The sequence below is a fragment of the Mesorhizobium sp. B2-8-3 genome, assembly GCF_006440815.1.
Taxonomy (GTDB): Bacteria; Pseudomonadota; Alphaproteobacteria; order Rhizobiales; family Rhizobiaceae; genus Mesorhizobium.
The window spans coordinates 110,822-330,836 of the sequence record NZ_VFTW01000001.1 but is presented as its reverse complement, the minus strand read 5'-3'; the positions used below and the strand labels follow the sequence as shown (position 1 = coordinate 330,836).

Annotated in this window: 229 protein-coding genes, 1 tRNA gene and 8 pseudogenes (2 of these 238 cut by a window edge); 111 read left to right on the top strand and 127 right to left on the bottom strand. The window is 62.6% G+C overall.

What is annotated here, in order from left to right; all coding sequences use genetic code 11:
• Both FJ418_RS01780 and FJ418_RS01775 read right to left on the bottom strand, forming a co-directional pair.
• A protein-coding gene (locus FJ418_RS01780) for a CheR family methyltransferase (RefSeq protein ID WP_140863283.1) crosses the window boundary here: on the bottom strand, nucleotides 1-2,116 show its 5' portion. It extends 1,457 nt beyond the left edge of the window; only the first 2,116 of its 3,573 coding nucleotides appear in the window; its start codon is at nucleotides 2,114-2,116; its stop codon lies off the left edge, out of view.
• Nucleotides 2,070-3,125, bottom strand: coding sequence for a chemotaxis protein CheB (locus tag FJ418_RS01775; protein ID WP_140646343.1), 1,056 nt, complete (start codon nucleotides 3,123-3,125; stop codon nucleotides 2,070-2,072). The genes FJ418_RS01780 and FJ418_RS01775 overlap by 47 nt, the downstream gene beginning before the upstream one ends.
• A gap of 334 nt (nucleotides 3,126-3,459) precedes the next feature.
• Here FJ418_RS01775 and FJ418_RS01770 point away from each other — a divergent pair, with 334 nt between their 5' ends.
• The gene (locus tag FJ418_RS01770; protein WP_140784796.1) at nucleotides 3,460-3,891 is read left to right on the top strand and encodes a hypothetical protein; all 432 of its coding nucleotides are present in this window, start codon (nucleotides 3,460-3,462) and stop codon (nucleotides 3,889-3,891) included.
• A gap of 52 nt (nucleotides 3,892-3,943) precedes the next feature.
• Here the strand turns inward: FJ418_RS01770 and FJ418_RS01765 are convergent, their stop codons facing one another.
• Nucleotides 3,944-4,519 carry a response regulator gene (locus FJ418_RS01765; protein ID WP_226892159.1) on the bottom strand — a complete coding sequence of 192 codons (576 nt, stop codon included), beginning with the start codon at nucleotides 4,517-4,519 and terminating at the stop codon, nucleotides 3,944-3,946.
• 453 nt (nucleotides 4,520-4,972) lie between these two features.
• Here FJ418_RS01765 and FJ418_RS01760 point away from each other — a divergent pair, with 453 nt between their 5' ends.
• Nucleotides 4,973-5,575, top strand: a complete 603-nt coding sequence (locus tag FJ418_RS01760; protein WP_140646340.1) for a diguanylate cyclase — start codon at nucleotides 4,973-4,975, stop codon at nucleotides 5,573-5,575.
• A gap of 84 nt (nucleotides 5,576-5,659) precedes the next feature.
• On the opposite strand, the gene FJ418_RS01755 is transcribed toward FJ418_RS01760, so the two are convergent.
• Nucleotides 5,660-5,947: a DUF2934 domain-containing protein gene (locus FJ418_RS01755; protein ID WP_246682875.1), complete on the bottom strand. Its 288-nt coding sequence runs from the start codon at nucleotides 5,945-5,947 to the stop codon at nucleotides 5,660-5,662.
• A 160-nt stretch (nucleotides 5,948-6,107) separates the two neighbouring features.
• Between FJ418_RS01755 and FJ418_RS01750 the strand changes: the two genes are divergently transcribed.
• From FJ418_RS01750 to FJ418_RS01740, 3 genes are all read left to right on the top strand, one after another.
• Nucleotides 6,108-6,419 (top strand): hypothetical protein, encoded by a 312-nt coding sequence (locus FJ418_RS01750; RefSeq protein WP_140654189.1) that lies wholly within the window; start codon nucleotides 6,108-6,110, stop codon nucleotides 6,417-6,419.
• A gap of 172 nt (nucleotides 6,420-6,591) precedes the next feature.
• Nucleotides 6,592-7,134 (top strand): gamma-glutamylcyclotransferase family protein, encoded by a 543-nt coding sequence (locus FJ418_RS01745; protein WP_246682874.1) that lies wholly within the window; start codon nucleotides 6,592-6,594, stop codon nucleotides 7,132-7,134.
• Nucleotides 7,135-7,224: 90 nt separating this feature from the next.
• A complete protein-coding gene (locus tag FJ418_RS01740) occupies nucleotides 7,225-7,548 on the top strand; it encodes a DUF982 domain-containing protein (RefSeq protein ID WP_246682873.1) in 324 nt (107 codons plus the stop codon).
• Nucleotides 7,549-7,557: 9 nt separating this feature from the next.
• Here the strand turns inward: FJ418_RS01740 and FJ418_RS01735 are convergent, their stop codons facing one another.
• From FJ418_RS01735 to FJ418_RS01720, 4 genes are all read right to left on the bottom strand, one after another.
• Complete coding sequence (locus tag FJ418_RS01735; RefSeq protein ID WP_140654187.1) at nucleotides 7,558-7,812, bottom strand: hypothetical protein; 255 nt, start codon at nucleotides 7,810-7,812, stop codon at nucleotides 7,558-7,560.
• Between the two features lie 7 nt (nucleotides 7,813-7,819).
• Nucleotides 7,820-7,999: a hypothetical protein gene (locus FJ418_RS01730; protein ID WP_140784797.1), complete on the bottom strand. Its 180-nt coding sequence runs from the start codon at nucleotides 7,997-7,999 to the stop codon at nucleotides 7,820-7,822.
• Between the two features lie 198 nt (nucleotides 8,000-8,197).
• Nucleotides 8,198-8,578, bottom strand: a complete 381-nt coding sequence (locus FJ418_RS01725; protein WP_140784798.1) for a response regulator — start codon at nucleotides 8,576-8,578, stop codon at nucleotides 8,198-8,200.
• A 216-nt stretch (nucleotides 8,579-8,794) separates the two neighbouring features.
• The gene (locus FJ418_RS01720) at nucleotides 8,795-9,010 is read right to left on the bottom strand and encodes a hypothetical protein (RefSeq protein WP_140784799.1); all 216 of its coding nucleotides are present in this window, start codon (nucleotides 9,008-9,010) and stop codon (nucleotides 8,795-8,797) included.
• Between the two features lie 369 nt (nucleotides 9,011-9,379).
• On the opposite strand from FJ418_RS01720, the gene FJ418_RS01715 reads away from it, so the two are divergent.
• The 3 genes from FJ418_RS01715 to FJ418_RS01705 all read left to right on the top strand — a co-directional run bounded on the left by FJ418_RS01715 (nucleotide 9,380) and on the right by FJ418_RS01705 (nucleotide 11,861).
• Nucleotides 9,380-9,598 (top strand): hypothetical protein, encoded by a 219-nt coding sequence (locus FJ418_RS01715; RefSeq protein WP_140710575.1) that lies wholly within the window; start codon nucleotides 9,380-9,382, stop codon nucleotides 9,596-9,598.
• A 449-nt stretch (nucleotides 9,599-10,047) separates the two neighbouring features.
• On the top strand, nucleotides 10,048-10,791 hold the full coding sequence (locus tag FJ418_RS01710; protein WP_140654302.1) for a Crp/Fnr family transcriptional regulator: 744 nt from the start codon (nucleotides 10,048-10,050) through the stop codon (nucleotides 10,789-10,791).
• A gap of 59 nt (nucleotides 10,792-10,850) precedes the next feature.
• Nucleotides 10,851-11,861, top strand: coding sequence for an HWE histidine kinase domain-containing protein (locus tag FJ418_RS01705; RefSeq protein WP_181166807.1), 1,011 nt, complete (start codon nucleotides 10,851-10,853; stop codon nucleotides 11,859-11,861).
• 106 nt (nucleotides 11,862-11,967) lie between these two features.
• Here FJ418_RS01705 and FJ418_RS01700 read toward each other — a convergent pair whose 3' ends face one another.
• Both FJ418_RS01700 and FJ418_RS01695 read right to left on the bottom strand, forming a co-directional pair.
• The gene (locus tag FJ418_RS01700; RefSeq protein ID WP_140863281.1) at nucleotides 11,968-12,885 is read right to left on the bottom strand and encodes a hypothetical protein; all 918 of its coding nucleotides are present in this window, start codon (nucleotides 12,883-12,885) and stop codon (nucleotides 11,968-11,970) included.
• 378 nt (nucleotides 12,886-13,263) lie between these two features.
• A complete protein-coding gene (locus tag FJ418_RS01695; protein ID WP_181166806.1) occupies nucleotides 13,264-13,860 on the bottom strand; it encodes an isochorismatase family cysteine hydrolase in 597 nt (198 codons plus the stop codon).
• 415 nt (nucleotides 13,861-14,275) lie between these two features.
• Here FJ418_RS01695 and FJ418_RS01690 point away from each other — a divergent pair, with 415 nt between their 5' ends.
• From FJ418_RS01690 to FJ418_RS01680, 3 genes are read left to right on the top strand one after another with little or no spacing between them, the layout of a single operon-like run.
• Complete coding sequence (locus tag FJ418_RS01690) at nucleotides 14,276-15,004, top strand: DUF4142 domain-containing protein (RefSeq protein WP_140646331.1); 729 nt, start codon at nucleotides 14,276-14,278, stop codon at nucleotides 15,002-15,004.
• 14 nt (nucleotides 15,005-15,018) lie between these two features.
• Entirely contained in the window at nucleotides 15,019-15,618 is a 600-nt protein-coding gene (locus FJ418_RS01685; protein WP_140784803.1) for a hypothetical protein, read from the top strand.
• Nucleotides 15,619-15,667: 49 nt separating this feature from the next.
• Nucleotides 15,668-15,880, top strand: coding sequence for a hypothetical protein (locus FJ418_RS01680; protein WP_140784804.1), 213 nt, complete (start codon nucleotides 15,668-15,670; stop codon nucleotides 15,878-15,880).
• Nucleotides 15,881-15,908: 28 nt separating this feature from the next.
• On the opposite strand, the gene FJ418_RS01675 is transcribed toward FJ418_RS01680, so the two are convergent.
• The 6 genes from FJ418_RS01675 to FJ418_RS01650 form a co-directional block, all read right to left on the bottom strand.
• Nucleotides 15,909-16,172 carry a hypothetical protein gene (locus tag FJ418_RS01675; protein ID WP_140784805.1) on the bottom strand — a complete coding sequence of 88 codons (264 nt, stop codon included), beginning with the start codon at nucleotides 16,170-16,172 and terminating at the stop codon, nucleotides 15,909-15,911.
• Between the two features lie 260 nt (nucleotides 16,173-16,432).
• Nucleotides 16,433-18,547, bottom strand: a complete 2,115-nt coding sequence (locus tag FJ418_RS01670; protein ID WP_140863277.1) for a catalase — start codon at nucleotides 18,545-18,547, stop codon at nucleotides 16,433-16,435.
• A gap of 322 nt (nucleotides 18,548-18,869) precedes the next feature.
• On the bottom strand, nucleotides 18,870-19,079 hold the full coding sequence (locus FJ418_RS01665) for a hypothetical protein (protein ID WP_140784807.1): 210 nt from the start codon (nucleotides 19,077-19,079) through the stop codon (nucleotides 18,870-18,872).
• A 511-nt stretch (nucleotides 19,080-19,590) separates the two neighbouring features.
• Nucleotides 19,591-19,824, bottom strand: a complete 234-nt coding sequence (locus FJ418_RS01660) for a DUF982 domain-containing protein (RefSeq protein WP_246682871.1) — start codon at nucleotides 19,822-19,824, stop codon at nucleotides 19,591-19,593.
• Between the two features lie 87 nt (nucleotides 19,825-19,911).
• Nucleotides 19,912-20,154: a DUF982 domain-containing protein gene (locus tag FJ418_RS01655; protein ID WP_348643070.1), complete on the bottom strand. Its 243-nt coding sequence runs from the start codon at nucleotides 20,152-20,154 to the stop codon at nucleotides 19,912-19,914.
• Between the two features lie 237 nt (nucleotides 20,155-20,391).
• Nucleotides 20,392-20,718: a low affinity iron permease family protein gene (locus FJ418_RS01650; RefSeq protein ID WP_140863275.1), complete on the bottom strand. Its 327-nt coding sequence runs from the start codon at nucleotides 20,716-20,718 to the stop codon at nucleotides 20,392-20,394.
• 291 nt (nucleotides 20,719-21,009) lie between these two features.
• On the opposite strand from FJ418_RS01650, the gene FJ418_RS01645 reads away from it, so the two are divergent.
• The 4 genes and pseudogenes from FJ418_RS01645 to FJ418_RS32260 all read left to right on the top strand — a co-directional run.
• Nucleotides 21,010-21,333 carry a DUF768 domain-containing protein gene (locus tag FJ418_RS01645; RefSeq protein WP_140863273.1) on the top strand — a complete coding sequence of 108 codons (324 nt, stop codon included), beginning with the start codon at nucleotides 21,010-21,012 and terminating at the stop codon, nucleotides 21,331-21,333.
• 55 nt (nucleotides 21,334-21,388) lie between these two features.
• Nucleotides 21,389-21,670, top strand: a complete 282-nt coding sequence (locus tag FJ418_RS01640) for a hypothetical protein (RefSeq protein WP_140858361.1) — start codon at nucleotides 21,389-21,391, stop codon at nucleotides 21,668-21,670.
• Between the two features lie 59 nt (nucleotides 21,671-21,729).
• Nucleotides 21,730-22,686 carry an alpha/beta hydrolase gene (locus FJ418_RS01635; RefSeq protein WP_246682869.1) on the top strand — a complete coding sequence of 319 codons (957 nt, stop codon included), beginning with the start codon at nucleotides 21,730-21,732 and terminating at the stop codon, nucleotides 22,684-22,686.
• Between the two features lie 96 nt (nucleotides 22,687-22,782).
• Nucleotides 22,783-23,108 (top strand): annotated as a pseudogene (locus FJ418_RS32260) (tyrosine-type recombinase/integrase); the annotation flags it as partial.
• 252 nt (nucleotides 23,109-23,360) lie between these two features.
• On the opposite strand, the gene FJ418_RS01625 reads toward FJ418_RS32260, so the two are convergent.
• Entirely contained in the window at nucleotides 23,361-24,536 is a 1,176-nt protein-coding gene (locus FJ418_RS01625; protein WP_140858357.1) for an acetyl-CoA C-acetyltransferase, read from the bottom strand.
• Between the two features lie 134 nt (nucleotides 24,537-24,670).
• On the opposite strand from FJ418_RS01625, the gene FJ418_RS01620 reads away from it, so the two are divergent.
• From FJ418_RS01620 to FJ418_RS01555, 14 genes are all read left to right on the top strand, one after another.
• Complete coding sequence (locus FJ418_RS01620; RefSeq protein ID WP_140858355.1) at nucleotides 24,671-26,617, top strand: acetoacetate--CoA ligase; 1,947 nt, start codon at nucleotides 24,671-24,673, stop codon at nucleotides 26,615-26,617.
• Nucleotides 26,614-27,765: a thiolase family protein gene (locus tag FJ418_RS01615; protein ID WP_140863270.1), complete on the top strand. Its 1,152-nt coding sequence runs from the start codon at nucleotides 26,614-26,616 to the stop codon at nucleotides 27,763-27,765. The genes FJ418_RS01620 and FJ418_RS01615 overlap by 4 nt, the downstream gene beginning before the upstream one ends.
• Entirely contained in the window at nucleotides 27,765-28,205 is a 441-nt protein-coding gene (locus tag FJ418_RS01610) for a zinc ribbon domain-containing protein (protein WP_140863268.1), read from the top strand. The genes FJ418_RS01615 and FJ418_RS01610 overlap by 1 nt, the downstream gene beginning before the upstream one ends.
• Entirely contained in the window at nucleotides 28,202-28,654 is a 453-nt protein-coding gene (locus FJ418_RS01605) for a MaoC family dehydratase (RefSeq protein WP_140858350.1), read from the top strand. Before FJ418_RS01610 ends, FJ418_RS01605 begins: the two co-directional genes overlap by 4 nt.
• Nucleotides 28,651-29,895 (top strand): MFS transporter, encoded by a 1,245-nt coding sequence (locus tag FJ418_RS01600; protein WP_140858348.1) that lies wholly within the window; start codon nucleotides 28,651-28,653, stop codon nucleotides 29,893-29,895. Before FJ418_RS01605 ends, FJ418_RS01600 begins: the two co-directional genes overlap by 4 nt.
• Nucleotides 29,896-29,985: 90 nt before the next feature.
• Complete coding sequence (locus FJ418_RS01595; protein ID WP_140784815.1) at nucleotides 29,986-30,822, top strand: GntR family transcriptional regulator; 837 nt, start codon at nucleotides 29,986-29,988, stop codon at nucleotides 30,820-30,822.
• A 200-nt stretch (nucleotides 30,823-31,022) separates the two neighbouring features.
• The gene (locus tag FJ418_RS01590; protein ID WP_140863266.1) at nucleotides 31,023-31,799 is read left to right on the top strand and encodes an SDR family oxidoreductase; all 777 of its coding nucleotides are present in this window, start codon (nucleotides 31,023-31,025) and stop codon (nucleotides 31,797-31,799) included.
• A 27-nt stretch (nucleotides 31,800-31,826) separates the two neighbouring features.
• Nucleotides 31,827-32,486, top strand: coding sequence for an L-fuculose-phosphate aldolase (locus tag FJ418_RS01585; protein WP_140863264.1), 660 nt, complete (start codon nucleotides 31,827-31,829; stop codon nucleotides 32,484-32,486).
• A 61-nt stretch (nucleotides 32,487-32,547) separates the two neighbouring features.
• Nucleotides 32,548-33,549, top strand: coding sequence for a sugar ABC transporter substrate-binding protein (locus tag FJ418_RS01580; RefSeq protein WP_210239900.1), 1,002 nt, complete (start codon nucleotides 32,548-32,550; stop codon nucleotides 33,547-33,549).
• Between the two features lie 68 nt (nucleotides 33,550-33,617).
• Nucleotides 33,618-35,144, top strand: coding sequence for a sugar ABC transporter ATP-binding protein (locus FJ418_RS01575; RefSeq protein ID WP_181166805.1), 1,527 nt, complete (start codon nucleotides 33,618-33,620; stop codon nucleotides 35,142-35,144).
• Nucleotides 35,141-36,172, top strand: coding sequence for an ABC transporter permease (locus FJ418_RS01570; RefSeq protein WP_140646313.1), 1,032 nt, complete (start codon nucleotides 35,141-35,143; stop codon nucleotides 36,170-36,172). Before FJ418_RS01575 ends, FJ418_RS01570 begins: the two co-directional genes overlap by 4 nt.
• Nucleotides 36,169-37,155 carry an ABC transporter permease gene (locus FJ418_RS01565; RefSeq protein WP_140711022.1) on the top strand — a complete coding sequence of 329 codons (987 nt, stop codon included), beginning with the start codon at nucleotides 36,169-36,171 and terminating at the stop codon, nucleotides 37,153-37,155. The genes FJ418_RS01570 and FJ418_RS01565 overlap by 4 nt, the downstream gene beginning before the upstream one ends.
• 21 nt (nucleotides 37,156-37,176) lie before the next feature.
• Nucleotides 37,177-38,142: a sugar kinase gene (locus tag FJ418_RS01560; protein WP_140711023.1), complete on the top strand. Its 966-nt coding sequence runs from the start codon at nucleotides 37,177-37,179 to the stop codon at nucleotides 38,140-38,142.
• Entirely contained in the window at nucleotides 38,139-38,906 is a 768-nt protein-coding gene (locus FJ418_RS01555) for an SDR family NAD(P)-dependent oxidoreductase (RefSeq protein WP_140863262.1), read from the top strand. The genes FJ418_RS01560 and FJ418_RS01555 overlap by 4 nt, the downstream gene beginning before the upstream one ends.
• A gap of 1,003 nt (nucleotides 38,907-39,909) precedes the next feature.
• On the opposite strand, the gene FJ418_RS01540 is transcribed toward FJ418_RS01555, so the two are convergent.
• From FJ418_RS01540 to FJ418_RS32255, 4 genes and pseudogenes are all read right to left on the bottom strand, one after another.
• A complete protein-coding gene (locus FJ418_RS01540; protein WP_140711024.1) occupies nucleotides 39,910-40,185 on the bottom strand; it encodes a hypothetical protein in 276 nt (91 codons plus the stop codon).
• Nucleotides 40,186-41,216: 1,031 nt separating this feature from the next.
• Entirely contained in the window at nucleotides 41,217-41,525 is a 309-nt protein-coding gene (locus tag FJ418_RS01525; RefSeq protein ID WP_226892165.1) for a hypothetical protein, read from the bottom strand.
• A gap of 374 nt (nucleotides 41,526-41,899) precedes the next feature.
• A complete protein-coding gene (locus FJ418_RS01520) occupies nucleotides 41,900-42,175 on the bottom strand; it encodes a hypothetical protein (RefSeq protein WP_140646306.1) in 276 nt (91 codons plus the stop codon).
• Between the two features lie 342 nt (nucleotides 42,176-42,517).
• Nucleotides 42,518-42,758: pseudogene (locus FJ418_RS32255) on the bottom strand (IS1 family transposase); the annotation flags it as partial.
• Between the two features lie 63 nt (nucleotides 42,759-42,821).
• On the opposite strand from FJ418_RS32255, the pseudogene FJ418_RS01510 reads away from it, so the two are divergent.
• Both FJ418_RS01510 and FJ418_RS01505 read left to right on the top strand, forming a co-directional pair.
• Nucleotides 42,822-43,517, top strand: a pseudogene (locus tag FJ418_RS01510) (IS1595 family transposase); the annotation flags it as partial.
• A gap of 67 nt (nucleotides 43,518-43,584) precedes the next feature.
• On the top strand, nucleotides 43,585-43,962 hold the full coding sequence (locus FJ418_RS01505; RefSeq protein WP_140711025.1) for a hypothetical protein: 378 nt from the start codon (nucleotides 43,585-43,587) through the stop codon (nucleotides 43,960-43,962).
• A gap of 69 nt (nucleotides 43,963-44,031) precedes the next feature.
• Here the strand turns inward: FJ418_RS01505 and FJ418_RS01500 are convergent, their stop codons facing one another.
• The 3 genes from FJ418_RS01500 to FJ418_RS01490 form a co-directional block, all read right to left on the bottom strand.
• Nucleotides 44,032-44,226: a hypothetical protein gene (locus FJ418_RS01500; protein WP_140646305.1), complete on the bottom strand. Its 195-nt coding sequence runs from the start codon at nucleotides 44,224-44,226 to the stop codon at nucleotides 44,032-44,034.
• Between the two features lie 119 nt (nucleotides 44,227-44,345).
• Entirely contained in the window at nucleotides 44,346-44,531 is a 186-nt protein-coding gene (locus FJ418_RS01495) for a hypothetical protein (RefSeq protein WP_140646304.1), read from the bottom strand.
• Between the two features lie 198 nt (nucleotides 44,532-44,729).
• Nucleotides 44,730-44,921, bottom strand: a complete 192-nt coding sequence (locus FJ418_RS01490) for a hypothetical protein (protein WP_140646303.1) — start codon at nucleotides 44,919-44,921, stop codon at nucleotides 44,730-44,732.
• A 697-nt stretch (nucleotides 44,922-45,618) separates the two neighbouring features.
• Here FJ418_RS01490 and FJ418_RS01485 point away from each other — a divergent pair.
• Nucleotides 45,619-45,831 (top strand): KTSC domain-containing protein, encoded by a 213-nt coding sequence (locus FJ418_RS01485; protein ID WP_140863260.1) that lies wholly within the window; start codon nucleotides 45,619-45,621, stop codon nucleotides 45,829-45,831.
• A 176-nt stretch (nucleotides 45,832-46,007) separates the two neighbouring features.
• Here FJ418_RS01485 and FJ418_RS01480 read toward each other — a convergent pair whose 3' ends face one another.
• Nucleotides 46,008-46,193, bottom strand: coding sequence for a DUF3606 domain-containing protein (locus FJ418_RS01480; RefSeq protein ID WP_140784823.1), 186 nt, complete (start codon nucleotides 46,191-46,193; stop codon nucleotides 46,008-46,010).
• A gap of 133 nt (nucleotides 46,194-46,326) precedes the next feature.
• Here FJ418_RS01480 and FJ418_RS32250 point away from each other — a divergent pair.
• From FJ418_RS32250 to FJ418_RS01465, 3 genes and pseudogenes are all read left to right on the top strand, one after another.
• Nucleotides 46,327-46,431, top strand: a pseudogene (locus tag FJ418_RS32250) (ATP-dependent DNA ligase); the annotation flags it as partial.
• Between the two features lie 246 nt (nucleotides 46,432-46,677).
• Nucleotides 46,678-47,502, top strand: coding sequence for a Ku protein (locus tag FJ418_RS01470; RefSeq protein ID WP_140784824.1), 825 nt, complete (start codon nucleotides 46,678-46,680; stop codon nucleotides 47,500-47,502).
• A 42-nt stretch (nucleotides 47,503-47,544) separates the two neighbouring features.
• Entirely contained in the window at nucleotides 47,545-48,138 is a 594-nt protein-coding gene (locus tag FJ418_RS01465) for an SOS response-associated peptidase (protein ID WP_140863258.1), read from the top strand.
• Nucleotides 48,139-48,140: 2 nt separating this feature from the next.
• Here FJ418_RS01465 and FJ418_RS01460 read toward each other — a convergent pair whose 3' ends face one another.
• Both FJ418_RS01460 and FJ418_RS01455 read right to left on the bottom strand, forming a co-directional pair.
• Complete coding sequence (locus FJ418_RS01460; protein WP_140863256.1) at nucleotides 48,141-48,470, bottom strand: hypothetical protein; 330 nt, start codon at nucleotides 48,468-48,470, stop codon at nucleotides 48,141-48,143.
• Nucleotides 48,471-48,514: 44 nt separating this feature from the next.
• The gene (locus FJ418_RS01455) at nucleotides 48,515-49,267 is read right to left on the bottom strand and encodes a hypothetical protein (protein WP_140863255.1); all 753 of its coding nucleotides are present in this window, start codon (nucleotides 49,265-49,267) and stop codon (nucleotides 48,515-48,517) included.
• Between the two features lie 240 nt (nucleotides 49,268-49,507).
• On the opposite strand from FJ418_RS01455, the gene FJ418_RS01450 reads away from it, so the two are divergent.
• Entirely contained in the window at nucleotides 49,508-49,870 is a 363-nt protein-coding gene (locus FJ418_RS01450; protein WP_246682866.1) for a hypothetical protein, read from the top strand.
• An 87-nt stretch (nucleotides 49,871-49,957) separates the two neighbouring features.
• A complete protein-coding gene (locus FJ418_RS01445) occupies nucleotides 49,958-50,221 on the top strand; it encodes a hypothetical protein (RefSeq protein ID WP_140863253.1) in 264 nt (87 codons plus the stop codon).
• A gap of 648 nt (nucleotides 50,222-50,869) precedes the next feature.
• Here the strand turns inward: FJ418_RS01445 and FJ418_RS32245 are convergent.
• Complete coding sequence (locus FJ418_RS32245) at nucleotides 50,870-51,220, bottom strand: hypothetical protein (RefSeq protein WP_246672458.1); 351 nt, start codon at nucleotides 51,218-51,220, stop codon at nucleotides 50,870-50,872.
• Between the two features lie 440 nt (nucleotides 51,221-51,660).
• Here FJ418_RS32245 and FJ418_RS01435 point away from each other — a divergent pair, with 440 nt between their 5' ends.
• Nucleotides 51,661-51,885 carry a hypothetical protein gene (locus tag FJ418_RS01435; protein WP_140711032.1) on the top strand — a complete coding sequence of 75 codons (225 nt, stop codon included), beginning with the start codon at nucleotides 51,661-51,663 and terminating at the stop codon, nucleotides 51,883-51,885.
• Between the two features lie 309 nt (nucleotides 51,886-52,194).
• On the opposite strand, the gene FJ418_RS01430 is transcribed toward FJ418_RS01435, so the two are convergent.
• Nucleotides 52,195-52,287, bottom strand: a complete 93-nt coding sequence (locus FJ418_RS01430) for a DUF3606 domain-containing protein (RefSeq protein ID WP_140784829.1) — start codon at nucleotides 52,285-52,287, stop codon at nucleotides 52,195-52,197.
• A 213-nt stretch (nucleotides 52,288-52,500) separates the two neighbouring features.
• Between FJ418_RS01430 and FJ418_RS32510 the strand changes: the two are divergent.
• Nucleotides 52,501-52,644 (top strand): annotated as a pseudogene (locus tag FJ418_RS32510) (DUF6471 domain-containing protein); the annotation flags it as partial.
• Between the two features lie 352 nt (nucleotides 52,645-52,996).
• Here the strand turns inward: FJ418_RS32510 and FJ418_RS01420 are convergent.
• From FJ418_RS01420 to FJ418_RS32655, 3 genes are all read right to left on the bottom strand, one after another.
• Entirely contained in the window at nucleotides 52,997-53,200 is a 204-nt protein-coding gene (locus FJ418_RS01420; RefSeq protein WP_140784831.1) for a DUF3606 domain-containing protein, read from the bottom strand.
• A 33-nt stretch (nucleotides 53,201-53,233) separates the two neighbouring features.
• Nucleotides 53,234-53,419, bottom strand: coding sequence for a hypothetical protein (locus FJ418_RS01415; protein ID WP_140784832.1), 186 nt, complete (start codon nucleotides 53,417-53,419; stop codon nucleotides 53,234-53,236).
• 63 nt (nucleotides 53,420-53,482) lie between these two features.
• Entirely contained in the window at nucleotides 53,483-53,803 is a 321-nt protein-coding gene (locus FJ418_RS32655) for a hypothetical protein (protein ID WP_348643069.1), read from the bottom strand.
• 212 nt (nucleotides 53,804-54,015) lie between these two features.
• Between FJ418_RS32655 and FJ418_RS32650 the strand changes: the two genes are divergently transcribed.
• Together FJ418_RS32650 and FJ418_RS32505 are read left to right on the top strand one after the other, a co-directional pair.
• Nucleotides 54,016-54,414: a hypothetical protein gene (locus FJ418_RS32650; protein ID WP_348643068.1), complete on the top strand. Its 399-nt coding sequence runs from the start codon at nucleotides 54,016-54,018 to the stop codon at nucleotides 54,412-54,414.
• A gap of 83 nt (nucleotides 54,415-54,497) precedes the next feature.
• Nucleotides 54,498-54,629, top strand: coding sequence for a hypothetical protein (locus FJ418_RS32505; RefSeq protein ID WP_264296151.1), 132 nt, complete (start codon nucleotides 54,498-54,500; stop codon nucleotides 54,627-54,629).
• A gap of 309 nt (nucleotides 54,630-54,938) precedes the next feature.
• Here FJ418_RS32505 and FJ418_RS01400 read toward each other — a convergent pair whose 3' ends face one another.
• Nucleotides 54,939-56,297, bottom strand: a complete 1,359-nt coding sequence (locus FJ418_RS01400) for a phospholipase D-like domain-containing protein (protein WP_140860912.1) — start codon at nucleotides 56,295-56,297, stop codon at nucleotides 54,939-54,941.
• Nucleotides 56,298-58,029: 1,732 nt separating this feature from the next.
• Between FJ418_RS01400 and FJ418_RS01385 the strand changes: the two genes are divergently transcribed.
• On the top strand, nucleotides 58,030-58,641 hold the full coding sequence (locus FJ418_RS01385) for a hypothetical protein (RefSeq protein WP_140863250.1): 612 nt from the start codon (nucleotides 58,030-58,032) through the stop codon (nucleotides 58,639-58,641).
• A gap of 475 nt (nucleotides 58,642-59,116) precedes the next feature.
• Here the strand turns inward: FJ418_RS01385 and FJ418_RS01380 are convergent, their stop codons facing one another.
• From FJ418_RS01380 to FJ418_RS01365, 4 genes are all read right to left on the bottom strand, one after another.
• Nucleotides 59,117-59,581, bottom strand: coding sequence for a hypothetical protein (locus FJ418_RS01380; RefSeq protein ID WP_140645662.1), 465 nt, complete (start codon nucleotides 59,579-59,581; stop codon nucleotides 59,117-59,119).
• Nucleotides 59,582-59,761: 180 nt separating this feature from the next.
• Entirely contained in the window at nucleotides 59,762-60,250 is a 489-nt protein-coding gene (locus tag FJ418_RS01375) for a hypothetical protein (protein ID WP_181166804.1), read from the bottom strand.
• A 64-nt stretch (nucleotides 60,251-60,314) separates the two neighbouring features.
• Nucleotides 60,315-61,169: a PRC-barrel domain-containing protein gene (locus FJ418_RS01370; RefSeq protein ID WP_140711037.1), complete on the bottom strand. Its 855-nt coding sequence runs from the start codon at nucleotides 61,167-61,169 to the stop codon at nucleotides 60,315-60,317.
• A gap of 702 nt (nucleotides 61,170-61,871) precedes the next feature.
• The gene (locus FJ418_RS01365) at nucleotides 61,872-63,578 is read right to left on the bottom strand and encodes a DNA polymerase/3'-5' exonuclease PolX (protein ID WP_140863248.1); all 1,707 of its coding nucleotides are present in this window, start codon (nucleotides 63,576-63,578) and stop codon (nucleotides 61,872-61,874) included.
• A 422-nt stretch (nucleotides 63,579-64,000) separates the two neighbouring features.
• Here FJ418_RS01365 and FJ418_RS01355 point away from each other — a divergent pair, with 422 nt between their 5' ends.
• The 5 genes and pseudogenes from FJ418_RS01355 (at nucleotide 64,001) to FJ418_RS01335 (ending at nucleotide 67,020) form a co-directional block, all read left to right on the top strand.
• Nucleotides 64,001-64,210, top strand: coding sequence for an ATP-binding cassette domain-containing protein (locus tag FJ418_RS01355; RefSeq protein WP_140863246.1), 210 nt, complete (start codon nucleotides 64,001-64,003; stop codon nucleotides 64,208-64,210).
• Nucleotides 64,211-64,413: 203 nt separating this feature from the next.
• Nucleotides 64,414-64,767 (top strand): annotated as a pseudogene (locus FJ418_RS01350) (ABC transporter ATP-binding protein); the annotation flags it as partial.
• 85 nt (nucleotides 64,768-64,852) lie between these two features.
• Entirely contained in the window at nucleotides 64,853-65,317 is a 465-nt protein-coding gene (locus FJ418_RS01345; RefSeq protein ID WP_140863242.1) for an SLATT domain-containing protein, read from the top strand.
• A gap of 210 nt (nucleotides 65,318-65,527) precedes the next feature.
• Nucleotides 65,528-66,217: a hypothetical protein gene (locus tag FJ418_RS01340; protein WP_140863241.1), complete on the top strand. Its 690-nt coding sequence runs from the start codon at nucleotides 65,528-65,530 to the stop codon at nucleotides 66,215-66,217.
• A 263-nt stretch (nucleotides 66,218-66,480) separates the two neighbouring features.
• Nucleotides 66,481-67,020: a HEPN domain-containing protein gene (locus FJ418_RS01335; RefSeq protein WP_140863239.1), complete on the top strand. Its 540-nt coding sequence runs from the start codon at nucleotides 66,481-66,483 to the stop codon at nucleotides 67,018-67,020.
• Between the two features lie 1,180 nt (nucleotides 67,021-68,200).
• On the opposite strand, the gene FJ418_RS01330 is transcribed toward FJ418_RS01335, so the two are convergent.
• Nucleotides 68,201-68,578: a MucR family transcriptional regulator gene (locus tag FJ418_RS01330; RefSeq protein ID WP_140659863.1), complete on the bottom strand. Its 378-nt coding sequence runs from the start codon at nucleotides 68,576-68,578 to the stop codon at nucleotides 68,201-68,203.
• 738 nt (nucleotides 68,579-69,316) lie between these two features.
• Here FJ418_RS01330 and FJ418_RS01325 point away from each other — a divergent pair.
• From FJ418_RS01325 to FJ418_RS01310, 4 genes are all read left to right on the top strand, one after another.
• Complete coding sequence (locus FJ418_RS01325) at nucleotides 69,317-73,639, top strand: VCBS domain-containing protein (RefSeq protein WP_140863237.1); 4,323 nt, start codon at nucleotides 69,317-69,319, stop codon at nucleotides 73,637-73,639.
• 181 nt (nucleotides 73,640-73,820) lie between these two features.
• Nucleotides 73,821-75,521 carry a type I secretion system permease/ATPase gene (locus FJ418_RS01320; RefSeq protein ID WP_140863235.1) on the top strand — a complete coding sequence of 567 codons (1,701 nt, stop codon included), beginning with the start codon at nucleotides 73,821-73,823 and terminating at the stop codon, nucleotides 75,519-75,521.
• Nucleotides 75,518-76,858 carry an HlyD family type I secretion periplasmic adaptor subunit gene (locus tag FJ418_RS01315; protein ID WP_140863233.1) on the top strand — a complete coding sequence of 447 codons (1,341 nt, stop codon included), beginning with the start codon at nucleotides 75,518-75,520 and terminating at the stop codon, nucleotides 76,856-76,858. Before FJ418_RS01320 ends, FJ418_RS01315 begins: the two co-directional genes overlap by 4 nt.
• A 789-nt stretch (nucleotides 76,859-77,647) precedes the next feature.
• A complete protein-coding gene (locus FJ418_RS01310) occupies nucleotides 77,648-79,276 on the top strand; it encodes a recombinase family protein (RefSeq protein WP_140863443.1) in 1,629 nt (542 codons plus the stop codon).
• On the opposite strand, the gene FJ418_RS01305 is transcribed toward FJ418_RS01310, so the two are convergent.
• Nucleotides 79,233-79,309 (bottom strand) — tRNA-Met (locus FJ418_RS01305). The genes FJ418_RS01310 and FJ418_RS01305 overlap by 44 nt on opposite strands.
• Nucleotides 79,310-79,561: 252 nt before the next feature.
• On the opposite strand from FJ418_RS01305, the gene FJ418_RS01300 reads away from it, so the two are divergent.
• The gene (locus FJ418_RS01300) at nucleotides 79,562-80,527 is read left to right on the top strand and encodes a Gfo/Idh/MocA family oxidoreductase (protein WP_140645671.1); all 966 of its coding nucleotides are present in this window, start codon (nucleotides 79,562-79,564) and stop codon (nucleotides 80,525-80,527) included.
• 35 nt (nucleotides 80,528-80,562) lie between these two features.
• On the opposite strand, the gene mnmA is transcribed toward FJ418_RS01300, so the two are convergent.
• A complete protein-coding gene (gene mnmA, locus FJ418_RS01295; protein WP_140653229.1) occupies nucleotides 80,563-81,753 on the bottom strand; it encodes a tRNA 2-thiouridine(34) synthase MnmA in 1,191 nt (396 codons plus the stop codon).
• A 254-nt stretch (nucleotides 81,754-82,007) separates the two neighbouring features.
• Between mnmA and FJ418_RS01290 the strand changes: the two genes are divergently transcribed.
• Nucleotides 82,008-82,283, top strand: a complete 276-nt coding sequence (locus FJ418_RS01290; protein WP_006203587.1) for a DUF1153 domain-containing protein — start codon at nucleotides 82,008-82,010, stop codon at nucleotides 82,281-82,283.
• A gap of 69 nt (nucleotides 82,284-82,352) precedes the next feature.
• Here the strand turns inward: FJ418_RS01290 and FJ418_RS32235 are convergent, their stop codons facing one another.
• Together FJ418_RS32235 and FJ418_RS32230 are read right to left on the bottom strand one after the other, a co-directional pair.
• The gene (locus tag FJ418_RS32235) at nucleotides 82,353-82,886 is read right to left on the bottom strand and encodes a zinc-binding dehydrogenase (RefSeq protein WP_246682910.1); all 534 of its coding nucleotides are present in this window, start codon (nucleotides 82,884-82,886) and stop codon (nucleotides 82,353-82,355) included.
• A gap of 158 nt (nucleotides 82,887-83,044) precedes the next feature.
• A pseudogene (locus FJ418_RS32230) lies at nucleotides 83,045-83,278 on the bottom strand (alcohol dehydrogenase catalytic domain-containing protein); the annotation flags it as partial.
• A 90-nt stretch (nucleotides 83,279-83,368) separates the two neighbouring features.
• On the opposite strand from FJ418_RS32230, the gene FJ418_RS01280 reads away from it, so the two are divergent.
• Nucleotides 83,369-83,770 (top strand): helix-turn-helix domain-containing protein, encoded by a 402-nt coding sequence (locus FJ418_RS01280; RefSeq protein ID WP_140653233.1) that lies wholly within the window; start codon nucleotides 83,369-83,371, stop codon nucleotides 83,768-83,770.
• An 83-nt stretch (nucleotides 83,771-83,853) separates the two neighbouring features.
• Here the strand turns inward: FJ418_RS01280 and FJ418_RS01275 are convergent, their stop codons facing one another.
• Nucleotides 83,854-84,231, bottom strand: a complete 378-nt coding sequence (locus FJ418_RS01275) for a flagellar export protein FliJ (RefSeq protein WP_140645772.1) — start codon at nucleotides 84,229-84,231, stop codon at nucleotides 83,854-83,856.
• A gap of 448 nt (nucleotides 84,232-84,679) precedes the next feature.
• Between FJ418_RS01275 and ctrA the strand changes: the two genes are divergently transcribed.
• Complete coding sequence (gene ctrA / locus FJ418_RS01270; protein ID WP_006203583.1) at nucleotides 84,680-85,375, top strand: cell cycle two-component system response regulator CtrA; 696 nt, start codon at nucleotides 84,680-84,682, stop codon at nucleotides 85,373-85,375.
• Nucleotides 85,376-85,444: 69 nt separating this feature from the next.
• On the opposite strand, the gene FJ418_RS01265 is transcribed toward ctrA, so the two are convergent.
• Entirely contained in the window at nucleotides 85,445-85,813 is a 369-nt protein-coding gene (locus FJ418_RS01265; RefSeq protein WP_140863231.1) for a response regulator, read from the bottom strand.
• A 221-nt stretch (nucleotides 85,814-86,034) separates the two neighbouring features.
• Nucleotides 86,035-86,664, bottom strand: a complete 630-nt coding sequence (locus tag FJ418_RS01260; protein ID WP_140645675.1) for a histidine phosphotransferase family protein — start codon at nucleotides 86,662-86,664, stop codon at nucleotides 86,035-86,037.
• Between the two features lie 382 nt (nucleotides 86,665-87,046).
• Here FJ418_RS01260 and FJ418_RS01255 point away from each other — a divergent pair, with 382 nt between their 5' ends.
• Nucleotides 87,047-87,583: an EipA family protein gene (locus tag FJ418_RS01255; protein WP_226892233.1), complete on the top strand. Its 537-nt coding sequence runs from the start codon at nucleotides 87,047-87,049 to the stop codon at nucleotides 87,581-87,583.
• 134 nt (nucleotides 87,584-87,717) lie between these two features.
• A complete protein-coding gene (locus FJ418_RS01250; protein WP_140863230.1) occupies nucleotides 87,718-88,857 on the top strand; it encodes a hypothetical protein in 1,140 nt (379 codons plus the stop codon).
• Between the two features lie 24 nt (nucleotides 88,858-88,881).
• On the opposite strand, the gene FJ418_RS01245 is transcribed toward FJ418_RS01250, so the two are convergent.
• From FJ418_RS01245 to FJ418_RS01220, 6 genes are all read right to left on the bottom strand, one after another.
• Complete coding sequence (locus FJ418_RS01245; protein WP_140863228.1) at nucleotides 88,882-89,688, bottom strand: RNA methyltransferase; 807 nt, start codon at nucleotides 89,686-89,688, stop codon at nucleotides 88,882-88,884.
• Between the two features lie 55 nt (nucleotides 89,689-89,743).
• The gene (locus FJ418_RS01240; protein ID WP_140645679.1) at nucleotides 89,744-90,082 is read right to left on the bottom strand and encodes a metalloregulator ArsR/SmtB family transcription factor; all 339 of its coding nucleotides are present in this window, start codon (nucleotides 90,080-90,082) and stop codon (nucleotides 89,744-89,746) included.
• 157 nt (nucleotides 90,083-90,239) lie between these two features.
• On the bottom strand, nucleotides 90,240-91,010 hold the full coding sequence (locus FJ418_RS01235; RefSeq protein WP_140863226.1) for a HugZ family protein: 771 nt from the start codon (nucleotides 91,008-91,010) through the stop codon (nucleotides 90,240-90,242).
• 36 nt (nucleotides 91,011-91,046) lie between these two features.
• A complete protein-coding gene (locus FJ418_RS01230) occupies nucleotides 91,047-92,234 on the bottom strand; it encodes a CaiB/BaiF CoA-transferase family protein (RefSeq protein ID WP_140863224.1) in 1,188 nt (395 codons plus the stop codon).
• Nucleotides 92,235-92,240: 6 nt separating this feature from the next.
• Nucleotides 92,241-93,002: a 3-hydroxyacyl-CoA dehydrogenase gene (locus FJ418_RS01225; RefSeq protein ID WP_140863222.1), complete on the bottom strand. Its 762-nt coding sequence runs from the start codon at nucleotides 93,000-93,002 to the stop codon at nucleotides 92,241-92,243.
• 27 nt (nucleotides 93,003-93,029) lie between these two features.
• Nucleotides 93,030-93,635: an N-acetyltransferase gene (locus tag FJ418_RS01220; RefSeq protein ID WP_140863221.1), complete on the bottom strand. Its 606-nt coding sequence runs from the start codon at nucleotides 93,633-93,635 to the stop codon at nucleotides 93,030-93,032.
• Between the two features lie 307 nt (nucleotides 93,636-93,942).
• Between FJ418_RS01220 and FJ418_RS01215 the strand changes: the two genes are divergently transcribed.
• The gene (locus FJ418_RS01215) at nucleotides 93,943-94,929 is read left to right on the top strand and encodes a glutathione S-transferase family protein (protein WP_140863219.1); all 987 of its coding nucleotides are present in this window, start codon (nucleotides 93,943-93,945) and stop codon (nucleotides 94,927-94,929) included.
• Nucleotides 94,930-94,950: 21 nt separating this feature from the next.
• Here FJ418_RS01215 and FJ418_RS01210 read toward each other — a convergent pair whose 3' ends face one another.
• The gene (locus FJ418_RS01210; RefSeq protein WP_140863217.1) at nucleotides 94,951-95,535 is read right to left on the bottom strand and encodes an ABZJ_00895 family protein; all 585 of its coding nucleotides are present in this window, start codon (nucleotides 95,533-95,535) and stop codon (nucleotides 94,951-94,953) included.
• Nucleotides 95,504-96,007: an NUDIX domain-containing protein gene (locus FJ418_RS01205; RefSeq protein ID WP_140653249.1), complete on the bottom strand. Its 504-nt coding sequence runs from the start codon at nucleotides 96,005-96,007 to the stop codon at nucleotides 95,504-95,506. The genes FJ418_RS01210 and FJ418_RS01205 overlap by 32 nt, the downstream gene beginning before the upstream one ends.
• A gap of 170 nt (nucleotides 96,008-96,177) precedes the next feature.
• Here FJ418_RS01205 and FJ418_RS01200 point away from each other — a divergent pair, with 170 nt between their 5' ends.
• Complete coding sequence (locus FJ418_RS01200; RefSeq protein WP_140863215.1) at nucleotides 96,178-97,113, top strand: metallophosphoesterase; 936 nt, start codon at nucleotides 96,178-96,180, stop codon at nucleotides 97,111-97,113.
• Here the strand turns inward: FJ418_RS01200 and FJ418_RS01195 are convergent.
• The 4 genes from FJ418_RS01195 to leuA form a co-directional block, all read right to left on the bottom strand.
• Nucleotides 97,103-97,723: a hypothetical protein gene (locus FJ418_RS01195; RefSeq protein ID WP_140863213.1), complete on the bottom strand. Its 621-nt coding sequence runs from the start codon at nucleotides 97,721-97,723 to the stop codon at nucleotides 97,103-97,105. The two genes, FJ418_RS01200 and FJ418_RS01195, sit on opposite strands and share 11 nt — an antisense overlap.
• A gap of 135 nt (nucleotides 97,724-97,858) precedes the next feature.
• The gene (locus FJ418_RS01190) at nucleotides 97,859-98,662 is read right to left on the bottom strand and encodes an alpha/beta fold hydrolase (protein ID WP_140863211.1); all 804 of its coding nucleotides are present in this window, start codon (nucleotides 98,660-98,662) and stop codon (nucleotides 97,859-97,861) included.
• Between the two features lie 202 nt (nucleotides 98,663-98,864).
• Nucleotides 98,865-100,652: a hypothetical protein gene (locus tag FJ418_RS01185; protein ID WP_140863209.1), complete on the bottom strand. Its 1,788-nt coding sequence runs from the start codon at nucleotides 100,650-100,652 to the stop codon at nucleotides 98,865-98,867.
• A 227-nt stretch (nucleotides 100,653-100,879) separates the two neighbouring features.
• A complete protein-coding gene (gene leuA / locus FJ418_RS01180) occupies nucleotides 100,880-102,619 on the bottom strand; it encodes a 2-isopropylmalate synthase (protein ID WP_140863206.1) in 1,740 nt (579 codons plus the stop codon).
• A gap of 430 nt (nucleotides 102,620-103,049) precedes the next feature.
• Here leuA and FJ418_RS01170 point away from each other — a divergent pair, with 430 nt between their 5' ends.
• Genes FJ418_RS01170 through FJ418_RS01160 form a run of 3 tightly spaced genes read left to right on the top strand, consistent with a single transcriptional unit; the run spans nucleotide 103,050 to nucleotide 105,311 of the window.
• Nucleotides 103,050-104,216 (top strand): ATP-grasp domain-containing protein, encoded by a 1,167-nt coding sequence (locus FJ418_RS01170; protein ID WP_140863204.1) that lies wholly within the window; start codon nucleotides 103,050-103,052, stop codon nucleotides 104,214-104,216.
• A 4-nt stretch (nucleotides 104,217-104,220) separates the two neighbouring features.
• Entirely contained in the window at nucleotides 104,221-104,997 is a 777-nt protein-coding gene (locus FJ418_RS01165; protein WP_140782403.1) for an alpha/beta hydrolase-fold protein, read from the top strand.
• Entirely contained in the window at nucleotides 104,997-105,311 is a 315-nt protein-coding gene (locus FJ418_RS01160; protein ID WP_140863201.1) for a nuclear transport factor 2 family protein, read from the top strand. Before FJ418_RS01165 ends, FJ418_RS01160 begins: the two co-directional genes overlap by 1 nt.
• 64 nt (nucleotides 105,312-105,375) lie before the next feature.
• Here the strand turns inward: FJ418_RS01160 and FJ418_RS01155 are convergent, their stop codons facing one another.
• Complete coding sequence (locus FJ418_RS01155) at nucleotides 105,376-106,902, bottom strand: MFS transporter (RefSeq protein WP_246682908.1); 1,527 nt, start codon at nucleotides 106,900-106,902, stop codon at nucleotides 105,376-105,378.
• Between FJ418_RS01155 and FJ418_RS32225 the strand changes: the two genes are divergently transcribed.
• Together FJ418_RS32225 and FJ418_RS01150 are read left to right on the top strand one after the other, a co-directional pair.
• A complete protein-coding gene (locus FJ418_RS32225; protein ID WP_226892271.1) occupies nucleotides 106,820-106,990 on the top strand; it encodes a hypothetical protein in 171 nt (56 codons plus the stop codon). The genes FJ418_RS01155 and FJ418_RS32225 overlap by 83 nt on opposite strands.
• Nucleotides 106,991-107,068: 78 nt before the next feature.
• Nucleotides 107,069-107,974, top strand: a complete 906-nt coding sequence (locus FJ418_RS01150) for a LysR family transcriptional regulator (RefSeq protein WP_140863195.1) — start codon at nucleotides 107,069-107,071, stop codon at nucleotides 107,972-107,974.
• Here FJ418_RS01150 and FJ418_RS01145 read toward each other — a convergent pair whose 3' ends face one another.
• From FJ418_RS01145 to FJ418_RS01125, 5 genes and pseudogenes are all read right to left on the bottom strand, one after another.
• Nucleotides 107,975-108,727 (bottom strand): SDR family NAD(P)-dependent oxidoreductase, encoded by a 753-nt coding sequence (locus FJ418_RS01145; RefSeq protein ID WP_140863441.1) that lies wholly within the window; start codon nucleotides 108,725-108,727, stop codon nucleotides 107,975-107,977. It abuts the gene before it with no gap.
• Between the two features lie 374 nt (nucleotides 108,728-109,101).
• Nucleotides 109,102-109,348 (bottom strand): annotated as a pseudogene (locus tag FJ418_RS01140) (type II toxin-antitoxin system Phd/YefM family antitoxin).
• 35 nt (nucleotides 109,349-109,383) lie between these two features.
• A complete protein-coding gene (locus FJ418_RS01135; RefSeq protein ID WP_140645698.1) occupies nucleotides 109,384-109,695 on the bottom strand; it encodes a putative quinol monooxygenase in 312 nt (103 codons plus the stop codon).
• A 52-nt stretch (nucleotides 109,696-109,747) separates the two neighbouring features.
• Nucleotides 109,748-110,521, bottom strand: a complete 774-nt coding sequence (locus FJ418_RS01130; protein ID WP_181166803.1) for an SDR family oxidoreductase — start codon at nucleotides 110,519-110,521, stop codon at nucleotides 109,748-109,750.
• A gap of 66 nt (nucleotides 110,522-110,587) precedes the next feature.
• On the bottom strand, nucleotides 110,588-111,022 hold the full coding sequence (locus FJ418_RS01125; protein ID WP_140863189.1) for a DsrE family protein: 435 nt from the start codon (nucleotides 111,020-111,022) through the stop codon (nucleotides 110,588-110,590).
• 99 nt (nucleotides 111,023-111,121) lie between these two features.
• Here FJ418_RS01125 and FJ418_RS01120 point away from each other — a divergent pair, with 99 nt between their 5' ends.
• Nucleotides 111,122-112,222, top strand: a complete 1,101-nt coding sequence (locus tag FJ418_RS01120) for a hypothetical protein (RefSeq protein ID WP_140863186.1) — start codon at nucleotides 111,122-111,124, stop codon at nucleotides 112,220-112,222.
• 239 nt (nucleotides 112,223-112,461) lie between these two features.
• Here FJ418_RS01120 and FJ418_RS01115 read toward each other — a convergent pair whose 3' ends face one another.
• The 6 genes from FJ418_RS01115 to FJ418_RS01090 all read right to left on the bottom strand — a co-directional run bounded on the left by FJ418_RS01115 (nucleotide 112,462) and on the right by FJ418_RS01090 (nucleotide 120,272).
• Entirely contained in the window at nucleotides 112,462-113,409 is a 948-nt protein-coding gene (locus FJ418_RS01115; RefSeq protein ID WP_140863180.1) for a cation diffusion facilitator family transporter, read from the bottom strand.
• A 5-nt stretch (nucleotides 113,410-113,414) separates the two neighbouring features.
• Nucleotides 113,415-115,604, bottom strand: coding sequence for an anthranilate synthase (locus tag FJ418_RS01110; RefSeq protein ID WP_140863167.1), 2,190 nt, complete (start codon nucleotides 115,602-115,604; stop codon nucleotides 113,415-113,417).
• A 236-nt stretch (nucleotides 115,605-115,840) separates the two neighbouring features.
• Nucleotides 115,841-116,896, bottom strand: coding sequence for a succinylglutamate desuccinylase/aspartoacylase family protein (locus FJ418_RS01105; protein WP_140863164.1), 1,056 nt, complete (start codon nucleotides 116,894-116,896; stop codon nucleotides 115,841-115,843).
• Nucleotides 116,897-117,079: 183 nt separating this feature from the next.
• The gene (locus tag FJ418_RS01100; protein ID WP_140863161.1) at nucleotides 117,080-118,252 is read right to left on the bottom strand and encodes an MFS transporter; all 1,173 of its coding nucleotides are present in this window, start codon (nucleotides 118,250-118,252) and stop codon (nucleotides 117,080-117,082) included.
• A gap of 185 nt (nucleotides 118,253-118,437) precedes the next feature.
• Nucleotides 118,438-119,814 carry an FAD-containing oxidoreductase gene (locus tag FJ418_RS01095; protein ID WP_140863158.1) on the bottom strand — a complete coding sequence of 459 codons (1,377 nt, stop codon included), beginning with the start codon at nucleotides 119,812-119,814 and terminating at the stop codon, nucleotides 118,438-118,440.
• Nucleotides 119,811-120,272, bottom strand: a complete 462-nt coding sequence (locus FJ418_RS01090) for a DUF4126 domain-containing protein (protein WP_140858720.1) — start codon at nucleotides 120,270-120,272, stop codon at nucleotides 119,811-119,813. The genes FJ418_RS01095 and FJ418_RS01090 overlap by 4 nt, the downstream gene beginning before the upstream one ends.
• Nucleotides 120,273-120,419: 147 nt before the next feature.
• Here FJ418_RS01090 and FJ418_RS01085 point away from each other — a divergent pair, with 147 nt between their 5' ends.
• Complete coding sequence (locus tag FJ418_RS01085; protein WP_140863155.1) at nucleotides 120,420-120,977, top strand: sugar O-acetyltransferase; 558 nt, start codon at nucleotides 120,420-120,422, stop codon at nucleotides 120,975-120,977.
• A 34-nt stretch (nucleotides 120,978-121,011) separates the two neighbouring features.
• Here FJ418_RS01085 and FJ418_RS01080 read toward each other — a convergent pair whose 3' ends face one another.
• Nucleotides 121,012-122,394 carry an ATP-binding protein gene (locus tag FJ418_RS01080; RefSeq protein WP_140863153.1) on the bottom strand — a complete coding sequence of 461 codons (1,383 nt, stop codon included), beginning with the start codon at nucleotides 122,392-122,394 and terminating at the stop codon, nucleotides 121,012-121,014.
• Entirely contained in the window at nucleotides 122,391-123,050 is a 660-nt protein-coding gene (locus FJ418_RS01075; protein WP_140863150.1) for a response regulator transcription factor, read from the bottom strand. The genes FJ418_RS01080 and FJ418_RS01075 overlap by 4 nt, the downstream gene beginning before the upstream one ends.
• A 188-nt stretch (nucleotides 123,051-123,238) precedes the next feature.
• On the opposite strand from FJ418_RS01075, the gene FJ418_RS01070 reads away from it, so the two are divergent.
• Both FJ418_RS01070 and FJ418_RS01065 read left to right on the top strand, forming a co-directional pair.
• Entirely contained in the window at nucleotides 123,239-123,505 is a 267-nt protein-coding gene (locus FJ418_RS01070; RefSeq protein ID WP_140653284.1) for a PepSY domain-containing protein, read from the top strand.
• A gap of 5 nt (nucleotides 123,506-123,510) precedes the next feature.
• On the top strand, nucleotides 123,511-124,071 hold the full coding sequence (locus FJ418_RS01065) for a cytochrome b/b6 domain-containing protein (RefSeq protein ID WP_140863146.1): 561 nt from the start codon (nucleotides 123,511-123,513) through the stop codon (nucleotides 124,069-124,071).
• 57 nt (nucleotides 124,072-124,128) lie between these two features.
• On the opposite strand, the gene FJ418_RS01060 is transcribed toward FJ418_RS01065, so the two are convergent.
• On the bottom strand, nucleotides 124,129-125,118 hold the full coding sequence (locus tag FJ418_RS01060) for a helix-turn-helix domain-containing protein (protein ID WP_140863143.1): 990 nt from the start codon (nucleotides 125,116-125,118) through the stop codon (nucleotides 124,129-124,131).
• A gap of 125 nt (nucleotides 125,119-125,243) precedes the next feature.
• On the opposite strand from FJ418_RS01060, the gene FJ418_RS01055 reads away from it, so the two are divergent.
• The 3 genes from FJ418_RS01055 to FJ418_RS01045 all read left to right on the top strand — a co-directional run bounded on the left by FJ418_RS01055 (nucleotide 125,244) and on the right by FJ418_RS01045 (nucleotide 127,591).
• Nucleotides 125,244-125,885 carry a cysteine hydrolase family protein gene (locus tag FJ418_RS01055; protein ID WP_140858715.1) on the top strand — a complete coding sequence of 214 codons (642 nt, stop codon included), beginning with the start codon at nucleotides 125,244-125,246 and terminating at the stop codon, nucleotides 125,883-125,885.
• Between the two features lie 185 nt (nucleotides 125,886-126,070).
• Entirely contained in the window at nucleotides 126,071-126,262 is a 192-nt protein-coding gene (locus FJ418_RS01050; RefSeq protein WP_210243133.1) for a hypothetical protein, read from the top strand.
• Nucleotides 126,263-126,277: 15 nt separating this feature from the next.
• Entirely contained in the window at nucleotides 126,278-127,591 is a 1,314-nt protein-coding gene (locus FJ418_RS01045) for a hypothetical protein (protein WP_140863140.1), read from the top strand.
• 67 nt (nucleotides 127,592-127,658) lie between these two features.
• Here the strand turns inward: FJ418_RS01045 and FJ418_RS01040 are convergent, their stop codons facing one another.
• The 8 genes from FJ418_RS01040 to FJ418_RS01005 all read right to left on the bottom strand — a co-directional run bounded on the left by FJ418_RS01040 (nucleotide 127,659) and on the right by FJ418_RS01005 (nucleotide 137,605).
• Entirely contained in the window at nucleotides 127,659-129,338 is a 1,680-nt protein-coding gene (locus FJ418_RS01040; protein ID WP_140645716.1) for a formate--tetrahydrofolate ligase, read from the bottom strand.
• 318 nt (nucleotides 129,339-129,656) lie between these two features.
• Nucleotides 129,657-130,781 (bottom strand): DUF2333 family protein, encoded by a 1,125-nt coding sequence (locus FJ418_RS01035; protein ID WP_140653296.1) that lies wholly within the window; start codon nucleotides 130,779-130,781, stop codon nucleotides 129,657-129,659.
• 102 nt (nucleotides 130,782-130,883) lie between these two features.
• Nucleotides 130,884-132,218 (bottom strand): DUF6638 family protein, encoded by a 1,335-nt coding sequence (locus FJ418_RS01030; RefSeq protein ID WP_140863137.1) that lies wholly within the window; start codon nucleotides 132,216-132,218, stop codon nucleotides 130,884-130,886.
• On the bottom strand, nucleotides 132,211-134,121 hold the full coding sequence (locus tag FJ418_RS01025) for an ATP-binding protein (RefSeq protein WP_140863134.1): 1,911 nt from the start codon (nucleotides 134,119-134,121) through the stop codon (nucleotides 132,211-132,213). The genes FJ418_RS01030 and FJ418_RS01025 overlap by 8 nt, the downstream gene beginning before the upstream one ends.
• 24 nt (nucleotides 134,122-134,145) lie before the next feature.
• The gene (locus FJ418_RS01020; RefSeq protein ID WP_140863131.1) at nucleotides 134,146-135,291 is read right to left on the bottom strand and encodes a hypothetical protein; all 1,146 of its coding nucleotides are present in this window, start codon (nucleotides 135,289-135,291) and stop codon (nucleotides 134,146-134,148) included.
• Nucleotides 135,292-135,325: 34 nt separating this feature from the next.
• Nucleotides 135,326-136,414, bottom strand: coding sequence for a hypothetical protein (locus tag FJ418_RS01015; RefSeq protein WP_140653306.1), 1,089 nt, complete (start codon nucleotides 136,412-136,414; stop codon nucleotides 135,326-135,328).
• Between the two features lie 328 nt (nucleotides 136,415-136,742).
• A complete protein-coding gene (locus FJ418_RS01010) occupies nucleotides 136,743-137,354 on the bottom strand; it encodes a thymidine kinase (RefSeq protein ID WP_140863128.1) in 612 nt (203 codons plus the stop codon).
• A gap of 8 nt (nucleotides 137,355-137,362) precedes the next feature.
• Entirely contained in the window at nucleotides 137,363-137,605 is a 243-nt protein-coding gene (locus tag FJ418_RS01005; protein ID WP_140645724.1) for a hypothetical protein, read from the bottom strand.
• On the opposite strand from FJ418_RS01005, the gene FJ418_RS01000 reads away from it, so the two are divergent.
• The 6 genes from FJ418_RS01000 (at nucleotide 137,604) to FJ418_RS00975 (ending at nucleotide 144,139) form a co-directional block, all read left to right on the top strand.
• Nucleotides 137,604-138,539 carry a choline ABC transporter substrate-binding protein gene (locus tag FJ418_RS01000; protein WP_140645725.1) on the top strand — a complete coding sequence of 312 codons (936 nt, stop codon included), beginning with the start codon at nucleotides 137,604-137,606 and terminating at the stop codon, nucleotides 138,537-138,539. The two genes, FJ418_RS01005 and FJ418_RS01000, sit on opposite strands and share 2 nt — an antisense overlap.
• Nucleotides 138,540-138,742: 203 nt before the next feature.
• Nucleotides 138,743-139,597 (top strand): choline ABC transporter permease subunit, encoded by an 855-nt coding sequence (choW, locus tag FJ418_RS00995; protein ID WP_140645726.1) that lies wholly within the window; start codon nucleotides 138,743-138,745, stop codon nucleotides 139,595-139,597.
• On the top strand, nucleotides 139,594-140,775 hold the full coding sequence (choV, locus tag FJ418_RS00990) for a choline ABC transporter ATP-binding protein (protein WP_140676350.1): 1,182 nt from the start codon (nucleotides 139,594-139,596) through the stop codon (nucleotides 140,773-140,775). Before choW ends, choV begins: the two co-directional genes overlap by 4 nt.
• A 156-nt stretch (nucleotides 140,776-140,931) precedes the next feature.
• Entirely contained in the window at nucleotides 140,932-141,621 is a 690-nt protein-coding gene (locus FJ418_RS00985; protein ID WP_140863125.1) for a hypothetical protein, read from the top strand.
• Between the two features lie 47 nt (nucleotides 141,622-141,668).
• Nucleotides 141,669-142,919, top strand: coding sequence for an autotransporter outer membrane beta-barrel domain-containing protein (locus FJ418_RS00980; protein ID WP_140863123.1), 1,251 nt, complete (start codon nucleotides 141,669-141,671; stop codon nucleotides 142,917-142,919).
• Between the two features lie 182 nt (nucleotides 142,920-143,101).
• Entirely contained in the window at nucleotides 143,102-144,139 is a 1,038-nt protein-coding gene (locus FJ418_RS00975) for an MBL fold metallo-hydrolase (RefSeq protein WP_140653314.1), read from the top strand.
• Between the two features lie 117 nt (nucleotides 144,140-144,256).
• Here FJ418_RS00975 and FJ418_RS00970 read toward each other — a convergent pair whose 3' ends face one another.
• On the bottom strand, nucleotides 144,257-146,326 hold the full coding sequence (locus tag FJ418_RS00970; protein ID WP_246682862.1) for a transcriptional regulator: 2,070 nt from the start codon (nucleotides 146,324-146,326) through the stop codon (nucleotides 144,257-144,259).
• Nucleotides 146,327-146,496: 170 nt separating this feature from the next.
• On the opposite strand from FJ418_RS00970, the gene FJ418_RS00965 reads away from it, so the two are divergent.
• Nucleotides 146,497-147,582 carry a pyridoxal-phosphate dependent enzyme gene (locus FJ418_RS00965; protein WP_140653316.1) on the top strand — a complete coding sequence of 362 codons (1,086 nt, stop codon included), beginning with the start codon at nucleotides 146,497-146,499 and terminating at the stop codon, nucleotides 147,580-147,582.
• Nucleotides 147,583-147,663: 81 nt separating this feature from the next.
• Nucleotides 147,664-149,142: an aspartate aminotransferase family protein gene (locus tag FJ418_RS00960; RefSeq protein WP_140863120.1), complete on the top strand. Its 1,479-nt coding sequence runs from the start codon at nucleotides 147,664-147,666 to the stop codon at nucleotides 149,140-149,142.
• 19 nt (nucleotides 149,143-149,161) lie between these two features.
• Here FJ418_RS00960 and FJ418_RS00955 read toward each other — a convergent pair whose 3' ends face one another.
• The 3 genes from FJ418_RS00955 to FJ418_RS00945 form a co-directional block, all read right to left on the bottom strand.
• A complete protein-coding gene (locus FJ418_RS00955) occupies nucleotides 149,162-149,536 on the bottom strand; it encodes a YciI family protein (protein WP_140863118.1) in 375 nt (124 codons plus the stop codon).
• Between the two features lie 95 nt (nucleotides 149,537-149,631).
• Nucleotides 149,632-151,041: an ATP-binding protein gene (locus tag FJ418_RS00950; RefSeq protein ID WP_140863116.1), complete on the bottom strand. Its 1,410-nt coding sequence runs from the start codon at nucleotides 151,039-151,041 to the stop codon at nucleotides 149,632-149,634.
• The gene (locus tag FJ418_RS00945; RefSeq protein ID WP_140645734.1) at nucleotides 151,038-151,754 is read right to left on the bottom strand and encodes a response regulator transcription factor; all 717 of its coding nucleotides are present in this window, start codon (nucleotides 151,752-151,754) and stop codon (nucleotides 151,038-151,040) included. The genes FJ418_RS00950 and FJ418_RS00945 overlap by 4 nt, the downstream gene beginning before the upstream one ends.
• Nucleotides 151,755-151,991: 237 nt before the next feature.
• On the opposite strand from FJ418_RS00945, the gene FJ418_RS00940 reads away from it, so the two are divergent.
• The 4 genes from FJ418_RS00940 to clpS all read left to right on the top strand — a co-directional run bounded on the left by FJ418_RS00940 (nucleotide 151,992) and on the right by clpS (nucleotide 153,513).
• Nucleotides 151,992-152,294, top strand: a complete 303-nt coding sequence (locus FJ418_RS00940) for a hypothetical protein (protein WP_140645735.1) — start codon at nucleotides 151,992-151,994, stop codon at nucleotides 152,292-152,294.
• 37 nt (nucleotides 152,295-152,331) lie between these two features.
• Nucleotides 152,332-152,583, top strand: coding sequence for a hypothetical protein (locus FJ418_RS00935; RefSeq protein ID WP_140645736.1), 252 nt, complete (start codon nucleotides 152,332-152,334; stop codon nucleotides 152,581-152,583).
• 151 nt (nucleotides 152,584-152,734) lie between these two features.
• A complete protein-coding gene (locus FJ418_RS00930; RefSeq protein ID WP_140645737.1) occupies nucleotides 152,735-153,079 on the top strand; it encodes a hypothetical protein in 345 nt (114 codons plus the stop codon).
• A 128-nt stretch (nucleotides 153,080-153,207) separates the two neighbouring features.
• Nucleotides 153,208-153,513, top strand: a complete 306-nt coding sequence (gene clpS / locus FJ418_RS00925) for an ATP-dependent Clp protease adapter ClpS (protein WP_140645738.1) — start codon at nucleotides 153,208-153,210, stop codon at nucleotides 153,511-153,513.
• A gap of 53 nt (nucleotides 153,514-153,566) precedes the next feature.
• Here clpS and FJ418_RS00920 read toward each other — a convergent pair whose 3' ends face one another.
• From FJ418_RS00920 to FJ418_RS00905, 4 genes are read right to left on the bottom strand one after another with little or no spacing between them, the layout of a single operon-like run.
• Nucleotides 153,567-155,654 (bottom strand): hypothetical protein, encoded by a 2,088-nt coding sequence (locus tag FJ418_RS00920; RefSeq protein WP_140863113.1) that lies wholly within the window; start codon nucleotides 155,652-155,654, stop codon nucleotides 153,567-153,569.
• A gap of 3 nt (nucleotides 155,655-155,657) precedes the next feature.
• Nucleotides 155,658-158,480, bottom strand: a complete 2,823-nt coding sequence (locus FJ418_RS00915) for a DUF4159 domain-containing protein (protein ID WP_140863108.1) — start codon at nucleotides 158,478-158,480, stop codon at nucleotides 155,658-155,660.
• Nucleotides 158,477-159,394, bottom strand: coding sequence for a DUF58 domain-containing protein (locus FJ418_RS00910; protein WP_140863105.1), 918 nt, complete (start codon nucleotides 159,392-159,394; stop codon nucleotides 158,477-158,479). Before FJ418_RS00910 ends, FJ418_RS00915 begins: the two co-directional genes overlap by 4 nt.
• Complete coding sequence (locus tag FJ418_RS00905; RefSeq protein WP_140863102.1) at nucleotides 159,394-160,398, bottom strand: MoxR family ATPase; 1,005 nt, start codon at nucleotides 160,396-160,398, stop codon at nucleotides 159,394-159,396. Before FJ418_RS00905 ends, FJ418_RS00910 begins: the two co-directional genes overlap by 1 nt.
• Nucleotides 160,399-160,552: 154 nt before the next feature.
• Between FJ418_RS00905 and FJ418_RS00900 the strand changes: the two genes are divergently transcribed.
• From FJ418_RS00900 to FJ418_RS00890, 3 genes are read left to right on the top strand one after another with little or no spacing between them, the layout of a single operon-like run.
• Nucleotides 160,553-161,227, top strand: coding sequence for a DUF1285 domain-containing protein (locus FJ418_RS00900; RefSeq protein ID WP_140863437.1), 675 nt, complete (start codon nucleotides 160,553-160,555; stop codon nucleotides 161,225-161,227).
• Nucleotides 161,227-161,859 (top strand): CoA pyrophosphatase, encoded by a 633-nt coding sequence (locus FJ418_RS00895; RefSeq protein WP_140863099.1) that lies wholly within the window; start codon nucleotides 161,227-161,229, stop codon nucleotides 161,857-161,859. The genes FJ418_RS00900 and FJ418_RS00895 overlap by 1 nt, the downstream gene beginning before the upstream one ends.
• A complete protein-coding gene (locus FJ418_RS00890) occupies nucleotides 161,856-163,124 on the top strand; it encodes a CCA tRNA nucleotidyltransferase (protein WP_140863096.1) in 1,269 nt (422 codons plus the stop codon). The genes FJ418_RS00895 and FJ418_RS00890 overlap by 4 nt, the downstream gene beginning before the upstream one ends.
• A 22-nt stretch (nucleotides 163,125-163,146) precedes the next feature.
• Here the strand turns inward: FJ418_RS00890 and FJ418_RS00885 are convergent, their stop codons facing one another.
• From FJ418_RS00885 to hemF, 5 genes are all read right to left on the bottom strand, one after another.
• Nucleotides 163,147-164,127: a S8 family serine peptidase gene (locus tag FJ418_RS00885; protein WP_140863094.1), complete on the bottom strand. Its 981-nt coding sequence runs from the start codon at nucleotides 164,125-164,127 to the stop codon at nucleotides 163,147-163,149.
• Between the two features lie 80 nt (nucleotides 164,128-164,207).
• A complete protein-coding gene (locus tag FJ418_RS00880; RefSeq protein ID WP_140863089.1) occupies nucleotides 164,208-164,786 on the bottom strand; it encodes a hypothetical protein in 579 nt (192 codons plus the stop codon).
• A gap of 284 nt (nucleotides 164,787-165,070) precedes the next feature.
• A complete protein-coding gene (locus FJ418_RS00875; protein ID WP_008877709.1) occupies nucleotides 165,071-165,256 on the bottom strand; it encodes a DUF1059 domain-containing protein in 186 nt (61 codons plus the stop codon).
• A 243-nt stretch (nucleotides 165,257-165,499) separates the two neighbouring features.
• Nucleotides 165,500-165,760 (bottom strand): DUF1344 domain-containing protein, encoded by a 261-nt coding sequence (locus FJ418_RS00870; RefSeq protein WP_140645747.1) that lies wholly within the window; start codon nucleotides 165,758-165,760, stop codon nucleotides 165,500-165,502.
• A 258-nt stretch (nucleotides 165,761-166,018) separates the two neighbouring features.
• Complete coding sequence (gene hemF, locus FJ418_RS00865) at nucleotides 166,019-166,933, bottom strand: oxygen-dependent coproporphyrinogen oxidase (protein WP_140863086.1); 915 nt, start codon at nucleotides 166,931-166,933, stop codon at nucleotides 166,019-166,021.
• Nucleotides 166,934-167,054: 121 nt separating this feature from the next.
• Here hemF and FJ418_RS00860 point away from each other — a divergent pair, with 121 nt between their 5' ends.
• Nucleotides 167,055-167,312, top strand: a complete 258-nt coding sequence (locus FJ418_RS00860; RefSeq protein WP_140645749.1) for a hypothetical protein — start codon at nucleotides 167,055-167,057, stop codon at nucleotides 167,310-167,312.
• A 181-nt stretch (nucleotides 167,313-167,493) separates the two neighbouring features.
• On the opposite strand, the gene soxR is transcribed toward FJ418_RS00860, so the two are convergent.
• Together soxR and FJ418_RS00850 are read right to left on the bottom strand one after the other, a co-directional pair.
• Nucleotides 167,494-167,937, bottom strand: a complete 444-nt coding sequence (gene soxR, locus FJ418_RS00855) for a redox-sensitive transcriptional activator SoxR (RefSeq protein ID WP_140645750.1) — start codon at nucleotides 167,935-167,937, stop codon at nucleotides 167,494-167,496.
• A gap of 148 nt (nucleotides 167,938-168,085) precedes the next feature.
• A complete protein-coding gene (locus FJ418_RS00850; protein ID WP_140858693.1) occupies nucleotides 168,086-168,544 on the bottom strand; it encodes a tRNA (cytidine(34)-2'-O)-methyltransferase in 459 nt (152 codons plus the stop codon).
• A gap of 284 nt (nucleotides 168,545-168,828) precedes the next feature.
• On the opposite strand from FJ418_RS00850, the gene FJ418_RS00845 reads away from it, so the two are divergent.
• The 6 genes from FJ418_RS00845 to FJ418_RS00820 are packed head-to-tail and all read left to right on the top strand — an operon-like array spanning nucleotide 168,829 to nucleotide 175,495.
• Nucleotides 168,829-169,011 carry a hypothetical protein gene (locus FJ418_RS00845; RefSeq protein ID WP_140863083.1) on the top strand — a complete coding sequence of 61 codons (183 nt, stop codon included), beginning with the start codon at nucleotides 168,829-168,831 and terminating at the stop codon, nucleotides 169,009-169,011.
• A 26-nt stretch (nucleotides 169,012-169,037) separates the two neighbouring features.
• Nucleotides 169,038-169,454, top strand: a complete 417-nt coding sequence (locus FJ418_RS00840; protein WP_140863079.1) for a hypothetical protein — start codon at nucleotides 169,038-169,040, stop codon at nucleotides 169,452-169,454.
• A 26-nt stretch (nucleotides 169,455-169,480) separates the two neighbouring features.
• Nucleotides 169,481-171,361 (top strand): ABC transporter ATP-binding protein, encoded by a 1,881-nt coding sequence (locus tag FJ418_RS00835; RefSeq protein WP_140863076.1) that lies wholly within the window; start codon nucleotides 169,481-169,483, stop codon nucleotides 171,359-171,361.
• 40 nt (nucleotides 171,362-171,401) lie between these two features.
• Complete coding sequence (locus tag FJ418_RS00830) at nucleotides 171,402-173,294, top strand: ABC transporter ATP-binding protein (protein ID WP_140863073.1); 1,893 nt, start codon at nucleotides 171,402-171,404, stop codon at nucleotides 173,292-173,294.
• The gene (locus tag FJ418_RS00825) at nucleotides 173,291-175,174 is read left to right on the top strand and encodes an ABC transporter ATP-binding protein (RefSeq protein ID WP_140645755.1); all 1,884 of its coding nucleotides are present in this window, start codon (nucleotides 173,291-173,293) and stop codon (nucleotides 175,172-175,174) included. The genes FJ418_RS00830 and FJ418_RS00825 overlap by 4 nt, the downstream gene beginning before the upstream one ends.
• Before the next feature lie 9 nt (nucleotides 175,175-175,183).
• On the top strand, nucleotides 175,184-175,495 hold the full coding sequence (locus FJ418_RS00820) for a DUF6665 family protein (RefSeq protein ID WP_140645756.1): 312 nt from the start codon (nucleotides 175,184-175,186) through the stop codon (nucleotides 175,493-175,495).
• Here FJ418_RS00820 and FJ418_RS00815 read toward each other — a convergent pair.
• The gene (locus tag FJ418_RS00815; protein WP_140863068.1) at nucleotides 175,492-176,346 is read right to left on the bottom strand and encodes an alpha/beta hydrolase; all 855 of its coding nucleotides are present in this window, start codon (nucleotides 176,344-176,346) and stop codon (nucleotides 175,492-175,494) included. The two genes, FJ418_RS00820 and FJ418_RS00815, sit on opposite strands and share 4 nt — an antisense overlap.
• A gap of 71 nt (nucleotides 176,347-176,417) precedes the next feature.
• A complete protein-coding gene (locus FJ418_RS00810) occupies nucleotides 176,418-176,762 on the bottom strand; it encodes a cupin domain-containing protein (protein WP_140782434.1) in 345 nt (114 codons plus the stop codon).
• Nucleotides 176,763-177,072: 310 nt separating this feature from the next.
• Here FJ418_RS00810 and petA point away from each other — a divergent pair, with 310 nt between their 5' ends.
• The 4 genes from petA to FJ418_RS00790 all read left to right on the top strand — a co-directional run bounded on the left by petA (nucleotide 177,073) and on the right by FJ418_RS00790 (nucleotide 180,473).
• Nucleotides 177,073-177,633, top strand: coding sequence for a ubiquinol-cytochrome c reductase iron-sulfur subunit (gene petA / locus FJ418_RS00805; protein ID WP_112099424.1), 561 nt, complete (start codon nucleotides 177,073-177,075; stop codon nucleotides 177,631-177,633).
• Between the two features lie 16 nt (nucleotides 177,634-177,649).
• Complete coding sequence (locus FJ418_RS00800) at nucleotides 177,650-178,951, top strand: cytochrome b N-terminal domain-containing protein (protein ID WP_140645758.1); 1,302 nt, start codon at nucleotides 177,650-177,652, stop codon at nucleotides 178,949-178,951.
• Nucleotides 178,952-178,972: 21 nt separating this feature from the next.
• The gene (locus tag FJ418_RS00795) at nucleotides 178,973-179,830 is read left to right on the top strand and encodes a cytochrome c1 (RefSeq protein WP_140645759.1); all 858 of its coding nucleotides are present in this window, start codon (nucleotides 178,973-178,975) and stop codon (nucleotides 179,828-179,830) included.
• Nucleotides 179,831-179,927: 97 nt separating this feature from the next.
• Nucleotides 179,928-180,473, top strand: coding sequence for an adenine phosphoribosyltransferase (locus FJ418_RS00790; protein ID WP_140645760.1), 546 nt, complete (start codon nucleotides 179,928-179,930; stop codon nucleotides 180,471-180,473).
• Nucleotides 180,474-180,602: 129 nt separating this feature from the next.
• Here the strand turns inward: FJ418_RS00790 and FJ418_RS00785 are convergent, their stop codons facing one another.
• The 4 genes from FJ418_RS00785 to ychF all read right to left on the bottom strand — a co-directional run bounded on the left by FJ418_RS00785 (nucleotide 180,603) and on the right by ychF (nucleotide 183,752).
• Nucleotides 180,603-181,073: a MaoC family dehydratase gene (locus FJ418_RS00785; RefSeq protein ID WP_140863063.1), complete on the bottom strand. Its 471-nt coding sequence runs from the start codon at nucleotides 181,071-181,073 to the stop codon at nucleotides 180,603-180,605.
• Nucleotides 181,070-181,540: a MaoC family dehydratase gene (locus FJ418_RS00780; protein ID WP_140653354.1), complete on the bottom strand. Its 471-nt coding sequence runs from the start codon at nucleotides 181,538-181,540 to the stop codon at nucleotides 181,070-181,072. The genes FJ418_RS00785 and FJ418_RS00780 overlap by 4 nt, the downstream gene beginning before the upstream one ends.
• Before the next feature lie 114 nt (nucleotides 181,541-181,654).
• Nucleotides 181,655-182,629, bottom strand: coding sequence for a magnesium/cobalt transporter CorA (gene corA / locus FJ418_RS00775; RefSeq protein ID WP_140653356.1), 975 nt, complete (start codon nucleotides 182,627-182,629; stop codon nucleotides 181,655-181,657).
• A gap of 19 nt (nucleotides 182,630-182,648) precedes the next feature.
• Complete coding sequence (gene ychF, locus FJ418_RS00770) at nucleotides 182,649-183,752, bottom strand: redox-regulated ATPase YchF (RefSeq protein ID WP_140653357.1); 1,104 nt, start codon at nucleotides 183,750-183,752, stop codon at nucleotides 182,649-182,651.
• Nucleotides 183,753-183,972: 220 nt separating this feature from the next.
• Here ychF and FJ418_RS00765 point away from each other — a divergent pair, with 220 nt between their 5' ends.
• Entirely contained in the window at nucleotides 183,973-184,254 is a 282-nt protein-coding gene (locus FJ418_RS00765; RefSeq protein WP_140645765.1) for a hypothetical protein, read from the top strand.
• A 156-nt stretch (nucleotides 184,255-184,410) separates the two neighbouring features.
• Here FJ418_RS00765 and pth read toward each other — a convergent pair whose 3' ends face one another.
• A complete protein-coding gene (gene pth, locus FJ418_RS00760) occupies nucleotides 184,411-185,133 on the bottom strand; it encodes an aminoacyl-tRNA hydrolase (RefSeq protein WP_140645766.1) in 723 nt (240 codons plus the stop codon).
• 110 nt (nucleotides 185,134-185,243) lie between these two features.
• Entirely contained in the window at nucleotides 185,244-185,888 is a 645-nt protein-coding gene (locus tag FJ418_RS00755) for a 50S ribosomal protein L25/general stress protein Ctc (protein WP_140863059.1), read from the bottom strand.
• Between the two features lie 349 nt (nucleotides 185,889-186,237).
• Between FJ418_RS00755 and FJ418_RS00750 the strand changes: the two genes are divergently transcribed.
• Nucleotides 186,238-186,882 (top strand): glutathione S-transferase family protein, encoded by a 645-nt coding sequence (locus FJ418_RS00750; protein ID WP_140863057.1) that lies wholly within the window; start codon nucleotides 186,238-186,240, stop codon nucleotides 186,880-186,882.
• Nucleotides 186,883-186,959: 77 nt separating this feature from the next.
• Here FJ418_RS00750 and FJ418_RS00745 read toward each other — a convergent pair whose 3' ends face one another.
• Nucleotides 186,960-187,403 (bottom strand): MarR family transcriptional regulator, encoded by a 444-nt coding sequence (locus FJ418_RS00745; protein WP_140653362.1) that lies wholly within the window; start codon nucleotides 187,401-187,403, stop codon nucleotides 186,960-186,962.
• A 148-nt stretch (nucleotides 187,404-187,551) separates the two neighbouring features.
• Here FJ418_RS00745 and FJ418_RS00740 point away from each other — a divergent pair, with 148 nt between their 5' ends.
• Complete coding sequence (locus tag FJ418_RS00740; protein ID WP_140858688.1) at nucleotides 187,552-188,409, top strand: alpha/beta hydrolase; 858 nt, start codon at nucleotides 187,552-187,554, stop codon at nucleotides 188,407-188,409.
• 189 nt (nucleotides 188,410-188,598) lie between these two features.
• On the opposite strand, the gene FJ418_RS00735 is transcribed toward FJ418_RS00740, so the two are convergent.
• Entirely contained in the window at nucleotides 188,599-189,516 is a 918-nt protein-coding gene (locus tag FJ418_RS00735) for a hypothetical protein (RefSeq protein ID WP_246682861.1), read from the bottom strand.
• Between the two features lie 113 nt (nucleotides 189,517-189,629).
• Between FJ418_RS00735 and FJ418_RS00730 the strand changes: the two genes are divergently transcribed.
• Nucleotides 189,630-191,009, top strand: coding sequence for a glycosyltransferase (locus FJ418_RS00730; RefSeq protein WP_140863055.1), 1,380 nt, complete (start codon nucleotides 189,630-189,632; stop codon nucleotides 191,007-191,009).
• Nucleotides 191,010-191,159: 150 nt separating this feature from the next.
• Here FJ418_RS00730 and FJ418_RS00725 read toward each other — a convergent pair whose 3' ends face one another.
• Nucleotides 191,160-192,389 carry an MFS transporter gene (locus FJ418_RS00725; protein ID WP_181166801.1) on the bottom strand — a complete coding sequence of 410 codons (1,230 nt, stop codon included), beginning with the start codon at nucleotides 192,387-192,389 and terminating at the stop codon, nucleotides 191,160-191,162.
• A 111-nt stretch (nucleotides 192,390-192,500) separates the two neighbouring features.
• On the opposite strand from FJ418_RS00725, the gene FJ418_RS00720 reads away from it, so the two are divergent.
• Nucleotides 192,501-193,370 (top strand): helix-turn-helix transcriptional regulator, encoded by an 870-nt coding sequence (locus FJ418_RS00720; protein ID WP_140647565.1) that lies wholly within the window; start codon nucleotides 192,501-192,503, stop codon nucleotides 193,368-193,370.
• Nucleotides 193,371-193,495: 125 nt separating this feature from the next.
• Nucleotides 193,496-194,065, top strand: coding sequence for a dihydrofolate reductase family protein (locus tag FJ418_RS00715; protein ID WP_140863051.1), 570 nt, complete (start codon nucleotides 193,496-193,498; stop codon nucleotides 194,063-194,065).
• Here FJ418_RS00715 and FJ418_RS00710 read toward each other — a convergent pair.
• The 7 genes from FJ418_RS00710 to FJ418_RS00680 form a co-directional block, all read right to left on the bottom strand.
• Complete coding sequence (locus tag FJ418_RS00710) at nucleotides 194,062-194,997, bottom strand: ribose-phosphate pyrophosphokinase (protein WP_140863048.1); 936 nt, start codon at nucleotides 194,995-194,997, stop codon at nucleotides 194,062-194,064. The two genes, FJ418_RS00715 and FJ418_RS00710, sit on opposite strands and share 4 nt — an antisense overlap.
• 204 nt (nucleotides 194,998-195,201) lie before the next feature.
• Complete coding sequence (locus FJ418_RS00705) at nucleotides 195,202-195,825, bottom strand: hypothetical protein (RefSeq protein WP_140863045.1); 624 nt, start codon at nucleotides 195,823-195,825, stop codon at nucleotides 195,202-195,204.
• A 54-nt stretch (nucleotides 195,826-195,879) separates the two neighbouring features.
• On the bottom strand, nucleotides 195,880-197,031 hold the full coding sequence (locus FJ418_RS00700; RefSeq protein ID WP_140653371.1) for a Xaa-Pro peptidase family protein: 1,152 nt from the start codon (nucleotides 197,029-197,031) through the stop codon (nucleotides 195,880-195,882).
• Nucleotides 197,031-197,819 carry a peptidoglycan editing factor PgeF gene (gene pgeF, locus FJ418_RS00695; RefSeq protein ID WP_140863043.1) on the bottom strand — a complete coding sequence of 263 codons (789 nt, stop codon included), beginning with the start codon at nucleotides 197,817-197,819 and terminating at the stop codon, nucleotides 197,031-197,033. Before pgeF ends, FJ418_RS00700 begins: the two co-directional genes overlap by 1 nt.
• 88 nt (nucleotides 197,820-197,907) lie before the next feature.
• Nucleotides 197,908-198,975 (bottom strand): class I SAM-dependent methyltransferase, encoded by a 1,068-nt coding sequence (locus FJ418_RS00690; RefSeq protein ID WP_140863040.1) that lies wholly within the window; start codon nucleotides 198,973-198,975, stop codon nucleotides 197,908-197,910.
• Nucleotides 198,972-199,826 (bottom strand): prolipoprotein diacylglyceryl transferase, encoded by an 855-nt coding sequence (gene lgt / locus FJ418_RS00685; protein ID WP_140863038.1) that lies wholly within the window; start codon nucleotides 199,824-199,826, stop codon nucleotides 198,972-198,974. The genes FJ418_RS00690 and lgt overlap by 4 nt, the downstream gene beginning before the upstream one ends.
• A gap of 106 nt (nucleotides 199,827-199,932) precedes the next feature.
• Complete coding sequence (locus FJ418_RS00680; protein ID WP_140647558.1) at nucleotides 199,933-200,172, bottom strand: BrnA antitoxin family protein; 240 nt, start codon at nucleotides 200,170-200,172, stop codon at nucleotides 199,933-199,935.
• A 211-nt stretch (nucleotides 200,173-200,383) separates the two neighbouring features.
• Here FJ418_RS00680 and FJ418_RS00675 point away from each other — a divergent pair, with 211 nt between their 5' ends.
• The 3 genes from FJ418_RS00675 (at nucleotide 200,384) to FJ418_RS00665 (ending at nucleotide 201,878) form a co-directional block, all read left to right on the top strand.
• A complete protein-coding gene (locus tag FJ418_RS00675; RefSeq protein ID WP_140647557.1) occupies nucleotides 200,384-200,686 on the top strand; it encodes an accessory factor UbiK family protein in 303 nt (100 codons plus the stop codon).
• Nucleotides 200,687-200,999: 313 nt separating this feature from the next.
• A complete protein-coding gene (locus FJ418_RS00670; protein ID WP_040989643.1) occupies nucleotides 201,000-201,500 on the top strand; it encodes a YbjN domain-containing protein in 501 nt (166 codons plus the stop codon).
• A gap of 18 nt (nucleotides 201,501-201,518) precedes the next feature.
• Nucleotides 201,519-201,878 (top strand): tRNA-binding protein, encoded by a 360-nt coding sequence (locus FJ418_RS00665; protein WP_140703890.1) that lies wholly within the window; start codon nucleotides 201,519-201,521, stop codon nucleotides 201,876-201,878.
• Here the strand turns inward: FJ418_RS00665 and FJ418_RS00660 are convergent.
• The 4 genes from FJ418_RS00660 to FJ418_RS00645 all read right to left on the bottom strand — a co-directional run bounded on the left by FJ418_RS00660 (nucleotide 201,870) and on the right by FJ418_RS00645 (nucleotide 205,909).
• Nucleotides 201,870-202,934 carry a glycosyltransferase family 1 protein gene (locus FJ418_RS00660; protein ID WP_140863434.1) on the bottom strand — a complete coding sequence of 355 codons (1,065 nt, stop codon included), beginning with the start codon at nucleotides 202,932-202,934 and terminating at the stop codon, nucleotides 201,870-201,872. The genes FJ418_RS00665 and FJ418_RS00660 overlap by 9 nt on opposite strands.
• A gap of 275 nt (nucleotides 202,935-203,209) precedes the next feature.
• Nucleotides 203,210-204,625: an ATP-binding protein gene (locus FJ418_RS00655; RefSeq protein WP_140653379.1), complete on the bottom strand. Its 1,416-nt coding sequence runs from the start codon at nucleotides 204,623-204,625 to the stop codon at nucleotides 203,210-203,212.
• Nucleotides 204,626-204,675: 50 nt separating this feature from the next.
• Complete coding sequence (locus tag FJ418_RS00650; protein WP_140863036.1) at nucleotides 204,676-205,395, bottom strand: response regulator transcription factor; 720 nt, start codon at nucleotides 205,393-205,395, stop codon at nucleotides 204,676-204,678.
• A complete protein-coding gene (locus tag FJ418_RS00645) occupies nucleotides 205,382-205,909 on the bottom strand; it encodes a MarR family transcriptional regulator (protein WP_140647554.1) in 528 nt (175 codons plus the stop codon). Before FJ418_RS00645 ends, FJ418_RS00650 begins: the two co-directional genes overlap by 14 nt.
• 262 nt (nucleotides 205,910-206,171) lie before the next feature.
• Between FJ418_RS00645 and FJ418_RS00640 the strand changes: the two genes are divergently transcribed.
• The 3 genes from FJ418_RS00640 to FJ418_RS00630 all read left to right on the top strand — a co-directional run bounded on the left by FJ418_RS00640 (nucleotide 206,172) and on the right by FJ418_RS00630 (nucleotide 208,377).
• Nucleotides 206,172-207,065: a branched-chain amino acid aminotransferase gene (locus FJ418_RS00640; RefSeq protein WP_140653382.1), complete on the top strand. Its 894-nt coding sequence runs from the start codon at nucleotides 206,172-206,174 to the stop codon at nucleotides 207,063-207,065.
• 146 nt (nucleotides 207,066-207,211) lie between these two features.
• Nucleotides 207,212-207,520, top strand: a complete 309-nt coding sequence (locus FJ418_RS00635; RefSeq protein WP_140863033.1) for a hypothetical protein — start codon at nucleotides 207,212-207,214, stop codon at nucleotides 207,518-207,520.
• A gap of 215 nt (nucleotides 207,521-207,735) precedes the next feature.
• Complete coding sequence (locus FJ418_RS00630; RefSeq protein ID WP_140863031.1) at nucleotides 207,736-208,377, top strand: MBL fold metallo-hydrolase; 642 nt, start codon at nucleotides 207,736-207,738, stop codon at nucleotides 208,375-208,377.
• Nucleotides 208,378-208,446: 69 nt separating this feature from the next.
• Here FJ418_RS00630 and FJ418_RS00625 read toward each other — a convergent pair whose 3' ends face one another.
• From FJ418_RS00625 to FJ418_RS00615, 3 genes are all read right to left on the bottom strand, one after another.
• Nucleotides 208,447-208,860: a BA14K family protein gene (locus FJ418_RS00625; RefSeq protein ID WP_140647550.1), complete on the bottom strand. Its 414-nt coding sequence runs from the start codon at nucleotides 208,858-208,860 to the stop codon at nucleotides 208,447-208,449.
• A gap of 270 nt (nucleotides 208,861-209,130) precedes the next feature.
• Nucleotides 209,131-209,343: a cold-shock protein gene (locus FJ418_RS00620; RefSeq protein WP_006202521.1), complete on the bottom strand. Its 213-nt coding sequence runs from the start codon at nucleotides 209,341-209,343 to the stop codon at nucleotides 209,131-209,133.
• A 238-nt stretch (nucleotides 209,344-209,581) separates the two neighbouring features.
• A complete protein-coding gene (locus tag FJ418_RS00615; RefSeq protein WP_006202520.1) occupies nucleotides 209,582-209,794 on the bottom strand; it encodes a cold-shock protein in 213 nt (70 codons plus the stop codon).
• A 449-nt stretch (nucleotides 209,795-210,243) separates the two neighbouring features.
• On the opposite strand from FJ418_RS00615, the gene FJ418_RS00610 reads away from it, so the two are divergent.
• Nucleotides 210,244-210,645 carry a Kazal-type serine protease inhibitor domain-containing protein gene (locus FJ418_RS00610; RefSeq protein WP_140863029.1) on the top strand — a complete coding sequence of 134 codons (402 nt, stop codon included), beginning with the start codon at nucleotides 210,244-210,246 and terminating at the stop codon, nucleotides 210,643-210,645.
• A 192-nt stretch (nucleotides 210,646-210,837) separates the two neighbouring features.
• On the top strand, nucleotides 210,838-212,472 hold the full coding sequence (locus tag FJ418_RS00605) for a tetratricopeptide repeat-containing sulfotransferase family protein (protein WP_140863027.1): 1,635 nt from the start codon (nucleotides 210,838-210,840) through the stop codon (nucleotides 212,470-212,472).
• Nucleotides 212,473-212,527: 55 nt separating this feature from the next.
• Here the strand turns inward: FJ418_RS00605 and FJ418_RS00600 are convergent, their stop codons facing one another.
• From FJ418_RS00600 to FJ418_RS00570, 7 genes are all read right to left on the bottom strand, one after another.
• Nucleotides 212,528-212,881 carry a DUF1428 family protein gene (locus FJ418_RS00600; RefSeq protein WP_140863025.1) on the bottom strand — a complete coding sequence of 118 codons (354 nt, stop codon included), beginning with the start codon at nucleotides 212,879-212,881 and terminating at the stop codon, nucleotides 212,528-212,530.
• A gap of 107 nt (nucleotides 212,882-212,988) precedes the next feature.
• Nucleotides 212,989-213,405 carry a glyoxalase/bleomycin resistance/extradiol dioxygenase family protein gene (locus tag FJ418_RS00595; RefSeq protein WP_140647546.1) on the bottom strand — a complete coding sequence of 139 codons (417 nt, stop codon included), beginning with the start codon at nucleotides 213,403-213,405 and terminating at the stop codon, nucleotides 212,989-212,991.
• A gap of 144 nt (nucleotides 213,406-213,549) precedes the next feature.
• On the bottom strand, nucleotides 213,550-213,732 hold the full coding sequence (locus FJ418_RS00590) for a hypothetical protein (protein WP_041012788.1): 183 nt from the start codon (nucleotides 213,730-213,732) through the stop codon (nucleotides 213,550-213,552).
• Nucleotides 213,733-213,823: 91 nt separating this feature from the next.
• On the bottom strand, nucleotides 213,824-214,213 hold the full coding sequence (locus tag FJ418_RS00585; RefSeq protein WP_140647545.1) for a nuclear transport factor 2 family protein: 390 nt from the start codon (nucleotides 214,211-214,213) through the stop codon (nucleotides 213,824-213,826).
• Between the two features lie 132 nt (nucleotides 214,214-214,345).
• On the bottom strand, nucleotides 214,346-215,872 hold the full coding sequence (locus FJ418_RS00580) for an ABC-F family ATP-binding cassette domain-containing protein (RefSeq protein ID WP_140863023.1): 1,527 nt from the start codon (nucleotides 215,870-215,872) through the stop codon (nucleotides 214,346-214,348).
• Nucleotides 215,873-216,234: 362 nt separating this feature from the next.
• Nucleotides 216,235-219,369, bottom strand: coding sequence for an excinuclease ABC subunit UvrB (gene uvrB, locus FJ418_RS00575; RefSeq protein WP_140863021.1), 3,135 nt, complete (start codon nucleotides 219,367-219,369; stop codon nucleotides 216,235-216,237).
• Nucleotides 219,370-219,468: 99 nt separating this feature from the next.
• Nucleotides 219,469-220,015, bottom strand: the 3' portion of a protein-coding gene (locus tag FJ418_RS00570) for a LysR substrate-binding domain-containing protein (protein WP_140863019.1). 389 nt of this gene lie beyond the right edge of the window; only the last 547 of its 936 coding nucleotides appear in the window; the start codon falls outside the window, past its right edge; its stop codon occupies nucleotides 219,469-219,471.

The window sequence follows — 220,015 nt, the reverse complement described above, 5'->3', positions numbered from 1 at the left end:
GTTCCTCGTTGGACGACTGCAACTCCTCGTTGATCGAGGAAAGCTCCTCGTTCGAGGATTTCAGCTCCTCGTTGGAGGATTCGAGTTCCTCCGTCGTGATCTGCAGACGCTCCTTGGTTTCCCTCAGCTCCCTTTCGAGCTGGCTGACATTGGCGCTTTCAACATCGTCGGTTATGTGGATGGCGTCGTCCTCGGCTTCAGGCTTGATCCCGCCGACATCCCGGAAGACCAGCATATAGAGGGGGTCGGAAGAACCATCGCCCGGCAGCGGCTGTACAGCCAGGCTGATCGTCTGACGCCCGCCATTGGTGCCGATGCTGATCTTATTCTGGACTGCCACCTGTCCGGTGCTTACGGCCTTGTGGAGCGCGGCCCTCAGATCCATGCGCAACCCGCGACGCGCCATGGAAAAGACGCTGTGGCTGGGGGCGCCGGAAGCGAGCTCCAGATATTTGCCCGTGCCGCCTGAGCTGTGCATCATTTCGCCGGCAGCATTCACGATCACATATGCCGGCGAATAGCGCTCGACGAGCAAACGCTCCGCGATTTCCTGCAGGGTTTCGGTCGTTGCCCGCCGGCGCGCACTTGGATCCGTCGATCTCGCCGCGGCAGCGAGCGGGAATTCCGGCAACCGATGTGTGGTGGCCCCGTTGCGCCTCTGGAAGATGCGGTTTGTCTTATCTACCGTCGAGAACAGCTGTGGATGGCGCGTGACGTTCTCCGAGGAACCGAGAAGGAGATAGCCGTTGTTGCGCAATGCGTAGTGAAAGATCGGGACGATCTTTTCCTGCAGTTCCGGGCCCATATAGATCAAAAGGTTGCGGCACGCGATCAGGTCGAGCTTGGAAAAGGGCGGATCTCGCAAGAGATTGTGCGCCGAAAAAAGGCAGATCTCCCGCAAGTCGGCGGAAATGCGGTACGTACCGTCCTCGCGCGAGAAGAACTCCTTCAGCCGCTTCGGCGCAACGTCCGGCGCGATCGTCGCCGAGTAGCGACCGGCGCGCGCCACTTCCAGCGCGCGCTCGTCGATGTCGGTGGCGAAGATCTGTAAGTTGGGCGAGGCGGCGCCGCGCGGCGCGTTTTCCTTCAAGAGCATGGCGATCGAATAGGCTTCCTCGCCGGTGGCGCAGCCCGGCACCCATACCCTGATCGTCTCGCCAGGCTTGCGGCTCTCGAGCAGCCGGGGAATGACCACACGTTCGAGAGCTTCGAAAGCCTGCGGGTCCCGGAAGAAGCTGGTGACGCCGATCAACAGGTCCTGGAACAAAAGATCGACCTGCTGCGGGTCCTCGCGTAGCCGCTCATAGAAGACGGTAGGATCGTCGATCTGCAGCACCTGCATGCGGCGCTGGATGCGCCGCAAAATGGTGTTGTCCTTATAGCCGCTGAAATCATGGCCTGTGCGCGAGCGAAGCAGGGCGACGATGCGCGAAAGCTGTTCGGTCACTTCGCGCTTGCGTCGATCCCGCTCGGTTTCGGTGCGGCTCGCGTGAGTGAAATAGCTGACCAGCTTGCCGGCCATCTCCTCCGCGGGAAGCACCATGTCGACCAGGCCGCTCTGGACGGCGCTGCGCATCATCCCGTCATATTCGGCGCTCTCCTGCGCAAGGGTCAGTCCGCCGCGCTCCTTGATAGCCCTCAGGCCGACGGTGCCGTCGCTGCCGGTTCCGGAAAGAATGATTCCGGCGGCGTTCTCGGCCTGCTCCTGCGCAAGCGAGGTGAAGAAATCATCGATCGGCGCCCGTTTGTCGCGCTCGGCCGCGATCTTGACCAAGTGAAAGCGCCGCTCTTCAATCCTCACCGAAACACCTGGCGGGATCACATAGATGTTATCGGCTTTGATCTCTACGCTTTCGGCAACTGTTTGCGTTGCGATCGCGGTTGAGCGCTGGAGGATGCTGGCAAGTGCACTTTCATGCTCGGCGTCGAGATGCTGGATGACCACGTAGGCGAAGCCGCTGTCGGCGGGCACCTCGGGAAAAAAGCTCCGCAATGCCGCGATCCCACCCGCCGATGCGCCGATGCCGACAATGGGGAAGGACGCCGGCTGTTTTTCATCGTCGCGCGAACTAACCCTTGCCTTGTGAGTACTTGCCTTCCGCGCTGACTTCGCCATTGCCCCTTACCTGAACCCGCCTGCTTTCGAGGATGCGTTCGATCACAGCGGCATCCGCCTCATATTCCTTCGCCCGCCTGCCCATTTCGGCGGCGAGTTCGGAGCGGAGCTTCGCCCGCTCCCGCTCTGCCATTCGCTTGGCAAACGCCGCCCGCTGCTGATGCGAGCGGAGCAGGCTCCACAGGATATCGTCGGCCTCCACCGCCTGCACCTCCATCACCGCGTCGGTGGTGAAGGCATGCCCGGTATGACACCGATAGCGCAGCATGTCACCGTCTTCGATCTCCCACAACGGCCCGTGACATTCCGGGCATGTAAACACTGACAATTCGCCAAGTCGATCCGCTTCTTGCATCGTCGAATGCTCCTGCGCGGCAATGGCCGCTTCCAATCTAACCACAGGCGGGGGAGGAAAGGATTCTCCGGGCGGCTCGACCGCAAGCTTTGCCAGCAAAGGGCCGAGCTCGGCAGCGGGCAGGCAGTGGTCGACGTCGACATAGCGCAGCGCGCTTTCAATCATCCCCGGCACCAGCGTGTCCTTGGGGTGCTGGACGACAGCCAGCCCGCCGACGGACTTGATGGCCCTTAACCCGGCGGTGCCGTCGGAAAGCGAACCCGAAAGCAGAACCCCGATGACACTCGCACCGTAGCTCAGCGCCGCCGAGCGGAACAAGGGGTCGATGGCCGGCCGGGCAAGGTTCTCGCGCGGGCCGCGCCGCAGCATCATATGGCCATCGTGAAGGAGAAGGTGGAAGCCGGGTGGCGCCACATAGATGCAGCCAGTCCTGAACTCTTCACCGTTCCTGGCCGGCTGCGTTTCGAGCGTGCCCGCGCGGTCTAGGATCTCCGGCAGGTAGCTGACCTGGCCGATATGCACCACGACGAACGTGGCGGCCGGCAGATCGGCGGGCAGGTCGTTGACAATCCGCTTCAGCGGCTCGATCCCGCCGGCCGACGCCCCGATGACGATGATATTGTGGTTGTTCGATGGGCCTTTGGAACGGGCCATTCGCCAACAAGCCTCCAAGCTTGGCTGAGAACCGCTTCGATGCAGTGATGGCGCCACCGCGGTTCAGCGGTTCAAACGACTGGTCAGATGTTCAACCATGCAATCTGCACGAAGTTCCATTCGCTGCCGGCCCAGGCTCATCATCGCGAGGATGGCTGGAACATAGCGGAGGACTGGCAGTTCGGGTTCGCTTCAGACGCCACGCCAGGCGTTTGTCGAAGATCGGTGGGCAACACCCTGATCGGCCCGCGCCTGTCCCTCGCAGGCGCGGGCTTCCGGCCCGGCAGGTCTGCCGCGCAGTGCAGATATCGGCCTCAAACCACAGGAGACAGCAATGAAGCATCAGACCTCATATGAACTTCAATCGGTGGCAGTCGTCGACCGGCTTGGATTGATTCCGCTTGCAACGAGAACGCAGCGGATCGAGCGGTGGGCGGAACTGCTGGACCGCAATCCCCTTCGGTGCCTGTCCGCGCTAACGGGCACCGAATATGTCGATCCCGAGGTTCGCGAACGCGTGCGCGCGGACGGATCGCCGCTCGCGGTTGCGTTCGATGATCCGTTGCTGCGCGCGGCCGGCTTGCAGTCCGACACCTACGGCGAGGCGAAGCGCTTTTTCGAATTGTCCGATTGGCAATTGCATGACGTCGTGTGCAGCTGCCATGCCGGCGCGACGATGCAAGCCAGCTGGGCTGCCGCGCGGGTCCGCCGGATCATACAAGGCAACCGGATTCTCGGCTGGCTCAGAAGCCGCCTGACGCATTGAGAATGCTGGTCGCCCGGCGAACGCAGGTCGCCGGCGGCTCGGCTGTCTGAGATCAGTGCAGCAGACAAGCTCCGCGCAGCCGCGCCATCCTGCGCATGATGGTGTTCAGCCAGTCGGCGATCGACGACCCTTCGGGCCTTTTGTCGATATCTTCAAGCGCCTGTTCCAAAGTGTGCTCGACAAGGCGGTCGGAAGCGCCGGCATCGTCCAGCAGCAGACGCGCGGTGAGCCGGAGTTTGGGGAGCAGCGCTACGACGTCCTCCGCCGCGGTCGCCGGCTGCGCGAAGGTCAATGGCTCTGCAGAGGGCTCCGGCTGGAACAGCGCATCGACCACGACAGCACGGTTTGACGACTTGCTCAGGCTGCTCGCGAAACGCAAACGCTCGGGGATGGCGATCTCGTCATACCCGCTGAAGAAGACGAAAGGCACGTTGCGCCGCATCAATTCATCCGCTACCGGGAAAACGTGGCGGCCATGCAGATTGATATCCAGAATCGCTGCGTCCGCCGCCTTTGCATGTCGCCCGGCCTGCTCCACTGTCGCTGCCGGTCCGAGGATGATAGCGCCCATGTCAGCGAAGAAAGTCGCCAGATCGCTGGCCACCAGCCACTCGTCTTCCGCGATCAAGAGGTGAAGTCCCCTGAGGTTTCGCACACGAAGCTCCTTAGTTCATATTCTCATTGTGGTGAGACCTCAGTCGCGGGGCATGCCGGGTCGATACCCGGCGCGTATATCCACGAGATCGCAGGGAACCCAATTGGTAGAACGCGGCGACGTGTGAACCGTTCCAGCCGTTCACTGCGCGCACTTCGATCGGGATCCGACAGGCATGGAACCATTCCGCCGGCCTGCGGTTCGGCGTGAGGTCGGCCGGGAACCATGACTATGACGTCGCACGGCGAAGCTCCCAGGGACGACAACGGGGTCGAAATGCCGAATGCGTCCGCGACCTTCCGGAAAGAGCGAGAATTCCAAGCGGGGTGGTGTTGGCGCTGATGCTGAAATACGGCAACGAGCCGAACGTGCTCGATCGCGAGGCTGCAAAGCTCGAGCGCGACGCGGAGAATAGGGAGACACGCGGTGCTAGCTGATCCGATGGTGCTCATCCTAATGTATTTCGTCTTGCCGGTCTGGCTGATTGCGGGCTTTGCCGACTGGCTCTGCCATCGCGCCACCCACATCGAATCGACGACCGGTGCGAAGGAATCGCTCATTCATTTGCTGATGTTCGCCGAGGTCGGAATCCCGCTGCTTGCGGCAATGTTCCTGGAGGTGAATGCCTTGGTGATCGCCGTGATGATCGTCACCTTCTTCGTCCACGAAGCGACGGCGCTGTGGGACGTTCGCTATGCGACCACCGCGCGCACGGTGAGCCCGATCGAGCAGCATGTGCACAGCTTCCTGGAAATGATCCCGCTGATGGGTCTGGTCATCGTGGTGGCGCTGCATTGGGACCAATTCCTGGCTCTGTTCGGCGCCGGAACGGAAAAGGCTCGCCTCGATCTAACCTGGAAAGAACAGCAACTGCCGGTGACATATATTGCCGCCGTGATGATCGTCATCGTGCTGTTCGAACTGCTGCCCTATGTGGAGGAGTTCTTCAGAGGTTTGCGCGCCAACTCAGGCCGGCTGGTGCCTGCCAAGGCCAGACGGCATGAGCCCGGCGACACCGCGACGCGGTGAGGTTAGCTATCCTCTCAGCCATTCTGGTCGATAGCGTGCGGCGATGGCTGCTGGGCGCCACCGCGCGGGCGTCCGCCGTTTTGGTCAAACCAGACCCATAGCGCGACCAGAACGATCACCAGAATGCCAAGTGCATTTAGGATACGACGCATCCGCAGGCCGAGGTGCTTCAGCCGCCCGGCCCGTTGGCGGCAGGGTCGGAGCCGACGCCAACTGCGGGATCGGGCGCCACCGGGCCGCGCTCGACTTCCGAACCTTCCGGCTCGTCTCCTGGCCGGCTTGATCCCAGTGTTCCTGCTGGCGGCCCTCGGGGCGGCCTTCACGCTCCCCGATTTCATGGGCGCGTTGCCTAATGCGTTCTTCCCCGTCCATGACGAGCCTCCTTTCGCTCCTCCGGTGGCGCTGCCCGCGTCTAATTGATTGCCTGGACGTTTGTTCCGTCCGGTCAAAACTTGGGTGCCATGTATCGTGCTGGATCGGGAACGTCGCCTTCGCGCCATTGTTACTTCTCCATGAGAAATGGAGATCAGCCATGAACAATCAGAACCGCCGCGAGACGGGCGCCACAAAATATCCCGCTAATAGCGATCCGGATCCTGCCGACCAATTTTCGCAGGAAGCTGCCGAGAATGAAAAGCCTCGCGAAGGCATGGGTCTCACCAGACGACAGGGCGAGGTCGAGGACAGGACCCATCAGTCGGAGGGCCGCAATCCGCCGCGCCAGACCACGCCCAGCCCGGCCACGCAAAAGAGTTCAGGGGCCGGTCCCTCTGTCGCGGAGCATTCCAAGGACGCCAAGGCGCCGAGGAGTGGTCGTCAGTCCGGCGCCTACGTGAAGGAATGAACTGCGCCGCGGTCGTCGCGGAACATAGCCATGACTTCTAAGTTCAGGGACTGCCGCCGCCGACGATCCGGCGGCGGATTGTGAGGCTCTGGAACCGTCCGGAGCCGCCCGCGAATCGATACTATGAACAAAGCAGCGTCACGCGAGTACCTGCGAGAACGGGCGGCGGCCGTTGGGCCGCCTTCGCTACTTGCTGGAGACAACCAACGGGTGCATCTCGACCAACGCGACAGGCTTCGCCGCCAGTCAAAGCCCGTCGATTGAGATGTCCAGCCGACCATTGGCCGAGAACGTGTTCGTGTTCGGCACTTTGAAAAGAGGCTTTCCGCTCCACGATGAAGGCCTGTCGGGCGCGCGATTTATCGGCCCGTGCCGTACCAAACAGCGATATCCGATGCTGATCGCAGGGCCACGCTTCGCCCCGATGATGTTCAATGAGCCCGGGAGCGGCCTTCATGTCAGCGGCGAGCTTTATATCGTCGATGAATGCGTTCTGGCGAAGCTCGATAGCATTGAGTCAATCGGCAAACCGGGGAACTTTCGCATTCTGATCGAGATCGATCCTGTCGCGGACGGGTCAAGCACGCTGGCACATGTCTACATGAAGTCTCGCAGCCTTGCCGATCCGATCCAATCCGGATTGCTCGACCGCTACGAGGATCGGCGTTTCATCCGGGAGGACCCGGCAAAGCCCGGCCCGCGATGTTGTCCGTGACACATGCGGGGCCGGGCCCAGCCTAGGTGAGGGCACAAAGGCCAAATCAACATTGCCCCATGAATGACGGCACTGCGTTAACATAGGTTGTTGATTGCGGCGGCAATTACGCGCTTCTTTTTGTGCGAAATCGTCAGCGGCAAAACGATCATGCGCACAGAACGCATCAAACGTTTTCGCAAACCGGTTATCGTGCAGCCCGGCAGGGTCGATCGTGATCGGGTGGTGGTCACTGTGCTGGATGCTGCCGACATCCTTCTGCATACTTGGCCGCAACCGGACTCCAGCGCGCGACATCATGCAATCAGGGCATGTTTGTCGGTGTTGCGGGACGGAAAGCCTCCACGCGTGGCACGCCAGGCCTTCGTCGCCGCCGCAAAAGACGCAAGGATTTTCCTTGGCGACCAGACTTAAGGTCGGCCGCTATTTTCGCCTGCGAGCCCCTCTCCCGGCGCCTTGAGCATTTCGCCAGAGCGGATAAAGGCTTCTGTCTCTCTCGATCCTGTCCAGCAGCACGCGGGATTGCTGCAGCAGAATTTGGGCCTGGGCAATGGCCGAGCCGGTTTCATCCATCAGACGCTCCGCGCGCATGCGTGTCCGGAGAAGGTCTTCCAGGTACAATTGAATGCTATGCGAGCGAAATTCATCCATAGCGCCGAACAGCGAAGCAAGCCGCATGTTCCACTCAGTCGATAAGCCCGTAGTCATCAGGCAGACAGGCGATCACGGCGAACGGTGGTGCCCCGGCTGTCAGTACCCCGTTTCGCATGTGGCGCATGTACTGGCTTGCTCTCAGCCAGATAGCCAACAGCACCAGGACGCCTGTCGACAAAAATTCGCTCTGCCAGGCGATCATCAGCTCCAACGCACCATCCAGGCATGGTTGCGATGCAGGCGCCGCTGCATTCGTCAGAGCTCTGGCGATGAGAGTGGCAGACACCCCGCGTTGCCGCTCACGAACCCGCTTTGTAAATCCCGCATGGTAGCGCTAGGCGCGCACCCGTCGCCGTCCCTCCAAAGCCGCTGTCGACCTTAGGCAGCCATGCAAAACGGCAACAGGCTGCTATTGCGTTTGAGCGTCTCCCAGCGCCTTGGAAATGGCGCCGACGATTTGCCGGAGCTGCACCGGCTTCTGCAGCCGCTCGATGTCGTCGAACCGGTCGGGGATCACCTCCTGATCGTAGCCGGTGATGAAAACGAACGGGATACGGATATCCTTGAGGGAATCGGCCAGGCTGAATGACGGCCCGGGCCCGAGGTTGATATCGAGTAGAACCGCATGGGGGCGCCGCTCTTCGAGTTCAGCCCTTGCAGCCCGATCGGATGGACATGGCCCGATGACCTCGGCGCCGGCGCAGCGCAACGCGCGCGCCGCCTCGAGGGCGATGTAATATTCGTCCTCCACGACCAGCACAGTGCGGCCGCCGAGATCAGATCCTCCCATCACAGCCAGTGCTCCTCCAAACACCGTGTCACCCTTAGGAGCGCTTCTTGCTGCCCCTGGCGACCGCCAAATTGACGCGGCGGATGACTCCCTTTGCCATCTTTCCGCAATCCAGCCTCCCGCTCCAATATTGGCATGACGATATTACTGGTCGACGCATGTCGGAGCGGAAAGGAATATGGCTCAGCGTCGCGAAATCTCAATGGCAGCGCATCTTCAGATACCATTTGCGTCGGTTTCCTCGCGTGCCGGGTTCTGCAACGCCTGCTTGAAGGCCTCGATCAACGCCGGGGGGCAGGGTTCGCCCTCGTGGAGATTTTCGTAAAGCGACCGGACGATGTCCTCGATCGGCACCGCCAGATCGGACAGCGAGAGCTCACGCGCTACAGCCGTGATATCGCAAAAACCAGAGCCGTTGGGAGCGGAGATCATTTTATCCTTCTTATTGTTCGGCTGGACGCATCGCGGGCGATCCCGGGCTTTCGACCGGGTCCGCCGGTGACGCTGAAGATATCTGCGCTCGGCGCCGGTGCCCGACATAACGCAGGTTAAAGCGACTCTTTCCCGGTTCGGATAAATCTCAGCCCTGGCTTGACAAAACGGCGGCAGCCAAAGAGAGCCGGAGGGCCCGCCTAACTCTACCCCCAAGGCGAGGCGGGCCCTTTCTCCTGATCGGACCCTTGCCGCGCCGAAGCTTCCAAAGAATTTCCGCCTTCCTCTCATGGGTTAATGCGTGGCCGCGAGGCCGGGCGCAATTATCAACTGCAAGACAGCAAAAGCGCGGCTAAGGGAGGTTGCGGCGTGATCAAATATCATCCTGTGCGGCTCAACGAACTCATCGAACATTACATGGAAACGCGTTCCTCGAACCGCTCGCCGGTGTCCGTGGCCGCGGCCACGCGTGCCATCTTGACGGTCATGCCGGATTGCTCGGTCGAGAGCCCGCAATTGAGCAACATGATCGCGCGATCGGCCGTAAAGCACGGCCATGTCGTGAGCTTCGACTTGATGGGCATCTGATCCGGCGACGAACCTTCAGCGGTGCCGGCAATGGCTGGCGTGTCATTTCCGGTATGTGACGCGCCAGTTCCATAGGATCGTAAGGCTTCTCAGGTCTGCGACTTTCGCGTCGTAGCCGGTGGCGAAAACCAGCGGCAGCCGCCGGCAAAGTCGACGGTGGCGAGGTCCAGAGGGAGGACGGCGGCGTCGACGCGATCATGGCAGGCTTCCATCGCTTCATAGTTGGTCGCGACAGGACCGATGACAGCCAGACCGAGCGCAGCGAGCGCTTTGGTGATATCCTGGCCCAGAAAAATACTTGTCTTCCATCTCGAGCACGCGAGCACCGGCGACCTTCTAATCCATTGGCCTGCCTCCCCCGACGGCGAGTCGCCGCGCCCATGCTGGACATTAACATAGGTAAGGTCGCCGCCGGATCATTCTGTGTACCACGGGACAAGAGGATAAGGATGAGGCGACCTCTGATCCGCAAGCTCGAGAAATTCACGCGGCTTTCGCATGCCGACAAGGAGATGCTGGTCAAAATCGCGGCGCAACGTGTCCGGCGCTTCTCCGCCCGAGAAGACATTATCCATGAAGGCGAGAAACCTGAATTCATCAACCTGATCAACGAGGGCTGGGCCTACCGCTATAAGACCCTCGAAGACGGACGCCGGCAGATCATTGCGTTTTTCCTCCCCGGCGATCTGTGCGATCTCAACGTCTTCATCCTCAAGGAAATGGACCACTCGATCGGTGCCATCACGCCGGTCGTAGTCTCGGAAATTTCACGCGCCGCTTTCGACGAGATGATGATCCGGCACCCGCGCATCACTCAGGCACTGTGGTGGGAATTGCTCGTGGCGGCGGCCATCCAGCGCGAGTGGACGGTCAACCTCGGCCAGCGCGATGCGCTCGAGCGGATGGCGCATCTGTTATGCGAGTTGTTCATCCGGCTGGAGGCTGCCGGCTGCACAAGCAATAGCAGTTGCGAATTCCCGTTGACGCAGACGGAGTTGGGCGAGACGCTGGGTATGTCGACGGTTCACGTCAATCGTACGCTGCAGGAGTTGCGCGCTTCGAACCTCATTGTGCTGAAGGACAGGACGCTCACCATTCCCAATCTCCAGGCATTGCAGGACGTCGCGCTTTTCAATCCCAACTATTTGCATCTCGATCGCGAAGGCAGGCATCTCGATGCTAATGAGGAGTGATGTCGAAGGGCCCGCCCGACAAGCCGCTTGAACGCGGTCTGGCCAATGTCAACGCGGCCATGCGCGAGCATGCGCGTGCCGAGGCCCGACTGCGTGACGGCGAGGAGAACCTGCAGGATTTCGGAGAGGCCGCCTCGGACGTATTGTGGATCCGCAACGCCGAGACGCTGCAGTGGGAATACCTGACGCCCGCCTTCGATGCCATTTACGGGATGAGCCGTGAACAGGCCTTGGCCGGCAACCACTTCGCCACCTGGATCGAGCTTATCGTGCCCGAAGATCGCGAGTATGTGCTGGGCCAGATCGAGCGCATTCGCGAGGGCGAACGCGCGACCTTCGAATACCGCATATGCCGGCCAGCCGACAACGAGATACGCTGGCTGCGCGATGCCGATTTTCCGATGCGCGATGAAGCGGGAAAGGTCGCCCATATCGGTGGCGTCGGCCAGGACATCACGCGTCAGCGGGAAGCCGAGGAACGGCAGCAGGCGCGCTTCGCTGAATTGCAGCATCATGCGCGCAACACGCTGGCGGTCATCCGTTCGATCGTGCGGCGTACGATGGAAAAGAGCGAATCGCTGGACGAGGCGGCGGCTCATCTGGAGGGTCGCATCAACGCTTTCGCCCGTGTGCAGGCAGCCATCACGCGGCGCCCGTCCATCGGCATCAATCTGGCGTCGATCGTCGCGGAAGAATTGCGCGCCGCAGGTGGCCGGGAAGACGAGAACCTGATGATCAAAGGTCCGTCCGTCGCTCTGGCGCCCAAGGCCGCCGAGACAATGGGGCTGGCCATTCACGAGCTGGCGACGAATGCCCTGAAGTACGGAGCACTTTCAAGTCGCGCGGGCCGCATCGACATCGAATGGCAGCTGGAAGAAGACACGCTCCGCTTCACATGGACAGAAAGCAGTCCCCATGATTTCAGCCCCGCTGAGCGGCGCGGCTTCGGCCTGGAGGTGCTGGAGCACACCTTGCCTTACGAGCTCGGAGCGACGGTGGATTTGCGGATCGCTCCGAGCGGTCTCAATTTCATGGCTGTCATCCCGCTTGAGGCCATCGGCAGCCAGTAGCACCACGGGCGGCGGCTGAATTGCCCTTCTATTCTTTGTTTCAAAACAATTCCGAGAGGAAAGCCGCTCACACTTTCCTGGAATGCTCCAGGCCCGGCGATATCCGTCAGCCGTTTCGCAAAAAGCGGGCCTCGTCCTCATCTCTCTGGCGGCCACCAAGCACTCCGGCGACGGCCGCGATGAAGGCGCCGATTACCAGAGACAAAGCTCCGATCAGCGCGGTCGTGGCGCTTGCCTTGCGAGCCTTATCGGCGGCCGTCTTGGCCTTGTTCTTGGCATCCTCGATCCGCGCCAAGACGTCGTCGACCCGCTTCAGCGCATCAGCCTGTGGAAGACCCGTGCGCGATGCTACCAGGCGGGCGAGATAAGCCTTGTCGTCCGCGCTCATTTCCCCGTTCGCGGCGCCGACCGCCAGTATGCGTGATGCCTGGGCCGTGGTGTCCGCGTTGTTCTGGGGCGCGCCAGCCGCGGGAGGCGCGGCAGCGGCTGCGTTGTCGGCCGGCCGGAACAACGAGTCGACGAAGTATCCGGCCAAGTCATTGGCGGATGGCGACTGCGCCGAGGCCCGCGAAGCCGCGCCGGTGGCGGCGCCGCTCAACAAGCCGGTCGCGGCCTGGGTGCCTGCGCCGACAATCCCCGAGATCGCCGAACCAAGGACGGTCGCCACCAGCAAGGTAGCCAAGGCCCAAGCGAGGAAGCCATGCGCCGTATCACGGAAATACACCTCGTCGGTGTGGACGTTGACCGATTTGGTGCGAAGCCGCCCGGCAATATAGCCTCCCAGCGCGGATGAGAGCCATTGCACGATGACAAGCCAGATCGCGGTCGAGACCGCAAATGTCGTCAGGGAGGCGCTGCCCCAGGGCGACATCATGGTCAGGCCAAGCCCGGACCCTACGAGCATCAGGACGACTGTAAAGGTTGAGGCCGCAAAAGCGCCGGCCACAATGGGACCCCAACTGACCGCGGAGCTCGACGTTTCGATTGCGGCCGGTTCATCGACCCCGGAAAATGCATTGGTCATCGTCGGGCTCCTAACGCGCGAAAAGCATCAAAAGAATGATGATCGGGATTGGAACGCCGAGCAGCCAGAGCAGAATACCTCGTCCCATTTCTTCCTCCTGGAAATCATGTTCAGATGCTTGTACCTAATTCCCGGATTTGGCTTTCGTTCCTTTCGACGGATGAAGCGCCGACTTGATCCAAAGCTGGGGGCTTCAGCGGGCAAAGCCCGCCCGCAAAGGGGAGCGGGCGGGCCTCGATCAGACAATTGAGGCCTGAGATGGCGCATGGGGACGCGACATGCGCCATCGCCGGTCGAACTGAGGTTTTGCCTAGATATTCCCGGAGAACTCAGCAATCAGGACAGTCAAAATGGCCGTACCAACATCGCTCAAGGCGGCTAATGCCAGTATCCAAGAATAGCGTCTACCGGCGCCACCTCGACATGGTGGGAGTAGCGCTTGGTGAAGAGCTTCAGGATGTTTTCATAGGCTTCATCGGACGTGCTGCAAATGGCGTCCTCCGCCAAGATCGTTCGATAGTCGAGATCGACAGAGCCGAGCAAGTTCGCCAGAACGCACATGTCGGCCTCGCCGCCGCTGACGATGACCTCCTCGACGCCTTCGGACTGAAGCACGCGAGCAAGTTCGCCGCTCAGCCACGGTGAATAGATCGGTTTATCGAACAGGCACGCCGGCGGGATGTGGATGGCAAGCTCGGGCAGAAGTTCGACCATCTCCTTGCCGGCCCTTGCGATCGTCATCTCCGCCAGAGGCTCATATTCCACTGACCATGGCCTTTGCCCGGATTCCACGCCGGGATGAACCTGGTGAAGATCGTGGCTTCCGGTCGCTTGCGCACCAGCCTGTGAACTTGTGGCAGGCAGCCATTCGACCGCCCAAGGCCCCAGCGGCGTGACATCTGCTGCATGTTTACGGAGATATGGACGGCTTTCTCCGAGATCGGTGAGAGCGCTGCCAAAGTATTTTGCCTTCAAATCGCGGCGCGTTCGAAATCGCGAGAAGCAGTTCGCGTGTCGAAATCCCGCGTCGGGCCGGACTCTTTGATGCGACAGGCTAAGACGCGTATTGCGCGTGCGAACGATACATCTTGATGCGTTCGAATTCCCTCGCGTGCGCCTTGGCCATGGCCGCGCACCGTTCGCGTTCGAGAAGGCGCGAGATCATGGAGGGTACAAACCCACGCCGCGCCCTCCAGCTCGCGGAGGCAGAGCCCAACGGGTTGGCTGAAGCATCTAACTTGCCGTCCAAGCCACTTCGACACCAAACGGATCCAACTCACGATCCGCCCGGCCGCGGCCGGGCTATTTTCAGAGCCTGGAATGAGGCGCCTGGGGAACAAAGGGCAAGAACGGTTGTTCGGTGCCACCAAGACCAAAGGAGCCTTGCCCCATGAGCACGCGGACATTCTTTATCCCATCGGCGGCCGCTGCGTTGATGCTTGCCTTTCCGGCCTTCGCGGCCGACGACGCGCAGACCTTCGTCAACAAGGCAGCCATCGGCGGGATGTTCGAAGTGGATTCGAGCAAAATCGCGCAGGACAACGCGAAGGATCAGCAGATCAAGAATTTCGCCAAGCGGATGATCACCGATCACGGCGCGGCGAACGCCAAGCTGCAGAAGATCGCCGGCGAGCAGAAGTTGCAGGTACCGGCGCAATCCGATGCCAAGCATAAGAGCGATCTGGAACGATTGCAGAGCACGACGGCCTCACTGGACCAGCCTTACGTAGAGATGCAGCGCAAAGCGCATGCAGACGCAGTCGGCCTGTTCGAGGCGTACGCCAAGGATGGAGACAATCCCGCCCTCAAATCTTTCGCGGCGGAGACGCTGCCGACGCTGAAGATGCATCAGGACATGATCGAGAAGATCGCCGGCGGCAGCGCGGGCATGCCGGCGGTTAAATCGGCATCGACGCCCAAACCATCCGCTCCTGTCCCCGGCGCGAACAGCTTCACCGAAGCGCAGGCGAAGAAGCGCATCGAGGATGCCGGCTACGGGGACGTCTCGGCGCTCGCCAAGGACGAACAGGGCATCTGGCGCGGTCAGGCGACGAAGGACGGCAAGGGCACCGCCGTTGCGCTCGACTATCAGGGCAACGTCTTTGCCAGCCAACAATAAACAGGAGAACCGACATGCAAACGATCACCGCTCTGTTTGACGAGTATGACGACGCCGCTGACGCCGTGGGCGCGCTGGAGTCCATCGGCGTCCCGTCATCCGACATCAGCATCATGGCCAACAATGCCCGCGGCTGGTACCAGAACACGCATTCCCCAGCCTCCGAGGATGCCGCAAGCGGCGCCGGCATCGGCGCGGTCGTGGGTGGCGCTGGCGGCCTGGCAACAGGCCTGGGCGCCATGGCGATACCGGGAGTCGGGCCGGTGGTCGCGGCGGGCTGGCTGGCGGCAACAGCCGCGGGCGCCGTCGCCGGAGCGATTGTGGGCGGCGCCGCCGGCGGCATCATCGGCAGCCTGACGGATGCGGGCGTGCCGGAGGAAGACGCGCATGTCTATGCCGAAGGCGTCCGCCGCGGCGGCACGCTGGTGACGGCTCGCGTCGAGGACGACCTCGCCTCGGAAGCCCGGGAAGTTCTCCGCAGCTCCGCGTCAGTCAACATCGCCGACCGCCGTAGTGAATACCAGGCGGGCGGATGGGCAGCGTTCGACCCGGCTGCTGGCGATTATTCGGCTGAAGATGTCGAGCGCGAGGCTGCGCGACGGCGGGAAGCATGAGCGTCGTCGGTGCCTGCGGTGCAACAGCAAAGCCCGTCAGGAGTTCGGCATGAAACGGGTGCTTTTGCCGCTGCTGCTGCTGATTATGATCATGGCGCTCTGTTACTCGGCCTTCGTCTATGTCGGCACCGGCTGGCAAACAGCGCCCGTCAAACGCACACCAGAACAAAACCAAGGCGGGAATGCGCCGCAGGATACCTCGCCAGCCGCCGGCATCACGAAGAATCTCCAGGACGCCAGCAAAATGCCGGGAGTTCAGTAATTGTCGAAGTCCGTCACTTCCCGGATCGCTACTCTCGCGGGACGAATTTGTTGAAGCGGCTGGTGCTGCCCTCCGAGGTCATGTCCTGGTGAACGAACATTAAGTTGTTGTCGTCCAGCACTTTGAAGAAATCTTCCCATTCGATCGGCTTCAGATCTTCATCGCCTCCGCCGAAATCGACCCGCAGCATCGCGGCCTTCCCCGGCGCCGCGACGATGGCTGGCCTGCCCTCGCGCGCCTCGATCCATGCTCGGATCACTTCGTGATTTGAGGTCGTCATAGCCTCGCTCATTGCGGCCTCCTGTCGACGGTTTCCTCTCTCGAAAGAACCCGGAAGACATCCCGCTTGTTCCCGCCGCGCCCGGTTTCGCGAGATTCGCCGCAACCGAATATCCGCAGACGAAGAAGGGCCCGATGCTGCATGCGGCAACGGGCCCTCATGGGCCTTGATGGGACCCCGGATCGCTGGAGGGAGGGCGATCTTCTCTCGAACCGGCATGCGCTCGAAATGTTCCGGCAAAGTCCTGTATTTCTATTGGTCGGATGAACACATCAGAGTTTCACGGCACCTTCCCTCGCCCATAGCCGCAAGCTGCGGCAAGCCTCGACGAACGAGCGCGCGGAACCGCTGCCATTAAGCTCGATGAGCCCCTCGTCCGCATCGGTCGCTACCCCGGCGCTTGCCAGCAGAGGTCCGGCCTCCGCGACGAAGCCGATGAACTTCAGATGGGCGAAGGCGTCAGACACGAAGTCCTTTGCGGCAGCATCTCTGGACAGCATCTCGGCGCCTTCCTCAGATACGAGCAGCACGACCGCGTCGAAGAGAACCGACGGTCCGCCGTCGATCATGTGGTTGGCTTCGATCCAGCTGCCATCCCCGGCCTCGACACCCCCCACCTTGCGCGCCACGATTTCCACCTTGGCGCCCTCCGCGTGCGCCGCATCCCGCACCGCTTGCAGAAGGACGGAATCGATGCCGTCGCTGACGAGCACGCCCATCTTACGGCCCTTGAAGCTGTCCGGCCCGTTATTGATGATACTGAGTGCGGGCGACGGCTCGAGATCATCGCGAGTCGGCACGGCGGCATCGGCCGCGGGAGGCATCGTCTTGATGCCGAGCTTGTCGGCGACAGTGACCGCCAGCGTCTCGTCGATGTTGAGCAGATGGGAGATCATCCGCTCGCGGATGACTGGCGTCTCGACCTTGCTCAGTTCGAACGTCAAAGCCATCGCGATGTGACGCTGCTCAGGCTCGGTCTGACTGAGGAAGAATTGCCGGGCCTGGCTGTAGTGATCGGCGAAGCTCTCCGCCCGCAGCCGGACCTTCTGTCCCTCCTCCGCATCGGCAAAGGAGCGGAAGCCCCGCTCAGGCGCCTCGCGCGGCCCCTCGCCCCAGGAATTCGGCTGATAGTTGGCGCGGCCAGCCGGGTTGCGCATCGCCATGTGGCCGTCCTGCTGGAAATGATGGAACGGGCATTTCGGCGCGTTGATGGGAAGGTGGGTGAAGTTGGGGCTGCCCAGACGCTTGAGCTGCGTATCGAGGTAGGAGAAGTTGCGTCCCTGCAGCAGCGGATCGTTGGAAAAATCGATGCCCGGCGGCACGTTCTGCGTCATGAAGGCGACCTGCTCGGTTTCGGCGAAGAAATTCTCCGGCATGCGATCGAGAACAAGGCGGCCGACCGGCAGCGGCTCGATGACCTCCTCTGGAATGATCTTGGTCGGATCGAGGATATCGAAGTCGAAACTCTCGGCGAAATCCTGGTCGAAGAGCTGCACGCAGAGCTCCCATTCCGGAAAATCGCCGGACCGGATGGCGTTCCAGAGGTCGCGACGGTGAAAATCGGGATCGGCGCCGTTGATCTTCACGGCCTCGTTCCAGACCACCGACTGCATGCCGAGTTTCGGCTTCCAGATGAATTTCACGAAGGTCGATTCATCCTTGGCGTTAACCAGACGGAACGTGTGCACGCCAAAGCCCTGCATGAACCGGAAGGACCGCGGAATGGCGCGGTCGGACATGATCCACATGATCATGTGCATCGATTCCGGAGTCAGCGAGATAAAATCCCAGAAATTGTCGTGCGCGGATTGGGCCTGCGGGAACGCCCTGTCTGGTTCCTCTTTCACGGCATGGACCATATCCGGAAACCTGACCGCATCCTGGATGAAGAAGACCGGGATGTTGTTGCCGACCAGATCCCAGTTCCCCTCCTTGGTGTAGAGCTTCACGGCGAAGCCCCGGACATCCCGCGCCAGATCAAAAGACCCTTTGCTGCCGGCGACGGTCGAGAAACGAACGAAGGCTGGTGTCTTTTCGCCGGCCCGCTGGAAGATATCGGCTTTCGTATACTGGGCGAGTGACTCATACGTCTCGAAGAAGCCATGGGCGCCGTAGCCACGCGCGTGGACCACGCGTTCGGGGATGCGCTCATGATCGAAGTGGAAGATCTTTTCGCGGAAATGAAAATCCTCGATCAGCGTGGGACCACGTTCGCCGATCTTCAACGTGTTGTGGTCATCCGCGATCGGCGTACCAAGCGCCGTCGTCTGCACCTCGACCTCGCCTTCGGCCACCTGATGCAGTTCGCCGCCATTGCCGCGGACAAGTTCCTGGTCATGAATCTCAGCCACGGTCGTAGCGTCGGCCGGGGAAGCTTTCTTCGGCATTGTCGGTGTCCCTTGTGCTCGCTGAAATGATGTTGCCGAACGAGCAATATGGGCGAATGTTCCAGCCGGTTTAGCGAGGCATGCCGTGGCGTGAGCTAGCTTGGAACAGCGTCCGATCCTTCCTCTGCTCCGCTGGCTTGGGGACGGCCCGGGTTGTCCGAGAGGATGCGCGAGCCGGCACCCTCTCTCGGTGCCAGGTAAGAGATTTCGGCGCCACCAGCGCTGCAGGAACTCGGCCTTTGAATTAGCTCTTCATCCGATTGCCCATGGAAGGTTTCACAGGCGAACAATTCCGGCCATGATTGTTCCGGAGGCGGCGCGATCAGAACGTCGTCACTGGCCGTCGATTCGGACGGGCCTTGCGCGCACGCAACGTGATCGCAGCGTCCAGCTTTCGCGCCAGTTCCAGCATTCGAGAAGGCGCTTCTTGGTGTGCCAACGCATCCAAAGCCACGGCTATTTCGCGCTCCACTTTTGTGGTGTCGGAAGACAACTCTTCCGGACTGAGCACTTCATCAACCTTCCGTGCCACTGCCTCTTCCTAACATAAGTTAACGACAGCAGATTAACCCATTGGGGAAAAAAAGGTTCCCGCCGACGACGTTCCGCCCTCGACGAGGCCCAAAACCTCTCGCCAGCAATTCGCCTTGATGACCATGGCGAATTGCCGGCCCGTGGCCGCTGGTGCCGTTCTCGCGATTTGAAAAAGGATGGCCGAGGGATACCGCTACCGCGACGCGCTATCGCTATTAAGCCTCCTTGCAGCCAAATACATCAGCGCCGAAGCCACCCTGTTTCTATTCCAGCCGGCCCTCTCAGCCATTTCGATTAGTTTCGTCGAGGCGCGATGCGAGGGCATCTTGGCAATCACTATCATAATGGGCGGCATTGACCTCATGTTTGGGGATCCCGGTATCGGATGTCGTCATCTATCTGAGCTCATGAAAGGGCGGCGGAATGCAGAGCGCCGAACTGCCGTCAGGCGCTCCGCCGGCATAGGCGTGAGTGGGGCGGCCGTTTCCGATAACGGGAGGTCCCGGTCTTCAACGAAAATGTCTTTCCGACGCGCGAAGGCCCACAAAAATGCTCCTCGCCGTCTCCGCGTCGATGTCTCCGGCCAAGACGGCCTTGCAAGCCCGAATGGCTGCCCTCTGCTCCGGGCTGTTGCCGCACCAGTCAACCGCGAATTGGTAGGCCTGGACCACCGTATTGAGTTGACGCGGGAAGCCCAACCCGACCCACACGCGGACTGGTTTTTCGAAAGGTTTGGAAAGCATCGCGAGCTCCGTTACATCCCCGATGCCCTCAGGCTGTCAATCCACCACCGCGGCCGCTCGTGCCCGTCATCCAAGGCGGCGGAGCACTCACGTCCTCGACGATTTAGCAGACCTGGCAAAGCCGGAAAACGCGGACTGCGCCGACGTCAGCGGGTAATCACTGTCGAAGGCCCGCTGGCGAGCGCGAAGGGCGGTGTCGTAGATCGGACCGCGTTTATGCTTTGGCCATTCATACAAGAATTCCAAAGCGTCTTCGAGACACGCGATCTCTTGGATGAGGCTGTTTTCACTTTTTACGAAAACAGGGCTGTCGAACATCCGATCGTTCATAAGATCCTCCAAATCGAACGAACAATTGAGCTTCCGGGCAGGCAAGGAGCCGACAGCGGCTACCTTGGTTCGCCGGACCATACGAGATCATACGAAGGGTATGGGTTGGCTAACCATCCGCTAACCCGTTGATTTTCTTTAGCACCCTCCGGGCCCACTGCAACCGTTGATCTTGTTGATGAAATTGCTTTCGGCCCGGGGGGGCTCGGCAGGGTGCCCGCGCGGCTCGACGGTTTGTCAGCTTCGTTCGCCGGAGCCTCGCATTTCCTCGATTTCTTCCGGCTCTTTGTCGTCCACTTCGGCGATCTCGTTGCGAGCCTCATCGTTCGCCTTGATCAGCTCATCGAGTTTCGCTTGGAGGGCTTGAGTGTCGCGATGCTCGGCCCTTTGGATAAGCAGCGTCATTGCCCACGTGATCAGCGTCGCCGCGCCGTGCCAGTCAAGCGTTTCCCGTTCAAGGACAAGCCAACAAACAGTATAACCGCCCAGAATCAAAAATGCCGCTGGCCGGGACGTCAACGTGCCGACCTTGGTCAGCGCTTCTCGAAGCTGCAATGTCGCCATGCGTGCGAACGGCTGAGGGCAATGCGGGTTCCCGCAAAAGCGGCTGGCGGCGGGAGGTGTAGTGCCTCCCCACGCGTCGCCAAGCCAGGGGAGGCTTACTTGTTAAGTCCGTTGGGCGCACGGTCTCCAGGCGACCCAGGAAGAAGCTGACCGTGTTCATCGTCGAGTCATGGAATTTCGCGGGATGTTCGGGTTCCCAACCGTCCATCGATCCGTTCGTTCCTCGCGGTTTCGGATTAGCGGGAACCTCAGTGCCACGGTCCGGTTATCCTCGCTGCGAGGAGATGCTCCATGAATGCGACGAAGGAATTCCTGCGCAGCTGGCTGGAAGAGAATGTCGGTAATTTGCTCGCCGATACCGCGGTCAGCGTTCCGATGCTGGCGCAGCAGTTCGAGCAGGACGCCGACGCCGCCGGCTACGGTCGCGAAGTGCGGGAGCAGGAGGTCGGCAACATCGAAGAAGCCATCCAAAGCGCGCTTGATAAAACCGGCGCGGAAAATGCGAAGACCGACTCGAATTCCGATGAGGAGAATTCACTGGCACCGGTTATCGATGCCTTGGAAGCTGCCGATCCCGACCACGAGGCGCCGGACGACGCCGAGGGCCTGCGGTGAGGGTCAGCAGCGGCGGAACAAAGGCTGATGCCAAGGGTTTGGCACCGATTTGTCCATGGCAGCCATGCAGCCCTTCCGACGAACAGAGACGCATACGATGATGAAGTCCCCTGGAAAGAGCGATCCTGTCGGATCGGAATCAAGCAATAATCAGGCGAAGCGGCAAACAGAGACATTGCCGGAGCAAGACCCCGCGGAAGGATCGCGCAAGACGGTGGACCGCGAGTTGGAACGGCAAAAGCGCTCGCCTGGGGCTGAAGATCGAAAGTCCGGACGACAGGCGCTGCGGGATCAGGTCGACGAAGAGACCGAGCTGCCTCAGAAAGGGTCGGCCTGATCGCGAGCAGCGACGCGACTGCTCTCGTGACGACAAGGTCCAAGCGGAACCTGCTCCTGTTGCTTGCAGCGGCAACGGCTGGGCTGGCGCTCTACAACAATCTTCTCGCGAGACGGGCATTGGCCGGACGCCCGCTCGGGCGTTTCATCCACCTCCGCGGAACCAAGCTGCATTTCCTGGAAGCGGGCCACGGGCAACCGTTGCTGCTCCTGCACGGCAACGGCGCTTCGGCGGAGGACTTCACGACAAGCGGCATCTTCGACAAAGCCGCTGCGAAGTATCGTGTGCTTGCCTTTGACAGACCCGGCTTTGGGCTGAGCCCACGCCCGGTGGGCAGATTTTGGACCGCCGGCGCCCAGGCCGATCTCATCCAGGCCGCGGCCGAAAAACTCCGCGTCGAGCGCTATGTGGTTGTCGGGCATTCATGGGGAGCCGCCGTGGCGCTCGAGATGGCACGTCGGCACACCCGATTCGTCGCCGGTGTTGTCCTTGTCGCTGGCTATCACTATCCGCCGCCAAGGCTGGCGCTAGCCATCTCCGCGCTGCCGGCGGTCCCGCTGATCGGGACGGTATTGCGTCACGCCATACTGCCTTCGCTGGTCAGGCTGAACTGGCGCTGGGCGATGGAGAAGATATTCCACCCGGCAAGGGTCGCGACGCTTTTCGCGGCAACGACAAGCGGGCTGGCGAGCCGCCCCTCGCAACTGCGGTCCATCTCTGCGGAATCCTTCCTGATGCTGGCGTCGGCTCTGTTCCCCAATCGTCGATATGCCGACATCGCCATTCCTGTCGGCATAATTGCCGGCGCAGGTGATCAGCTGTTTGATGCCAAGGCCGAGGCGCTACGGCTGCACGCCGAGATAGACCACTCGCTGGTCGATATCGTCCGGGATGCCGGACATATGGTGCATCAAAGCAAGCCGCAGGCGGTTCTAGCAATGATCGACAAGGTTGCCGCTCTCGCGAGCGTTGCCGACCCGGTCTCTGGGGCCCCTATTCAAGTCTCCGGTTCCTAAGACACGTCCGCGTCGCCTTGCGACGAGCCATCCGGTCAGGAACCGGGTGGCTGCAGCAGGCCAGCGCATAAATCCCGGATGGCTTGAGGCAGGACCTCGAGAGCAAGCCTGCTGGATTGGCTGGAACGGCGTGGTGGCACGGTCGAGGACGATGCTTTCCCGAGCCGGGTCGATCTCGCACACCACATGAGAACAAGGCAGTACGCCGGTCTCGTGACGAATTGGTGACTGCGATCGGTCTGCATCCAGAGGAGTACGGCACTCATTCGCTTCGGCGCGAAGGCTTCGATGATCTACAAGGCGACGGGCAATATCCGCACCATCCCGATCCTGCTCGGCCACTCAAGATTGAGAATACTGTCCGATATCTTGGCGTCGACGTGGAGGACGCACTGCTCTTGGCAGAGCGGACCGAAATCTGACGCTGGGCGGTCATCCGTCGCAGCGCGGATGACCGTTTCAGCTCCCGAGACTACGTTGCTTGTCTTGGGGTGGGAAGCGGAGGTGCAGGTTTCGGGCGATCACCCCGGGAAAGCTGCCCTGCATGTGGCAACGAGCTTCGGCGGCAACGCCTATGTTGGCCGTAGTCTTGCGCTCTAATCGTTGACCAAAAGCTGTCGTGGCCAAGCCCATTGCCCAATTCCCTCAGGCAATTACTGCTCAGAGTGTCAGGTTCACCGCTCCAGGCAGATTGCCACTCCTTGTCCGCCGCCGATGCAGAGCGATGCCAATCCTTTTTTCGCGTCGCGGCGGACCATCTCGTGCAGTAGCGTCACCACGATGCGGCAGCCGGAGCCGGCCAGCGGATGTCCAAGCGCGATGGCGCCGCCGTTAATGTTGATAATGTCCTCGTCCCAGCCCATCTCACGATTGACCGCGATGGCCTGCGCGGCGAAGGCCTCGTTGATCTCCATCACGTCGAGGTCGGACGCCCGCCAGCCGGCCTTGTCGAGCGCGCGGCGCGAGGCCGCCACCGGTCCGAGGCCCATGTCCATCGGTTCGACACCGGCGCAAGCATAAGACGCGATGCGGGCGAGGGGGGTCAGGCCGAGTTCCTTCATCCGCGCCTCCGACATCACCAGCACCGCCGCTGCCCCGTCGTTGAGGCCTGACGAGCTGCCTGCCGTGATCGTTCCCCCCACATCGAAGACCGGTCTCAGCCGGCGGAGGCCTTCCATGGTGGTGGAAGGATTGGGATGCTCGTCACGCTCGACGACAAGGTCACCTTGCCTGGCCTTGATCGACACCCGCGCAATCTCGTCGTCGAACCTGCCAGCCCGGATGGCGGCGTCCGCCTTCTCCTGCGAGCGCAGCGCGAAGCGGTCCTGTTCCTCGCGTGTGATCTGGTAGCGCTGCGCCAGCGCTTCGGCGGTTACGCCCATATGCACCTGATGGAAGGCGTCCCACAGCCCGTCGGTGATCATCGAATCCTTGACGGTCCGGTCGCCCATGCGGATGCCGGCGCGGGCGCCGTGAATGAAATGCGGCGCCGAGGTCATCGAATCCTGCCCGCCGGCGATCACGCAATCGGCGTCGCCGCAGCGAATGGCCTGCGCGGCGAGATGGATCGACTTCTGGCCGGCGCCGCAGACTTTGTTGACGGTCATGGCGGGGACGCTGACCGGCAGGCCTGCCTTGAGCGCGGCCTGTCGCGCCGGATTCTGCCCGGCGCCGCCGGTCAGCACCTGGCCCATGATCACTTCGCTGACGGCATCGGGCGCGAGCTGCGTTGCCGTCAGCATCGCCTGGATAAGCTGCGCCCCCAGCTCCGCCGCCGAAAGGCTGGCGAACGCGCCGTTCAGCTTGCCGATGGGAGTCCGCTTCGCGGCAACGATATGCACGGCATCCATAGTCTGCTCCTCCGCCAGCGCTGTCCACGTGGTCGCGATCGCAGCTTGACATTCTGGTTATAACCAATAATCTGAAACGCATCGGCAGGCAAGGCCGCGGTGTCGAGCCGGGCCTGCGTTGCGGGAGGAAATCCATGTCATCCGTGCTTTGGACGCCGGCGCCGGCCGCGTTCCAATCGTCCAACCTTGCGCGCTTTTCGATAGCCAACGGCTTCGACCCGCGCCACTACGAGACGCTGCATCGCTGGTCGGTCGGCGATCCTGGCGCGTTCTGGCGCGCGGTGTGGGATTTCGCCGAGGTCATCGGCGAGTCCGGCGCGATCGCCTTCCTGCGCGACGACAATGCGCCGATGACCGGGAGCCGCTTCCTGCCGGGGGCATCGCTCAATCTTGCCGAAAACCTGCTGTGTGGCGACGGCGAGAGGGTCGCAGTGATCGAGGCCGACGAGAGCGGCCATTTCCGGACCGTCACGCTTGCCGAATTGCGCCGGCTCGTGGCTAGAATGGCCGACGGCCTGCGCGCGGCCGGTATCGCCAAGGGCGATTGTGTCGGCGGCATCCTGCCCAATCGCGTTGAAGGTCTCGTCGCATTGCTGGCGACGCTTTCCGTCGGCGCCGTCTGGTCGTCCTGCTCGCCGGATTTCGGCGCCACCGCGATCGCCGACCGTCTTGGCCAGATCGGCGTCAAGGTGCTGTTCGCAGCATCTCGCTATCGCTATGCGGGCAAGGAGCACGACATCTCCGGCAGATTGGCCGAGATCGTCGCCGCGATGCCGACGGTGACGACGCTGGTGCTGACCGGCGAATCCGGCCTCAGGCCGGACTGCGCGGCAGATTGCGTTGCGTTCGACGATTTCGGCGGCGACGGCCCGCTGACCTTCGAGCGTGTGCCCTTCGACCATCCGGCCTATGTGCTCTACACCTCCGGCACGACTGGTGCGCCGAAGGCGATCGTCCATCGTACTGGCGGCGTTCTGCTCCAGCACCAGAAGGAGCACCTGCTGCACGGGGACGTCCGTCCGGGCGACGTCATGAGCTGGTACACCAACACCGCCTGGATGATGTATCACTGGCTGATCTCAGGCCTTGGCTGCGGGGCGACGGTAGTGCTCTATGACGGCGCGCCGATCCTGAAATCGCCCGCTGGCCTCGATCCCAGTCCGCTCTGGACAATGGCGGAGCGCGCCAACGTTACGCATTTCGGCACCAGTCCGAAGTATCTCGCGACACTCGCCGTTGAAAATTACGCGCCTGGGCGATTGCACGACCTCTTGTCGCTGCGGTCTCTGCTGTCGGCCGGCGCGCCGGTTTCGCCCGGACAGTTCGACTGGGTCTACGAGCATGTGAAGCGCGATATGATCTTCGCCTCCATCTCCGGCGGCACCGAGATCATCGGCTGCTTTCTGCTCGGATCGCCGATACATCCTGTGCGGCGTGGCGAGTTGACCGTGAAAGGGCTCGGCCTCGCGGTCGGCGTGATGGACGAGCGCAACGCGCCGATCATCGGCCGGCAGGGCGATCTCGTCTGCACCGAGCCATTCCCGTCCATGCCGCTGACCTTCTGGGGCAAGGACGGCGACGCGCGCTATCACGCCACCTACTTCGCCGTCCGCCGCGAGATCTGGACGCATGGCGACGTCGCCGAAATAACGGCTTATGGCTCGGGGATCATCCACGGCCGCTCCGACACGACGCTGAAGCCCGGCGGCGTGCGCATTGGCACCGCCGAGATCTACGCGGCCTGCGAGAACTTCGCCGAGATCGAGGATTGCCTAGTCTTTGGGGCGCCGGTCGAGGGCGACGAAGAAATCGTGCTCTGCGTCAAACTCAATGACGGTTTTGAACTGACCTCCGAGCTTGCCGAGCAAATCCGCAGGGCGATCCGCGAAGGCGCGTCGCCGCGCCACGTGCCGCATCGCATCCACGCGGTGCAGGCCGTGCCTTACACGCTGAACGGCAAGCGCGTCGAGGGCGCCGCCCGCACCACGCTCGAAGGCCAGCCGGTCAAGAACATGGCTTCGCTCGCCAATCCGGCTTGCTTGGAGGAATACCGCGCGCTCGACCGGAGCAAGGCGGCATGATCCAGTCGAAGGGAGCGATCGTCGGCATCGGCGAGTTGAAGCCGCAGCGTCTGACCCGCGGCGTGACGACGCTGGAGATGATCGCCGAGGTTTCGCGCCTGGCGGTGCTCGATGCGGGCTTGGAGCCGGGCGCGATCGACGGGCTGCTGGTCGGGCCACAGGTCGGCGAGACGCCGCAGCATGTCCCGGCAACCATCGCCGAATATCTGGGGTTGGCGCCGAACATGGCCAATGTCGTCGATCTCGGCGGCGCGTCCGGCGCCGGCATGGTCTGGCGCGCGGCGGCCGCGATCGAGGCCGGCATGTGCGAGACGGTGCTGTGCGTGCTCGCCAACAACCGAGAGGAGGCAGCACCCCGCTCGCCCAATCGCAATCCGATCCGCGAGTTCGACGTGCCCTTCGGCGCCTCGGGCGCCAACATCTCCTACGCGCTGCTGATGCAGGCGCATATGGCGGAATACGGCTCGACCGCGCGGGACTTCGCCATGATCGCCGCGGCGGCGCGCGCCAACGCCCAGCTCAATCCCGACGCCATCTTTTTCGGCAAGCCTGCCGATGTGGAAGCGGTGCTGGCCTCGCCGATGATCGCCTCGCCGCTGCATCTTCTCGAAATCGTCATGCCGGTCGCCGGCGGTGAAGCGGTCGTCGTCACGTCTGCCAAGCGCGCGCGGTCGTTGCGCAAGCTGCCCGTGCATCTGTTCGGCGCCGGCGAGAAGGTCACGCATCGCGCCGTGAGCCAGGCGCCGAGCCTGACCTCCGGTCCGCTGAAGGGCGCCATGGCGCGGGCCTTCGCGCAGTCCGGCACGCATGCCGACGAGATGCATCTTCTGTCGCTCTACGATTGCTACACGAACATGGTCGCGACGACGATCGAGGATGCCGGCCTCTGCGGGCCGGGCCAGTTCGGCGCGTGGCTCGGCGACCACGACCTTTCCCACAAGGGTGACAAGCCGCTGAACACGCATGGCGGCCAGCTTGGCTTCGGCCAGCCCGATCTCGCCGGCGGCATGACCCATGTCGTCGAGGCGGCGCGCCAGCTGCGCGGCGAGGCGGGCGAACGCCAGATCGGCGAGGCCGGGCTCGCGCTGGTCACCGGCAATGGCGCGACGATGAGCGAAGCCACAGCGCTCGTGCTGGGAGCCGCCTGATGTCTGTCGATTTGAACACGCTCAAGACCGCCGGCCCGACGATCACCGCGCTGACCAAGCCGTTCTGGGATGCCGCCGCCGAAGGCCGGCTGACCATCCAGCACTGCGAGGATTGCGGCAAGGCTGTCTTCTATCCGCGCCCGATCTGCCCGCATTGCTGGGGCGGGCGTCTGGTTTGGAAGGACGCATCGGGCAGGGGACGGCTGAAATCCTTTTCGGAAGTGCACAAGCCAGGGCATCCCGGCTGGCTGCCGGCGGCACCCTACGTGGTCGGTCTGGTCGAGTTGGCCGAAGGCCCGACGATACTGAGCTTCATCCTGCCCGGCACACGGCCGCGACAGGTCGGGGCCATGCTCCGGCTTGCGCCCACAGCCATCGGTGGCCGCGTCCTGCCGGCCTTCAAACCAGTCGAACCCGGAGCAGAGGAGAAGCCGCAATGAGCACCGAGACGAAAGACGGTTGGGTGGGTGTCGTGAAGGGCCGCCCGCAGGTAGGTGCCTTCGCCGAGCGCACGCGCCGCACGAAGATGAGCGACATCGAGGCCTTCACCGACATCACCGGCGACCGCAATCCGCTGCATTACGATCGCGCGCTGGCCGAGAAGTCGGTGTTCGGCAAGCTGATCGTCCAGGGCGGCGTCACGTCTGGTATTCTCAATGCGCTGGTGGCTGAGGATCTGCCCGGCCCAGGAACCGTGTTCCTCGAAGTGGCCTGGAAGTTCGTCAAGGCCGTCGGCGTTGACGAGGAGATCACCGGACGCGTGGAGGTCAAGGAAGTGCGGCACGACAAGCCGATCTGCAAGATCGAGACCAGCGTGCGCAATGGCCAGGGCGAGCTCTGCCTCACCGGCTCGGCGACGGTCTTCACCGTGCCGCTGCAAGGCGCATGAGCACGGTCGGCGATGGCCGGCTTGGCATGGCGGCCGACAGCGAGCGCTGGCGGGTGCTGTCGCTGCTTTGCCTGGCGGTCGTCCTGTCGCTGACCACCTGGTTTTCGGCCACCGCGATCCTTCCCGAACTGAAGCGGGAGCTGGCACTGGGCGCGAGCGCCGAGGCCTGGCTGACCAATGGCGTCCAGGTCGGTTTCGTCCTCGGCGCGCTGGCGGCGAGCTTTGTCAACCTCCCCGATCTTGTGCGGCTCGGCCGCCTGATGGCGGCCGCGGCCCTTGTCGCCGCGCTCGCCAATGCCAGCCTGCTGCTTCATACCGGGCCGGGCGGCGTGATCGCCGCGCGCATCGTCACCGGCGCCGCGCTTGCCGGCGTCTACCCGCCGGCGCTGAAGCTGGTCGCCACCTGGTTCACGCGCGACCGGGGCCTTGCGCTCGGCGCGGTCATCGGCGCGCTCACCATCGGCTCGGCGCTGCCGCATCTCTTCCGCGCCGTCTCGACCGCGCTCGACTGGCGGCCGGTGGTCGCCGCCGCCAGCGTGGCCACTGCGGCAGGCGCGCTGCTGTTCCTACTGTTCGCCAAGGAAGGCCCCTATCCCTTCGGCAAGGCTATCTTCGAGCCCTCGCGCATCGGCCAGGTGTTTCGCGAAAAGCCATTGCTGCTCGCCAATCTCGGCTATCTCGGTCACATGTGGGAGCTCTACGCCATGTGGGCATGGCTGCTTGCCTATACGCGGGCGGCGTTCGACGCGCAGGCGATCGGCACGGCGGTTGCCGCTTCACTCTCGACCTTCTTCGTCGTCGCGTCCGGCATTCTCGGCTGCCTGCTCGGCGGCTATCTTTCGGACCGCGTCGGCCGCACGGCGACCACCGCCGGCATGATGATCGTGTCGGGCGGCTGCGCATTGCTGATGGGCTTCCTGTTCACCGGTCCGCTCTGGCTGTTCATGCTGGTGGCTATCGTCTGGGGCGTTTCGGTGATCGGCGATTCGGCGCAGTTCTCCGCAGCCGTCACCGAGCTTGCCGACCGCCGCTTCGTCGGCACAGCGCTCTCGGTGCAGCTGGGCGCCGGTTTCGCGCTGACGGTGCTCGCCATCTGGCTGACGCCGCGCTTCGCCGACTTCATGGGCGGCTGGCGCTGGGCCTTCCTGCTGTTGGTTCCCGGACCGCTGCTGGGAGCAGCCGCGATGCTATGGTTGCGAAACTTGCCGGAGAGCGAGAAAATGGCTGGCGGGCTCCGTTAGGAGCCGCTGCTGCGCGTTGAATCGCGGCAAACATTCATACCGGGCGGTTTGCCCGCAGCCTGAAGACCGATGATGGAACAAGCAACCAGAATGCGCGGGCGTCCTCGTTACGACCAGGAAGATGCCGAGGCGGCCGAGGCTTTCCGCTCGATCGGCTCCAAGGTCAAGCTCAACCGCGACGAGGCCGCACCCCTCTGGGTGCAGTTGCGCAACCAGGTCGAGGAAGCGATCAACACCGGCCTGCTGGCCGCCAATTCGCGCATTCCCTCCGAACAGGCGCTTTGCGATTTCTTCGGCGTCTCGCGCCCTGTCGTGCGCGCTGCGATCGGCTCGCTTTCCAACGAAGGGCGCATCATCAAGATGCCGCGCAAGGGCATGTTCGTCGCGGCACCCCGCGAGCATGTCGACTTCATGACCGCCAATCTCGGTGTGTTCGACGACCTGACCGCCAAAGGCCACAAGGTCTCGACCCGCACGCTGGAGATCTACCGCTGCCCGCCGAACGAGAAGGAGTCGAAGGTTTTCGGCATTCCCGCCAATGGCAGCGTGGTCCGCATCAGCCGCGTCTACATGACCGACGGCGCGCCGATCACCATGACGCGCATCAGCCTGCCGGGACATCGGGTACCGGGCCTGGAGAACATCCTGTCGGAAAACCAGTCGATCTTCGGCACCATCCGCGCCGTCTTCGGCCTGACCGTGAAGCGCGCCGACCGCTGGCTGCGCGCCGCCCTTCCCACCAAGGAAGAGGCCGATGAGATGGGCGTCGCCGCCAACACGCCGCTGATCGAGATCGAGTCGATCGCTTATGACGCCGACGGCGCCGCGCTCGAATATTACGAGGCCTTCTACAACTCTTCCGTCGCCCGCATCCACATGGCGGTCGAGCAGCCTTCGGCGACCGTGAACGGCGTCGATCGCACTTGAGGCGAGCTCGTCCAAAAAGATTCCGTTTTCTGGTTATAACCAGATTGACGGGTGAAAAAAGCTTCTGTAACGTCCCTGTCATGGGGTCGGGAGGAGCCTGACCCCGGAGGCATTATCAGGACCGGTCGGCTTGCGGCGCTGCCTCGGCGGTGAGGGCGGAGTTTTGCCCGTCCTCGAGCCTGTCCTGACGGAGGACGTGCATGGATTACCGGTCGCAATTCGACCTGACGGGCGAGGTCGCCGTCGTCACCGGCGGCGCCAGCGGGATCGGTCTCGAAGCCGCCAAGGCGCTCGGGACTTGCGGCGCACGTGTCGTCCTGATCGACATGAATGCGAATGGGCTGAAGGCTGCTGCCGATGAATTGCGGGCCGCTGGTGTCGCAAGCGTCGATGGCCGCGTGCTCGACGTCACCGATCCGCAAGCCGTCGAGGCGATCGCCGCTCGAGTCGTCGCGGACTTCGACAAGGTCGATATCCTGGTCAACAGCGCCGGCATCGCGCGCCTCAACACCGCGCTCGACACGCCTGACGAGGAATGGCGCCTGGTGATGGATGTCAACGTCAACGGCGTCTACTGGGCCTCGCGCGCTTTTGGCCGCTCGATGGTCGCCCGCAAGAAGGGTTCGATCGTCAATCTGGGCTCGATGTCGGGCCTGATCGTCAACCGTCCGCAGACGGCGCCGTCCTATATGGTAAGCAAGGGCGCCGTGCACATGATGACCAAGGCGCTCGCGGTCGAGTGGGCGAAATCGGGCGTGCGCGTCAACGCGCTGGCGCCGGGCTATGTCGGCACCGAGATGACGCTGAAGATGCGCGAGCGTCCCGAGCTCTTCAACACCTGGATCGACATGACGCCGATGGGGCGCTTGGGCACGCCGCAGGAGATCGCCTCGGCGATCCTGTTCCTGGTCTCGCCGGCCTCGAGCTACGTCACCGGCGCGATCCTGTCGATCGATGGCGGTTACACGGCCTGGTAGTTGGCCTCGCAAGGATTGGTATATCGCATGACCCTTTCGGACCACGAGGCGCGCCAGGCAATCATCGATGCCTGCATCCAGATGAACGCGCTGGGCATCAACCAGGGCACATCCGGCAACATCAGCCGGCGCCATGGCGAGGGCATGTTGATCTCGCCGACCAGCACGCCCTATGACACGCTGCAGCCGGAGGACATCGTCTTCATGGGGTGGAACGGCGAGGTCGACGGGCGCCTGCCGCCATCCAGCGAATGGCGCTTCCATCTCGACATCATGAAGGCGCGGCCCGAGGTCAACGCCGTCGTCCACGCCCATCCGACCTACTGCACCACGATCGCCATCATGGGCAGGAAAATACCGGCGATCCATTACATGGTCGCGGTCGCCGGCGGCAGCGACATACGCTGCGCGCCCTACGCCACCTTCGGCACGGCCGAGCTTTCGGCGCATGCGGTGGAGGCGCTGCGCGACCGCAAGGCCTGCCTGCTTGCCCAGCACGGCATGATCGCCGTCGGATCGAGCCTCGCTCAGGCCATGTGGCTTGCCGTCGAGGTCGAGACGCTGGCGCGCCAGTATCACGGCGCCCTGCAGATCGGAGAGCCGCCGGTGCTGTCCGACGAGGAGATCGAAAACGTCATCAAGCGCATGGCGAGCTACGGTCTGCGCGACGAGGAGGCCGCCGCCTGAGCGGCGGCAATCAGGCAGAATCCTCCGGAAGGCCGGAGCGGTTAACAAGGGAGGAAATGAAATGACCAGATCCATGAAAGGGCTCGTCAAGGCACTCGCCCTGGGATTGGCGGTGGCTTACAGCCTTGCCGCCGTCTCGGGCGCAACCGCCGAGGAGCTGTCGCTCAAGGGCAAGCGCATCGGCGTCTCGGCCATCGGCACGGATCATTATTGGGACCTGATGGCCTTCAAAGGCATCCAGGACCGCGTCAAGGAGCTCGGCGGCGAAGTCATCGCGCTCGACGCCGGTCGCAAGGACCAGCAGCAGATCGCGCAACTGCAGACGCTGATCGCCCAGAAGCCCGACGCCATCATCGAGCAGCTCGGCAATCTCGAAGTGCTGAACCCGTGGCTGCAGAAGATCCGCGATGCCGGCATCCCGCTGTTCACGGTCGATACCGCCACCCCGCACGCCATCAACAACACCACCTCCAACAATTACAATATCGGCGCCGAGATCGCCTTGCAGATGGTCGCCGACATGGGCGGCAAAGGCAATGTGCTGGTCTTCAACGGCTTCTACAGCGTGCCGGTCTGCAAGATCCGCTACGACCAGCTGAAATATGTGCTGACCTCGTTCCCGGATGTGAAGATCGTCGAGCCCGAGCTGCGCGACGTTATCCCCAATACGGTGCAGAGCGCCTATTCCAACGTCACCGACATGCTGACCAAGTCGCCCGAGAAGGGCTCGATCGGCGCGGTCTGGGCTTGCTGGGACGTGCCGCAGATCGGCGCCACGCAGGCGGTCGAGGCCGCCGGCCGCAACGAAGTCAAGACCTATGGCATCGACGGCAGCCCGGAAGTCATCAAGATGGTGATGGATCCGAAGTCGTCCGCCGGCGCGGTGGCAGCGCAACAGCCCTATGAGATCGGCAAGACCTCGGTCGACAACGTCGCCAAATACTTGGCTGGCCAGAAGGTGCCGCCCTTCACTTTCGTGCCTTCGGTGCTGATCAACAAGGAGAACGCCGCCGAAAAAGGAAAGCCGTTCCTCGACGCCGCCGAGAAGGCCGGCGTTAAATAGGACGGAACGAAACGACGGGCAGCCCAACGACTGTGGCTGCCCGTCATATCCAACCAGGATTGACGGCCATGCAGACAGCAAAGCGTGACATTGCTGTATCGATGACGGGCATATCGAAGCGGTTCGGACCGGTTCGCGCGCTGGAAAACGCCAACCTCGAGATCGCGCGCGGCTCGATCCTCGGCCTTGTCGGCCAGAACGGTGCCGGCAAGTCGACTATCATCAAGGTGCTGGCCGGCATCATCAAGCCGGACAGCGGCACCATCCTCATCAACGGCGAGACCGTCAGCACGCTGACGCCGGCTTCGGTCGAAAAGCTCGGCGTGCATTTCATCCACCAAGACAGGCTTTTGGTGCCGACCGCGACCGTCGGCGAAGCTGTCTTCCTCGGCCACGAAATCGGCCTCGGCCCGTTCGTCAGCCGCCGCGCCATGGAGCGCAGGGCCGCGGACCTGTTGAAGCGCTTCTTCGGCATGGAATTGCCAGCGGGAACTCTTGTGAAAGACCTGACGACCGCGCAGCAGAAGGTCGTGCAGATCACCCGCGCGCTGGCTCAGAAAGCGTCGGTGCTGGTGCTCGACGAGCCAACCGCGGCATTGGTCAAACGCGAGGTCGACAGCCTGTTCGACGTGCTGCGCCGGCTGCGCGACGACGGCATCGCCGTGGTCTTCATTTCCCACTACATGCAGGAGATCGAGAAGCTCTGCGACCGCGTCACCGTGATGCGCAACGGTACCGATGTCGGCACGGTCGATCCGCGCCAGACGTCGATCGACGAGATCATCTCGATGATGATCGCCCGCGATGTCGGCGAGATGTTCCCGAAGCGCTCGGTCACTCTAGGCGCCCCGGTCCTGGAGGTTTCCTCCCTCCGCCTCGGCGGCAGCTTCGAGAATATCGGCTTCAACGTGCGCGCCGGCGAGATCGTCGGCCTCACCGGCCTGCTCGGCTCCGGCGCCAAGGAAATCGTCCAGTGTCTGTTCGGCCTCAAGACCGCCGATGGCGGCCAGGTCAAGGTCGAGGGTAGGGAGCTTGCGTTGTCGACGCCGGTCAAGGCGGTGCGCGACGGCATTGCGATGCTGCCGGAAGATCGCCGCGCGCATGGAGTGGCGCTTGGCCTGTCGGTGCGCGAGAATATTTCTTTGGCCAGCCTGCGCCGCTACTCCAGGAGCGGCATGGTCAGCCGCGGCTTGGAGAACAAGGCGGTCGACGGCCTGATCAAGGAACTGTCGATCAAGACGCCGCATCGCGACGCGCTGGTGCGCGAGCTCTCTGGCGGCAACCAGCAGAAGGTGGCTTTGGCCAAATGGCTGAGCTGCCAGTCGCGCGTCTATGTGCTGGACGAGCCGACAGTCGCCGTCGATGTCGGCGCCAAGGTCGAGATCTACAATCTGTTGAACCGATTGGCGGGAGAGGGCGCGGCGATCCTGCTTCTGTCCTCCGACCTGCTCGAACTGGTCGGCGTCTGCGACCGCGTTCTGGTCGTCTATCGCGGCAGGCTCGCCGGCAGCTTCTCCGGTCCTTCGATGAACAGCGACGCGCTGCTCGCCGCTTCGTCCGGTGCGCGCTCGATCACCGGTGGAGTGGCCGCATGAGCGCGACTGTTCTCCACACCGAAGTCGGCGCGTCCGATGAAAAGCAAGCCGCCGTCAAAAGCGCGGGCCGGCGCTTCGGCGCGCTGGTCGTGCGGCTTGGCGCGATCGCCGCCTTCGCCGCGATCATGGCCTATTTCGTCATCTTCGCGCCGGGCTTCACCTCGACCTTCAACCTGATCAATGTCGTCGAGCAGTCGGCGATCCTAGGCGTGCTCGCCTATGGCATGACGGCCGTCATCATCGGCGGCGGGTCCGATGTCACCGAAGGCGGCATCGACCTGTCGATCGCCGCCAATATGGGGCTCTGCGCCGCCGTCTACGCGACACTTTTGTCGATGGGCTATGGCGACTTCCTTTCGGTGCTCGCGGCCATCGCCGTCGGCATGGCGGTCGGCGCGTTGAACGCCCTTGCCGTGGTCGGCCTCGGCATCCTTCCCCTGCTTGCGACGCTTGCCGTGCTCAATGTCGCGGCCGGCATGGAACTCACGCTCACCCAGAACACGGTCGTCGGCGCATCCTCGCCGCTGCTCGGCGTGCTGGTTTCGGGAAGCTTCCTCGGCATCTCGGCGCTTGCCTGGGCGCTGATCGTCTTCTCCGCTATCATGATCGCAGTCGTCCACGGCACGGCATTCGGGCTCAGGCTCTACGCTGTCGGCGGTCATCCCGAGGCAGCGCGGGCGGCCGGTATCGGCGTCCCGTTCTACGTCTCCTTCACGTACATCCTCAGCGGCTTCTGTGCTGCTGTAGCGAGCATCCTCACCGTCTCTCGCCTGTCGGCCAGCACACCCGGTTCCGGCGAGCTGCTCCTGTCAGTGCTGGCGGCGGCATTGCTCGGCACGGTCTTTTCCCGCCGCTTCGTGCCGACCATGGGCGGCACGCTGCTCAGCGTGCTGTTCATCGGCCTTCTGGCCAACGGCTTCCAACTGCTCAACGTCTCCAGCTATTGGGTCAACGGGGTGCAGGGCGCGCTGATCCTGCTGGTGGTGGCGATCACATCCTTTGCCCGCGGTTCGGAGGGTTCGCGATGAGTGTCTCGGCCAACGAGAACGCAGCCAAGGCGAGCCTGCGCGGCTTCCTCGCCAAATACAGCGTGCTCATTGCCTTCGCGGCCATCGTCATCTTCTTTTCGGTGGCGAGCCCGACCTTCCTGACGCCGGCCAATCTCTTCAACGTGCTGGTCAACAACGTCGTCATGCTGGCGATCGTGGCGCTGGGGCTGACCATCGTCATCTCGTCGGGCGGCATCGACCTTTCGGTCGGCGTGTCCGTCGACATGGCAAGCATGATCTTCGTCATGCTGCTGGCCGCCGGCTACAGCGGCGCGGTCGGCGTCGCGGGCGGGCTCGGCGCCGCGCTGATCGTCGGCCTGCTGAATGCGATCCTCATCACCAGGCTCAACATCAGCCCCTTCCTGGCGACGCTCGGCGTGCTCTTCATCGGGCAGAGCACGCAGCAGCTCGCCACCAGCGGTGGCCAGCCGATCTATCTAACAAGCGGCTATGCAGCAGACCAATTCAACGCCATTGCCCGCACCGCTATGTTCGGAATACCGACGCCGGTCATCGTGCTGATCGTCCTGGCGGTCGCGGTCCATCTCCTGCTGCATCGCGCGGTCTTCGGCCGCTATGTCCAGGCCATGGGCGCCCAGCCCGGCGTCGCCTGGTATTCCGGCATCCGCGTGCCGCGCGAATTGTCGATGGTGCATGTGCTGTGCGCGCTGCTTGCCGGCATCACAGGTATATTGTTGTCCGCGACGGTGAAGTCCTACGTGCCGCTGTCGGGCAACGCTTTCCTGCTCGACGCGATTGGCGCCACCTTCATCGGCACGACGCTCAGCCGCGAGCGCAAGCCCTCGGTGATCGGCACGCTGCTCGGCGTGCTGCTGCTCGCCATCGTCAAGAACGGGCTGCTGCTCGTCGGCTGGAATTTCTACTGGCAGCAGGTCGGCATCGGCGTGCTCGTCTTCCTGGTGCTGGCCGCAAGCTTCGGCCTGCGCCGCGCCGCCCATTGAGTTCGAAAGGTCCAGTCAGCCATGCCACAATTCGACGTCAGCTCGATCGGCTTCTACGTCCTCGACATCCTGGGACGGCCGGTCTCGCGCATCCCCGAAGGCGGCCGCGCCGACTATATTGAGGAAATCCGCATGACTGTCGCCGGCACGGCCGGCGCGACCGGGATGGACTGCGCCATCCTCGGCCTGAAGACCCGGGCGGTCACCACGCTCGGCACCGACGACATGGGCGACTGGTTCCTGGCCAAACTTCAGAAATATGGGCTGGAGACGAGCCTTGTGCGCCGTGACGGCAGCGTCCAGACGTCATCCACCATCCTGCCGGTGCGGCCGAACGGCGAGCGGCCAGCCTTGCATGTTCCCGGCACCGCCACCCTGTTCGAGGTCGCCGATGCCGATCTCGACGCGGCGCTCGACGCCACCGTCGTCCATGTCGGCGGCACCGGCCTGCTGAAGCGCTTTGATGGCGAGCCGACCGTCAGGCTCTTGAAGCGCGCCAAGGAGCTTGGCCGCGTCACCACTTTCGATCTCATCCAGGCGACGCCGGAGACCTGGAAGCTGGTCGAGCCGTGCCTGCCCTACATCGACTATTTCGTGCCCAGCATCGACGAGGCCGGTGAGATGGCGCATGACCGCGATCCGGCCCGCGTCGCTGCCTTCTTCAAGGCGAGGGGCGTGAAGAACTGCATCCTCACGCTCGGTGCCGGCGGCGTCTATGTCTCGCCCGAGCATCGCGACGATTTCCATCTGCCGGCCTTCGAGGTCGAGCTGTTCGACACCACGGGCTGCGGCGACTCCTTCACCGCCGGCATCATCGTCGGCATCGTCAAGGGCTGGGACCTGAGGCAGTCCGCACGCTTTGCCAGCGCCGTCGCCGCCAAGGTGGCGATGGGGCTCGGCTCCGACGGCAAACTCGTTTCGTTCGACGACACGATCGCGGCGATGAACTCGCTTCCGGTCAAGACATCAAAGGTGGAAGCAGCATGACCATTCTTCCTGAGGCCAAGGGCAAGACGGCTCTCGTCACCGGCGCCAGCCGTGGCATCGGCAGGGCGCTCGCAAAGGGGCTCGCCGAAGCGGGCTTCGACGTTGCCATCACCGATCTGCAATCGCAGGCGGCCGAGCTCGACGTGACCAAAGGCGAGATCGAGGCGGCCGGCCGCAAGGCCTATGTCTACACGATGGACGTCAGGAAGAAGAAGGACATCGAAGCCACCGCGCAGGCGCTGCTCAAGGCTGCCGGAAGCATCGACGTGCTGGTCAACAATGCCGGTATCCTCAAGCCCAGCCTGCTGCAGGATCTCGACGAGGCCAATTGGGACGCGCATTTCGACGTCAACGCCAAGGGCGTGCTGATGATGTGCCAGGCGGTGCTGCCGCATATGCGCGCCAGGAAGTCGGGCAGGGTGATCAACATCGCGTCGATCGCCGGCCGGCAGGGCGTGCCGACGCAGGGCCACTACGCCGCGACCAAGGCGGTGGTGATAACGCTCACCCGCGTGCTGGCGCAGGAGGTCGGCATGGACGGGGTCACCGTCAACGCGATCTGCCCCGGCATCATCCTGACCGAAATGGGCAAGAACAATCTGGGCAGCGAAGCCGCCATCCGCCACTGGGAGGACGTCGCCGCGCTGAAGCGCCTCGGCGCGCCGGAGGATATCATAGGCCCGGCGCTGTTCTTCGCCTCCGATCTCTCGGCCTTTGTCACTGGCCAGGCGCTCAACGTCGACGGCGGCATTTACTATCACTGACCGCTCGCTGAGTTGGCCCGCGCGGTCGCCATATCCGCTTCGCTCCGAAGCCGTCGAGACTATGCGGGCTGGAACGTCGGCTTCGTAGTTTACCTCAACCATCCCCTAACCGGACCTTCCGCTTCCGTGAAGAGTTTCGGGCGCCGGCAAGCGTACGAAAGTCCCCGAGGAAGGAACCTGGGCCACAGGTGATGGCTATGGGGATTTCGGATTTTGGCAGATGTCGGCAATGGCGCGACCGGGGAACTCTGGGGTGAATACGGACAGACCGCTTCGTTGCGCCTCCGCGCGGTGTTGTCGGGACGGTGGGCGGCCGGGCGCGGCTCTGTCGGAGTCGATCATCACCATAGATGTGTGTCGATCCGCTGCCGGAGGCTGAGTGCCCGCAGCTGAAGGCTGAACCATTCCATGCCGGGACATGGCGTGCTGCTCCCGGTCGACCGGGAACCGTGTGGCGGTTCGCGCGGCTGCCTCCATCGTTCGAACACCTCGATCACGATCATGCGGCCGTCACAGCATGGGCATGGCGGGCGGAAGTTGTCCGGTTCGTCCGTGGTGTCATCGTCGGACGTACGGCTACGTTGAGGAGTTCACGAGCAAGCGCGAGGCTGGCCTTGCGAGCGGAACCGGCAAGCGATTCGGGAATACCTACACCCTATCCGATTACATCAAACGCCTGACTGAGCGGATTGACCAGTTGGAACAGCGTCAACTGAAGCAAGCAGTGCCTTAACATTTGTGAAAGCGCTCGCCGCCCGCTGCGCGTATTGTGTTGGTTCGTCCCTTTGGTGGGTCGAGACCATAGCCAACCTTTGCCCGCTGGCCCTGGCCGGCGGGCTTTTTCATTTAATATCTGAGCGCACCGCTTGGCTCGGCGCCGCGTCCCTTGACGGAACCTTTGACGCCTGCCACTTGAGAATTGCCAGGATGGCTCCTGGTCATTTCAAACCCTACCTCCAACCCCGGCTCCGGCCGGCGGGTTTTTTGTCGGGCGGTGGCCTGTCTAGGCGTGGTCAGCCTCCGTTTGCGGGATGTAGAGCGCGTTTCCTGAAGGCACTTTCGCCGCGAACTGAAGCGTAAACAGGAGATGATTTTCATCGTCCGTCATATTCATGATCCAAGGCGTCATACCCTCCCAGAACGAGCGCTTGCTCTCGTTTATCATCTCGCCCGCAGCACGCACGGCTTCTTGCCGCGCCGCGTCCAGATCCGGGAGATCGACACCATCTCCGTCGGGGATGAATTCGCCGTTGTCGACGTGGAAATAATAGGTTGTCATGATGCTTTGCCCTTGTTGGACAGGCCCAAACTGTTGCGGGGCAACTTTGTTTCTCCCAGCTTGGCAACCAAAGAAGGCCAGGGGACAGTGTCATGGTGTTTGAGGGATCAACCGAAACCGGGGGAATTCCCATGAAGAAGGCCTGCGAGAAGCCCATGCTGGTGCGCCAGGGCAAGCTTTCCGCAGTCGTTGCAACGGCGTCTGTTGTAGTCGTCCTGCCGCCAGGCTGACGACACCGCATTTTAGCGCCCGTCGGCTCCGGCCGGCGAGGCTTTTACATCATCGGTTTGTCGGGTCGCTATCAGATGCCTGTGCTTCTCGAAGAGGTGTAGCTTCTCGGCGTATCCAAGCCTCACCGCCGCCTTGCAGGACAGGCATTTGAATGAGGAAATGGTCTTGAACCATATGCCTTTTCGAACGATCGCGCGTTCGCATCGTGGGCATTCAAAGGTGAGATATTCGTCTTCAAGTTCTTGAGGAAGCGGCAATCCGGCACCTTTTGAATGATGGATGCCCACCATCATCGCAGGTAGTGGCGGGCATCCATGACCTGGCGACGAAGGGACTATGCTCGCCAGCACCTCCTAATGAAGATCTGCGGAAGATGTTTCGCCTTCGGGACTTATGAGTTGGCGGATAAGACGTTCGTCCGACGGATATTACGACTGACGGAGCAAGACACAGGTGTCGAGGGAACTACTCGGGTTTTGCGCTGTTGCTGAGTAGCGTGCCGCGCACGTTGCCAGTTTGCGCGCCCAGGCTACTCCAGTAACTGCCCGCTGGCTTTGGCCGGCGGGCTTTCTTGTCTTGACAACCAGCGGTGGCGCCGGTCATTTTCACCGCGTTTGAGGGATCTTCAACCTTGGGGGAGTTTTCAGCGAAGAAGACCTACGAGAAGCCCGTCCTCGTTCGCAAGGGCAAACTTTCCGTTATCGTTGCCGGACCGTCTGTGCCTCCGCCTGAGCCGGTTTGATCTATCACCGATCAGCCGAACTGCATAATCCCCCAGGTTCCGGCCGGCGGGTTTTCTTTTAGGACGCCTTGTCGATGAGCGGCGCCTTCCGCTTCGGAGGCACATAGCGCGTCTTCAGAGTGACTATTTCGGCATCGACGGTGACACGAATGCCGAGGTTCACGGTGACCTTTGCCCCATCGACATGCGTGACATCGCCACCAGCTCGATCGGCCGACCCTTGCTGACCTTCGATGTCCGGTCGAGGATCGAATGCGGCTGGTTGTAGCCAGGGATTGCGACGCTGACGCGATCCTCGTGTGACTCGCCGGCGCACCGTCGCCATGATCGCGACCTCGTCGCCAATGTTGATGTTACCCTTCGCCATGCCCTTGAGTGTGCGACGGCTGGGTTCGTCAAGCCTTCGCTAATATTCTCGCTGCCTGCTCATTCGTTGCCTTCCTGGCGGCGCAAAGCCTGGACGCCGCCCCGAGCTAGCGGCCCGACAGTTCCGCGTTGGGGTGCGTGGGTTAAACCGCCGGGCCTAACCGACTCGTAGGGGAGAGTCGGCTAATCGGAAGCTAAATTAGCATAATTGCATTGACATAAGTTTTTATGTCTTTCCACCGGTTTCGCTGCCGAGTTCGCGCTGCTTTCCGCTGTCCCCCGACCAGCCTGTCGCGCATCTTTCCACTTAGCGAACCCTACTCCAGTAACTCTGCCGCTGGCTTTGGCCGGCGGGCTTCTTTGTCGGGCTCAACCCTAGTCGCGCTCAGCCTCCATGCGCGGGATGTAGAGCGCATCGCCTGAAGGCACTTTCGCCGCGAACTGAAGCGTGAACAGGAGATGATTCTCATCATCCGTCACATTCATGATCCAAGGCGTCATATGCTCCCAGAAAGACTGCTTGCTGTCGTTTATCATCTCGCCAGCAGTGCGCACTGCTTCCTGCCGCGCCGCGTCTAAATCCGGGAGATCGACCCCTTCAGGGTCGGGGACGAAGGTGCCGTTGTCAACGTGGAAATAGTATCTGGTCATGCTGCTCTGGCCCGTGAACAAGCTCCAACGCTCTCAGCGCAACTTTGTTTCTCCCGAGATTGGGTAGTGGGTCAGTTTGAAATTTGACGGCGATCAGTGCAGGCTCTTCAAAAGCGCATCAATCTCCTCTGGCCAATCCGTCGGCACCAGAAAGAATGGATGTAGCTCGCCACTTGCGCGCGGACTTCCTGGTTACCGATGACGGTAAGGGGATCGCGTTCCATCAGTCACTCCCTTAAAAAAAGGAAGAGCCGAAGGCGCCTCCGGCATACCCTCACTCCGGCTTTTCCCGATGAGCGAAGATGCACCCGGGACCACTACATGCCCAACCACCCAGCCATGTTAATGGTTGCGGCTCTCAGTTCCTATTTCGGCAACGCGCTTTTTGTAAGGGCACCGAGTTGTCGTCTTCTCGACTTCCTTAGCCTCGATTAGCGCGACGATATCGCCAATCTCCCAAAGCTTGTCAGTCACACCAGCGGCCATTGCCGACGTCATGCGGTAGTGAGGCGTGGATGCGAACAAAGTTGTAATACATGAAGTGCAGCGCTACCGCGTTGGCGTGGGCTTCCACCTTCTTTGAGAGGCGATTATCTGGTTGACAAACCCAAAGTGATTACGTGGGGTAAGGACATAGGAGATTTCCATGTCCATTCTGTCCCGCCCCGAGTTCCATGACGAAGCAAAGGCTTTCGAGCATGTGGAGTCAATACTGTGGCCGAATGGTCCGGTTTGCCCCAAGTGCGGTAGCGTTGATCGCCACTACGCATTGAAGGGTGTTCGCACTAAGCCTTCCAAGAAGAACCCGAACGGTGTCGAGCGTCACGGCCTGTACAAGTGCAGCGCCTGCCGCTCGCAGTTCACCGTCCGCATGGGAACGATCTTCGAGGAAAGCCATCTGCCGCTGACCAAGTGGCTACAGGCCATCCACCTTATGTGCGCCTCTAAGAAGGGTATCAGCGCTCACCAGATGCACCGCATACTCGAATGCACCTATGAGGCAGCTTGGTTCCTGTGCCACCGCATTCGCCTTGCAATGGCGTCTGGCGAGCTTGCCCCGATGGGTAGCAACGGCAAGACCGTCGAGGTTGACGAGACCTACATTGGTCGTCTTAAGGGCACTCCTGTGAAGCCCGGCGGCGGCTCTCACAAGAATACCTTTGTCACGCTGGTAGAGCGTGGTGGGCGCGCCCGTTCCTTCCACGTTGATACCGCCCGCATTGGCACGATCATGCCGATTGTCCGCGCCAACATCGCCAAGGAAAGCGCGTTGATGACGGACGAGGCTGGCATGTATCGCCGCGTTGGCCAGGAATTCGCCTCGCATGATGTCGTGACGCACTCTAGAATCGCCCGAAACCGATGAGGGTGCAGGCAAGCCTGACCCCGAAGTTGATAAGGGTAAAGTCATGGAAAACAAAAACCAATCGCCAGCTTGGGACCCATTCCCGCAGACCCCGCCCCCCGCCGGCTCAGCCGACGTTAAAACCAATCGTTTTCGATATGGAAACCGTGTCGGGTCACTACCAATTCGACAACGCCGACGATCTGTCGGAGTTCATTCAAAAGCTGGAAAAAATCAAAGGGCTGATGCCATCGAAGCATTAGGGATCATGAAAGAAAAAACCCAAAAAGAGAAATTCGAGGAGGCTGCGCGCGAACTCGGCACCGACCAATCCGACGAAGCCTTTGAGGCTGCCGTCAATAAGATCGCCCACGCGCCCAAGCTCACCAACGAGCAGATAAAGGAACTGGCGCGCCGGAAGCGCGACAAGGCCAAGGGCTAAGGCAATCACCCTTCGTTCGCGATATGAGCGCAAGCTAACGTAAGGTCATGCCGGTACAGCGTCGGCCGCCTACTGGTGACTTTCGCTTTGCACTATCCATTCCACCAAGTCGGGATCGACAGTCGATGAGCCGGTATATGTAGCAATCAGCTGCGCGGCCAATTCTCGCCACTTGCTCTCCGGCGTGCTCTCGTCCTTCACGGCCTTATGGAAGGCCGTCCGCAAGATGTCGGCATCGAATGGAGATAGGCCGCGTTTCGCCATTGTCCCCTCATAAATGGCGGGGCGAAAACCATCCCCCGCGAATGAGCGATTTATATCCCTACACGACCTATTTCGCGAGTCTCACCGTTGCATGAGCGAGGAGCGGGCCAACGATGCCACTAATGCGTCGAGTCGTCGTCATCCCCTTCGCCTTCCTCCGCTTCCTCAAGAGCCTTGAGTAGCGAGACGAAGTTAAGCGGCAACACCGGATCGATTTCCAGCCCTAAAAGCTTGTGTAATGCGCGGCGGTTTTGCTCGTCTCGGATCATCGAGCGGATGGCTTCGCCGCTAGCCTTTTGTGCCATGAGATTTCGTCCCCGAATCGGATCCAACTCCCGTTAGCCAGGAAGGTTCCAATCCAGTCGAAAGTTTTGGCTGTGCGGCCTGTCGAGGACCATATTCCCATTTCACTTAGCGCAAGCTAACGCAAGGTCATGCTGATGCGGCTTGCATGCCCCCAAAAGCTCCGGCGCCGACCCCTCAGCGCCGGGACTTTTTCGTTGTTAAGACCGTGTGACGTTATTCAGACCTAGGCGCATGCGCTGTCCTTCCGCGTAGGATAGCGCATATTCTTCCACTTCAAATGATCGGGTGAGTTCTTGGTCGTTTTCGATGACGCGGACGAGCCATTCGCCAGAGACTTCCGCCAGTTCGACCCGCGCGGCCGGGCTGCGGAATAGAACCACGTTATCCATCGCAGTGCCTCCCCAGAGAGCAAGGGTAACGTCGATTTTTATAATTCCGTCGAGATCGGTTGTTCAAGCTGATTCGATTGTACGTTTTCATACCAAGAGATAGCTTGCCGGCCCGTGCTGATTATATTCCTATTTCGCTTTGGGTTTTCAACCAGATAATCGCCCTTTGAGAAGCCGTTGGTCAGGCGCGTGAAGCGGCGCATATGCATCCGCATGGTAAGGTTCTGGCGCTCCGCAGAACACGTGCGACATGCTTGATGTCTGGATTGCCTCGGATCCTCTCCTTACGCGCGCCAGTGCATTCGGCGGGGCTGTACCGGCCCTTGGAGTTATCCGGCGACGTGCCGTTGCTCGGCGTGGGCAATCTGCCGTCGCTGGTTCGCGAAGCGCTCTTGCTGAAAAAGTAGCCCGCCCCGCTTCAGGGGTGGCGACTTCGCCACGCTCCTAGTGCATCGTTCACCGGCTCTTCGGAATCGCCGGTATTAATCTTGCGATCAGGCCGCATCTTGCGCCGCCTGACCTCATGAAGCGGCAAGGGCCGTTTGCCTGCCTATCAGACTGTTCGCGCCACATTCCTTTCCAGGGTGAATATGCCCGTCTCCGAATCGTAAGTCGCAGTCGCCTTCAGAGAGGTGTTACAGATCCGTGTTTCTGAAACAAAAGCTGCGTTCCGATCGTTTGCGACTAGCAAACCAGCGTGGGGCGCCATGCATCCACCTCGATCAAGAAAACCGAGTACGATCCTTCTACCAGGATTCTCTCCGTTTGGTTCGTGGCAAGCGGCAAGCGCTACGACTTCGAGCGGGTGCCTCCGGAGACTTACGCCGCGTTCCGGTCGGCGTTTGTCAAAGGCCGATTTTTCAACGACCACATTCGCAATCACTTCCGCTATCGCCGCATTCCGGACTAGCTGTCTAGTTCAAGCGGCTCGTGCTCTTCCTGCAACTGGTGCCACATGACCTGTCGCATGTCTTTGAGATCGGACTTGGCCGCACATCTCGCATTGATAGAAGTCTGAATCGTCCTTTGCGCCCGGCGGGCAGTGCACCGTCACCGCTTTCGGAGGGCCGAACTCGGACAGCCTTGTCATCCTCGAAGCTTCCTTGCCTCGCGCCCCAAAGCCTTTCGGTCGTTGCCGTGCTCTTTGATGAGATCACGAACCTGCTCTGGGCTGATCCGGTGCTGCTTGGCAAAATAGCGAACCTCGTAGTCCTCGTCGCCCGAAAGCCGATCGCGTTCGCGAAAATCGCGCTTGCTCTTGTCGTCTGCCATTGATGTTCCTCCTGGTGAACAGGAAACATCCTGTGCCGGCGAATGTTCCGGGCGGCTTTTCAGCAATCGCTAATGGAACGGAAACGGCCATGCCATATTGAATCAAATTCGAAATGGCGTCGGGGTAACCTCGGTGCGTCTGACGTTCATACCGCCGTTGATGCCGACGCTCGTGGACAAGCCGCCAGAAGGCGATGGCTGGATGCACGAGCTCAAGTTCGACGGCTACCGCTCTCAGTAGCTCAGAGAGGATTGGAGTGCGGACCACGGCTCACCTGGGAACAAGTTTGGCCCTGCCGGCCTGTGTTCCAGGCGGACGCGTTCCCCTCTCGCCGCCGTTGGCTCAGGCCAGATGCCCGTCGCTGCATTTCCTTCCGACGACGGGCATCTTCTTGCATCTGCGCGTCTTTGAGCCGACGCGGAACCATTGTGGCGAGGCCAAGTTTCCCCCGTCAGGATGTTCCACAAATCATGAGTTGACCAAATGGCGGCACCACGCGCGGTATGGAAAGGATTCCTCAAGGTCGGATCGGTGACTTGCGGGGTCAAGCTGGTCGGGGCGACCACCGAGGCCGGCAAGGTCCATTTCAAGATCCTGAGCCGCGAGGACGGACTTCCCGTCAAGAGCGCCTATGTCGACGAGCAGACAGGCGACGTGGTTCCCGCGGAAGACCAGATCAAAGGCTATGAGGTGGAGAAGGGCGAGTTTCTCGAAATCGAGCCGGACGAAATCAAGAAACTGAAGCTCACGTCGCAGCACACGCTCGATGTTGAAGGGTTCGTTTCGATTGACGAGATCGACACGCGCTATCTGGAAAAGCCCTATTACGTCATTCCGGCCGACGGCGCCGCTGTGGAGGCGTTTTCGGTGCTGCGTGAAGCCATGGTCAAGAAGCGGGTCGCGGCGCGATCCTGCGTTGTCCTCTACCAGCGCGGCAGGGAGGTGATTATTCAGCCATTCGGCAAGGGAATGCTGCTGACCGAACTGCGCACGCATAACGAGATGATTTCGGAAAACAGCGTCTTCGACGATCTGAAGAGCCCGAAGTACGACAAGGATTTGCTCGAAATTGCCGGGCTCCTGATCGACAAGAAGGTGACTAAGTTCGACCCATCGAAGTTCGAAGATACCTATGAGGATGCGTTGATCGCAATGATCGACGCCAAGCGCAAGGGCAAGAAGCCGCCCAAGCCGGCACCGAAACCCGAGGAGAATGTTGTCGACCTCGCCGCCGTACTGAAGAAGAGCCTCGCCAAGGAGGGCATTAGGCCGGCGCCAAAGTCGAAGCCTGCACGAAAATCGGCCTAGTAGCTTCCCAAGATCATCTTCGTCGTTTCCGCGGGAAACTCCATGTGCAACGACTACGAGCAGCACGTCGCCTGGGCAGAATATTGCCGGATGATGGAATCGCTGGCGCTGAATATCCCGACCCATCAAACCGAGCTTGATCTTCCCCAAGCTGACGACATTCGCATCAACGATCCGGCGCCGATCATGCGTGCTGCCGGGGACGGCGTTGAACTTGCGTCGATGACGTTTGGTTTTCCGCCGGCCGGCCCGAAGGGAGGGCCGGTGTTCAACTTCCGGTCCGAAGGACGTCGTTTTGCTGACAGCAAACGCTGCCTCGTGCCGGCATCGGCGTTCTTCGAGTTCACGGGCACGAAATATCCAAAAGCCAAACACCGCTTCACGTTGAACGGTGCTCCATTCCTAACCATTGCCGGGCTCTGGCGTGAGGCGGCCGGCAACAAGCCGCCCACCTTCACGATGTTGACGACCGATCCTGGGCCGGATGTCGCGCGGTATCACAATCGGCAGGTGGTCGTTCTTCAGCCTGAGAATTGGAGAGGCTGGCTCGATCTGTCGAGACCGGAAAGCGAGTTGTTGCGACCCTTGCCGGCGGGATCATTATCCGTTGAAACGGTGCGGCCAGAGCGCGCCTGAGTTCAGTTCCGCAGGATTTCCGGCACATTGAGCGGTCCAATCGCGAAGATCCGCTGATAGACGCCGTTGCGGCGCCAGGCGCCACGTGCTCGGCCATTCTCACGGTCATGCTTGGGATCGAACATGAACCCGCCGAAGTGGTCAAGGAAGGCGGCGGCGGCATCGCGATCTGCGAAACAGTGCAGTCGCCATTGCTCCTGCTTGCCGTCTTCCCAGATCGCAATCACCGATCGCGTCCGGCATGATAGCCCTTGCTCCTCGAGAAACCGTCGGATCAGCGTGAAGTTGTATACTGTGCAGATGTCGTCGGGCAGGGCGACCTGGTGCGGCATCTCGCGATCGATGACCGTTGGCGGCGGAATACTGCGATTTCGTCTCACCATGCCGGGGGCAGAAAACTGTCAGCCTGCAGGCGCATTGCCGCGAGTGTAAGTGCAATTGCCGCGTTGGCAGGAGGCTTCTCCATGTGTTGATAGCCATCTGAGCAACGCCACGCAGCCACGCTCAAATCGTCGTGCTCATCCCTGTCGCGATCCGGCTCGATGATGCGAGCATCGCATGGTTCGTGGTCGACTTCGATCGTCCATTTGGGAAGGGATTTTTTCGTGATCTCCAAAATCTGTGCCAGGTTGCCCGTGAGACAGGGGAGCTCCATTTCGGCCGCTTCTTCGGGTGTGCACGGCCCATCGATCCAGCCCATTACGCAACAGGTATCGATATCGAGTTGCCGGTCGGGACCGATGGCCGTCTCCAAGCGCTCGATGATCTCCCGGTATCGCCCCTGCCTGTCCGGCCATGTAGCAAGGTTCGCCGTCTTCACCCTCGGTTCAACTGGACCGATCCCCAAAACCCGGTGCGGGCGAACGACCTTGTCTTCGGGCCATCCCGCACAGCAAGCTTGGCAAGCGGCGCGTTCGGCCTCGTACCAGACGCTGGCTGCCGTCTCCTGTTTCTTGCTGGGCTCTGGAAAGTCAGGAAATTTCTCTTTCATCCAGGGATCGGCTGCCAGCATCCCGTTGACAGCATCTTCGTATGAAATTCCCGAGCGGGCGAAAACAGCCTCCGCGGCCGCGACGCCGCGGCACAACTCTTCCCAGGTTGCATTCTCAATCACCAGTCGAAGCGGCATTCCTGCCTCCTGTGGCTATCATGCAAGAAGTGAACAAAATAGGAACAAAACTGTCAAGCTGCCATTGACCGGCTAGGAATTTGTTCTCTATTCAAAGGGGATCAGCATTTCGGAGGAATAGGCGGTCGCCCAAGCGTCCGGCTGCGGAGCTATGGGGAAAACAGCAGAGGACAATTTCCGAATCGAGGTGTGGGATCGCGACGCCTTATCGAAACCATATCGCGATCACCGGATTTCGTCGTGTCGCAGGCCGGATGGCAGGCGGCAATTCGGCGTCGGCCGGGAATGCTGCTCATTCATCGAAACGCCAATTACGCAATGGAGAAGCTGCTCACACCTGGCGAGCCAACAGTTCCTCTCGAGACGATAGTGGACGGTAGCATCCACGCCGGTCTCGATGTGGCGCTTGGCGATCTCCGAAGCTGGCACACGCTTCGGGCCTGGTGCAAAAACTGCTCGCATCGTGCATCGGTGAAACCCGAGGCGCTCATCAAACGCTATGGCAAGGCCGCGCTGTTCAGTTCTGTGGAGCGGGCGCTTTTTTGCACAAGTTGTAATCGAGGTGGACCAGTTCGCCTCGAAATCCTGTCGCTGCCTCGATGAACGGCTTGGACAGCGACTTTCCAGGTTGAGGTTGGAACAACGGTGGCAAGCGAAGATTAGGACACCCTAACGCATGGGAGCGCGGCGATGAGGTTCGAGACAATGTGTGATCCAGCCGATGAGTGGCTGGTATATGACCGGTCGACGGATTTGCCCGCACTCCGCTACGACAGTTTGCTTATCGGGCTGTCGCGAGCGGAAGCGGAGCGCTTGGCTCATGAGGCCAATTCGCTGAAGGCCTCGGAACCAGCATATGAAGCTTTTGCTGATGAAACCGACGTCACCAGGATTCGACAATGCCCAACAATATTTCCCGACACGAAGAGCAGCGCGGCACTCGAAATGTTCTAATGTGGGGCGCTGTTGCAGCCCTGGTGATATTCGTGGTGTTGTTGGCTTTTATATTCTGGCCCGCTGTAACACCATAACCTAGGTGGACCGGCCGCGTTCGACGGCGTGACGTTCACGCCGCCGGCGCCGGGTGCTCCGCATTTTGGGATACGGAGATGCCACATACATCCCGTCATTCGGGTTACTTACCGCAACAGGGACAAATATCAGGAGCGAACGATATTGTGGTGTCGCTCTTTATCCGGCGATTTGCGATGGAGTTTCCCAAGTCGCGCTCTAACTGGTCGGCAATGTTAGCGAGGGCATTGCCCGTGATGGTGTTAGTCGCTATCTGACCGGTTCTAGCCTGCCTCGAAAACTCCCGAAGCATCTTTCGAAAACGATCAACTTGCATTATCCCATCCCTTGCAAACTAGTACAGAAGGGTACGCTAAAGCATTTCTGACACCAAGGCTATTGGCTACCTTGGAAACCATTGCTCTCTTGTTTCTCGCTGTGCGATCCGCGCTTTCGCTTGCGACGTGACTCTGATGCGCTACCGCGCTTGATCCGGCCCAGTCTTAAGCACCCCTGGAGCATTTCGTTAGAGCGCTTCGTGTCAGTGGACGCTTGCTGCTTCGGCAGCCCTAACGAATTGCCCGTGCTTTGTCATTCCTTCGCCAGCCGGCCTTCAAGCTCTTTCATAAAATGGGCTTCGTTGAGCAGCATTTCCCAATCGGTGCCGAAACGCCCAATAAGATCGTGGGCTTGCTCGTTGGAGATGTTTGCTTCTCGGGACAACCGGTCTGCCAAGAGATCAAAGGTGGCGGGATCTGCCTCGAGCAAGCTGCCATCGCGATGCTGCATCGCCGCCGCGATCACTTCGAAGACGCTGCCGACTTCCTCATAGATTTCGCTTATCGCGATGCCCTCTCGGTCCGCGGCTTCCATAGCCTGGTCGGCTAGATCGTTTATCGCGGCCGGGTCGTCGGTCACCGCATCCGGCAGATGCTCTGCCATCCATTTGTCGAAGAAATTTATCCCGCGAGTGCTCATCTCGCCATAAGCGGCAGGCGAACATTAGGTTCCGCTGATAGGAGAAGCTCCGATTTGAGCCCGCCACCGTTGAGGGACGATAGCGGGCTCTCGGGCTGTGGGCAGCCCGAAGGCAGCGCGACCGTCTGGCGAGGTGAGCTACCCGACGGACTAAGCCGGTGATGTGGCTTATGTTCCATCCCCATTGTTGCCACGGTAGGCAAACAACTCACGGTGAGCTGTGGACGGGAAACAGCCGAGGGCTGAAATACAGCCGCGTGTCATTCATCGTTCATTCATAATATCAGCGGATTCTCATAAGCGGGCATGCTGATGCTCCTCAACTGCAAACATCAGACTGTGGCAGGCCGCGGATTCGGGCGGCGGCGAAACAGGCACGGGCGGGGGGAGGAGGACTGACCAAAATGTCGAATCGAGAAATCGGAACATCCCGTTCGCTCGGAATGCGTGTCGCCGATCTCAAAGCCAGGATGCGGGACGCCCGCATCACCGAGCATGAGATCAAGACCTTCCAGAAGGTCGCGGCCATCATGGCGCGCGGAGAAGGTTCCTTACGCATCGACGCGGACGACTTGATCGCCGCGTCTTTTCTCACCGAGATGACGGTGGGCGAACCGACGCTGACCTGAGAGCACGGCCATCCCTCCCGACGTTGGCACGGCTACCCGCCGCCAGGGATGGTAAATTTCCGCCCAATCAAAGGCCCGTCGACCGATGCCGATGGGCAGCCGGGAAGTAGCCTGCCGCGCAAGGCGTGCGCGGCAGGCAGTGCGAGAACTACGGAAATTCTGCGTCGTTCCGCGCATCGCTGCCCCTTGCTGGTCAGCTGTATTGGACGTGAGACGAACGTCCCACACTGGAACTCATAAGTTCCGTCTGCGAACACATTTCAGAACTCTCCATCAGAGTGGGCTGGTCCCTTCATTGCAATTAGGGGATCACCCTAAGGCGGCGTGGGCAACCTCATAGTCTTCCTCGGCCGAAACCCGATCGCGGTCGCGGAAGTCGCGCTTGCTCTTGTAGTCTGCCATGCCTTCTCCTCCTGGTCAGCAGGAACCATGTATATTGCAAATGTTCCGATTTACCGTTTCGAACGCGTGCGGTGCTTAGATCTGTCCTGCTTTTTGAAGCCCGTCGCTCTGTAGACGCTTTCGATGATTTGAAGTACTTCGTCGCGTGGTAGCCCACATCGCCGGGCGTAAAAATCGGCCTCAAGCAGCCGCTCCTCCGAAACGCTCTCGGTAATAAGGATCGCTTTCTTCCCCATCGGATTCGCAACTACGGAACAAGAATGGGCCGAACGGGCGGCGCGTCATCTGAAGGTCGAACTAACGCGGGCCGATCTGACATATGACGAGCTGGCCGAGCGTATGAAGGCACACGGCTTCAAAGAGACAAAGGCCATCCATATGTTGCCGAAGAAAACCGCGCCGATCATGCTAGCCACCCGGTGGCATGTGGGTTTAGTTCTGTCGCCGCGCCCGTGGCGTTTGCGCCATAATACCGCAGTGCTCCTCAATCGTCGCCGCGCGGCACTCGGGATCGTTCTTCATCCGAATAGTCTGGGGCGGTGGCGGGGCTCGTCAAGCGGTGGCCAAAGGAACATTCCGCCGCCTCTGAAATTGCTCTTGCACGGCGCAGCTTCCGCCGAGACAGCGCGCCGTGTCGGAACGATAGCGACCGTTCCGGCGAGAGCCCGTCTCCTCAGGGCGGGCTCTCACGCCCTTGAGTTGTCTCGCGTCAAAGCTTTAGGGCCTTCGCCTCGCGTTCGAGGGTCTTGCGCTGGTTGCCGTGCTTCTGGATCAACTCGCGCACCTGCTGCGACGTCAACCCGACCTTCTGGGCGAAATGCTCAACCTCATAGTCTTCCTCGGCCGAAACCCGATCGCCGTCGCGGAAGTCGCGCTTTGCTCTTGTCGTCTGCCATGGCCTTCTCCTGGTCAGGAGGAATCATGTCGTATTGCCCAACGTTCCGATTTACCGTTTCGAACGCTTGCGGTGCTTAGATTTGTCCTGCTTTTTGAAGCCCGTCGCGCTGTAGGCGCTTTCGATGATTTGAAGCACTTCGTCGCGTGGTAGCCCACATCGCCGGGCGTAAAAATCGGCCTCAAGCAGCCGCTCCTCCGAAACGCTCTCGGTAATTAGGATCGCCTTCTTCCCCATCGGATATCTCCAAGGCCATGCTGGCTTATAACCGATTCTCGGGAAGACTTGTTCCAGCGAATGCTAATGGAACTGAAACTTCATCGCGTTATTGAGTGAAATCGTAGAGTTGGGGCTGTGATGCTTGAGCGCGCCGACGGCGAACGGTTGCCCATTATCCATCCAATGAAGCCCAAGCTCTTCAGGGATCCTCCGAAGGGCGACGACTGGATTCATGAGGTCAAGCAGGACGGGTACCGAACGCAGATTCTCAAGGACCGCGACGGCATCCGGCTTTTCACCAAAGGGACTATACTGGACCGGCATATTTGCCGAGTTGGCGGCCGAGGCGACCGCGATCCGAGCCGAAAACTTCATTCCTGAGGGCGAAACGATCAAGATCAATGCCGCCGGCCTCGCCGATTTCCAAGCGCTCCAAAAAGCTGTTGGCATCCGAAAAGCTCGGGACATTTACCTGGTCGCTTCGATCTTATCTATCTGAATGGCAAGGATCTCCGGAACGAGCCGGTGGAAAGGCGCCGCGATATCCTCCAGGCCTTGATCCCCGCCGGCAATCGCATCCAGTTCAGCGAAGCGATGGCGGGCCTGGCGACGCAGTGTTCCACCTGGTCGACATGGCCTGCGTCGAAGGCATGGTTTCGAAGCGGAAGGGGAGCCGCTACCGCAGCGGCCCGACCACTGACTGGCACAAGGTGAAATGCTTCCAGCTGAAGACGGTAGACATCATGGGCCACCAGCGCGATCCTGGGCAAGCCGCGCGCGTGCTGATGGCCGACAAGGGCCGGTACGTCGGGACCGCTGTCGTCAACTTCAAGCTCGACCGGCGGCAGCGGCTTTGGGACCAGGTGCAGGGCCTGACCGGCGCGCCGCCGCCGAAGGGGCTGGCGAAGGAAAAGGCCGAGTGGCTGCGGCCCGAGCTCGTCGGACGAGTGAAGTTCCTGAAGGGCGAGGAGATGCTGCGCCTCGTCTCGCTGAAGGATTTCAAGGAAACGTAGGCGTGCCGGCGCTGCTCCCTCGGAGCGGAACATTAGGCTTGTCTAACGGTTCCGATCCTAGTGCGTTTTCCGAGGATAGAGCGATGGCCGTGCTAGCGTTTGATTTCGTCTATTTCTGCCAACTGACAGGGGCCGATCTCTTAGGCGGTATCGTCTGCCTGTTGGCGTTCCTCATGCTCTACAACGTCATGGCGGAAGACCGTCCAAATCGGTAGGCTGAGCGGCGCTCCAGTCCTCACAAGGCTTGTCGATGCGCGGTGTTTTTCTCTTCGGCGGCACGTGGCTTGTGAAGAGGCGCACGGCATGGACTTTGAAGGTGATCCCCAGATCATTCCCGTCTGAGTGGATCAGCTTTCTACAGAGCATTGCCGCAGCGCTCGACAAGCACCTAACAAGCTTCAACGAAAGCAGACATCACCCGATCAGCCGATAGCGACCGCTCCCGCCAGATTCCTTCGCATCTCCTGGCCTCCAGCCGACGACCACCTTCCGACGGTCTTACCCGATCGGGCGGCGATCGCGTGCTAAAGCTGGGAATGCAGTCTGCTAGCCATCCAATCCGTCACCCTTTCAGTCCAGGGGCGGGCTTGCCATTCCTCGAGACTGATCTGCTTAGACCGTGCTAGGTCCCGGTTGAACAGATCGATTTGGGTTTGTCCAAAGTCCTTGCCATAGATATTCAGATTGGCCTCATCGTTAAGACCAAGGGATCGCTCATCAAGGTTGGCGGAACCGAAGCTCGCCCAGACGTCGTCGACGATCAGCAGCTTAGGATGGTACATCGTGGGCTGGAACTCATAAATCCGCACGCCCGCCTTGAGTAATTCGCCCCAGAAGTAGCGCGAGCCCTTTCGAACGATAGGAACATCCGTCAGCGAGTTGGGGACGATGATATCGACGATCACGCTCCTTTTTCGGGCATCCAGTATCTGCTGCAGGGCGATGTCGTCCGGAACGAAATAAGCCATTCCGATCCGCAAGTGATCCTTGGCAGCAGCCATCGCAGCCAACATCATCAGCTCCATGTCTTCGGAGCCATTTGGTTGCGAAGACAAGATAAGTTGAGCGCTCAGGTTCCCCGCAGCTGCGAGCGGCGGGTAGAACTTCTCGCCCTGCAACGGCTCGCCCGCGGTCTCCAGCCAGTTTTCGGCGAATGCCGCCTGGAATGCGGCTGCGGCACGTCCCTCGATGCGGTAGTGCGTGTCACGCCACTCTGTCGGATTGCGAGCGTCTCCGAGCCAATTGTCCGCAATGCCGACACCGCCGGTGAACGCTATCCGACCGTCGACGATGAGCAGTTTGCGATGCGTTCGGTTGTTCACGCGATCCAGGGTATACCAGTAGATGGGCCGGTAGCGCTGGAACCGCACTCCAGCACTCGTCATGATGTGGATCAGTTCTTCATCGAAGGGGAGACTGCCGACCCAGTCGACGAGCACACGAACCTCGACGCCTTCTCGGGCTTTCGCCGCCAAGGCCGCGGCGAACTCGTAGCCCACCTTTCCCGACCAATAGATGTAGGTTTCCATGTTGATGGTCGAACGCGCAGTGCGGATGGCTTCCAGCATTGCTGGAAAGATCTCATCGCCATTGACCAGCGTCTGCACCGCGTTGGCGTCGAACATTTGTCCCTGGGAATAGCTGGTCATGCTCCTCGCGAATTGAGGATCGGCTGCGTCAAAACGGTGGGGAACGATTGCGCGGATACTCCGGGAATCGGGGATCAAGTTCATCACGATCACAGTGATCGAACTCACGACAATCGCGATGGCAACATACTTAAGTACGTTGAACCAACGACCGATCTTTCCTCTGAGTACGGTCGGCTTTTCCCGAGTCAAACCCTTACACCCCGTGCCGCCCGCGCTGTGGATGGTGGCCATGTGCAACACAAGAACTTCGAGTGCGACGGGAGGTTCCGAGCTGCGGACGAGGGCCGCTATCCTTTGCGCCCGCGCAATTCACCACACATGAATGCTGCAGCGGCGGAAGCGGTCCGACCGCTTGCGGCCGACAACAGACATGGCCGCTTTGCGCCGCAAAGCGGTCGTCAACACGAGCTTTTCCCTCACCTGAAAGCGGATGGTCAAATTGGACCGGCGTAATGTCCGTCGCCGACCTGCCGTCGCCAATGTTCGATTCTGACGGACTTGGCCATAGTCGTGGCAGGTGTGATCAAGAGCTACGAAGTCAACGCATAGCAGTAATAAAAGAACAAAGATGTTTGGGTCAGATGACTAAAAGCTCTGATCCAGAACATTGATTGTGGCGGCTTATAGATGGTCTATTTCTTGGTAAAAGGCCGCGAACTCCAATTTTGTTGAGTGTTTTCGTTGTCATTAGCTATATGAATATCAACCATTAGAAAGGGTTGGATTGACAAAATCCACACCATAGCTGGTTGTCAGCAGTACTGACTTGAATTCGTATCACGGTGGCGTGGGATGGTGGGCGGGGAACCGGACGACGTGCGGGTGAAATCTGCCGGCACTGAGTGGGTAGTCCGCGTCGTCGAAAAGGGGACCGCAACCATTCACCTGTTCGAGGTTCAGACCTCAGCGGAAGCCTTCGCCGATGTCGAAAGGAGCAGGCTGGGTTTGCCCGCACAGCCACCGATTGACAATGGGTACTAATCGGCTCGACCATTCGTAAAGTCGAGGCCGACTGCTCGGCCACGTTGCTGCATGATGCTCACAAGGGAGGGGGTATGGTGGCGGGGGGACGTGCAGGGCCAAATATTTGGGGTACACCATATGAGAAAGTTTCGATAACCTAAATGAAGACTACTCTCTGATGTTATTGATAAGTTGAAAGAAGATAAAATGAATGACCCGCCTGAAGTGCAAGCTTCGTTGTTGAGGATGTTCTGGAACTCACCGATTATTCCGAGTATGGAGCTGTAGTTACCATAGTCGACGTAGGAGGGAGACGTGTTCGCCTTCATGTCAGCATCATCAGAGGTGAACTGCTTTGCGAGCGGATTGCTGACGCGCTGGAGTGCCGGTACGGGACATAAACCTTCGAACACCGAGCGAATGCCCCCGATCATTGAATATCCGGATGCGAGTTCAATGGCAAAACAGCGTCCCGGAGACGATCTGTGCTTGCAGGACTTGGCAGACGCGGCGGAGTCCGGCGCCGATAAGGCGCCCGGAGCTGCTATTGGTCGGTCTCGGCTCTGACACTTAGCCGAACACCACCTTGTGCTCATGCTCGTTCTTGGCAGTTCCCGCCGTTTCGAAACGCACCCCAAAATGGCTGCTTATGGCGCGACCCGGACCGTACTGCGTTGGACGCATCGGTCCGCTCTTCAGCACGTTCCCCAAACGGACAGTCAGTTGTCGGCCCCATTCCGGTCGAAGCAGGGAAACCGATGCATTGAATCAGCTTTGCCGCTGACGCGCACATCATTTGGGGATGCGGATCTCAGGCGGAATTTCCCCTTATCGTCAATGTCCAATTCCGGGCCGGGCTCCTTTGCAACCAAAACCTCACGGGCACGTTGTGTTTCGGTCCGCAATCAGGAGGAGGATGCCGTGAACGGAATAATCTATCTTGTTGGCCTCGTCGTGATCGTTTTGTTCATTCTATCATTTTTTGGACTTCGGTAAGATCATGGCCAAAATAGCCCCCACGGAAAGCGCTGCAGTGACCCCAAAAGCGGCTACATCGTCCTATCTTGAGTGGGGAGGCATATTTGGCGGGGGTGTCATCGCTTGCGCCATTTCGGTGGGTCTTCTGCAATTCGGGTCGAGCGCTGGTTTGGCGCTGGGTTCTCCGACTCTTCCCAACGGTGGCGCCTCCTGGAATGTGCTGGTGGCCGGGCTGTGGGTAGTTATCGTTGCTATAGCAAGTTCCGCAGCCGGCGGTTATGTAGCTGGACGGATGCGCACGCGCTGGGAAGATAGCAACCAAAGTGAAAGCGAATTCCGCGACGGCATACACGGCATCGCAGTCTGGGCCCTAGCGACACTTGGAGCAGCGTTTTTCTTGGCAATGATTGGTGGGCACGGCGCAGCCGCCGTGGTCAATCGCCCCGACGCGCAACTCAACGAAAGCACGGTGCGCCTTTCAGCCCACATAACTGCCATTTTTAGCTTTGCGACTGCTGCAGGCTCCGCGCTTGGCGCTGCGGCAGCATGGTTTGCAGCGATTGCCGGGGGTGAACACCGCGATGAGGGGATCGCTTTTCACCACGTCGTACCGGTTTTCTTGCGCAAGCGTTAGTGCAAAACAATGCACTCGCCCGGCCGGCAAAGCCAACCGCAGCTGTTCCAAGGTCATAGAGAGTGTCTACTTGTCGCCAAACTTGGCCAATACCGGACGGGCTGAAAACGGTCCCGGAGCCGACGATATCATCCCGGTCTGTTTCTCCGACGTCCTTCCAAAGACCCTCGCCGGCGCCTGGAGATAGGCCGTCACGCCATCGAAGCGGGTCGCTAGTCCTTCTTTCAGACGATCGAAATCCCTTCCGGGGAAGAGTTGACCTTGGTGTAACAGCATTTGGACGAGGTACATAGTAATCACCGCTATGCTGCGGATCTGAGGAGGTTGCTTTCGAGGAGAGTGATCTTCGACTAGCCTGACGAGGCAAAAGGAATACGGGCGGCGCTCGCCCGTATTCTCACAGTTAGCGATCTCAGGCCAAATGCATGTGCTTGGACTTTCGCTCGCCGCCTTTTTCAGCTTCTTGAGGCGTCTCCTACTCCCTCGCATGAGTTAAAATGCGAAATACCGGCCAATGGGCAATCGCTTCACGCAATCTGCTGAAAAGCTTGCCTTCCTTGTCGCCGGCAGATCGGACCTGAACGGCAGCCCATCCGGCCTTCATGGTCCCGCCGACGTGGCAGTGGCAAACAATCGCGTGCAGTTGCCAATCCGTTAGCTCGAAGAAGCGTTTCGATTCGCCATAGGTATCGTTCTTCAGTCCTTGCGCGCGCAATATTGGATCGGCGAAAGCGATGCTGAGCGCGGAGTCCAGGGACCGCGCCTTGTCACGCACGTCCAGGGTCATGTATTCCGTCCCGGGGAAAGCGGCGAGGCACCGCTCGGGATTTCGCTCGAGCAGCATGGCCCAATGTTCCAAACGCTGACGCCGCGCCATAGTCGGAAAGGATACTTCGACTTCCGCGACCTCATGCAGTTCTTCAAGTGTCTGATGTTTCATGGCCGTCTCCTGTTGGCGAGGCGCTCTGCCTGCAGAATGCACAGGGCGGAATGGGCCTCGGTCGTCCCTATGCAGGCGAACCAGCAGTCCGTCGGGAAGTTCCATTGGCCAGGAAATTTGACAGTGTGCCTGCTTCAATTTCCCGCTGTCTCTGTGCCTTGGACCATCCCGTGCAACGAGCTACTGCGATGCTTCGACCAGCCGTTGGAGCAATGGGTAATCCTTCAGGTCCTTGTAAGGCGTGAGATCTAACTCCCATGGCACGCAGCGAAGCTGTTCCTCATCGATCGCTTTCTCGTGCCCCTTGATGACGCTTTGGTAGTGCCGCCAGGTCAGGCCAGCCCCTCTCACCGCATCTCTTTCAATGCGCGAGGCAATTTGATGGGCGTGCAGATAATGAAGCCGCAACTCGTCCAAGAGAGCTTTTTCAACAATTTCGTGGCACACCAGAAATGGTTCGAGCCGCACGTCCTTGCCTCTCCACCTGATGGTGCGCGGCAGATGTCGGTCGATGTAAATCGTCGTTGCATCCCTGCTGTACCCAGCAATGTAGGGAATATCGAACTCGTGGCTGATCCTAACTCGTCGATGAAGCGCAGAAACGACATCAGACAGAACGAGGTCGCTAATATCTTCAGAGCTATGACGGACCTCGTCGGCTAATTTCAAGTCCGCTCCCGCGTTTTCCAGTCTAAGCGCCCGCCACACGGGCGAGCGCTTAGCGATGATTTTTTTATTTGTTGACGATGATGCGCTGCTTGTCCCGGTTTTGGGCGTAAGTGGCCTTGTCGTAGGCAGTCTGCGCCTCCAGCTGGTCCTTGGTGAAGTTCGTATAGAGGTAACGGTTGCCGTTCTTGTCGGTCATGAACTTGAGGTTCTCCATACCGACGGCGACCTTCTTTTCGCCAATGCCCAGAAAGCCCCCTACATCAACGATTATTGTGTCGACCTTCTTGTCACCAGTCAGGATGACGTCGCCAATCTCGCCGACCTTCGCATCATCTGCGCCATAGACGTTGGTTCCGATCAGATTTGCCGCACTGATTTTGTCTGACGGCATTTCGGTCAAGGTCGACTTGTCAATCGAGGCCGTCGCAGTGGTATCGGTTTTGCCATTGGCCGCCTGGCTGTCGGCCGTGCTGTTGGTGGGTGGGGACGTCGACGCTGCCGCGGTATCATAAGCCTTCGTATCGAAATTAGGTTGAGCTTTGAGCTCATCCTTCGTCGTCTTCGCGACTAACCAGCGATCGCCCTTCTTGTTGACCCATTCAAGCTTGCTGAAATCATAGGCCACATTCTTTTCCCCCACGCCAAGGAACCCGCCGACGCCAATGACGACAAGTTTGGCGTTCCCGTCCTTGTCGAGGACGATGTCATTAACATCGCCGATTTTCGCAGCGTCATCAGCGGTGCTGTCATAGACCGCGGCTCCCATGATCTTGGAGACGAGCTTGCCATCAGTGACCGGGGCAACAACCTCCGTCTGGATAGCGGGCTTGCTGGTATTTGCGGCGTGGGCACCCGCCGTGCAGAGCGCCGTCGACATGAGAGCAGCCGTCGCGGCCGTAACTAGTATCTTGCGGATCATTGGTGAAATTCCTCCTGTTGCCTGGTCGATTGACGTCGGGATCTGCCAACGTCAGTTCATCCAACGAAAGGAACCGCCTTACGTTCCGGGAGGGGCCAATGGTCGCAACCGGCCCCAGACCGAAGGCTCACGCAGAAATAGGCGCGCGGCTATTCCTGCGGCCGGTGCAATCCCATGGCCCGCCGGCAGCATAGTCTTCTTGAGGGTTTTTCAAGCGGTGGCCTTCCGCGAGCTGGCTCTCAATTGACATCCGAGCGCCACTCTGACCTTGCCCTGATGGATAGTTCGCCAGCACGGTCCCAGCCGGACAAGACGCGCCTTTATTAGCGTTCACTCATTCCAGAACGCCAGGATTTCCAGTTCGGCTTGGAGCCGATGCACCGAACCGCATCGATCTGATTGACAAGCGCGGCCGTTTACGAGCTTTCGACCTTGCACGGGTTTACCTCCCCCAACGAAGACAATCCCGAACTTGGTCCACGGGGAAAGTTCCTCGGCATCCAAAACGTAAAACGCCGGTCTAAACGCTGAGAGGCAGAGGGTCTCTGCATGTTCTCACTTGACCTGCGAAGGGCATGTTGACCGCCACAGGAAAGAGTGCGTTATGAGGTTCCTTGCTGGCGTTGACGGCGCGCTAGGGAACCATACCGGCGGCGGCCCGTCCGAGACCCGTTGCCTGTTCTGCCGACAGGAACTCGAGCCTCATGCGATAGCTTTCCGCGCAGGCGAGCGGCGCTTGCCGCCGGTCTTGGACGTGCACTTGCGCTTTGAAAGGTGCGCAAGCAGAGCCGCCAAACCCATCGCATTGAGAACGCGCGTCCTGGGGACACCTCCCTTGCGGGCCATCTCGACACCCCAATGCATGTGGTCGAGTTCGCGGATTGAATGAGCGTCCGGATTGATGCTGAAGATGCAGCCGTAGTCGAGTGCCTTTTGATGCCACCGCCAGTCGAGATCGAGCCGCCACGGATGCGCGTTGATTTCGACAGCGACGCCATATCTCGCGCACGCTCTGAGGACCTTGTCGATGTCAAGCTCATAGCCGGGGCGACGCAACAACTGGCGACCGGTCATGTGCCCGATGATTGTCGTCAGAGGGTTCGCGATTGCCTGGATGATACGATCCGTTTGCTCTTGCTTAGGCAACTTGAAGCGGCTGTGCACGCTCGCCACAACAAAATCAAACTGCTTCAAGACGTGATCCGGATAGTCAAGCGAGCCGTCGGCTAGGATGTCTGCCTCGATGCCCTTCAGGATATGGAATTCTCCACCGTAGTTCGTGTTCAACCGATCGGCTTCGCGGTGCTGTTCGGCAACCTCCTGCGATGAGAGCCCACCCGCGTAGTGGGCCGACTGTGAATGGTCGGCGACACCATAGTACTCGAACCCACGCTTGCGGGTCGCTTCAGCCATTGCCTCAAGCGTCTCGGTGCCATCGGATGCGGTCGTGTGAGAATGCAGGATGCCATGCAGATCTTCATCCCGGACGAGAGTAGGGAGGTGCCGCCTCGCTGCCTCCTCAATCTCGTCCCTGCCTTCGCGTAGTTCGGGTTCAATGAACTGCAGGTCCAACGCTTCGTAGATTTCCTCCTCTGTCGCTGATGCGATCAGCTTTTTCCCGCGGTAGAGCCCATCGGGTCTGAGGGCGAACCCCCTCTCGGTCGCATACATCTTCAACTGCTCAAGATGGGCCGCCGAACCGGTTGCTTCGAGTAAGCTCGCGCCAAAGTGCTTCTTGTCCGTGACGACAAGCCTGAGGGTGGACTGCTCGATTTCGATCGGCTGCTTTCCCAGCGCTACCAGCGCGAGATCGGCAACAAGTTCGCAACCGCGCCGGAAATCACCGGCGATTTCCACGCGCGAAAACTCCGGATGCTCTTGCTTCACGGATACAACTGCATGCTCGAGGAGAGCGGCGGCCTTATGCAGGTGAAGCTGTGTTTCGCCGCTTCGCGCTATAGCCAGGTTCTGCAGAATCTTTGTCTGAAGCGAAGCACCGAGGCCTTTAAGTGGCCGGATGCGATCTGCCGTTGCTGCGGCTTCGAGCTCAGCCAACGAGTTCACGCCGAGCGCCCGATGAAGTTTCAGGATCTTGTCGGGCCGAAGCCCAGGCACGGCAAAAAGCTCCATCACACCTGCTGGCACCTCCTCGCGCAGCTTCTCAAGGCGTGGATGCGTGCCCGTTTCATAGAGCTTGCGCACAATGTCTGCGATTGCGTCACCGATTCCCGGGATCCTGGTGAGGGCGCCTGCGGCGATGAGCCGATCGAGCGGCTGCGACAACGCAGCCAGACTATCGGCCGCGCGCAAGTAAGCCTTGGTGCGATAGGGATTGTCCCCGCGCAGTGACGTGCGATGTGCATATTCCCTTAAGAGGCTGGCGACTGTCCGCGGATCGGTTCTTGCCATGGTCGAGGCAAACGGGGCCAATCTACGCAGGTTCCATTCAGGCCAAGGCAGCGACGCCCCTAATCCAGTCTTGCTGCCTTTCGCGGAATGGGGCTACAGATCCGGCAACGATTGGTCAGCTCGGCCCCACCCCGCCAGGGATTTGCGGACTGCGCGTTTTTTCAATTCAGCAGCGTCGCCGACATGGAAATGCGAGGGCGCATCTATCGTCTTCATCTCCGCCCAGGTGATCGGCGCCGCGATCGGAGCGCCCGGTCGGACCTTGCGCTGTACGGCATGATCGCGGTCGCCCCACGCTAGTTACGCAAATAGTCCTCAAAGATGCGCCCCTTGCGGCGCGCCTTCGGCAACGCGGCCGTAAGGTGAGAGGGATCGCTCGGAAACGCGGCGCATGGCGCCCGCTGCTTTCGGCTGGTGACGCCATGACCGATTCGATCGCGGTTCATGATGCGCGGTTGCGCTTCGGCCAGACGGTGGCGTTGGACGGCGTCTCGATTTCGATCCCGCCGGGTACATGCTTCGGCATCGTCGGCGAATCCGGATCCGGCAAGACGACGCTGATGCGTGCCGTGCTCGGCCAGCAGCGACTGGACGCTGGCGAAATCCGCATCCTTGACACGCCGTTGCAGTAGGGGCGTGCCGCGCTCAAGCAGCGCGCCCTCATTGTCCAACCGATCTTCCAGGATCCAGCCGCCTCGTTGTCGCCACGCAGCCGCATCCGCACACTGATGAACGAGGTCGGCACTGTGTTGAAAGAACCGCATGCGGCAACGCATGAGCGTCTGCTTGTCATCCTGAAGCGACTCGGCCTGCCGGACAGTATCATCGACAATATCCGCATGAAATCAGCGGCGGGCAGGCGAGGCGGGTGGCGATAGCGCGCGCCCTTTTTATGAAGCCCTCCATCCTGATCGCGGACGAGCCGACCGCCGGCCTTGACGTTTCCGTCCAGGGCGACCTGCTCAACCTCTTGCAGGACATCAGGCGCGTGCAGAACATCACGCTTGTCGTCATCAGCCACAATCTGGCAGTGGTACGGCTGATCGCCGAGAACGCCGTCGTGATGCGGGCCGGCAGGGTAGTGGACATCGGCGAGGCCGCGTCTCTGTTCCAGTCGCCGCGCGATGCCTATACCCGAGAACTGCTGGCAGCGTGGCCGAGTGTCCATCCTTTAGGTCGGTCTGGGTGAGCCGCCGCTGGTTGGCGACATTGCTTGAAAATTCAACGGATAGCGCAGTTGCGCCTGCTGGACGCCGCCTTCGCTGCACACAGAGATGGTTCTTGCAGCCGAGCGCGGCAGGTCCGATCGCACGCGGGCGATGTCATTGGAGGATCGCAAATCGTTCTATGACAAACACAGGATCCATGAACAGCGCAACTGGTACGCAAAGAAGGCGGGTTCCAATAAGACCGCCAGTCGAAACTGGATGGTTGCGGGAGGCATCGCCTATTCGATAGCCATCCTTCTTGTCTTGTTGAGGATTGCATATCCCCATCACGAGCTATGGCCTATCGAGGCGATCATCGTCATTGCCTCTAGCATCGTTGGATGGACACAGGTCAAGAAGTTCAATGAGCTCGCTTCATCTTATACGCTGACGGCCCATGAGATAGGAATTATCGTCGGCAGAATCGGCGAGGTTTCGACCGAGGCCGAGTTCTCAAGTTTTGTAAATGAGGCGGAACAGGCTTTTTCACGGGAGCACACGCAATGGGTGGCCCGGCAACAATCAGTTTAATTCGCCCGGCAGAGCCATCCTGCGGGTGCTTGAAGACCAACCGCATCGAAACACTCGATCGCCGTCGCCTTCTCGGTACTTGCTCACATCTATTCGCGCTGACCCTGGTTCCCGTGGGGATTAAAACTAAGGTTCAGAACTTCACCCGGCGACGAAAATGTTCCGGCCGCTAGCCGTCCCCGCGCTGGTGAAAATAGTGGAAGGGACCAGATGAAGAAGAAGTGGGTCGATGGTTTCAGGGGGCTCGGAAAATTCGCCCTTCCATCGCAAAAGGACATCTATGGCGAGGTCGTGCTTGACGGTAACGACTCAACACTGGTGCTGCTGGATGTCGACCATGGTGGCTATGGTCTGGAGGACCCAACCGTACATGGCCTAATCGACCAGACTGTGCGGCTTTCCCTTTTCGACTGCATTCCAATGCGGGCTACCCGCAGCGTCGATTCACAGGGGCCATCCAAATATCGGCTCGAAATATTCCCGCATCACATACTCTTTGGGGAAACACACGTCGGCGACAACGACGCATTGTTCACCTCAATATCGTTCGTTCTGACCGATGCCATAAACCTGTTTTACGATTTCGACGCCTTCGGGACTGTAGTCCACCCTGACGGGCTCATCGATCCCATATTGGCTGCCCAATCAAATATCAGCGGCCGAGAAATCACCAAAGGCGAACATCCCGAAATTGCATACTTCACAGGCCGACACACCATCATTGAAGTTCTGACCGACATCGGACAAATCTCCGCACAGAACCTGCCGTCGATGTCCGTTGGGGGACCGCAAGGGAGCGGGTTTGTGAACAGCATTTGGGTTGAGATAGCGTTCGCGTCGGCCCGAACTTTCAGCGACGTCCTCGAATCGGCTTACGCCTTGAACCCTTTTTCTCAATGATAGCGGGTAGACCTCAGCGAATGGAGGAAATGCGATTGCTCGCGCCTTCTTCCACTCTTGATGGCCCACCTAGGATCTTTGAGGTGTACAGCACGATGAAACCCCATGTTCGGTTTCCGGGCAGCCCGCCGCATCCGGCTGACTTGCCCATAGACCCCGTCCGAAGACCTGAAGAATATTCTAACGTTTTGACCGATTGGTTAAAACGTGCGCCTAGTTGGATGGATGCACGCTCGCGATACTCGAATTCGCTGCGAACGCAGGTGTTCGATATCGATCGTCTTGTAGGCTCGGCGAATATGTTCGATATTCTTCCGGGCTCGGCAGTGCCCAAGGACATCGAATTGTCCGAGGATTTGATTGCAGCCCGAGATCAGAGCAGGCATATCTTCAGCAAGCTGCCAGATAGCGCGGAACGCAGCAGCATTCTCAACGCCCTGGGTCGGCTAGGCAAAAGCGCCCTCAAGCATAAAGTTCGCTGGCGTGCCGCACCAATTATAGAAGCGTTGGGTGGCAAGTTCCCGGACCTAAACTGGGTCCTGGATGAGGCCGTGAACTGTAGAAATCACTACGTTCACGGCACGCCAAGCAAGGTCAACTATGCTGCCAACTTCCAAGACTCTGCAGGGTTTTTCACGAAGTCGCTGGAATTCGTATTTGCTGTCTCGGACCTGATCGAGGCAGGATGGGATGTTAAGGCGTGGGCGGCACGCAGTTCGTCCCTGACGCATCCGTTTTTCGAATACAAGCATAGCTACAAGGCCAATCTAGCGGCAGCCAAGGCTTTATTCGCAAAGATTTAGAAGGGCCACCGAGCCAGCGCCACGACGACACCGGCGAACAGAGTGAAGGCGAGCCAGGCGATCATGCGGCGTCGTCCGGCTTGCCCCTGGCACGCCTCTGGATCGCATACCTCTACTGCTTTGTTAGTCCCCATTCGTCCGCTTTAGCCTCAGTGTTGCGGGTCTATTTGGCCGGGGCTGCGGGTCCCCGCAACCAATTTTATCATAATCAATAACCGTCCCGGTCTAACCGGGGCGGTTTTTGCGTTTGAGGCGGGCGCCGACTTTTTGACCTCCGGCTGACGGGTAGTGGCACAGAAAGCCGGCTCCGCGAATATCCAACATAGCTTGGCGGGCTATTCGATGTCCGCTCAGCGGCGCGAACCACGTACCTAGCCCAAGTTGGCGGGCGGCGCTGCTCTTCTATGTAGGCCCCCAAGCGGATTGCCGCATCGTGATCAAATGTCCAGCGGCCAAGTGGGCCAAATCACGCGTGACCCAGCCCTGCCAGGCATCCTCGATGATCAGCACAGCCCCTATCACGACCGCCAGTAGGACATATGCTAACACCATTATCACCCTATGCGGCTAAGGCGACGGCGACGGTTCCGGAACCTGTGGCCATCCGCCAAATGGCGCCAGTTCCGCGGCGCGCCGCGCTGCCCTCCGGGCTCGCTTCATCTCCAAGCGCCGCAGCGCGTACTGCTGCCGAGTCTGTTCCGATGACGTAAGCGAGTTCGCCTGCAACCAGGCTTTGAACTTACCTGCGTGGATGCGAATCCTTGTGACAAGCACACCATGGTGCCGTTCCTTGGCCTCGAAAGCTTTGAAACCTTCCCACCACTCCTCCCAGGTCGATGGCAGCTCGCCCGTTGCTGACAGTCCAGGATGAGAGGATAATCACAGTGAGTGTAGACCGAGATAGCCCGCCTTCCGCTAGTCGCTGCCATCAATCTAGCTTCCATCTCACGAGCGCGCATTTCCTCCGTTTGAGTTTCGCTTCGCGCCGAGCGGGCATCACACAGTTCCTGGGCATAGCGTTGCCTAGAGCTTTCTGAAGCGATCTGAGAAAAGATCGCTGTCGTCGCTGGCATCGATACGGCTTTCCTAGAGAAGGTTACGCAGGGGCTTCCGCAACCAATCGGTTTCTGGGTTAAGGCTCCTGGCATCGCTCCTTGCGCAGAACGGGCAGGCTCGGAAATCAACGGGTCGAGCGCTTTTTGCTGGCGATCGTCACGGGCTTGATCCCAGGATGGCGGCTAAGCCCGTTGGACTTCGCCAAGGCCGACCGTTGAGCCGCCGAGTTAGGGGCCATCATCGGATAGTCGAGCCCCAAGCCCCACTTCTCACGATACTGCTCTGGGGTCAGGCCGTAATGCACGCGCAGATGGCGCTTCATCGATTTATACCGCTTACCGTCCTCGAGACAGATGATGTATTCAGGGAAGACCGATTGCATCGGATTGACGGCGGGGACCTGGGCGGGCTTCTCGGATTCGGCCAGCTGCCCGACCTTAGACAGCGACGAGTTCGCGTCCCCGATTAGTTCGGGCGGGTCTTCGTTATTCCCGTCGGACATGCAAATATCCCCGCTCACAAATTGGCTGAATCTCTTAGTCGATTTTCGGCAAAATGCCAGTGCTGGGAACCGATCCGGGCTATTTGGTGGGGGCGGCGCGATCTAGGCACCTGCTCCGTCCCGGCGATCGTCGTCCTGAACCTGCTGTTGGGGCGGTCCGACACCATGGGGAAGTTTCCGGTGCATAGTTAAGCTGGCGTCGTTGGCTGATTGTCAACGATCGCGAAGAGCCCCAGAATTCTACTTGTATCCGCGCCTGGCTAACGGTTTTGCTCCGACTTGATGCTGCCACGACGGCTAGCAGAGCAGGAATGTCCCAGCCCATTCATGGGCGACCATTTGAACTTCGGAAACATTTAAGCCAGTCTACCCTACGTATCGTACAGGTACGTCTGCCGTCATTAACTGTTTATCGAATTGCCCGTTGACGCACGCCTTGGCAGAGTTAATAATATCCTAATATAAAGGTAGCGCAAATTATCTCCCGACCGGCAACAACGAGTTAGGCGCTACTGGGGTAGGGGAAAGCCGCGGCGACTAAGCCGTCGTAGCCACGACCGTGTGGTAACTGCAGATCCGCGATGGCAGTTCGCGGAAACTGTTGAGTTGCGCCTAGTTGAAGGGCAAATCGTTTCTCCTTCCCAAATTGGACGCCGATGTTTTCGGCATGGGGTGGTCTGCCGTCTTGCGGACGGCAAATGGGCGGGCGCCAGGCGCGCCGGTCTGGGGAGATAAAAAATGGCAACTCAGCAGATCGCGGATGCGGGTGGTACGACTGTTTCCTTTTCGAACACACCGCAGGCTAAGGACGAAGCCTTCTACTTCTCTGAAGATTCGACTGGCGTGTTGATCCTTAATGTCCTGGCGAACGATCTGGGTGGGTCTGCGAAGCTACTCTACTCCATCGATAATTCGATCAGCGCGTCGACAGCCACCAAAACGCCGGCACCGTCGGATCTGCTTATCCGCGACACCACATATTCAAGCACCAACGACAACGCCGGACTTACCGGAACCACCGACACAAGCTTGCTCGGAGCGCGTATCTGGATCGCCAGCGATGGAACGATTCACTACAATACCGCCGATATCAACGCACTGCTGCAGTCGCTTGCGCAGGGCCAGGTTCTCACCGATAAACTGACCTACGCCATTCAACTCGGCAACGGCACGCTGAGCTGGGCAACGACCACCATTCAGTTCACCGGCACCAATGACAAGCCGGTGATCGGCGCGGCCACGCTTGTCGGCGCCGTCACCGAGGACGCTCATACCCCCACCGAGACCGCCACTGGCACCATCGCGTTCAGCGATCTCGACCTTACCGACGTGCATGTGGTCTCGGCGGTGTTCAAGAGCACCGATTACAGCGGCCAACTCGGCTCGCTCGCCGCTGTGAAGACCACCGACACCACCGGCACCGGTTCTGGCGGGCTGATCACTTGGACCTTCAGTGCCGCCGATTCGGCTCTCGACAAACTGGCGGCCGGGCAGGTCGTTCACGAGACCTATACGGTCACGCTCAACGACCAGCACGGCGGCGTCGTCACCCGCGATGTCGTCATCGACATCGTCGGCACCAATGACGCGCCGGTGATCACCTCGGCCGCGCAGTCGGGCAACGTCTCGGAAGGCGACGGCCTGCCGGCCGCGGCGCAGCAGGCGAGCGGCCAGGTCACCTTCAGCGACGTCGACACCTCCGACACCCACACGCTGTCGGTGAGCGTGGCGGCGACTTACGGCACGGCCAGCGTCGATGCAGACGGCACCTGGCATTATACGGTGAGCGACAGCGGCGCGGTCGACGCGCTCGCCGCCGGCGAGCATCTGGCGGACAGCTTCACGGTGCAGGTCGACGACCAGCATGGCGGCCTTGCCACCCAGGTGGTGACGATCGACATCGTCGGCACCAATGACGCGCCGGTGATTGGCGCCGCGACGCTGGTCGGCGCGGTCACCGAGGACGCTCATACCCCCACCGAGACGGCTACCGGCACAATCGCATTCGGCGATGTCGATCTCACCGACTTGCACCTGGTCTCGGCGATCTTCAAGAGCACCGATTACAGCGGCCAACTCGGCTCGCTCGCCGCTGTGAAGACCACCGACACCACCGGCACCGGTTCCGGCGGGCTGATCACTTGGACCTTCAGCGCCGCGGATTCGGCTGTCGACAAGCTGGCGGCCGGGCAGGTCGTGCACGAGACCTATACGGTCACGCTCGACGACCAGCACGGCGGCATCGTCACCCGCGATGTCGTCATCACCATCACCGGCACCAATGACAACCCGACGATGAGCGCGACCGCGACCGGGTCGGTGACGGAAGATACTCCGGCGGGTGCGACCGAGACCGCCTCCGGCACGGTCAGCTTCACCGATGTCGACCTGACTGACACCCACACAGTAACAGCAACCTTCCTGTCGTCGACCAATGCAGGCGGCCTTCAGCTCGGCTCGCTCACCGCAGCCAAGACGCTGGACACGTCCGGCGGCACCGGCGGGACTGGGACCTGGAACTACAGCGTCAACAACTCGGCCATCCAATTCCTGGCGGCCGGTCAGACGGTCCAGGAGACCTACCAGGTCACGGTGGCCGACAATCATGGCGGTTCGACCAGCCAGAACGTCGTCGTCACCGTCACCGGCACCAATGACGCACCGGTCATTGACCTGAACAGTGGCACTGCAGGAATATCGACGAGCATCAACTACGCGGCCGGATCCGCCGCCACAGCCATTGCGCCCTCGGGCACGGTCACGGATATCGACTCCGCCGATTTCAACGGCGGCTCGCTCACCGTCGCATTGACCGCGAACGGCACGTCGGCCGACCAACTGACCGTTCAGAACCAGGGGACTGGCGTCGGTCAGATAGGCGTGAGCGGTAGCAATGTAACCTACCAGGGTACGACGATAGGAGCCTTTTCCGGCGGCACGAACGGGTCGAACCTCGTCGTCACGTTCAATGCCAACGCCACGCAAGCCGCGGTCGCGGCGCTGGCCGACCATATCCTTTACTCCAACGCGACCAGCCCGGCCGCGACCAAGACCGTGACATACACGCTGGTGGATGGTGACGGAACGGCCAACGGTGGCACGGATACCGGGACTGCCACGGCTACGATCAATGTGACGGGTGGAGGCCAAGCGCCGGTTGTCGACCTGAATGGACCGGGTTCGGGAAACGATGCGACAGCTAGCTATCCGTCGCAAAGCTCGCCACTATCGATCGCCACGTCGGCAACAATTACCGATGCGGATTCGACGACGCTGACATCGTTGACTGCGACGTTGACCAACCGGCCCGATGATGGAATTGGCAATCCGAAGGAGTTTTTGTCCTTAACGTCGACCGCAAGCACTGCCGCTAGTGCTGCCGGGCTGACCGTAAACTACGACACGTCTACAGGAATTCTTTCAATCACCGGATCAGCAACAGTCGCCACCTATCAGACTATTCTTCGAGGACTGCAATACGCAGATACGAAGACAGGCGCACATGACCAAACACCGCGCGTGATCAACGTCATCGTCAGCGATGGCGCGAATACCAGCATCTCGCACTCCATAACTGTGAGCGTGGCAAAGCCTGCCGGCACCGCCGGCGAGCCGATCAATCTCGCGCTCTCGGATCCATCGCATGAAGGCGCGCTTGTCACTGTCACTGTGAGAGACATGCCCTCCGGCTGGAGCATCGATGGCGCGACGCAGAATGCCGACGGATCCTGGACAATCCAGACCACTGCCGTCGACAAGCTGACGGTCACCACTCCAACCGATTACGCTGGCGCGGCTGTGCTCGACGTTCAGATGAGCTGGACCAACGCCGACGGCACGACGGGCAACATGTTAATGGCCGACAACGTCGAGGCCTATGCTCCGGGATCGCCGATCTTCGCCTGGTCGGGTGATGATGTGCTTACCGGCTCCAGCGGGCACGATCTGTTCGTCTTCTCGCAGCCGATCGGCAACGACACGGTGCACAGCTTCGACGCGGCCGCCGACCAGATCGACCTGATCGGCTACAACGGGCTGGCAAGCTTTGGTGACCTGCAAACGCATATCGCCGACGATGCTCATGGCAACGCGGTGATCACACTCGCCGACGGGCAGTCGATCACGCTGGAAGGCGTGCATTCCTCAGCGCTTGGTGCCGGCAATTTCGTCTTCGACCAAACGCCGGTGGTCAACAATCCTGGCACCATGACACTCGGTGACGGCGCCCTGCTGCCGCTGAGCGGCACCGTCAACAACAGCGGCCTTATCTCGCTGAACTCGACCGGCGACGAGACCCTGCTGCAGGTCATCCAGCACGGCGTGACCCTGCAGGGCGGCGGCCAGATCGTCCTGTCCGACAATGCCGCCAATTTGATTTCCGGCACCGGTCCGGACGTCACGCTGATCAACGTCGACAACACGATCTCGGGCGCCGGCCAGCTGGGTGATGGAATGCTTGGCATCGACAACAGGGGCACCATCATCGCCACGGGGACCAATGCCCTAGTCATCGACACCGGCGGCGGCGTCGTCACCAACTCCGGCACGCTGGAAGCGACCGGTTCGGGCGGACTGGTCGTCGCTGGCGGAGTCGCGAATTTCGGCATGATCGAGGCCAATGGCGGCAATATTATCATCCACGGCGAAGTCACCGGCGACGGTGATGCTACGATCGGCAACCTGTCCAAGCTGGAATTCGGCGCAGCCTCGTCATTAGACGTCACCTTCGTGGAGAATGCCGCGGGCACGCTGGAGCTCGACGACTCCTTCGACTACAGCGGACGGATCAGCGGCGTCACCAACGACGACAAGCTGGACCTTAACGACATCCTGTTCGGTACCGGAACGACGGTCGCCTATCAGGCGAGCCAGGATGGCAGCGGCGGCACGTTGACCGTCTCGGACGGCGCGCACAATGCGACGCTGCATCTGCTCGGCACTTACGATGCTAACGGCTTCAAGCTCGCGGATGATGGTCAGGGGCACACCGTCGTTACATACGACCCGGCGGAGTTCACGCTGACCGGCGTCAGCGGCGGAACGAGCGAGTTCGCGGTGTGATGGAAGAGGGCGAGCCCGCGACCACGCGCGGCTCACCAGTTTCTGCTCGAGCGGGCATTTAGCTTACGAATTAAGGTTTACGGCAGGTTTACGAGCGAGTGGCGTGGTCGGTTGAAGGATCGGAAGTAGTATCGGGCCCGGGCACGCAGTTTGGACAGGGGGCGGTTCTCCGCTGGGTATTTTGAGTCTCGACAACAAATCCAAAGTCGTCAGGCAAGCGCTTCGCGCCTGCCGCCGCTATTTCCTGTTCGCGGCGGTGTTCAGCCTGGCGATCAATCTGCTTTACCTCGCATCTCCGCTCTACATGCTGCAGATCTACGATCGTGTCGTCACCAGCGGCAGCGAGACGACGCTGGTGATGCTGACCCTCGTGCTGCTTGCTGCTTTCCTGGCGCTTGCCGGCCTCGACCTCGTGCGCGCCGCGATCCTGACACGCGCCAGCGCCCGGCTCGACCGGCTGATTTCGGCCAGGATCCTGGCGGCCTCCGTCGAGACTCCGTCACTGGGCGCTGCGCAAAGCCAGCCGATCCGCGATTTCGACATGTTCCGCCAGGTGATCACCGGCAGCGGCATCCATGCCCTCTTCGATCTGCCGTGGTCGCCCATCTATATCGGGGTTATCTTCCTTCTGCACCCTTGGCTAGGTTTCTTCGCGCTGGGATCGTCGCTGATCCTCATCGTCATGGCGGTGCTCAACGAATACATGGTGCGGGCGCCGCTGAAGCAGGCCAACGATCTCGCCACCGCAAATTACAATTTCACCGAAATGAGTCTGAGGAACGCGGAAGTCGTCCGTGGCATGGGTATGATCGACGGTCTCGTCCGCCGTTGGGGGCGCGACCGCGGCATGGCGCTTCGCCGGCAGGGGCAGGCCAGCGACCGGGCGGCACTGATGTCCGGGATGATCCGCTTCCTGCGCCTAACCATGCAGTCGCTGATCCTCGGCCTTGGCGCCTATCTAGTCATCGAGCGGCAGATCACCGGCGGCTCGATGTTCGCGGCGAGCCTGCTTCTGGGCAGGGGGCTGCAGCCGGTCGAGCAGATCGTCGGGCTCTGGCGCAGTCTTATCCTGGCGCGGGCCGCACTCGGAAGGGTCGAGAAGCTGCTTGACGGCGGCGCGCAAGGCGATCGTTCCTTCAACCTTCCCAAACCCACCGGCAAGATCGCCGTAGAACAGCTTACCTTCGCCATTCCGAACCTGCAGAAGGTGCTGTTGCGCGATGTCTCATTCAAGCTTGAGGCCGGCGAGGCTCTCGGCATCGTCGGGCCGTCCGGCGCCGGCAAGTCGACGCTCGCCCGTCATCTCGCCGGCATCATGCAGCCGAGCCGCGGCACGGTCAGGCTGGACGGCGCCGACATGACGCAATGGGGCAGGGAGACGCTCGGCGACCATATCGGCTATCTGCCGCAGGACATCGAGCTGTTTTCCGACACGGTGGCTGCTAATATCGGCCGCTTCAAAACCGATGTCGATCGCGAGGTGATCGAGGCCGCCCGGCTCGCCGGGGTCCATGAGATGATCATCCGGCTGCCGCAAGGCTACGAGACGCAGATCGGCGAGGGCGGGGCGATGCTTTCCGGCGGCTACAGGCAGCGCATCGCCCTTGCCAGGGCGGTGTTCGGCACGCCGAACCTGATCGTGCTCGACGAGCCGAGCTCCAATCTAGACTCCGATGGCGATCGCGCGCTGGCCGAATGCGCGCTGGAGCTCAAGCGTCGCGGCAGCACCGTGATCATCGTGTCGCACCGGCCCTCGACCTTGGCCAATGTCGACAAGATCCTGCTCCTCAGGGATGGCGGAGTCGAGGCCTTCGGCATGAGGAACGAGATCGTGGCGCTGCTCAACCAGCGTGCCGCACCGATGGCGGTGGCAACCCAATGACCGACATCGCCACCACTTATCGTAGTCTTTCGGGTGTCGCCGACTCGGACGCCAATCCGGATTCGATCCGGGGTCCAGTCTGGATCGGTTTGCTCATCATCGTTGCGTTTTTCGGTGTCTTCGGCGGCTGGGCGGCGATCGCGCCGCTCAACGGTGCTGTGCTTGCAGATGCGATGGTGAAGGTCGAGGGCAACCGGAAGAGCGTCCAGCATTTCGACGGCGGCACTGTGAAGGAAATCCGCGTGAAGGACGGCGACGTCGTCAAGGCTGGCGATGTGCTGGTCGTGCTCGACGACACGCGTGCCCGATCAGAGTTCAACCTCTACTCCCAGCAATATGCACTGCTGCGCGCAACGGATGCCCGCATCCGCGCCGAGCTGGACGGCAGCCCGGCGGTCGCCTTCCCGAAAGATATTTCCGCCGAACACCAAGGCTACTTGCAGGACGCGATGGCCAACCAGATCAACGATCTCGAGAGCCAGCGCGCCTCGATGGCCGGCGCCACGAAAATCCTGCAAAAGCGGATCGCCGAGCTCGAAGAGCAAATCGAAGGCAAGGAGGCGCGCGTGGAGTCCTACCGCGCGCAGCTCAAGTCGACCGTTGACGAGAAGGCGGGCCTGAACAAGCTGCTGAAGGCCGGCTTGACGACGCGCACGCGCATCCTGGAACTCGACCGCTCCGCTTCCGACCTGCAGGGCCTCATCGACCAGTCGCTGGGCGAGATTGCCGGCAACCGTCAGAACAAGGCGGAATTCGAAAGCCAGATCGCGCAGCTGACCAACGAGCGCCGTGCAAAACTTTCGGCCATGTTGATCGACACCCAGTCGAGCCTTGCCGACCTGGTGCCGAAGATGTTTGCCGCGCAGGCCACCATGGACCGCGCCGAAGTGCGCGCGCCCTATGATGGCCAGGTGATGGACTTGACCATCTTCTCGACCGGCGCGGTCGTCTCTCCCGGTCAAACCATCCTCGACATTGTGCCGACCAGGAATTCCCTGATCGTGCAGGCTCAGGTCCGCGTCGAGGACATATCCAGCCTCCGGGCTGATATGACGGCAGAGGTCCGCTTTACGTCATACAAGCAGCGCACGACGCCGGTGATCCACGGCCGTGTCACCCGCATCTCAGCGGACCGTGTGACCGATGCCAAGACCGGCTTTCCCTATTATGTCGCCGACATTGCGGTGGACCAGCGGGAACTCGCCGCGACACCACAGATCCAGCTCTATCCCGGCATGCCGGCGCAGGTTACGATCGTGACCGAGGAACGCACCGCGCTGGATTATGTTCTGGGACCACTGACGGCGTCCTTGCACACCGCGTTCCGGCAGAAGTAGGCCATGCTACTATCACCGCATGCGATGTTGGCGCCCTGCCGAAGGTCTGCTTCTGTCAGAAGTATACTGCGCAATTCGAGCAGACGCGCCTCTCCATGAGATCGAGCGGCATACCGAGGCCGAGGAATCATACAGGGACGATGGCGTGCGCTTGCTGGAATTGGCGCGCAACGCCCGCCAACTGGAGGCTTGTCGAACTTTCTTTCTGGCACCTCCAGCCGAATTGCTCGCGTTTGCGAAGGAGATTGGAAATTCTGAATCCGACACGCTGCAAGCTTGATCGGCACTGGCTGTGTGGGGCGAGACGGTCGAGGGGACACCGTCAACAGCGCTGCGTGCGTGTGCTGAGGGGGGCTTTCAACCGCGGAATCTCGGCCCCGAATCAAGTCCGTGATTTGAACTTACGATTTTGCCAACAAGCCTGAAAACGGAGAGCAATCGATCAGGCTAGCGGATTTCCGAATAACACGCCTTACTATCCCTTTCTGCGACCGATCGATCTGACGTCTATCCCGGCTCCAGCACGAGCATATCTTGCGAGGCATGGACCAAGATCATGATCTCGGCAGGATTGAAGAAGGCCACGCATCCTCCGGACTGCTATTTTCCGCAGGAGCACAACTGGCGCTATTCCTGACCCATAGCGAGCGCTACCCGCAGTGGTTGTGAAATCGCACAAACGGCTCTTGCGCCAAGTGCCTGACAGAGCGATTCTGCGCCTTGCAAGCGCTCTCGCGCGCCAAGCGGCTCGCGAAGATCACGAGCGTGAACAGGCCGAGAAGATACATCATGAATCGAACCGCGATCTACGCACGCTTCTCAACCGATCTTCAGAATGAGCGATCGATAGACGACCAACTCGCGCTATGCCGGACGTATGCCGAGCGTGAGGGGTTGAACGTTGTCGCAACGTTCGAAGACCGAGCTCGCTCCGGCGGCTCCGTCATGGGCCGTGAGGGTTTGTTACAACTGATGGACAAAGCTCGTGAGCACGAATTTGATGTGCTCGTCGTGGAGGCACTTGATCGCCTCTCTCGCGACATGGAAGACCTTGCGGGCATTCACAAGCGCCTTTCATTTCTTAGCATCGAAATTCGTGCTGTCCACGAGGGCGTGGTGAACACGGTCTTGGTCGGGCTTCGCGGTCTGGTTGGGCAACTCTATCGAGAGGACATCGCTCACAAGGTTCGGAGAGGCCAAGCGGGCCGAATCAGCAAGGGACTCCACGCCGGTGGATTGACTTACGGCTACTCCTACGTGCTGGGCGACCCTGGAAAGCGCCTTATCATGGAGGAGGAAGCGGATATCGTGCGTCGTGTTTTCAAGGAGTACGTCGACGGACAGACACCGCGTGATATCGCCCACAATCTAAATAGAGACCGCATACCGCCGCCTCGTGGGCGAGCCTGGAATGCCTCTACTATCAATGGAAATGCGCAGAGAGGGACGGGGCTCCTTCACAATGAGCTTTATGCAGGCCGCTTGATCTGGAACAGGGTCAGGATGATCAAGGATCCTGATACAGGGAAACGTGTCTCGCGTCCGAATCCCAAAGGTGAATGGCGGATAGTTGAAGTTCCCGATCTTGCCATTGTTTCGCCCGAGCTGTTTGACGCAGCACACGCGCGGAAGAAGGCGCGCGCAATCACCCATCCAAGCCATCAGCGCCGACCACGGCATATGTTGGCGGGGCTTCTGAGGTGCGGTGCCTGTGGTGCGGGAATGTCGTCAAAAGGCATGGACAATTCCAAGCGCGTTCGTATCCGCTGCTCCGCTGCGACAGAAAGCGGAACATGCGCTGATCCTAAGACTTTTTATTTGGATACCGTCGAAGCTGCAGTTCTGAACGGGCTTACCACCGAGCTGCGCCACCCTGAAGTGATTGCCCAGTACGTCCAGACGTACCACGAAGAACGGAAGCGCTGGGCAGCCGACACCGATGCCAGGCGCACTCGTTTGGAGCGACGGCTTGGAGAACTATCTCGGGAGATCGAGCGGCTTGTCAACGCTATTGCCAAGGGCCACGGCGACCCAGCCGTACTGGGACCGCAATCAACAACGCTGCATGAAGAGCGTAAGTCCATTTTGGCAGACTTGGATCAGGTGCCCACCGCGGCCGGAGTGGTCGCGCTGCATCCTGCGGTGCTGGCACGCTACGAGGAACAACTGAACCAGCTTCAGGCAGGGCTTGCCAAGGGTATTGCTAGCGGTGATTCCGAATCTGCAGAGGCGATGCGGGACCTGATCGAGACCGTCACGGTGTTTCGAGATCCGTCGAAGATCGGCGGGGTTGAAGTCGAAATCGCTGGGCGGCTAACGGCCCTCTTGGGCGAGGGTGCTTTCCCCCACGGTGTCAAAGGAGTGGGGGGAATGGTGGTAGCGGGAGAGGGACTTGAACCCCCGACCCCAGGATTATGATTCCCGTGCTCTAACCAACTGAGCTACCCCGCCAGGGTGGCAAATGGCCCGAAAAACCGTCCTGGATGGATGGGTGTTTCAAGGCGTTCGCCAAGGTCGCGCGGATATAAGGTTGGGAGGGTGAGCGTGTCAAGCTTCGAAGCGGCCGACATGCCGGCATAATCCGGCCGGCATAATCTCATCCCAGAAAAGCTTTGCCGGACAGATACTCAAGGCATGTCCCGGGGTTGAGTTCGGCGGGGCACGTCGCTATGTCTCGGCCATGAAATTCTAGAGTTTGAGCGAATGAAGCCGCGCATCGCCGTCCTCGGTTGCGGATACTGGGGCAGCAACCATATCCGCACCCTCAAGGCGCTTGGCGCGCTCCATGCCGTTTCCGACGTCAACCGCGCCCGCGCCGAAGGTTTCGCCAGCGAGCAGGACTGTCTGGCGATCGAGCCGGACAGACTGTTCGAGCGAACCGATATCGACGCCATCGTCATGGCGTTGCCGCCGCAATTCCATGCCGACACCGCGGTGCGCGCGGTCGAAAGCGGCAAGGACGTGCTGGTGGAAAAGCCGATCGCGCTGACGGTCACGGATGCAGAGCGCGCGGTGAAGGCGGCCAAAGACAATGGCCGCGTGTTCATGGTCGGCCATGTGCTGCGCTTCCATCCGGCTTTCGAGACACTGAAGGCGCTAATCGACAATGGCGAGCTCGGCGAAGTGCGCTATATCCACTCGCACCGGCTCGGCCTCGGCAAGTTCCATACTGAAAACGATGCGTTGTGGGACCTTGCGCCCCACGATTTGTCGATGATCCTCGCCATCACCGGTACCGAGCCGATCGAGGTGAGGGGCGAGGGGGCGGCGCTGCTCGACAACCTCAGCGACTTCGCCCATTTGCACATGCGCTTCCCGAACGGCCTGCGCAGCCATCTCTTCGCCTCGCGCCTCAATCCCTATCGCGAGCGGCGGCTGACGGTCGTCGGCACCAAGGCGATGGCGGTGTTCGACGACGTCGAGCCCTGGGAGCGCAAACTTGCCGTCTACCGCCACGCGGTCTGGCAGGACAGCGGCCAGTGGGCCTTCACCGCCAATGAGCCTGCCTACGTGCCGGTTGGCGAGGGCATGCCGCTGACGCGCGAGCTTGCCCATTTCATGCAGTGCATCGAGACTCGCGCCGAGCCGCGCACCGATGGCGAGGAAGCGATCAGAGTGCTGCGCATCCTGACCGCCGGCACGGTGATCCACACCGGTTCGTCCGCCTGAGGCGTCTGGAAACGGCGGCGATAAGACTGAGAAACTTATTCGGCTGGGATCTGCGCCGGCCTTGCGGCAAGCCTGGACAACATAGCCTCGGCTTCCGCGCCGCGTTCCGAGCGCTCGATGAAGCCGCCGCCGAGCACCCGGGCCTCGTTGCCGTCGTCGGAATAAAGCACACAGGCCTGGCCCGGCGCGATGCCCGACTCGCCGTCGGCCAGTTCGACGGAGGTCACGCCGTCGCGGTGATGCAGCACGGCCGGACGCGGCGGCCTGGTCGAGCGAACCTTGGCGAAAAGCTCGATCCCGCCGGCCGGAACGTCCGACAGCGGTCCATCGCCCAGCCAGTTCATGTTGCGCAGATAGATCTTGTGCGTCTCCAGCGCCTCGCGCGGGCCGACGATGACGCGCGCCCGGTCGGCGTCGAGATGGACGACATAAAGCGGCTCGCCGGACGCGATGCCGATGCCGCGGCGCTGTCCGATCGTGTAGCGCAGAATGCCTTCATGGCGGCCGAGCACGCGGCCGTCGATATGCACGATGTCGCCCGGATTGGCGGCGGCCGGCTTCAGCTTGGCGATGATGTCGGAATACTTGCCCTGCGGCACGAAGCAGATGTCCTGGCTGTCCTGCTTGGCGGCGACAGTCAGGCCCATCTCCTCGGCAATGGCGCGGACCTGCGGCTTCGACAGGCCGCCGAGCGGGAAGCGCAGATAATCGATCTGCGCCTGCGTGGTGGCGAACAGGAAATAGCTCTGGTCGCGGTCGGCGTCGACCGGACGGTAGAGCGCGCGATGCGCGCCGTTGGCGCGCGAACGGATATAGTGGCCGGTGGCCAAGGCGTCGGCTCCGAGATCCTGGGCGGTGGCCAGAAGATCGGCGAACTTCACCGTCTGGTTGCAGGACACGCAAGGGATCGGCGTCTCGCCGGCGACATAGCTCTCGGCAAACGGATCGATGACCGCCTTGCGGAAACGCTCCTCATAGTCGAGCACGTAATGCGGGATGCCGAGCGTCTCGGAAACGCGGCGGGCATCGTCGATGTCCTGGCCGGCGCAGCACGAACCGGCACGGTGCGTGGCCGCGCCGTGGTCGTAAAGCTGCAGCGTCACGCCGACGACGTCATAGCCTTCGCGCTTCAGAATGCCTGCGACGACAGACGAATCGACGCCGCCCGACATCGCGACGACGACGCGGGTTTCTTCGGGGCGGCGGGGAAGATCGAGGCTGTTCATGGTGCTTTCACTGTGCGGCGCTCAATGCCAATGGCCGGAATATAGGTCAAGCCCCACGTGTGCGCCAGCTTGCGGCGCAAGACGAGCCTACCGGCAAAACCAAGGCCTGGGGGCCGGTGTTTCAAATTCTAAACGAAATCCTAACCAGGCGTTCATGATCCTTACCTAGTGATTAGGGTTCGCTTAGGCAATTTTTAAAGCTGTGGCGGTACTGTGGCGGGGATTGGGTCTTTGAGTTTTTAGTAGAGAGTACGATGACCGATCTGGTTAGACCTAGAGTCAAGTATGTTATTGGGCCTGACGGCAGCCCTCTTACGATTGCAGATCTGCCGCCGACGAACACTCGGCGCTGGGTTATCCGGCGCAAGGCGGAAGTGGTCGCCGCGGTACGCGGCGGCCTGCTCAGCCTTGAGGAAGCCTGCCAGCGCTACAAGCTCACAACCGAAGAATTTCTCTCCTGGCAGGCATCGATCGACGAATACGGCCTTGCCGGGCTGCGCACCACGCGGATCCAGCAATACCGCCACTAGGCCAGACAGCTATTAAACGTAAGGGCGCGGAACACCGCGCCCTTTCGCCTTTTTGAAGCGGTCTTCCACTCAAACAGTCAGCACGACCTTGCCGATGGGTCGGGCCGCAAGGAAGGCATGGGCGGCCGCCGCCTGATCGAGCGGGAAAGCTTTGGCCACGTGCGGCATCAGCTTTTTGGCGTCGACCAGCCTGGCGAGTTCGACAAGGCCCTCGCGATCGGGCACCACGGACATGCGCTCGACGCGGACACCGCGCGTCTTGGCCTTCGCCCTGGTGGCGTCGTGAACGTCGAGCAGCGACACCAGCACGCCACCATCACGCACCACCTTCAGCGACTCGCCGACATGGTCGCCGCCGATGGGGTCGAGCACAAGATCGACATTGCCGACCTGTTCGACGAAGTTGCCCTTGGTGTAGTCGACGACGTCGTCGGCGCCGAGCGAGGGACGAAGTCGAGCTTGTTCGGGCTGGCTGTAGCGATGACATAAGCGCCGCGCGCCTTGGCGATCTGAACCGCCAGATGGCCGACACCGCCGGCGCCGGCGTGAACCAGCACGCGTTGCCCCGCCTGCAGGCCGCCATGGCGCACGAGGCCTTGCCAGGCCGTCAGTCCGGCCAGCGGCAAGGCCGCAGCCTGCGCATGGTCGATGGCGGCGGGCTTCGCGGCGATCTCGTCCGCCGGCGCCGCGGCGAGCTCGGCATAGGCTCCAGCCTGTTTGGGGAAATGCGGCATGCCAAACACGTCGTCGCCGACCTTGAAGGCGGTCACGCCGGGGCCGAGCGCCGCGACGGTCCCCGAAATGTCCCAGCCCAGGATGAAAGGCGGTTCGCCAAGCAACGGATAGAAACCGCCGCGCACGGCGCCGTCGACCGGGTTGATGCCCGCCGCCTTGACGCGGACGAGCACTTCACCGGGTCTGGGCGCCGGGTCGGGCTGCTCGGCCACGAAAAGGACCTCGGGTCCGCCGACGGAAGTCTGGATAACGGCACGCATGAACGTCTCCTGTTCGATGAATGTGCCGCTATCATTTGGATAGTAATATTCGATTGTCGAGTATGTACCTTTTCTATATATAGGTACCTCATGGATAGTGAAGACAGATCGCCATTCGGCTATGACGCGTTCCGGCGCACCTGCCCGTCGCATACGGTGCTGGAGATGCTGGCCAGCAAATGGGTTTATCTCACGGTCTGCGCGTTGCGGCGCGGGCGGCTGCGCAATGGCGAGTTGGCGCGCAAGCTGGAAGGCATCACGCCCAAGATGCTGACGCAGACGCTGCGCGTGCTGGAGCGCGACGGCCTCGTGCGGCGCGAGGTGTTTGCGGTCATCCCGCCGCGCGTGGAGTATGAACTGACGGAACTTGGCCAGAACCTGGCGGGGCTGCTTAGCCAGATACGCTCCTGGGCGGAAGAGCATGCGCCGGAAATCAAGGATGCCCGGGCCCGGGCATCGGCCGATCATGGCGAGATGGGCGCTGTGCCGTGAAGACGGCGAGTCCGATTTCTGCCGATTGCCGGTTCTGAAGATGCCGGAGATATCTCCGGCATGATTGCAATATGGCCAGGCGATCAGCCGATCATGGCGCTGCGGCCGCCAATTTCGGTTTCGCGGATCTTGGTGTCTCGCGATTCCAGCATCTCCGCCTTGGACAGCTCCGCTTCAGCTTCGCCGAGTAATGATTCGGCGGTGCTTCGCTGCTGGGCGAGGTCGCTTTGTGAGTTCCTGAGGTTGTCGCGGCGCAGGCGAGCCGCCTTGGCGAAGGTCGGATAGGCGAAATGGTTGATGTCGGTGATGCCGGCTTTTTTCTCTTCGGCGATGATCTGCGCTTCCAGCTCGACGGCCATGCGCTCGAACTCGGCGATCATCATGTCCAGCTGCAAGAGCTGGCGCCGCTTCTCATTCACCTGAAACTGCTTCAGTCGAACGAGGTTTTCACGTGACTTCATGATTCGATACTCCGCAAACGCACACCTGCAATACCGCCCAGTCCGCCCGGAACGACCCAAGCGCCGCCCGTTTCCCCCGGCTTTCCCTGGGCTATGGGAAACAAAGCCCTAAAGATTTTTGCCGACGGTAACCATTCGTTTACGGGCATTGTTAATCATAAGGGCGAGGACTTAAGGCCGGGTAAAAATTCCGGCTGCGGCGGGAAGCCCGGGCCAGCGAGTCTCTGGAGTCACTTAGGCTGACTTATTAATGTGGTGCATTAGCGATTTTGGTCTGTGATTCGTTATTAGATTCAAGTGGGTGTAGAAAGGGGTTAAAAAATCTGGTATCGTGGATGACACGAAATTAGGATTTGTTAACCAGTCGGTGGCACCTTCTGTTCAGGCAATCACTGCTCCGGTCCCGGACGGGTCGTGACACGGTCCGGCAGCAGAAAAGGGGAATGAAATGCGTGTTCTGCTGATTGAAGATGACAGTGCAACCGCACAGAGCATCGAACTGATGCTGAAATCGGAAAGCTTCAACGTCTATACGACCGATCTCGGCGAAGAAGGTGTCGATCTCGGCAAGCTCTACGATTACGACATCATCCTTCTGGATCTCAATCTCCCCGACATGTCGGGCTATGAAGTTCTGCGGACGCTGCGCCTCTCCAAGGTCAAGACACCGATCCTGATCCTCTCCGGCATGGCCGGTATCGAGGACAAGGTGCGCGGCCTGGGCTTTGGCGCCGACGACTATATGACCAAGCCCTTCCACAAGGACGAGCTGGTGGCGCGCATCCATGCGATCGTGCGCCGCTCCAAGGGCCATGCCCAGTCGGTCATCACCACGGGCGACCTGGTGGTCAATCTCGACGCCAAGACGGTCGAGGTCGGCGGCCAGCGCGTGCACCTGACCGGCAAGGAATACCAGATGCTGGAGCTGCTCTCGCTGCGCAAGGGCACCACGCTCACCAAGGAAATGTTCCTCAACCATCTCTATGGCGGCATGGACGAACCGGAGCTGAAGATCATCGACGTCTTCATCTGCAAGCTGCGCAAGAAACTCGACGCGGCGTCCGGCGGCCAGAACTACATCGAGACGGTGTGGGGCCGCGGCTATGTGCTGCGCGAGCCCGAAGACATCCGCGTCAGCGCGTAAACGATCCAAACGATTCGAACGAAAACCCGGCTCAGGCCGGGTTTTTTGTTTGAAAACGGTCTCGGCGAATCAGGCAGCTATCTTCAGGACGCGGAAGCTTTCGAGCAGTTGCGCACGGTTGAAGGGCTTCAGCAGATAGCCCTGGGCGCCGGCGCGCTTGGCGCGCATGATGGCAGCCACATCAACTTCGACCAGCGAGATCAGGATCTGCGGCCGGGCAGAGCTTTCGATGGCGCGGATACGGCGAATGAGGTCGACCGCCTGGATGTCGGCAAGACCACCGTCGATGACGATGACATCGGGCATCTCGCCGGCGCAAATCTCGGCAGCCTCGACCCCGGTCGAGGCCTCGATGACAATCATGTCCGAGCCGCCAAGAATGCGTTTTGCGACCTTCCTGATGACGCTCGAATCATCGACGAACAGGCAGCGCTTCATGACCGGGTCCTCTTTGCCATCTGCCGAACCGGCAACTTCCGGCAACCGGAAAGCACCATAGGCCAATCTGGTAAAGAAGCCGAAAAGCCGTTAGGTAAAGTTTTTCCAAACGAGCGTCTCGCGCCGTTTTGACGCGCAGCGCCGTTACATGCATTGCGGCCGGCATTGCTCGACCTGCACTGCCAGCACAAATATTAGCAATAGAGATACTTCGGCTCTTCTTATGCAGCCGTCAACACGATCTCGTCGGCGGTCGCGTGGATCGAGATCGTCATATTGGCCTCGCGCGCCAGAAGCAGCGTATAGTAAGGCTGGACCGAATGGGCGTCGATCGGCTCCTCCGGCTTGTGGCCGGAATGCAGTTCGAGGAATTTCGGCGGCACGCGCAGCATCGGGCCACCGGCCGCCAGCGAAAAACGCGGCTCGGTTTCGAGACTTTCCAGCGTGACCACCAGCTTGCCGCCGCGCGGTATGGCCGCGTTGGCGACGAGAATGAGGTTAAGCAGCAGCTTGACCTTGTTCTTGGGCAAGAGCGCTCGGGGGCCGTTCCACACCAGTTCCGGCTTTTCGTTCTTCAGGAAAGCGATGGCCACGGCCTCGGCATCGCCGGTGTCGATCATCATGCCGGCGGAACCCGCGGCGCCGAAGGCGATGCGGGCAAACTGCAATCGCGCCGAGGCGTTCTTGGCGCTCTGGCGAATGAGCTTCATGGCGTCTTCGTCGGCGCCGCCTTCGTCGAGCAGTTCGAGGCCGTTGTTGATCGCGCCCACCGGCGAAATGATGTCGTGGCAGACACGGCTGCAAAGCAGCGCCGCGAGATCTGGCGCGGAAAGAGTGAAAAGCTCGGCCATCGGCGAAATCCCTGCTTAAGTCACTTGTTCATGGCTGAGCGACCGTTTTCGCGCCTGTCCACACGAATCACGCTCTTTTCCAAGGCTTTCTGAATACACAGGGCCTGAGCGCGCATCAACAAATCCAAAATTGCCGACAGCGAAAATGCTGTGTTCGCGGGGGAAACCCGCCGCCGGGGCGCAAGCGCAGCCTTCGAACCGCCATCTTCGTGTGGGAGCTTAATGGTTGAAAAAGGATTACGGCATAGTTTGCCCGTGATAGCCACCCCGAACGGCCGGCAAGAGCCGCAGGGGTGCGAGGCGTCGGCGAAAGTGCTCCCTGACGGAGATTGGAAGCATGTTTTCCCGATACTACGACCGGACGTTCGTCCGTGTCCTCGCCATGACCATCACGCTCCTGGGGGCTCTTGTCCTTTCGACCGCTGCGTCACGGGCCCAACAGTACACCGCTCAGGAGATCGTCGATTCCGGTCATAAATTCTTCGGCGAGACGTCCGGCGGCCTGGCCACCGTCGTCGAGAAGATCTTTGCCTCCTACGGCCTGCCCAACGGCTACCTGCTGGGCGAGGAAGGATCCGGCGCCCTGATCGGCGGCCTGACCTATGGCGAGGGGACGCTCTACACCAAGAACGCCGGCGACCATAAGGTGTTCTGGCAAGGTCCGTCGCTCGGCTGGGATTTCGGCGGCGAGGGATCGCGGGTGATGATGCTGGTCTACAACCTCGACGACATCAGCAGCCTCTATAACCGCTTCGGCGGCGTTGCCGGCTCCGCCTATGTCATTGCGGGCGTCGGTTTCAACGTATTGCAGAGCAACCGGGTGCTGATTGTGCCGATCCGTACCGGCGTAGGTGCCCGTCTCGGGGTCAATCTCGGTTATCTGAAGCTCACCGAAAGGCCGACCTGGAACCCGTTCTGATCGGATTGCGCTCGCTGCAATCGCTCGGACAGTGCTGATCGCGCTGCGGCAAACTCTTGCCGCGGCGTTGAATTTCCGCCATGCCAAGGTGGCATAATCCAGCGATTGCCGCTCCGTAAAGTGGATAGCACGCCTTGGTCCAGTCGGTTCTGTTCTTCGTACTCGGTTTCCTTTGCGCCGTTTTTCTGGTGTCGCTGGTCGCGCCGGCGGTCTGGCGGCGGGCCGTCGTCCTGACGCGCAGGCGCCTCGAGGCTTCGCTGCCGCTGACGCCAGCCGAAATCCAGGCGGACAAGGACCGGGTCCGTGCGGAATATGCCATGACGACGCGCCGGCTGGAGATAACCGTCAAGAACCTTCAGGAGAAGGCGGCCGAACAACTGGTGGAGATCGGTCGCGGGCGCGAGGCCTTGAAGGGACTGGCGGTCGAAAGGAAGGACAAGAACCAGGCGCTCTCCGATCTGCAGGCAAAGAATGCGGAGCTCAGGCAGCGCGAGGAGGATCTGCACCGGCTGTCGGAAAAGCACGTACAGACGGAGCGGGCGCTGGAAAAACGCGCGCTGGAGTTGCAGAAGCTCGAGCAGATGTATGACGACGCCAGCTTCTCGTCCTCGAACCGCCAGATCGAACTGGTTGCCCGCGAATCGGAGCTGGAAAAGCTCGCCAGCGACATTGCGTTGCTCAAGGGCCAGCGCAAGGAGGCGGACCGGCGCAATCAGGAGATCGCGTTGGAAAGCAAGGCCGCGCGCGAAGCGTTGAAGGCGGAGAAGAGGAAAACGGCCGAGCTCGACAAGAAGGTCGAGCGGCTGCTTGCCACGCTTGCCGACCGCGAGGAAAAGCTCGACCGGCGCGAGAAGGATCTCGCTCGAATGCGCGAACGTTCGAAGGAGAGCGCCGCGAACGGCGTCGCGCAGCTGGCTGCCGGCACGGATACGAAAGGCGACAATGTCGACAAGGCGATCGCCAGGCTCGAGGGCGACCGGGAACGGCTGGAGGCAAGGCTGACGGCGCTGGCGCGCGAGAACAAGCGGCTGAAAACCGATCTTGCAGCCTCCGGGACGGCAATGCCCGAAGCGGCGGGCGACGCGCGCTCCGGCGCCGGCCTTCGCGAACAAATGAACGAGCTGGCCGCCGAGGTGGTCAATCTGACGATGAAGCTGGACGGGCCGGACTCGCCTATCGCCAAGGCCCTGGCGGGCGAGGGGCAGCAAAATGGGCGCGGCGTCAGCCTGGCCGACCGGGTGAGGGCTTTGCAGAAGGCCGGCTCGGCCAACTGAACGACACGACCGCCGTTATTCAGCCTATGCGTCGCCGGCTTTCGAAAAGCGATGCAGGGCTATTGCCGACGCGGCGGCGACGTTCAGGCTGTCGAAACCTTCCGCCATTGCGATCCTCACCGTTTGCAGCCGGGCAAGCAGATCCCGGGGCAGGCCTTCGCCTTCGGTGCCGAGATAGAGCGCCAGGCGCGCCGAGCGTTCCACGGCGCGGATGTCGACGTTTCCGCGTGGCGAGAGCGCGAACTGGCTGAAGCCGAGCCGATCGAGCGTCGCGGTGAAGGTTCCGGTATCGCCGAAGGTGGCGAAGGGAACCTTCAGCGCCGCGCCGACCGAAACACGGATTGCCTTGCGGTAGAGCGGATCGCAGCACGTTCGGTCGAGCAGCACCGCGCCCGCGCCGAAGGCGGCCGCATTGCGGAAGATCGCCCCCATATTGTCGTGATTGGATATGCCGACCAGGACGACGGCCAATGCGCGCCGGGGCAAGGTCTCCACCAGAATCTCGGCGGGCGCCGGATCGCCACGCATGCCGATCGCCAGGATGCCGCGATGCATGTGGAAACCGGCGATCCGGTCCATGACCTCACCCGCGGCGACATAGACCGGAAACTCGGGAGGCGCCTTGCGCAAGATCTCCTGCACGCCCGCCAGCCTGTTTTCGAGGATCAGGGCCGATTCGGCGGCGAAGCGCCCGGTCGACAACAGGAGGTCCAGCACCACCTTGCCTTCGGCGACGAAGCGGCCATGCCGGCCGGCGAGATCGCGCTCGCGGATATCGAGATAGGCAGCGACGCGCGGGTCCTGAGGATCGTCGATGGGGATGAGGTTCATGCAAATCTCGCCGGCAAAAAATGCCAGCGAGGTAAGAGGCTTTGGATGGCGCGGGTCAAGCCCCGGCGCGGCGCAGCCGATAGGCCATCTGGGAGAGGTCGCCGTCGCCGAAAATGCCTTCCAGCATGCGCAGCAATTCGCGCACCGCCTCGGATTTGCAGGAATAGTAAATCATCTGGCGGTCGCGCCGGGTTTCGACGAGATCGAGCGCCCTCAGCTTGGCGAGATGCTGCGACAGCGCGGATTGGCTGAGTTGCACCTTCTCGGCGATGGCGCCGACCGACATTTCATCGTCGATCAGATGGGCCACGATCAGCAAGCGCTTTTCGTTGCCCATGAGGGTGAGAAAGGCGGCCGCCGATTCCGCATTGGCGATTAGCTTATTTGAGATCATAGATCCCCCAAGGGTCTTGGCTCATCCAGGCGCCAGGGGGCAATGGTGCCTGATTCCGCGATGTCAGATGTCGATGGGCGCTGCTGAATCAGCGTCACTACAAGGGTAGATCATTTCGTCCAAATCTCAAGCGTTGCTTTCGCCGCAGCGCGATCAACTATCGCTCTTGCTCCGCGGCGCGTCCCGCCTTTGCCATCTCGACAAGCGCCGAACGCAATTCGCGCGCGCTTTGCAGAGACCGGGGAAAGAAAATCCTGCAGGTCGCATCGGCGGCGGCGAGATCCATGCCATCGGGATCGAAACCGGTGGCGATCCAGCCGTCGCCTTCGGCGCGGCCGAAATGACGGGCATAAAGGGCAAGCGCGTCGCGATGGTCGGCATTCATGTGATCGAGTGCCGCCTGTTCGCTGCCGGCGAACTCCTCGACAAGCGTGCCGCCGGTGATGAGATCATCGCGGTCGAGAAGAAAGGCCTTGCCGAAGCCGCCGTTCAGGCTGGCGCGCTCGGGCTCGAGCCGGAAGAACGAGAAGTCGGCGAGCCCGGCATAGAGCCTCGCCTTCGGATTGCGGTTGAGGTAGCGCCGCTCGGCGCGGATCTGATCGGTCGATCCCCGCTCCAGCCGCAGGGCCCGGCATGCCAGGCTGATGCGCGGATGCGCCAGCGGATCGCCCTTGCCGGGTTCGCCAAGCAGCAGCGAACAGCGCGGATCGGCGAGCAACGCACCGGTATGCGCGGACAGCATCGAGATCAGGATCAGCGGCGCGCCGTCGATGTCGGTGGCGACGCCAACCCTGCTTGCCAGCGGCGCGCCGGTGCCAGGCTCGATCGCCGCAAGCGCGCCGAAACGCGCCGCACGGATCAGGGTTTTCGCCAGCCTGATCGCCTCTGCGTCGGTCTCGCGGATGACGTCCTTCTTCGGTTCGGTCACAAGCGCACCCGAGATAAGCTGATTTTCGCTCTCCGGTTATCGACCGAATACACCCGCCTTTGCAAGCGCTCCGATCTCCTCTTCGCTCAAGCCGAAACGGGTCAATATGCCTGAGGGCTCGCGATCGGCGACGGCCGGAGCTGCGGCAAGCGTTTGTGCGCCTTGCGAGAAACGCGGCGCCGGCGCCGGGCGATCGAGTTCGCCGGACTTCACGAAGCTTTGCCTGGCGCGATTGTGCGGATGGCTCCTGGCTTCGACCAGGGACAGGACGGGCGCCACGCAGGCGTCCGTCGCGGCGAAAAGCTCGGCCCATTCGTCGCGCGTCTTTGCCTTGATCCGGCCGGCAATGGCGGCGCGCATCGCGGGCCATGACGACTTGTCGTACTGGCTGCCGACAAAATGCCCGTCGAGCGGCAGCAGCCTGGCGAATTCGTCGAAAAAGCGCGGTTCGAGACAGCCGACGGCAACGTGCCTTGCGTCCGCCGTCTCATAGGTATCGTAGAAAGGCGCCCCGGAATCGAGCAGGTTCTCGCCGCGCCTGTCGCTCCACAGACCCGCCGCCATATAGGCGTGAATGGGTGCGGCGAGCATCGAGGCTCCCTCGATCATCGAGGCATCGACCACCTGGCCCTTTCCGCTGCGTGAGCGCTGGAAGAGAGCGGCGAGCACGCCCGCGATCAGCATCATGGCGCCGCCGCCTTGATCCGCGACGAGGTTGAGCGGCGGCACCGGCGGCGCGTCCCGCCTGCCGACCGCGTGCAGGAGGCCCGCATAGGCGAGATAGGTGATGTCATGCCCGGCTCGCCCGGACAGCGGCCCGTCCTGGCCGAAGCCGGTCAGGCGACCATAGATCAGCGCCGGATTGCGCTGGAGAACGACATCCGGTCCCAGCCCGAGCCGCTCCATCACGCCGGGGCGGAAGCCTTCGACGAGCAAGTCGGCCTGTGCCGCAAGGCGCAGCACCAGTTCCGCGCCCGCCGGGCGCTTGAGGTCGAGCTTGAGGATGGAACGGCCGTGGCGGTCGAGATCGTATTCTTGCGGTAGGCTCAGGAGCGGCTGGCCAGCGTCGGCGCGTTCGATGCGCAGCACCTCGGCGCCCATCTCGGATAGCATCAGGGCGGCAAGCGGCACCGGACCGAGCCCGGCCATCTCGATCACTTTGAGGCCAGCGAGCGGGCCGGTCTTTCCGGCGGCAGCACCGGCGCCTGTCGGCGAGCCATTCATCCCCGCTTATTTCGGCGCCATGCGGATGGCGCCGTCGAGGCGGATGGTCTCGCCGTTCAGCATCTGGTTCTCGACGATGTGGAGGGCAAGCGATGCATATTCCGACGGCTCGCCGAGCCGCGGCGGGAAGGGCACGGAAGCGCCGAGCGAATCCTGCACTTCCTGCGGCATGCCTGCCATCATCGGCGTCTTGAAGATACCGGGCGCGATGGTGCAGACGCGAATGCCGGAGCGGGCGAGATCGCGCGCCACAGGCAGCGTCATGCCGACGACGCCGCCCTTGGAAGCCGCGTAGGCGGCCTGGCCGATCTGGCCGTCATAGGCGGCGACGGAGGCGGTGTTGACGATGACGCCGCGCTCGCCGCCGGCGAGCGGATCGAGTTTCGCCGCCCGGTCGGCGACGAGGCGGATCATGTTGAAGGTGCCGATCAGGTTGATCTCGATCACCTTGCGGTACTGGTCGAGCGGATGCGGTCCGTCCTTGCCGATCGTCTTCACGCCGATGGCGATGCCGGCGCAATTGACCAGGATGCGCGGCGGCCCAAGCTTTTCAGCCACTTCGGCGATCGCGGCGGCAGCGCCGTCGCCGCTGCCGACATCGCATTGGACGGCAATGCCGCCGATGTCGGCCGCGACTTTCGCCGCGCGCTCGATGCCCACGTCGAGGATGGCGACACGGGCGCCCTTGGCCGCCAACGCGCGCGCCGTCGCCTCGCCAAGGCCCGATCCGCCGCCGGTGACGATCGCGATCTGGCCGTTCGGGTTCATGCAAGCCTCCCAGGATTTCGATTTATGCTACGAGGCGCGCAAGGGAGGCGCAACCGCCATAGCCGGATCGATCGACGACTGCGCCGTGGCAGCCGACCGCGCCAAGGCCGGCGCAAGTTCGGCAACCCTCGCCGTATTGGCGTGACAGACATCGCCGGCAAAGCGAGCGACGGCTCCGGGCTTGATTTCGTGATGCAGCAGGCGGTCGAGATCGACCGGGCGCGGCATGGTGATCTGCCCGCGCGGAAAGCGCTTGAAGCCCAGCGGCCCATAATATGGCTCGTCGCCGACCAGGATCACGGCCGGCGCGCCGGCTTTCCTGGCCGCCTCCAGCGCGATCGCCACCAGCTTGCGGCCGATGCCGAGATTCTTGTAGGCGGGGCGCACCGCGAGCGGACCGAGCATCATGGCGCGACCGGCGCCAGCGGCCACGCGCGTCATGCGCACGGAGGCGATGACCGTGCCGTCCTTGACGGCGACGAAGGACATCGAGCGGTCATGTCCGCCGGCCTCGCGGATCTTGTAGGCGGCAAGCACGAAACGACCCGGGCCGAAGGCCTCGTCGTTGATGGCTTCGATTTCAGTGTCATGCGCCGGGGTTTCCGGCAGGTAATTCACGTCGGCAAGGCTCATGGTCTTTGCGTTCCGGTATGCGAGGAAGGTTTGCTGCAAGCGGCAGCGTTCGCCAGTCAGCGCTACTTAAGCGCGGGCGCCCTTTCGTCGTCGGTCGAACCGGATCGAGGCAAAGTCGAACATGGGCGCCTCCGCTAGCACCAATTCTGCGCCGCTGCAATCGGTGCTTTCCGGCTTTCTTTGCCTCGCGCGGCGAACTTGTCCGTCTCCGACCGGTTCGTCATTTGACGAACTGTTCAGCGCCTGAGGGCTTCGCCGGCCCGGTCATCAACCTAGATAATCTCCAACCGCAAGGGAGATTTTTCGCATGGGATTGCTGATCCAAGGCAAATGGCAGGATCGCGCGCCGAACACCGACAGCGGTGGGCGGTTCGTGCGGACGGAGTCGCAATGGCGTGACTGGATCACGCGCGATGGCGGACCGGCCGAAGGGCGCGCACGCGGCTTCAAGGCGGAACCCGGCCGCTATCACCTGTATGTCTCGCTCGCCTGCCCATGGGCGCATCGCACACTGATCTTCCGTGCCTTGAAGAAGCTCGAGGGCATCATTTCGGTCTCCGTGGTGCATCATTTCATGGGCGAGAACGGCTGGACCTTCAAAGCCGAGGACGGCGCCACCGGCGACACGCTCTACGGTCTCGATTTTCTGCACCAGATCTATGCCAAGGCCGATCCGGCCTATTCAGGCCGCGTGACGGTGCCGGTGCTGTGGGACAAAAGGCAGCAGACCATCGTCAACAACGAGTCCTCCGAGATCATCCGCATGCTCAATTCCGCCTTCGACGAATGGGGCGATGCCGGTCTCGACTTCTATCCGGCGGCGCTGCGGGCGGAGATCGACAAGATCAACGCGCTGGTCTATCCGGCGATCAACAACGGCGTCTATCGCGCCGGCTTCGCCACCGCGCAGAAAGCCTATGAGGATGCGTTCGGCGAATTGTTCTCGGCGCTCGATACGATCGAGGAGCGGCTTTCGAACCAGCGCTATCTGGCCGGCGAACGCATCACCGAGGCCGATTGGCGGCTGTTCACGACGCTGGTTCGTTTCGATCCGGTCTATGTCGGCCACTTCAAATGCAATTTGCGCCGCATCGCCGACTATCCGAACCTGTCGAACTATCTGCGCGATCTCTATCAGGTGCCCGGCGTCGCGGGCACGGTCAACCTGCATCACATCAAGGCGCATTACTACGGCAGCCACGGGTCGATCAATCCGACGGGAATCGTTCCGGCAGGGCCTGAGCTTGATTATGCCGCGCCGCATGACCGGAACAGGTTCAGGAAGGCGGCTTGAAATCCATCGACCGCGAGCAGGTTATTGAAAGGGCTCCGCATCGAGTTGAGCCCGTCTGCCGCGGTTGGCCTTCAAAAACCTTTTGCCGAACCGTTTGTTGAAGCCGATGGCGTTGATGCAAAAACCAAACAGCGCAAGTATTGCCAGAACCATTACCCAGGCTCCGGCGGAGACGTGTTCCAAGCTCGCCGGCGCGATGCCTACCGCCATTGAAAACAGCAGGCAAACCATTGAAAACAGCAGCGATGCGGCTGTCGAAAATATGACTATTTTCCAGTACTCGTTTCGCTCAAAAAGCCTTCCGTGTCGTTTTATGAATGCCCAGTAAGAGAAAGAGGTGGATGCGAATACTATGGCTAGATTAACGGGTGTTGCCGTGGCTGACTCCATGGATGGAACCATATACACAAAGGCGATCCATGCGAGATACAATACGATTGTAATAGTAATGTAAATTCCGACGTAGCGCCAAATATTCACCGTTTCCATGTTGTCTATGAGCATCATATTTCCCCGCGTTTCAGAAATGATAGAGTCTTGAATTTCAAACGCAAGAAAAATCGCCGGGATCAAGTCACCAGTAGAGGGATGGTAATTCGGCTCCAAGAATTTCAGCGATCCGTCGAAGTGTCGCCGGCGTCGTATTTTCCGGCAAACGATCGAGCGGAAAGAAAGCCGCCTCGGCGATCTCATGGTCGGGCAGTTTCGGCGCCGTCTGGCGGAAAGCCTCGATCAGATAAAGGCCGACATGATCGCGCTTGCTGGGGCGGCGGTTGAAATGCATCGATTTCAGCACCGGCGGCGCGGTCAGAGCGATATTGCCTTCCTCGGCCAGTTCGCGCGCCAGCGCTTCCTCGAGAGTTTCGCCGACCTCGACGCCGCCGCCCGGCAATTGCCAACCGGGAACATAGGTGTGGCGGATCAGGAAGACGGAGTTGGAGGCGCGGTCATAGACCAGTCCGCGCACGCCAAGCGTCATCGGGCGGCGCAACAGGAAGTAAAAATGGAACAGCCTTGCCCGCAACCCCGGCCAGCCGGTCTGGCGGAATGCCTCTTCCGAATCGGTTCGGCGATTCATCCAACGATCCCCAAGCAGACGTTCGTGGGTTGCCCCACGAACATCTGCTTGGCTTTCCTTGTTTTTCGCAGGTTCTGACCGCAAAACCGTGGGACACTTTTGCGGAACCTGCTTGGGCGAACAGCAAACGGTGAGTGGAAAGCCTTGCCGGCGTCGCTTAAGAAGGGGCCATGTTCAGGCTCGCGCATATTTCCGATGCTCATCTGGGACCGCTGCCCGATGTAACCTATCGCGACCTCGCGTCCAAGCGCGTGCTGGGCTATGTCAACTGGCAGCGCAATCGCCGCCGCCATATGCATGACGCGGTGATCGACACCATCGTCGCCGACATCAAGACCGGCGCGCCCGATCACCTCGCCGTCACCGGCGATCTCGTCAACCTGGCGCTCGACGGCGAGATCGAGATGGCCAAGCACTGGCTGGAGACGCTCGGATCGCCGCATGACGTCTCTGTGGTCCCTGGCAATCACGACGCCTATGTGCCGGGCGCCTTCGACAAGGTCTGCCGGGCGTGGGCTCCCTGGATGACAGGCGACGGCGTCAATAGCCCGGTCGACCGCAATTCCTTTCCGTATCTGCGCGTGCGCGCCAATGTCGCGCTGATCGGCGTCACAACGGCGCGCGCCACCGCGCCCTTCATGGCCAACGGCTTCTTCATGGAGGGGCAGGCCGAGCGGCTCGGCAAGATTCTCGACGATGCGGCGAAACAAGGGCTGTTCCGCGCCATCATGATCCACCACCCGCCGGTGCGCGGCGCCGTACCGCAGCATAAGCGGCTGTTCGGCATCGCTCGCTTTCACAAGGTCATTCGCCGGCATGGCGCGGAACTCGTTCTGCACGGCCATTCGCATCTGCCGTCGCTGTTCACCATCGGCGCACGTGGCGCCAAGGTGCCCGTGGTCGGGGTTGCCGCCGCGGGCCAGGCACCGGGCGGCAAGCATCCGGCCGCTCAGTACAATCTGTTCGAAATCGACGGCGAAAAAGGCGACTGGCGTCTCCGCCTGATCCGGCGCGGCCTGACGGGGCCGGCGCTGCCGCCTTCGGATCTGCAAACGATGGATCTCGACGTGCCGGTCGTGAAGGACCGTGAACTCGTCAGAAGCTGATCTTCATGTGCACGATGCGATCCCAGAACAACGCCAGCGAAACCGCCAGGCCGACAAGGGCGCCGGCGGCGATCAGGCCGAGGCCGGCGAAGAACGTCGTCCAGCCATTGCCGCGGCGGGTTTCGGATAGGATCGGCGGCTCCGCTTCCTTGACCATGGGGCGATGCAGGCCCGGAACGGCGCTCTCCATGCTCCCTTCCATCATGCGCTGCCGCTCGACGACACGTTCCGCCACGTAGCGCGTCACCGCATCGGCGACGGCTTTCAGCTCGGTCGATTCGGCCAGCACCACGCGGCCGACGCGCGTATCCTTGAGGAATCGATAGGTGCGGCGGTCGCGTCCCATGGCGACGTGGCTCACCGCGTCGATCCATAGCCGCGGCTGCAGGCCGGACGAGACGGCGAAGTCGAAGCTGTCCATGTCGGCCGGAACATCGGCAAAGACCGGGGCGAGCTCGGCTGCCAGAAGATCGAGGCGCATGCGGTGCGCATCGCGCATCTCCACAATCACATCGTCGCGGTCGGCGAAGGCGTTCTTGATGTCGCGTACCGCATCGGCGAGCTTCCGCGACGGCTCGATCGGGGTGATTTTGTCGCCTGCATCCTTCATGGCGGCTGCCTCGTTGTTGGTTAACAGCGAGTTAACACAATCGCGGGCAAAATGCACTGCCGACGACGAGCCGTGCGACTGCTGCGGTCCGGCGGAAGCGGGTTACGGATATTTTCGAGGTCGGTTCGGGAGAGGTCAGCTCGCCGCGGCGCCCAGCGGTGGAAGCAATCGTCTGCCGCGTCGGCGCGTGTTGCGACGCACGATTTCGGCGATCAAGTCTGGAGCTTCCTCAACCAGCATATGACCCGCGTCAAGGACATGGTGCAGGTGGAAATGCGACGGCAGCGCCTCGGCCTGCTCGACCGGCAGCAGCGGATCCTCCGCTCCCCAGACAACCATCACCGGCATGTCAAGCGTATCCAGCTGCGCGCGGGGGATCACTCCTTGCCGGTCATCCCTTGTCATCGCGGCCGCCATATCGATCAGGGTCTGCAACTGGCCCGGCCGAGTGCGCATCCGGCACAACGCATCCACCACGTGGTCGGGCGGGCCGCTGCGCGGACCCGACATGGCCGCAAGGCTGGCGCGGACCTGCTTCCTGCCGGCCGCAGCGGCATAGCGGCGCAGCAAGGCTGCGTTGACCTCCGGGCCGAAGCCGCCGGGCGCCAACAGAGTGAGCGAAGCAACCCTGTCGGGGTCGGCAAGCGCCATCAGTGTCGCGATCGCGCCGCCCATGGAGTGACCGACGAGGTGGACCTTGCCCAACTGGCGCGCGGCAAGATCGGCCAGGATGGCCCGCGCGGCCGGCTTGGCGCCGCCCATGCCTTCGCATTCGAGTGATTGTCCATGGCCCGGCAGATCATAGGCCAGCACTCTCGCCTCCGCCGCCAGCGAGGTCGCGACGTCACGCCAGATCTCACTACAGGCTCCGAAGCCGTGCAGAAGGACGATCGTCTTCGGACCAGCGCCGCCCACGGCGGCATAAGGGAATGGAAGCATGAAAATGGAGCGGTGAAGAAGACAGGCAGCAATTTCAAATTGTGGCTGAATTGCTCCCGATCCAGACCCATGGCCAGTAAAATTTTCGCGACCGCGGCGCCGTCAGGCGTTCGACACGCAAGCATGTCCTAATACTTGCTGGACCACAGCATCATACTTCCGCTCTGGCGATCGTGTGGCCCAAACACAGGCGCGGAGTGGATTAGCTCGGGTTGCCGATCCCGGCGGCCCGCAGGGACTGCACCAGCCGGTCGGTGAGATCGGCGGGGTATTTGCGGTCGACGAATGTCGCGCGCGGGTCGGCGGCGAATTTCGGGAATTCGGCGGTGAGCTTGTTGGCAAGCTCGCCCGCCAGCTTGTCGCGGCCTGAAATCCTGGCGCCGATCAGGCGCGCGGCCAGGTAGTGCGGCTTGGATGCGGTCGTGCGTAAAGACTCGCTGGTGACCGCCGCCTTTCTCATATCGCCCTGCATGAAGGCTCCGATGAACAGGCCATAGTCCCACCAGGTCGGATGGCCGCTGAAGGCCTCGACCGCGTGGCTCAGGATTGGCGTTCCCTCATCATATTTGCCGGCGAAGATCAGACCGTAACCATAGCCGGCGGCCATGCCGAGATCGTACGGGTTGAGTTCGTAGGCTTTTCGCATCCACCGGATCGCTTCGTCGGTGTTGCCGAGACGCGAGTTGAGGTAGCCGAAGGCGAGATGCGCATGCGGGCTCATCGGCCCCATCTGAACGGCGCGGTGGGCAAGCGACATGGCCTTTTCCAGCGAAGCGCCGGCGGGATACGCGTAGTGGTTGGTGACAGCTTCCGTATGAAGCGAGGCCAGTTCCGCGTAGACAAGCGACGATTTGGTGCCTTCGCTGACCAGCTTCTCCAGGCAGCGATACGCAGCCTCGTGGGTCGCGGCGCTCATGTCGAGATAATAGCGGTCGTCGAGCACCAGGCATCCGATCTGGCTGGTCCGGATGTCGCTCTGGTCAATGTAGCTGTAGATCGCGCCCGACGCGGGAACGGTCGAGGTGAGAAGGCTGGCGATGTTGCTTTCAACCGCACCGGAGGCGCTCTCGGCCGATGTCAGGTTGCGCGACAGGAGAACCCGGCCGGTCGCGACGCTCTGCAATTCCACCGTGACGTCGCCGGCAGCAGGCCCGGGGACAATTTCGAAAACGAAACTGATTGGATCGGCGGACAGATCGCGCGTCGAATCCGGGTCACGCCCGATGAAATCGATGGTGTCGAAACCGGCAAGCCCGGCGCGCAGCGATGACGCGACGCGAGCTGCTTCCGCTCCATCCGCCTTCATCGCAATGTAGATCAGCGGCAGCGAGTCGAATGCCGGCTGGGCGGCGGTGCCAGCCAGGCGCGCCGTTTCGACTGTCGCGGTCGTGTCGCCGCCGTTGAGGAAGGCACTGCTTTGACGCGCGATGAGCACGCCGAGCATGACAATGACCAGGACCATGGCAGCCCAGAAGAACCGCAGCTGCCGCGTGAGCGACTGGGCAGGTGCCGCGGGCGCCATGGGCGCTACAGGCTCGCCGAGCGTCGGGCCATTGAGATATTCGGCCGCGGCCGGAGCAGCGTTGGCAGATGCGCCTGATCGTGCGATGGCGCCGGAGGCGGACCTGGCGTCGCCAGGCAAACGGATTGCATTCAGCTCATAGGAAGGGACATAGCCGCCACGCGGAATCGCGATGCGCACGGGCTCGGCGACACCTTCGTTGGCGAAGTACTGCTCGAGGAGCTCGCGCAGGCGGCCGGCCTGGACCCTGACCACGGCATCGGTGGAGGCATCGAAATCGCCGTCCTTGCCGAAGACGTCCATGGCGATGGAAACGCCTTTCAGCCTGTCCGCCTCGCCGGCCTGCTCGCGTTCGACCAGATAGCGTAATAGCCTGCGGGCACGCTCGGATCGTCCGAACGTTTCGCTGGCTAGCAGTCGCTCCAATGTCTCGCGCACTGCGGGGGCGGCAGGCGGGGCATGCTCCAAGTGTCGAACCTTTCGAAGTCGGCACAGGTTAGGGCGCGATAATATAGCGCTCGCGCCGGCGCACAAGGATGCTTCTATTATGCTTTCGCGTAAGCCACCGGAAATTCCCCCGCAGGTTAACGAATGGCAGCTTTCGCGTCTGTGTCTGAAGCGTGGCGCAATTGGAATGCGCTACGCTTGGACAGATCTACCCGGTCAAGCCTGCCGCCGAGCGTGATCGTTTCGCATCATCTGCTCGAGCCGCCGATGATCCGGTTGGCGGCCGAAACAACGGCCTCCAGCGACGCGGCCACGATGTTGGTGTTGATGCCGGCGCCGAACAGCTTGCCGCCCGGATACTCCATCTCGACGTAGGAGATCGCCGAGGCGTTGGAGCCGCGCTGCAAGGAATGCTCGGAATAGTCGAGCACCGACATGTCGACGCCGACATGGCGCGAAAGCGCATCGACAAAGCCGTCGATCGGGCCGGTGCCCGAGCCGGTGATGGTGACTTCCTTGCCGTTGTCGAGGATATCTGCTTCGACCATGCGCCGGCCCTTCACCTCGGTGTCGGGATAGGTGCGATGGTCGAGGAACTTCAGGCGCGCGCCGGGCTGGTCGACATAGGTTTCGAGGAAGCGTTCATGGATACGCTTGGCCGGCACCTCCTTGCCTTCCGCATCGGTGATCGCCTGGATCGCCTGGCTGAACTCGATTTGCAGATTGCGCGGCAAATTGAGGCCGTAGTCCGCCTGCAGCACATAGGCGATGCCGCCCTTGCCCGACTGCGAATTGATGCGGATGATCGCCTCGTAGGTACGGCCGACATCGGCCGGATCGATCGGCAGATAGGGCACTTCCCAGATCGGCGTGTTGGCCTTCTTCAGCGCCTTCATGCCCTTGTTGATGGCATCCTGGTGCGAGCCGGAGAAAGCCGTGTAGACCAGTTCGCCGACATAAGGGTGGCGCTCCGGGATCTTCAGCTGGTTCGAATACTCGTAGACATCCTTCATCCGGTTGATGTCGGAGCAGTCGAGCTCCGGGTCGACGCCCTGGGTGAACATGTTGAGCGCCAGCGTGACGATGTCGACATTGCCGGTGCGCTCGCCATTGCCGAACAGCGTGCCTTCGACGCGGTCGGCGCCAGCCATCAGGCCGAGCTCGGTGGTGGCGATGCCGGTGCCGCGGTCATTATGCGGATGCAGCGAGACAATCAGGTTCTCGCGGTTGTCGAGATTGCGGCACATCCACTCGATGCGGTCGGCATAGACGTTGGGCGTCGACATCTCGACCGTCGAGGGCAAGTTGATGATGAGCTTGTTGTCGGCCGTCGGCTTCACGATCTCGGTGACGGCGTTGCAGATCTCCAGCGCGACCTCGAGCTCGGTGCCGGTGAAGCTTTCGGGCGAATATTCGAAGCGGTAGCCGCCGCCGGCCCTGGCCGCCATGTCGGTGATCATCTTGGCGGCGTCGGTTGCGATGCGCTTGATGCCGGCGACGTCCTTCTCGAAGACGACGCGGCGCTGCAGCTCGCTGGTCGAATTGTAGAAATGCACGATCGGGCGGTGCGCGCCTTTGAGCGCCTCGAAGGTGCGCGTGATCAGCTCGGGCCGGCACTGTACCAGCACCTGGAGCGATACATCGCGCGGCACGCCGCCTTCCTCGATGCACCAGCGGGCGAAGTCGAAGTCGGTCTGCGAGGCCGAGGGGAAACCGATCTCGATTTCCTTGAAACCCATGTCGAGCAGCATGGCGAACATGCGCGCCTTACGTTCGTGGCCCATCGGATCGATCAGCGCCTGGTTGCCGTCGCGCAGGTCGACCGAGCACCAGATCGGCGCCTTGTCGATCACCTTGTTCGGCCAGGTGCGGTCGGTCAGGCCGACCGTCGGGTAAGATTGGTATTTGCGTGCTGCATCCGGCATGTGGCCGGCCGCGCGCTTCCCGGCGTCAGCCTCGCCGGCGCGGATTTCTTCTCGTGCGTTCATCGTCTCTTCTCCGGGCGGCTCGCGTTCGCCTTGGGCGGATTGGTGGCGAGCGTCGCCTCTACCAGAATTTCATTCGCTTGATTATGATCTTGCCAAGGAGCATGCGCCTGAGGCGGCGGGTACCGACCGCCGGGCGCTCCTTCAGCGAACCCGGCGATCGCCGATAAGGCCGAGAAGAAGCAGGGTCGAAGCGAGCGCGCGCGCGGTCTCGCCGGCAAAGCCGATGCGAGAAGAAGCGACGGAGCGGACGCGCGTGGTCATGGCGGCTCTCTTACAGGAGCGGCTCGGCGGAGGCAAGCGGGACGCATGGCCGAGTGCGCCTTGACTGACAACGCCGCCGCTGCGGGTGCTCTTCCCCGCGCCTCGCAAATGCGCCAGACTTGGCTTCGAAGGCTTCGCTACCGAGCGAAGCTTCGGGGAGGGGTCGCCCATGAATTTCGTGTTCTTCTCGCCGCATTTCCCGACCAACGGCGCCGAGTTCTGCGACCGGCTGAAAAAAGCCGGCGCCACCGTGCTCGGCATCGGCGATGCGTCTTACGAGACCTTGAACGGCAAGCTGAAGGCGGCGCTTTCGGAATATTACCGCATCGCCGACATGGAAAATTACGATGCCGTGTTCCGGGCGATGGGGCATTTCATCCACAAATGGGGCCGCATCGACCGCTTCGAGTCGCTCAACGAGCATTGGCTCGAACTCGAAGCCAACATCCGAACCGACTTCAACATCTTCGGCACCAAGGTCGATTTCGTGAAGAATTTGAAGCGGAAGAGCCGCATGCGCGCCTTCTTCCGCAAGAGCGGCGTCGAGACCATTCCGCAGCGCAAATGCTCTGACCGAGCCGGCGCCATGACCTTCATCCGCCGTGTCGGCTACCCGGTGGTGGTCAAGCCGGATTCGGGCTCCGGCGCTTCCAACACCTTCAAGATCTCCAACGCCAAGGAGCTCGACCAGTTCTTCAGGGACAAGCCGGAGGGCGTCACTTTCGTCATGGAGCAGTTCATCGAAGGGTTGGTGGTGACCTTCGACGGGCTGGTCAACCGCGACGGCGAGGTGGTGCTGGCGGCCAGTCACCGTTACGACCAAAGCATCATGGATGCGGTCAACAAGGACCGCCACATGAGCTACACCTGCTTCCCCGAAATCAGCCCGGAGGTCGAGGAGGCGGGGCGCAAGATTCTGAAGGCGTTCGACGTGCGCGAGCGCTTCTTCCATATCGAGCTGTTCGAAACCAGGGATAAGCGCATCATCGCGCTCGAGGTCAACATGCGCCCGCCCGGCGCCTGGATGACGGACGCCATCAACTACACGTTCGACATCGACGTCTATGCCGCCTGGGCCGACATGGTGGTCAAGGATGCCGCCGGCGGCCCTTACAAGGGCAAGTATTTCACCGCCTATGCCAGCCGCAAACGCCATATCGACTATTTGCACAGCCATGCGGACGTGCTAGCCGCCCACGGCGACAAGATCGTCCATCACCAGGCCATCGAAGAGGTCTTCAGCCGCGCCATGGGCAATTACGCCTATCAGATGCGTTCGAAGGATCCGAAGGCGCTGCGCCAGGCGGTCGACTATATCCACGCGGAAAAGGCCTGAGCCGATGGACGTCTCCTATCACAAGGGCCATGCCCGCAATCTCGGCCGCGACATGGAATACAAGCGCTATGGCCATGCCGGGCGCCCGGTGGTGGTGTTCCCGACCTCGCAGGGGCGGTTCTATCAGTTCGAGGATTCCGGCGGCGTCGGCGCGCTCGCCGAGTTCATCGACACCGGCCGCATCCAGCTCTTCACGCTCGACGGCATCGATTCGGAATCCTTCTTCAACAAGCATGCCGACGCGGCGCATCGCATCGCCCGCCACGAGGCCTATTTCCGCTATGTGCGCGAGGAGGCGCTGCCGGAGTTGCAGGCGGTCGCCGCCAAGTCCAATGGCGGCCGCGCCTTGAAGCCGCTGCTTTGCGGCTGCTCGATGGGCGGCTACCACTCATCCAATTTCGTGTTCCGCTTCCCAGAGCTGGCGAGCGGCGTGATCTCGCTGTCCGGCGTCTATTCGGCCCGCGATTTCTTCGGCCGGACGCTTGAAGGCAACATCTATTTCAACTCGCCGCTCGACTATCTGCCCGGCATCGTCGACCAGAAGCTGCTCGGGCGGCTCAGGGCGCTGCGGCTCATCTTCTGCTGCGGGCAGGGCGCCTGGGAAGAGCGCATGCTGGTCGAGACGCGCGAATTGGAACAGGTGCTGCGCGACAAATCCATCCCAGCCTGGGTCGACTATTGGGGCGGCGACGTCAGCCACGACTGGCCGTGGTGGCACAAGCAGCTTGTCTATTTCTTCGGGCGCTGGCTGGATGACGACCTTATGCACAGGTTGGACTGATGACCACGCCCGACGCGATACGCCGCTTTGTCGAAGCCACCAATGCCGGCGATACCGAAGCCTTTCTGGCCGCATTTACCGACGATGTTTTCCTGAGCGACTGGGGTCGCGATTTCCACGGCCGCGACGGGATCGCGCGGTGGAACCAGTCGGACAATATCGGCGTCCAGTCCAACCTTCGCATCGTGCGCGTCGCGCAGCGCGACGGCGTCTACCGTGCCCGCGTCGCCGTGACGGGCAACGGCTTCAATGGCGAGGGCGACATGGCCTTCACGCTGGACGGCGACCGGATCGCAAGCCTGATCATCAGCTGAGGCCGGACAGGCCGTGGGGCGGTCGGCGGAGAAGGCCGGAAGAAGAGCGCCCGGCCTGGTGACGTCAGCCTTCCTGGCAGGCCGGGATAGGAGCGACGTCTTGTTCCGGCGCCGATCCGCGACGCAGGCCGAGAAAGACGACGATGGCGGTCAGCACGGTGATGGTCGCCAGCACGACGAGCAACCGGTCGAAGGCCGTCTCGTAGGCTTGAACCAGGGCACTGGCGTCGGCCAAGTGCAGATGTTGCACCGTTCCCACGATGTTGCCGGTTGCCAGAAGTTGCGCCGCCGCGACCGCTTCGGCGGGCGAGGCCAGCCCTTGAGCGCCGAGCCGCGCGGCCGTGAAACCGGACAAGGTCGCCATGACGATCGCCAGCGCCACGCCCTCGCAGGCGACGCGGGTGGTGTTGAAGATGCCGACCGCCATGCCGGCGCGCTCCTTCGGCACGACGCTGACGGCAAGTCCGTCCATCAGCCCCCAGGGCAAGGCGATGCCGATGCCGATCAGGATCAGCGGAGCCACCAGCGCGCTGTCCGCCGCGGGCACCCGGCTGAGCCAGACAAGGCCGGTCGCGGCGACGAGCAGGCCAGCACCGCAGATCGTCGCCGGAGCGATCCAGCGCGCCGCCTGGCCGGCCAGCAGCGGCAAGATCAGCAGCGGCCCGGAGAGACAGATCATCAATTGCCCCGCCTTGATCTCGCTCATCCCCTCGACGCCGATGAAGCGGATCGGCAGGAGCACGAGCAGGACGACGAAGGCATAGGCGGGTGCCGCGGCCAGGAACTGGACGCCGACGAAACGCGGGAAGCGAAACAGCGTCAGGTCCAGCATCGGCCGGCGCACGCGCCGCTCGACAATGACGAAGGCGGCAAAGAAGATGGCGGCCACGCCGAGAAGCGCGACAACGAAGGGATTGGCCCAGCCGCTCTGCGGCGCCTGCAGCACGCCATAGGTCAGCGCGGCAAGCGCGACGGTAAAGGTGCCGGCTCCCGCCCAGTCGAGTCCGGTTGCGTCAGGGTCGCGCGATTCGGCGACGGTGCGCAGGCCAAGTGCGGCGGCAGCAATCGCAAGCGCCGCCACGAGAAGAAAGATCGCGCGCCAGCCGAATGTATCGATGAGCAGGCCGGAGGCGACTGGGCCGAAGGCGAGCCCGATGCCGAAGCTGGTGCCGAGGAAACTGAAGGCGCGCAGCCGCAATTGCCCATCGAATTCCTGGGCAAGCGCAGAGGCGCCGCCGGCGAAGGCGGCAGCGCCGCCAATGCCTTGCAGGGCTCTGAACATGTCGAACCAGACGATGTCCGGCGCCAGCATGCAGCTCAGCGCGGCAAGCACATAGCTCGCGAGACCGACGAGGAAGATCCGCTTGCGGCCATGGTTGTCGGCCAGCGCCCCGGCCGCCATCAGGCCGGCGCCGAAGGTCAGCATGAAGGCATTGGTCACCCAGTTGAGTTCGATCGGACTGCCGCCGAGATCGGCGGCAATGCGGGACAGCGCCACGGCAGGGCCGGTGAAGCTCAACGGCATCGTCATGGCTGCGAGGCAAACCGATAGCAACACAAGCCATCTGCCGGCCGGGCCGGTTCTGGTCATCAAAGTCATGGATTTTCCTATCTGTGGCGGGCTTGCCGGCGTGCCCCTGACTGGCGGCGCCGATCGTAACGACAAGATAGGGCGGTGACATTTCCGGCAAAATAGTATTAGATCTCCAGTCATCCCGGAATGAAACGCTCGAATAGGGCTCGAATAGGCTTGTACCGTGGATCGTCTAAACGGCCTTCTGGCTTTCACCCGCACTGCCGAGCTCGGCAGTTTCGTCACCGCCGGACGGGCGCTCGGCATCTCCGCTTCCGCCGTCGGCAAGAGCGTCGCCCGGCTCGAGCAGGAGCTTGGCGTGCGGCTGCTGCAGCGCAGCACGCGGCGCATCGGCCTGACCGAGGAGGGCAAGCTGTTCAACGAGCGGGTGCGCCGCATCCTCGACGACATGGAAGACGCGGAGGCGATGCTGTCGCGCACACGCGAGACGCCGCATGGCCGGCTACGCATCTCGACGCCGATCGTCACCTATCACCTGCTGTTGCCGGTGCTGTCGGAGTTCATGGCCCGCTATCCCGAAATCGAACTCGACATCGATTTCAACGATCGCATCGTCGACGTCATCGACGAAGGTATCGACGTCGCGATCCGCAGCGGCGAGTTGCCCGACTCACGATTGGTGTCGAGGCCGGTCGCGCCCTTTCGCATGCTTCTGTATGCGGCCGCTTCCTATCTCGACCGGCATGGCACGCCCCGCACGCCCGCGGATCTCACGGCGCATTTCGGCATACATTTCCGCTTTCTCAACAGCGGCAGGCTGCTCGACTGGCCGTTCATCACCGGGAGCGCCGCGCCGCAGATCCGTTCGATGCTGACCTGCAACAACATGGAGGCGTTGAAGGGCGCGACGCTTGCCGGTCTCGGCATCGCCTGCATGCCCGATTTCCTGGTGCGGGAGGCGCTGCATGAGGGAAAGCTGCGCACCGTGCTTGAAGACGATGTCGACGGCCGCGGCCAGTTCCGCATGCTGTGGCCGTCCAATCGCCACCTCTCGCCGAAGGTCCGCGTCTTCGTCGATTTCCTGCCCGAATGGCTTGCGGCAGGGCGGGACGAGAGCCCGCGGCGATGATCAGTAGGTCGTGCGTCCGCCGGAGAGGTCGAAGGTCGCGCCGGTGGTGAAGGAGTTCTCGTCCGACAGCATGAAGGCGACCATGGCGGCCGCCTCTTCGACCTCGACGAAACGGCCGCGCGGCACTTTGCCGAGCATATAAGCGACCTGGGCCTCGGTGAGTTGCTCCAGAATGCGAGTGCGGGCAGGCGAGGGAGTCAGCGCGTTGACGGCGATGTCGTGGCCGGCGAGTTCCTTGCCGAGCGACTTGGTCAGCGCCAGCACGCCGGCTTTTGCAGCGGAATAAGCGGCGGCATTGGGATTGCCTTCCTTGCCGGCCACCGAGGAGATGTTGACGATGCGGCCGTAATTGCGCGCGATCATGCCGGGCACGAGGCGCTTGCAGCAATAGAAGACGCCGTTGAGATCGATATCGACGATCTGGCGCCATGCGGCGGGATCGTAGTCCACCACCGTCGCCGCCGGCCCGGCAATGCCGGCATTGTTGACCAGGAGATCGACGGGGCCGAGCGTCCGCTCGGTCTCAGTGGCGGCGCGGTCGACGGCCTCGATCTGCGACTGGTCGCAAAGGATGGCCTCGACGCGGCCGAGCGAAGCGAGTTCGGCGGCGGCCTTGGCCATCGCGGCCTGGTCGACGTCCCAGATAGCGACACCGGCGCCCGACGACAGCAGGCGTCGCGCGACCGCAAGGCCGATGCCTTGCGCGCCGCCCGTCACCACGGCGATGCGGCCGGAAAGATCGACGGCGTTCAAACGGCGGTTCATCGGCAATTCCCCTGCTTCTTTAGAGCAATTCAGCATCCCGCCAGGATTGCCGACCTCCAATTTTCTGTTCTTACACAATCCGGACGGAAAACCGCCGAGCACTTTCCTGGAATGCTTTGGCATTGGATAGCTCGGATCAGGTCCCGACGTTTCGCGCCACCAGCTTGGCTACGCTTGGCCCAATGAGCAGCACGACCAGAAAGCGCGCCGACTGCAGCGCCATGACGAAGGAGATTCCGCGCCATGCGCTCCAGAAGCGCCGCGTCCGAGGGCGCTCTGGTGAGGAGTCCACCTTTTGGTCTTAGACCCGGAGCCGGGAATGCGAACCCCCGTGGCACCTTGTTGGCAGGGCCGCAACACCCTCACTTGTCCATGCCAAACAACGCTTCGATCTCTTCGCCACCCATGCGATCGAAACTTTCGGGGCTGGAAAACTGGCCAGCCATAAAGCCCACACGCCGTATCTGCGCAGTGGTAGGTTGACCGATAGGCACGACCTTGACCAACGGCTTGCCTGCCTTAGTGATGATAAACGGCTCACCTCCGGCGGCCTGGTCTACCAGACGTGATAAAATTAGTCTTTGCATGGTGGATGCTCACGGTCCGCATTAGGTGCTCCAACAAACGATAGAGCTGTTCCCCAGTCAGCCGGCCTTTTCCGGCGCGGGAAGTCCAAAGCCGCCGACCGGGTTGGTCTCGACCTGGAACTCGAAGCCGGCGATGAAGGGACGCGCCTTGGCGATCGCGGCCTGGACTTCCGGCAATTGCAGCGAGGCCTTGTGGCTCGCCTGGTCGGTCCACACTTCGGTGACCCAGATCGCGTCGGCGTCGACCGGATCGATGGCGATGATGTAGCTCAGGCAACCGGGGAGGGCGCCGGTGCTTTCGCGCAGCACGTCCATGACCGCATCGCGCTGGCCGCGCGCCGCCCGCATCTTGCCGATCAGTCCGTACATGCCTTTGCTCTCCCTCCAGGTTGCGCGCTGCACCGAGTATGCAATCGACCGCTCACGGCATCAACTGGCCACCATTGACCTCGATCACCTGGCCGATGATGTAGCCGCTCAACAGGTCGGACGACAGGAACAGATAGGCGCCGACGCAATCCTCAGGCGTTCCGGCGCGGCCCTGCGGTATGGTGGCGACCATCGCCTTGATCTGCTCGGCGTTCGAATAGCGTTCGTGGAAGGGCGTCAGGATCGTGCCCGGCGCCACGGCGTTGACGCGGATGCCAAAGCCGATCAACTCCTTGGCCATGCCGCGCGTCACGTTGGAGACGAAGGCTTTGGACGAACCATAGAGGCCGGCGCCGCCGCCGGCGCCGTTGCGGGCGGCGATCGAAGTGGTGTTGATGATGAAGCCGCCCTGGCGCTTCAGCCACGGTATCGCCTTGCGCGAGGCGGTCAGGACAGAGCGCGCATTGAGGTCCATGACCGCGTCGTACTGCGCCTCGTCCTGATCGGCATAAGCGACGCGGCCGAGCATGCCACCGGCATTGTTGACCAGGCCGTCGAGCCGGCCGAAATGGTTTGCGCTCTCCTCGACGACACGCTCGACGTCGGCAGGTTTCGAAAAGTCCCCCTGGACCAGAAACACCTCGCCGCCATCGTCGCGGATGGATCCGGCCACGATTTCGGCGGGCGCTAGGCTCGCGTTGTAATGCAGCGCCACGCGGCATTTCTGCGCCGCGTAAGCACGGGCAAGGGCCGCGCCGATGCCGGTCGAAGCGCCGGTGACCAGCACCGCCTTTCCGGCAAGATCGGGGATGGCAAGTGTCGTCATGTCGGCTGGCCTCCAGGCTGCCATCCTTCGTAGGCCATTGTCGGCCTGGCCTTCAAGTCCGCGCATTCAGGGCCTGAGATAGACATAGCCCTGGTGCTGCAACTCGGCGAGCCTCACGACGCCGCCCTTCTCGGCAAGCTCGAAGCCCGCCAGCAGGTCGGTCAGTGCGATATCCATGCCGTGCAAGGTGTTGCCGCAGGCTTGCGGGACAAGTCCCTGCTGGACCAGGCCGGCGAAGCGGCTGGAAACAGCGCCGGAAGCGCCCTTGGACTTGAAGGCGGCCAGAGCCGGACCGTGCACCACAAGCACGATATCGACATTGCCGCCGGTGCCTTCATAGTGGTTCTTGATGTTGCCGAGGACGAAGTTGACCTTGTCCGCGTCGCTGAGGTGATAGGCGACTTTCAGCCGCCCCTCAGGTGTTGCCGCATTTGCCCGGCTCAGGCCGAACAGGCCCATGGCGCCTGCGAGACCGGCACGAAAAATGTCACGGCGCAGCATCCTATCCTCCCTTGCCTCGCCCGCTCGCGCGATTTTGCGTGGTTCAGGCGGCACGCCTAGACTAGCATATCCCGGCCCTGTCGGTGGGAGGAGGATCACATGACATCGAGGACCATGGTGGCGAGGACCATGGCGGGCGTGGCGCTTTGCGCCACCCTTGCCGCTTTTGCCGGCGCGGCGCGCGCCGAACAGCCGCCCAAACTTCCCGAGCTCAGCCCGACCGGCGCCGACGCCTGCTTCGGCCGCGTCTACGACGCCGCCCATCTCAAGGCGCATCCGCATCAGAAGGTGGCTCGCATCTTCTTCCTCTACGGCCATGACCCGGTGAGCCGGCCGAACGAAGAACCCGCCGCCAACCAGGACACTTCCTATAACGGCTTCCTTGCCACCACGGCGCGCGGCGCCAAGAAGCCGGAATGGGCAAGCAGCTGGTGCAACAAGGAGGATCCAAGCGACAAGGCGAGCGGCGTCCGTTGCGGCATGGATTGCGACCGCACGCTGGCTTCGCTGAAAGTCGACGACAAGGGAAAGCTGCTTCTGTCCGGTTTGTCGCAAGACGTCTATCTCGACCCGGATTCGGAAGAACAGCTCGGCAAAGCGGAATACAACAAGCAGGCGCTGGGCAGCGAGGACGACAATTTCAAACTAGATCCGATGCCGGCCGACAGCTGCAAGGCGGAGTTCGCGCGCATCGATCCGATCGACCCGGCGCTTGGCGATCCGCTGCGCGTGCGGCTGAAGCCCGATCAGCCCTTCTGCTTCGGGCGTGACTACGACGATGCGCATCTGAAGTCGCATCCCAACCAGCTCACGCAATCGATCCGCATCTTCCGCGGACCCGTCGAGCTTGCCTCCTTCGCCGCTGGCGGCGATGCCGCGAACTGGCCCGATGGCGCCGATATCGCCGTTTCGGTGACGACGAGGCAGAAAGGGAAAAAGGTCACGCAGACCTATTCCTGCCAGGGCGAGGCCGACCAGTGGCGCTGTTCGGCCAGCTCGAAGATGAGCGACTTTTCCTGCGACATCTCGCAGAAGGAGATTTTCCTCAAGCGCGGTGCCAACGGCACGATGAGGGTCGCGAACCCCAACAATGCGGTGGCGGTCCTCAATCTCTGCTCGAAGGCGGCGAATGGCAAGACCAGATCCGACGACAAGGTCTATCGGCTGCAGCCACTGCCACAGTCGGCCTGCGCGCCGTGACCAGCGCTTCGTCATTCTATGGCGGAGCAAGGAGCGAAGCGACGCGGCGCAGACCATAGAATCCATGCCGTGACTTGGAAGCGCCGCCTCGGTGCAGAATTTTGTTCCGTTGCACGCCTTGGCGAAGGTAACGGAATGGATTCTAGGGTCTTCGCGACGGAGCTTCGCTCCTGCTCCGCCCTAGAATGACGAAGTTGAGAGGCTCCGGCCAATCTCCAACGTCTGCCATGCTTACACCGTCAAGCGAAAGGCACCGCCGTGGTGCCTTTCGGCAGCTTCGCCTCGTCGTCCGGCTCGACATGGATGGTGACGCGCACCGAGGGGATTTCGGCTTTCAGCGCATCCTCGATGCGGTCGCAGATGACATGGCTGGCGCCGACCGTCATGTCGGCATCGACGACGAGGTGGAACTCGATGAAGGTGGCGCGCCCGGCTATGCGTGTCTTGAGATCATGGACCTCGAGCGCGCCCTTCGAATTGGCCGAGATGATGTCGCGGATCTGCATGTGTTCGTGGTTGTCGACGGCGCGGTCCATCAGCCCGTTCATCGAGGAGCCGATGACATGCCAGCCCTGCCACAGGATGTTGAGCGCGACGATGACGGCAAGCGCGGGGTCGAGGATCTGCCAGCCGGTGAGCACGGCGCCGACAAGGCCGCCGAACACGCCGACGGATGTCACCACATCGGTCATGATGTGCTGGCCGTCGGCGACGAGGGCCGGCGACTTCGCATTCCGGCCGGTGCGGATCAGCGTCCAGGCCCAGATCGCATTGATGACCGTCGCGACGCCGTTGACCGCAAGACCTTCCCAGGGCTGTTCGAGCGGGGCCGGATGCTGCCAGGACCGCCAGACCTCGTTGAGGATCAGCAGCGCCGCGACGACGATCAGCACGCCTTCCAGCACCGCTGAAAGATACTCCGCCTTGTGGTGGCCGAAGGGATGGTCCTGATCGGGGGGCTTGTAGCTGACCTGGATCGCCCAGAAGGCGGCGGCCGAGGCAATCACGTTGACGATCGATTCCAGCGCGTCGGAATAGAGCGCGACGGAGCCGGTGATGTACCAGGCGGCAAGCTTCAAGACCAGCACGACGCAGGCGACGACGATCGACCAGAAGGCAAGCCTGGCGACCTTCTCCCGGGTCGCGGCTTTCGCCGCGGCCGCTGTCGTGTCCAGCGTTTGCGCCATCTTTTCTAAGCGGCCTTTTCCTTGGCCTTGCGCGGCAGATGCGCGACGATGTTCTCGATGATGCGCATGCCGGCATTGTGACCGAGCGTCATGATCGATTCCGGATGGAACTGCACCGCCGCGATCGGCTCCTTGCGGTGCTCGAAAGCCATGATGACGCCGTCCTCGGTCTCGGCGGTGACCACGAAACCGTCGGGCAGGCGCACGGGGTCGGCGAAGATCGAGTGGTAGCGGCCGACGGTCACTTCCTTGGGCAGTCCGGAGAAGATGATACCGGGCTTCGAGACGCGGATGCGCGACGGCTTGCCATGCATGGGGATGTGCAACTGCCTGAGTTCGCCGCCATAGGCCTCGGCCAGTGCCTGCAGGCCGAGACAGACGCCGAAGATCGGCAGGTCGCGGCTGCGCGCTCGTCTGATGGTGGCGGCGCAGTCGAAATCCTTCGGCGTGCCCGGTCCGGGCGACAGCACGACGAGATCCGGCTTCAACCGCTCGAAGACCTCCTCCGGCACCGGCGAGCGAACCGTGGAGACGTTGGCGCCGGTCTGGCGGAAGTAGTTGGCCAAGGTATGGACGAAACTGTCCTCATGGTCGACCAGCAGGATGTTGACGCCGTCGCCGACGCGCGCGGTGGTGCGCTCGGTTCCGGTGGCGTTGCCGGTCTTGGCGTCGCGGATGGCGGAGAGCATGGCGGATGCCTTCAGTTCGGTTTCGGCTTCTTCTTCCTCGGGAATGCTGTCGAAAAGCAGCGTGGCGCCGGCGCGGACCTCGGCGATGCCGTCCTTGATGCGGATGGTGCGCAAGGTCAGCCCGGTGTTCATGTCGCCGTTGAAGTTGACCATGCCGACCGCCCCCCCATACCAGGCGCGCGGGCTCTTCTCATTCTGCTCGATGAAGCGCATGGCCCACAGCTTCGGCGCGCCGGTGACGGTGACTGCCCAGGCATGCGAGAGAAATGCGTCGAAAGCGTCCATGCCTTCGCGCAACCGCCCCTCGATATGGTCGACGGTGTGGATCAGGCGCGAATACATCTCGATCTGGCGGCGGCCGATGACACGCACCGAGCCCGGCTCGCAGACGCGCGACTTGTCGTTGCGGTCGACGTCCGAGCACATGGTGAGCTCGGACTCGTCCTTCTTCGAGTTGAGCAGCTTCAGGATCTGCTCGCTGTCGGAAATGGCGTCGTCGCCGCGCTTGATTGTGCCCGAGATCGGGCAAGTCTCGACGCGGCGGCCGTTGACGCGCACGAACATCTCGGGCGAGGCGCCGATCAGATATTCGTTTTCGCCGAGATTGATGAAGAAGGAATAGGGCGAGGGGTTGATCGACTTCAGCTTGCGCGAGATGTCTGAAGGCTGGGTCTCGCAGCGCTCGTAGAACATCTGTCCAGGCACGACTTCGAACAGGTCGCCGCGCTTGAAGCTCTCCATGGCGCGCCGCACCAGGTTGGCGTATTCGCCCGGTTCATGATCGCCGCGCGGCGGGATGCGGTCGGCGGTCTTGAACGGCTCGGCATGGGCGTCGCGCGGCAGGCCCTCGGTCGAAAAACCCTCGCCCGAATAGTCGTAGCGGTCGGTCCAGGCCTTGGTCGAATAATGGTCGACGACCAGGATCTCGTCAGGCAGGAACAGCACGAGATCGCGCTGGCTTTCCTTGCGCTCGAGCTTGTAGTCGACCGGGTCGAACTGGAAGGCCAGGTCGTAGCCGAAGGCGCCGTAAAGGCCGAGATTGGCGTCCTCGGTGGTCTTGAACAGCGCAGTGATGGCGCGAAGCACGGTGAAGACCGACGGAACGCGGCTGCGCTCCTCCTCGGTGAAGACGCGGCCGGGTTTCGCCACATCGAGACGAATGAGCGTCTTCGAGGTCTCGGAGATCGTCACTTCGCTCAAGCTGGCAAGCGCCTTGCCGATCACGGGCAACAGCGCTTCGCCGCGCTTGTTCAGCGCTTCGATGCGCATCGTGCGGCCCCGCGCGGAGATGACCAGCGGCGGATCGATGATGGCCGTATCCCAGCGCGTGTAGCGGCCCGGATATTCGTAGTTGGAGGAAAACACTGCGCCCCGGCGCGAATTCAGGCCGTCGACATAGGCATCGATCGCGCCTTCATAGGGCCGGTCGTGGCGTTCCCGGGTGATCGTCACGCCGCCCGCGGTGACGAAACGCTCCGCCCCGTTGTCCAGAACTTTAGTCGTCATTGCCGTCTCCATCAGCGTTTTGGGCAACGGACCCGGGAATGGCTTTAAAAAACAAATGGCCGCCCGGACATTCCGTTGCGGCCACCCTCTACTTTCACGCGCACACGCACGAACAGGCCGCTGTCAGCGAGCCCACCACCAAACGGTCTTGTTCGAACGCATGTTCATGGCGACTCCCATAGCGGCGAATGGAGGTCCATGCAACTGGATTTCACGCCGATGCCGAACGCGCGGCCTCAGTCTTCCAGCGTGCCGGAGCGCGCGTCGCTGCTCCTGGCGTCGCCGGCGAGCTTCAGAAGATCCTCGCCGGCGCGGATGATGCGGCGCGCGCGGCGGGTCAGGATGAAGCCCGATTGCGGGGCAAACACTTCCGTGCGGCCGCCAGCCTCGCCGGGCGCATGCACGATCGTCGCCAGCCTGTCGCCTTTCTTGACGCGGTCGCCGGGCTTGACGTCGTAGAGGATCGCGCCGGCCCTGCACGAAGGCATCATGTCGATGTTTTCCAGCGGCACGACAGGGCCGGAAAATTTCTCGAATTTCGGTACGGATGAATCCTGAACGACACCGCGCGTCACCAGCAGTCGGTAGAGTCCCGCGGCATCAGAAGCAGCGAGCGCGGCGTCGACATCGAGTATGCCGCGATATTCGACCGTGGTGACGGCGCGGCGGTCGAAGCGCGCGACGCTCGCTGGCACGTTCTGATAGGGCATGATCGAGGCGCCTTCGAAGGTGCCGGTGTTGTCCTCACTCCACAGCAGGACGGCTTCGGCGCCCATGGCGGCCGCGCAGTCGGCCATATGCGGCCACAGGCTGGTGTGGATGTAGAGATAGGCAAGGCCTTCGTCGTCGCAGTGGAGGTCAAGGACGATGTCGTTGCCGAGGGAGAGCTGGACGAGCCGGTTCTTCAGCCGGCGATCGGCGCCGCCGAGGCTGACATCGGGCAACAGCCTGGCGTCGGGCGCGGCAAGCAACGGAAAGGAGCGGTTGAAGTTGGTCCGGGTGCCGAGATTGAAGCGGCCCTGATGCTCGCCGAAATGATATTGCGCGCGGCCGATCGGATTGGCCCAGGGCACGATGGTGATCGGACCCTTGATGCGGCCCTCGGCCTCCGCCTTGGCCAGCATCGGCATCAGCGCGTCGATGGCGACGACGCCCGGCAGCTCGCCGGCATGCAGCGCCGCCTGCAGATAGGCGGAAGGAGCCGCCTTGTCCTTGCCCTCGAAGCGCAGGACCGGAAATTCGTAAACGACACCCTCGCTGTCGCCGGCGATGCGCTCGATCGTCTTCTGCATGGGACACCTCCGCGTGAAGAGGTTTCACCCATGCATTTTTGCGATCGGGCTGTCGAGTGGTCCAGCCGTGCCGTGCTGTCGGGGCAGGGTGGCTACGGCGAAGACGCCGAGCCTTGCTACGGCGAAGACGCCGAGCCTTGCTACGGCGAAGACGCCGAGCTGCTAGGGCGAAGACGCCGAGCCTTATTCAGCCGGTTGTGGCTGCAGGACCGTGCGGCGGTCGAGCGCCTGCGACAGCACGGCCACGGCGACGGCCAGAAGCGAGAGCCCCGCGCCCACCAGCGGCAGGTTGGCGTAGGATACGCCCCAGGAGATGGCGAGGCCGCCGATCCAGGCGCCGCCGGCATTGCCGACATTGAAGGCGCCCTGGTTGAGCGTGGCGGCAAGGTTCGGTCCTTCGGCAGCCGCTTCGACGACGCGTATCTGCAGCGGCGGCACGACGATGAAGATCAGCATGCCCCACAGGAAGACGATGGCGACAGCCACGCTTGCGATGGCGCCGAGCTCGGTAAAGACGACGAAGAGCAGCGCCATGGCGAGCAGCGTGGCGATCACCGTCGGCATCAGCTTCCAGTCCGCAAGCCTGCCGCCGATGATGTTGCCGATGGTCATGCCGGCGCCGAACAGCAGCAGCACCCAGGTGACGGTCGCCGTCGACAGGCCGGAGACGTCGGTGAGGTAAGGCTTGATGTAGGTGAAGACGGCGAACAGGCTGGCGGAGGCGAGCGAGGCGATCAGCATCGCCAGCCAGACCTGCAACCTGCGCAACACACGCAGTTCGCCCATCAGCCCGCCGCCGCTCGGTTCGGTGACATCCGAAGGCACCAGCCAGGCGATGGCCGCGACCGAGACCAGCCCGATGCCGACGACGGCGAGGAAGGTGGCACGCCAGCCGAAAGTCTCGCCGAGCGCCGTGCCGGCGGGAACGCCGAGGATGTTGGAGAGCGTCAGGCCGGCAAACATCAGCGCGATAGCGCTCGCCCGCTTGTTGCGCGGCACGAGGCTCGCTGCAACGACGGAGCCGATGCCGAAGAAGGCCCCGTGGCCGAAAGCGGTGAAGACGCGCGCGGCCATCAGCAGCCAGTAGTTCGGTGCGATGGCGCAGAAGAGGTTACCGATGACGAAGAGCGTGGCGAGGCCGACAAGCACCGGTTTGCGTGGCAGGCGGGCGGTTGCCATGGCGACGATCGGCGCGCCGAAGACGACGCCCAGCGCATAGCCGGTTACCAGAAGGCCAGCCGATGGGATCGAGACGCCGAGGTCGGCCGCGACTTCCGGCAGCAGGCCCATGATGACGAATTCGGTGGTGCCTATGCAGAAGGATGCAATGGCGAGCGCTAGGATCGGCAGCGGCATGGGATGTCCGGACTGAATCGGTTCAAAATTTAGACTGGGGCTGGATATGCCCGGCGCACAAGCGCCATTGTTGCAACGCAGCAATGCAGAAACGGAAGAGCGCCCGGCTGGGCTCAGAGACCTTTGTTTCACGGCTGCGGCAAAGTCGCCGAGCCTGACCGCTTCGCACTTTTCCTGGACTTGCTCTAAGCCAGCGGCTTCAGCTCCTGGGCAATGGTCGGCAGCAGCTCCGAGACGGTGGGGTGGATGTGCATGGCGCGCGCCAGCGTCGAGATCGGTGCCTTGGCATACATGAGGTCGAGCACGCAGTGGATAGCCTCGTCGCCGCCCGGTCCGAGCACCGAGCAGCCGAGGATTTCGCCGGTGTCGGCATCGGCCAGGATCTTCATGAAGCCTTGCGTCTCGCCCTTTTCGACCGCGCGGCCGACACGCGTCATCGGCCGCTGTCCGACCAGCGCGCGGCGGCCGGATTTCTTCACGGCGGCTTCCGTCATGCCGCAGCGCCCAAGCGGCGGATCGATATAGAGCGCATAGGCTTCGATGCGGTCGCTGACCTTGCGCGGATCGTTGTCAAGCAGGTTGGCGGCGACGATCTCGAAGTCGTTGTAGGAGGTATGGGTGAAGGCGCCCTTGCCGTTGCAGTCGCCCATCGCCCAGATGCCGGGCACATTGGTGCGCAACTGGTCGTCGACGACGACGAAGCCGCGCTGATCGACCGCGACGCCGGCCTTGTCGAGGCCGAGATCGTCGGTGTTCGGAACGCGCCCCAGTGCCAGCAGCACATGCGAGCCGATGGCCGGCGGCTTGTCGGCGGAGAAGGTGACGGCGATGTCGCTGCCTTGTTTGGCGAAGCTTATATCGCCGGCGCCGACATGGACGTCGATGCCTTCGTTTTCGAGGATGGACAGGATGGCCGCGGAGGTGTCCTCGTCCTCGCGGCCGGTCAGCCGCGGCGCTTTCTCGATCACCGTGACCTCGGAGCCGAAGCGGCGGAACATCTGCGCGAATTCGAGCGAGATGTAGCTGCCGCCGACGACGATCAGATGGCTGGGCAGCACATCGAGGTCCATCATCGAGGCATTGGTGAGATAGGGTACGTCGTTGACGCCGGGCAGGTTGGGTACCGAGGCGCGGCCGCCGGTGTTGAGGAAGATCTTTGGCGCGGTCAGAAGTTGGTCGCCGACGCGCACAGTGTCGGCGGATTCGAAACGCGCATGGCCGCGGTAGAGCGTGCAGCCCTCCATGCCGGCGATCCATTTTTCGAGATTGCCGCGGGCGTCGTTGGTGACCTTGTCCTTGCGCGCCTTGATCCGTTTGTAGTCCACGCCGACGGGGCCCGAGAGCGCGACGCCGTAGTCGGCGGCGCGGCGGGCGAGATGCGCGGCATAGGCGCTCGCCACCATCGTCTTGGTCGGCATGCAGCCGGTGTTGACGCAGGTGCCGCCGATGAACTTGCGCTCGACCAGCGCGACCTTCATGCCGGCGGCCTCGAGCCGGCCGACGAGCGGCGGGCCGGCTTGGCCGCCGCCGATGACGATGGCGTCGAAGCTTTTTGCGCTCATGCGACCGCCGCCACGATGAGCAGCCCGCCGATGATCGCCACCGCGTCCTCGATGAAGGCGGCGGGTGGATCCTTGCCGAAAGCGGCGGCCAGCCGGCCGCGCGCTTCGGCGCCGCCCAGCGTGCCGATCACCGCGCCGATCGCGCCCGCGACCAGGCCGCCGATGGTGGCGCTGGCGGTCGCGCCGATGACTGCGCCGCAGAAGGCGCCGGTCACGATGCGGGTGCCGAACTGCTGCGGCACTTTCCGGCTCGGCGTCGACGGCAGCTGATCGGTGACCAGCTCAACGATTGCCAGGATGGTGAAGATGCCGACGGCAATCCAGTGACCCATGAAGCTTGCCCAGGTGCCTGCGACCGGGAGCCAGCCGAGATACGAACCCCAGGCGACGGCGGCGGGCGCGGTCATGGCGCGCAGGCCGGCAATGACGCCTATCAGCAGTGCAAGAATGTAAAGCATGATCGACCCCCCAAATTGAGACCGTCGCATGGTCTCGCAACGGCAGGCTAGCATAAGCCAAGCGTTTGGCTACGGGGCTTTTGTCAGACAATCGATTATGCTTTGGCGATTATGCTTTGGCAGCAGACGAAACCTGGAGGTGCCACCATGACGACAAGCGAACGCATGAAGATGGCGGCGGGCGAATGGTACACCTGCATCGACGATGAGCTGGAGGCGTTGCGCGTTGCCGCGCGCGATGCGGTGTTCGAGCACAACGGCCTGCCGCCCCGGCGGCGCGGCAATATCGCTCCGGCCTTGCGGGCGCTGCTCGGCGGCGTGGGCGAGCGGGCTCGCATCGAGGCGCCGTTCCATTGCGCCTATGGCTTCAACCTGTTCCTCGGCGATGGCGTCTTCCTCAATGCCGGCTGCACCATCCTGGATACCGCGCCGGTGCGCATCGGCAAGGGAACTCTGCTTGGGCCCAATGTGCAGATCTACTGCGCCGAGCATCATCGCGAGGCCTCAGGCCGGCTGGCCGGGCTGGAGATCGCCAGGCCCGTGACGATCGGCGACAATGCTTGGATCGGCGGCAGCGCGGTCATCCTCGCCGGCGTCAACATAGGCGAGGGCGCCATCGTCGGCGCGGGTGCGGTGGTGACGCGCGACGTGCCGGCGAACACCACCGTCGTCGGCAACCCGGCGCGAAGCGTTGCGCCTCGCTGAGCGCCCTGCGGTTCGAGCGTTCCGGTATGCTGTTCTATGCGCTTCCTGACGGAAAGCCGTCGCGCAGGGTTCCTGGAATTGCCGTGGCGCAAGCAAACCGGATCGTCGCCTCGAAACCGTCTTCGCGGCCCGATGCCGGCGAATTCAGGCTCAGTGTCGCGCCAGTCTGCTGTAGGATCTTGCTGACGATCGCCAGGCCGAGACCCGAGCCGCCAGAAGGCGTCGTTCCGCGTTCGAAGCGTCTCAGCAGCTTGTCGGGCGCCGGCACGACGGGACCTCCGTTGATCACGCTCAACCCCGCGCTGTCGTCGACACGTATCACCACCGTTCGATCCTGGGCGCTGTGTCGAAGAGCGTTTTCGATCAGGTTGCGCGTCACGATCGCCAGCGCGTCGGGGTCGATGGCCACCTCCACCGTGCCTTTTGACGGCCTTTCGAGGCTCAACCGGAATTCGTTCTCGGCATGCTGTTCGAAATCCGCGACCACAAGCGCAACCACTGCGCCCAGATCAGCCGATTTTCCGGCGGCAATTCCGGCGTCGGCGCGCGCCAGTTGCATGAGTTTCTCCGAAAGGTTGGACAGGCTTACGAGCGCCGCCTTGATCTGTCGCGGGCGCTTCATACCCGCATCGTCGGTTGCCTCGGCGATCATCCGCTCGGCCTGGGCCAACGCTCCGGCGATCGGAGTGCGCAGTTCGTGGGCGGCGTTGGCGGTGAATTCCTTTTCGGCTTCCATTGCCATGTGGAGCCGCCGCATCAGCCTGTTGACCGACTTGGCGATTGCCGCAAGCTCGACGGGGAGATGCTCGGTGTCGATCGCGGCGAGATTGTCGCCATCGCGGGCGCTGATGTCGGCACGCAGCTTTCCGATCGGGCGCATGAACCGTGTCAGGGTCAGCCAGGCAAGTATCGCGCTGAGCGGTGTCAGGGCAATCATCGGTACGAGGAAGCCGGCGGCGGCTTCCAACGTCTCTTCATTGCGGCGCTGGTCGCTCTCGGCGACCTGGACGAACAAGGTGCCGCTTACCGCCGGCTCGGTGTAGACGCGCCATCCCGCCTCTTGCGAGAAGCCTCGCGTGAGCCCGGTCGTCAGCGGAGTGGCTGGCGCGCCGTGGGAATGGAGCATTATCCGACCCTGGCTGTCCCGCACCTGGTAGATCAGCCGTTGGCCATCTTCTTCTTGCGAGACAGCCTCCGCAAGTTCGCGCGGAGGCTGAAGCGTTTCGCGTCCAAAGAGGTCGTCAATGACGAGCGGCAGCAACCTGTGGGCCGCCTCTTGCATCGAATTATCCATGGCCTCGTTGATTTCGCGATGAAGCGTGAAGGTTCCGGTGGCGGCAGCCACAACTCCAAACATGACGGTTACGATGATCAACGAGGCGACCAGCCGTCCGACAAGGCTGAATCGCCAGCTCATCGGGCCACTAGGCGATAGCCCAGCCCCCTCACGGTCGCGATCACGTCGCGGCCGAGTTTTCTGCGCAGGCGGCTCACATAGACCTCGACGGTATTGCTCTCCACCTCGGCGCCAAAAGCGTAAAGCGCGTCCTCTACCTGACCCTTGCTGACCGTGACGCCTGGCCGGCCGAGAAATTGTTCCAGCACGGTCCATTCGCGGGCGGTCAACTGGATCTCCCTGCCGCCGACCAGCACGCGGCGATGGGCAGTGTCGACCTCGACCGGCCCGATCCGGATGAGCGGGTTGGGGTTCCCGACATAGCGGCGCGCCACCGCCGCCAGGCGGGCGGACAATTCGCCCAGATCGAATGGCTTGACCAGATAATCGTCCGCACCGGAATTCAACCCGTCTATCCTGTCCGAGAGCTGATCGCGAGCGGTGAGGATCATGACCGGAGTGCGGTGGCCGCCGCGGCGGAAAACCTTGAGGAATTCCAGGCCCTTGCCGTCCGGCAAATGCAGATCGAGCAGCATCAGCTGATACGTCACGACACGCAAATGCTCACGGGCTTCCTCAAGTGTGCCGCTCCAATCGACGGCATGGCCATCGGCGGCCACGTGGTCGCGCACGGCTTCACCCAGCACGCGATCATCCTCGATCAACAGAACACGCACGCCGCCTCCGCAGCCTAACCATCCGTCCCATGCAGAACGATACTGACAGTAGCCTGAACGCCAGTCCCATCAATCGGCGCGTCTGCTCTCCAAGTGCGGCATTTGCAAGAACCGGCCGGCGTTCAGGCTGCTGTCAGCTTTCGGTCGCAGGTTTTTCGGCATCGGAATCAACCGATGGAGAAACCGATATGAGAACAATCGTCCTGACCGCGCTGGCGCTGGGCCTGGCCGCGCCGGCCTTCGCAGCAGACCGATGCAACGTGCCGACCGACCAGTGGCAGCCGCGCGAGGCATTGCAGAAGAAGCTGGAAGGAGAGGGCTGGAAGGTCCGCAGCATCAAGACCGAAAACGGCTGCTACGAAGCCAAGGCGGTCGACGCCAGCGGCAAGAGGCTGGAAGGCGTGTTCAATCCCAAGACGCTGGAGTCGGTCGGCGCCGATTCCGACGACGGTTGATCGCCATGAACGCCACTCTTTGGACACGGGAAACCTCGGTCAGGGTCTGGAGCTCCTATGTTCGCCTCTTCCACTGGTCGCTGGTTCTGTGCATTGCCGTGGCGTGGCTTTCTTCCGGGGAAATCATGAAGGTGCATGAGCTGGCCGGCTATTGCGCCGGAGTCCTGATCGCCTCGCGCCTGGTCGCGGGGCTGGCCGGGTCCGGGTATACGCGCTTCGATCAATTCGTGCGCGGACCGCGCATGGTGCGATCGTATCTCGCCGACGTGGTGCATGGCCGTGAGAGGCGATATCTCGGCCACAATCCTGCTGGCGGCGCCATGGTGCTGGCGCTTGTGATTTGCATCGCGGGAATTGCGCTGACCGGATGGATGCAGACCGCCGACGCCTGGTGGGGCGTTGCCTGGGTTGAGGACACGCACAAGGTTCTGGGCAATGGTATCCTGGTGCTGATCGGCCTGCATGTCGGCGGCGTGGTTCTGGCAAGCCTGCGCCATGGCGAGAACCTGGTTCGGGCGATGGTCACCGGCCGGAAGCGCGCGCCATCGCCGCAAGACGTTGCCTGACGAATGAGACTGGAGAATGCAAAGGGCGCCGCGTCGATGCGGTGCCCTTTGCTGTTCTCAAGACGCGTGCTTCATGTGCTCGTCCTGATTGACCCGCCCCGAAAACTCGCGCCTGTACCGCATCGGCGAGGTTCCGAGCCGTGCGGCGAAATGCTGGCGCAGCGACGTGGCGCTGCCGAAGCCCGCTTCGAAGGCCACCATGTCCATCGATTTGTCCGTCTGCTCCAGCAGCCTTTGCGCAAGTGCCACGCGCTGGTCGGCGAGCCAGTCGCCGAAACTGGTGCCGATCGAGTTCTGGAAGCGACGGGTGAAGGTGCGGCGCGTGAGGCCAGCCCTATCGGCGACGCTGTCGAGACAGTGCGTTTCGCCGAGCGTTGCCCGTACCTGGTCGAGAGCGCGCGTGAACCGGTCCGCGTTCGGCGTCGGCGCAAGCGGGCGCTCGATGAACTGTGCCTGTCCGCCTTGCCGGTGCGGCGAGAGCACAACATGGCGGGCAAGCCGAAGGGCGGCCTCCGCGCCATAGCGGGCGCGCACGATGTGCAGGCAACAGTCTAGCCCGGCGGCGACGCCGGCCGACGTGATGATGTCGCCGTCGTCGACATAGAGCACGTCCGCGTCGATCGCGAGATCGGGATGCAGCGCCTGCAACCGGTCGGTATAAGCCCAATGGGTGGTCGCCTTGCGCCCGGCCAGCAATCCAGCGCCGGCAATGGCGAAGGTGCCGAGGCACAAGCCGACGATCAGCGCGCCGCGCCGATGCGCGCGTCGCAGCGCATCCTTGAACGGCGCGGCCAGCGGAGCCTCGAGATCCTTCCAGCTCGGAATGATGACGATGTCGGCCTCGTCTAGCGCGGAAAGTCCATGCGGCACCAGGATGCTCAGCCCGGCATCGGTATGAATGGGTCCCTCCTCCATCGCGCAGACACGGAAGTCGAAGCGCGGCAGCCCAAGCTTGGTTCGATCGGCGCCGAACACCAGGCACGGCACGGAGAGATGAAACGGGCTGATACCGTCGAAGGCGACGGCGGCGATGATCGGGTTCTTCATGACAAATATCGTTCCGTTGAAAGTCGAATGTCCCAATTCTTTCGAATGATGTCAATCGGGCCACTTTCTGGAGCCGAACCAGCCGACTAGCTTTGACCCATCAACACGATCGAAAGGAAACCGCCATGTCAGCTCCCGCCACCCAGCCACGCCGCGCGCTTGTCGTCGTCGATGTTCAGAACGACTACAATGGCGGCAATCTCGCCATCCAACATCCGCCATTCACCGAGACGGTCGCCAATGTTGCGCGCGCCATGGATGCCGCCGCGGCGGCCGGCATCAAGATCGTCGTGGTCAGGCAGATGGCGCCCGAGACCTCGCCGATCTTCGCCAAGGGCAGCCATGGCGGCGAGTTGCATCCCGAGATCGCCAGGCGCGGCCGCGACCACTATGTCGAAAAGACGCTGCCTTCGGCCTTCACCGGCACGGATCTCGAGGCCTGGCTGCGCGCCAACGCCATCGATACGATCGCGGTCGTCGGTTACATGACCCACAATTGCGATCTGTCGACCATCATCCACGCTGTTCATATGGGCTTTGCCGTCGAGTTCCTTTCCGATGCCAGCGGCTCGGTGCCCTATGCCAATAGCGCCGGCTATGCATCGGCCGAGGATATCCACCGGGTGGTGAGCGTCGTCTTGCAGTCGCGCTTCGCCGCGGTGCTGAAGACCGCCGAGTGGATCGATTGCCTGAAGACCGGCGCTCTGCCTGAGCGCGACACGATCTATGCATCGAACCAGCGTGCCTTGCAGCGTAATGCCGCCTAGCTTGAACCGCTTTCGAACGGCAAGGCGCCGCCAGGGTGCGGCGCCTTTTTCTTGGCGCCAAATATCCAGCAGAGCGTGAGCCATTTCACGGACGTCGCTCCGGTATTTTCGGAAAGTCACCGCGCATGTGAGTAAGCGCGGTTGGCTTTTTGGGGGCTGGATTGAAGGCGCGCGTTGCACGAACCATGGTCGTCCTGGCCCTCGCCGTCGGCGCGGCGCTGCTGCCATGGCCCGCTCTTGCGCAAGTCCCGCCGCATGCGCCGGGGACGATCTGCGTCACCCAATTCTTCTGGTGCTGGGCGCAGCCGCCCGGGCCGCCCGGCTATCCCTGCGGATGCCCGTCGCAATATGGCTTCGTGCCGGGCTATCTGGGCTAGTCGTCGGGGGAAGCGATGACGACGTCCCACGATCCTCTTGTCTCAGGGTTGCTCGCCGACGCCAAGCTGGTTGCCGGCTATGGCCGCTACGGCGTGTTCAAGGACAGCGCCCTCTTCGCCGCCATCGGCGATGCGGAAAAGCTCAATGGCGCGACCGCAAGCCAGCCCGAGGTCGTCAAGCTTCAGACAGTGTTCAACGATTGCTCCAACACCGTGCCGTTTTCCACGCTGGCCGCGCTCCGCACCGGCTGGTCGCCCGGCGACATGTCGCGGCGGACCGCGCTGGCAACCTATTTTCTGATCGCCCTGTCGGTGACGATGATGATCGTCATCGGCAAGCTGACCTATGTCTACAACAGGGGCGTTTCGATCAATGCGGAACTGCAGGAGATCGATAACAACGATTTCAGCGCCCGGTTCGGACAGTCGATCCGGCAGGTCTGGGCGACGAAGAAGCAATTGAGCTCGGCCGCCGCCCAGCAGGCGTCGGCGACCGATCTGACGCTTCTCAAGGATGCCTACTACAATTCCGTCGACAGCCTGCATTCGCTCGATCAACGTTTTTCCTCGCTGCTGGTGCGGGCGCAGGGGTTCATGACACAGGAAGCGCCATTCCCGCTCTGGGGCATGCAATGGGCCTATTGCAAGCTTTCGGCTTCGTCGGCCAACGCGGGCGCGCCAATCGATTTCTCCAACCCCCGGCAGATGGCCATAGACCAGTTCTGCGGTCAGCAAATCGCGCTGGCGCAGCAGCAAAGCGGGGCCGGGAACAGCCAGCCGCTCAAGCAGTCGGATTTCGATTGCAGGAACAACGGCAATACCGAAGGCGGCACGCAAGCCGTAAGCGCCACCGGCATCGCCGGCCAGGCCGAAGATGTGAACGCGGATTTCGATGAGGCGACACGCGATCTGCAGTGCGAAGGCGTCATCACCATCACGCCGAATTCGATTTCGACGCTGACACTGCAGGCCAAGACGCTCAGCGAGGTCCTCAGCCCCTATGCGCTCTGGATCCTGCCCGCGCTTTACGGCGCGCTTGGCGGCATTATGTTCCACATGCGCATGATCCTGAACCCGCTTTTGCCCAATCCGCCGCTGTCCCGGCTCATTCACCGCATCGCGCTCGGCGGGCTTGCCGGCATGATCCTCGCCTGGTTCATGGCGCCTGGGACCAAGCTCGGCGGCGAGGTGACCGGCATAGGATTCAGCCTGTTCACCTTCGCTTTCCTGTTCGGCTTCAGCCTCGATATTTTCTTCGCCATCCTCGACCAGTTCGTCTCGATGTCGGTCGCCGGCATCAAGAAGTTCGGCTCGCCCACGGTGGCATGAAGGCCGGCGAAACAAAAAGGGCGCCGCGATGAGGCGGCGCCCTTGGTCGTTCAATTCGAACGAAGTTTTAGAACAGGCCCTCGATCTGGCCGGCCTCGTTCAAGAAGATCTTTTCCGAAGACGGCGCCTTGGGCAGGCCGGGCATGGTCATGACCTCGCCGCAGATGATGACGACGAAGCCGGCGCCGGCCGAGAGCCTGACCTCGCGCACCGGCACGGTGTGGCCGGTCGGCGCGCCGCGCAGGTTCGGGTCGGTCGAGAAGGAATACTGGGTCTTGGCCATGCAGACCGGCAGATTGCCGTAGCCGGCTTCTTCCCACGCCTTGAGCTGATCGCGCACCGACTTGTCGGCGATCGCTTCCGAGCCGCGATAGATACGCTGGACGATGGTGTTGATCTTCTCGAACAGCGGCATTGCGTCGGGATAGAGCGGCGCGAACTGGGAGGCGCCGGATTCGGCGAGCGCCACCACCTTGTTGGCAAGGTCCTCGATGCCGGCCGAACCGTTGGCCCAGTGCTTGCACAGGATCGCCTCTTCGCCCATCGAGGCGACATAGTCTTTCATCGCCTGGATCTCGGCCTCGGTGTCGGAATAGAAGTGGTTGATGGCAACCACAGCCGGCACGCCGAACTGGCGGATGTTCTCGATGTGACGGCCGAGATTGGCGCAGCCCTTCTTGACCGCCTCGATGTTTTCCTTGCCGAGGTCTTCCTTCTTGACGCCGCCATTCATCTTCATGGCGCGCACGGTCGCGACGATGACCGCAGCGGAAGGCTTCAGGCCCGCCTTGCGGCATTTGATGTCGAAGAATTTCTCGGCACCAAGGTCCGCGCCGAAGCCGGCTTCGGTGACGACATAGTCGGCGAGCTTCAGCGCCGTCGTGGTGGCGACGACGGAGTTGCAGCCATGCGCGATATTGGCGAACGGGCCGCCATGCACGAAGGCCGGGTTGTTCTCCAGCGTCTGCACCAGGTTGGGCTGCATGGCGTCCTTCAACAGCACCGCCATGGCGCCGTCGGCCTTGAGGTCGCGGGCATAGACCGGCGACTTGTCGCGGCGGTAGGCGACGATGATGTCGCCGAGGCGCTTCTCAAGGTCCTTGAGATCGGTGGCCAGGCACAGGATCGCCATCACTTCCGAGGCGACAGTGATGTCGAAGCCGGCTTCGCGCGGATAGCCGTTGGCGACGCCGCCGAGCGAGCAGATGATCTCGCGCAGCGCCCGGTCGTTCATGTCCATGACGCGGCGCCAGGCGACGCGGCGGGTGTCGATGCCGAGTTCGTTGCCCCAGTAGATGTGGTTGTCGATCAGCGCCGAGAGCAGATTGTGTGCGGTGGTGATGGCGTGGAAGTCGCCGGTGAAATGGAGGTTCATGTCCTCCATCGGCACGACCTGCGCGTAGCCGCCGCCGGCGGCGCCGCCCTTGACGCCGAAATTCGGGCCGAGCGAGGCTTCGCGGATGCAGATGATCGCCTTCTTGCCGATGCGGTTCAGGCCGTCGCCGAGGCCGACGGTGGTGGTGGTCTTGCCTTCGCCGGCCGGCGTCGGGTTGATGGCGGTGACCAGGATCAGCTTGCCGTCCTTGTTGCCCTTGACCGACTTGATGAACTCGGCCGAGATTTTTGCCTTGTCGTGGCCGTAGGGCAGAAGGTGTTCGGTCGGAATGCCGATCTTGGCGCCGATCTCCTGGATTTGTTTTTTCTTGGCGGCGCGCGCGATCTCGATGTCGGACTTCACTTCGGCCATGACGGCTTTCCTCTGGATTGGGCGTTGGAAGGGACTGTTTTGATCAATTGTGCATGTTTGGAACGCCGCACGGGCGCAAGGGTGTTTTCTAACCCTGTCGCTGCCTGGGCGTCAACTTTCATGCAACTATGTTTCCTGTAAAGAAAGAATATTGCTGTTCCCGGTGCGACCCTGTTCGGGTCTTCGACCCCAGTCGTTTGCGGCGTATAGAAGCCAGAGCGAAGGCCGTTCCGCCGTCTCAAAACAGCCGCTGAATACGCGAAAAGCGACAGAAGCGACGGCGCAAATCCACCATCCCTGTCTTGGCCGAAGAGGCTGCTACTGCGTCAGCACGTTGCTGATCTCGACCATGTTGGAGCGCACCCGCAGGATGTAGAAACCCATCGTCGTCAGATGCGTCGGCAGGAGCCAGCCATCCTCGCGGCCATTGGCGATGATGAAGGGCTGGATGCGCAGCGCCGAGACGAATTGCTGGTCCATCGTGTCCCACAGATTCTGCAGGTGCTTTTCCTTGATCACATCCTCGAAGTCGGCCTGGGCGCCCCTCATCAGGCCGTAATAGGCGTAGAGCTGGCCATAAGCGAACCAGAAGCGGTCGTCGGCGCGGGTATCGAACCAGCCATTGTTGTGGTTTTCGGCGCGTTCCTTGAGGATGGCCGAGGTCGAGCCGATGTCCGAAGCGATGCGGTCGATATATTGCTTCAGATTGTCGGCGCGGGCGTCGAAGGTCGCCTGGCAGGTGGCGAGACGGGCGTTGAAGGAGCGCAGCTTGCGCACAGCGTCGCGATAATAGCTCGGCGTCGGCGTCTTGGGGCCGAACGGGTTCAGGCCGAAATACCAGGTGTATTCGTCGAACTGCAGATTGCCGCGCGCGTCCTGCAGGTCGGCGTCGATCTGCGAGGTCGTGCGAACGCGGCCGAGATTGTCGGCAAGCTCGGTCGCGGTGCGCCGCACCGCCTGGTTGATGCCGCGCTGGAAGGACGCCTTGTTGTCCATCCAGGGCGTGTTGTCCCAATCGATGCCGAACAGGCCGAGCTTGTAGAGGATCATCGACGAGATCCAGGCATTCTGGTTGACGTTGAAGTCCGTCAGATCGGCGGCAACCTGGGCGATGGCGGAGTTGCCGCAGGTCTTGGCCGTATCGGTGCCGCTGCCGGCCGAAACCTGCTCGCCCGCCGACACGTTCCGCTTCTCGAACGTGTAGGTGTCGGGATAGTTCGGGTTGAAATTGTTCCACCACTGGGTAGCGTAGAAGAAATTGGCGTAGAGGCCGATCAGCACCAGGAGGGCAAGACCGACCACGGCCTTCAGAATCCAGCCGCGTTGCCCGTACCAGCGGCCGACCCACATGAATGGCCACAGGATGACGCCGATGACGAAGCCGATGCCGCGGCCGATCCACTGGAATATCTGGGTGAAGAAGTTCACGATCGGGTCGAGCATGGCTGTGGCACCCCCTAGCACGATGCCAAAAAGTTGCAGACTTTTTGGATAACATCATGCGCCAAAACAATAAGTTAGAACGAAATGACGGTTCATTTCGTTCTAGTCAGTCAAGCCGTAAAGGCGCGCGCGGAACGCCGCCTTTTCCTTCAAATATGTGGTTTTCAGAACGTCCACAACATGGCTTCTCCAGGCGTCGCTGAAGCCGTCATAGTCCTTGTAGAAACCCGGCTTGTTGAAGACGTAACGCGAAACGAAGTCCTGCGGCACGAAATCCGAGATCAACTGGTTGGTCAGCCAGGCATCGGGATGGTCGGGCTTGGCGCGCACGACCAGGAATCGCTGGCGCGGCGGCACATCCTCGATCTTGAGATGGCCGAACTGGGCGATTTCGCGCTTGGCGGCATTGAGGAAGGGAAAGTTCCCATCCTGGGCGATCAGGTCGGCATGGCCGTGGATCCAGGTCTGCAGCCACACCTTGTCGACATCGGTCAGATTGCGGTTGGGCTCGGCGTCGCGGATCAGCGCGCGCACGACCATCTCTGCGCGATGCTCGAGATAGCCGGAAGCCTCGATCCATGAGGCGCGCGGCAGGTCGAGCCGGCCGGTGGCGGCCAGGAAGCGGAACACCTTGTCGGCGTCGTAGATCGACAGATAGCTCACCTGCCATGGCCGCGAGCGGCGGAAGCCGGGTGCGGCCGGATCGCCGATCACCGTCGTCATATCGGGGTCGACGAAGACGTAGAGCCCGCCGAAATGGCTGGTCCAGTAGGCGTTGTGACGGAAGATAACCTGGTCCGGCACCAGCGCGTTCTCACGGATGTCGCCGCAGACCTTGGCAAGATCGATCATGCGCTGGAGCATGGCGTTGTCGCGCCAGGCGTCGGGCTCCTGCTTCAGCCGGTCGACCAGCTTGCCGAGCTCGGCCGCCTTGCCCAGCACGTCCTCTGCCGACAGCACCTTGAACTCGACCTGGTTGATCGACAGCAGGTCCTCGATGTCGTTGACCTTGGGAACCGAGTCCTCGATCTCGCCGTAGATCACGTCCTTGATGGTCAGCGCGTCGATGGCGCGCTGGTTCTTCGACATGAACTCGAACATCAGCTGCGAGGTGTTGGAGAAGGCGGTATGCACCACCGGCAGGTCGATCTGCGACGGCGTCAGGATGATGAAGCGGCGGTTGACCTCGTTGGGGTCGAGATAGTCATAGTCGCCGCATTCCTCGGCGATCTCCGGCGAGAAGCCGGTGCGGTCGATCTGGAAGCTTGCGAGCTTGGTGGGCTCGAGGCCGAAGGCGGCAAGCGCCTTGTTGTAGCGCTGGATGAGGTGCGGCTCGTCGATGGCGAGCAAGCGGCCGTAGATCAGCTCGTTGTCGCGCAGAAGATCGGGCTTTTTGGCGGCGGGCGGCGCAGCCGCCGCCGGCGAAGGCTTACGCATTCCACGAGCCCTTCTTCTTCAATTCCTCCATCTCGCGCGCCGCCCGCTCGCGCAGCCTTGCGTCGCGCAGGAGCTTCTCCACCGCGGCATCGTCGGACTTGTCGGAATAACGGAACTCGGAATCGGCGTAGCGGTTGATCTCCTGCATGACCACGTCCATCGAGAATGGTCCGCGCAGTTCCTCGATCATCGCCTTCTTGTCGTCGTAGCTCTTGTGCATGAAGGCTTCCGGCTTCTCGAACCAGTCGTCCGGCAACTCGATATCCATGGCGCGCATCTTGATGGCGTCGGTGACGTTCTTGATCGCGCGGCCGGTGAAACGCGGCTCGGCGTCCTTGATCATGTGCAGGTAGGTGCCGACATCGGCCATGGTCTTGGGCGCGCCGTTCTCCTTCATGTAGCGCTCATAGACCTTCATCAGCCCGTCTTCCCGCGGCTTTTCGTGCTCTTCATAGGCCTCGCTCACCGCACGCTGGATCTCCTGCGCGGCATAGAGCTCGTGCTCGCCGAGCGGGATCTTGTGGTTCTTGCCGGCAAGCAGCACGAAGATGTCGATATAGTCGTCGCGGGTCTGCGGGCCGTCGACCAGCCATCGCGCGCCGGCGCGCTGGCGCAGCGCATCGTCGACATTTTCCGGATAGTTGGAAAACATGCCGAAGGAGCAGTTGCCGCGCACCACGGTGGATGCGCCGGCCAAGGCGTCCATCAAGACGCCGGTGATCTCCTGCTGGCCGGCCGAGGCGCGGTCGTCGGAACGGCGCGCCGCCACCTGGTCGATGTCGTCGATGGTGCCGAAGCCGATGACGCGCGGATTGAGCACGTTGTTGATGAACTGGCGGCAGTTTTGGCCGGACTTGCCCTGATAGGACGAGATCTGGTCGACGCCCAAATTCTCGTAAGCAAAAGGATAGCCTGCGACCTGACAGTAGCCATTGACGAGGCCGGCGATCATCTGGATCAGCGTCGTCTTGCCGGTGCCCGGCGCGCCGTCGCCGATGAAGGTGAAGAGGAAGCCGCCAAGCTCGACAAAGGGATTGAGCTCGCGCTCGAAATCATAGGCCATCAGCATCTTGGCCAGTTTGACCGACTGGTATTTGGCGATGTGGTTGCCGACGACCTCTTCCGGCTTCTTGAAGGTCATCACCAGCGGCTTGGATCGTTTGCCGGGCGCGACGTCGAAGCCATCGAGGATGAAATCGTCGACATCGATGCGGATATGCGCGTTCTCGAATGGGCCGATGCCGTCGAAGCGGCCCTTGCGCGCCAAGAGCCCGTCGATGGCGACCCGGGCAAAGGCCCGCGCCCGCGTCATCAGGTCCGCATCGTCCTTCGAGCCGGCGATCGCCTTGTCGAGACCAGCGACGATCGACTTCACCGCGTCCTGCGGGGTGTCGAACAGGAAGTCGGGTTCGGGGCTATCGTTCGGCGCCTCGCCGTCGCTGTCGATCAGCTGGAACAGGTAGGAAGCGAAGCTGAAGGCCGACACGTAAGCCGACGCCGACAGAAGTTTTTTGAACCTCGCGGCTTCGTCGCCTTCGAGTGGCGCGCGGACGTTCCTTGCCTGCAGGCTTTCGAGGTCGGAGCCTTCGGCGAAGACGTCGGATATGGCGAGCGCGATCGCCAGGCCGCGGCGGGCGCGGTAGAGCAGCGTGTGCTGCGGGATGCTCATCAGCTGGTCGTCGGGGTGGATGGCCGCGACCGTCTTCGAGAGCTCGACCTCGCGCGTGCGGCGCACCGAACCGACCGACACGGTCGAGACGAAGCGGCGGTTGGTGCCGGCGAGCGCGGTGCCTGATTCGCGGGACGGATCCTCCAGCACGACGATGCGGGTGATGAAGCTCAGCGCGGTCGCGCGGTGCTTTTCGATTGCGGCTTCCGAGATCGTTGTCAGGCCGGTGTCCATGAAGGATGCTCCGCGGTTTGACGGTCAGACGTCGCTGATGACCTGTCCGTTGGACAGGATGTGGACCTTGTAGCCGGAAAAGATCTTTTGCGCCTCACCCGCGGCATAGAGCGCCTGGTAGGCCTCGTGCGGGATCAGCGCGTGGTTCTCGTAGCTCGACACGCCCTGGCGCGCCGCTTCGAGGTCGTCGGTGTTGATGAAGAATTCCTGCGTCGTCTTCTCACTGGAGAACAGGCCCTTGCGGCCGGGTTTCTCGGCCTTGGAGAAGACCTCCTGGATGGTCCACGTAAGCAGCCAGGCGTTTTCCGGCTTGCGCACCTTGGCCAGCACCTCGGTCACTGTCGAATTGTTGTCGGTGATGCCGGCCGAGTAGAAGGGGCCAAGCACCACGCGCCGCAGCTGCTTGGGATGCAGCGGCTCGAAATCCTTGTCGAGATTGACCGCAATCGTCGCCGGCGAGAGAGTATAGGCCGAGTTCTTCTCGGTGAAATCGTCGAAGCGGTGCGCAAGCTCCGGGTTGAGCAGGCCGTCGACGGGAAGCGGGATATCGACCTTCTCGTTCAGCTTGCCGTTGCTGTCGACCAGCTGGCGCACCATGTTTTCGGAGGAGTCCTCCACCGTCACCATATAGACCAGGGGCAGGTTGGCGCTGCCGTCGAACGTCGCCCAGTGGACGAGATAATAAGGCCGCATGGTCTTCGGGTTGACCGACACCTTGGCCGTCTGCGCCAGGGTAAACGGACCGAAGGTCGCCTCGCTCTTGACGTCCTCCAGATAGAGCCGCTCGGCCATCGATTTCTGCAGCGCCTCGGGAAACTCCTTGTGGCGCAGGATGAAGTCGGCCATTTCCTCGCGCAGTTCGCCCGCCTGCGGGATGTTGGCCAGGCGGGCATCGGCCTGCTGGCGGTCGTTTTCCAGCTCGAGCAGGTTCTGGAAAACGGGATAGCCGCTGTCGGCGCGCGAAATGCGGAACGTGTCCATGAAGCCCAGCCGGTTGCGCCAGCAGGCGAAGGACTTGTCCAGCCGCGCGATATACTCCGCGACGATCCTGGCGACGATGCCGTGCCGGTAAAGCGGCGAGCGGTCGTCGCGCATGAACACTTCCAGCCCGCTCAGCGCCTCTGTGATGGCGGAGAAATAGCGTGCCGCCGCGTCGTTTTCAGGTGTCATGTGGCTGCCGTGGAAATGAAGTCAGCGGCGCCGCCTATGACTGCACGTAGTTTGCCGAATTGTGCTTCTTCATCACATCGTCGAAGCGGCGGGCGAAGGCATCGTCGGCGAGCTTCTTGCGGCGCTGGATGTCGGCGCTGGCGACCATGTTCTTCTCGTGCATCTCCAAGAGGTCGCCGATGTGCTTCTGCGAGGCGGCGCCGATGCCGGCCATCGTCTCCTCGGCGGTGTTGTCGACCTGGCTGCCCAGCGTGTTGATCTTGTGGGCGACGTCCTGCTGGGCGGCGGTCTTCAGCGAATCTTCCAAGGCCTTGTAGAGGACGATGCGCTGCTCGGTGTCGATGGTCAGCTTGTTGATCAGCGTCGACTGCGCGGCGATCTGGTTGTTGAGCGAATCGACGAAGGTCTGGAACATCGAGGTGTAGCGCTCCAGCGTCTGGCTTTCGGCCAGCAGCTCCTGCTCCTTGGCCTGCTTTTCATTGTATTCGGTCGCCATTTTGGAGCGCTCGCCCTCAAGCTCGGTGCGCTCCTTCTGGGTCGTGGAGGCGGCGATCTTGTTCTCGATGTCGAGCAGCTGCGGGTTCAATTCCTCGATGCGCTTCTGCACCGCTTCAAGATTGGTCATCGTCACCTTGCGGCGCTCGATAACCTGGGACAGGCTGGTCTCCGAGGTCTTGTAGCGCTGGTCGAGGACCTGCTTCTGCGCCTTCAATATGCCGACGATGGTATCCGACTTTGCCAGCAGCTCCTGCAGATTGCCGGCAAGCGACATATTGCGGACGCGGTCGGTGCGCATGCGCTGCTTGCGCTGCGCCGAAAAGACACCGACGAAGTTTTCCCAGCCGGTGTAGTTCTTCATGCTTTCGAATTCGGCGCCGAAGACATTGGTGGCGTCCTCCAGCCCGATGATCAGGTCGGCGATGTTGCCTTCCATGACTTTCTGTTGCTTGAGCACGTCCTCGATGCGGGCGTTCTCGATGTCGAAATTGGCGTCGCCGATCTTCTTGTCGGCCTGGGCGAGCGTGTCGAGCACGGTGCCGGACTGCTCGATCTTGGTGCGCATGTCCTGCACGACCTGCTTGGTCTTGGCAATTTCGGCATCGAAATTCTGCAATGTCGCCATTGGGGCCTCCCGCTTCGGCATCCGTTTCCGTGTCGTGGCGGCGAATATATGTGGGGCTTCAAGGGATTGAAAGAAGGAAGACAAGGAGAAGCGTCGAAACAAAAGAATTGGTTGGATCCTTGAAAGGCAAGGCAAGCATGCGCATGGTGCCTAGTAACGCGCACCATCATCGAACAGCTTTGGCTGATATGCCTTAAGGTCTTGTTTTTGCGAACGGCCATGAAACAGCGCCGGCAAATATCTTGCCGCGGCGATGCCCGTTTCGCCGGCGCCGGTCAAGGCTTGAAGCGGTTTTCGGACGACATCCGGCTCTAGGCAGCCTTCCGGCTCAGCGGCTGACAAAACCGATGAAGTCGTCGGGCGCGGCGCGGCCCATCTCCTCTTCCCAATGCCGGCGGCAGAGCGAGACGTAGACATCCTTGCCGATCGCCACCTGATCGCCCTGTTTCGCCACCTTGCCTTCGGGACCCAGCCGCACGACCATCGTCGCCTTGCGCCCGCAACGGCAGATGGTGCGCACCTCGCGGAGGTCGTCGGCGATGGCGAGCAGCGCTCGCGAGCCGGAGAAGAGATTGCCCTGGAAATCGGCGCGCAGGCCGTAGCACATGACCGGAATATTCAGCCGGTCGGCGATGCGGGCGAGCTGCCAGACCTGCTCCTCCTCGAGGAACTGCGCCTCATCGACGAAGATGCAATGCACCGGGGCATGCCGGTGGTGCTCGGCGACCCTGGCATAGAGGTCGTCGCCGCCGCGGAACATCTCGGCCTCGGATTCGAGGCCGATGCGCGACGAGATCAATCCGGTGTCACCCTTGCAGTAATGGCCGGCGACCAACAGCATCGTCGACATGCCGCGTTCGCGATAGTTGTAGGATGCCTGCAAAAGCATGGTCGTCTTGCCGGCGTTCATCGTCGCGTAGTGGAAATAAAGCTTGGCCATAGGTGCTTTTAAGCCGACTTGCCGCCGCGCGGGGAGAGGGCACCGGCTCCGTCCACCAAAAACTCCCTGCCGTTCAAAAACTCCATGTCGCTCAAAAGGGTGTCATGTCGCTTAATGACCAGCGCGCGCCGTTCATCGTGATGTTGAACCGCTTGAAACAACATCAAAATGGTGTTTGGCTGACGAAACAAGGCGGGCGCAAGAACCGTGACTTCGCTTTGCCTTAAGAATTGCAATGGGAGAAAGTTCATGTCGCGTATGAAATCTTTCGTCGCAGGCCTCGGCCTCGCGGCGCTTCTGTCCACGACCGCCGCTTATGCCGGCGATCCTGCGAGCTGCAAGGCGGTTCGGCTCTCCGATGTCGGCTGGACCGACATCCAGGCCACCACGGGGCTGGCCTCGGTGCTGCTCACCGCGCTCGGTTATGAGCCGCAGGTGATCCAGCTCTCGGTGCCGGTGACCATGGCTTCGCTGAAGAACAAGGACCTCGACGTCTTCCTCGGCAACTGGATGCCGTCGATGACCAACGACATCAAGGACTACACCGCCGACGGGTCGGTCGAGACGATCAGCACCAACCTGACCGGTGCAGGCTACGGCATCGTCGTGCCGACCTATGTCGCGGATGCCGGCGTCAAGACGCTGACCGATCTCGGCAAGTTCAAGGACAAGTTCAACGGCAAGATCTACGGCATCGAGGCCGGCAATGACGGCAACCGCATCATCCTCGACATGATCAAGAACCCGAAGGACAACCTCGAAGGCTTCGAACTGGTCGAGTCGTCCGAAGCCGGCATGCTGACGCAGGCCGAGCAGTCGATGAAGAACAACGAGTGGATCGCCTTCCTCGGCTGGACGCCGCATCCGGTGATGGGCGCCATGAAGATCACCTATCTCGACGGCATGGGCGATAGCGGCTTCGGCGCCGCCACCGTCTATACCAATGTGCGCAAGGGCTACACCACCGAATGCCCGAACGCCGGCAAGTTCATCGCCAACCTGAAGTTCAATCTCGACATGGAAGGCGAGATGATGGACGCGATCCTGAAGGGCGGCGACGCCCAGACGGTGGCGACGGACTGGCTGAAGAAGCATCCTGACGCGGTCGCGCCCTGGATTGCCGGCGTCACCACTTTCGATGGCGGCGACGCGGCCGCTGCCGTCAAGACCGCGCTCGGAGGTTGAGCCGGCTTTGAATCCGGAACGATGATCCGGAAGAGGGCAGCCAGATAGAAAAGGCTGCCCTTTTTTCTTAAAGCGCATCGCGCTTTAAGTCTCTGTTTTACGCATGCCATTTTCCCAAAACCGCTGCACACTTTTGGGTGACATGCGTTAAGCTGCGAGAAGCTGACCGTGCGGCAAGCGCGGCAAAGCCGAGAGGGGAAAAGATGGATCCGATTTCGAAATTCCTGACCGACTACAAAATCCCGATCGGGCCGTGGGGCAAGGCCTTCTTCGGCTTCCTGACCGACAATTTCGACACCATCTTTCGGGCGTTTTCAAACGGGCTGAACTTCATCCTCGACGGGGCGGTGGATCTGCTGCTGGTGGTCCCGCCCGTGCTTCTGGCGCTGGTCATCGCGATCATCGCCTGGCTGCTGCAGCGTTCGCGGCCGCTCGCCATCGGCGTCTTCCTGGGCCTGATCTTCATCATCAACCAGAATCTGTGGAAGCAGACGGTGCAGACGCTGGTGCTGGTGGTTGCGGCCGCCGCCATGGCCATGGCGATCGGCGTGCCGCTCGGCATCTGGGCCGCGCACAAGCCGAAGGTCTACCGGGTCATGCTGCCGGTGCTCGACCTGATGCAGACGCTGCCGACCTTCGTCTACCTGATCCCGGTGCTGACGCTGTTCGGCCTCGGCAACGCACCCGGCCTCATCGTCACCATCATCTTCGTCATCCCGACAGCCGTGCGCCTCACGCATCTCGGCGTGGTTTCAGTGCCCAAGGCGATCGTCGAAGCGGGCGAGGCGTTCGGAGCCACCAAGCGCCAGCTTCTGTGGAAGGTGGAGCTGCCGTCGGCGCTGCCGACCATCATGGCGGGCCTGACGCAATCGATCATGCTGTCGCTGTCGATGGTGGTGTTCGCCGCCCTGATCGGCGCCGGCGGCCTCGGCACCGAAATCAACCGCGCGCTCGGCTCGCGCCGCATCGATCTCGGGCTTGAGGCGGGCCTCGCCATCGTCGTGCTCGCCATCGTGCTCGACCGCATGACCCGCATCGGCGTTGGAGGCAAGAAATGACCGTCGCGGTTGATTTCAAGAATGTGGACATCGTCTTCGGCGCCGATCAGGCAGGTTCGCTGGCGATGATCGACAAGGGCGCTACGCGCGCCGAAATCCTTGAGAAGACCGGTAACGTGCTGGGTTGTGCCGGCGCCAGCCTCACCGTGCATGAAGGCGAGATATCGGTGCTGATGGGCCTGTCCGGCTCCGGCAAGTCGACGCTGCTGCGGGCCGTCAACCGGCTCAATGTGGTGTCGCGAGGCCAGGTGCTGGTCAAGGACGGCGACCGCACCGTCGATGTCGTCACCTGCGACGAGGCGACCTTGCGGCGGTTGCGCCAGAAGCAGGTGGCCATGGTGTTCCAGCAGTTCGGCCTGCTGCCATGGCGCACGGTCGAGGAAAATGTCGGCTTCGGCCTCGAGCTTGCCGGCGTGCCGGAGGCGGAACGCAAGGCGCGCGTGCAGAAGCAGCTGCAGCTGGTCCATCTCGATCAATGGTCGAAGAAATACGCCCATGAGCTTTCGGGCGGCATGCAGCAGCGTGTCGGTCTTGCGCGCGCCTTCGCCACCGAAGCACCTATCCTGTTGATGGACGAGCCGTTCTCGGCGCTCGACCCGCTGATCCGCACCAAGCTGCAGGATGAGTTGCTGCAACTGCAGGCCGAGCTGAAGAAAACCATCATCTTCGTCAGCCACGACCTCGAGGAGGCGCTGAAGATCGGCAGCCACATCACGATCATGGAAGGCGGCCGCATCGTCCAGACCGGCGCGCCGGAAGACATCGTGCTTAGGCCCGCGAACGACTATGTCCGCGACTTCATCGCCAATGTGAATCCGCTCTCGGTGCTGACGGCATGGAATGTGATGCGCGATCGCCGCGATCTCGAACAGGGCGAGAACGGCTGGGTGTGGCTCGACCGGCGCAAGACGACGCGCTTCAAGATCGACGACCACGGCCTGGTGGCTGCGGCCGAACGCGACGGCAAGCCGGCGGTGTGGGTCTCCTGCGCCGATGTCGAGGGTCAGCCGGAGGAAGGGGCCCAGGTGTTCTGGGCCAACCCCGGCACGCCGCTGAAGACGGTGATGCTCGCCATGCACCGCTCGCAGACGGCGCCGGTGGCGCTGTTCGATGAAGGCTCGCGCTTCGTCGGCGCGATCGGCATCCGCGACGTGCTGAGCGCGGTGCTGCGGCGATAGGCTTCTTCGAAGGCGCCCGGGTCTCCGGTCCGGGCGCGCGGCCTGCGGCTTGTTTTCCGGTTCCTTCCCGCGCAGAATCTATCTGTTGTATGCCCATGCGCCGAGGGGGTGATGCCGACGTCGCGCACAGGGGTTCCAGGCGCGATAGCGCTATCGATGTTCGCCGGGATCTCGCTCGCAAGCGGCGCGGCGTTTTCCCAAGATTTTGTCATCGGCAATGGCGTCGTCGCCAGCCAGCAGACGATGGCCGCTGCCGGCGATACCGGCATCGTGCAGCCGAACGGGGCGATCGAGACATTCGGCGCCGGCATCGATGCCGTGCGGATGCTCAACTCGAACCAGCGGCTCACCAATGACGGGTTGATTGCAACCTTGGGCGGCGCCGCCGCCAATGTGCATTCGCAAGGCAGCAGCGCGACCATCCTCAACAACGGAGCCATCCTGGCGATAGGCGATGCCTCCATCGGCATCTTGTCGGAGGGTGGCAATGCGCACATCGTGAACAACGGCTCGATCGAAGCGTTTGGCGTCGCCACATACGGCATCATCAGCGACGCCCTGGGTGGGCGGGCGGACAACCGTGGCTTTATCGGCGTTTCAGGCACGGCCGCCGCAGGCATAATCGGCGATGGGCCGGACCTGGAGATAGACAACAGCGGCTCGATCGAGGCCCATGGGACCGCCGCCGCCGGGATCATCTGGCAGAGCAACGGTCTTCAACTGCAAAATTCCGGGTCGATCGTTGTGTCGGGGCTGGCTTCCGTCGGCATCGGCGCCAGCGGCAATGACATCGCAATTGCCAACAGCGGCACGGTCGATGTTTCGGGACAGCCTCGACAGGCATAGGCACCCTGTTCGGCAACGCCACGATCGTCAATTCGGGTTCGGTCATCGTGGAAGGTTTGGGCGCCGTCGGCATTGCCGCCCAAGGCGCCAATTCCGTCGTGGCCAATTCCGGCCGCGTCTTCAGCGACCAGAGCGTGGCGATCTATTTCGGCGCGCCCGACGCGGTGCTGAATCTTTTGGGCGGGACGGCCATTCAGGGGCCGATCGTCTTTTCCGGTGCCGGCAACACCGTCACCTTCGGCCCCGGACTGAATGCCGTCATGAGCTTTTCAGGAAGCGGCCTGCCGCAAACCGTGCTGACCGGCGGCAGGCCGTTCGTGACGAGCGGCGCCAGCGTGGCGGTGGTGGACATCACCGGGTTTGCCAGCAGCGGGCCGTTGGTCGAGGACCTTGTCGACGGCATAGCCGGTGTTGCGGAGGCGCGCATGTCCGCTCCAAGCGACGATTTGCCTGCGCCGCATAAAGGTCCAGACGCCTGGATCTCGACATTCGGCGGGCTACGCTCCCAGGGCGGTTCCGGCGCATCGGCCGGATTCAGCGAGGCGCTTGGCGGCATGGTCGCCGGCGCCGAAACGCGCTCGGGCGACGGGTTCCTCGGTGGCTTGTTCATCGGAGGCGCCGCCGGATCGACCGAGGTCGACGACGACGCGCAGGAGATCGTCCATCGCGGCGTGTTCGCGGGCGGCTATCTCGGCTATGACGGAGGGGTCAATTTTGCCGAAGCGGCATTCGTCGCCGGCGTGCTCCAGGAGCGCAGCCGCCGCCGTGTCGCGAACAATCTGGTGCTCGACGGCATCGAGACGGCGCAGGCGGATTTCAACGGCGTCTTCCTCAGCCCGTCGGTTACGCTCGGCACGCGGCTGCCGGTTTCGTCCGGTACGCTGATACCCAGCGTGCGGCTGCGTTACGCCGGGCTGTTCTTCGACGATTACGCCGAGACCGGTTCGAACGGCGATCTCGCGGTCGCGCGGCGCAACGTCAACGTCTTCGAGGCGCGTGGCCAGCTCGCGCTGGCATTGGCGCCCGTCAGCATGCCAAGCCAGACTTGGCAAACCACGCTTCGAGCCGGAATCGACGCGATTGCGCAAAGCAGCGATGACGTTTCGGCGACACTGTTCGGCCAGGACATCTCTTTTCCCGCCGGCGGCAAAAAATTTGTGTTGCGCGGCTTTGCCGGCGCGGACGTCGCCGCGGAGGTGAGCGCCGGCATGATGCTCAATGCCGGCTTCGAGGCGGGTTACGAGACCGACAATGCCTTCACCGTCCGCGGCCAGGCCCGTCTCAGCAAGGCTTTTTGAGGGAGCTGATCGACCAGCCCGGACCGCATTTGAAGGCTGGCATCCCGCCGCCGCAGGGAAGGTCGTCTACCGGCATATATATTTTTCGAAATCCATTCCGATTCCAGAAGCCCGTGCAGTAGAATATTGCTATGACCGCGCGGGCGATGCCCGGCGGTGTAAATGAAGTGGGGTATGCGACGATGATCTTCCGCCAACTCTTCGATTCCGTTTCGGGCACCTACTCCTATCTGCTTGCCAGCCGGCGCGGCGGCGAGGCGCTGATCATCGATCCCGTGCTGGAGAAGGTCGAGCGCTATCTGCAACTGGTCAATGAGCTGGACCTCAGGCTGGTCAAGGCGGTCGACACGCATCTTCATGCCGACCACATCACCGGCCTCGGCGCGCTGCGCGACAAGACGCATTGCGTGACCGTGATGGGCGAGCAGACCAAGGCCGACGTGGTGTCGATGCGGCTTGCCGACGGCGACAAGCTCGGCATCGAGGGACTGGCTCTCGACGTCATCTACACGCCCGGCCACACCGACGATTCCTACAGCTTCATCCTGCCGGACCGGGTCTTCACCGGCGACACGCTGCTTATCCGCGGCACCGGCCGCACCGACTTCCAGAACGGCGATCCGCGCCAGCAATATGAATCGATCTTCGGCCGCCTGCTCAAGCTGCCCGACGAGACGCTGATCTTCCCGGCACATGACTACAAGGGTGAGACCGTGTCGACGATCGGCGAGGAAAAGGCCTTCAATCCGCGCCTGCAGGTCAAGTCGGTCGACGAGTATGTGAACATCATGAACAATCTCAATCTGTCCAACCCGAAAATGATGGATGTGGCCGTGCCAGCCAACATGCGGGTCGGGCTGCACCAGGACGATATCGCCAGCCGCGGCTGGGCGGTGAGCGCGGAGCAGGCGCTGGCGATGATCGGGCGGCCCGACGTGGCGCTGATCGACCTGCGCGAGCAGACAGAACGCGAGCGGCACGGCGTCATTCCCGGCGCGATCCATCTGCCCTATGCGCGGCTGCAGGAAAACATCGCCGCCGGTGGCATGCTGCATGAACTGGCGAAGTCTACCAGCAAGCAGATCCTGTTCTACTGCGCCTTTGGCGAGCGCTCGGCGATGGCGGTGCAGGCAGCGCAGGATGTCGGTATTGCCAGTGCCCGCCACATCCAGGGCGGCATCGACGCCTGGCGCAAGGCCAGCGGGCCGCTGTCACATTAAAGCGCGTCGCGCTGAAGCGGATTCAGGCGACGCGCTTTTAAGCCTTTGTTTTCATGCATGTCGTTATCGCAAAACCGCTGCACACTTTTGCGCGACATGCATTAGGCCCGATTGGATTCAATTCAGCCCGATCAGCTTCGCGCCATTCCGGAAGAGAGCCTCGCCATCCCGGTCGAAACGGAATGTCGCGATGAAGTCGTCGGCGCGATAATTCGGAAAGGTGTTGCGGATCATGGCGGCGTGATTCCGCGCCTCGTCCCGCCGGCCGGCCAGCGCCAGGCAATGGGCGGCGATCGCCAGGATGATGACATGAGCGTTTGGCCTCGCGGTCGCCTTCAGCGCCCATTCCGCAGCCTCGTTGTATTCGCCGAGCCGCGCATGCGCCATGGCGCGGGCGCCCATCATGCCGAACAGCAGCGGATCGAAGGGGCTGAGATGACGCGAATGATCGGACGAACCGATCGCCGATTGCGGGTCGCCCGACTGCGAATGGACGAAGGACAGCGCATAGTGGCCGAGCGCGAAATTGGGACTGAGGTCGACGGCGCTCGCCAGCTCGAGCAATGAACCGTCCTGCTCGCCGCGCAGCCACAGCGCCCGCCCCATGGCCCAATGGGCGGAAGGGTTGCGGTCGTCGACCAAAAGGCTCCGGCCGGCGCTTTCGAAGGCAAGCGCGGTCTCGCGATCGCGCTCGCCCCAGCGCTGGAAGGCATTCTGCCAATGGGTGAAGGACATGCCGGCATAGGCGCGCGCGAAAGTGGGATCGAGCTTCAACGCCTCGCCGAAGAAATGCTGCGCCAGCTCGTTTTCCTGGCGGGTGAAGCGATACATGTGCCAGAGGCCACGATGATAGGCCTCCCAGGCATTGAGCGAGTTTGGCGCTTTCAGCAATGCGCGGTTGCGCTCCACCGTCGCGATCTCGGCGGCGATCGAGGAGACGATGCTGTTGCCGATATCCTCGATGACGATGAAGATGTCGTCGGGATTGTGCTCGAAGGTCTCGGCCCAGACGATTCTCGCCGTGCGCACCTCGACGAGCTCAATGGAAACGACGATACGGCCCGGCAGGCTGCGCACCGAGCCCGTCGTGACATAGTCGACATTCAGCCTGCGTCCGGCATCTTCCGGCGCGATATTCTTCTCGGCGAGCGCGAAGACCGAGCCGCGGGCGATGACGAAGAAATCGCGAAGCTTGGCAAGCCGCGTGATGATGTCATGCGTGAGGCCGTCGGCGAGCCCGCCGCGGAAGTCGCCAGCGCCGGCGCTCTCCGCAAACGGCATCACCGCAAGCGACGCCCGGCGTGTCGCAACAGGCTCGGATTCGATAGCGGCGACGGGCGGCTCCGAGACCGGGAAAGCCGGGCCGGAGCGGGCGCATGGCATTGCGCCGGCGTTCCGGGCTTTTATCTCCTGCCACGCCTCGCGCAATGGCGTGAAATCCAGCTCTTCCGAGTGGAACAGTTCCGCCGCCGTGGCAAGATGGTCCTCGCCGGCGCCGATCTGTCCGCGCCGGGCCAGATTTTCCAGCAGCGCCACATGCGCACGGCCATCGAAGGGTGCGAGCTCCAGCCATTTGTCGATATAGGCGCCGGCCTCGTCGGCTCCGGGCGGGACAAGACCGATGATGTGCTCCAGGACGGCGACATGGCACGCGCTGAAACGGCGGCGCTGCGCCGTCAGCCAACTGCCAAAATGCGGGCTGCGATCGAGCTCAAGACCGTCGAGAAAGTCGCCGGCGAAATGTTGCGAAAGCGCCTCTAACCGCATGAGATCGAGCGTCTCGACACCTTCGGCCACCGCCGCGGCGGCATCCAGCGCGTCCACGTGGACACCGTCGAGGCGAAGCGACACCGTATCGCCATGGGTTTCGACCCGGCGCCGATCCGGGTCGTCAAGCGCGGCGCGCAGCTTGCTCAGGCACCAGCGCAGCTCGCCGCGCGGATCGTTGGGCACGTCCCAGAAAAGTTCGCAAAGGCGGCTGCGGCTGACAGGGTGGGGCGCCAGCGCCAGATAGGCAAGCAGCGCGCGCAGCTTGCGCGACGAGGGCAAGGTAACGGGCACTCCATCGCGGGCAATCGTCAGTTGCCCGAGCAGCCTTACGGACAGGCCAACGGGGCCGTTCAGGCTCGATCGGGTGGATTCCACGTATGTTTCCACGCTTTCTCCAACGCTGGCCAGTTGGTCCATAGTCTATCACCAAAGATGACAGGAGGCAGCCGGCAGCCCCATTCCGTGCCGGAACGCCGCCGTTGCCGCTTTTGCGGCAGATCAAGCAACCTATCGCGGCCAGGTGTCGAAACCGCGCCGCCAAAGCTGCCGGTTTGTAACCGGCACGTGAGGACATCGAGGAGAAAGCCATGTTGCATCAATTGAAAATCAGAACCACGTCCGGGCGCGGCCGTTTGTTCGACAGCATTCTCGATACGGTCGGCGACACGCCGGTCATCCGCATCAACAATCTCGGTCCGGGTCACGCGACGATCTATGTGAAGGCCGAGTTCTTCAACCCGGCGGCCTCGGTGAAGGACCGGCTGGCGCTCAACATCATCGAGGAAGGCGAGCGCAGCGGCAAGCTCAAGCCCGGCCAGACCGTGATCGAAGCGACGAGCGGCAACACCGGCATCGGCCTTGCCATGGTCTGCGCGCAGAAGGGCTATCCGCTGGTGGTGACGATGGCCGACAGCTTCTCCATCGAGCGCCGCAAGCTGATGCGCATGCTTGGCGCCAAGGTGGTGCTGACGCCGCGTGCCCAGAAGGGTTTCGGCATGTACAAGAAGGCGGTCGAGCTCGCCGAAGCCAATGGCTGGTTCCTGGCGCGCCAGTTCGAGACCGAGGCCAATGCCGCCATCCACGAGGCGACGACGGCGCGCGAGATCATCAATGATTTCGCCGGGTCGCGCCTCGACTATCTGGTCACCGGCTACGGCACCGGTGGCACGGTTGCCGGCGTCGGCCGCGTGCTGCGCCGAGAGCGGCCGGAGGTCAAGATCGTGCTGACCGAACCGGCGAATGCGCAGCTGATCGGCAGCGGCAAGCGCCAAGAGCGCGGTGCCGGCGGCGCGCCGGCCGCCAGCCATCCGGCCTTCGAGCCGCATCCGATCCAGGGCTGGACGCCGGACTTCATTCCCAATGTGCTGCAGGAGGCGATCGACCAGCGCTACTATGACGAGGTGGTGCCGATCTCCGGTCCCGAAGGCATCAAATGGGCGAAGGCGCTGGCGCAGCAGGAAGGCATTTTCACCGGCATCTCCGGAGGCGCCACGTTTGCGGTGGCGCGGCAGATCGCGGGCACCGCGCCGGCCGGGTCGGTGATCTTGTGCATGCTGCCCGACACAGGCGAGCGTTACATGTCGACGCCGCTCTTCGACGGCATCGAGGCCGACATGGACGCCGAGGAAACGGCGCTGTCGCGCTCGACCCCGAGCTGTCAATTCGAAGCCTGACAATGCCGACCGCGACGCCGCCCCGCATGGCGGCGTCATTCTTTTACGCGCGGGTCGACCCGCGCCGGCGGGAGAGGCGAGATGGATACATTTCAGGAAGCGACGAACGCGGAAGAAACGCTCGATCCACCGGATTGGGCCGAGGTGGGAGCGCTGTCGCACCGGATCCTCGACGATGCCATCGCCTATCTCAAGGATGTCCGCGACCGGCCGGTCTGGCGCGGGATGCCGGCCGAGGTGCGGGCATTCTTCGGCGCACCCTTGCCGCGCTCGCCGGCGCCGGCGGCCGACGTCTATGACGACGTCGCCCGCAATTTGATGCCTTACCCGATGGGTAACGTCCATCCGCGTTTCTGGTCCTGGTACATGGGGTCCAGCAACTTCACCGGCGCGCTCGGCGACTTCCTGGCGGCGATCCAGGGTTCCAATCTCGGCGGCGGCAACCATGCCGCCGGACTGATGGACAGCCAGGTCGTCAACTGGATGAAGGAGATGGTCGGCTTCCCGACCTCGGCCAGCGGCACACTGGTCAGCGGCGGCTCGATGGCCAACATCATCGGCCTGACCGTGGCGCGCAACGTCAAGGCAGGCGTCGACGTGCGCGAACGTGGCGTCGGCGCCATCCCCAGGCCGCTGCGCTACTACGCTTCGGACCAGGTGCATTCCTGCCACCGCAAGGCCATGGAGCTGCTGGGCCTCGGCAACCGGGCGTTGCGGCGGATCCCGACCGACGCCGGGTTGCGCATCGATATCGCCGCGCTCAAGGCGGCAATCGCGGAGGACCGCGCGGCGGGATTCAAGCCGGCCTGCGTGATTGGCACCGCCGGCACCGTCAACACCGGCGCCGTCGACGACCTTCAGGCGCTGGCGAGCGTGGCGGCCGAAGAGGACCTCTGGTTCCATGTCGACGGGTGCATCGGCGCGCTGATCGCGATCGCGCCCGAGAGCCGATCGCTCGTCGCAGGTATCGAGCGGGCGGATTCCATCGCGCTCGATCCGCACAAATGGCTGCACGCGCCGTTCGAAGCCGGCTGCGCGCTGGTGCGGGACGCATCCGCGCACCGCAACACATTTGCCGTCACGCCGGAATATCTGGAATCGACGCCGCGCGGCCTCGCGTCCGGAGAGTGGCTGCACGATTACGGCTTGCAGACATCGCGCGGCTTCCGGGCGCTCAAAATCTGGATGGCGCTGAAGGAGCATGGCGTCGAAAAGTTCGGCCGGCTGATCGACCAGAACATCGCCCAGGCCCGCTACCTCACCGGGTTGATCGAGGCTGAGCCGACGCTGGAGCTGATGGCGCCGACCACCATCAACATCGTCAGCTTCCGCCACCGGCTGGCGGGCGCGTCCGAAGAGCGGCTCAAGGTGCTCAACACCGAGATCATGCTCAGGTTGCAGGAAGAAGGCATCGCGGCCTTGTCCGATACCACCGTGCAGGGCCGGCATTGCCTAAGGGTGGCGATTGCCAATCACCGCACGCGCCGCGACGATCTCGACCTGGTGGTCAGCGAGATGCTCCGGTTGGGACGGGAAATCGAGGCCGCGACACCGGCCTGAAGCTGCTCGGGAACCTGTCTCAGCTTACCGTCAGCGGCGCGCCGGGCAGATAAAGCGCGATCGGTCGGATCTCGTAGACGGCGCTTGGGTTGACGCGCTTGAGATCGCGCGCGGCGGAGATCGCCTCGTCAAGACTCGCGCAGTTAAGCACATAGAGGCCCAGCAACTGCTCCTTGGTCTCGGCGAACGGGCCATCGATCACCATGGCGTCGGCCGGGCCGCGCAACGTTACCGCCCCCGCCGTCGGGCCAAGCCTTGCCGCAGGCCCAAGCTTGCCGTCGCGAGTCAGCCTGTCGTTGACCTCCAGCAGGTCCTTCATCAGCGCCGCGTCCTCGTCGGGCGTCCAGGACTGCACAGTGTCTTCCACGTGATAGGCGAGGACGGCGTAGAACATGGGCGTGTCTCCCTCGTGATCAGGCGGATCGCACTATCACAAGGATGGTTCGACTGATCCAGAGGCGCGGACGGCGGACCGACGCCGCTCCTGACTCAAGCTGCCACCGGCAGCCGCAGCTCCGTCAGCAGGCCGCCGCCGGGGTAGTTGGAAAGATCGACCTCGCCGCCGGCGCCGCGGGCGATGTTGCGGGCGATGGTGAGGCCGAGGCCGAGGCCGCCGGTGGTGCGGTTGCGCGATTCCTCCAGCCGCACGAAGGAGCCGAACACCGCGTCCAGCTTCTCCTGCGGGATGCCTGGGCCTTCGTCGCGGATCGAAAGCGTGATCGTGTCGCCCGATCGCCGCACGCCGAGATGCGCCTTCTTGCCGTAGGTCACCGCGTTCTGGATGAGATTGGTGATGCAGCGCCGCAGCGCCACCGGCCGCGCGATGCAGATCAGGCCGCGCGACGGGACCACGTCTTCGTCGAAGGATGCGCCGTCGAAGGAGTCCGCGACCGATTCCACCAGCGACCAGAAATCGATCCGCTCGGCCTTTTCCTCGGTCACCTCGAATTTGGCGAAGTCGATGACCGAGCTCGCGATGCTTTCGATGTCGGCAAGGTCGTGCGCCAGCGCCTCGCGCGTGGGGGATCTACGCAACAGTTCGAGGCGCAGGCGCATCCGGGTCAGCGGCGTGCGCAGATCATGCGCCAGCGCCGCCGCGAGGTGCTCGCGGTCTTCGACATAATCGCGCAGCCGCATCTGCATGGCGTTGATCGCCTTTGCGGCGGCGCGGATCTCGCGGCTGCCGCTTTCGGCGATCGGCGGGCTTTTCAGGTCATTGCCAATGCGGGTCACCGCCGTTTCCATCATCCGGTAGGGCGCGGTCAGCCGGCGCAGCGACCATATCGACATGACCACGATCAAACCGGCGATCAGCGAATAGAGCGGCAGGCTGTCGAGGCTGAGAATCGGTCCTGCCGGCGTGATCGGCTCAGTGAAATTCAGCCACTGGCCGTCGGAAAAGCGCAGCGAGGCGGTCAGTTTGTCGCTCTGCGCGAAATCCGCGGCCAGGACCAGCAGGTCGCGCTCGACCTGGCCGACATCCTTGTTCACCGCCTGGCCATCGGGAACATCCGCCTCCTGGGTGGCCGGATCGCGCCGCACGCGCGCATCGGTGATGCCGAACTTCGACAGGCGGCCGACCAGGATGTCCTCCAACTCGGCAAGCTGGTCGTCGCCGGCGATCGAAGAGGTGACGGCGGGGGTGTCCGAAACCGTCAGCGCATAGGTCGAGTTGAACAGGCCGGACGCGGTCGCCTTGCGCTCGTCGGGCGTGGCGTCATGCATCAGCTGCACCAGCGAATAGGCGCGGTCGTTCAGCCGGTAGAGATCGACGACGCCGTTGGCGGCGGCTCGGTCGCGCGCCACGATGTAGAGCGTCGTCACCTGGCTGAGCATGAGGCCGGCAATGACGATGAGCAGCACCCAGACTGGCAGGGTCTGCGGCAGGAAGCGTCTCATTCGGACGTCGTCTCGGGCAGGAACTGATAGCCGCCGCTGCGCACGGTCAGGATCAGTTTCGGCGTCTTCGGATCGTCTTCCATCTTGCGGCGCAGGCGGCTCACCAGAATGTCGACGCTGCGGTCGAAGCTGTAGCCGGTGTCGCCGCCGGAGAGCTCGATCAGCTGCTCGCGGGTAAGCACGCGCTGCGCGCTCTTGACGAAGGTCTGCAGCAGGTTGAACTCCGCCATCGTCAGTTCCACCCGGACGTCGTCCGGCGCCGTCAGTCGGCGCCTCGCGCAATCCATGGTCCAGCCGGCAAAGCGGTAAATCTGCTTGGCCGTGGGGCGACGCGGCTCGGCGCTGCCGTTGCGTCTCAGCACGGCGCGGATGCGGGCCAAAAGCTCGCGCGGGTCGAAGGGCTTTGGCACGTAGTCGTCGGCGCCCATTTCAAGGCCCACAACGCGGTCGGTCGTTTCGGTGACCGCGGTCAGCATGATGATCGGCGTGGTGTAGTTGGCGCGGATCTCGCGGCAAAGCTCAAGCCCGCTTTTGCCGGGCAGCATCACGTCGAGAACGATCAGGTCCACCGGCGTGCGGCGCAGGACCGCTTCCATTTCGATGCCGTCGGCAGCCACCGTCGTGTGCAGCCCGCGCTTCTGGAAGAACTCCTGCAGCAGGTCGCGTATGCCCTTGTCGTCGTCGACGATCAGTATGTGTGCGTCCGATTTCACTCGAAACCTATGATTCTGTTGGCCGTGCATCCTTCGCCGGTCTCTCACACGATAGAATTCGGGCCACATCTTGGCCAGTGGCCTCGATCGTCGCGCCGGCCGGATTCCCCAGAAACAATCCAGAAACAAAATTCTACAGTCGGGAAAAACTGGTGAAAAATTTCAAGAGCATAACCGGTGCCGTGGCGGTCAGGTCATCGGCTGCGACGCAAGTTTCCGGAGTAACGGACAAGACCAATGCAGAGGTTCTGGATCAGCGTGACGGGTGCTTTGCTCAGCATATCGCTCATCACAGCAGCGGCCGGCGCCTCCACCGCTAAGGTCGCGCCGCTCACCCGGACCGAGCGTTGCACCAATCTGAGCCGTCAGGTTGACGAAGCCCTCGAAACCCATGCCGCGGCAACGCAGGTCACCGCGGCGAAAGCACTGCAAAGAAAGGGAAACCGGTTCTGCGCCAACAAGAAACAGGCGCAGGGAATCCGGATGCTCGCAAACGCTTTGAAGCTGCTTGGAGTGACACCGATCGATCCTGCTCAGTGACGCTCATCCAGACCTGCAAGAAAAAGGAAATGAAGCCATGAAGAAGTCCATCCTCTCCGCCCTCGGCCTCGGTGTTGCTCTCGCTTTCGCGATGCCGGCTCTCGGTAACGCCGCCGCCACGACGACCGCCGCCCCGGCTGCCTCGACCGCGACCACCACGGCTGCTCCGGCCGACAGCACCGCTGCGAAGCCGATGAAGAAAGTCGCTGCCAAGAAGGCCTGCAAGGTGACCAAGACGCACAAGTGCCCGGTCAAGAAGGCCAAGAAGGCTCCGGCGAAGAAGTCCTAATCCAGGCTTTCAGTCCTGATCCTTCAAAACCGCTCCGGCCGGTTCCGGCTGGAGCGGTCTTCCGGCGACCGAAGCCTGGCATCGGCAGATTTCGCCGCGCCGCTCCCGATCCTTAACCCGATCGCAATGCCGGTGCTGTAGGACAATCCGCATGAGGAAGCGGTTTTCGTCCCTGATGCGCTCGCTGACGCTCGGCGGCCTGATCGCCACCGGGGCGGCACGATCGTTGATCATCTTTACCGCAAGCCCCGTGCCGGATCCCGCCAGCGGCAGGACCGAACCCGAGCTTTTCGCTCCACTGATCTCCTCGAGCTTCGACTACATCACCCCGGCACAGTCCTGGATGCTGCTCGTGCTGACCGGCATAACGCTGATCGGCCTGGCCGGCTGGATATTCTTTGCCTTCATGGAGCGCGGCTCGGGCATGGATGGCGACGTCGGTTCAGGCAGATCGGGCACCCCGTTGCGCCGTCCGGTCGGACGCCAGGACCGTTGACCCATCGGCGGCGCTTCCCCACATAATATCGAACGTCCAATCCGTCGCTATCCACGCGGAGGGTTGGACGGGTGTTTTTCAGCGTGACAAAATGAGAGCGAGAACTCAGTTCCTCGCCGCCGGATCCGATGCCAGAAACCGTCATCAAGCCCCGCGTCAAGCCGCAGCCGAAGACCGAGCGGCCGAAACTCTACAAGGTCATCCTCGTCAATGACGATTTCACGCCGCGCGAGTTCGTGGTGACGGTGCTCAAGGGCGAGTTCAAACTCAGCGAAGACCAGGCGCACCGCGTCATGATCACCGCGCATACGCGCGGTGTCTGCGTCGTCGCGGTGTTCACCAAGGATATCGCCGAGACCAAGGCGACGCGGGCGACCGACGCCGGCAAGGCCAAGGGCTATCCGCTGCTGTTCACCACCGAGCCCGAAGAGTAGGGCGGAGGAGTTTTCCCTTCTCCCACAAGAAGGGGAGAAGGAAGAAAGTGGTGTCACCGCCCTTCGCGATACCACATCGAGCCGATGGCGAGCAGCAGCAGGCCGAGGCCGAGGAAGCCGCCGAACAGAGGCACGCGCGATACGGCCTTGAGCGTGCTGTCGTCGGTGGTGCGCAGGCCGATCCAGTCGTCGCCCGAAGCGGCCGCGGAAGAGCGGACAGGGATGATCGACGGCAGCGTCACGCCGCCGGCGAGATTGCCGAGCGTCGACGACGGAGCCAGCCGCCGCACGCTGCCGCCGGTCGCCTCGGCAGGCGCCTTCAGCCTGTCCTCGGTCGAGATCACGTCGGAAAATTCCGGCGCGTTGATCGGGCCGACATGGGCAAGCGCGGTAAGGTCGCCATTGCCGATCTGGTAGAGGCCGATCTCGCCGGTCTGCAGACTGCCGGTGAAGATGCCGGGCTCGGCTTTCTCGAGCTTGACCGTCATCGCCTTGCCGGACGGCGTGATGACCTGGGCGGGACCCGGGTCGTCGCTCATCGTCTGGCGGCGGATTTCAAGCATCATGCCGCGGCCGTCGGCGGTCAGCCGCTCCTCTTCCAGTTCCGGCTCCTTCATCAGCCAGTGGGCGATGCGGCGATAAAGCTGGACATGCGGTCCACCGCCCTCGAAGCCGCGCGCCCACAGCCAGCCCTGGTCGGAGAGCAGCATGCCGACACGGCCTTCGCCCTTGCGGTCGAGCAGGAGCAGGGGCCGATCGTCAGCGCCTTTCATCACCACTTCGCCTTCCGGATTCTTGACGCCGATGGTGCGGAACCAGCGGCTCCAATGCGGCGGCTCGCTCGCCGAGCCGTCGAGCCCGCGCGTCACCGGATGGCGCTGGCCGAGATCGGTCAGGCGCGGATAGAAGGCCTTGTCCACCACCTCGCCGGTCGGCATGGCCGGCAGCGCGGCGTTCAGCGGCGTGCGGGCAATGGAGTTTTCGCCGGCATATTCGGGGCCGGCGGCAATCAGCAGCGCGCCGCCCTTTTCGACATATTCGGAGATGTAATCGTAATACAGGATCGGCAGCACGTCGCGGTGCTGGTAGCGGTCGAAGATGATCAGGTCGAAATCCTTGATCTTCTCGACGAACAACTCGCGCGTCGGGAAGGCGATCAGCGACAGCTCGTTGATCGGCGTGCCGTCCTGCTTTTCCGGCGGGCGCAGAATGGTGAAGTGGACGAGATCGACCGATGCGTCCGACTTCAAAAGGTTGCGCCAGGTGCGCTCGCCGGCATGCGGCTCGCCGGAAACCAAGAGCACGCGCAGGTTCTCGCGGATGCCGTCGACCAAAGCGATCGCCCGGTTGTTGGCGTCGGTCAGTTCGCCGGGCTCCCGGTCGATGCCGAGCTGGACGATGTTGCGGCCGGCATTGGGTATGGTGACCGAGAGCTTCGTCGGCTGGCCGACGGTCGCGTGCTCGACCGAGACCTGCTCGCCATTGACCGAGACGCGCACGTCCACCGGACCGCCATCGCCTTCCGTCGAAATGACGCGGTAGGTCATGTCGAGCGGCTTGCCCACGAGGCCGAAGCGCGGCGCGTTCTCGAAGCGGATGCGGCGGTCCTTCTCGTGCTCGTTGCCGGTGATCAGCGCATGCAGCGGAGCGTTGAACTCCGGTGCGCCGGCCGGCGCATCATGCACCTCGCCATCGGTGATCATGATCGCGCCGCCGATGCGCGACGGCGGCACGTCGCGGAAAGTGCCCTCCAGCGCGCTGAAGAGCCTGGTTTCGGTGCGCTCGTCGGCGGCTTCGGACTTGCCGGCCTCGACGACACGGACATCGAACTGCTTGAAGCGGGCAAGACGCTGCTGCAACCCGGCCAGCGTCTCGTCGGTCTGCTTGGCGCGGTCGCCGATGTCCTGGCTCTGGCTGCGATCGACGATGAGAGCGACGACGCTCTTCAGCGCCTCGCGTTCCTCGGCGAGGAACACCGGGTTGAGCAATGCCGCGGCAAGCGCGAGCAACGCGATGAAGCGCAGCGCCGAGCCGCGTTGGCGGAACCACAGGCCGACCAGCGCCAGCAGCAGCAACGGCACGAAGAGAAGGCCAAACAGCGGCCAGGAAACCAGCGGTTCGAAGGAGATCGACCAGTTCATGACCTACTGCCCCAGCCGTTCGAGCAGCACGGGCACATGCACCTGATCGGATTTGTAATTGCCGGTCAGCATGTACATCATGATGTTGACGCCGGCGCGCAGCGCATAGACGCGCTGCATCGGATCCGGCGGCACGGTCGGCAGCATCGGATCGCCGTTCTCGTCGATGGCCCAGGCGCCGGCGAAATCATTGGCGGTGATCATGATCGGCGAGACGCCGTCGCCGGTCCGCACCGGGCGGTTCTCGGTGTTGCTGGCCTCGAGCGAGGCCTCGACCCAGAGCGGGCTGCCATTGAAGCGGCCGGGGAACTCCGGAAGGATGAAGAAGGATTTGGTCAGCACGTGGTCCGACGGCACCGGCTCCAGCGGCGGCACGTTGAGATTGCCGAGGATGTCGCGCAGCCGCTCGGTCGCCGGGCTTGCCGAGCCGGCGCCGATGCCATTCGAGAACTGGTCGCGCGTATCGAACAGAACCGTACCGCCCTGCTGCATATAGGCGTCGATGCGGGCGATCGCCGCCTGGCTGGGCATAGGCGCCGACGCGTCGATTGGCCAATAGATCAGCGGAAAGAAGGACAGCTCGTCCTTGGCGATGTCGACGCCCGCCGGCGGACCGGGCTCAAGCGCGGTCTTCTCGATGAGGAAGCGCGTGAGGCCTTCGAGGCCGGCGCGGCTGATCGAATCGACGCCGGGCTCGCCGGTGATCACATAGGCGATGCGGGTTTTCGAAATGTCGTCGATCGCCTGGGCGTCGCCAGGTTTCGAATCGTCGGCGCGGGCAAGGTCGGCGTGGCCGAAGAGCCCACCGAGCACGACCAGAACGGCCGCGGCGGTTGCTACAGCCCTAGCGCGGCGCGGCCAGCGCGCCAGCAGCCCGCCCATCCAGAACACGGCCAAGGTGTCGAGCACCATCAACAGGAGCGCGATGGCGACGAGCGGCCCTTTGAGGTTTTCCGATTCGTCGAAGGCATAGGGGACGGTTGTCACCGGCAGCGAAACCTGCGGGCGCGCCAGCGGCGCGAATGTGCTCGAAGCGTTGAGCAAATTATGCGCGAACACACCGGTCTCCGAGCCGTAAAGGCCTGGCGGGTTTTCCAGCGTCACCGGCAGCGGACCGGCGCCGGGCACCAGCGGCCGCGCATCGGGCGAGGGCGGCGTCAGCGTGCCGTCGGCGCCGATCATACGGTAGGGAGCGAGCGACGCCGCGGCGGCTTCGGCATTGGCGATCGCGGCGCCCTGGTTGCGCGACAATTGCACGACGCGCCGCAGCATCTCGACGAAGCTGCCGGAGATCGGCAGGTTCGACCAGGTCGCCTCGGGCGTGACATGGAAGAGCACCAGGGTGCCTTTGTCCTTCTTCATGCCCGTCACCAGCGGCGTGCCGTCGGCAAGCGTGGCCCAGGTGCGCTCGACGATGTCGGGCGTCGGCTCGGCCAGAACCTGCCGGCTGACCGTCACCTCGGAAGGCGGTGAAAGATCGGCAAAGGGGCCGTTCTTCGGGAATTCAGTCACCGCCTGCGGCGTCGTCCACGACAGCGCGCCGCCCAGCGCGCGCTCGCCGCTGCGCAGCCTGACCGGCAGGAGGTCGTCGTCATTGCCGGCCGCGGCGAGGCGCGGGCCGGCAAAGCGCATCAGCGTGCCGCCCTTGTCGACCCAGTCGACCAGCCGCTGCTTGACCTGCTCCGGGATGGTGCCGACATCGGCCATGATGATCATCGCCGGCTTCTGGTCGAGAAGCTGCGGAATGGCGTCGGCGAGATCGGCGCTCGACGGCTCGACCAGATCGGCAAAGGGCTGCAGGGCGCGGCGGATATAGTAGAGCGGCGACAGAAGCGGCTGCGCCTGGTCGGCCTCGGCCTGCGACAGAAGGCCGACGCGCCGGCGTTTCGAACTCTCGTCGAGCACGCGCACGGCGCCGGCCTGGTGCTCGCCGTCGAGCGCGATCGAGGCGAAATCGTTGCGCAGTTCGAACGGGACCGCCATCGTGGCCGTGGTCGCGGCCTCGCCCGGCGCGAAGGTCAGCGTCGCATCGGCGATGCGGCGGCCCTTGTCGTCGAAGGCGCCCGCGGTGACCTGCGCCGGGGCCGGATCGCCCGGCGCGCGGATGGCGGTCAGCGCGAAGCCGTCGACCTGGTTGTCGGCGCCAATCAGGCCGGTCAGCGAAGGCCGGTCGGAAATGGCCCAAACCAGCCGTGTCGCGTTTTTTTCGAGCAGCGTCTTGAAAGCGGCCTCGTCGCCTTTGGCGGCAAGGCCATCCGCGAGCACGGCAACGCTGACGCCGGGCAGGCGCTCCAACGCGGCGGCGACACGGGCGTAGACGGCGGGCCTGTCGGTGGGGATTGGCCGCGGCTTTGCCGCGCGCAGATGGTCGAGCGCGGCCGAGGCATCGAAGGGGCCGATCTCGGCATTGGGCTTCTCGGCGGTGAAGGCGATGACGACCGGCACGCCGTTCGAGCCGGCATCGGCGATCAGCCGTTCGGCGGTGGCCACGCGCTTGTTCCAGTCGGCGGCGCTTGCCCAGCCATTGTCGATGACAAGCGCCAGGGCCGCGCCTTCCGCCGGCAGTTTTTCGCGCGGATTGAAGACCGGCTCGGCCAACGCCATCACGACAAGCGCCGCCATCAGCAACCGAAGCAGCGTCAACCACCACGGGCTTTGCTGCGGGGTTTCCTCGCGCCTCAGGACCCGGGCGAGGATTTTCAACGGCGGGAACACTTCCGTTTGCGGCTTGGGCGGGGTGAGCCGCAGCAACCACCAGATCACCGGCAGCGCCAGAAGTCCCCACAGCACCATGGGCGCCCCGAAGGAAAGCGGCAGCCAACTCATGCGACCGCCTTTCCGACATTATTGCTACCGTCGGCGGTCAGCGCCATGTGGATGCGCACCAGCGCCTCGGAGGCGAGACGGTCGGTGTGGTTGACGGTATAGCTCCAGCCGAGACGCTTGCACCAGGCAGCCAATTCCTCGCGGCGGGCCCGGTAAAGCAGGCGGTATTCCTCGGCCAGCATCTCGGCGCGGCCGGCGGTCAGCTTGTCGCCGGTCTCGGGATCGGTGAACTCGGTGCGGCCGGCATAGGGGAAGGTTTCCTCGGCCGGATCGGCCACCTCGATCAGATGCGCGCGCACGCCGTGGCGCGCCAGCACGTCGAGCCAAGCCATGGTTTCCTCGACCGGATCGAGGAAATCGCTGACCAGCACGATGTCGCAGAAACGGCGGATGGCCGACAGATCGGGCTTGGCCGGAAGCGCGGCGGCGTGGCTGAGCTGGGCGGCGATCCGCTCGGCGCCGTTGCGGGCGGTGAACGGGTCCGTCAGGCCCGGCCAGGCGATGCGCTCGCCGCTGCGCGACAAGAGCTCGGACAAGGCGAGCGCCAGCACCAGCGCGCGCGATTCCTTGGAAACGCCGACGCCGGCCGATTTGTAGAGCATCGAAGGCGATGGGTCGGCCCAGAGCCAGACGGTGTGCGCGGCCTCCCATTCGCGATCGCGCACATAGGTGTGGTCGTCCCTGGCGGAGCGCCGCCAGTCGATGCGCGAGGAATCGCCTTCGACATAGGGCCGGAACTGCCAGAAATTCTCGCCGATGCCGCGCTTGCGGCGGCCGTGCCAGCCGGCGATCACCGTGTTGACGATACGGCGCGCCTCGACCAGCAGGTCCGGCACCAATGAAGCCCGCAACCGGCCACGGGCGAGCGCATCGCGCGTCGCAACCGGTGCCTGGACCTCGCCTATTCGACCCATCAGATGCCTTTTGCCAGCTTCGCCACCACGTCACGCACGGAGGTGCCTTCGGCGCGGGCGGCGAAAGTCAGCGCCATGCGATGCTGCAGCACCGGTTCGGCCAAGGCGCGGACGTCGTCGACCGAAGGTGCCAACCTGCCATCATATAGGGCGCGCGCGCGGGCGCACAGGGTCAGCGCCTGGCTGGCGCGGGGCCCTGGCCCCCAGGCGACGTGCTTGTCCGTCTCGGCATTGCCCTGGCCGGGCCGGGCCGAGCGCACCAGCTTGAGGATCGCCTCGACGACGCTTTCCGGCACCGGCATGCGGCGGATCAGCGTCTGGACCTCTCTGAGCCGTGCCGGCTGCAGCACATTGTCGGCCTTGGCTTCGTCGACACCGGTGGTTTCGAGCAGGATGCGGCGTTCCGCCTCGATCTCAGGATAGAGGATGTCGACCTGCATCAGGAAGCGGTCGAGCTGAGCCTCCGGCAGCGGGTAGGTGCCTTCCTGTTCCAGCGGGTTCTGCGTGGCCAGCACGTGGAAGGGCGCCGGCAGGTCGTGGCGGGCGCCGGCGATGGTGACGTGATATTCCTGCATCGCCTGCAGCAGCGCCGATTGCGTGCGCGGCGAGGCGCGGTTGATCTCGTCGGCCATCAGCAATTGCGTGAAGATCGGCCCGGAAATGAAGCGGAAGGAGCGCTTGCCGAACTCGTCCTGCTCCATCACCTCGGAACCGAGGATGTCCGACGGCATCAGGTCGGGCGTGAACTGGACGCGGCGCGAATCGAGGCCGAGCACGATGCCCAACGTTTCGACCAGCTTGGTCTTGGCGAGGCCGGGTACGCCGACCAGCAGCGCATGGCCGCCCGCCAGCAGCGCCACCAGCGTGCGCTCGACGACCGCCTCCTGGCCGAAGATCACCCGGCCGACCGCGTCGCGGACCCTGGAGATGTCGGCCAACGCCTTTTCGGCTTCCTCGATCATCGCTTTTTCGCTGATCGGGCTTTCCTTGATCATCACGCTCATGCCGTTCGATCCTTGTGGTTGGAAATACCGGCCTGCATTCTCAATGTCGCAGAATGCCGCGATTCGGCCTCGCCTGGCGCCTGCATTCGAACTTAAATCACAGACTTGGGCGGACAAGGCTGACAATCGGGACAACAGTGACTATTTCGTGACCATGGCCGAACGCAGCGAACATCGTGAACAAACGCCGGGCGAACTAAGCGCCGGCAAGCAGAGCCTGAGCAAACAGAGCTTGACCGGCGCCACCGAGGCGCGCGGGCTGGAGGCGCTGATCTCACGCGCGGCCCGGGCCGGCAAGGGGCCGGCGCCGGTCGAGCGCTGGAATCCGGAGTTCTGCGGCGATCTCGACATGGAAATCAAGGCCGACGGCACATGGTTCTATCTCGGCACGCCGATCGGCCGCATGCCGCTGGTTCAGCTCTTTTCCAGCGTTCTGCGCAAGGATGCCGACGGCAAGACCTATCTGGTGACGCCGGTCGAGCGGGTCGGCATACGTGTCGTCGACGCCCCCTTCATTGCCGTCGAAATGAACGTGTCCGGGAGCGGGAACAATCAGGTCGTCACCTTCCGCACCAATGTCGGCGACGTCGTCGTCGCCGGCCCCGGCCATCCGCTGCGCTTCGTCGATGAGGACGAAACCGGCGGACTGAAACCCTATGTGCTGGTGCGCGGACGGCTGGAGGCGCTGGTGGCGCGGCCGGTGATGTATGAACTGGTCGAGCATGGCGAGGAGATCGATATCGGCGGCAAGGCGATGTTCGCCGTCCGCTCGGGCGGCGAGGTCTATCCGATCATGCCGGCCGAGAAACTGAGGCGGCTGAGCGCGTGATGGACCAGGTGACGCCGGCTGCGTTTTCGGTCGCGGATTTTCGGGCGCGCGTCGCGGCACAAGCGGCGATCGTCCCTGGCGACGATTTCGGCGACCATCGCTTCAATCCCGGCCATCCCCGGCTCAAACATGTCAAGCCGCTGCGCGACGCGGCGGTGCTGATTCCGGTGATCGACCGTGCCAAGGGCGCCATGGTGCTGCTCACCAAGCGCGCCGAGAAGCTGCGCAGCCATTCAGGCCAGGTGGCTTTCCCAGGCGGCACGATCGATCCGACCGATCCCGGCCCCGAGGCCACGGCGCTGCGCGAGACCTTCGAAGAGATCGGCCTCGAGCGGGATTTCATCGAGATCATCGGCCGCATGCCCGACTACGTCTCCGGCAGCGGCTACCGCATCGTGCCGGTGCTTGCCATCGTGCGGCCGGGTTTTTCGCTGACGCTCAATGCCGACGAGGTCGATGCGGCCTTCGAGGTGCCCCTGAGTTTCCTGATGGACCCCGCCAACCACGCGCGCGACAGCCGTTTCTGGAACGACCTCGAATGGTTCTTCTACGATATGCCCTATGGCGGCCAGCGCATCTGGGGCGTCACCGCCGGCATCGTCCGCACGCTCTATGAAAGGCTCTATGCGTGAGCGCTGAGGTGTCTCTCTCGGGCAAGGCCGATTGGCTCGCCGAAAAGCATCTGCAGAAGCTGCTTGCCGTGCTGAAGGAGGGCGGCGAGGAAGCGCGTATCGCCGGCGGCGCGGTGCGCAACACGCTGATCGGCCAACGGGTCGCCGACGTCGACATCGCCACGACCACGGTGCCCGAGGAAACGATCAGACGCGCCAAGGCCGTCGGCTTCAAGACGGTGCCGACAGGCATCGATCATGGCACGGTCACAGTGGTCGCGGGCGGCAAGCCCTATGAGGTGACGACGTTGCGCGCCGATATCCAGACCGACGGGCGGCGGGCAAAAGTGATTTTCGGACGTGACTGGAAAGCCGACGCAGAGCGGCGCGACTTCACCATCAACGCCCTCTATGCCGAAGCGGACGGCACGGTCGTCGACCTGGTCGGCGGCATCGCCGACATCGAAGCGCGGCGGCTGCGTTTCATCGGCGACGCGGAGGCGCGCATCCGCGAGGATTATCTGCGCATCCTGCGCTTTTTCCGCTTCTTTGCCTGGTATGGCGAAGGACGGCCGGACGCGGAAGGGCTGAAGGCCTGCGCCAGGCTGAAGGATGGGCTTGCGCGGCTTTCGGCCGAACGGGTCTGGTCCGAACTGAAGAAGCTCTTGTCGGCTCCGGATCCCTCGCGCGCGCTCTTGTGGATGCGCCAGGCTGGCGTGCTCACCGCCGTGCTGCCGGAAAGCGAGAAATGGGGCATCGACGCCATCCATGGCCTGGTCAAGGCTGGAGAGGATCTCGGCTGGATCGCCGATCCGGTGCTGAGGCTGGAGGCGATCGTCCCGCCCGATGCCGTGCGTATGAAGACGCTTGGCGAGAGGCTGCGACTTTCGAACGAGGATGGCGATCGCCTGCGGCATTGGGCGCTGACCGTTGCGCCGGATGCCAAGGCGACCGAGACCGAACTGGCCAAGAAACTCTATTACGGCGATCGCGACGGCTATCTCGACCGTATTCGACTGGCGCTTGCCGCCGCGCGGACGCGTGCCGTCGAGGACAATCAGGCGATGATGGAAGCCGGCGGCTTTTCACGCCTGCTCAATTTCACGCTCAAGTGGGAAAAGCCGGTGTTCCCGATCAAAGGCGCCGACCTGACCGAGCTTGGCGCGTCGCCGGGCCCCAAGCTCGGCGCCACGCTGAAGAACCTCGAGAAGGAATGGATGGAGTCAGGCTTCACCCTGGAACGCGGCGCGCTGATGGAACGCGCCGCGCAGGCCCTGGAGCTTTAGACGGCCGGAGCGCCGGCGCCCGTCAACGTATCGCCACGGGAGCCAGGGCGCGCGAGAGGCTTGCCTCGCCTTTGCCGTAGATGGACGGGTCGTAATTGACCAGCGTGTCGGTGCGGGCCGTGTTGAGCAGGTCGTTGGTGATCTGAACCGGCGTTGCCTTGGTGAACTTGCTGCCGATGATCGCGGCGTAGCCCGAGATGATCGGCGCGGCGAACGAAGTTCCGTAAAGACCGGTCTTGTTGCCCTCGACGCCGACCACCAGGAAGTGGCTCTGCACAGCCGTGTTGGAGCCGGCATAGTCGGAATACCAGGCGAGTTGGGCCTTGTTGGCTGTGGTGCCGTTCGTCGACAATGCGCCGACGAAGATCGCCGTCGATTTGCCGATCAGGGCAAGGTCGAGGTAGTCCTGCTGCCCGCCCGTGACCCCACCGACAGCGACCGCGTCGTTGCCGGCCGCCTTCGAGACGATGGCCGAACCCTTGGTGGCGTAGGAGATGATCGAGGACTCCTCTGGAGCCCACCAGATCTGGTTCGTGCTGTAGCCCGCAGTTGTGTACATGCCGTAGCTCAGGTTAAGCACGTTGCGGCCGGCGGCCAGCGGGACGGCCGTGCCCGTCGAGAAATCCTTGGAGCGGATGGTCGCCGCCGGAGCGATCATGCTTGCCTCCTCGCGCGTCCATTCACCGTGCCGCTGGGTCTGCACGCCGATGCCGAAATTGCCGGAAAAGCGCGACGAACTGCTGAAGTCGTCGACCATGGTGATGGTGACGCCCTTGCCCTTGTAGCCGGCTGCCCACGCGGCGCCGACGTCGGGGCTCATCCAGCTCTGCACGGCTTGCGTCGTCCGCGCGACCGGGATCGTTGCGCTCACGCAGATCGACCCGCCACCATGGCAGAGTGCAGCCATTTCGTCCGGGCTGAGAGCTTCCTGCGCCGATGCCATCGGCGCCGAAAGGATGGCGAGGGCAGCGGCGAGGCCGAACTTCAAGGACTTAACCGACATGTTCATTCTCCAGTCAGACAGAACCAGGACGGACGATCGTGAGTTTCGGGACAAGATGATTTCATCCGCGGCCCCTCCGATCAGAAAGTGAGACGGTAGTTCAGCCAGAGATGCATGCTCTCTGGCTTCGCGCTGACCAGATACTTCAGCGTTTCCGCGGGCGCCGCCTCGCCCGCCGCCAGCCTGCAGTTGACGCTGTAGGTTCCGAACTCGCCGTAGTCGGCCTCGCAGGGCTTTTCGGTCAGGTTGCCGCCGATAACCGAGGTGACCGACAGGGACAGGGTGCTGTTCGGATTGGGATGGACCTGAGCGAGAAAACCAAGCTTGAGACTGGGCTCGATGCTGTATTTCTCGCCTTGTTCCCCGGTGCCAAATCCCCAGAGAAAGCCGGTATCGGGCGTGATCTGGGTAAGAAGATCGACATGCATATCGACCCAGCTCGCGTGATACCAACGGCTGAAGGAGACCCAGCTTCCACTCTGCAGCTCATAGCCGCCGTTGCCGAGGCCCCTGGCGCGGTCGCTGAGCGGAGAACCCTGATGGATATCGACCAGCGAGGTGGTCCATTCCTGCGCTGTCGCAGCGGACGCCAAGAGGAAGGCGCACGACAGGAGCACCGCCGTGCAGAGACCGCCTCGGATGTCGGATCGCTCGCGCATGCGCGAAGCACCTCGCCCCACCATTCCGGACAGCGCCTTGATGGCGAAGGGCTTCTCGGGCAGCCGCCTCTGGCCGGATCATGCGCGGGAGAATCGCACGCAGACCGTTACCGCCAGGTTACCTAAGCTGTTACGAATATAAGAAATCGCTGGAATTAAGCATAAACAATGACTTCGCCGGCGATCGGAGGATCGCCGGCGAAAAGGGCGGGATGCGCCGGAAGCAACGATCCGCCATCGTGCCTGTCGGCCGGTGACGTTTGGAAGCCTGCGATCTGGCCCGATCAGGCGGCGTCGCGAACTTTCTGGATGCGCGAGCGGATCGCCTCGATCATGGTCTCGCGAATAACGGTCTCGCCATGCGTCTCGCGCATATGCTCGACGGCGCGGCGCATGACCTCCGCTTCCTCGTCGGCGCGCGTGTGCCAGTCACAGCCGGGAACCAGCGATCCGCATTGGAATTCCTTCATGACTCTTCCTTTCCTAGCGCGGGTGGTTCGACCTTGGCCGGCCGGCCGCCCCTGATTTTTTTCTTGGCAGTCCGGGAGGGAAACGGCGGCGCGCCTCTTCCGGTTGCTCTGCCGGACTACCATAACACGTGTCGGACGGTTCGGTTGCATCGAAAGTCCCCAATCCCGGAATGGAAGGAAAGGCGGAGCACTATGCCCCGCCTTTCCCCGCTGCCTGAGAACTGGACCTTCAGAGCAAGGTCGTTACTTCATGATCTTGACGGCCTCGGCGATTTTGTTCTTGCCGCTCATGTCCCAGGACACGCGGACCTTCTCGCCGGCCTGAACGCCGGGATCCTTGAAGGCCTTGGACAGCTTGAATGTCGACCCATCGTCCAGAACAAGGCTCATGGCCGTTCCATCAAAGCTCTTGACGGTGCCGGTGGTGTGCTTCACCGCCGCGAACGCGGCGCCACCGGAGGCGAGAAAGGCGGCGGCTGCTGCCGTCACGATAAGCTTGCGCATGGCATACTCTCCTGGAAACAAGGGCACCCGTTTGGTCAGGCACCCTCCTGGTCAGGGCCGTCAAGTCGCGTCGAGTCACGGCCGGCGGTGACAGATGATCTCCGCTTCGACCGCCGGCGCTTCCCGACCCGACGACCCTAAATAGATCAATTTTTTCAAAAGGATATTAGACGAAAAAGATATCGTCCCTGCCACATTGCCCGCCAAGATTCACCGAATGGGACAGCAATGCGGCCATGACCGGGGCTCACCGGATCGTTACGGCCATTTTACCTCGGGCGGCAGGCTGGACAGGATCGAGGCGACATTGCCGCCGGTCTTCAGGCCGAAGATGGTGCCGCGATCGTGAAGCAAGTTGAATTCGACGTAGCGGCCGCGCCGGATCAGCTGTTCGTCGCGCTCGCCGTCGGTCCAGTCCTGGTTGAAGTTGCCCCGCACCAGATGGGCATAGACGACAAGGAAGGAGCGTCCGACATCCTGGACGAAATTGAGATCGGCGTTCCAGCCGCCCCTGTCCTCGTCCGAATGCAGCCAATCGAAGAAGATGCCGCCGATGCCGCGCGCCTCGTTGCGGTGCGGCAGGAAGAAATACTCGTCGCACCAGGCTTTGAATTTGGGATAGTCGGCGACGGCGGCGTTCTTCTCGCAGGCGAACTGCATGGCGCGATGGAAGGCAATCGTGTCGGGATCGTCCTGGGTTCGGCGACGGTCGAGCACCGGCGTCAGATCGGCGCCGCCACCGAACCACTGGCGCGTGGTGACGACCATGCGCGTGTTCATGTGCACGGCCGGCACGTTGGGATTCCAGGGGTGGGCGATCAACGAGATGCCGCTCGCCCAGAAACGCGGGTCTTCCTCGGCGCCGGGCATCTGTTTCCTGAACTCGGGCGAGAATTCGCCATGGACGGTCGAGGTGTGAACGCCGACCTTCTCGAAGACGCGACCGCGCATCATCGACATGGTGCCGCCGCCGCCACGCCCTTCGTCGCGCTCCCAGGGGGTCTTCTCGAAATGGCCGGGCGACCATGATGCTTGCGGGCCGCTGAGCTCCTGCTCGATCTGCTCGAAGGTGACGCAGATGCGCTCGCGCAAGGCCTCGAACCAGAGGCGGGCCTTCATCTTCTTCTGCTCGATATCGGCCGGCAGGCCCACCGGAAGATCAGGTCTTTCCAATTCGGTCTCCAGTCACAGGCTCACTTGCCTGACAAATGACTCGTTTTTTCTGCGCGCGATCCCTAATCTCTTGAGGACAAGGGTCAAGTCCTGTCTGATCCAGGTGCAAAGGAGTTCCTTCGTGCGCACCCCGGCAAGACCGCCGCTGGATGGCTTGAAGAAGAGGCTGGAGCGCTCACGGGCTGAGCGCGAAAACCAGCCGCGCGACGGTTTCTTGCGCGAAACCTTCGTGCTGCCGCGCCCGGATGCGCGCCTCAAGGCCAAGGAGTGGTTCGAGCGTTTTCCGAAACAGGCCTACTGGACCGAGATCGAAAGCTGGTTCGAACGTCCAGGCGACGTGATCGAGTTCACCATGCGGCGGTTGCCGGCGGCTGATTAAGGTGCATTGATATTCAGGTGAGGCCGGCCTGCAAACGGCGGCTTCCGGTGCTTCCGGTGCTCACGTACTTTAAGTACGCTCCGCTCCGGTTCTCGGAAGTCATCTAGTTTGGTCGCTTCGCGCCCGTCTTCGACTCCGGCTCGGCCTGACCTGAATCTCAATGCACCTTGGCGCCAGACCGTCAGCGCACCGCCAGCCGCCTCGCACCTGTTCCCTCCCGGGCCAGGCGGTCTTCCTTGTTTCTCAGCGGGCATTTGTCGATCGACATGCAGCCGCAGCCGATGCAATCGGTCAGGCCATCGCGCAATTTCTTGAGCTGGGCGATCTTCTGGTCGAGATCGTCGCGCCAGGCTGTTGAAAGCAGGTTCCAATCCTCGCGCGTCGGCGTGCGCTCTTCGGGCAGGGACTGGAACGCCTGTGCGATCCCGGCAAGCGAGATGCCGACTTCCTGGGCGACGCGGATGATCGCCACGCGGCGCAGCACGTCGCGGCTGTAGCGCCGCTGATTGCCGGAGGTGCGATGGCTGCGGATCAGCCCGCGCGCCTCGTAGAAATGCAGCGCCGATACCGCCACGCCGCTGCGCACGGCCACCTGGCCGACCGTCAATTCCCTTGCCGGAGCCATTCTCAAATTCCCGCTTGACCTCAAGTTAAGTTGAGCTTGTAGCGAAAGAGCGACGATATGGCAAATGCAGGAGAAGGCGATGTGCGCCTGGACGAAAATGACGGCGGAAGGGGTGGCGGTTCGGGAGAGCGAGGAAACCCGGCGCGTCCTAGCCGAGCTGGCGCAGCGCTTCGCCCGCGACCATGGCGACCGACAGCGCGACATTGATGCTGCGGGCGCCCGCCCGCATCGGAATGGTCAGTCGCGCGTCGGCCGCCTGGTGGACCTGATCCGGCACGCCGGCGGATTCGCGGCCGAACAGAAGGATGTCGCCGGCAACGAAAGCAAAGTCGGTGTAGGCGGCCGTGGCCTTGGTGGTGAGCAGCACCAGGCGGCGCGCGTTGGTCTTTCGCCACTCCTCGAAGGCGTGCCAGTCGGCATGGCGGGAAAGCGCCGCCTTTTCGAGGTAGTCCATGCCGGCCCGTTTCAGTGCCCGGTCGGAGAGCGGGAAGCCGGCCGGCTCGATGATATCGACACCGATGTCGAGGCAGGCGGCGAAGCGCAGGATTGTCCCGGTGTTGCCGGCGATATCCGGCTGGTAGAGCGCGATGCGGAGACGATCGTTCATTTCCGCATCCTGCTAATAAGTGGCAGATCGGCCACAGGAACCTCCGGCTTTTGGCGATTTCTGGACTGGCGGGTGGCCATTTTCTGCGAAGTCGAGTATATGCCCACCATCGTCAACCCGAACCGAATGGAGGGGAACACATGATGACCATGCACATCCAGCTCCTCTCCGGGGCTCACGTATGCCCGCAGGCGGTTTCGGTACGACGATTCTTCTGACACTTTAAGTCCTCATCGCACCGATTCCCGCCGAACCCAGTTTTCGGCCTTCGAAGGAATCTTGCGATGTTTTTCAAACTGCCAAAGGGGCGCCGCGCTCCCGCTGAACGTGTCAAGACCGATGCTTGCCGTCGTGTCAAGACCGACGGTTACCGTCGTGCCGAGGCTGACGCTCGTCGTCCGGTTCCGGCCGATTCGATCCGCGCCTTCGGCCGAATGCCGGTGGTCGAGGCCGCATCACCTTTTTAACGCATTTGCATATGGAGGACGGACCGATGTTCGATCCCTACAAGATACCGGGGTCAAGAAGCCTGCATGAGCGCAAGGTGGCTACCTGGGCGCTGCTGATCGGCGAGACCTATTCGTCGGCGGTGCATGCCGAGGAACGGCGCAGGCCGCATCGCGGCATGCTGCCGGACGTCGATTTCTCGCGCGCGGTGCCCGACCGCAGCCGGCCCACGCTGGTGCGCCGGATCATCCGTTTGATCCGGCCGGGCGACAGGAACCGGGCAGGCTCCGGCCTTTCGTCGGGAACTTCGGGGCCGTCAGGATCGTCAAACGAACCTGTCGGCGAAATGCCGGCGAAACCCTATATTGCGCGGGATAGGGCCTGCGACTCGGATGATTCCGTGTCGCCGGCCCGCAATGCGGCGCGGCCGCAAAGCCTTGCCCATCAATCCCGCGCCGCGTGAGCGCACAGATAAGTCGAGTGCCTGGAATGTTCCGCTGGTTTGAAAACAGGCTCGATCCGTTCCCCGCCGCGGAGCCGGTCGAGCCGCCGAGGACGCTGATCGCGTTTTGCGTGCACTACACGCGCGGCGCCTGGCCCTACATCGTCGTCGATGCGGTGCTGGTGACGGCGATCGCCTTCACCGAAGTCTGGATGTTCGGCTTCCTCGGCCGCATCGTCGACTGGCTGTCGGCGCAGAACCGCGAAACCTTCCTGCAGACGGAGATCTGGAAGCTCGCCGGCATGGCTTTCGTCGTGCTGTTCGCGCTGCCGGGCACGGTATGGCTGCATTCGCTGCTCAACCAGCAGACGCTGATGGGCAATTATCCCATGCGCATCCGCTGGCAGGTGCATCGCTATCTGCTCAAGCAGTCGATGGCCTTCTACCAGGACGAGTTCGCCGGCCGCATCGCCACCAAGCTGATGCAGACGGCGCTCGCCGTGCGCGAATGCGTGATCAAGCTGATCGACGTGCTGAACTACGTCGTCGTCTACTTCCTCGGCATGTTGTTCATCGTCGGCTCGGCCGACTGGCGGCTGGCCGCACCGCTCGCCGTCTGGCTGGTTGGCTATATCGGGCTCTTGCGCTTTTTCATTCCACGGCTCGGCAAGGTCGGCGAGGAGCAGGCCAATGCGCGCTCGACCATGACCGGCCGCGTCGTCGACAGCTACACCAACATCCAGACGGTGAAGCTGTTTTCGCATGCGCGGCGCGAGGCAACCTTCGCCAGGGAAGGCATGGCGAGCTTCCTCGACACTGTCTACCGCTCGATGCGGCTGGTGACGGTGCTCTACGGCCTGCTCTACATCCTGAATTCGCTGCTTCTGTTCTCCGTCACGGCAATCTCGCTATGGCTTTGGCTGGGGCAGGCGGTGACGATTGGCGCCGTCGCCGTGGTCATAGGCCTTGTCCTCAGAATGTGGGGCATGTCGCAATGGATCATGTGGGAGATGTCCGGGCTTTTCGAGAATATCGGCACGGTGCAGGACGGCATCCAGTCGATCTCGCTGCCGCGCCTGGTCGAGGACAGGACGGGAGCCAAGGACATCAGTGTCAGCCAGGGCGAGATCCGCTTTGACGACATCCGCTTCCACTACGGCAAGCAGAAGGGCGTCATCGAGAACCTGTCGCTTACCGTGAAGCCCGGCGAGAAGGTCGGCATCGTCGGCCGCTCGGGCGCCGGCAAGTCGACGCTGGTCAATCTGCTGCTGCGTTTCTACGACCTGGAAAGCGGCAGGATCCTCGTCGACGGCCAGGAGATCGCGGCGGTGACGCAGGATTCGCTGCGCGCGCAGATCGGCATGGTGACGCAGGACACCTCGCTGCTGCATCGCTCGGTGAAGGAGAACATCCTCTACGGCCGGCCCGACGCGACCGACGAGATGCTCACCGAGGCGGCGCGCCGGGCGGAGGCGCTCGATTTCATCGGCGGGCTTTCGGACCACAACGGCCGCAAGGGCTTCGACGCCCATGTCGGCGACCGCGGCGTCAAGCTGTCCGGCGGCCAGCGCCAGCGCGTCGCGATCGCCCGCGTCATGCTGAAGGACGCGCCGATCCTGATCCTCGACGAGGCGACGTCGGCGCTCGATTCGGAAGCCGAGGCGGCAATCCAGGAGAACCTCTACAAGCTGATGCAGGGCAAGACCGTCATTGCCATCGCGCACCGTCTGTCGACCATCGCGGCGATGGACAGGCTCGTCGTCATGGACAAGGGCCGCATCATCGAGGAAGGCTCGCATGAGGAACTCGTCGCCAAGGGCGGGCTCTATGCGCAGCTCTGGCAGCGCCAGTCCGGCGGCTTCCTGCTCGATGACGCGCCAACCGAGGTTGATGCCAAGGCGCCGGAATCCGAGATGGCAGCTGAGTAACGCGATCGCGATTGCAGTTTCCGGCGTCTATGAGAGAAAAATGCTCGACCGCATCTTCACCTGGTTCGAAAGCCGTTATTCGCCGGTGGCGCTGGCTGAAGACAGGCAGCCGCCAATGGGGCTTTGGCGGTTCTACTGGTATTTCATAAGGCAGTTTCGCACCGCCTATTGGCTGCGCATCGTCATCGTTGCGGTCGCGGCAATCGTGGACGCGATGCTGCCGATTTTCGTCGGCCTGATCGTGGGCCTGCTCTCCAGCACCAGGCCGGGAGACTTCTTCGCCGCGCATGGGCCGCTGCTCGTGCTGATGGCGTTCGTCGTGCTGCTGCGCCCGCTCTCGATGGTCATCGACGGGCTCATCCGCAACCACGCCATCGCGCCAAACCTCATCGACCTCATCCGCTGGCAGAGCCATTGGCATGTCGTGCGCCAGGACTGGTCGTTCTTCCAGAACGACTTCGCCGGCCGCATCGGAACCAAGGTTATGCAAAGCGGCGATTCGATGGAGATGAGCGTCAACCTCACCGTCGATGCCGTCTGGTATGCGCTGGTCTTCGTTGCGGTCGCCATCGTCGTGCTGGCGCGGCTCGATCCGCTTCTCCTGGCGGTCGTGGCGGTGTGGCTGGTGTTCTATTGCCTGATCTTCTGGTCCGCGATGCCCAGGATCACGCAACGCTCGTCCCAACTGTCCGAGCGGTGGTCGCAGGTGAGCGGCCGCATGGTCGACAGCTACACCAACATCCTGACGCTCAAGACATTCTCGACCGGCGAGCACGAAGACAAATATGTCTCGCAGGCAGTCGTCGAGCACGCCGACACATTCTACCAGCTGATGCGCGTTTTCACGCTGATGTGGTCAGCTTTGTTCATCCTCAACGCGGCGCTGCTCATCGCCGTGAGCTGGCTGGCACTCGTCGGCTGGAACGCCGGCGCCTTGACCACCGCGGCCGTCGCGACCGCGATACCGTTCGCGCTGCAGATCGCCAACATCTCCGGCAGGATCCTCGACGTCGGCGCCAACGTCTTCCGGCAGATCGGCGTCGCCAGCAACTCGATGACGACGATCGCGCGGCCGATCGTCATGCAGGACCAGCCCGACGCACCGGCCCTCGTCGTGACCGCCGGCGGCATCGAGTTCGACCGGGTGAACTTCAATTACTGGCGCAAGGACGGCAAAGGCGGGGTCATCGACAATCTGTCGCTGAAGATCGCGCCGGGCGAGCGGGTCGGCCTGATCGGCCGTTCGGGAGCCGGCAAGTCGACGCTGGTCAATCTCGTGCTGCGGCTGTTCGACGTCCAAGACGGCAAGGTGCTGATCGACGGGCAGGACATCCGCAACGTCTCGCAGGAAAGCGTTCGGACGGCGATAGGCTTCGTCAACCAGGACACCTCGCTCTTGCATCGATCCGTTCGCGAGAACCTCAAATATGGGCGCCAGACGGCTAGCGACGAGGCGATGTTCAGCGCCGCCAAAGCCGCCCAGATCGACGATGTGATCGCGGGGCTGACCGATCCCCATGGGCAGAGCGGCTATGAGGCGCTTGTCGGCGAGCGCGGCGTGAAGCTGTCCGGCGGCCAGCGGCAACGCATCGCAATTGCCCGCGTTATGCTGAAGGACGCGCCGATCCTCATTCTCGACGAGGCCACGTCCGCGCTCGATTCAGAAGTGGAAGCCGCCATCCAGGAGAACCTCTACAAGCTCATGCAGGGCAAGACCGTCATCGCCATCGCTCACCGCCTGTCGACCATCGCGGCGATGGACCGGCTCGTCGTCATGGACAAGGGCCGCATCGTCGAGGACGGCTCGCATGAGGCGCTGATCGCCAGGGGCGGGCTCTACGCCCAGCTCTGGCGGCGCCAGTCGGGCGGGTTCCTGCTGGAGGAAAAACCGGTCGCCGACGATCTGGCGACGAAAGGTGAAGCCGCCGAATGATGAAGGGCGTCTATCGCTGGTTCGAGCGCTGGGTCTACCCGTTCCGCGAGCCGGCGAATCTGCGGCCGCCCGTCAGCGTCGGCGGCTTTCTCTGGCACTATGTCGGCCAGGCGAAGCTCGCCTTCTTCGCCATGCTGATCATCGGCGGCATCGCGCCGCTGGTCGAGGCCGGCCTGTTCTATTTCGTCGGAAGGCTGGTCGATATCCTCGACCAGCTGCCCGGCGAACGCAACTGGCACGCGCTTTGGGCCGCGGCCGGTCCCGAGCTCTTGTTCATGGGCGCGGTAGTGCTCGTCATCCGCACCGCCGTGGTCGGCCTGTCGGCGCTTGTCGACGAACAGACGATCACGCCCGGCTTCTACAATCTGGTGCGCTGGCAGGCGCATCGGCATGTCTCGCGCCAGTCCTACGCCTTCTTCCAGAATGATTTCGCCGGCCGCATTGCCACCAAGGTTTGGCAGGCGGGGCAAGCGACGGGCGACCTGATGGAAAGCTTCATCGAGGTCGTGTGGTTCATGATCGTCTATACGGTCACCACGCTGGCGCTGGTCGCCGGTCTCGATCTGCGGCTGGCAGTGCTGGTGGTGATCTGGATCGCCGCCTTCGGCTGGCTGGCGAAACTCTATCTGCCGGCGATCCGCAAGCATGCAGAGGCGACCGCCGAGGCCGGCTCGATGATCACCGGCCGTATCGTCGATTCCTATTCCAACGTGCAGACGCTGAAACTGTTTTCAGCCGATGGCGACGACCGCTATATTCGCAGCGGCTTCGACATCTATCTCGACGCGCTACGGCCGTTCACGCGCCGGCTGACCGGCGTGCGCATGGCGCTGACCATGCTCTCCGGCATCATGATCACGGCGATCGCAGCCTTTGCCATCTATCTCTGGGTCGAAGGCTCGATCACGGTCGGCGCCGTTGCCTTCACACTGTCGCTGGTGCTCAGGCTCAACATGCTGCTTGGAAGGCTGATGATGCAGCTCAACGGCATCTTGCGAAACCTCGGCGTGCTGGAGAACTCCAAGGCGCTGATTTCGCAGCCGTTGGGCCTGACCGACGCGCCGGACGCCAAGGAACTGGTCGTCACCGGCGGCCGCATCGAGGTCAGGAACGTCACCTTCCATTACGGCAAGGGGCAAGGCGTGCTCGACGGCATCGATCTCGTCGTGCGTCCGGGCGAGAAGGTCGGGCTGGTCGGCCCGTCGGGCGCCGGCAAGACGACCTTGGCCAACCTGATCCTGCGCCTCTACGACCTGGAGGGTGGCCAGATCCTGATCGACGGCCAGGACATCGCCGGGGTCACGCAGAACTCGCTGCGCGGCAATATCGGCGTCGTCAGCCAGGATACCGCGCTGTTCCACCGCTCGCTGCGCGACAACATCAAGCTCGGCATGCCGAATGCCACCGACGCGCAGGTTATCGCCGCGGCCAGGAAAGCCGAGGCGCATGACTTCATCCTCGGACTGCGCGACAACCGCGGCCGCGCCGGCTACGAGGCCTATGTCGGCGAGCGCGGCGTGAAGCTGTCCGGCGGGCAGCGGCAGCGCGTGGCGATCGCGCGCGTCTTCCTCAAGGATGCGCCGATCCTGATCCTCGACGAGGCGACCTCGGCACTCGATTCGGACATCGAGGCGGCGATCCAGGAGAATCTGACCAGGCTGATGGAAAGCAAGACCGTAATCGCCATCGCGCACCGGCTGTCGACGATCGCGGCGCTCGACCGGCTGGTGGTGCTCGACGGCGGCCGCATCGTCGAACAGGGCACGCATGACGAACTGGTGGCGCTCGATGGGCTCTATGCGCGGCTCTGGAAACGGCAGTCCGGCGGCTTCCTGTTCAATGAGGAAAGCGCGCTGGAAGAGACGCGCCCTGCGGAGTAGAACGGCGTCATGTCGGTACGCATGCCCACCAATTTCGGACGGTCAGGCGCGCAGGAGAGCGCGCTCGACCTGCTCGGCCACGAAATCCTCGCCGAAAAGGCCGCGGCGCTCGGCCGCGCCGGCCAGCGTGTCGAGGAAACCCTTGCCAAGTTGCGCGAGAGCGGCGAGGGCGAGCATCGCAACCGGTTGCTCAAGGAAGCCGCCGCGGCCGTCCACGCCTACTTCATCCAGCGCGAGCTTTGCGGCCTGCGCAAGCATGATGCCGTGATCCGCGAATACGACATCCCGCGGGCGGTGCTGGTTAGACTTGGTGCCAGTTAGGCACTGATTTCTTCACGGAAGCGTACCAATCTTGCAGCGAGTGCCGTGGGGTTCTCATCAGCGGCGAAGTGCCCGGTATCCGCGATGATGTCGCCTTCGACCCGCGACAGACCGGCGGACCTCAAGCCGTCGAGATAATCGGCGATGTCGCCGGATTCGGCCGAACCCCTGAGATAAAGAACCGGCGTGGTGATCGGCATCGCGGATGGGCGGGAATTGACCTTGGCGTCCTCGGCAAAGGCGCGGTACCAGTCGAAGCCGGCCTTGAGGCTTTCCGGCCGCGAATAGGCCTTTGTATAGATGTCCCTGGCTTCCGCGGGGATAGCGGTCTTTTCCTTGGAAAGGATATCGAAGAAGAAATCGAAATAGGCGCGCTCTTGGCCGCCTACCAGCATCTCCGGCAAAGCCGGGATCGCATGAAAGGCAAAATGCCAGATATGCGGATTGCGGATGACATTTTCCCACGGCGCCACGCCGGGGACGACGACGTTCATGATCACCGCGCCGGATAATTCCTCGGGCAAGTCGCGCAACAGCGCGAAGACGATCTGGCCACCGACGTCATGACCGGCGACGATGACCTGCCGCAGGCCGCAAGCGCCAATCAGACCCCTTATCAATCTTGCCAGATATCTCTTCTCGCCAGTCCCGGGCGCGTCGTACGAGCCGCCGATGCCCGGCAGGTCTGGCGCGACCACGTGCTGGTTCTCGGCCAGCCGGTCGATGACTGCCTCGAATGCATATGAACTTTGCGGCCAGCCATGCAGCAGCAGAAGGCCGGGCGCATCGAACGGTCCTGCTTCCCGGATCGCGATAGCCATCCCCTCGACCTCGATGGCGCGTGTTTGCATGCGTCGATCTCCATCGTTGCCAGATGGATGGAACTAGGTTGCGGTCAGGCTTCGGACAGGCCCAATCAGAATCATTCCAGCCACTCGGTGATGAAGTGGCCGTTCTCGTGGATGTCGGTGCTTTCGAGCGGGCCGGGGCCGAGATTGGTGAATTTGTGCGGCGTGTCGGGCGGCACGATCAGGATCTGGCCGGCCGTGGCCTCGATTTCCCGGTCGCCGATCGTGAACAGGCCGGTGCCGGAGCGGATGACGAAGATTTCCGCATAGGGGTGCTTGTGCAGGCGCGGGCCGCCGCCGATCGACGGCTGGTAGTTGAAGATCAGGCAGGAATTGGCGCCGAATTGGCCGCATTGCAGCTCGCCTATCCAGCGGTCGGGGGCTTCGGCCCAACTGTCGCGTTCGATGACATGCGCCATGGCCGGACAATAGACCGGGCCAGGAGCCGATGTCGAGGCGAACACCGGCCCGATTCACCCCGGATTTCTCGCTGTTTCACGCTGTCCGACGGCCTGGCCGGGAGGTGTCGGCCAAGGCCGCTGTGCGTCCCCGCGACAATCTGCCCTTGTGCCTTCACCCCGCTGGACAAAAACGGGCTGCACGCATAAACCGAAATCCAAATGCCGGAGGAATTCGCTAGCCTGTTCGCCATGCGCTGTCGGGCAGGTGCGATTGAGCGGGGACAAGGCTCGGCCTCCGGTTAGGAAGAGGCGAAAGGATCAGGCACCCGTGAGCGCAACCGACATCCACGATCCCAACCGTCGCGATTTTCTCTACGTAGCCACCGGCATGGCCGCCGTTGTCGGCGCGGGAGCCGTCGCGTGGCCGTTCATCGACCAGATGCGCCCCGACGCCTCGACGCTGGCGCTGGCCTCGGTGGAGGTCGACGTCGCCTCGCTGCAGCCCGGTTCTTCGCTGATCGTCAAGTGGCGCGGCAAGCCGGTGGTGGTGCGAAACCGCACCGAAAAGGAAATGAAGGACGGCGAGGCCGTCAACCTCGCCGATCTGAAGGACCCGATCGCGCGCAACGCCAACCTGCCCTCCGACGCGCCGGCGACCGATGCCAACCGTACCACGCCCGGCAAGGAAGCCTGGATGGTGATGGTGCAGGTCTGCACCCATCTCGGCTGCATCCCGCTCGGCCAGGAAGGCGATTTCGGCGGCTGGTTCTGCCCGTGCCACGGTTCGCAGTACGACACCGCTGGCCGCATCCGCAAAGGCCCGGCGCCGGAGAACATGGCGATCCCGGTATTCAAGTTCATTTCCGATACCAAGATCCTTATCGGTTGAGGCAGGGGATATTTCGATGAGCGAGGGACACTCGACCTATACGCCCAAGACCGGTATCGAGCGCTGGTTCGACGCCCGCATGCCGCTGCCGCGGCTGGTCTATGACAGCTTCGTCGCCTATCCGGTGCCGCGCAACCTCAACTATATGTGGACCTTTGGCGGCATCCTGTCGATCATGCTGGTCGCGCAGATCCTGACCGGCATCGTGCTGGCGATGCACTACACCTCCGACACCAATCTCGCCTTCGATTCGGTCGAGAAGATCATGCGCGACGTGAATTCGGGATGGCTCTTGCGCTATCTCCATTCCAACGGCGCCTCGTTCTTCTTCGTGGCCGTCTACATCCACATCTTCCGCGGCCTGTTCTACGGCTCCTACAAGGCGCCGCGCGAGCTCCTGTGGATCCTCGGCTGCATCATCTACCTCCTGATGATGGCCACCGGCTTCATGGGCTACGTGCTGCCTTGGGGCCAGATGAGCTTCTGGGGCGCTACCGTCATCACCGGCTTCTTCAGCGCCATTCCGCTGGTCGGGAACTGGATCCAGGAACTGCTGCTCGGCGGCTTCGCCGTCGACAATCCGACGCTGAACCGCTTCTTTGCGCTGCATTACCTGTTGCCGTTCATGATCGCCGGCGTCGTCGTGCTGCACATCTGGGCGCTGCATGTCGTGGGCCAGTCGAACCCGACCGGCATCGAGGTCAAGTCGAAGACCGACACTGTCGCCTTCACGCCCTACGCCACCATCAAGGACGCGTTCGGCATGATCGTGTTCCTGTTCGTCTTCGCCTATTTCGTCTTCTACCTGCCGAACTTTCTCGGCCACCCGGACAACTACACGGTCGCCAACCCGCTGAAGACGCCGGCCCACATCGTTCCGGAATGGTACTTCCTGCCGTTCTACGCGATCCTGCGCGCCATCACCTTCAACATCGGGCCGATCAACTCCAAGCTCGGCGGCGTGCTGTGCATGTTCGGCGCCATCGCCATGCTGTTCCTGGTGCCGTGGCTCGACACCTCCAAGGTGCGCTCGGCGGTCTACCGTCCATGGTACAAGCTGTTCTTCTGGGTGTTCGTGGCCGATGCCGTCCTGCTCGGATGGCTCGGCTCGCAGCCGGCGGAAGGCAGCTATGTGTTCATGGCGCAGATGGCGACGCTGTTCTACTTCGCCTTCTTCCTGGTCATCATGCCGGTGCTCGGCCTGATCGAGACGCCGCGCAGGCTGCCGAACTCGATCACCGAGGCCGTGCTTGAAAAGAAAAAGGGCGGCAGCGGACATCCGGCACGTGCTACCGTCGCGCCGGAAACCACGGGCTGAGAATCTGAGGGGATTTTGGGTATGAAGAAGATTCTCACCTCGCTGGCGCTGCTTGGCCTGGTGGTCGCGGGCACCGCTGCCATCGCCGCCGAAGAGGAACACAACGCGGCCGCTCCGACGCATTTCCCGATCAACGAACCGAAGGAAATGAGCTGGAGCTTCGCCGGTCCGTTCGGCACCTACGACAAGGCGCAGCTGCAGCGCGGCCTGAAGGTCTACAAGGAAGTCTGCTCGGCCTGCCACTCGATGAACCTGGTGGCCTTCCGCACGCTGGAAGGGCTCGGCTATTCGGAAGCGCAGATCAAGACGCTGGCCGCCGAATACACCATCCATGACGGCCCGAACGACGCCGGCGACATGTTCGACCGTCCCGGCAAGCCCTCGGACCACTTCCCGGCGCCGTTCCCGAACGAGCAGGCCGCGGCCTCCGCCAATGGCGGCGCCGCCCCGCCGGACATGTCGCTGCTCGCCAAGGCGCGCGGCGTCGAGCGCGGCTTCCCGCGCTTCATCTTCGACATCTTCACGCAGTACGCGCAGGGCGGCCCGGACTACATCCACTCGCTGCTCACCGGCTACGATCAGACGCCGCCGGCCGGCATGGTGATCCCGGAAGGCACGCACTACAATCCGTACTTCCTGTCCGGCTTGTCGCTGAAGATGCCGAAGCCGCTCTCGGACGGTCAGGTGACCTATGACGACGGCTCGCCGCAGACGGTCGACCAGTATGCCCGCGACGTCTCGGCCTTCCTGATGTTTGCCGCCGAGCCGCATCTGGAGGACCGCAAGAAGACCGGTTTCCGTGTCATGATCTTCCTGCTGCTCTTCGGCGCATTGGTCTATATGACCAAGCGCAGGGTGTGGGCCGACGTGGCGCACTGAGGCGCCTTGCTTCCAGAAAAATGCAAGGGCGCCGAATGGCGCCCTTTTCTTTTCGGCCGCTTGTCGGCAAAACTGTGCGGCAACGGATCAACCGCCCATGAAATCCTCCCTCGAAGACACGCTGCTTGCGGCCATCCGCACCATTCCGGATTATCCCAGGCCCGGCATCCTGTTTCGCGACATCACCACGCTGCTGGGTGACGCGCGCGCCTTTCGCCGCGCCATCGACGAGCTGGTCCATCCCTATGCCGGGCTGAAGATCGACAAGATCGCCGGCATCGAGGCGCGCGGCTTCATCCTGGGCGGCGCGGTGGCGCACCAGCTTTCGGCGGGCTTCGTGCCGATCCGCAAGAAAGGCAAGCTGCCTTATGAGACGGTGCGCGTGGCCTACAGCCTCGAATACGGGCTGGACGAGATGGAGATGCACAAGGACGGCGTCTCGCCGGGCGAGAAGGTGATAATCGTCGACGACCTGATCGCCACCGGCGGCACGGCGGAAGCCGCGGTGAAGCTGCTCAGGCAAATCGGCGCCGACATCGTCGCGGCCTGCTTCGTCATCGACCTGCCGGACCTCGGCGGGCGCAAGAAGCTGGAAGCGCTCGGCGTGCCGGTGAGGACGCTGATCGGGTTCGAGGGGCATTAGGAAATAGTGAGTAGTGAGTAGTGAATAGTGAATAGTGAATAGTGAATAGTGAATAGTGAATAGTGAATAGTGAATAGTGAATAGTGAATAGTGAATAGTCACTACTCACTACTCACTACTCACTACTCACTATCCCACCTTCACCAGCACGGCGCTGTCGAATTCGATCACCTTGTCGCCGGTCGAATCGAAACCTTCCGAACGCAGCGTCAGCAGGTTCCAGCCCGGGCGTCCGGCGAGCGGACGGTGCGCCTGCGCGATGCGCGTGAAAGTCACGGTCTCGCCAGCGTAGACCGGCTTCAGCCATTTCAGGTTACGGAAGCCGGGCGAGGGGCCGAATTCGGGCTGCGGGCCGGGGCCGGTCCAGCGCACGCCCTCGGTCTCCATGCGCTTTTCCAGGTTGTATTTCATCCAGGTGGCGGCAGTGTGCCAGCCCGAGGCGCAGAGCCCGCCAAGCACGCTCTTCTTCGCCGCCTCTTCGTCGACGTGGAAGATCTGCGGATCGTATTTTTTGGCAAACGCCTTGATCTCGTCGGCTTCGAATTTATGCGCGCCGAGCGTGACGGTTTCGCCGATCAGGAAATACTCTTCCAAAGTCATGACAGGTCCCTCGCGGCATCACGCGCGAGGAACATGCCGGTGTTTTCGAGCTCGAAGACGCTTTCGCCGCGCTGGTTGACGAGCTCGCTGCGCATGGTGATCAAGCCGAGCTGCGGCCTCGATTTCGACTGGCGCTTGGAAAGTATGGTGAGCGTGCCGGTGAGCCTGTCGCCGGCCAGCACCGGCTTCTTCCATTTCACATGCTCGATGCCGGGCGAGCCTTGAGAGGTCGAATCGAGCAGGAAAGCGTCGCACAGCATGCGCATGAACATCGCGCAGGTATGCCAGCCCGAAGCCGAAAGCCCGCCGAGGATGCTCGCCTTGCCGGCTTCCTCGTCGAGATGCATCGGCTGCGGGTCGAACTCGCTGGCGAATTCGATGATTTCGGCGGCGCTCACGTCCTTGCTGCCGAGGTCGAGCGAGGCGCCCTCGACGAAGTCCTCATAGGCCCAGGTCTTTCCGGTCATGCTGACAATCCGGTTGACAACGCGTGGTCCCCAAAGTCGGGCCTTCCCGGATGAAGGTCCTAGTCAATTTGGTCAAGTGATTTCTGGTAAGCCAGCCGTCGCCGGCCAACCCCGTCAGAGCCAGCCGCGGCGGCGGAAATACCAGAAGGGCAGGATGGCCGAGACCACCATCAGGGCGATGGCAAAGGGGTAGCCGAACTCCCATTTGAGCTCGGGGATGATGTCGAAGTTCATGCCGTAGATCGAGGCGACCAGCGTCGGCGGCAGGAAGATGACGGCGGCGACCGAGAAGATCTTGATGATGGCGTTCTGCTCGATCGAGATCATGCCGAGCGTGGCATCGAGCAGGAAGGAGATCTTCTGCGACAGGAAAGTCGCGTGGTCGGCGAGCGAGAGCACGTCGCGCGACAGCGTCTTGATGCGGGCGCGCACATCCTTGCTCATCTTGGTCTGGTCAGCGACATGGGCGAGAAAGCCGGCAAGGCGCTGCAGCGAGATCAGGCTGTCGCGGACCGAGGAGGCGATGTCCTCCTTGCGGCCGATGCCTTTCAGGAGCTCCTGGAAATCGCGGTTGCGTTTTGAGGCCTTGGTCGAGCGCGCCTCGAAAATGTCGCGCGAGATTGTTTCGACCTCGCGGCCGGCGCGCTCGAGGATGTCGGCCAGGCGATCGACGATCGCCTCGAGAAGCCCGATCAGGATGGTGTCGCCGCTGGTGCAGCCGGTCGCCACCTTTTCGGCGCGCTGCGGGAAAGTCTTGAAGGCCTTGGGCTCATGGTAGCGGACGGTGATCAGCCTCTTGCCGGCGAGCGCGAAGGTTACCGGCGACATCAAAGGATCGTCCGCCTCGGTCTGCGCCGGCAGCACGGCGGTCATGAAGTAGCCGCCATCCTCGATATAGAGGCGGCTCGAAATCTCGATCTCTTCCATCTCCTCGCGGGTCGGAATGGCAATGCCCAGCCAGCTCTCGATGCGCGCCTCTTCCTCCTTGGTCGGGTTGAAGAGATCGGCCCAGACGACCCTGTCGCCATCGGCCGCAAGATCCTCGGTGAGGCGCAGGCGATCATTGTCGACGACGAAGGTTTTTATCATCGCCGGGTCTCCCTGGAGGTCAGGTGTTGAACTTGAACAGCATGATGTCGCCGTCCTGGACGACATATTCCTTGCCTTCGTCGCGCGCCTTGCCGGCTTCCTTGGCGGCTACTTCGCCGCCCAGCGTGACGAAGTCGTTGTAGGCGATCGTCTGGGCGCGGATGAAGCCGCGTTCGAAGTCGGTGTGGATGACGCCGGCCGCCTGCGGCGCCTTATCGCCCTTGTGGATCGTCCAGGCGCGCGTCTCCTTCGGTCCGACGGTGAAATAGGTGATCAGATGCAGGAGCTCGTAGCCGGCGCGGATCACCTTGTTGAGGCCGGGCTCGTCGAGGCCGATCGAGGCAAGGAACTCCATTTCCTCCTCGTCGGAAAGCTGGGCGACTTCCGCCTCGATCGCCGCCGAGATCACCACCGTGCCGGCGCCTTGCGCGGCCGCCATCTTCTCCACCGCCCTGGTGTGCTCGTTGCCGGTGGCGGCGTCCGCCTCGGAGACGTTGCAGACATAGAGAACGGGATGCGAGGTGAGCAGGTTCAGCCCCTGCAGGATGCGCAGGTCCTCCGCCGCGATGCCGTTGAGCAGGACGCGCGTCGGCTTGCCGGCCTGCAGCAACTCGAGCGCGGCCTCCATCATCGGCAGGACGGCCATGGCTTCCTTGTCCTTGCCGGCGGCGCGCTTGCGGATCTGGGCGATGCGGCGCTCGAGGCTTTCGAGGTCCGCCAGCATCAGCTCGGTCTCGACCGTCTCGGCGTCGGCGACAGGGTCGATGCGGCCTTCGACATGGGTGATGTCGTCATCCTCGAAGCAGCGCAGCACGTGCACGATGGCGTCGACCTCGCGGATGTTGGCGAGGAACTGGTTGCCCAGCCCTTCGCCCTTCGAGGCGCCGCGCACCAGGCCGGCGATGTCGACGAAGGAGATGCGGGTCGGGATGATCTCCTTCGACTTGCCGATCGCCGCGATCTTCTGCAGGCGCGGGTCAGGCACCGCCACCTCGCCGGTGTTCGGCTCGATGGTGCAGAAAGGATAGTTGGCGGCTTGCGCGGCGGCCGTCCTGGTCAGCGCATTGAACAGCGTCGACTTGCCGACGTTGGGCAAGCCAACGATGCCACATTTGAAACCCATGTTCGTCCAGTCCTGTCGGAATTCGATTTTGGTGAGGGCTATGGGCGATAGGGGTGACGAACGTCAAGCCCTTCGAAGACAGCAGCCGGCGTCGCCAGTGCCTGGGCGTGCGGTTTGCAAGCGGCTTGATCGGGGGTTCGTTTAGCGAGAGCGTCGCAATTTGACGCTAGCTTGGGCCGGTCGCATGGACGACAAAGTCTCGAGCAAAGGAAATTCTGACATGGCCGATTTCAATCTGTCCCGTCGTGACAGTCTACGCAACATCGTGGCGCTTGGAGTTGCGGGCGCCGCAGTCGCCGTTGGCGCGACAGCGCTTGCCGCCACTGAAGCCGAAGCCGCCGGCCAGCCGCATATGAGCCGGGCGCTTGCAGCCCTGGAAACGGCGCTCAACCAGCTTCAGGTCGCCATTCCCGACAAGGGCGGTCATCGTCTCAAGGCCATCGCGCTGGTCAGGGATGCGATCGACGAGACGACCAAGGGCATGGCCGTCGGCGCCATGTAGTTCGAGGCGGCGCCGTTCTCCGCGATCGGCGGCTCCTGCCGATCAGATGGGGAGCGGTCCGATGATTTGACGCATGTCGCGCAAAAGTGCGACAACGACATGCATCAAGCAACGACCTAAAGCGCGTCGCGTGAATCCGTTTCGACGCGGCGCGCTTTAGTCTTTTCCGAACAGCTTCTTCAGCATGGCGGCCATCGGGCCGCTTTCGGGAAGTTTTGCCGCCGGCTGCTGCGGGCGCGCCTGGCGGACATGGCTTTGCTGCTTCGGCGGCTTGGGCGGCGGGCGATCGTCATCGCCGGTCGGCACAAGCTTGTCGCGGAGCGCCAGCGTGACGCGGTTCATGAACGAGCTGTCGTCGCCCTTGGCCAGCAGACCGGCGTCGTCGGCGATGGCGTCGAGCAGGACGTCGAGCCATTCGCGATCGGCCTTGGCGAAATCGCCGAGCACATGGCCGTGCACCATCTCCTTGACGCCGGGATGGCCGACGCCGATGCGCACCCGGCGATAGGCGTTGCCGACATGCTGGTCGAGCGAACGAATGCCGTTGTGGCCGCCGGAGCCGCCGCCGACCTTGACCCGGAGCTTGCCGGCGGCAAGGTCGATCTCGTCGTAGAAGACGGTGAGGGCGGCCGGTTCGAGCTTGTAGAAGCGCATCGCTTCGCCGACCGACTGTCCGGACAGATTCATGAAGGTCTGCGGCTTGATCAGCAGCACCTTCTCGCCGCCGAGCGTGCCTTCGCAGATCAGGCCCTGGAATTTTCGCGACCAGGGCGAAAAGGAATGGCGGCGGGCAATCGCGTCCGCCGCCATGAAGCCGACATTGTGCCGGTTGTTTTCGTATTTCGCGCCCGGATTGCCGAGGCCTGCAAAGACAAGCATCGCCGCCTCCGGACTAGAGCATGATGCCGAAAAGTGTGAAGCGGTTTTCGGAAAACATCATGCTCTATTTCTTTGATCTAGAGCCGGATGAAATCATCCGGCCTGGAGAATTACTTCTCTTCGGCCGCCGGAGCCGCCGTCTCTTCCGCAGCCGCCTCGGTGGTCGCTTCCGTCTCCGGCTTCATCGCCGACGAGCCGGCAACGGTCGCGATGGTGAAGTCGCGATCGGAGATGACCGGCTTGACGCCGGCCGGCAGCTTGACCGCCGAGATGTGGATCGAATCGCCGATGTCGGTGCCGGTGAGATCGATGGTGATGAATTCCGGGATCGCATTGGCCGGGCAGTGGAACTCGACTTCGTGACGAACGATGTTGAGCACGCCGCCGCGCTTGATGCCGGGCGACTTGTCCTCATTGATGAAGTGGACAGGCACGTCGACATTGACCTCGGTGTCCTTGCCGATGCGCAGGAAGTCGACATGGACAGGAAAATCCTTGACCGGGTCGAGCTGGAAATCCTTCGGCAGGACCTGGATCTTCTTGCCGTCGACATCGATCGTGGCGATCGTGGTCAGGAACCCGCCGCCGTGGATCTTGTAGAAGAGGTCCTTGTAGTTCAGCGCAATCGCCAGGGGAGGCTGCTTGTCGCCGTAAATCACTGCAGGCACTTTACCGTTGCGACGAACTGCACGGGCGGACCCCTTACCGACCTGTTCGCGCGCTTCGGCCTTGAGCTCGTAAGCATCGTGGCTCATGGCATTTCCTTTCGCGTGTTATGGAGCGCTTGCGGCAAGCACGAGGCCAACCGTAAACGTCGAAAGCCGTCGCGGCCTTGCACGATCTGTCCGATGCGTTTGGCGATCCAAATGCGTCTGGGGATCATGCGAGGCCTGGCCGGCCTTCCTCCGCGTTGCCTCCAAGGGTGTCTACGCGGGTGGCGGCTCTATAGCGGAAGGCGGCGAGAGGCGCAAGCGGTTGGGCTGGAAGGCTTGCGGGGCGGGTTCCAGCACCGAAAGCATAAACCGGAAATCCGGTTTGCGCGAATGTAGGAGCGGGCGGATCGCAGCCGTCCTGCGGCATGTAACCATCCCTAGGGGACCAACTATGAAACTCCTGTTCAGTCGCAATCCCAATCCTCGCCTCGCGGTCGCGACGGCGCGCCATCTCAAGGCGGAGATCGCGTTCGAGTTCGCATCGCCCATGGCGCCGGGGCAGGCCGAACGCCATCGCGTGCTCAACCCCAATCTGACATTGCCCATACTGGTGGGATCGGGATGGAGCCTGTGGGAGGCCGACGCCATCGCCTGCCGGCTTTCGCGCGAGGTTCGCTCGGATTTCTGGCGCGGCGGGGGTGACGAGCCGGATATGATCCGCTGGATCAGCTGGGGCAAGGAACGGTTCGCTTTCGCCTGCGATATGGTGCATTTCGAGCGCGGGACCAAGCAGCGCTATGGGCTCGGTCCTATCGACCAGGCGCTGGTCGAGGAGGGGCTGAGGCAATTCCATGGAGCCGCGGCGATCCTCGAGCCCGAGCTTTCGGGACGCGAGTGGCTGGTCGGCAATTCCATCTCCTATGCCGACTTCCGCATGGCGACGTTCCTGCCTTTCAACGACGTCGCCGGATTGCCGCTCGCCGACTACCCGGCGATCCGGCGCTGGTACGGCCGGCTGGAGGCAATCGACGCCTGGCGCGACCCGTTCCAGGGGCTGGAGGCGCCGCAACTGCCGCCGGTCAAGATAGAGGCGTGACCGGCATCCCTGAGCCCGTCCAAGGCGCCCGGGACGCAAGCTTGTCCGGTCGCGCCCGCTCTCTTTTTCAGCACATCTCAGACGACGTCGACCGCCAGGCCGCCGTTCAGCGCGTCGCGCAACGCCTGGATTTGCCGGTTCAAGGCATCGAGTTCAGCCAGTTTCATGCCTGACCGCTCGATCAGGGTCTCGTTCAGGCAATTGCATTGGACGAGCAAGGCTCGTCCGCCGGGGGTCAGGTCGACCTGTACCTGGCGCTCGTCCGTCTGGCTGCGCTGGCGGGTGACAAGCCCAGCCTGCTCCATTCGCTTCACCAGCGGCGTGATGGTGCTCGATTCGAGGGCGAGTCGATGCGCGATGCTGCCCACCGACATGCCATCCGTCTCTCCCAGCGCATTGAGCACGAGATATTGCGGATAGGTGATCCCCATCTCGTCCAGCATAGGCTTGTAGGTGCGGTTGATCGCCAAGCTGGTGGCGTAGAGCGTGAAGCAGAGCTGATTGTCCAACGGGAGAGGCACGGCGCATTCCTTTTGCCGACTGAGCATCTATTGCATACCACGAAAAATGATATCGCGATAAATAATTTCATGGACAAGGCTCCCGACCTCCGTTACGAGATAGTTATCGCGATATTGTTTATCGTGACATCGATAAAAGGAGATTGAGATGACCTCGCAGACCAAGTCGGGTTCGGGCAGCGGCACGATCACCACCAAGGACGGAACGCAGATCTTCTACAAGGATTGGGGGACTGGCCAGCCTGTCGTCTTCCACCATGGCTGGCCGTTGAGCAGCGACGACTGGGACGCCCAGATGCTGTTCTTCCTGGCACAGGGTTACCGCGTCGTCGCCCATGATCGACGCGGCCATGGCCGTTCGAGCCAGACCGATACCGGCAACGAGATGGACACCTATGCCGCCGACGTGGCCGCGCTCACCGCGCATCTCGGCCTCAAGGACGCCATCCATGTCGGTCATTCGACGGGCGGTGGCGAGGTCGCGCGCTATGTCGCGCAATATGGCGGCGGAGGACGCGTCGCCAAGGCCGTGCTGATCGGTGCGGTGCCGCCGATCATGCTGAAGACGCCGGCCAATCCCGGCGGCCTGCCGATCGAGGTCTTCGACGGTTTCCGCGCTGCGCTGGCGGCCAACCGCGCCCAGTTCTTCCACGACGTGCCGGCCGGCCCGTTCTACGGCTTCAACCGTCCCGGTGCCCAGGTTTCCGAAGGCGTCGTCGACAATTGGTGGCGCCAGGGCATGATGGGTGGCGCCAAGGCGCATTACGACTGCATCAAGGCGTTCTCGGAGACCGACTTCACCGAGGATCTGAAGAAGATCGACGTGCCGGTGCTTGTTATGCATGGAGACGACGACCAGATCGTCCCGATCGCGGACTCCGCGCTGCTTTCGGTCAAGCTGCTCAAGAAGGGCGAGCTCAAGGTCTACAAGGGTTTCCCGCACGGTATGGCAACGACCCATGCGGATGTCATCAACGCCGACCTGCTGGCGTTCTTCAAGGCCTGAGCCTGCTTGCCGGAAACACGAAAGCACCCGCCCTCTGGCGGGTGCTGCAGGGAGGATGAAGCTCGAAATCGTGCCTGCTGCTTTCTGCTAGAGCGGGATGGCGTTTCGTTGAATCGCCGTCTCGATCTAACTCGTTGTTGGAGCATGATCTTTCTCCGAAAACCGGTTCCCACTTTTCGGGATCATGCTCTAGGGCTGTCGTCCCCGACCGGGTTTACCGAGGAGGCGCGCGAATTTGCGCCCCACTCTCGGCCGCAGTTGCGCTCGCCAATCGGGGATGTCGCCCAAGGATATGCTGTCTGCAGCCTTGGCCTTTCGCGCGAGCCAGGTGACATCGACGATTGCGCTGCCGATTGCGAGCAATCGGTTCGTCAGCATCTGCTCGTTGAGGATCGCCCTTGCCTTGCTCTCGAAAAGAGGCAGCGTTTCGTCCGTGAGATCGAACCGGGAGTGCCATCCAGGCCCTTGCCCGGTCCCGGCTCCGGTAAGCCATCCAATCAACAGCTGTCTATAGGGGCGCGAGACCGGTGCGTCTTCCCGGAAGGGCGAAAGGGGATTCCCGCTGAAAATCGGCGCGCCATCGGTCACGCCGACCATCGATCCAAGCGCCTGCAAATGCCTGGGCCGCATCAGGATGAACGAGCTTCGGAGCCAAGCCTGCGAGGGAATTCCAAACATCGACACGGGCTCATTGAAGAAATCGATGTGGCCGAGCACCGCATTCAAGCCCGACAGATGCCGCACGACGTCCTGGTCGATCAGCTTGAGATGGTCCGGCGTGTATTCGGCGAATGCAGACGTAGCGAGATGGACCAGGTCATAGTCATTCACCCGTTTGCCGATGTGGGCAATGCCGCTGTCCCAGGCGGAGAATTCCCAGCTGGAGTTGGAGCCCCCGATCAATTCGACTTCGCGATCAAGGTGAACACTCCGACCTTCCGGCAGGCAATTGTCGATCACAAGCGTGTGGTGCGCCACGTCTGGCATTTGCGCAGCAAACATCGCCTTCAAATCCTGCAGCGCGGTGGGATACCTGGCGGTGCCATGGCGCGCCAGAAGCGTCAGGATTCGCAACTTGGAAGGATCTCGTCCGTTGCCCGACGTCAAATGCTTCCTTCCCCTTCAGACCGAGCTGATGCTCTCACCTTTGCAATCGCCAAGGCCTATCTTGGGCGCACCTGGCATCCATCCACCAACATAATGTCCAGACTGGGCGTCCAATGGTAGTGTCCCGCTTAAATTGGGGGCCAGAGAATGATTGCGACGTTGAGACGGCCACTTCATGCCGGCGGCTTGGCCATCACGTCGATCCGATGAGGTATGTTTCGCTTGGAACGTTTCCGATCCGGCGGCCGGTCCATGGCGGTCAGTTGAGGGCGAATGCCATCCACAGGGTCTTGCGGGATTGCGGATGGGAAACACGCCATGTCGTGGTCACTCCCAACCGCGGCGCCAGGCGGGAAATGGAGGCCGGCGATCTTTTCATCGAGATGCCGCGCAGCTTTCGCAAGAAGATGGCCCGGCGCAAATGGCGTTCCGATGTCGCCGCCGCTGAATTCATCGCAGGCAGCAAGTCCCATCGCCGCGAAATCGCAAGATTTCTCGACGGCTTCAGACCGGATGTCATCGCCCTGGAGCAGTGCTGGCTTTGGCCGGCCTTGCGCGAGTATGTTGAAACGTGCTCGCCCGAGGCACGCTTTTCAATCGTGTACAGTTCGCACAACGTCGAACAGGAAATGCTGGCGCAGGAGGCCATGATCGCCGGCGCGGAAATGGACCGCTGGAGTGCTCAACGCGCGGCGGACATCGAGCCCGATCTTGCCGCAAAGGCAGACCTGATCGTCGCCGTCAGCGAGCAGGATGCAACCTATTTCCGCAAGCTCAATCCAAGCGTGGTGGTCGCCGCCAACGGCATTTGGCCGCGGGAAATGCCTATCGGCCTCGATCGTTGGGCGTCGCGGTTCGCCGGCCTGCGCACGGCGCTGTTCGTCGGCTCGGGCCATCCGCCCAACGCCCGCGGTTTTCTCCAGATGACGGGTCCGGACCTCGGTTTCCTCTCAGCCTCGGAGCGGATCGTGGTGGTCGGCGACGTTGCCGACCAGATACGCAACGATCCCGGATTCCCGCGGTACGGTGGCGCCGACAAAGCACGGATCGAGCTGCTCGGCGTGCAGGACGGCGCGGCCCTCAGCGCGCTGATCGAGCTTGCCGATGTCGTGATGCTTCCGATCCTTGAGGGCGGCGGCACGAACATCAAGACCGCGGAAGCGCTGTACAATCGCAAGCCCGTCGTGGCGACGACTTTCGCGTTGCGCGGCTACGAGCAATTCAAGCATTGGCGGAATGTCCGGCTGGCCGACAGGCCGGATGACTTCCGGGATCTGCTGGTGCAGGCGCTCAGAAGCGAACCGGAGGAGCTGAAATCGGCGGATATCGCGCAGCTCGATACGCTGCTTTGGACTTCGACGCTTCGGCGGCTTTCCGAGCAGTTCGCAGCGCTGCCGAGGCGGCAACGCCAGGCGACGGCGAACCCGGCCAATGGCCGAGGCCGCTTTCTTCGCGGCCTTCTGCGGCGCCTGGGTTTGATCGGAAAGAGCTGATCTCGTGCGCAAGGTCGCCGAGAAAAGAACCTGCGTTTTGGGCAATGCAAGCGCTGCGCCATGAGATGCCGGCGGATCCGGGACCTTCAAGGTCTCAAACCCGGCGGCGATTATAGGCTGAACGGCGGCTTGGTCGCCGATTTCGCCGGCTCAGGCCTTCCGCGCTTCCTTCATGTCGGGCAGAAACACGGTCAGCAGGCCGAGGAAGGGCAGGTACGAGCAGATCTGGTAGACGAAGTCGATGCCCTTCATGTCGGCGACGACGCCGAGCACCGCGGCGGCGATGCCGCCCATGCCGAAGGCGAAGCCGAAGAAGATGCCGGCGATCATGCCGACGCGCCCCGGGACCAGTTCCTGCGCGAAAACGACGATGTTGGAGAAGGCCGACGACAGGATCAGGCCGATCAGCACGGTGAGCACCATCGTCCATTCCAGATTGGCGTATGGCAGCGCCAGCGTGAAGGGCAGCACGCCGACGATGGAGAACCAGATCATCGCCTTCTGTCCATAGCGGTCGCCGAACGGACCGCCGAGCAGGATGCCCAGCGCCGAGGCGCCGAGGAACAGGAACAGCATCACCTGGCTCATCTGCACCGAAACGCCGAACTTATGCATGGCGTAGAAGGTGTAGTAGCTGGAGAGCGAGGCGATATAGGCGTTCTTGGTCAGCACCAGCAGCGTCAGCACGGCCAGCGCCCACATGACCTTTTTGCGCGCGAAGGGCGAGACATGGGCGGCCTGCTTGCGGGTGGCCAGCGAGGCACGCAGACGGCTGTACCAGCCGCCGACCTGCCACAAGACGACGATGCCGATCAGCGAGCCGACGGCGAACCAGGAGATGCTGGTCTGCCCGAACGGCACGACGATGAAGGCGGCGAGCAGCGGGCCCATGGCCTGGCCGAAATTGCCGCCCACCTGGAACAGCGATTGCGCAAGGCCGAAGCGGCCGCCAGATGCAAAGCGGGCGATGCGCGAGGATTCCGGATGGAAGATCGCCGAGCCGATGCCGATCAGCGAGGCGCCGATCAGGAGCAGCCAGTAATGGCCGGCATGGGCGAGCACCACCAGGCCGACCAGCGACGAGGCCATGCCCCAGGGCAAGGAGTAGGGCATCGGCTTCTTGTCGGTGATCATGCCGATCACCGGCTGCAACAGTGAGGCCGTCACCTGGAAGGTGAAGGTCAGAAGGCCAATCTGCCAGAAATCGAGACCGTAATTGTCCTTGAGCAGCGGATAGATCGCCGAAAGCAGCGACTGCATGATGTCGTTGACACAGTGGCAGAAGCTCACCGCAAGAATGACGGTGAAGGCCGTCGCCTGCGCCGAGATGTTGCTTGCCGGCGCCGGTGCGGCGACGGAGGTGGCGGTCGTATCAGTCAAGGCAATGCTCCGTAGTCTTTTGGCGGCGTACCGCAGGCGGCCTTATAGGCCTGTTGCCAAGCGACTTCTTTCGTGGTTTGGTCCAATAGTTTCGCAAGTGGGCCACATCCGATGCCAAATAGCCGGGAGATATTCAGAGGCGACGCCGCCGAGCTCGGCCGGCTGCATGAAAGCCGCTGGCAATGGCTGGAACAGGCCGTCGGGCCGGCGGTCGCGCTGCCGACCGAATATCCGGACGGCTATCGCGTGCCGCAGCACCGCCACAGCCGCAGCCAGCTGCTGCACGCGCTGGTTGGCGTGGTCCTGGTGACGACCAGGCACGGACGCTGGATGGTGCCGCCCGACCATGCGATGTGGATACCGGCCGGCACCGAGCACGCCGTCGAGATGCTCGGCGACGTCTCGATGCGCTCGGTCTATGTGATGCCGGACGCTATTGCCGGCCTGCCGGAAGGCTTGCGCGTCGTCGGCATCACCGAGCTGATGCACAGCCTGATCGTCGAATCGGAGAAGCTGCCCCAGGGCGGCGAGCTTGAAGGGCGCGCCGCGCTCGTCATGGGACTTCTGCTGCACGAGATCCCGAGCCTGCCGGAACGGCCGCTCGGCCTGCCTTTCCCGTCCGATCCGAAGCTCGCGGCGCTTTGCCGGCGCTTCGTGGCAGCCCCTTCGCCGCATGCGACTATCGACGAATGGGCGGATGCCGCGGGCATGAGCCGGCGCTCCTTCACCCGCGCCTTCCATCGCCAGACCGGGCTGTCGCTGTCGACCTGGCGCCAGCAGGCCTGCCTGTTCGCGGCGCTGCCGAGGCTTGCCGACGGCGAGCCCATCACCAGAGTAGCACTCGATCTCGGCTATGACAGCGTGCCGGCCTTCATCACCATGTTCAAGCGCATGCTCGGCGCTTCGCCGCGCGGCTATATGCGCGGCGCGCGCGATGCCGGTGAAAACCCGCGCCGAACAGGCGGTCCGATCGCCGCGTGAAGCAGCGCCCGCGGTATTGAGCCGATTCGCCCGTTCTCAGCACAGGTTCTATTTTTCCAAATACTGATTGCGAATTGCAATCAGTTGTGCTCTTTTTGCTGGAGGCAAAATCGGGAGGAAGCCTAGTGGCGACGATCGTCTATGCCATGCTGACATCGCTGGATGGCTACATCGCCGGGCCGAGCGGAGACATCGACCTGCCGGTTCCCGAGGAAGAATTGCATCGGCATTTCAACGACGAGATGCGACGGACATCGATCGCGCTTTGCGGGCGCGGGATGTATGAAACCATGCGCTTCTGGGACAGCCCGGAGCGCGAGACCGCCGCTGAAGACGTCGAGCGGGATTTTGCCCGCGCCTGGCGAGAGACGCCGAAGGTCGTGTTTTCGACCACGCTTCAGGAGGTTGGGCCGAATGCCCGTCTGGCGAAAGGTGACGCGGAGGCGGTGGTGAGGGCGCTCAAGGCAGACACGGATGGCGAGATTTCCGTCGCTGGCGCCGAGCTTGCCGGGCACCTTGCGCGTGCCGGCCTGATCGACGAGTACCGGCTTTACGTGCATCCGGTCGTGCTGGGCGGCGGCAAGCCGTATTTCCGGTCCGGCCTGTCGCTGGCGTTGAAGCCGCTCGGCACGGAGCGCCTTGCGCAAGGGGTGACGCTGCTGCGCTATGCGCCCGCGGCAACCAGTTCTGATTAATCGAACAGGCTCGACACCGATTCTTCCGTGGCCGTGCGCGAGATCGCTTCGCCCATCAGGTCGGCGATCGAAATGACACGGATGTTCGGCGCATCGAGCACGCCCTGCGTCGGCTGGATGGAATCGGTGATCACCAATTCCTGCAGCTTCGATCCGGTGATGCGGGCAACGGCGCCGCCGGAGAGCACGCCATGGGTGATGTAGGCGGTGACGGAGGTCGCGCCATTGGCGAGCAGAGCGTCGGCCGCGTTGCAAAGCGTGCCGCCGGAATCGACGATGTCGTCGATCAGCAGGCAGTCCTTGCCGGCGACGGCGCCGATGATGTTCATGACTTCCGATTCGCCAGGGCGCTCGCGGCGTTTGTCGACGATGGCGAGCTGCGCGTCGAAACGCTTGGCCAGCGCGCGCGCCCGCACCACGCCGCCGATGTCGGGCGACACGACGACGACGTTGCCGAGCTGCTTGTACTTGGCTTTCACGTCGCGGGCCATCACCGGCACCGAGAACAGATTGTCGGTCGGGATATCGAAGAAACCCTGGATCTGGCCGGCATGCAAATCGAGCGTCAGCACGCGGTCGGCGCCGGCGCGGGTGATCATGTTGGCGACCAGCTTGGCCGAGATCGGCGTGCGGCCGGAGGCGCGGCGGTCCTGCCTTGCATAGCCGAAATAGGGGATGACCGCCGTGATGCGTCGTGCCGAGGAGCGCATAAAGGCGTCCATCATGATGAGCAGTTCCATCAGATGGTCATTGGTCGGATAAGAGGTCGACTGCAGGATGAAGACATCCTCGCCGCGCACGTTTTCCTGGATCTCGACGAAGATTTCCTGGTCGGCGAAGCGCCTGACGCTGGCCTTCCCCAGCGGGATGTTGAGATAGCGAGCGACCGCTTCGGCCAGCACCCGGTTGGAATTGCCCGCGAAAAGCTTCATGCACCGTTCCTGGTGAAGGATGGAGAGGCCGGAGAGACTCTCATAAGCCTTTTATGCGGGCTTTTAGCGGGCCGGGCCGGTATTGCAAGCCTCGTTGTGGGGAATCCTTCCGGCGACCGCAACAAACACGGAAAACATCGCAAGCCGGCAACAGTTTGGCCGGCAACAGTTTGGCCGGCAACAGTTTGGCCGGCAACAGTTCGGTCAACCGGCGCCGCCGCCGAGCCAGGCGGCGAACTGGTCGATCGTCTGGTCGGCGATGGCCTGCATGGTCGCGGGCGCCACCGTGGGCCAGCCCTCGCCGCTGCCGGCCGCAGGCGCCTTCTGCTGGCCATTGATGCGGTGCAGGCGATTGCCGGAGGGGTCGTAGATGTCCCAGACATAGATCACGGTCGTGTCCTTGCCCTCGGACATCGTCGAAAAATAGCCTTTCAGCACATGCGTAGCCGTCTGGTCCGTGCTGCCGACAAGCGTCAGGCCGCGCTGCCGGGCTCGGGTCTGCAGTTCCGCCGTTAGGGGCGCCGCGGCCTCCACCGTGGCGCCGACGATCGGCGCCACCTGCAGCCGCGTCCTGGCGAGGGCGGCGGTCTGAGCCGGCGTTGCGCGTGTCGCGGGCGACGCTGCGGTGGAAGGCGCGGGCGAAGGAGCAGGCGCGGTCGTGGTCGGAGACGTGGCCGTTGTCGATGAGCCCTGCGGGGCAGGCAAAGACTGGGCCGAACTCGCCGTCGGGGTGATGGCCGAAGGTTCCAGCACGTCCTTGGCGTTGGTGCAGGCGCCAAGCGCCAGCGCCGCAAGCAATGACACGGTCGTCACCTGCGATCGTCTCATTGCCTGAAAACTCCCTACTGGCGAACGCCCCCGCGTGAACCAACCATTATGGATTCACTGCACGATCAAGTCGAGATCATGGCGCGACAGCGGCTTCGGCGCCGATTCCGTGGTGAGGTAGGTGCGGCCAAGCGTCATTGCGCTCTCGGTCTCGGAGTCCATGATGATCATATGCGCGAACAGCGTCATATTGGGTGCGATCGGTTCCGTGTTGCCCTGGTAGAACATCGGCATGTCCATCCAGGACGGCGTGAAGCGGGCGCCGACCGAATAGCCGCAGGCATTCAGCCGATGCTTGGTCAGATTGTGCGCTTCGAGCGTGCGGGCATGCGCGTCGAAGACATCGCCGAACGTGTTGCCCGGCGTCATCGCCTTTTCGACCGCGAGCAGGGCGGCACGGGAAGCGTCGAACAATTCCTGGTGACGTTTCGACACCTTGCCGGTCAGCACGGTGCGCATCATGGGAGCATGATAGTGGTGGAAGACGCCGGCCCATTCGAGCGTCAGCTGGTCGTTCTTGGTGAGCTTGCGGCGGCCGGCCTTGTAGCGGCAGAGCAAGGCATCGGCGCCGGAGCCGATGATATACTCGTTGGCGGGATAGTCGCCGCCGCCGGCAAAGACCGCGCCCTGCATGGCGGCAAGGATGAGCCCTTCGTCGCCGCCCTGCTTGATCAGGGGCAGGGCGGCGTCCAGCGCGTCGTCGGAAAGATTGGCGGCCTTTTCCGCCTTGGCGATTTCGGCCGGGCTCTTGAACAGGCGCAGGCGGCCGACGATGCCGGAAGCATCGGCGATCTGACCGAAGGTCTGCAATTGCTCGTCGAGGCGGCGACCGTTGTAGGCGGTCAGGCCATGGGTGTCGTATTCGACGCCGATGCGGGCGCCGAGCAGATCGAGGTCGTTGAGCAGGTTACGCAGGTCGATCGCCGGGTTGGCGCCCTGACGATCGGTCCACAGCACGATGTTTTCGATGGTCGAGGTATGGCGCGCCTGCCTGAGATCGGCCGAACGGGTGAGCAGCACCATCGAACCGTCGGCCTTCACCACCAGGCACTGGAAGAAGCAGAAGCCGAACGTGTCGTAGCCGGTCAGCCAGTACATGCTCTCCTGCGCGAACAACAGCACGGCGTCGAGCTTCTTCTCGGCCATCTCGATCAGCAGCCGGTCGCGCCGCGCGTCGAATTCCGATCGTTCGAAATGCAGCGCCATTACTCTTTCTCCAGGACGATTGCCGAAACCTGGCGCCCGTAATCCGCTTCCTTGCGGTGTGTGGTGCGCCGGTAGGAATAGAAAAGGTCTTCTTCCGCGTAAGTGCAGCGGCCAAGGCCCTCGGCGGTCACGCCGGCCTTGCGCAGCCGGTCGACCGTATATTGGTTGAGGTCGAACATCGAGTGGCCGGCGGTCGTCGATGGCCTGAAATAGCGGGGGTTGTCGGCATCGGCCTCGACGAAGCGGGCGACGAATTCCGGCCCGACCTCGTAATTGTCGGGGCCGATGGAAGGACCGAGCACGGCCACGATGCGCTCGCGGCGGGCGCCGAGGCCTTCCATGGCAAGGATAGTGTTCTCGAGCACGCCGGTGAAGGCGCCTTTCCAGCCCGCATGGGCGGCACCGATGATGCGCGCCTCGGCATCGGCAAACAACACCGGCCCGCAATCGGCGGTCGAGGCGCCGACGGCGATGCCCGGACGGTCGGTGACGATGGCATCGGCCTTCGGGCGAGGGCCCGCGAAGGGTTCCCTGGCCACAATGACATCCGGCGAGTGGACCTGGTGCGCTGTCAACAGGTGGTCGGCCGGCACGCCCATCCAGTCGGCAACGCGTCGCCGGTTCTCGGCGACCAGTGTCTGATCGTCGCTGGAGCCCGTGCCGATGTTGAGCCCCCGATAGATGCCGTCGGAGACGCCGCCGATGCGGGTGAAATAGCCGTGGCGCATGCCTTGCGCCTTTTCAAGCAGCGGCGAGCGTACTGGATCTGGTCTGGTCTGATTCAGCATGGTTGGGTTTGTCGTCCGTGCAAGGCGGTTTCGTCAAGGCGAAGTTCGGACGACAAAGAGGGCCAGGCGGCAGGACGCGCCTGCCGGCTCAAGCAGCTCTCGTCGCCGGCAGGATCTTCATAACCTTGAAAAGCTCGCCCATCGCGTCGGGGCCGGCCAAGCGTTCGACCGCATCGGAGATGGCTTGACGGGCTTGCTCATCAGCGTTCGCACCGAGCGCGCCGGCGCGCTCGATCAAGCCCATGCCAAGCAGGAATTCTCCCTGTGTCGTCATCTCGATACGAAGCCCATGAGGATGGATCGCTGTCGCAAGGGCGGCGAAATCGACATGCGATGTGAGATCGGCCTCGCCGGGGCCGGCCAGCACGTCTTCACGCCGATGCCGGCGCAAGGCCTGCAAGGTGTCGCCGATGCCAGGCTGCAAATGGCCGTAGTCGATAAAGAGGCCCGCGCCGCCCTGGGCAGCGATGCGCGCCGCGATCGCCGACATCAGTGCTACGCGGGCCGGCGCCACTTCGGCGATCGCGCCTTCGGGCGCGTTGGAGGCATCTTCGGGCAACAGCGTGGGGTCGAGCGAGCCCGCGCCGGCAAAGAAGCGCAGCTGGTCATTGTCGTCGAGGCCGACCACGCGCTCGCGCCAGCTTTCGCCGACATGCACGAACTGCCGGATCGGCACTGCGTCGAAGAGTTCGTTACCGACGATGAACAGCGGCTGCCGCGGCAGCGTGTCGATGGTCTGGTACCAGTCCAGCTTTGCGTCCTGGCCGGCAAGCGTCTCTCTTTGGATTTCGACAAGGCGCGGGCTAGTCTCGATGAGGGCAAACGAGACCTTGCCGGTAAGTGCCGGGTCGAGCCGCGACCAGGTGCGCAGCATGTCCTTCATCAAGGTGCCGCGGCCGGGACCGATCTCGGCGAAGGTCGCGGGCAATGGCCGGCCGGCACCTTGCCAGGCCCGGTAGAGCCAGATCGCGACGAGCTCGCCGAACATCTGGCTGATCTCGGGCGCGGTGATGAAGTCGCCGGCGGCGCCGAAGGGCTCGCGCGTGGTGTAGTAGCCCGCGTTGGGATCGAACAGGCAGAGCGCCATATATTCGCTGACCGGGATCGGCCCCGTCGCGCCGATCAGGCCTTTGATGCGCTCCTTCAGCCGGGTCATGCCGTCCGCGGTTGCGCCATCGGCTTTGCGGTGACCATGGCCCAGATACCGGCGAGCACCATCGGCGTGGACAGGATCATGCCCATGGTCAGCCAGTTGGTGCCGAGCAGGTAGCCGAGCTGTTGGTCGGGTTCGCGGAAGAACTCGACGAAGATGCGCGACAGGCCGTAGCCGCAGATGAAGGCACCGCCGACGAAGCGCGGCGTTTTCAGCTTGAGGCGCGAATGGGTGAGGAAGCGCAGCACCAGAAACAGCACCAGGCCTTCGAGCAAGGCCTCGTAGAGCTGGCTAGGGTGGCGAGTGAAGGGCCCGCCATTGGGGAATTCGATCGCCCATGGCACGTCCGAAGGCCGGCCCCAGAGCTCCGAATTGATGAAGTTCGCGACACGGACCAGGCCCAACCCAACCGGCACGCCGGCCGACACCACATCGAACAATGTCCAGGTGTGGATGCGGCGCCTGAGCGAAAACAGCGTCATGGCGAGAATGACGCCGAGAAGGCCGCCATGGAACGACATGCCGCCCTGCCAGACGGCGAAGATGTCGAGCGGATGCGCGATGTAGCGCGGCAGGTCGTAGAAGAGCACGTAGCCGGTGCGTCCGCCGAGCACGACGCCGATCGCCGCCCAGACGATGAAGTCATCGAGGTCCTCGGGCTTCATCGGCAGGCGGCCGTCCGGCCAGAGGCGAGAATTGGTGACGAGGTGCTTGGCGTACCACCAGGCGAACAGGATGCCGACGATATAGCCGACGCCGTACCAGTGCACCGCGAGCGGCCCGATGTTGACGATGACCGGATCGATGTTGGGAAAGGGCAGGGAGGCCAGCGGCAGCAGGAAATATTCGCTCAAACTGGGGTCTCCCGGTTGCGGTCGTCTGTCGGGCGCGGACCATGCGGCAGGGTTTTGGCAGGGTCAAGGCAAGGTGGTGATTGCCTTGATTGTCACAGAGGTGGTCTTAAACCGGTGGCTTGCCGACGACAATTTGCCTTAGAGCGTCGTTGATCCTGTCCTGCCAGCCGGGACCATCTTCCTGGAAGTGGTCCAGCACAGCTCGATCGATCCTGATCGAAACAAGCTCTCTGACGTTTGGCGCGGTGGCGGGCTCGCGAATCGGGGGCGCCGGTTTTTTGACTGGCTTGAAGGCGGCTTCCGCGGCGGCCATCGGATTTGTCGGTCGGCGTGGGGGCGTTGCCATTGGTTGACCCTGGACTGAAGAGCGCTGAAGCAATACGCAACACACTAGGCGATTGGGTGCCCTCAAGTACAGTCTGGGGCGCTTGCGGAGCTTTGCATAAGGCAATTCACCGCCATGCGCCATAGCAACGCACAGGACCCATCAACCCGTAACGTTCTTGCATTCCGCGCCGCTCGCCACTACGTCAAAACGACAAAAGCGAGGATCTGCCATGTCGACCGGACCGAACCGCATTCTCGATGAATTCGCAAAGATCATGACCGACGCTGCGGGTGCCGCGCAGGGCGTGCGGCGCGAAGTGGAGACGGCGTTCCGGGCTCAGGCCGAGCGCATGCTGAACTCCATGGATATCGTGCAGCGCGAAGAGTTCGAGGCCGTTCGCGAGATGGCGGTCAAGGCGAGGGAAGACAACATCCAGTTGGCGACGCGCGTCGAGGCGCTCGAGGCCAAGCTTGCCGAACTGACCGGACAAGCCGCACCTACGGGTGCTGCAAAGCCCCGCGCAAAAAAATAATCGTTAAACTTTTCCACATAGCGCGATCCGAAAAATCGCTTTGCCGTGAATCGCTTACCGGCATTGCATGAATCTCTGTGACAGCCACCTTTCCACATGCGGACGACGCAGTGCGAAAAATTGGGCTGTTCACGCGACTCCCGATCAATAGACTGAATTTGTTGCATGATTCGAAGCAGGGTCATGCGCCGGGCGGTGGGGTCCGGTTGGGTCTTTGCGTTGGGAAGTCCTGACCGTCCGAGTTCTAGACAAGATTGTTCGTCGTGTGTGCCCCGCGGAGCGTGTGGCGCTCCCCTGAACACAGGAAGCATTCATGGAACTCCTCGAACTCGAATTCTCCCGCGAAATCCACCCGGTGGATGTCATCGAGCAGGTGGCCCACAACAACGACTGGTCCTTCGAGCGCGCCGGCGACGACGAGATTTCGATTTCGGTGGCCGGCAGCTGGACCGATTACCATGTCTCCTTTTCCTGGATGGAGGATTTCGAGGCGCTGCATCTGGCCTGCGCCTTCGACATCAAGGTGCCGGAAACGCGCGCGCTGGAAGTGATGCGGCTGTTGTCGCTGATCAACGAACAGATGCTGTTCGGCCACTTCGATCTGTGGGAACAGGAAGGCGCGATCATGTTCCGGCAGTCGCTGCTGCTTGCCGGTGGGGTCGAGCCCTCGAGCCAGCAGGTCGAGGTGCTTCTGTCGTCGGCGTTAGAGGCATGCGAATGCTATTTCCAGGCCTTCCAGTTCGTCGTCTGGTCGGGTACATCGGCCAAGGACGCGCTATCCAGCGTGCTCTTCGAGACCCATGGAAACGCCTGAGCCAGGCCGATATCGCCGATGAGTTCCAGCAGCGAGCGCAAGCCGGAGATCAGCTTTGCCGATTTCGACCGTATCGACATCCGTGCCGGCACGATCGTCGAGGCCGAGCCGTTTCCGGAGGCGCGCAAGCCGGCGATCAAGCTGAAGATCGATTTCGGTCCGGCGATCGGGGTGAAGAAGTCGTCGGCGCAAATCACCAAATACTACGCGCCGGAAACGCTGATCGGCCGCCAGGTCTTCGCGGTGGTCAATTTCCCGCCGCGCCAGATCGGCCCGTTCATGTCGGAGGTGCTGACGCTCGGCTTTCCCGATGAAGAAGGCGCGGTCGTGCTCGGCGCCATCGAACGCAAGGTGCCGGACGGCGGGCGTTTATTCTAGGACGAGCCTGGGGCGACCTGGAGCCAGCTGATCCTGATCGGCGCGTTTGCTTGGCATTCCCAGCGCTTCGTCGACCACGTCGAGGAACATTTCGGCGCAGGCCTGCCAGCTGTAGCGCATCGCGCGCTGGCGTGCTTCGGCGCGATCGACGTGAAGCGCCTTCATCGCCGCCTCGCCCAGATCGTTCGATACGGCCCCCCCGACGCCATCGCCGACAATGTCGATCGGGCCGGTCACTGGATAGGCGGCGACGGGCGTTCCGCTGGCCAGCGCCTCGATGATGACGTTGCCGAAGGTGTCGGTGCGGCTCGGGAAGACGAAGACGTCGGCCGACGCATAGATCTCGGCCAGCTCGTCGTTCGGGCGGTGGCCGAGGAAATTCGCCTTGGGATAGCGCGCCTTGAGCTTTGCCAGCTCCGGTCCTTCGCCGACGATAATCTTGCTGCCGGGCAAATCGAGATCGAGGAAGGCGGTCAGGTTCTTTTCGATCGCGACGCGGCCGACGCACAGGAAAACCGGGCGGGGGAAGCCGGTTTCCTTGCGCCTGTCGGGCCGGAAATGGTCGGTGTCGACGCCGCGTGTCCAGGGCCTCAGCTTGTTGAAGCCACGCGCCGCGAGATCGTCCGCCAGCGATTGCGTCGCGACGAGCGTGCCCTGTCCCGAATTGTGGAAGTCGCGCAGCCAATTGTAGGCCCAGCTCTCCGGCACCGGCAGGCGGGCGCTGAGATATTCGGGAAAGCGTGTGTGGTAGCTGGTGGTGAAGGGGCGGCCAATCCTTCGGCAATGGCGGCGCGCCATGATGCCGAGCGGACCTTCGGTGACGATGTGGATGTGGTCAGCCTTGGCGGCGTCGATCATACGCGCGACATGGCCCGGCGTCGTCAACGCGAGCCGGATGTCGGGATAGGTCGGCATCGGCAAGGTGCGAAAGAGGTTCGGCGTCAGGAAATCGAGCTCGACGTCGAAAGGTTTCAGCGCCTCGGTGAGACGTTCCAGCGTATGCACCACGCCATTGATCTGGGGCCGCCATGCGTCGGTGACCATCAGGATCCGCATGGCGATCCCGATGCGCATGACGGTCCTTTGCCGCGATAGTTCCTGGTCGCGCCGGCGTGGTGCCGGAACGGCAGCCAGGCAGCAGCTCGCGCGTCGCTCCAGCGCACCCGGGCGGGCACGGGATCGAAGCGGGGCGGCAGGGCCGAATCAACGAAGGTCGCGCGCTTCATGCGCGCTGTTGACCATGATTTCATGACGGGCGGATGAAGCTGCTTTTTTGATCGAGCATGATCTTATCCGAAAACCGGCTTTCACTTTTCGGGATCATGCTCGGGCTAGGCAGGAACCTTGATGACGGCGCGCAGGCCGCCGAGCGGGCTGTCCTCGAGACCGATGTCGCCGCCGTGGCTGCGGGCGATGTCGCGGGCGATCGACAGGCCAAGTCCGGTGCCGCTGGCGTCGAGGTTGCGCGCCTCGTCGAGCCGCAGGAAAGGCTTGAAAACCTCTTCGCGCTTGTCGGGCGCGATGCCGGGGCCGTTATCGTCGATGGTGACGGTGAGCGAGCCGCGGCCGTGATTGGCGTGGACCTCGACGGTCTTGGCATAGCGGAAGGCATTGCCGATCACGTTTGACAGCAAACGGGCAAAGGCGTTCGGCCGCACATGCACTGTCGGATCGCCGGTCAGCGCCGTCGTGAGCTTGCAGCCGCGCAATTGGGCTTCCTCGCCGAGTTTCTGGAAATAGGTTTCGAGATCGAAACGGCCGGTATCCTCCGCCCCCTCGCCGCGGGCAAAGGAAAGATAGCCCTCCAGCATCGACTGCATGTCGTCGATGTCCTGGTTCAGCGCCGCCTTGGTCTCGGATTTGCCGCCGGCCAGCGCCAGTTGCAGCTTGAAGCGGGTGAGGATGGTCCTGAGGTCGTGGCTGACGCCGGTCAGCATCGCGGTGCGCTGCTCGATCTGGCGCTCGATGCGCTCACGCATCTGGATGAAGGCGAAGCCGGCGCGACGGACTTCCTCGGCGCCGCGCGGGCGGAAATCGCGCGGCATCGGCCGACCCTTGCCGAAACTCTCGGCGGCCTCAGCGAGCGTCAGGATCGGCCTGATCTGATTGCGCAGGAAGGGGATGGCGATCATCAACAGCACCAGCGAGGTGCCGACCATCCAGATCAGGAAGATGTGGGTGTTGGAGGCATAAGCCTGGCTGCGCCGCACGAAGACGCGCAGCACTTTGCCTTCAAGCTGGACGCGAACCTCGACGACGTTGGAGTTTCCGACCGTGTCGATCCAGAACGGACGGTTGATCTGCTTCGTGATCTCCGACGACAAGGCCTCGTCGAGGATCGAGAAGAACGGTTTCGGGCCGGGCGGCGGCAGCGGATCTGGCGGCAGCAGATCCACCTTCAACTGCATGCGGTCCTGGGCGATGCGGATGATGTTGGCGTAATCGGCGTCGTGCGGATAGGTCTCCATCATGTCGATGACGGCCGCTATGTCCGAGATAGTCGCCTGCGACAGGCGCTGCGTGACCGTCTGCCAATGGCGCTCCATGAAGACGAAGGCGACAACCGACTGCAGCAGGATCATCGGCGCGATCACGATGATCAGCGAGCGGGCGTAAAGCCGCTTCGGCATGTAGAGCGCGACCAGGCGCCAGAACCGGTTCCAGGCGCGCGGCATCGCCCTCAGCGTCCGCAATGCGAGATCGCCGAGACCGCTTCCTTTCGGCTTGTCCAGTTGCGTGGTCGCCATTCGCCTTCCGCTCGTCGATGGCCGTTCAGCAAAGGGCCCTCGACGGTAGCTTATTCGACGCTGAGCCGATACCCAATACCGCGCACCGTCTGCAGCCACACCGGATTGGACGGATCGCGCTCGATCTTGCGGCGCAGCCGGTTGATCTGCACGTCGATGGTGCGCTCGCCGACATCCGATTCATCGCCCACCAGTTCATGGCGCGGTATGGTCTCACCCGCACGCGCAGCGAAGATCGCGAGGATCTCCTGCTCGCGGTCGGTCAGCTTAAGCGCCTCGCCGCCGCGCTTCAATTCGCGCTTGGCGATCTGGAACGTGTAGGGCCCGAACACCAGCTGCTCCACCTTCGGCGTCGCCGCCGGGCCGCCACGGCGCAGGATGTTGTTGATGCGCAGGATCAGCTCGCGCGGATCGAACGGTTTCGGCAGGTAGTCATCGGCGCCGGCTTCCAGCCCGGTGATGCGGCTGTCGGTCTCGGACAGCGCCGTCAGCATCAGGATCGGCACGTTCTTCTCGGCCCGCAGCGCCTTGGTGAGGTCGACGCCGGTCTCGCCCGGCATCATCACGTCGAGCACCAGAAGGTCGAAGTCGAGGCCGGCGAGCTTGCGCCTGGCCTCGCCGGAATTGCCGGCCACGGTGACGCGATAACCGTTCTCGGACAGATACTGCTTGAGCAGGTTGCGGATACGCGTGTCGTCGTCGACGACCAGGAGATGCGGCGCGTCATCGTCGGGCGCTGACGGATGATCAACCTTCTCAATGGTCTCCATGGTTCTTCCCCGATGTTTGCGCAGGCACAATGTCGATCTGCGCTCTTAGTTCCGGATTGACCATCGCTTCCAGGAAACGCTCGATCGTGGCGCGTTCGGTGGTTCCGGAATCCTCCAATGCCGCACGGATGCGGCGTGACTGTGGCCGTGCCAGCGCCAAGGCCAAGGCGCGACCCTTGGCGGTCGGATAGAGCTCGCGCTGCCGGCGGTCGCGCGGACCCTGCACCTGGACGATATGGTCGGTGTCGATCAACTGCTTCAAAACCCGCGCGAGGCTCTGCTTGGTGATCTTTAGCACGTCGAGCAGTTCGGCGACGGTGAGGCCCGGCCTGCGGTTGACGAAGTGCAGCACGCGATGATGGGCGCGGCCGAAGCCGTAATCGGCCAGGATCTGGTCCGGATCGGAGGTGAAATCGCGATAGGCGAAGAAAAACAGTTCGATGATGGCGAAGTCGATGCCGTCCTCATCGGCGATCGCCGTCCTGATCGGTTTACCGGCTGCGGGGCTCGTCATCATTTCTCCATGCGAGGCGGGGAATTATGTCAGTACTATTGACGTAATTTCCGAACAATGATAATTTTTGACAAGCTTTTCGGCGGATTGCGAACGAAAAGGCAAGGGGAAGCCGTTTTTCTGGAACTTCCTGAGTTTGCCACGGATTGAATATCCGCCTACGCTTTCAAGCATTGGCCAGTCTTTCGGATCCTGAGGCGGGGCCGGTACGAAAGGCTTTAAAACACAACGATTTGCGGGCACTCGCCCGCGGGAGGTTTCCATGGCATCCGTTCCCTTCGATCAATTGGACGGCTTCATCTGGATGAACGGCGAGTTCGTCAAATGGGCCGACGCCAAGATCCATGTGCTGACCCATGGCCTGCACTATGCCAGCGCCGTCTTCGAGGGCGAGCGCGCCTATGGCGGCCAGATCTTCAAGCTGACCGAACACAATGAGCGCCTGCATGAATCGGCGCGCCTGCTCGGCTTCAAGATTCCCTATCCGGTCGCCGAGATCGACGAGGCCTGCCGCACGCTATTGAAGAAACAGGGTTTCCAGGACGCCTATGTGCGCCCGATCGCCTGGCGCGGCAGCGAGCAGATGGGCGTTTCGGCGCAGAACAACCGTATCAACTGCGCCATCGCCATCTGGCAATGGCCGAGCTATTTCGATCCCGCGCAGAAGCTCAAGGGCATCCGCCTCGATGTCGCCGAATGGCGCCGGCCGGATCCGCGCACCGCGCCGTCCAAGTCGAAGGCCGCGGGCCTCTACATGATCTGCACGCTGTCCAAGCACGCCGCCGAGGCCAAGGGCTACGCCGACGCCATGATGCTCGATTGGCGCGGCCAGGTGGCGGAAGCCACCGGCGCCAACATCTTCTTCGTCAAGGACGGCAAAATCCATACGCCGACGCCCGACTGCTTCCTCGACGGCATAACCCGCCGCACGGTGATCGGCCTGGCGAAGGACCGCGGTTTCGAATTGATCGAGCGCGTCATCATGCCGGAGGAACTCGAAGGTTTCGAGCAGTGCTTCCTCACCGGCACCGCCGCCGAGGTCACGCCGGTTTCCGAGATCGGTCCATACCGATTCGAGGTCGGCGAGATCGCCAAGACGTTGATGAATGACTATTCCGCCGCGGTGCAGCCGAAGCACGCAATCGCTGCAGAATAGCGATAGTCACAGCTTTTTTGTGCAATAGGGGCGGTTTTCGAGCCGCCCCTTTTATTTAAGCGCCCGCGCATTTGACTTTCAAACAATTCGGCGTCTCATGATGGCGTCGGCCCGAGGAGGCTGGCGGCTATGGAGGGACTAGTTACATGGACAGCAACACGATTATCCAGATCGTTGTACAGGTAATTGCCGGCATTATCGGTGGCCAGGCGGTTGGCGCGGCGTTGAAGCAGGCGGCGATGGGCCAAGTCACCAAAATCCTCGGCGGTGCGATCGGCGGCGTCGGCGGCGCGGCCATTCTCGGCAGTTTGCTCGGCGGCGGCGGCGTTGACGCGGCAGCGGCGGCGGGTGGCATCGGCAGCGCGCTCGATCTGAAGAACCTCCTCGGCGGCGTTGGTGGTGGCGCGATCTTGACCGGCATCATCGGCGCGGTCATGAATGCGATGAAGAAATAGGTCCGGTTCTTTCGGACCTATGCCATGGGCGGCCTCGGCCGCCCATTCCTTTTGGGAACATGGCCGGCGGCCTCGGCCGCCCATTCGTTTTGGAGCATGGCCGGCGGCCGCCTCGACCGCGCATTTCCTGCCGAAGTTCGGACAATGGTGGACGAGGTTCGCCGGGCTGTCTACATCAGGCGACACTTCGAAGGAAAGCGTGGGAAAGGAAAGCCATGGGTCAGCTCAATGCCAGCATCGTGCCGGTCACGCCCTTCCAGCAGAACTGCACCATCCTGTTCGACATGGACGACAGGAACGGCGTCGTCATCGATCCCGGCGGCGATGTCGACAAAATACTGTCGGTGCTGAAGGACAATGCCATCACCGCCGGCGCGATCTGGATCACGCACGGCCATATCGACCACGCCGGCGGCGCGATGGAACTGAAGGATGCGCTCGGCATCGACATCATCGGACCGCACGAGGCCGACAAACCACTGCTTGCCAATCTCGAGAACCAGGCCAAGCGCTTCGGCCTCACCGACCCGGTGCGCAATTGCGTGCCGGACCGTTTTCTGACCGAAGGCGAGGTCGTGTCCTTCGGCGGGCATCGGTTCGAGGTGCTGCATTGCCCGGGGCATGCGCCGGGCCATGTCGTCTACTACAACCGGGCGGCCAAGTTCGCGCATGTCGGCGACGTGCTGTTCCGGGGCTCGATCGGGCGCACCGATCTGCCCGGCGGTGACCATGCCGCGCTGATCGCCTCGATCAAGGACAAACTTCTGCCGCTTGGCGACGACATCGGTTTCATCTGCGGCCATGGCCCGGGCAGCCGCTTTGGCGACGAGCGGCGGACCAATCCGTTTCTGACCTGACCCCGCAGGCAAAGAAAAAGCGCCGCTGGAGGCGGCGCTTTTGCCTGGGGCAGGGAACCCTGGGTTTTCTTAATTGGCAACGCAGAAATGCTGGGCGCCATCATTGCCGGTGAAGGTGCCGGTGCGCGAATTGAAGCTGCGATAGCGATCCGAGCAATACTCGTACCAGCCGCGGGTCCACGGTTCGGCGTAGCGGTCGGCATAGACGACACGCGGCTGCTGCACGTAGTAGCGACGCACCGGCCGGTCGACATAATAGCCGTCATCATAGGCCGGGTCGTAGTAGCGCGGCCCAGGGTTGCTGAGCGCACTGCCGATCAGGGCGCCCGCCGCGAGGCCGACGACGCCGGCAGCAAGGGCGTCACCGCCGTGACTACGATGATGGTGCCAGCGCCAGTCGTCGGCATTGGCCGCCGAGAAGGTGGCCAAGGTGGTCGCGGCAATGCCAACGCTCAGAATGGCGGTCTTGAGAAAGCTATTCATTTTCGGTCTCCTTCGCGCCGGCCCGCGCATTTTTTCGGGGGATACGGACCGGCTTTAGCAAAGGTTAATAGAAGACCGTGGCTGAACGGAGGCTGAACGGAAGTCGGCGCAAACGATTTTTCGTGGCTTGCCGATTTTCAAGCCCGGGCGACTTTTGGAGCCTGGGCAATTTTTTGAAGTCGGGGCGACTTTTCCGGGCCTGGGCACGATCCATTCCGGGCGGGAGCGGTCCCGCCTGAAAGGCCTCCGTCGGATCCGTCGTGGGCCGGCTTAGCCGATCGACAGATTGACGGCCTTCGGACCCTTGCCGCGCTTGTCCGGCTCGGTGTCGAATGTCACTTTCTGCCCATCCTCAAGACCGGGAAGGCCCGACGCCTGCACAGCCGAGATATGGACGAAGACATCCTTCGCGCCATCATCGGGCGTGATGAAGCCGAAGCCCTTGGCATGGTTGAAGAATTTGACGGTGCCGGTCTGCGGCATGGGAAACTCCTTTGATCCCATCAAGTCAAGTCTCGGGCCGGCAAACTGCCCGAGAGGAAATTTGTCCTTTATTTTAGCGCTATCGGCAAGAGAAAGTTTTCGCCTGCCGATCCAAGCATTTGCGCGCAAAAAAGGCGCGACCGTCTCGGTCGCGCCTTCGCAATTTCAGGCCTGTGCAGAAGCCGGTTCATGATCCTGCCGCACCATTGCATCCGCAAGGATAAGGCTGTTGCGGGGATCAGGCGGCGCGCAGGTTGACCGCCTTCGGGCCCTTGCCCATGCGGTCCGGCTCGACGTCGAAGGTGACCTTCTGGCCGTCGACCAGCGTACGCAGGCCTGAGGCCTCGATCGCGGAAATGTGGACGAACACGTCCTTGGCGCCACCATCCGGCGTGATGAAGCCGAAGCCTTTGGTGGCATTGAAGAACTTTACGGTACCGGTCTGGGCCATTGGGGAAACTCCTTCACCCGTGTCAGTCTTGTGGTTCGCCCGCTGCCTCGCGCCTCGGGCAAATCCCGGTGGTTGCTTCGGCGGTCATGCATTCGCGCATGGTCAAACCCCCCGCCGAAAAACGGGGTTGTCAGAGATTCACACTTATCGGGGAAAGGTCGTCCAAAACGTTCCGCTCTCCGGGTCGCAAATGCCCGAACATGATTTTTATTACACGGAAACGTGATGCTTGCAAGACGACGCTCGCGGGCGGCCCGCGGCGCGTCCAACGCTGGGGCCTCGATAGACCCGGCCTCATCACCGGTCATCGGCCAGAGACGGGCCAAGCATGGGCCAGCATGAGGGTGGCGACCATGGGTCGTGCGCTCCACAAACGATGGTTGCGTTTACCGCGCGGGATGCGAGGATATCGCGAGCCGGCATCACGCGTCGGGATGGAGGAGGGACTTATGCGGTTTCTTGCGGTCTGGCGGCAGGGCGTCGTCATTTTCATGCTGTCCGCGCTGCTGGCAGCCTGTACCGTCGTCGTCGACGATGGGACGCGCCCCCGGCCGCCCCGGCCACATCCGCAGCTCTGCACCATGCAATACGAACCGGTCTGCGCGCGGCGCGGCGGCGACCGCCAGACCTTCGCCAATGCCTGCCTGGCCGAAAGGGAAGGCTACCGCATCGTGCGCGACGGTCCTTGCCGCGATGGTGGTGGTGGAGGCGGTGGCGGCGGGGAGCAGACGTTCTGCACGCGCGAATACGCGCCGGTCTGCGCCAGGCGACATGGGCAAGTGCGCACCTTCCCGAACGCATGCGAGGCCCGCGCGGCGGACTATCGCATCGTCGGCGACGGGCCGTGCTGAGAAAACCGCGGTGTCCATCCGCGCAAATGGACACCGCGACGCGCGCTGACGCTTTGTCTTGAATCTCTTGCCCGCATGGCTTAGGTCCGGCGGACCAACAAATACGGCAGGTTTCCCATTAGCAAAGATCACAGAAGAGCGGCAAACGCCGGCGGCAGGCCAGGTGGCTCGGCCAGCCCGCTCGACCCGTATGTGCAAAAGGCGCTGCAACTGCATCAGGCGGGGCGCCGCCAGGAGGCCGAGGCGCTCTACCGGCAGGTCCTGGGGCAGCAGCCGAACCATGCCGCCGCGCTGCATTTCCTCGGATTGCTGCTGCACCAGACCGGCAGGAGCGAGGAAGGGCTCGATCTCATCGAGCAGTCGGTGACGCTGCAACCCGAGAATGCCGACTTCCTCAACAATATGGGCACGGTCATGCGTGACATCGGGCGCGTCGCCGCCGCGATCGATTTCTTCCGCGGCGCGGTCGATATCCGGCCCGACCAACTGGCCGCGCGCGACAATCTCGGTTCGTCGTTGACGCAGCTCGGGCAGTTCGACGCCGCCGAGGAGATCTATCGCGGCACGATCGGCCGCAATCCGTTCCATGTCCGCGCGCGTGTCGGTCTCGCCGAAACGCTGCAGGAAGCCGGGCGGCTGGACGAGGCGATCAAGCTGTTCCGCGAGGCGCTGTCGATCCGGCCGAAGGACGCCGAGCTGCTCTACGGGCTGGGCGTCGCGATGATGGAGAAGGGCAAGCTCGACGAGGCAACCGATCTCGCCCGCCAGGCACTGGCGATCGCCCCGAACATGGCCAGGGCCTGGCTGCTGCTTACGCAGGTCAAGCGCCAGACCGAGCGCGACAAGGAGCTTTCCGGCATGGAGGCCGAGCACGCCAAGGCGCCGCAGGGCAGCCTGGCGCGCATGCAGCTCTCCTTCGGCCTGGGCAAGGTCAATGACGACCTCAAGGACTATGGCCGCGCCTTCGACTATTTCGCCGAGGGCAATGCCATCCGCCGCAAGGCGATCGACTACGATCCCGCGCGCACGCGCGGCGAATTCGAGGCGATGAAGGCGGCCTTCGACACAGCCTTTTTCGAAAAGCACAACCCAAGCGGCATTTCCGACGACACGCCGATCTTCGTCGTCGGCATGCCGCGTTCCGGCACCACGCTGGTCGAGCAGATCATCGCCAGCCACCCACAGGTCCTTGGCGCCGGCGAGTTGAACATCCTGAAGACGGCCGTCGGCAAGCAGTTTCCGATGAACATGCCGGGCGGCTTCCCGGCCGGTATCGCCGACATGCCCGGCAAGGCGTTCGCCGAAGCCGGCCAGGCCTATCTCGACATGCTGCATAGCCGCTATCCGGGGTACCGCCATGTCACCGACAAGATGCCGGGCAACTTCCTTCTGGTCGGCTTCCTGCACATGATGCTGCCGAAGGCCAAGATCGTCCATTGCGCGCGCGACGCGGCGGCGACGTGCCTGTCGATCTTCAAGGTGCATTTCCGCGGCGACAGCCATCGCTACGGCTATGATCTCGGCGAGCTCGCCGATTTCCACAACCTCTACACCGACATTATGGCGCATTGGCACAACGTGCTGCCGGGCGTCGTGCACGATGTGCGCTACGAGGATTTCATCGCCGACCAGGAAGGGCAGACGCGGGCGCTGATGGCGTATCTCGGCCTGCCCTGGGACGACAAGGTCCTGTCGTTCCACGAGACGGACCGGCCGGTGCGTACCGCATCGGCGGCGCAGGTGCGCCAGCCGATGTATCAGGGCTCGGTCGATCTGTGGAAGCGGTATGGGGACCGGCTGAAGCCGCTGCTGGATAAGCTAGCATAGCAGGGCGAAGCCTCTCGGCTTCGTCATAGGATGACGAAGCGAAGGGCCGAGTTCCTCAAAGCTCCACGAACGGCTGGAAGCCGCCGAAGATCATGCGCTTGCCGTCGAACGGCATGGCAGACCAGTCCATCTTGAGGCGCTCGTCGGCCATCACCTTGGCCATGACCGCGTCGCGGCTCTGTCTGGACTCGTAGACGACCCAGGCGAAGATGACGATCTCATCGTCCTTCGCCTGCACGGCGCGCGGGAACGAGGTCAGCTCGCCATAGGGCACGTCGTCGCCGACGCATTCGACGTAGGCGAGCGCGCCATGCTCCTTCCAGACGGCGCCGGCGTTCGCAGCCATTTTCTTGTACGCATCGAGACTTGCCTTCGGCACGGCGAGCACGAAGCCATCGACATAGGACATGGTGGACTCCTCTTTGCTGAAATCAGGCGCCGGGCCGGCGGGGTGCGACCCGGCGCGAGTGAGCGCGACATGCCCGCCATTGGCGGGCGCCGCTGCTCGCCAGGAAATCACTTCACCGGCGCGTTCATCGCCCAGGCGACGCCGAAGGGGTCTTTCACCTGGCCCCAGCGGTCGCCCCAGAACATCACCTGCAGCGGGGTGACGACTTCGCAGCCGGCATCGACCGCGCGCTTCCACCAGGCATCGATATCGTCGCCGCCGAGATGGAGCTGCAGCGTGTAGCCCTGCGCCGCCTGGTGCGGATGGCCGTGCTCGGGATAGGCATCGCCCAGCATCAGCGTCGAGCCGTTGACGTAGAGATGGATGTGCATGGTGCGGCCCTTGTCGTCCGGCGGATAGGCGAACACTTCCTCCGCGCCGAAAGCCTTCTTGTAGAATTCGGCGGCCTTGATGGCGCCGTCGACCTGCAGGTAGGGGGTCAATCCGCCAAGGACCTTGGCGCGGGGCGGGGTCTGATCGTTCATTCTCGTGTTCCTCTTCACGGGGTTGATCTGGCCACCCAAGGACGGACGAACCGGCGGCGATCCTACATGCCTCCCGAAAATTTCTTAAAGGGCCGGTTCCCGGCAGCCGGGGCGACCGGAGAACAATCGCATTGGTATGCCACTTTATATGACCTTCGCCGAGAAGGTGGCGGCACGGCGGCTTTCCCGCGTTTCGAAAATCTCCGGAAAGCCGATGTCCTTGCGCAACTCGGCGGGCAGCGAAAGCAGGATGCGCTCGCTGCGATGACGGGCACGCGCCGCGGCATACCGGTTGGCGAGGCGGCCGATGGATGACAGTACCGACATGTTGGTTCTCCCTGGTTGATGCCGGCATCACCGTGTCGGCATCCCAAGGACGAGGCGGCAACAGGCGATCCGACAGATCGCCTCAATCTTTTCAGAACACCGACGCCGCCAGCGCGGTGTCGTAATATTCCACCATCTCGATGATCTCGCCGTCGCGCACCGTCCAGAAATTGGCGGTGCGCATGATGAACTCCTCGCCGGTGGCGCGGCGTGTCATGTAGATCTCGACCTGCGCGGCGACCTTGTCGCCGCCGTCGATGATCTCGACCGGGACGAAGTGCCGGTATTCGAAGTCATCGTCGAGCGCCAGGAGCCTGGCGAGGAATTCCTGCTTGCCATGCGCGGTGCCGGCATGACGCGATTGCCGGGGATCGGCAATCCAGCGGAATACGACATCCTCGGCGCAATGGGCGAGGGCGCCCTCGATGTCGCGGTCCGCATAGGCTTTGTAGAGATTGCTGACGATTTCCACTGCACGCATGGCCCGTTCCCTCCATGGCTGAGCAATTCAAGATGCTCCTTTTTTAGCAGATGGAAAAGTATTGCCGGGCCGGCAGCAAAGCCTGCCGGGCCGGCGTTGCTTCGAATGCTGGCCCGGCAGATGTATCGTCTCTCAGCTCGGCGTTTCGGCGACGGAGCGGAAGAACGCTTCCGGGTCGTCGACTTCGGTCAGCCGCCGCCTGTCGATCAGCCAGAAGCGATTGCCGACGGCGCGGATGAAAGAGCGGTCATGCGAGGCAAGCAGGCAGCTCGCCTGATGCTTCAGCAATTCGTCCTCCAACGCTTCCTGACCGTCGATATCGAGGTGGTTGGTCGGCTCGTCGAGCAGATAGAAATTGGGATGGATGAGCCGCAGTACCAGCATCATCAGTCTCGATTTCTGTCCGCCGGACAGAAGGCCGATCTTCCGCTCCTGCATTTCGATGGCGATGCCGGCGCCGGCGAGCAGAGAACGGGCGCGCTGCTCGCCGACATCGAAGCGGCGCGAGAGCATCGCCAGCGGCGTGTCGTCGCCATCGATGCCCGACAACGCCTGATCGCTGTAGCCGAGCGCGGTCGAGGGCGTCACCTTGACGTTCGCGACCGAACCTGGCGCGGCGACGGCGTCGCGGATCATCGCGATGAAGCGCGTCTTGCCGACGCCGTTTCGGCCGAGCAGCACGATGCGATCGTCTTGGCAGATATGGCGCTTGCCGGTCCTGAACAGCAGCGTGCCGTCAGGGGTTTCGACCGCCGCGTCCTCGAGCGTGATCAGCACCTTGGCGTGGGTGCCGCGGTTGGCGAGCCGGATCGCGCCGGCCGAGCGTTCGCGGTGAGCCGCCACCGCCGCATCTTCCAGCTTCTCCGCCCGCTCCTTGAGCTGCCTGGTCTTCACCGTCAAAAGGTCGCTGCCGGAATTGATGCCGATATTGTTCAGCTTGGCGGCCTGCTTGCGCAGCTGCTGGGCGGTTTTCATGTCGCGCTCGAACTTCCGCGCCGTCGCCGCATCGACCTCGTCGAGGGCCTGCCTGGCGCGCGAATACGGCAAGGCGAACACCGGTGAGTCCTCCGGACGCAGGAACAGTGTGCGGTTTGTGGAGGCGTCGAGGAAGGCGCGGTCGTGGCTGGCGATGATCACCGGCACCTCGCGGGGCAACGCGTTGAGCCATGTCTCGAGTTGGCTGATCCTGGCAAGGTCGAGATGATTGGTTGGCTCGTCAAGCAGGAGCACGTCCGGATCGGTGACCCAGACGCGCGCGATCAGCGCCAGCCGCTGCCAGCCGCCGCTCAAGGCGCGCATTCTCCGCTCGCGCATGTCCTCCGGCACGTCGAGCGAATCCAGCACCACGTCAACGCGCCAGAGCTCGCTGTCGCGCTGTTCGGGCGGCAAAGCATCGGCGACGGCGTTATGGAAGCTGCGGTCGAGCAGCGCGTCGGGGACGGATTGCTCGACATGGCCGACGCGCAAGCCGCGCGAGCGGGTGATGTCGCCGGTGCTGGCTTCGAATTCGCCGGCCAGGCATTTGAGCAAGGTGGATTTGCCACGGCCATTGGCCGCGACGATGCCGAGCCGGTCGCCGGCGCCGATGATGAGGTCGAGATTGGAAAAAAGCGGCGCACTCATGGTGACGCCGAGGGATTTGAGGCTGATCAGGGCCATGTCGATATCTCTGGTCTTGCCGACACTTTGTCGGAGCATGATCCTGAAAAACGGTTCCCATTTTCGGGATCATGCTCTAGCGGCTCAATGCACTTTGACGGTGCGCCGGCAGGCCATCAGGCCACACTCAGCGGCACCACGAAGGGCAGACCAAAAATCGAAGCGGGAAAACCCGGACCGTCCTGGTCAGCCCTGCAAGCAAGCCCGCAGGGCACAAATCGGGCCACGCTGACGATGGTGATAGTAGTTCACGCAGCCCTCCTTTCCAGACGTTCGAGTATGCTGAGCGACTACATCAAAGGCGAGGGTGAGGGCAAGTGGGCCGCACTTTCTTTCTCCCACAAGCGGAGAAGGAAAAGGCGCTACTGCCCCGGCCGCCCGGTCTTGCCCGGCCGGCGTTTCTGGCGGCGCTCGTCGGCTGGATCCTCGTAGGAGCCGATGCCGGCGCGCTGGCGGACGATGGGTTTGTCGTCGCGTTCCTTCGCGCCCCCCTCTGTCCTGCCGGACATCTCGCCCCCAGGGGGGGAGATCGGCTGCGGCTTAGCCGGCTTCTTGCCTTCGACGGGCTTCTCGGTGCGGCGCACCGTCATCTCGTCAAGCGAGTTCTTGCGGAACAGCGGTTTGCTGCGGTCGCCGGGAATGCCGAAATCGGAACCATGCGCTTCCTGCGCGCTCTGCTTCTTGAACAGCGAACGCGAGACGGCGCCGGCCGGGGTCGTCATGTCGGTGCCGGGGCCCATGTCGTCGATCGACGGCTTGGCGAAAAGCGGCTTCTTCACCGGCACGGCACCGTCGGCGCCCATCTCGTCGAGATGCGGCTTGCGGAACAGGTTGGGCCGGGCAGCTTTGGCCGCTTCGTCGGCGGCACGCGCTTCATCGAGCTTGCGGAACCGCTCATGTTCCTCGACCGTACGATGTTTGGCCACGCCCTTGTTGTGCTTGCCCTTTTCGCGGCCCGATGCAGGACTTTGCCCTTCCACCTCGCGCGCCAGCGGATCGTCGGAGATGGCGAGCTCCATCTCGCGCAGCCGCTTGATCTCGTCGCGGACGCGCGCCGCCTTCTCGAAGTCGAGATTGGCGGCGGCATCGCGCATCTGCTTGTCCAACGCCTCGAGATGGGTCTTGAGGTTGTTGCCGATCATCGCCCCGGCATCGTCGGTGAACTGCGAGATGTCGGCGCGGACATGGTCCTTCTCGTAGACCGAGTCGAGGATGTCGGCGATGCGCGACTTGACCGATTCCGGCGTGATGCCGTTGGCGAGATTCCACTCCATCTGCTTCTCGCGGCGGCGGTTGGTCTCGGCCATCGCCCGCTCCATCGAGCCGGTGATCTGGTCGGCGTAGAGGATGACCTTGCCATCGACGTTACGGGCGGCGCGGCCGATGGTCTGGATCAGTGAGGTTTCCGAACGCAGGAAACCTTCCTTGTCGGCATCGAGAATCGCTACGAAGCCGCATTCGGGAATGTCGAGGCCTTCGCGCAACAGGTTGATGCCGACCAGCACGTCGAAGGCGCCGAGGCGCAGATCGCGCAGGATCTCGATACGCTCCAGCGTGTCGATATCGGAATGCATGTAGCGGACGCGGATGCCGTTCTCATGCAGGTATTCGGTGAGGTCCTCGGCCATGCGCTTGGTCAGCACTGTGACCAGCGTGCGGTAGCCGGCCCTTGTCGTGTCGCGGATCTCGCCGACGACGTCGTCGACCTGGCTCTTGGCCGGACGCACCTCGACCGGCGGGTCGATCAGGCCGGTCGGGCGGATGACCTGCTCGGCGAAGACGCCGCCGGACTGGTCGAGCTCCCAACTGCCCGGCGTCGCCGAAACCGCCACCGACAGCGGGCGCATGGCGTCCCATTCCTCGAAGCGAAGCGGCCGGTTGTCCATGCAGGAAGGCAGGCGGAAACCGTACTCGGCCAAGGTCGCCTTGCGGCGGAAGTCGCCGCGATACATGCCGCCGATCTGCGGCACGGTAACGTGGCTTTCGTCGATGAAGACCAGCGCGTTGTCGGGAATGTATTCGAACAAGGTTGGCGGCGGATCGCCCGGCTGGCGTCCGGTTAGATAGCGCGAATAGTTTTCGATGCCGGCGCAGGAACCGGTCGCCTCAAGCATCTCCAGGTCGAAGCGGGTGCGCTGCTCCAGCCGCTGCGCCTCCAGCAGGCGGCCAGCCTTTTCAAGCTCTTGCAAGCGAAGCTTGAGCTCTTCCTTGATAGACTTGATGGCTTGATTCAAGGTCGGGCGCGGCGTCACATAGTGCGAATTGGCGTAGATCTTGACGCTTTTCAGCTCGCCGGTCTTCTGGCCGGTCAGCGGGTCGAACTCGGTGATGGACTCGATCTCGTCGCCGAACATCGAGATGCGCCAGGCGCGGTCTTCCAGGTGGGCCGGGAAGATCTCGATGGTGTCGCCGCGCACGCGGAAGGAGCCACGGACGAAATTGATGTCCTGGCGCTTGTACTGCTGGGCGACGAGATCGGCGAGCAGGGCGCGCTGGTCGAGCCGGTCGCCGACCTGCATCTGGAAGGTCATCGCCGTATAGGTCTCGACCGAGCCGATACCGTAGATGCAAGACACCGAGGCGACGATAATGACGTCGTCGCGCTCGAGCAGCGAACGCGTCGCCGAATGGCGCATGCGGTCGATCTGCTCGTTGATCGAGGATTCCTTTTCGATGAAGGTGTCGGTCCGGGGCACATAGGCCTCCGGCTGGTAATAGTCGTAGTAGGAGACAAAATACTCGACCGCGTTTTCGGGGAAGAATTTCTTGAACTCGGCATAGAGCTGCGCGGCCAGCGTCTTGTTGGGCGCCAGGATCAAGGCAGGACGCTGCGTTTCCTCGATCACCTTGGCCATGGTGAACGTCTTGCCGGAGCCGGTGACCCCGAGAAGCACCTGGGTGCGGTCGTTGCTGCCGACGCCTTCGACGAGATCCTTGATCGCGGTCGGCTGGTCGCCGGCCGGCTCGAAATCCGACACCATCTTGATGGCGATGCCGCCTTCGGATTTTTCCGGGCGCTCGGGGCGGTGCGGCGTCCAAAGCACGCCGTCCTTGTGCAGGGGATTGCCGGATTCGATCAGTGCCGACAGTGCTGCCACCGTGGCGGTGACGCCACTGGACGTCATCGTCTCGGCTTCTTCCAGCGAGACGTCGAGGCCGGCGATCGGATTGAGGCCGGCCGCGGTGCGCTCGCGCGCCGACGCAGCACCCCCCATCGAGGTGCCGCGCGCCGTGCGCCCGGGCGCCGACGAGCGCTCGGGGATCTTCTTCGGGGCCTTTGCCTTCGGCTGCTTTTCCGCCTCGCGCTCGATCTGCCCGGCCCAATCGGAGATCGAGCCGGTCAGCGGCGCGCCGGAAAAGTCGGCCTGTGGCACCTCGCCAAAACCACCGGGCTTCAGCGGCTCGGCGGCATCGAGGAATTCCGTCAGCGGACTGCGCCGCTTCGGCGCGTCATCTTGCGCCGGCGAAGGCATCTTCTTGTCAGGATGTCTGGCCATGACCGGAATATGGGTGGACTCGGCCGAAATGGAAAGAGCCGAGTGAAACGGCGCCGGCCGCGCGCGGACGCTGCTGACAGAAGGCTGTCAGGAGAGGCATCATGGCGTAGTGAGCCGGAGATCGCTGGCGTCCGCTGTCGCGGTCGAGGCAAGCGCCGCGGCGACGGCGGCGGCGCGGCGGGCCTTCGGTCCGTCCACCGGCCAGACCAGACGGCGCCTGATGGTCAATGCCGGAATCTCGCTGGCAATCTCGACGAGCTGCCCGGAGCGGAAATGCTGTCTCAGTACCAGTTCGCTGGCGAGCAGCGCGCCCATCCCGGAGATCGCGGCCTGCGCGGCCAGTACGGTCAAGGGGAACCGCGGTCCGTGGTCGATGTTCTTGCGCTGTCGGCCGGCGGCGGTGAACCAGTTCTCCCATGTGGGATAGACGTCGTCGCCCATGGTCTGATCGATATGCAGCAGAGGCAGGCGGTCGAGCATCCCGGCGCCGTCCCGGTCGGAGCGGTTCCCGATCAACGCCGGGGCGCAGGCCGGGACTACCCTTTCGGTGAAGAGCTCGGCCGAAGCGAGATATTTCGCCGAGCTGTTGCGGTAGCTGATGGCGAGGTCGATGCCTTCCTCCAGCATCGAATCCAACGCGATCGAC

Excerpts from the sequence above, each read along its gene's own strand:
- FJ418_RS01125 (WP_140863189.1), bottom strand. The coding sequence starts at position 111,022 with ATGCTGCGCCGTGACATTTTTCGTGCCGGTCTCGCAGGCGCCATGGGC.
- FJ418_RS00820 (WP_140645756.1), top strand. The coding sequence starts at position 175,184 with ATGTCGGTACGCATGCCCACCAATTTCGGACGGTCAGGCGCGCAGGAG.
- FJ418_RS01205 (WP_140653249.1), bottom strand. The coding sequence starts at position 96,007 with ATGAATCGCCGAACCGATTCGGAAGAGGCATTCCGCCAGACCGGCTGG.
- FJ418_RS00830 (WP_140863073.1), top strand. The coding sequence starts at position 171,402 with ATGCTCGACCGCATCTTCACCTGGTTCGAAAGCCGTTATTCGCCGGTG.
- FJ418_RS01115 (WP_140863180.1), bottom strand. The coding sequence starts at position 113,409 with ATGGCGCAAACGCTGGACACGACAGCGGCCGCGGCGAAAGCCGCGACC.
- FJ418_RS01300 (WP_140645671.1), top strand. The coding sequence starts at position 79,562 with ATGAAGCCGCGCATCGCCGTCCTCGGTTGCGGATACTGGGGCAGCAAC.
- ychF (WP_140653357.1), bottom strand. The coding sequence starts at position 183,752 with ATGGGTTTCAAATGTGGCATCGTTGGCTTGCCCAACGTCGGCAAGTCG.
- FJ418_RS01220 (WP_140863221.1), bottom strand. The coding sequence starts at position 93,635 with ATGAGCCTTGCCGACGTGAATTACCTGCCGGAAACCCCGGCGCATGAC.
- FJ418_RS01690 (WP_140646331.1), top strand. The coding sequence starts at position 14,276 with ATGAGCACGCGGACATTCTTTATCCCATCGGCGGCCGCTGCGTTGATG.
- choV (WP_140676350.1), top strand. The coding sequence starts at position 139,594 with ATGACCGTCGCGGTTGATTTCAAGAATGTGGACATCGTCTTCGGCGCC.
- FJ418_RS01565 (WP_140711022.1), top strand. The coding sequence starts at position 36,169 with ATGAGTGTCTCGGCCAACGAGAACGCAGCCAAGGCGAGCCTGCGCGGC.
- FJ418_RS00660 (WP_140863434.1), bottom strand. The coding sequence starts at position 202,934 with ATGCGGATCCTGATGGTCACCGACGCATGGCGGCCCCAGATCAATGGC.
- FJ418_RS01090 (WP_140858720.1), bottom strand. The coding sequence starts at position 120,272 with ATGCTTTACATTCTTGCACTGCTGATAGGCGTCATTGCCGGCCTGCGC.
- FJ418_RS00620 (WP_006202521.1), bottom strand. The coding sequence starts at position 209,343 with ATGCCGCAGACCGGCACCGTCAAATTCTTCAACCATGCCAAGGGCTTC.
- FJ418_RS01110 (WP_140863167.1), bottom strand. The coding sequence starts at position 115,604 with ATGACGACTAAAGTTCTGGACAACGGGGCGGAGCGTTTCGTCACCGCG.
- FJ418_RS00960 (WP_140863120.1), top strand. The coding sequence starts at position 147,664 with ATGGATACATTTCAGGAAGCGACGAACGCGGAAGAAACGCTCGATCCA.
- FJ418_RS00950 (WP_140863116.1), bottom strand. The coding sequence starts at position 151,041 with ATGAGACGCTTCCTGCCGCAGACCCTGCCAGTCTGGGTGCTGCTCATC.
- FJ418_RS01275 (WP_140645772.1), bottom strand. The coding sequence starts at position 84,231 with ATGAAGTCACGTGAAAACCTCGTTCGACTGAAGCAGTTTCAGGTGAAT.
- FJ418_RS00850 (WP_140858693.1), bottom strand. The coding sequence starts at position 168,544 with ATGAACGATCGTCTCCGCATCGCGCTCTACCAGCCGGATATCGCCGGC.
- FJ418_RS00895 (WP_140863099.1), top strand. The coding sequence starts at position 161,227 with ATGGACCAGGTGACGCCGGCTGCGTTTTCGGTCGCGGATTTTCGGGCG.
- pth (WP_140645766.1), bottom strand. The coding sequence starts at position 185,133 with ATGCTTGTCTTTGCAGGCCTCGGCAATCCGGGCGCGAAATACGAAAAC.
- FJ418_RS00585 (WP_140647545.1), bottom strand. The coding sequence starts at position 214,213 with ATGCGTGCAGTGGAAATCGTCAGCAATCTCTACAAAGCCTATGCGGAC.
- FJ418_RS01135 (WP_140645698.1), bottom strand. The coding sequence starts at position 109,695 with ATGTACGGACTGATCGGCAAGATGCGGGCGGCGCGCGGCCAGCGCGAT.
- FJ418_RS01010 (WP_140863128.1), bottom strand. The coding sequence starts at position 137,354 with ATGGCCAAGCTTTATTTCCACTACGCGACGATGAACGCCGGCAAGACG.
- FJ418_RS01465 (WP_140863258.1), top strand. The coding sequence starts at position 47,545 with ATGTGCAACGACTACGAGCAGCACGTCGCCTGGGCAGAATATTGCCGG.
- FJ418_RS01625 (WP_140858357.1), bottom strand. The coding sequence starts at position 24,536 with ATGGATGCCGTGCATATCGTTGCCGCGAAGCGGACTCCCATCGGCAAG.
- FJ418_RS01025 (WP_140863134.1), bottom strand. The coding sequence starts at position 134,121 with ATGGACACCGGCCTGACAACGATCTCGGAAGCCGCAATCGAAAAGCAC.
- FJ418_RS01160 (WP_140863201.1), top strand. The coding sequence starts at position 104,997 with ATGACCACGCCCGACGCGATACGCCGCTTTGTCGAAGCCACCAATGCC.
- FJ418_RS00590 (WP_041012788.1), bottom strand. The coding sequence starts at position 213,732 with ATGTCGGTACTGTCATCCATCGGCCGCCTCGCCAACCGGTATGCCGCG.
- FJ418_RS01505 (WP_140711025.1), top strand. The coding sequence starts at position 43,585 with ATGGAAAACAAAAACCAATCGCCAGCTTGGGACCCATTCCCGCAGACC.
- FJ418_RS00690 (WP_140863040.1), bottom strand. The coding sequence starts at position 198,975 with ATGACCCGGCTGAAGGAGCGCATCAAAGGCCTGATCGGCGCGACGGGG.
- FJ418_RS00840 (WP_140863079.1), top strand. The coding sequence starts at position 169,038 with ATGTTCGATCCCTACAAGATACCGGGGTCAAGAAGCCTGCATGAGCGC.
- FJ418_RS01685 (WP_140784803.1), top strand. The coding sequence starts at position 15,019 with ATGCAAACGATCACCGCTCTGTTTGACGAGTATGACGACGCCGCTGAC.
- FJ418_RS01265 (WP_140863231.1), bottom strand. The coding sequence starts at position 85,813 with ATGAAGCGCTGCCTGTTCGTCGATGATTCGAGCGTCATCAGGAAGGTC.
- FJ418_RS01050 (WP_210243133.1), top strand. The coding sequence starts at position 126,071 with ATGGTCGTCCTGGCCCTCGCCGTCGGCGCGGCGCTGCTGCCATGGCCC.
- FJ418_RS00985 (WP_140863125.1), top strand. The coding sequence starts at position 140,932 with ATGTTCGCCGGGATCTCGCTCGCAAGCGGCGCGGCGTTTTCCCAAGAT.
- FJ418_RS00680 (WP_140647558.1), bottom strand. The coding sequence starts at position 200,172 with ATGGCAACGCCCCCACGCCGACCGACAAATCCGATGGCCGCCGCGGAA.
- FJ418_RS01170 (WP_140863204.1), top strand. The coding sequence starts at position 103,050 with ATGAATTTCGTGTTCTTCTCGCCGCATTTCCCGACCAACGGCGCCGAG.
- FJ418_RS01355 (WP_140863246.1), top strand. The coding sequence starts at position 64,001 with ATGACCGATTCGATCGCGGTTCATGATGCGCGGTTGCGCTTCGGCCAG.
- FJ418_RS01055 (WP_140858715.1), top strand. The coding sequence starts at position 125,244 with ATGTCAGCTCCCGCCACCCAGCCACGCCGCGCGCTTGTCGTCGTCGAT.
- FJ418_RS00910 (WP_140863105.1), bottom strand. The coding sequence starts at position 159,394 with ATGGGTCGAATAGGCGAGGTCCAGGCACCGGTTGCGACGCGCGATGCG.
- FJ418_RS00640 (WP_140653382.1), top strand. The coding sequence starts at position 206,172 with ATGGCATCCGTTCCCTTCGATCAATTGGACGGCTTCATCTGGATGAAC.
- leuA (WP_140863206.1), bottom strand. The coding sequence starts at position 102,619 with ATGAACGCACGAGAAGAAATCCGCGCCGGCGAGGCTGACGCCGGGAAG.
- FJ418_RS00600 (WP_140863025.1), bottom strand. The coding sequence starts at position 212,881 with ATGTCCTATGTCGATGGCTTCGTGCTCGCCGTGCCGAAGGCAAGTCTC.
- FJ418_RS00880 (WP_140863089.1), bottom strand. The coding sequence starts at position 164,786 with ATGCGCGAGCGATCCGACATCCGAGGCGGTCTCTGCACGGCGGTGCTC.
- FJ418_RS01680 (WP_140784804.1), top strand. The coding sequence starts at position 15,668 with ATGAAACGGGTGCTTTTGCCGCTGCTGCTGCTGATTATGATCATGGCG.
- FJ418_RS00675 (WP_140647557.1), top strand. The coding sequence starts at position 200,384 with ATGTCGACCGGACCGAACCGCATTCTCGATGAATTCGCAAAGATCATG.
- FJ418_RS01035 (WP_140653296.1), bottom strand. The coding sequence starts at position 130,781 with ATGCTCGACCCGATCGTGAACTTCTTCACCCAGATATTCCAGTGGATC.
- FJ418_RS00765 (WP_140645765.1), top strand. The coding sequence starts at position 183,973 with ATGGCCGATTTCAATCTGTCCCGTCGTGACAGTCTACGCAACATCGTG.
- FJ418_RS01675 (WP_140784805.1), bottom strand. The coding sequence starts at position 16,172 with ATGAGCGAGGCTATGACGACCTCAAATCACGAAGTGATCCGAGCATGG.
- FJ418_RS00790 (WP_140645760.1), top strand. The coding sequence starts at position 179,928 with ATGAAATCCTCCCTCGAAGACACGCTGCTTGCGGCCATCCGCACCATT.
- FJ418_RS00720 (WP_140647565.1), top strand. The coding sequence starts at position 192,501 with ATGCCAAATAGCCGGGAGATATTCAGAGGCGACGCCGCCGAGCTCGGC.
- FJ418_RS01615 (WP_140863270.1), top strand. The coding sequence starts at position 26,614 with ATGATCCAGTCGAAGGGAGCGATCGTCGGCATCGGCGAGTTGAAGCCG.
- FJ418_RS00610 (WP_140863029.1), top strand. The coding sequence starts at position 210,244 with ATGCGGTTTCTTGCGGTCTGGCGGCAGGGCGTCGTCATTTTCATGCTG.
- FJ418_RS01595 (WP_140784815.1), top strand. The coding sequence starts at position 29,986 with ATGCGCGGGCGTCCTCGTTACGACCAGGAAGATGCCGAGGCGGCCGAG.
- FJ418_RS00870 (WP_140645747.1), bottom strand. The coding sequence starts at position 165,760 with ATGCGCAAGCTTATCGTGACGGCAGCAGCCGCCGCCTTTCTCGCCTCC.
- FJ418_RS00740 (WP_140858688.1), top strand. The coding sequence starts at position 187,552 with ATGACCTCGCAGACCAAGTCGGGTTCGGGCAGCGGCACGATCACCACC.
- FJ418_RS01365 (WP_140863248.1), bottom strand. The coding sequence starts at position 63,578 with ATGGCAAGAACCGATCCGCGGACAGTCGCCAGCCTCTTAAGGGAATAT.
- FJ418_RS01120 (WP_140863186.1), top strand. The coding sequence starts at position 111,122 with ATGACATCGAGGACCATGGTGGCGAGGACCATGGCGGGCGTGGCGCTT.
- FJ418_RS01415 (WP_140784832.1), bottom strand. The coding sequence starts at position 53,419 with ATGGGGAAGAAGGCGATCCTAATTACCGAGAGCGTTTCGGAGGAGCGG.
- FJ418_RS01095 (WP_140863158.1), bottom strand. The coding sequence starts at position 119,814 with ATGAGCGCAAAAAGCTTCGACGCCATCGTCATCGGCGGCGGCCAAGCC.
- FJ418_RS01260 (WP_140645675.1), bottom strand. The coding sequence starts at position 86,664 with ATGGCCGAGCTTTTCACTCTTTCCGCGCCAGATCTCGCGGCGCTGCTT.
- FJ418_RS01555 (WP_140863262.1), top strand. The coding sequence starts at position 38,139 with ATGACCATTCTTCCTGAGGCCAAGGGCAAGACGGCTCTCGTCACCGGC.
- FJ418_RS01240 (WP_140645679.1), bottom strand. The coding sequence starts at position 90,082 with ATGATCTCAAATAAGCTAATCGCCAATGCGGAATCGGCGGCCGCCTTT.
- FJ418_RS00795 (WP_140645759.1), top strand. The coding sequence starts at position 178,973 with ATGAAGAAGATTCTCACCTCGCTGGCGCTGCTTGGCCTGGTGGTCGCG.
- FJ418_RS00955 (WP_140863118.1), bottom strand. The coding sequence starts at position 149,536 with ATGTTCTACGCCGTCCTCGCCTATCACGTGGAAGACACTGTGCAGTCC.
- corA (WP_140653356.1), bottom strand. The coding sequence starts at position 182,629 with ATGATAAAAACCTTCGTCGTCGACAATGATCGCCTGCGCCTCACCGAG.
- FJ418_RS01725 (WP_140784798.1), bottom strand. The coding sequence starts at position 8,578 with ATGGGAGGATCTGATCTCGGCGGCCGCACTGTGCTGGTCGTGGAGGAC.
- FJ418_RS00815 (WP_140863068.1), bottom strand. The coding sequence starts at position 176,346 with ATGCAAACACGCGCCATCGAGGTCGAGGGGATGGCTATCGCGATCCGG.
- FJ418_RS01040 (WP_140645716.1), bottom strand. The coding sequence starts at position 129,338 with ATGGCCGAAGTGAAGTCCGACATCGAGATCGCGCGCGCCGCCAAGAAA.
- FJ418_RS00580 (WP_140863023.1), bottom strand. The coding sequence starts at position 215,872 with ATGGCCCTGATCAGCCTCAAATCCCTCGGCGTCACCATGAGTGCGCCG.
- FJ418_RS01225 (WP_140863222.1), bottom strand. The coding sequence starts at position 93,002 with ATGAACCCGAACGGCCAGATCGCGATCGTCACCGGCGGCGGATCGGGC.
- FJ418_RS01200 (WP_140863215.1), top strand. The coding sequence starts at position 96,178 with ATGTTCAGGCTCGCGCATATTTCCGATGCTCATCTGGGACCGCTGCCC.
- FJ418_RS00810 (WP_140782434.1), bottom strand. The coding sequence starts at position 176,762 with ATGGCGCATGTCATCGAACGCGACAGTTGGGCCGAAGCCCCCGACCGC.
- FJ418_RS00655 (WP_140653379.1), bottom strand. The coding sequence starts at position 204,625 with ATGGCGACCACGCAACTGGACAAGCCGAAAGGAAGCGGTCTCGGCGAT.
- FJ418_RS01280 (WP_140653233.1), top strand. The coding sequence starts at position 83,369 with ATGGATAGTGAAGACAGATCGCCATTCGGCTATGACGCGTTCCGGCGC.
- FJ418_RS01370 (WP_140711037.1), bottom strand. The coding sequence starts at position 61,169 with ATGATCCGCAAGATACTAGTTACGGCCGCGACGGCTGCTCTCATGTCG.
- FJ418_RS01340 (WP_140863241.1), top strand. The coding sequence starts at position 65,528 with ATGAAGAAGAAGTGGGTCGATGGTTTCAGGGGGCTCGGAAAATTCGCC.
- FJ418_RS00920 (WP_140863113.1), bottom strand. The coding sequence starts at position 155,654 with ATGAACTGGTCGATCTCCTTCGAACCGCTGGTTTCCTGGCCGCTGTTT.
- FJ418_RS32505 (WP_264296151.1), top strand. The coding sequence starts at position 54,498 with ATGGCCGTGCTAGCGTTTGATTTCGTCTATTTCTGCCAACTGACAGGG.
- FJ418_RS00755 (WP_140863059.1), bottom strand. The coding sequence starts at position 185,888 with ATGAGCCACGATGCTTACGAGCTCAAGGCCGAAGCGCGCGAACAGGTC.
- FJ418_RS00595 (WP_140647546.1), bottom strand. The coding sequence starts at position 213,405 with ATGAACGATCAGACCCCGCCCCGCGCCAAGGTCCTTGGCGGATTGACC.
- FJ418_RS01165 (WP_140782403.1), top strand. The coding sequence starts at position 104,221 with ATGGACGTCTCCTATCACAAGGGCCATGCCCGCAATCTCGGCCGCGAC.
- FJ418_RS00705 (WP_140863045.1), bottom strand. The coding sequence starts at position 195,825 with ATGAGACGATCGCAGGTGACGACCGTGTCATTGCTTGCGGCGCTGGCG.
- FJ418_RS01445 (WP_140863253.1), top strand. The coding sequence starts at position 49,958 with ATGAGGTTCGAGACAATGTGTGATCCAGCCGATGAGTGGCTGGTATAT.
- FJ418_RS01600 (WP_140858348.1), top strand. The coding sequence starts at position 28,651 with ATGAGCACGGTCGGCGATGGCCGGCTTGGCATGGCGGCCGACAGCGAG.
- FJ418_RS01775 (WP_140646343.1), bottom strand. The coding sequence starts at position 3,125 with ATGGCCCGTTCCAAAGGCCCATCGAACAACCACAATATCATCGTCATC.
- FJ418_RS01670 (WP_140863277.1), bottom strand. The coding sequence starts at position 18,547 with ATGCCGAAGAAAGCTTCCCCGGCCGACGCTACGACCGTGGCTGAGATT.
- FJ418_RS01130 (WP_181166803.1), bottom strand. The coding sequence starts at position 110,521 with ATGACGACACTTGCCATCCCCGATCTTGCCGGAAAGGCGGTGCTGGTC.
- FJ418_RS01015 (WP_140653306.1), bottom strand. The coding sequence starts at position 136,414 with ATGGCGACATTGCAGAATTTCGATGCCGAAATTGCCAAGACCAAGCAG.
- FJ418_RS00645 (WP_140647554.1), bottom strand. The coding sequence starts at position 205,909 with ATGACGAGCCCCGCAGCCGGTAAACCGATCAGGACGGCGATCGCCGAT.
- FJ418_RS01230 (WP_140863224.1), bottom strand. The coding sequence starts at position 92,234 with ATGAATGGCTCGCCGACAGGCGCCGGTGCTGCCGCCGGAAAGACCGGC.
- FJ418_RS01495 (WP_140646304.1), bottom strand. The coding sequence starts at position 44,531 with ATGGCACAAAAGGCTAGCGGCGAAGCCATCCGCTCGATGATCCGAGAC.
- FJ418_RS01470 (WP_140784824.1), top strand. The coding sequence starts at position 46,678 with ATGGCGGCACCACGCGCGGTATGGAAAGGATTCCTCAAGGTCGGATCG.
- FJ418_RS01500 (WP_140646305.1), bottom strand. The coding sequence starts at position 44,226 with ATGGCGAAACGCGGCCTATCTCCATTCGATGCCGACATCTTGCGGACG.
- FJ418_RS01560 (WP_140711023.1), top strand. The coding sequence starts at position 37,177 with ATGCCACAATTCGACGTCAGCTCGATCGGCTTCTACGTCCTCGACATC.
- FJ418_RS01155 (WP_246682908.1), bottom strand. The coding sequence starts at position 106,902 with ATGACCAGAACCGGCCCGGCCGGCAGATGGCTTGTGTTGCTATCGGTT.
- FJ418_RS01310 (WP_140863443.1), top strand. The coding sequence starts at position 77,648 with ATGAATCGAACCGCGATCTACGCACGCTTCTCAACCGATCTTCAGAAT.
- FJ418_RS00650 (WP_140863036.1), bottom strand. The coding sequence starts at position 205,395 with ATGGAGACCATTGAGAAGGTTGATCATCCGTCAGCGCCCGACGATGAC.
- FJ418_RS01245 (WP_140863228.1), bottom strand. The coding sequence starts at position 89,688 with ATGAACCTCATCCCCATCGACGATCCTCAGGACCCGCGCGTCGCTGCC.
- pgeF (WP_140863043.1), bottom strand. The coding sequence starts at position 197,819 with ATGCTGAATCAGACCAGACCAGATCCAGTACGCTCGCCGCTGCTTGAA.
- FJ418_RS01645 (WP_140863273.1), top strand. The coding sequence starts at position 21,010 with ATGAATGCGACGAAGGAATTCCTGCGCAGCTGGCTGGAAGAGAATGTC.
- FJ418_RS00935 (WP_140645736.1), top strand. The coding sequence starts at position 152,332 with ATGAAGAAGTCCATCCTCTCCGCCCTCGGCCTCGGTGTTGCTCTCGCT.
- FJ418_RS00700 (WP_140653371.1), bottom strand. The coding sequence starts at position 197,031 with ATGGCGCTGCATTTCGAACGATCGGAATTCGACGCGCGGCGCGACCGG.
- FJ418_RS00635 (WP_140863033.1), top strand. The coding sequence starts at position 207,212 with ATGGACAGCAACACGATTATCCAGATCGTTGTACAGGTAATTGCCGGC.
- FJ418_RS01620 (WP_140858355.1), top strand. The coding sequence starts at position 24,671 with ATGTCATCCGTGCTTTGGACGCCGGCGCCGGCCGCGTTCCAATCGTCC.
- FJ418_RS01060 (WP_140863143.1), bottom strand. The coding sequence starts at position 125,118 with ATGAAGAACCCGATCATCGCCGCCGTCGCCTTCGACGGTATCAGCCCG.
- FJ418_RS01755 (WP_246682875.1), bottom strand. The coding sequence starts at position 5,947 with ATGGACGGGGAAGAACGCATTAGGCAACGCGCCCATGAAATCGGGGAG.
- FJ418_RS01520 (WP_140646306.1), bottom strand. The coding sequence starts at position 42,175 with ATGACCAGATACTATTTCCACGTTGACAACGGCACCTTCGTCCCCGAC.
- FJ418_RS01720 (WP_140784799.1), bottom strand. The coding sequence starts at position 9,010 with ATGATCTCCGCTCCCAACGGCTCTGGTTTTTGCGATATCACGGCTGTA.
- FJ418_RS00665 (WP_140703890.1), top strand. The coding sequence starts at position 201,519 with ATGAGTTCCAGCAGCGAGCGCAAGCCGGAGATCAGCTTTGCCGATTTC.
- FJ418_RS00975 (WP_140653314.1), top strand. The coding sequence starts at position 143,102 with ATGATCTTCCGCCAACTCTTCGATTCCGTTTCGGGCACCTACTCCTAT.
- FJ418_RS32245 (WP_246672458.1), bottom strand. The coding sequence starts at position 51,220 with ATGGCAGAGCATCTGCCGGATGCGGTGACCGACGACCCGGCCGCGATA.
- FJ418_RS01590 (WP_140863266.1), top strand. The coding sequence starts at position 31,023 with ATGGATTACCGGTCGCAATTCGACCTGACGGGCGAGGTCGCCGTCGTC.
- FJ418_RS00940 (WP_140645735.1), top strand. The coding sequence starts at position 151,992 with ATGCAGAGGTTCTGGATCAGCGTGACGGGTGCTTTGCTCAGCATATCG.
- FJ418_RS01215 (WP_140863219.1), top strand. The coding sequence starts at position 93,943 with ATGGGATTGCTGATCCAAGGCAAATGGCAGGATCGCGCGCCGAACACC.
- clpS (WP_140645738.1), top strand. The coding sequence starts at position 153,208 with ATGCCAGAAACCGTCATCAAGCCCCGCGTCAAGCCGCAGCCGAAGACC.
- FJ418_RS01315 (WP_140863233.1), top strand. The coding sequence starts at position 75,518 with ATGACCGACATCGCCACCACTTATCGTAGTCTTTCGGGTGTCGCCGAC.
- FJ418_RS01705 (WP_181166807.1), top strand. The coding sequence starts at position 10,851 with ATGCGCGAGCATGCGCGTGCCGAGGCCCGACTGCGTGACGGCGAGGAG.
- FJ418_RS01400 (WP_140860912.1), bottom strand. The coding sequence starts at position 56,297 with ATGGCCACCATCCACAGCGCGGGCGGCACGGGGTGTAAGGGTTTGACT.
- FJ418_RS01770 (WP_140784796.1), top strand. The coding sequence starts at position 3,460 with ATGAAGCATCAGACCTCATATGAACTTCAATCGGTGGCAGTCGTCGAC.
- FJ418_RS01065 (WP_140863146.1), top strand. The coding sequence starts at position 123,511 with ATGAACGCCACTCTTTGGACACGGGAAACCTCGGTCAGGGTCTGGAGC.
- FJ418_RS00905 (WP_140863102.1), bottom strand. The coding sequence starts at position 160,398 with ATGAGCGTGATGATCAAGGAAAGCCCGATCAGCGAAAAAGCGATGATC.
- FJ418_RS00875 (WP_008877709.1), bottom strand. The coding sequence starts at position 165,256 with ATGAAGGAATTCCAATGCGGATCGCTGGTTCCCGGCTGTGACTGGCAC.
- FJ418_RS00710 (WP_140863048.1), bottom strand. The coding sequence starts at position 194,997 with ATGAAGCTTTTCGCGGGCAATTCCAACCGGGTGCTGGCCGAAGCGGTC.
- FJ418_RS01455 (WP_140863255.1), bottom strand. The coding sequence starts at position 49,267 with ATGCCGCTTCGACTGGTGATTGAGAATGCAACCTGGGAAGAGTTGTGC.
- FJ418_RS01380 (WP_140645662.1), bottom strand. The coding sequence starts at position 59,581 with ATGAAACATCAGACACTTGAAGAACTGCATGAGGTCGCGGAAGTCGAA.
- choW (WP_140645726.1), top strand. The coding sequence starts at position 138,743 with ATGGATCCGATTTCGAAATTCCTGACCGACTACAAAATCCCGATCGGG.
- FJ418_RS01435 (WP_140711032.1), top strand. The coding sequence starts at position 51,661 with ATGTCGAATCGAGAAATCGGAACATCCCGTTCGCTCGGAATGCGTGTC.
- FJ418_RS01005 (WP_140645724.1), bottom strand. The coding sequence starts at position 137,605 with ATGAACTTTCTCCCATTGCAATTCTTAAGGCAAAGCGAAGTCACGGTT.
- FJ418_RS00780 (WP_140653354.1), bottom strand. The coding sequence starts at position 181,540 with ATGACCGGAAAGACCTGGGCCTATGAGGACTTCGTCGAGGGCGCCTCG.
- FJ418_RS01325 (WP_140863237.1), top strand. The coding sequence starts at position 69,317 with ATGGCAACTCAGCAGATCGCGGATGCGGGTGGTACGACTGTTTCCTTT.
- FJ418_RS01030 (WP_140863137.1), bottom strand. The coding sequence starts at position 132,218 with ATGCGTAAGCCTTCGCCGGCGGCGGCTGCGCCGCCCGCCGCCAAAAAG.
- FJ418_RS00625 (WP_140647550.1), bottom strand. The coding sequence starts at position 208,860 with ATGAATAGCTTTCTCAAGACCGCCATTCTGAGCGTTGGCATTGCCGCG.
- FJ418_RS01650 (WP_140863275.1), bottom strand. The coding sequence starts at position 20,718 with ATGGCGACATTGCAGCTTCGAGAAGCGCTGACCAAGGTCGGCACGTTG.
- FJ418_RS00825 (WP_140645755.1), top strand. The coding sequence starts at position 173,291 with ATGATGAAGGGCGTCTATCGCTGGTTCGAGCGCTGGGTCTACCCGTTC.
- FJ418_RS01525 (WP_226892165.1), bottom strand. The coding sequence starts at position 41,525 with ATGGCGAAGGGTAACATCAACATTGGCGACGAGGTCGCGATCATGGCG.
- FJ418_RS00930 (WP_140645737.1), top strand. The coding sequence starts at position 152,735 with ATGAGGAAGCGGTTTTCGTCCCTGATGCGCTCGCTGACGCTCGGCGGC.
- FJ418_RS01540 (WP_140711024.1), bottom strand. The coding sequence starts at position 40,185 with ATGACAACCTATTATTTCCACGTCGACAACGGCGAATTCATCCCCGAC.
- FJ418_RS00970 (WP_246682862.1), bottom strand. The coding sequence starts at position 146,326 with ATGGACCAACTGGCCAGCGTTGGAGAAAGCGTGGAAACATACGTGGAA.
- FJ418_RS01480 (WP_140784823.1), bottom strand. The coding sequence starts at position 46,193 with ATGGCAGACGACAAGAGCAAGCGCGATTTTCGCGAACGCGATCGGCTT.
- FJ418_RS01700 (WP_140863281.1), bottom strand. The coding sequence starts at position 12,885 with ATGACCAATGCATTTTCCGGGGTCGATGAACCGGCCGCAATCGAAACG.
- FJ418_RS00785 (WP_140863063.1), bottom strand. The coding sequence starts at position 181,073 with ATGACTTTGGAAGAGTATTTCCTGATCGGCGAAACCGTCACGCTCGGC.
- FJ418_RS01735 (WP_140654187.1), bottom strand. The coding sequence starts at position 7,812 with ATGCGGCTTGCTTCGCTGTTCGGCGCTATGGATGAATTTCGCTCGCAT.
- FJ418_RS01345 (WP_140863242.1), top strand. The coding sequence starts at position 64,853 with ATGGTTCTTGCAGCCGAGCGCGGCAGGTCCGATCGCACGCGGGCGATG.
- FJ418_RS01045 (WP_140863140.1), top strand. The coding sequence starts at position 126,278 with ATGACGACGTCCCACGATCCTCTTGTCTCAGGGTTGCTCGCCGACGCC.
- FJ418_RS01430 (WP_140784829.1), bottom strand. The coding sequence starts at position 52,287 with ATGGCAGACTACAAGAGCAAGCGCGACTTCCGCGACCGCGATCGGGTT.
- FJ418_RS01000 (WP_140645725.1), top strand. The coding sequence starts at position 137,604 with ATGTCGCGTATGAAATCTTTCGTCGCAGGCCTCGGCCTCGCGGCGCTT.
- FJ418_RS01585 (WP_140863264.1), top strand. The coding sequence starts at position 31,827 with ATGACCCTTTCGGACCACGAGGCGCGCCAGGCAATCATCGATGCCTGC.
- FJ418_RS01080 (WP_140863153.1), bottom strand. The coding sequence starts at position 122,394 with ATGAGCTGGCGATTCAGCCTTGTCGGACGGCTGGTCGCCTCGTTGATC.
- FJ418_RS00750 (WP_140863057.1), top strand. The coding sequence starts at position 186,238 with ATGAAACTCCTGTTCAGTCGCAATCCCAATCCTCGCCTCGCGGTCGCG.
- FJ418_RS01655 (WP_348643070.1), bottom strand. The coding sequence starts at position 20,154 with ATGAACGATCGGATGTTCGACAGCCCTGTTTTCGTAAAAAGTGAAAAC.
- FJ418_RS00915 (WP_140863108.1), bottom strand. The coding sequence starts at position 158,480 with ATGAGTTGGCTGCCGCTTTCCTTCGGGGCGCCCATGGTGCTGTGGGGA.
- FJ418_RS00845 (WP_140863083.1), top strand. The coding sequence starts at position 168,829 with ATGTTTTTCAAACTGCCAAAGGGGCGCCGCGCTCCCGCTGAACGTGTC.
- FJ418_RS00730 (WP_140863055.1), top strand. The coding sequence starts at position 189,630 with ATGGTAGTGTCCCGCTTAAATTGGGGGCCAGAGAATGATTGCGACGTT.
- FJ418_RS00885 (WP_140863094.1), bottom strand. The coding sequence starts at position 164,127 with ATGTCGGTTAAGTCCTTGAAGTTCGGCCTCGCCGCTGCCCTCGCCATC.
- FJ418_RS01105 (WP_140863164.1), bottom strand. The coding sequence starts at position 116,896 with ATGCAGAAGACGATCGAGCGCATCGCCGGCGACAGCGAGGGTGTCGTT.
- soxR (WP_140645750.1), bottom strand. The coding sequence starts at position 167,937 with ATGGCTCCGGCAAGGGAATTGACGGTCGGCCAGGTGGCCGTGCGCAGC.
- FJ418_RS01490 (WP_140646303.1), bottom strand. The coding sequence starts at position 44,921 with ATGGATAACGTGGTTCTATTCCGCAGCCCGGCCGCGCGGGTCGAACTG.
- FJ418_RS00900 (WP_140863437.1), top strand. The coding sequence starts at position 160,553 with ATGGCCGAACGCAGCGAACATCGTGAACAAACGCCGGGCGAACTAAGC.
- FJ418_RS01460 (WP_140863256.1), bottom strand. The coding sequence starts at position 48,470 with ATGCCGCACCAGGTCGCCCTGCCCGACGACATCTGCACAGTATACAAC.
- FJ418_RS01575 (WP_181166805.1), top strand. The coding sequence starts at position 33,618 with ATGCAGACAGCAAAGCGTGACATTGCTGTATCGATGACGGGCATATCG.
- FJ418_RS01085 (WP_140863155.1), top strand. The coding sequence starts at position 120,420 with ATGACGACAAGCGAACGCATGAAGATGGCGGCGGGCGAATGGTACACC.
- FJ418_RS00800 (WP_140645758.1), top strand. The coding sequence starts at position 177,650 with ATGAGCGAGGGACACTCGACCTATACGCCCAAGACCGGTATCGAGCGC.
- FJ418_RS01570 (WP_140646313.1), top strand. The coding sequence starts at position 35,141 with ATGAGCGCGACTGTTCTCCACACCGAAGTCGGCGCGTCCGATGAAAAG.
- FJ418_RS01100 (WP_140863161.1), bottom strand. The coding sequence starts at position 118,252 with ATGCCGCTGCCGATCCTAGCGCTCGCCATTGCATCCTTCTGCATAGGC.
- FJ418_RS01750 (WP_140654189.1), top strand. The coding sequence starts at position 6,108 with ATGAACAATCAGAACCGCCGCGAGACGGGCGCCACAAAATATCCCGCT.
- FJ418_RS01610 (WP_140863268.1), top strand. The coding sequence starts at position 27,765 with ATGTCTGTCGATTTGAACACGCTCAAGACCGCCGGCCCGACGATCACC.
- uvrB (WP_140863021.1), bottom strand. The coding sequence starts at position 219,369 with ATGGCCAGACATCCTGACAAGAAGATGCCTTCGCCGGCGCAAGATGAC.
- ctrA (WP_006203583.1), top strand. The coding sequence starts at position 84,680 with ATGCGTGTTCTGCTGATTGAAGATGACAGTGCAACCGCACAGAGCATC.
- FJ418_RS01255 (WP_226892233.1), top strand. The coding sequence starts at position 87,047 with ATGACCATCACGCTCCTGGGGGCTCTTGTCCTTTCGACCGCTGCGTCA.
- FJ418_RS01195 (WP_140863213.1), bottom strand. The coding sequence starts at position 97,723 with ATGAAGGATGCAGGCGACAAAATCACCCCGATCGAGCCGTCGCGGAAG.
- FJ418_RS00835 (WP_140863076.1), top strand. The coding sequence starts at position 169,481 with ATGTTCCGCTGGTTTGAAAACAGGCTCGATCCGTTCCCCGCCGCGGAG.
- FJ418_RS01290 (WP_006203587.1), top strand. The coding sequence starts at position 82,008 with ATGACCGATCTGGTTAGACCTAGAGTCAAGTATGTTATTGGGCCTGAC.
- FJ418_RS01385 (WP_140863250.1), top strand. The coding sequence starts at position 58,030 with ATGGCCAAAATAGCCCCCACGGAAAGCGCTGCAGTGACCCCAAAAGCG.
- FJ418_RS01605 (WP_140858350.1), top strand. The coding sequence starts at position 28,202 with ATGAGCACCGAGACGAAAGACGGTTGGGTGGGTGTCGTGAAGGGCCGC.
- FJ418_RS01330 (WP_140659863.1), bottom strand. The coding sequence starts at position 68,578 with ATGTCCGACGGGAATAACGAAGACCCGCCCGAACTAATCGGGGACGCG.
- FJ418_RS01640 (WP_140858361.1), top strand. The coding sequence starts at position 21,389 with ATGGCAGCCATGCAGCCCTTCCGACGAACAGAGACGCATACGATGATG.
- FJ418_RS01580 (WP_210239900.1), top strand. The coding sequence starts at position 32,548 with ATGACCAGATCCATGAAAGGGCTCGTCAAGGCACTCGCCCTGGGATTG.
- FJ418_RS00615 (WP_006202520.1), bottom strand. The coding sequence starts at position 209,794 with ATGGCCCAGACCGGTACCGTAAAGTTCTTCAATGCCACCAAAGGCTTC.
- FJ418_RS01710 (WP_140654302.1), top strand. The coding sequence starts at position 10,048 with ATGAGGCGACCTCTGATCCGCAAGCTCGAGAAATTCACGCGGCTTTCG.
- FJ418_RS01020 (WP_140863131.1), bottom strand. The coding sequence starts at position 135,291 with ATGACACCTGAAAACGACGCGGCGGCACGCTATTTCTCCGCCATCACA.
- FJ418_RS01190 (WP_140863211.1), bottom strand. The coding sequence starts at position 98,662 with ATGCTTCCATTCCCTTATGCCGCCGTGGGCGGCGCTGGTCCGAAGACG.
- mnmA (WP_140653229.1), bottom strand. The coding sequence starts at position 81,753 with ATGAACAGCCTCGATCTTCCCCGCCGCCCCGAAGAAACCCGCGTCGTC.
- FJ418_RS01660 (WP_246682871.1), bottom strand. The coding sequence starts at position 19,824 with ATGCTTTCCAAACCTTTCGAAAAACCAGTCCGCGTGTGGGTCGGGTTG.
- FJ418_RS00630 (WP_140863031.1), top strand. The coding sequence starts at position 207,736 with ATGGGTCAGCTCAATGCCAGCATCGTGCCGGTCACGCCCTTCCAGCAG.
- FJ418_RS00670 (WP_040989643.1), top strand. The coding sequence starts at position 201,000 with ATGGAACTCCTCGAACTCGAATTCTCCCGCGAAATCCACCCGGTGGAT.
- FJ418_RS01070 (WP_140653284.1), top strand. The coding sequence starts at position 123,239 with ATGAGAACAATCGTCCTGACCGCGCTGGCGCTGGGCCTGGCCGCGCCG.
- FJ418_RS00965 (WP_140653316.1), top strand. The coding sequence starts at position 146,497 with ATGTTGCATCAATTGAAAATCAGAACCACGTCCGGGCGCGGCCGTTTG.